General features: G+C 63.2%; 164 protein-coding genes and 3 tRNA genes (1 of these 167 running past the window's edge). 76 read left to right on the plus strand and 91 right to left on the minus strand.

Annotated features, from left to right (window positions below):
* Positions 1-494, plus strand: partial view of a hypothetical protein gene (locus tag SKZ59_RS11195; RefSeq protein ID WP_319991772.1) — the 3' portion only. It extends 31 nt beyond the left edge of the window; the window shows 494 of its 525 coding nt (coding positions 32-525); its start codon lies off the left edge, out of view; it ends in the stop codon at positions 492-494.
* Between the two features lie 32 nt (positions 495-526).
* Here the strand turns inward: SKZ59_RS11195 and SKZ59_RS11200 are convergent, their stop codons facing one another.
* Positions 527-982, minus strand: coding sequence for a tellurite resistance TerB family protein (locus tag SKZ59_RS11200; protein WP_128139363.1), 456 nt, complete (start codon positions 980-982; stop codon positions 527-529).
* 325 nt (positions 983-1,307) lie between these two features.
* Here SKZ59_RS11200 and SKZ59_RS11205 point away from each other — a divergent pair, with 325 nt between their 5' ends.
* The 3 genes from SKZ59_RS11205 (at position 1,308) to SKZ59_RS11215 (ending at position 3,411) form a co-directional block, all read left to right on the plus strand.
* On the plus strand, positions 1,308-2,114 hold the full coding sequence (locus tag SKZ59_RS11205; protein ID WP_319991773.1) for a lipid II flippase Amj family protein: 807 nt from the start codon (positions 1,308-1,310) through the stop codon (positions 2,112-2,114).
* 122 nt (positions 2,115-2,236) lie between these two features.
* A complete protein-coding gene (locus SKZ59_RS11210) occupies positions 2,237-2,758 on the plus strand; it encodes a hypothetical protein (protein ID WP_319991774.1) in 522 nt (173 codons plus the stop codon).
* A gap of 119 nt (positions 2,759-2,877) precedes the next feature.
* Positions 2,878-3,411, plus strand: coding sequence for a hypothetical protein (locus SKZ59_RS11215; RefSeq protein ID WP_319991775.1), 534 nt, complete (start codon positions 2,878-2,880; stop codon positions 3,409-3,411).
* 150 nt (positions 3,412-3,561) lie between these two features.
* Here SKZ59_RS11215 and purL read toward each other — a convergent pair whose 3' ends face one another.
* Together purL and SKZ59_RS11225 are read right to left on the minus strand one after the other, a co-directional pair.
* Positions 3,562-7,599, minus strand: a complete 4,038-nt coding sequence (purL, locus tag SKZ59_RS11220) for a phosphoribosylformylglycinamidine synthase (RefSeq protein WP_319991776.1) — start codon at positions 7,597-7,599, stop codon at positions 3,562-3,564.
* A 182-nt stretch (positions 7,600-7,781) separates the two neighbouring features.
* Positions 7,782-8,846 (minus strand): GGDEF domain-containing protein, encoded by a 1,065-nt coding sequence (locus SKZ59_RS11225; RefSeq protein WP_319991777.1) that lies wholly within the window; start codon positions 8,844-8,846, stop codon positions 7,782-7,784.
* Between the two features lie 348 nt (positions 8,847-9,194).
* On the opposite strand from SKZ59_RS11225, the gene SKZ59_RS11230 reads away from it, so the two are divergent.
* Entirely contained in the window at positions 9,195-10,820 is a 1,626-nt protein-coding gene (locus SKZ59_RS11230; protein WP_034748563.1) for a tetratricopeptide repeat-containing response regulator, read from the plus strand.
* Between the two features lie 322 nt (positions 10,821-11,142).
* Here the strand turns inward: SKZ59_RS11230 and SKZ59_RS11235 are convergent, their stop codons facing one another.
* From SKZ59_RS11235 to SKZ59_RS11245, 3 genes are all read right to left on the minus strand, one after another.
* Positions 11,143-12,237: a S41 family peptidase gene (locus tag SKZ59_RS11235; RefSeq protein WP_319991778.1), complete on the minus strand. Its 1,095-nt coding sequence runs from the start codon at positions 12,235-12,237 to the stop codon at positions 11,143-11,145.
* 71 nt (positions 12,238-12,308) lie between these two features.
* The gene (locus SKZ59_RS11240; protein ID WP_319991779.1) at positions 12,309-12,806 is read right to left on the minus strand and encodes a MarR family winged helix-turn-helix transcriptional regulator; all 498 of its coding nucleotides are present in this window, start codon (positions 12,804-12,806) and stop codon (positions 12,309-12,311) included.
* 169 nt (positions 12,807-12,975) lie between these two features.
* Positions 12,976-13,278, minus strand: coding sequence for an HNH endonuclease (locus tag SKZ59_RS11245; RefSeq protein ID WP_319991780.1), 303 nt, complete (start codon positions 13,276-13,278; stop codon positions 12,976-12,978).
* 694 nt (positions 13,279-13,972) lie between these two features.
* Between SKZ59_RS11245 and SKZ59_RS11250 the strand changes: the two genes are divergently transcribed.
* Both SKZ59_RS11250 and SKZ59_RS11255 read left to right on the plus strand, forming a co-directional pair.
* Positions 13,973-14,413 carry a hypothetical protein gene (locus SKZ59_RS11250; protein ID WP_319991781.1) on the plus strand — a complete coding sequence of 147 codons (441 nt, stop codon included), beginning with the start codon at positions 13,973-13,975 and terminating at the stop codon, positions 14,411-14,413.
* A gap of 738 nt (positions 14,414-15,151) precedes the next feature.
* Positions 15,152-15,868, plus strand: a complete 717-nt coding sequence (locus tag SKZ59_RS11255; protein ID WP_319991782.1) for an AbiV family abortive infection protein — start codon at positions 15,152-15,154, stop codon at positions 15,866-15,868.
* A gap of 209 nt (positions 15,869-16,077) precedes the next feature.
* On the opposite strand, the gene SKZ59_RS11260 is transcribed toward SKZ59_RS11255, so the two are convergent.
* The 5 genes from SKZ59_RS11260 to SKZ59_RS11280 all read right to left on the minus strand — a co-directional run bounded on the left by SKZ59_RS11260 (position 16,078) and on the right by SKZ59_RS11280 (position 22,409).
* On the minus strand, positions 16,078-16,941 hold the full coding sequence (locus SKZ59_RS11260; protein WP_319991783.1) for a hypothetical protein: 864 nt from the start codon (positions 16,939-16,941) through the stop codon (positions 16,078-16,080).
* Positions 16,942-17,270: 329 nt separating this feature from the next.
* Positions 17,271-17,675 (minus strand): hypothetical protein, encoded by a 405-nt coding sequence (locus tag SKZ59_RS11265; protein ID WP_319991784.1) that lies wholly within the window; start codon positions 17,673-17,675, stop codon positions 17,271-17,273.
* A 316-nt stretch (positions 17,676-17,991) separates the two neighbouring features.
* Entirely contained in the window at positions 17,992-18,633 is a 642-nt protein-coding gene (locus SKZ59_RS11270; protein WP_319991785.1) for a TetR/AcrR family transcriptional regulator, read from the minus strand.
* A gap of 14 nt (positions 18,634-18,647) precedes the next feature.
* A complete protein-coding gene (locus tag SKZ59_RS11275; protein WP_319991786.1) occupies positions 18,648-21,071 on the minus strand; it encodes a membrane-bound PQQ-dependent dehydrogenase, glucose/quinate/shikimate family in 2,424 nt (807 codons plus the stop codon).
* A 291-nt stretch (positions 21,072-21,362) separates the two neighbouring features.
* Positions 21,363-22,409, minus strand: a complete 1,047-nt coding sequence (locus SKZ59_RS11280; RefSeq protein WP_319991787.1) for an NAD(P)-dependent alcohol dehydrogenase — start codon at positions 22,407-22,409, stop codon at positions 21,363-21,365.
* Between the two features lie 179 nt (positions 22,410-22,588).
* Between SKZ59_RS11280 and SKZ59_RS11285 the strand changes: the two genes are divergently transcribed.
* Complete coding sequence (locus tag SKZ59_RS11285) at positions 22,589-23,536, plus strand: AraC family transcriptional regulator (protein ID WP_319991788.1); 948 nt, start codon at positions 22,589-22,591, stop codon at positions 23,534-23,536.
* Here the strand turns inward: SKZ59_RS11285 and SKZ59_RS11290 are convergent.
* On the minus strand, positions 23,518-27,090 hold the full coding sequence (locus SKZ59_RS11290) for a hydantoinase B/oxoprolinase family protein (protein ID WP_319991789.1): 3,573 nt from the start codon (positions 27,088-27,090) through the stop codon (positions 23,518-23,520). The two genes, SKZ59_RS11285 and SKZ59_RS11290, sit on opposite strands and share 19 nt — an antisense overlap.
* Positions 27,091-27,222: 132 nt before the next feature.
* Here SKZ59_RS11290 and SKZ59_RS11295 point away from each other — a divergent pair, with 132 nt between their 5' ends.
* Positions 27,223-28,767, plus strand: a complete 1,545-nt coding sequence (locus tag SKZ59_RS11295) for an NAD(P)H-hydrate dehydratase (protein ID WP_319991790.1) — start codon at positions 27,223-27,225, stop codon at positions 28,765-28,767.
* Positions 28,768-28,872: 105 nt separating this feature from the next.
* On the opposite strand, the gene SKZ59_RS11300 is transcribed toward SKZ59_RS11295, so the two are convergent.
* Positions 28,873-29,625, minus strand: coding sequence for an ABC transporter ATP-binding protein (locus SKZ59_RS11300; RefSeq protein ID WP_046685128.1), 753 nt, complete (start codon positions 29,623-29,625; stop codon positions 28,873-28,875).
* Between SKZ59_RS11300 and SKZ59_RS11305 the strand changes: the two genes are divergently transcribed.
* Positions 29,624-30,313 (plus strand): arylesterase, encoded by a 690-nt coding sequence (locus SKZ59_RS11305; protein WP_413774543.1) that lies wholly within the window; start codon positions 29,624-29,626, stop codon positions 30,311-30,313. The genes SKZ59_RS11300 and SKZ59_RS11305 overlap by 2 nt on opposite strands.
* 231 nt (positions 30,314-30,544) lie before the next feature.
* Here the strand turns inward: SKZ59_RS11305 and SKZ59_RS11310 are convergent, their stop codons facing one another.
* The 8 genes from SKZ59_RS11310 to tig form a co-directional block, all read right to left on the minus strand.
* Positions 30,545-32,470, minus strand: a complete 1,926-nt coding sequence (locus SKZ59_RS11310; RefSeq protein ID WP_319991791.1) for a SurA N-terminal domain-containing protein — start codon at positions 32,468-32,470, stop codon at positions 30,545-30,547.
* Positions 32,471-32,880: 410 nt separating this feature from the next.
* Positions 32,881-32,957 (minus strand) — tRNA-Asp (locus SKZ59_RS11315).
* A 17-nt stretch (positions 32,958-32,974) separates the two neighbouring features.
* A tRNA-Asp gene (locus tag SKZ59_RS11320) sits at positions 32,975-33,051 on the minus strand.
* Positions 33,052-33,176: 125 nt separating this feature from the next.
* Positions 33,177-33,449 (minus strand): HU family DNA-binding protein, encoded by a 273-nt coding sequence (locus tag SKZ59_RS11325; protein ID WP_010398442.1) that lies wholly within the window; start codon positions 33,447-33,449, stop codon positions 33,177-33,179.
* A gap of 204 nt (positions 33,450-33,653) precedes the next feature.
* The gene (gene lon, locus SKZ59_RS11330; protein WP_034751007.1) at positions 33,654-36,065 is read right to left on the minus strand and encodes an endopeptidase La; all 2,412 of its coding nucleotides are present in this window, start codon (positions 36,063-36,065) and stop codon (positions 33,654-33,656) included.
* Positions 36,066-36,341: 276 nt separating this feature from the next.
* Positions 36,342-37,610, minus strand: coding sequence for an ATP-dependent Clp protease ATP-binding subunit ClpX (gene clpX, locus SKZ59_RS11335; RefSeq protein WP_034751010.1), 1,269 nt, complete (start codon positions 37,608-37,610; stop codon positions 36,342-36,344).
* A 200-nt stretch (positions 37,611-37,810) separates the two neighbouring features.
* The gene (gene clpP / locus SKZ59_RS11340) at positions 37,811-38,428 is read right to left on the minus strand and encodes an ATP-dependent Clp endopeptidase proteolytic subunit ClpP (protein ID WP_374106865.1); all 618 of its coding nucleotides are present in this window, start codon (positions 38,426-38,428) and stop codon (positions 37,811-37,813) included.
* 85 nt (positions 38,429-38,513) lie between these two features.
* Positions 38,514-39,854 (minus strand): trigger factor, encoded by a 1,341-nt coding sequence (gene tig, locus SKZ59_RS11345; RefSeq protein ID WP_319991792.1) that lies wholly within the window; start codon positions 39,852-39,854, stop codon positions 38,514-38,516.
* 600 nt (positions 39,855-40,454) lie between these two features.
* Here tig and SKZ59_RS11350 point away from each other — a divergent pair.
* Together SKZ59_RS11350 and SKZ59_RS11355 are read left to right on the plus strand one after the other, a co-directional pair.
* A complete protein-coding gene (locus SKZ59_RS11350) occupies positions 40,455-40,637 on the plus strand; it encodes a hypothetical protein (protein ID WP_034751016.1) in 183 nt (60 codons plus the stop codon).
* Positions 40,600-42,159, plus strand: a complete 1,560-nt coding sequence (locus SKZ59_RS11355; protein ID WP_319991793.1) for a hypothetical protein — start codon at positions 40,600-40,602, stop codon at positions 42,157-42,159. The genes SKZ59_RS11350 and SKZ59_RS11355 overlap by 38 nt, the downstream gene beginning before the upstream one ends.
* 59 nt (positions 42,160-42,218) lie before the next feature.
* Here the strand turns inward: SKZ59_RS11355 and SKZ59_RS11360 are convergent.
* The 3 genes from SKZ59_RS11360 to SKZ59_RS11370 form a co-directional block, all read right to left on the minus strand.
* Positions 42,219-42,301 (minus strand) — tRNA-Leu (locus tag SKZ59_RS11360).
* Between the two features lie 173 nt (positions 42,302-42,474).
* On the minus strand, positions 42,475-45,573 hold the full coding sequence (locus tag SKZ59_RS11365; protein WP_319991794.1) for an efflux RND transporter permease subunit: 3,099 nt from the start codon (positions 45,571-45,573) through the stop codon (positions 42,475-42,477).
* Positions 45,570-46,733, minus strand: coding sequence for an efflux RND transporter periplasmic adaptor subunit (locus tag SKZ59_RS11370; RefSeq protein WP_319991795.1), 1,164 nt, complete (start codon positions 46,731-46,733; stop codon positions 45,570-45,572). The genes SKZ59_RS11365 and SKZ59_RS11370 overlap by 4 nt, the downstream gene beginning before the upstream one ends.
* A 288-nt stretch (positions 46,734-47,021) precedes the next feature.
* On the opposite strand from SKZ59_RS11370, the gene hpnC reads away from it, so the two are divergent.
* The 6 genes from hpnC (at position 47,022) to SKZ59_RS11400 (ending at position 52,063) form a co-directional block, all read left to right on the plus strand.
* The gene (gene hpnC / locus SKZ59_RS11375) at positions 47,022-47,903 is read left to right on the plus strand and encodes a squalene synthase HpnC (protein WP_319991796.1); all 882 of its coding nucleotides are present in this window, start codon (positions 47,022-47,024) and stop codon (positions 47,901-47,903) included.
* A gap of 46 nt (positions 47,904-47,949) precedes the next feature.
* A complete protein-coding gene (hpnD, locus tag SKZ59_RS11380; protein ID WP_139092815.1) occupies positions 47,950-48,783 on the plus strand; it encodes a presqualene diphosphate synthase HpnD in 834 nt (277 codons plus the stop codon).
* 7 nt (positions 48,784-48,790) lie between these two features.
* Positions 48,791-50,149 carry a hydroxysqualene dehydroxylase HpnE gene (hpnE, locus tag SKZ59_RS11385; protein WP_319991797.1) on the plus strand — a complete coding sequence of 453 codons (1,359 nt, stop codon included), beginning with the start codon at positions 48,791-48,793 and terminating at the stop codon, positions 50,147-50,149.
* Between the two features lie 124 nt (positions 50,150-50,273).
* A complete protein-coding gene (locus tag SKZ59_RS11390; RefSeq protein WP_161781480.1) occupies positions 50,274-50,429 on the plus strand; it encodes a hypothetical protein in 156 nt (51 codons plus the stop codon).
* Positions 50,430-50,457: 28 nt separating this feature from the next.
* The gene (locus tag SKZ59_RS11395; protein WP_319991798.1) at positions 50,458-51,246 is read left to right on the plus strand and encodes a DUF1700 domain-containing protein; all 789 of its coding nucleotides are present in this window, start codon (positions 50,458-50,460) and stop codon (positions 51,244-51,246) included.
* Positions 51,247-51,256: 10 nt separating this feature from the next.
* Positions 51,257-52,063 carry a head GIN domain-containing protein gene (locus SKZ59_RS11400; protein WP_319991799.1) on the plus strand — a complete coding sequence of 269 codons (807 nt, stop codon included), beginning with the start codon at positions 51,257-51,259 and terminating at the stop codon, positions 52,061-52,063.
* Here SKZ59_RS11400 and SKZ59_RS11405 read toward each other — a convergent pair.
* Positions 52,050-53,306, minus strand: a complete 1,257-nt coding sequence (locus SKZ59_RS11405) for a TIGR03862 family flavoprotein (RefSeq protein WP_319991800.1) — start codon at positions 53,304-53,306, stop codon at positions 52,050-52,052. The two genes, SKZ59_RS11400 and SKZ59_RS11405, sit on opposite strands and share 14 nt — an antisense overlap.
* A 152-nt stretch (positions 53,307-53,458) precedes the next feature.
* Here SKZ59_RS11405 and SKZ59_RS11410 point away from each other — a divergent pair, with 152 nt between their 5' ends.
* The gene (locus tag SKZ59_RS11410) at positions 53,459-53,692 is read left to right on the plus strand and encodes a hypothetical protein (protein WP_034751041.1); all 234 of its coding nucleotides are present in this window, start codon (positions 53,459-53,461) and stop codon (positions 53,690-53,692) included.
* Between the two features lie 41 nt (positions 53,693-53,733).
* Here the strand turns inward: SKZ59_RS11410 and moaD are convergent, their stop codons facing one another.
* Genes moaD through thrC form a run of 3 tightly spaced genes read right to left on the minus strand, consistent with a single transcriptional unit; the run spans position 53,734 to position 56,706 of the window.
* Positions 53,734-53,988 (minus strand): molybdopterin converting factor subunit 1, encoded by a 255-nt coding sequence (moaD, locus tag SKZ59_RS11415; protein ID WP_034751044.1) that lies wholly within the window; start codon positions 53,986-53,988, stop codon positions 53,734-53,736.
* 10 nt (positions 53,989-53,998) lie between these two features.
* Entirely contained in the window at positions 53,999-55,225 is a 1,227-nt protein-coding gene (gene glp, locus SKZ59_RS11420) for a gephyrin-like molybdotransferase Glp (RefSeq protein ID WP_319991801.1), read from the minus strand.
* Complete coding sequence (thrC, locus tag SKZ59_RS11425) at positions 55,225-56,706, minus strand: threonine synthase (RefSeq protein WP_319991802.1); 1,482 nt, start codon at positions 56,704-56,706, stop codon at positions 55,225-55,227. Before thrC ends, glp begins: the two co-directional genes overlap by 1 nt.
* A gap of 268 nt (positions 56,707-56,974) precedes the next feature.
* Here thrC and SKZ59_RS11430 point away from each other — a divergent pair, with 268 nt between their 5' ends.
* Positions 56,975-57,718 carry an AAA family ATPase gene (locus SKZ59_RS11430; RefSeq protein WP_319991803.1) on the plus strand — a complete coding sequence of 248 codons (744 nt, stop codon included), beginning with the start codon at positions 56,975-56,977 and terminating at the stop codon, positions 57,716-57,718.
* Positions 57,719-57,865: 147 nt separating this feature from the next.
* On the opposite strand, the gene SKZ59_RS11435 is transcribed toward SKZ59_RS11430, so the two are convergent.
* From SKZ59_RS11435 to kbl, 3 genes are read right to left on the minus strand one after another with little or no spacing between them, the layout of a single operon-like run.
* Positions 57,866-59,266, minus strand: coding sequence for an L-serine ammonia-lyase (locus tag SKZ59_RS11435; protein WP_070301882.1), 1,401 nt, complete (start codon positions 59,264-59,266; stop codon positions 57,866-57,868).
* 45 nt (positions 59,267-59,311) lie between these two features.
* The gene (locus SKZ59_RS11440; protein ID WP_319991804.1) at positions 59,312-60,277 is read right to left on the minus strand and encodes an NAD-dependent epimerase/dehydratase family protein; all 966 of its coding nucleotides are present in this window, start codon (positions 60,275-60,277) and stop codon (positions 59,312-59,314) included.
* 20 nt (positions 60,278-60,297) lie between these two features.
* Positions 60,298-61,521 (minus strand): glycine C-acetyltransferase, encoded by a 1,224-nt coding sequence (kbl, locus tag SKZ59_RS11445; RefSeq protein WP_046685113.1) that lies wholly within the window; start codon positions 61,519-61,521, stop codon positions 60,298-60,300.
* Between the two features lie 218 nt (positions 61,522-61,739).
* Here kbl and SKZ59_RS11450 point away from each other — a divergent pair, with 218 nt between their 5' ends.
* The 6 genes from SKZ59_RS11450 (at position 61,740) to SKZ59_RS11475 (ending at position 67,541) form a co-directional block, all read left to right on the plus strand.
* Positions 61,740-62,315 carry a helix-turn-helix domain-containing protein gene (locus SKZ59_RS11450; protein ID WP_070218654.1) on the plus strand — a complete coding sequence of 192 codons (576 nt, stop codon included), beginning with the start codon at positions 61,740-61,742 and terminating at the stop codon, positions 62,313-62,315.
* 91 nt (positions 62,316-62,406) lie between these two features.
* Positions 62,407-63,333 carry an STM4015 family protein gene (locus SKZ59_RS11455; RefSeq protein ID WP_319991805.1) on the plus strand — a complete coding sequence of 309 codons (927 nt, stop codon included), beginning with the start codon at positions 62,407-62,409 and terminating at the stop codon, positions 63,331-63,333.
* Between the two features lie 6 nt (positions 63,334-63,339).
* Positions 63,340-64,416 (plus strand): STM4014 family protein, encoded by a 1,077-nt coding sequence (locus SKZ59_RS11460; protein ID WP_319991806.1) that lies wholly within the window; start codon positions 63,340-63,342, stop codon positions 64,414-64,416.
* Positions 64,409-65,251 carry an STM4013/SEN3800 family hydrolase gene (locus tag SKZ59_RS11465; protein WP_319991807.1) on the plus strand — a complete coding sequence of 281 codons (843 nt, stop codon included), beginning with the start codon at positions 64,409-64,411 and terminating at the stop codon, positions 65,249-65,251. Before SKZ59_RS11460 ends, SKZ59_RS11465 begins: the two co-directional genes overlap by 8 nt.
* Complete coding sequence (locus tag SKZ59_RS11470; RefSeq protein WP_319991808.1) at positions 65,248-66,627, plus strand: STM4012 family radical SAM protein; 1,380 nt, start codon at positions 65,248-65,250, stop codon at positions 66,625-66,627. Before SKZ59_RS11465 ends, SKZ59_RS11470 begins: the two co-directional genes overlap by 4 nt.
* Positions 66,621-67,541, plus strand: a complete 921-nt coding sequence (locus SKZ59_RS11475; protein WP_319991809.1) for an STM4011 family radical SAM protein — start codon at positions 66,621-66,623, stop codon at positions 67,539-67,541. The genes SKZ59_RS11470 and SKZ59_RS11475 overlap by 7 nt, the downstream gene beginning before the upstream one ends.
* A 93-nt stretch (positions 67,542-67,634) precedes the next feature.
* On the opposite strand, the gene SKZ59_RS11480 is transcribed toward SKZ59_RS11475, so the two are convergent.
* Complete coding sequence (locus tag SKZ59_RS11480; RefSeq protein WP_139143304.1) at positions 67,635-69,830, minus strand: prolyl oligopeptidase family serine peptidase; 2,196 nt, start codon at positions 69,828-69,830, stop codon at positions 67,635-67,637.
* Between the two features lie 414 nt (positions 69,831-70,244).
* On the opposite strand from SKZ59_RS11480, the gene SKZ59_RS11485 reads away from it, so the two are divergent.
* The gene (locus SKZ59_RS11485) at positions 70,245-72,032 is read left to right on the plus strand and encodes a GGDEF domain-containing protein (protein WP_319991899.1); all 1,788 of its coding nucleotides are present in this window, start codon (positions 70,245-70,247) and stop codon (positions 72,030-72,032) included.
* Between the two features lie 22 nt (positions 72,033-72,054).
* On the opposite strand, the gene SKZ59_RS11490 is transcribed toward SKZ59_RS11485, so the two are convergent.
* The 5 genes from SKZ59_RS11490 to SKZ59_RS11510 all read right to left on the minus strand — a co-directional run bounded on the left by SKZ59_RS11490 (position 72,055) and on the right by SKZ59_RS11510 (position 76,557).
* On the minus strand, positions 72,055-72,498 hold the full coding sequence (locus tag SKZ59_RS11490) for a DUF6386 family protein (protein ID WP_070301893.1): 444 nt from the start codon (positions 72,496-72,498) through the stop codon (positions 72,055-72,057).
* The gene (locus SKZ59_RS11495; RefSeq protein WP_319991810.1) at positions 72,495-72,971 is read right to left on the minus strand and encodes a DUF4262 domain-containing protein; all 477 of its coding nucleotides are present in this window, start codon (positions 72,969-72,971) and stop codon (positions 72,495-72,497) included. The genes SKZ59_RS11490 and SKZ59_RS11495 overlap by 4 nt, the downstream gene beginning before the upstream one ends.
* 102 nt (positions 72,972-73,073) lie before the next feature.
* Positions 73,074-74,462: an SEL1-like repeat protein gene (locus SKZ59_RS11500; protein ID WP_319991811.1), complete on the minus strand. Its 1,389-nt coding sequence runs from the start codon at positions 74,460-74,462 to the stop codon at positions 73,074-73,076.
* 176 nt (positions 74,463-74,638) lie between these two features.
* Positions 74,639-75,268: a PolC-type DNA polymerase III gene (locus SKZ59_RS11505; RefSeq protein WP_170846245.1), complete on the minus strand. Its 630-nt coding sequence runs from the start codon at positions 75,266-75,268 to the stop codon at positions 74,639-74,641.
* 38 nt (positions 75,269-75,306) lie between these two features.
* Positions 75,307-76,557 (minus strand): Hsp70 family protein, encoded by a 1,251-nt coding sequence (locus tag SKZ59_RS11510; protein ID WP_034751092.1) that lies wholly within the window; start codon positions 76,555-76,557, stop codon positions 75,307-75,309.
* A 179-nt stretch (positions 76,558-76,736) separates the two neighbouring features.
* On the opposite strand from SKZ59_RS11510, the gene SKZ59_RS11515 reads away from it, so the two are divergent.
* The gene (locus tag SKZ59_RS11515; RefSeq protein ID WP_319991812.1) at positions 76,737-78,797 is read left to right on the plus strand and encodes an Ig-like domain-containing protein; all 2,061 of its coding nucleotides are present in this window, start codon (positions 76,737-76,739) and stop codon (positions 78,795-78,797) included.
* A gap of 238 nt (positions 78,798-79,035) precedes the next feature.
* A complete protein-coding gene (locus tag SKZ59_RS11520) occupies positions 79,036-80,061 on the plus strand; it encodes a LacI family DNA-binding transcriptional regulator (protein ID WP_319991813.1) in 1,026 nt (341 codons plus the stop codon).
* Positions 80,062-80,228: 167 nt separating this feature from the next.
* Here the strand turns inward: SKZ59_RS11520 and SKZ59_RS11525 are convergent, their stop codons facing one another.
* Positions 80,229-80,648 (minus strand): YidB family protein, encoded by a 420-nt coding sequence (locus tag SKZ59_RS11525; RefSeq protein ID WP_034751100.1) that lies wholly within the window; start codon positions 80,646-80,648, stop codon positions 80,229-80,231.
* 258 nt (positions 80,649-80,906) lie between these two features.
* Here SKZ59_RS11525 and SKZ59_RS11530 point away from each other — a divergent pair, with 258 nt between their 5' ends.
* The 4 genes from SKZ59_RS11530 (at position 80,907) to SKZ59_RS11545 (ending at position 84,974) form a co-directional block, all read left to right on the plus strand.
* Entirely contained in the window at positions 80,907-81,119 is a 213-nt protein-coding gene (locus SKZ59_RS11530) for a hypothetical protein (protein WP_034751103.1), read from the plus strand.
* Between the two features lie 109 nt (positions 81,120-81,228).
* Positions 81,229-81,936 carry a hypothetical protein gene (locus SKZ59_RS11535; RefSeq protein ID WP_319991814.1) on the plus strand — a complete coding sequence of 236 codons (708 nt, stop codon included), beginning with the start codon at positions 81,229-81,231 and terminating at the stop codon, positions 81,934-81,936.
* An 87-nt stretch (positions 81,937-82,023) separates the two neighbouring features.
* A complete protein-coding gene (locus SKZ59_RS11540; protein WP_070301903.1) occupies positions 82,024-82,497 on the plus strand; it encodes a DUF6328 family protein in 474 nt (157 codons plus the stop codon).
* 266 nt (positions 82,498-82,763) lie between these two features.
* The gene (locus SKZ59_RS11545) at positions 82,764-84,974 is read left to right on the plus strand and encodes a hypothetical protein (protein WP_319991815.1); all 2,211 of its coding nucleotides are present in this window, start codon (positions 82,764-82,766) and stop codon (positions 84,972-84,974) included.
* A 92-nt stretch (positions 84,975-85,066) separates the two neighbouring features.
* On the opposite strand, the gene SKZ59_RS11550 is transcribed toward SKZ59_RS11545, so the two are convergent.
* Together SKZ59_RS11550 and SKZ59_RS11555 are read right to left on the minus strand one after the other, a co-directional pair.
* On the minus strand, positions 85,067-85,531 hold the full coding sequence (locus SKZ59_RS11550) for a DUF421 domain-containing protein (RefSeq protein WP_219329405.1): 465 nt from the start codon (positions 85,529-85,531) through the stop codon (positions 85,067-85,069).
* A gap of 30 nt (positions 85,532-85,561) precedes the next feature.
* Entirely contained in the window at positions 85,562-86,485 is a 924-nt protein-coding gene (locus SKZ59_RS11555) for a LysR family transcriptional regulator (protein WP_072453763.1), read from the minus strand.
* A gap of 101 nt (positions 86,486-86,586) precedes the next feature.
* On the opposite strand from SKZ59_RS11555, the gene SKZ59_RS11560 reads away from it, so the two are divergent.
* From SKZ59_RS11560 to SKZ59_RS11570, 3 genes are all read left to right on the plus strand, one after another.
* Entirely contained in the window at positions 86,587-87,603 is a 1,017-nt protein-coding gene (locus SKZ59_RS11560; protein ID WP_219329407.1) for an aldo/keto reductase, read from the plus strand.
* Between the two features lie 21 nt (positions 87,604-87,624).
* Positions 87,625-88,041: an SRPBCC family protein gene (locus SKZ59_RS11565; protein ID WP_034751123.1), complete on the plus strand. Its 417-nt coding sequence runs from the start codon at positions 87,625-87,627 to the stop codon at positions 88,039-88,041.
* A gap of 294 nt (positions 88,042-88,335) precedes the next feature.
* On the plus strand, positions 88,336-89,553 hold the full coding sequence (locus tag SKZ59_RS11570; RefSeq protein ID WP_035818476.1) for an MFS transporter: 1,218 nt from the start codon (positions 88,336-88,338) through the stop codon (positions 89,551-89,553).
* Between the two features lie 51 nt (positions 89,554-89,604).
* On the opposite strand, the gene SKZ59_RS11575 is transcribed toward SKZ59_RS11570, so the two are convergent.
* The 4 genes from SKZ59_RS11575 to SKZ59_RS11590 form a co-directional block, all read right to left on the minus strand.
* Entirely contained in the window at positions 89,605-90,303 is a 699-nt protein-coding gene (locus SKZ59_RS11575) for an aspartate/glutamate racemase family protein (RefSeq protein WP_319991816.1), read from the minus strand.
* 122 nt (positions 90,304-90,425) lie between these two features.
* The gene (locus tag SKZ59_RS11580) at positions 90,426-90,941 is read right to left on the minus strand and encodes a hypothetical protein (protein ID WP_319991817.1); all 516 of its coding nucleotides are present in this window, start codon (positions 90,939-90,941) and stop codon (positions 90,426-90,428) included.
* Between the two features lie 25 nt (positions 90,942-90,966).
* Positions 90,967-92,502: an ATP-binding protein gene (locus SKZ59_RS11585; RefSeq protein WP_319991818.1), complete on the minus strand. Its 1,536-nt coding sequence runs from the start codon at positions 92,500-92,502 to the stop codon at positions 90,967-90,969.
* An 11-nt stretch (positions 92,503-92,513) separates the two neighbouring features.
* Positions 92,514-93,344: an alpha/beta hydrolase gene (locus SKZ59_RS11590; protein WP_319991819.1), complete on the minus strand. Its 831-nt coding sequence runs from the start codon at positions 93,342-93,344 to the stop codon at positions 92,514-92,516.
* 249 nt (positions 93,345-93,593) lie between these two features.
* On the opposite strand from SKZ59_RS11590, the gene SKZ59_RS11595 reads away from it, so the two are divergent.
* Positions 93,594-94,841: a PepSY-associated TM helix domain-containing protein gene (locus SKZ59_RS11595; protein ID WP_319991820.1), complete on the plus strand. Its 1,248-nt coding sequence runs from the start codon at positions 93,594-93,596 to the stop codon at positions 94,839-94,841.
* Between the two features lie 308 nt (positions 94,842-95,149).
* Entirely contained in the window at positions 95,150-97,453 is a 2,304-nt protein-coding gene (locus SKZ59_RS11600; protein ID WP_319991821.1) for a TonB-dependent receptor, read from the plus strand.
* Here SKZ59_RS11600 and mdcH read toward each other — a convergent pair.
* Genes mdcH through mdcA form a run of 9 tightly spaced genes read right to left on the minus strand, consistent with a single transcriptional unit; the run spans position 97,450 to position 104,733 of the window.
* Entirely contained in the window at positions 97,450-98,388 is a 939-nt protein-coding gene (gene mdcH, locus SKZ59_RS11605; protein WP_319991822.1) for a malonate decarboxylase subunit epsilon, read from the minus strand. The two genes, SKZ59_RS11600 and mdcH, sit on opposite strands and share 4 nt — an antisense overlap.
* A complete protein-coding gene (locus SKZ59_RS11610; protein WP_319991823.1) occupies positions 98,385-98,993 on the minus strand; it encodes a malonate decarboxylase holo-ACP synthase in 609 nt (202 codons plus the stop codon). The genes mdcH and SKZ59_RS11610 overlap by 4 nt, the downstream gene beginning before the upstream one ends.
* Positions 98,993-99,757 carry a malonate transporter subunit MadM gene (gene madM / locus SKZ59_RS11615; protein ID WP_319991824.1) on the minus strand — a complete coding sequence of 255 codons (765 nt, stop codon included), beginning with the start codon at positions 99,755-99,757 and terminating at the stop codon, positions 98,993-98,995. Before madM ends, SKZ59_RS11610 begins: the two co-directional genes overlap by 1 nt.
* Entirely contained in the window at positions 99,750-100,163 is a 414-nt protein-coding gene (gene madL / locus SKZ59_RS11620) for a malonate transporter subunit MadL (RefSeq protein ID WP_319991825.1), read from the minus strand. The genes madM and madL overlap by 8 nt, the downstream gene beginning before the upstream one ends.
* A 54-nt stretch (positions 100,164-100,217) precedes the next feature.
* Entirely contained in the window at positions 100,218-101,030 is an 813-nt protein-coding gene (gene mdcE / locus SKZ59_RS11625; RefSeq protein ID WP_319991826.1) for a biotin-independent malonate decarboxylase subunit gamma, read from the minus strand.
* The gene (locus SKZ59_RS11630) at positions 101,027-101,881 is read right to left on the minus strand and encodes a biotin-independent malonate decarboxylase subunit beta (protein ID WP_319991827.1); all 855 of its coding nucleotides are present in this window, start codon (positions 101,879-101,881) and stop codon (positions 101,027-101,029) included. Before SKZ59_RS11630 ends, mdcE begins: the two co-directional genes overlap by 4 nt.
* Positions 101,878-102,186 carry a malonate decarboxylase subunit delta gene (locus SKZ59_RS11635; RefSeq protein ID WP_319991828.1) on the minus strand — a complete coding sequence of 103 codons (309 nt, stop codon included), beginning with the start codon at positions 102,184-102,186 and terminating at the stop codon, positions 101,878-101,880. The genes SKZ59_RS11630 and SKZ59_RS11635 overlap by 4 nt, the downstream gene beginning before the upstream one ends.
* Positions 102,173-103,042, minus strand: coding sequence for a triphosphoribosyl-dephospho-CoA synthase (locus tag SKZ59_RS11640; protein WP_413774544.1), 870 nt, complete (start codon positions 103,040-103,042; stop codon positions 102,173-102,175). Before SKZ59_RS11640 ends, SKZ59_RS11635 begins: the two co-directional genes overlap by 14 nt.
* A gap of 17 nt (positions 103,043-103,059) precedes the next feature.
* Positions 103,060-104,733 (minus strand): malonate decarboxylase subunit alpha, encoded by a 1,674-nt coding sequence (mdcA, locus tag SKZ59_RS11645; protein ID WP_128139416.1) that lies wholly within the window; start codon positions 104,731-104,733, stop codon positions 103,060-103,062.
* Positions 104,734-104,852: 119 nt separating this feature from the next.
* Between mdcA and SKZ59_RS11650 the strand changes: the two genes are divergently transcribed.
* Positions 104,853-105,776, plus strand: a complete 924-nt coding sequence (locus SKZ59_RS11650) for a LysR family transcriptional regulator (protein ID WP_319991829.1) — start codon at positions 104,853-104,855, stop codon at positions 105,774-105,776.
* Between the two features lie 85 nt (positions 105,777-105,861).
* On the opposite strand, the gene SKZ59_RS11655 is transcribed toward SKZ59_RS11650, so the two are convergent.
* From SKZ59_RS11655 to SKZ59_RS11670, 4 genes are all read right to left on the minus strand, one after another.
* Positions 105,862-106,221, minus strand: a complete 360-nt coding sequence (locus SKZ59_RS11655) for a hypothetical protein (RefSeq protein ID WP_034751161.1) — start codon at positions 106,219-106,221, stop codon at positions 105,862-105,864.
* Positions 106,222-106,319: 98 nt separating this feature from the next.
* Entirely contained in the window at positions 106,320-108,161 is a 1,842-nt protein-coding gene (locus tag SKZ59_RS11660; protein WP_319991830.1) for a glycoside hydrolase family 15 protein, read from the minus strand.
* 3 nt (positions 108,162-108,164) lie between these two features.
* Positions 108,165-108,926 (minus strand): trehalose-phosphatase, encoded by a 762-nt coding sequence (gene otsB, locus SKZ59_RS11665; RefSeq protein WP_051991142.1) that lies wholly within the window; start codon positions 108,924-108,926, stop codon positions 108,165-108,167.
* A complete protein-coding gene (locus SKZ59_RS11670) occupies positions 108,926-111,190 on the minus strand; it encodes a trehalose-6-phosphate synthase (RefSeq protein WP_319991831.1) in 2,265 nt (754 codons plus the stop codon). The genes otsB and SKZ59_RS11670 overlap by 1 nt, the downstream gene beginning before the upstream one ends.
* 260 nt (positions 111,191-111,450) lie before the next feature.
* Here SKZ59_RS11670 and SKZ59_RS11675 point away from each other — a divergent pair, with 260 nt between their 5' ends.
* From SKZ59_RS11675 to SKZ59_RS11690, 4 genes are all read left to right on the plus strand, one after another.
* A complete protein-coding gene (locus SKZ59_RS11675) occupies positions 111,451-112,566 on the plus strand; it encodes a mechanosensitive ion channel family protein (RefSeq protein ID WP_319991832.1) in 1,116 nt (371 codons plus the stop codon).
* A gap of 51 nt (positions 112,567-112,617) precedes the next feature.
* A complete protein-coding gene (locus SKZ59_RS11680; RefSeq protein ID WP_319991833.1) occupies positions 112,618-113,913 on the plus strand; it encodes a cation:proton antiporter in 1,296 nt (431 codons plus the stop codon).
* A gap of 109 nt (positions 113,914-114,022) precedes the next feature.
* Positions 114,023-115,204, plus strand: coding sequence for a serine hydrolase domain-containing protein (locus tag SKZ59_RS11685; protein WP_319991834.1), 1,182 nt, complete (start codon positions 114,023-114,025; stop codon positions 115,202-115,204).
* A gap of 91 nt (positions 115,205-115,295) precedes the next feature.
* Positions 115,296-115,466, plus strand: coding sequence for a hypothetical protein (locus tag SKZ59_RS11690; protein ID WP_319991835.1), 171 nt, complete (start codon positions 115,296-115,298; stop codon positions 115,464-115,466).
* Here the strand turns inward: SKZ59_RS11690 and SKZ59_RS11695 are convergent.
* Positions 115,463-115,846: a YkvA family protein gene (locus tag SKZ59_RS11695; protein WP_046685558.1), complete on the minus strand. Its 384-nt coding sequence runs from the start codon at positions 115,844-115,846 to the stop codon at positions 115,463-115,465. The two genes, SKZ59_RS11690 and SKZ59_RS11695, sit on opposite strands and share 4 nt — an antisense overlap.
* Positions 115,847-115,938: 92 nt before the next feature.
* On the opposite strand from SKZ59_RS11695, the gene SKZ59_RS11700 reads away from it, so the two are divergent.
* Complete coding sequence (locus SKZ59_RS11700) at positions 115,939-117,030, plus strand: DNA topoisomerase IB (protein ID WP_319991836.1); 1,092 nt, start codon at positions 115,939-115,941, stop codon at positions 117,028-117,030.
* Here the strand turns inward: SKZ59_RS11700 and SKZ59_RS11705 are convergent.
* Positions 116,990-117,214, minus strand: coding sequence for a hypothetical protein (locus SKZ59_RS11705; protein ID WP_319991837.1), 225 nt, complete (start codon positions 117,212-117,214; stop codon positions 116,990-116,992). The two genes, SKZ59_RS11700 and SKZ59_RS11705, sit on opposite strands and share 41 nt — an antisense overlap.
* Positions 117,215-117,478: 264 nt before the next feature.
* On the opposite strand from SKZ59_RS11705, the gene SKZ59_RS11710 reads away from it, so the two are divergent.
* Positions 117,479-120,850 carry a hypothetical protein gene (locus SKZ59_RS11710; protein WP_319991838.1) on the plus strand — a complete coding sequence of 1,124 codons (3,372 nt, stop codon included), beginning with the start codon at positions 117,479-117,481 and terminating at the stop codon, positions 120,848-120,850.
* Positions 120,851-120,856: 6 nt separating this feature from the next.
* On the opposite strand, the gene SKZ59_RS11715 is transcribed toward SKZ59_RS11710, so the two are convergent.
* From SKZ59_RS11715 to SKZ59_RS11730, 4 genes are all read right to left on the minus strand, one after another.
* Positions 120,857-121,672, minus strand: a complete 816-nt coding sequence (locus SKZ59_RS11715) for a ferritin-like domain-containing protein (protein WP_319991839.1) — start codon at positions 121,670-121,672, stop codon at positions 120,857-120,859.
* A 43-nt stretch (positions 121,673-121,715) separates the two neighbouring features.
* The gene (gene dsdC, locus SKZ59_RS11720) at positions 121,716-122,618 is read right to left on the minus strand and encodes a DNA-binding transcriptional regulator DsdC (RefSeq protein WP_319991840.1); all 903 of its coding nucleotides are present in this window, start codon (positions 122,616-122,618) and stop codon (positions 121,716-121,718) included.
* A 20-nt stretch (positions 122,619-122,638) separates the two neighbouring features.
* Positions 122,639-123,970: a D-serine ammonia-lyase gene (locus tag SKZ59_RS11725; protein ID WP_319991841.1), complete on the minus strand. Its 1,332-nt coding sequence runs from the start codon at positions 123,968-123,970 to the stop codon at positions 122,639-122,641.
* 118 nt (positions 123,971-124,088) lie between these two features.
* The gene (locus SKZ59_RS11730) at positions 124,089-124,826 is read right to left on the minus strand and encodes an NYN domain-containing protein (RefSeq protein ID WP_319991842.1); all 738 of its coding nucleotides are present in this window, start codon (positions 124,824-124,826) and stop codon (positions 124,089-124,091) included.
* A 262-nt stretch (positions 124,827-125,088) separates the two neighbouring features.
* On the opposite strand from SKZ59_RS11730, the gene SKZ59_RS11735 reads away from it, so the two are divergent.
* Entirely contained in the window at positions 125,089-125,277 is a 189-nt protein-coding gene (locus SKZ59_RS11735; RefSeq protein ID WP_139143517.1) for a hypothetical protein, read from the plus strand.
* 146 nt (positions 125,278-125,423) lie between these two features.
* On the opposite strand, the gene SKZ59_RS11740 is transcribed toward SKZ59_RS11735, so the two are convergent.
* The 3 genes from SKZ59_RS11740 to SKZ59_RS11750 all read right to left on the minus strand — a co-directional run bounded on the left by SKZ59_RS11740 (position 125,424) and on the right by SKZ59_RS11750 (position 130,180).
* Entirely contained in the window at positions 125,424-127,502 is a 2,079-nt protein-coding gene (locus SKZ59_RS11740; protein WP_319991843.1) for a TonB-dependent receptor, read from the minus strand.
* Positions 127,503-127,591: 89 nt separating this feature from the next.
* Complete coding sequence (locus tag SKZ59_RS11745) at positions 127,592-127,984, minus strand: DUF2946 domain-containing protein (RefSeq protein WP_070305881.1); 393 nt, start codon at positions 127,982-127,984, stop codon at positions 127,592-127,594.
* Positions 127,985-128,035: 51 nt separating this feature from the next.
* Entirely contained in the window at positions 128,036-130,180 is a 2,145-nt protein-coding gene (locus SKZ59_RS11750; RefSeq protein ID WP_319991844.1) for a TonB-dependent receptor, read from the minus strand.
* Between the two features lie 247 nt (positions 130,181-130,427).
* Between SKZ59_RS11750 and SKZ59_RS11755 the strand changes: the two genes are divergently transcribed.
* Positions 130,428-133,892, plus strand: a complete 3,465-nt coding sequence (locus SKZ59_RS11755; protein WP_319991845.1) for a DUF748 domain-containing protein — start codon at positions 130,428-130,430, stop codon at positions 133,890-133,892.
* Positions 133,893-133,993: 101 nt separating this feature from the next.
* On the opposite strand, the gene SKZ59_RS11760 is transcribed toward SKZ59_RS11755, so the two are convergent.
* Positions 133,994-136,435, minus strand: coding sequence for a membrane-bound PQQ-dependent dehydrogenase, glucose/quinate/shikimate family (locus SKZ59_RS11760; protein WP_319991846.1), 2,442 nt, complete (start codon positions 136,433-136,435; stop codon positions 133,994-133,996).
* 311 nt (positions 136,436-136,746) lie between these two features.
* Here SKZ59_RS11760 and SKZ59_RS11765 point away from each other — a divergent pair, with 311 nt between their 5' ends.
* From SKZ59_RS11765 to SKZ59_RS11800, 8 genes are all read left to right on the plus strand, one after another.
* Complete coding sequence (locus tag SKZ59_RS11765; RefSeq protein ID WP_319991847.1) at positions 136,747-138,426, plus strand: methyl-accepting chemotaxis protein; 1,680 nt, start codon at positions 136,747-136,749, stop codon at positions 138,424-138,426.
* A gap of 49 nt (positions 138,427-138,475) precedes the next feature.
* Complete coding sequence (locus SKZ59_RS11770; RefSeq protein WP_319991848.1) at positions 138,476-139,105, plus strand: hypothetical protein; 630 nt, start codon at positions 138,476-138,478, stop codon at positions 139,103-139,105.
* Complete coding sequence (locus SKZ59_RS11775) at positions 139,102-140,016, plus strand: HDOD domain-containing protein (RefSeq protein WP_319991849.1); 915 nt, start codon at positions 139,102-139,104, stop codon at positions 140,014-140,016. Before SKZ59_RS11770 ends, SKZ59_RS11775 begins: the two co-directional genes overlap by 4 nt.
* A gap of 73 nt (positions 140,017-140,089) precedes the next feature.
* Positions 140,090-140,716, plus strand: coding sequence for a response regulator (locus tag SKZ59_RS11780; protein ID WP_070306043.1), 627 nt, complete (start codon positions 140,090-140,092; stop codon positions 140,714-140,716).
* 34 nt (positions 140,717-140,750) lie between these two features.
* Entirely contained in the window at positions 140,751-141,113 is a 363-nt protein-coding gene (locus SKZ59_RS11785) for an Hpt domain-containing protein (protein ID WP_319991850.1), read from the plus strand.
* Positions 141,110-142,639 carry a response regulator gene (locus SKZ59_RS11790; RefSeq protein WP_319991851.1) on the plus strand — a complete coding sequence of 510 codons (1,530 nt, stop codon included), beginning with the start codon at positions 141,110-141,112 and terminating at the stop codon, positions 142,637-142,639. Before SKZ59_RS11785 ends, SKZ59_RS11790 begins: the two co-directional genes overlap by 4 nt.
* Before the next feature lie 121 nt (positions 142,640-142,760).
* Positions 142,761-144,452 carry a sensor histidine kinase gene (locus tag SKZ59_RS11795; RefSeq protein ID WP_319991852.1) on the plus strand — a complete coding sequence of 564 codons (1,692 nt, stop codon included), beginning with the start codon at positions 142,761-142,763 and terminating at the stop codon, positions 144,450-144,452.
* Positions 144,453-144,509: 57 nt separating this feature from the next.
* Positions 144,510-147,953, plus strand: coding sequence for a response regulator (locus SKZ59_RS11800; RefSeq protein WP_319991853.1), 3,444 nt, complete (start codon positions 144,510-144,512; stop codon positions 147,951-147,953).
* Here SKZ59_RS11800 and SKZ59_RS11805 read toward each other — a convergent pair.
* The 9 genes from SKZ59_RS11805 to SKZ59_RS11845 all read right to left on the minus strand — a co-directional run bounded on the left by SKZ59_RS11805 (position 147,950) and on the right by SKZ59_RS11845 (position 160,407).
* Positions 147,950-149,161 (minus strand): NnrS family protein, encoded by a 1,212-nt coding sequence (locus SKZ59_RS11805; protein WP_319991854.1) that lies wholly within the window; start codon positions 149,159-149,161, stop codon positions 147,950-147,952. The genes SKZ59_RS11800 and SKZ59_RS11805 overlap by 4 nt on opposite strands.
* A gap of 134 nt (positions 149,162-149,295) precedes the next feature.
* Positions 149,296-149,958 (minus strand): response regulator, encoded by a 663-nt coding sequence (locus tag SKZ59_RS11810; RefSeq protein WP_034751227.1) that lies wholly within the window; start codon positions 149,956-149,958, stop codon positions 149,296-149,298.
* A 24-nt stretch (positions 149,959-149,982) separates the two neighbouring features.
* Positions 149,983-151,869, minus strand: a complete 1,887-nt coding sequence (locus SKZ59_RS11815; protein ID WP_235194215.1) for a type IV pili methyl-accepting chemotaxis transducer N-terminal domain-containing protein — start codon at positions 151,867-151,869, stop codon at positions 149,983-149,985.
* Positions 151,870-151,913: 44 nt separating this feature from the next.
* The gene (moaA, locus tag SKZ59_RS11820; RefSeq protein ID WP_319991855.1) at positions 151,914-152,900 is read right to left on the minus strand and encodes a GTP 3',8-cyclase MoaA; all 987 of its coding nucleotides are present in this window, start codon (positions 152,898-152,900) and stop codon (positions 151,914-151,916) included.
* Between the two features lie 102 nt (positions 152,901-153,002).
* Positions 153,003-153,749 carry a peptidylprolyl isomerase gene (locus tag SKZ59_RS11825; RefSeq protein WP_034751235.1) on the minus strand — a complete coding sequence of 249 codons (747 nt, stop codon included), beginning with the start codon at positions 153,747-153,749 and terminating at the stop codon, positions 153,003-153,005.
* A gap of 15 nt (positions 153,750-153,764) precedes the next feature.
* On the minus strand, positions 153,765-154,451 hold the full coding sequence (narI, locus tag SKZ59_RS11830; RefSeq protein WP_072453802.1) for a respiratory nitrate reductase subunit gamma: 687 nt from the start codon (positions 154,449-154,451) through the stop codon (positions 153,765-153,767).
* Positions 154,452-154,478: 27 nt separating this feature from the next.
* Positions 154,479-155,147, minus strand: a complete 669-nt coding sequence (gene narJ / locus SKZ59_RS11835; protein WP_319991856.1) for a nitrate reductase molybdenum cofactor assembly chaperone — start codon at positions 155,145-155,147, stop codon at positions 154,479-154,481.
* A gap of 9 nt (positions 155,148-155,156) precedes the next feature.
* Complete coding sequence (gene narH / locus SKZ59_RS11840) at positions 155,157-156,707, minus strand: nitrate reductase subunit beta (protein WP_034751243.1); 1,551 nt, start codon at positions 156,705-156,707, stop codon at positions 155,157-155,159.
* 1 nt (position 156,708) lies between these two features.
* Positions 156,709-160,407, minus strand: a complete 3,699-nt coding sequence (locus SKZ59_RS11845; protein ID WP_070305906.1) for a nitrate reductase subunit alpha — start codon at positions 160,405-160,407, stop codon at positions 156,709-156,711.
* A 245-nt stretch (positions 160,408-160,652) separates the two neighbouring features.
* Here SKZ59_RS11845 and SKZ59_RS11850 point away from each other — a divergent pair, with 245 nt between their 5' ends.
* Positions 160,653-161,024 carry a hypothetical protein gene (locus SKZ59_RS11850; protein WP_034751248.1) on the plus strand — a complete coding sequence of 124 codons (372 nt, stop codon included), beginning with the start codon at positions 160,653-160,655 and terminating at the stop codon, positions 161,022-161,024.
* Positions 161,025-161,144: 120 nt separating this feature from the next.
* On the opposite strand, the gene SKZ59_RS11855 is transcribed toward SKZ59_RS11850, so the two are convergent.
* From SKZ59_RS11855 to SKZ59_RS11865, 3 genes are all read right to left on the minus strand, one after another.
* A complete protein-coding gene (locus tag SKZ59_RS11855; RefSeq protein ID WP_034751250.1) occupies positions 161,145-161,837 on the minus strand; it encodes a carbonic anhydrase in 693 nt (230 codons plus the stop codon).
* A gap of 61 nt (positions 161,838-161,898) precedes the next feature.
* Positions 161,899-163,284, minus strand: coding sequence for a NarK family nitrate/nitrite MFS transporter (locus tag SKZ59_RS11860; protein ID WP_219329445.1), 1,386 nt, complete (start codon positions 163,282-163,284; stop codon positions 161,899-161,901).
* Complete coding sequence (locus tag SKZ59_RS11865) at positions 163,281-164,525, minus strand: MFS transporter (RefSeq protein WP_072453804.1); 1,245 nt, start codon at positions 164,523-164,525, stop codon at positions 163,281-163,283. Before SKZ59_RS11865 ends, SKZ59_RS11860 begins: the two co-directional genes overlap by 4 nt.
* Before the next feature lie 282 nt (positions 164,526-164,807).
* Between SKZ59_RS11865 and SKZ59_RS11870 the strand changes: the two genes are divergently transcribed.
* Together SKZ59_RS11870 and SKZ59_RS11875 are read left to right on the plus strand one after the other, a co-directional pair.
* On the plus strand, positions 164,808-165,254 hold the full coding sequence (locus SKZ59_RS11870) for a GNAT family N-acetyltransferase (RefSeq protein ID WP_319991857.1): 447 nt from the start codon (positions 164,808-164,810) through the stop codon (positions 165,252-165,254).
* 84 nt (positions 165,255-165,338) lie between these two features.
* Entirely contained in the window at positions 165,339-165,716 is a 378-nt protein-coding gene (locus SKZ59_RS11875; protein ID WP_319991858.1) for a SirB2 family protein, read from the plus strand.
* 73 nt (positions 165,717-165,789) lie between these two features.
* Here SKZ59_RS11875 and SKZ59_RS11880 read toward each other — a convergent pair whose 3' ends face one another.
* Positions 165,790-166,431 carry a hypothetical protein gene (locus tag SKZ59_RS11880; RefSeq protein ID WP_139143519.1) on the minus strand — a complete coding sequence of 214 codons (642 nt, stop codon included), beginning with the start codon at positions 166,429-166,431 and terminating at the stop codon, positions 165,790-165,792.
* Between the two features lie 275 nt (positions 166,432-166,706).
* On the opposite strand from SKZ59_RS11880, the gene SKZ59_RS11885 reads away from it, so the two are divergent.
* Positions 166,707-167,219, plus strand: coding sequence for a hypothetical protein (locus SKZ59_RS11885; RefSeq protein WP_319991859.1), 513 nt, complete (start codon positions 166,707-166,709; stop codon positions 167,217-167,219).
* Between the two features lie 10 nt (positions 167,220-167,229).
* On the opposite strand, the gene SKZ59_RS11890 is transcribed toward SKZ59_RS11885, so the two are convergent.
* The 6 genes from SKZ59_RS11890 to SKZ59_RS11915 form a co-directional block, all read right to left on the minus strand.
* The gene (locus SKZ59_RS11890) at positions 167,230-168,537 is read right to left on the minus strand and encodes a DUF3472 domain-containing protein (protein ID WP_319991860.1); all 1,308 of its coding nucleotides are present in this window, start codon (positions 168,535-168,537) and stop codon (positions 167,230-167,232) included.
* A 128-nt stretch (positions 168,538-168,665) separates the two neighbouring features.
* The gene (locus SKZ59_RS11895) at positions 168,666-170,057 is read right to left on the minus strand and encodes a Gfo/Idh/MocA family protein (protein ID WP_319991861.1); all 1,392 of its coding nucleotides are present in this window, start codon (positions 170,055-170,057) and stop codon (positions 168,666-168,668) included.
* Between the two features lie 66 nt (positions 170,058-170,123).
* The gene (locus tag SKZ59_RS11900) at positions 170,124-173,165 is read right to left on the minus strand and encodes a TonB-dependent receptor plug domain-containing protein (protein WP_319991862.1); all 3,042 of its coding nucleotides are present in this window, start codon (positions 173,163-173,165) and stop codon (positions 170,124-170,126) included.
* A 494-nt stretch (positions 173,166-173,659) separates the two neighbouring features.
* Complete coding sequence (locus SKZ59_RS11905; RefSeq protein WP_319991863.1) at positions 173,660-176,605, minus strand: TonB-dependent receptor plug domain-containing protein; 2,946 nt, start codon at positions 176,603-176,605, stop codon at positions 173,660-173,662.
* Positions 176,606-176,703: 98 nt separating this feature from the next.
* A complete protein-coding gene (locus tag SKZ59_RS11910; protein WP_319991864.1) occupies positions 176,704-180,054 on the minus strand; it encodes a TIM-barrel domain-containing protein in 3,351 nt (1,116 codons plus the stop codon).
* A 37-nt stretch (positions 180,055-180,091) separates the two neighbouring features.
* Entirely contained in the window at positions 180,092-180,286 is a 195-nt protein-coding gene (locus tag SKZ59_RS11915) for a hypothetical protein (RefSeq protein WP_319991865.1), read from the minus strand.
* Between the two features lie 115 nt (positions 180,287-180,401).
* Here SKZ59_RS11915 and SKZ59_RS11920 point away from each other — a divergent pair, with 115 nt between their 5' ends.
* The 8 genes from SKZ59_RS11920 to SKZ59_RS11955 all read left to right on the plus strand — a co-directional run bounded on the left by SKZ59_RS11920 (position 180,402) and on the right by SKZ59_RS11955 (position 190,500).
* Positions 180,402-181,538 (plus strand): SIS domain-containing protein, encoded by a 1,137-nt coding sequence (locus SKZ59_RS11920; RefSeq protein ID WP_319991866.1) that lies wholly within the window; start codon positions 180,402-180,404, stop codon positions 181,536-181,538.
* Entirely contained in the window at positions 181,525-182,472 is a 948-nt protein-coding gene (locus SKZ59_RS11925; RefSeq protein WP_319991867.1) for an ROK family protein, read from the plus strand. Before SKZ59_RS11920 ends, SKZ59_RS11925 begins: the two co-directional genes overlap by 14 nt.
* A 5-nt stretch (positions 182,473-182,477) precedes the next feature.
* Positions 182,478-183,821 (plus strand): D-tagatose-bisphosphate aldolase, class II, non-catalytic subunit, encoded by a 1,344-nt coding sequence (locus SKZ59_RS11930; RefSeq protein WP_217653656.1) that lies wholly within the window; start codon positions 182,478-182,480, stop codon positions 183,819-183,821.
* 35 nt (positions 183,822-183,856) lie between these two features.
* A complete protein-coding gene (locus SKZ59_RS11935; RefSeq protein ID WP_034751280.1) occupies positions 183,857-184,624 on the plus strand; it encodes a DeoR family transcriptional regulator in 768 nt (255 codons plus the stop codon).
* Positions 184,625-184,627: 3 nt separating this feature from the next.
* Positions 184,628-185,722: an N-acetylglucosamine-6-phosphate deacetylase gene (locus SKZ59_RS11940; protein WP_219329451.1), complete on the plus strand. Its 1,095-nt coding sequence runs from the start codon at positions 184,628-184,630 to the stop codon at positions 185,720-185,722.
* A gap of 35 nt (positions 185,723-185,757) precedes the next feature.
* The gene (locus SKZ59_RS11945) at positions 185,758-187,545 is read left to right on the plus strand and encodes an MFS transporter (protein WP_319991868.1); all 1,788 of its coding nucleotides are present in this window, start codon (positions 185,758-185,760) and stop codon (positions 187,543-187,545) included.
* Positions 187,546-187,756: 211 nt separating this feature from the next.
* Positions 187,757-189,154 (plus strand): amino acid permease, encoded by a 1,398-nt coding sequence (locus SKZ59_RS11950; RefSeq protein ID WP_034751289.1) that lies wholly within the window; start codon positions 187,757-187,759, stop codon positions 189,152-189,154.
* A gap of 59 nt (positions 189,155-189,213) precedes the next feature.
* Positions 189,214-190,500: a DUF445 domain-containing protein gene (locus SKZ59_RS11955; RefSeq protein ID WP_070305928.1), complete on the plus strand. Its 1,287-nt coding sequence runs from the start codon at positions 189,214-189,216 to the stop codon at positions 190,498-190,500.
* A 6-nt stretch (positions 190,501-190,506) separates the two neighbouring features.
* Here SKZ59_RS11955 and SKZ59_RS11960 read toward each other — a convergent pair whose 3' ends face one another.
* Together SKZ59_RS11960 and SKZ59_RS11965 are read right to left on the minus strand one after the other, a co-directional pair.
* Complete coding sequence (locus SKZ59_RS11960; RefSeq protein WP_319991869.1) at positions 190,507-191,532, minus strand: LLM class oxidoreductase; 1,026 nt, start codon at positions 191,530-191,532, stop codon at positions 190,507-190,509.
* Positions 191,533-191,550: 18 nt separating this feature from the next.
* A complete protein-coding gene (locus tag SKZ59_RS11965; protein WP_319991870.1) occupies positions 191,551-192,201 on the minus strand; it encodes a glutathione S-transferase family protein in 651 nt (216 codons plus the stop codon).
* A gap of 125 nt (positions 192,202-192,326) precedes the next feature.
* On the opposite strand from SKZ59_RS11965, the gene SKZ59_RS11970 reads away from it, so the two are divergent.
* Entirely contained in the window at positions 192,327-193,229 is a 903-nt protein-coding gene (locus SKZ59_RS11970; protein WP_319991871.1) for a LysR substrate-binding domain-containing protein, read from the plus strand.
* Here the strand turns inward: SKZ59_RS11970 and SKZ59_RS11975 are convergent.
* The gene (locus SKZ59_RS11975) at positions 193,226-193,459 is read right to left on the minus strand and encodes a hypothetical protein (RefSeq protein WP_034751303.1); all 234 of its coding nucleotides are present in this window, start codon (positions 193,457-193,459) and stop codon (positions 193,226-193,228) included. The genes SKZ59_RS11970 and SKZ59_RS11975 overlap by 4 nt on opposite strands.
* Positions 193,460-193,815: 356 nt before the next feature.
* Here SKZ59_RS11975 and SKZ59_RS11980 point away from each other — a divergent pair, with 356 nt between their 5' ends.
* From SKZ59_RS11980 to SKZ59_RS12010, 7 genes are all read left to right on the plus strand, one after another.
* Entirely contained in the window at positions 193,816-194,718 is a 903-nt protein-coding gene (locus SKZ59_RS11980) for a sensor domain-containing diguanylate cyclase (protein WP_319991872.1), read from the plus strand.
* Positions 194,719-194,778: 60 nt separating this feature from the next.
* Positions 194,779-195,282, plus strand: coding sequence for a chemotaxis protein CheW (locus SKZ59_RS11985; RefSeq protein WP_319991873.1), 504 nt, complete (start codon positions 194,779-194,781; stop codon positions 195,280-195,282).
* A gap of 52 nt (positions 195,283-195,334) precedes the next feature.
* A complete protein-coding gene (locus SKZ59_RS11990; protein ID WP_319991874.1) occupies positions 195,335-196,393 on the plus strand; it encodes an HD domain-containing phosphohydrolase in 1,059 nt (352 codons plus the stop codon).
* Between the two features lie 14 nt (positions 196,394-196,407).
* Positions 196,408-197,550, plus strand: coding sequence for an FIST signal transduction protein (locus SKZ59_RS11995; protein ID WP_319991875.1), 1,143 nt, complete (start codon positions 196,408-196,410; stop codon positions 197,548-197,550).
* A complete protein-coding gene (locus tag SKZ59_RS12000) occupies positions 197,547-201,044 on the plus strand; it encodes a PAS domain S-box protein (protein WP_319991876.1) in 3,498 nt (1,165 codons plus the stop codon). The genes SKZ59_RS11995 and SKZ59_RS12000 overlap by 4 nt, the downstream gene beginning before the upstream one ends.
* Positions 201,045-201,106: 62 nt before the next feature.
* Positions 201,107-202,912: a PHA/PHB synthase family protein gene (locus tag SKZ59_RS12005; RefSeq protein ID WP_319991877.1), complete on the plus strand. Its 1,806-nt coding sequence runs from the start codon at positions 201,107-201,109 to the stop codon at positions 202,910-202,912.
* A gap of 46 nt (positions 202,913-202,958) precedes the next feature.
* Positions 202,959-203,804, plus strand: coding sequence for a universal stress protein (locus SKZ59_RS12010; RefSeq protein WP_072453826.1), 846 nt, complete (start codon positions 202,959-202,961; stop codon positions 203,802-203,804).
* A 36-nt stretch (positions 203,805-203,840) separates the two neighbouring features.
* On the opposite strand, the gene SKZ59_RS12015 is transcribed toward SKZ59_RS12010, so the two are convergent.
* The gene (locus SKZ59_RS12015; protein ID WP_319991901.1) at positions 203,841-204,218 is read right to left on the minus strand and encodes a cytochrome c; all 378 of its coding nucleotides are present in this window, start codon (positions 204,216-204,218) and stop codon (positions 203,841-203,843) included.
* A 237-nt stretch (positions 204,219-204,455) separates the two neighbouring features.
* Between SKZ59_RS12015 and SKZ59_RS12020 the strand changes: the two genes are divergently transcribed.
* Positions 204,456-205,154 (plus strand): alpha/beta hydrolase, encoded by a 699-nt coding sequence (locus SKZ59_RS12020; RefSeq protein WP_319991878.1) that lies wholly within the window; start codon positions 204,456-204,458, stop codon positions 205,152-205,154.
* 148 nt (positions 205,155-205,302) lie between these two features.
* Here the strand turns inward: SKZ59_RS12020 and SKZ59_RS12025 are convergent.
* Positions 205,303-206,720: OmpA family protein (locus SKZ59_RS12025; protein ID WP_319991879.1), on the minus strand; the 1,418-nt coding region annotated here is incomplete at its 5' end.

Below are 206,720 nucleotides of genomic sequence, written 5' to 3' on the forward strand. Positions count from 1 at the left end.
CCGTGCTGCGCGGCGGCCTGCGCCTGCTCGCTTGGCCCTTGCTGGCCCTCCTCAGCGCCGCCTGCACCAGCACCACGCGCCATTCTGCCAGCGAGCCCACGCAAGTCATCTTGCGCTTTACCTATGACGACGGCAAGCCGATGCGGCATGACGATTACCTGGCCAATGCGCGCCAGCAAACGTATATCAAGCACTGCAGCAAGATAGGCAGCACCACCGTCTGCGACGTCGGCTCGGATCCACTCTTCATGGGTGGCGACACCCCGCTGGACGCCAACGGCGAAGTGCGCGTCACCCTGCACTCGACCGGCCCCATCGGCAACAATCCGAACCACCACTGCATCAAGGGCAAAAGCTACGTCTTTGATTCCGGCGACTGGAGACGCGGTCCGTTTCACCATGGGCAAGTGATCGAGATCCGCTACAGGATCAGCGAAGTGCAAACGGCGTGCCCCTGGTCGTCGGGCACGCCGCCGTGGTGGGACAAGAGTTAGGTCTGGCCAGCCGTGGCCGGCTGGCTTAAAAATTACTGCAGCTCGAACTCGCCTGGGTTCAAGCCCAGTTCGCGCGCGATCTTGCTGGCCACGCGCTGCTCATTGGCGTCGAAATTGCCGTCCGACGAAGCGACGGCGATAATCATGCGCACCAGCAAGCGCGACGCGTCCACATTCGACTTCATCTTGCCCAGCGCCTGATACGCCTTGGCTTCGCCGATATCCTTGTCGAACTCCAGCTGGCCGACATAGTCCTGGAAAGCCTTGATCACGTCCGTGGTGGTAAACACTGACAGAGCGTCATTGCTTTCAATAAACTTCACCATCTTCTGCTTCTCTTCCGCACTGACGCTGCCGTCCGCCATCGCGATCAGGGCCGATCCCGCCATCGCGGCATTCAGGAAATCCTTGTTCTTGTACTTCAGTGCTTCGGTTTTCAGTTCGCTGGCTTTGGTCTTCAGTTTGGACAGAAAGGAATCGAAACTCATGGTGTACCTCCGGGTTGGTTGGTTCATGTCGAGCGGCAAGTCCTGCCGCCACCCAGGATAGTTGAGGGTGCAAGCTTGAAATACAAGCAAGGAAACCAGTCAGACGCTCACTGGCGGCATTTATCTCACCCACAGGCAAAGGCCGGGGTCAGACCCGTCGGGTCTGACCCCAGTTTCTGCCTTGGGGAGAAATTCAGCCAACGCCACACTAATGCACATAAAACACCACAAAAGCTAGATCACGTGATAATTATCTTATTTGCAGTTGAAAAATAAGTAACTCCATGGCAGCATGGAATGATATTTTCTTTACTGCAAGGTTGTGATGGACAAGCAATTGCTGTTGATTTGCGCACTGACGTTCATCATCCACATTATCGGCACCCTCGCCTACTCCGTGCGCATCGCCGGCATCCGCACGCGGCGCATCGCCGTGTCTCTGGCCCTGTTCAGCATTCTGATGCTGCTGTCGCGCACGTCGAACTCATTCCTGGGACCATTCCTCGCCAAGCGCGTCGAGACAGGCATAGACCAGCATGTTGCCGCCAGCACGCTATTGACAGACTTCCGCTGGCTGCTGTTCTCCGCCAGCCTGGCCACAATTATTGGCGCAATACTGATCCCCACCTTCCAGCGCGCCTTCTGCCGCGCCGTCAAGCACTTCCAAGTACACAGGTCGGTACCGAAACTGCTGCTGCACGCCGTATTCAAGGGCGGCCTGTCCTACCTCAAGACTTCCGCCAGCCTGCCCAAGCCCGCCAACGTCACGGGCCTGCGCCAACAATCCGGCGTATCGATTTCCATGACGGCCATGAACGTCATCGCCACGGCGTTGTGGACGGTGGGCGTCTTCGCGGCGCTGTACGCAGGCGTGCTGGACCCCAGCGTGAGAGTCACCTCCAGCACACCGTCATCGATCATCAACGGCGGCGCCACCATCATGATGGCCGTCTTCATCGACCCGCACATGTCGGGCATGACGGATGACGTCATCGAAGGCAAGATCGAAGAATCGCACTTCCGGCAGGCGGTGGTGTGGCTGGTGGGGAGCCGATTGGCGGGGACGCTGCTTGCGCAGTTTTTGCTGGTGCCGTCGGCGGTGGTGATTGTTGGGGTGGCGAAGGGGTTGTGATTTCAACATTCACCTCACTCATGAAGTCGGTCATTTATTCCCAAAAAATCACACATCAAATAAAACTCTTTTATTGAAAATATATTTACATAAAAACTTACAACTACAAAAAAGGAATCAGAGTGATTATTGGTGAATATGCAGCATGTGGAACTTGCGGAAAAAATTATAGACTTCGAATCCAAGTAGGTCTCGATAAAATTCAAAACCACAATTTCCATTGTTTGAAATGTCAAGAATCTATTTACGTTAAGTTAGCAATTGGAGATGGAGATAATTCCGGAATAATTTTTGGAGAGAACTGCTTGCAGGGTACTGCCGATGACGCGACACCACAATATCTCTCAAGTGATTTTTTCGCTGGTGTCGATGAAGTAAATGCACCAAAATCTATGCCATCGCTTAATTTTATGATGGATGTAATAAAGAAAATTGGCATTAATAAGCTAAATGAAATAAAAAATAAAAAAGAAAATATTCTTACAGGCCACCAAAAACGCCCAGAAGAAATATGGCCAACCTTAAAGAAGGCGTGGCGAATGAAGCGTTCAGGGCAAAATAAATTATCAGAATCAATGATTAAGAAATTTTCAAAAGAAAACGGCTATACCCTGACCTTGAATCTTCCATATTTTTTCTTTTAGATCATATAACGCCAAATACGGAAAATTTAATTTCAGAATTTGAAAAAATTAAGGACCAGAATCCAGAGGAATTTTTTGAATTTAGAAAATATATCAAAAATAGTCTGCATAAAACTCACATGCTAGATTATTTTTTAATAATAAGCGAGTATTTTGAACATTTTTCCGAATTTTCCAAAACCTATCTTTATTCTCACTTTGAAACAAACCTACCAGATCAAGCGACAACATCTTCAGGCGACTTTGAAAAAGTAAAAAAATTCTACGCCACATGCTATGAGTTTTATGCAAGTGCTATTACTATTTTCACATGCGCAAATAACATCAAGAATGACAGGAAATACAATCAATTGAGAAATATTGATTTCAAAAAATATCTTGAGAGCGATAAATCAAAAAGGAAAGAAAATTTCAAAGAAAATGAAATTTTTTCCAATTTTAGCATTGAATTTGACAGCACCATTCGGAATGCATCATTCCATAACTGGATTAGACTAAATGACGATCATACGACAATAGAGTTTAGGTCAGGCGGAACAGGTGAGCTTCAGTCAATGACCTATGCAGAGTATCTTAATAAGTGTTCGAAATTATTCTTCCAAATATGCCAACTATTCAAAATAGAACTGGCGCTGACCTCAAATTACTCATAAATAAAAGGAGACACCTCCGCAATGCAGAAAAATATCCGGAATTAATAAAAATATTGACGTAAAAAAGCCGCTGTCTCCCGACAGCGGCTTTCTCATTTCTACCCCAGCAGCAGCGCCTTGAACTCCAGCGCTGCCCTGCATGCGAGCTAATTACCCCACAAACTTCCGCGCATTCCTGAACATGCGCATCCACGGCGAATCTTCGCCCCATGCCTCAGGGTGGTAGGACTGCTGCACGCTGCGGAACACGCGCTCAGCGTGCGGCATCAGCACCGTGAAGCGGCCGTCTGGCGTGGTCACGGAGGTGATGCCTTCCGGCGAGCCGTTCGGGTTGTACGGGTACGCTTCCGTGGCGGCGCCCTTGTTGTCGACGAAGCGCATGGCTTTGGTGACCTGGGTGATGTCGCCCGTTTGCGAGAAGTCGGCGTAGCCTTCGCCGTGGGCGATAGCGATGCCGGCTTGCGTGCCGGCCATGCCGTTGAAGAAGATCGATGGGGAATCCATCACTTCGACCATGGCAAAGCGGCCTTCGAATTTCTCCGACTTGTTGCGCGTGAATTTCGGCCAGGCGTGGGCGCCGGGGATAATGGATTTCAAATTACTCATCATCTGGCAGCCGTTGCAGATACCCAGGCCAAAACTGTCCGTGCGGTTGAAGAAGCGCGCGAACTGTTCCGCCAGGCTGGCGTTGAACAGAATCGTTTTCGCCCAGCCTTCGCCGGCGCCCAGCACGTCGCCGTACGAGAAACCGCCCACGGCGATGACGCCCTGGAAGTCGTCCAGTTTCACGCGGCCCGCAATCAGGTCGCTCATGTGCACGTCGACAGCGGCAAAACCTGCCTGGTGCATCACGTAGGCCGTCTCGATGTGCGAGTTGACGCCCTGCTCGCGCAGGATGGCGACGCGCGGGCGCACGCCGGTGGCGATGAATGGCGCGGCGATGTTCTCGTTCTGATCGAAGGTGACGACCGGCGACATGCCCGGGTCTTGCGCGTCCAGCAGGCGGTCGTATTCAGCGTCCGCGCAGGCCGGATTGTCGCGCAGGCGGGCGATGCGCCAGCTCGTTTCACTCCACAGGCGGTGCAGGTCCGCGCGCGGCTGGGTGTAAATCAGCTTGGCGTCGCGCGTGAATTCGATCACGTCACGGTCGTTCAATTTGCCGATGATATGGCTGCAGGCGCCCAGGTTGAAGGTGCGCAGCACGTCCATGACGAGCGACTTTTCTTCCGCGCGCACCTGGATGACGGCGCCCAGCTCTTCGCTGAACAAGGCGCGCAGGGTCAGTTCGTTGCGGCGTTCCGCTACCTGGCCGGCCCAGTTCTTGGCGTCGCCCCAGTCGCTCGAATGCTCGCCTTCCATGGTCAGCATGTCGAGGTTGACGGACATGCCCGTATGGCCGGCGAAGGCCATTTCCGTCAGGGTGGCGTACAGGCCGCCGTCCGAACGGTCATGGTAGGCCAGCAGCTTGTCGTCGCTGTTCAATTTTTGGATGGCGGCGAAGAAGCCTTTCAGGTCTTCCGCGCTGTCCACGTCCGGCGTGGAATTACCCAGCTGGCCCATGACTTGCGCCAAGGCGGATGCACCGAGGCGGTTCTTGCCGCGACCCAGGTCGATCAGGATCAGGGACGTGTCGCCCTTGTCCGTTTTCAGCTGCGGCGTGAGCGACTTGCGCACGTCCGTCACTGGCGCGAACGAGGAGACGATCAGGGACACCGGCGACGTGACGGATTTCGCCGCGCCCGTGCTGTCGTCTTTCCACGTCGTGCGCATCGACAGCGAATCCTTGCCGACCGGGATACTGATGCCCAGCGCCGGGCACAGTTCCATGCCCACGGCTTTCACCGTGTCGTACAGGGCCGCGTCCTGGCCAGGCTGGCCGCAGGCGGCCATCCAGTTGGCGGACAATTTGATGTCGGAGATATCGCTGATTGCTGCGGCGGCGATGTTGGTGACGGCTTCGCCCACGGCCATGCGGCCCGAGGCGGCGGCGTCGATGACGGCCAGCGGCGTGCGTTCGCCCATGGCCATCGCTTCACCCAGGTAGCCTTCGAAACTCATGGTGGTGACGGCGCAATCGGCCACCGGCACTTGCCATGGTCCCACCATCTGGTCGCGCACGGTCATGCCGCCCACGCTGCGGTCGCCGATGGTGATCAGGAAGGATTTGTCGGCCACGGTCGGCAGCAGCAGCACTTTTTGCGCTACGTCCTTCAAATCCATGCCTGTCAGGTCGATGGCAGGGAAATCGTTGGCCACGTGGACCACGTCGCGCTGCATCTTCGGCGGCTTGCCCAGCAAGACGTCCATCGGCATGTCAACCGGTTCGTTGCCGAGTTCCGTGTCGATCAGTTTAAGTTGACGCTCTTCGGTGGCCACGCCCACGGCGGCGAACAGACAGCGTTCGCGTTCGCACATGGCTTTAAATAATGGCAGGCTTTCCGGCGCGATGGCGAGAACGTAGCGTTCCTGCGATTCATTGCTCCAGATTTCCTTCGGCGCCATGCCCGATTCTTCCAGCGGCACTTTGCGCAGGTCGAAAATCGCGCCGCGCTTGGCGTCGTTGGTGATTTCCGGGAACGCATTCGACAAGCCGCCCGCACCCACGTCGTGGATCGAGATGATCGGATTGTCAAGCCCCATTTGCCAGCAGGCGTTGATGACTTCCTGGGCACGGCGTTCCATTTCAGGGTTGCCGCGCTGGACCGAATCGAAGTCCAGGTCGGCCGTGTTGCTGCCGGTGGTCATCGACGAAGCGGCGCTGCCGCCCATGCCGATGCGCATGCCCGGGCCACCCAGCTGCACCAGCAGGCTGCCGACGGGGATGTCGTTCTTGTGCGTGTGCTGCGCCGAGATATTGCCGATGCCGCCAGCGATCATGATCGGCTTGTGGTAGCCAAACACGGCGTCTTTATCTGTACCGACGTTCTGCTCATACGTGCGGAAGTAGCCGCCCAATACGGGACGGCCGAATTCGTTCGAGAACGCGGCGCCGCCCAGCGGGCCTTCGATCATGATTTGCAGCGGCGACGCGATGCGCTCCGGTTTGCCGTATTGGTCCGCATCTGTGCGGCCAGCCAGCGGCGCCGTCACGGAAGCTGCCGTTTCCCAGCTGCGCACGGCATCCGGCAGGGACAGGTTCGACACGGTGAAGCCGGTCAGGCCAGCTTTTGGCTTGGCGCCGCGCCCCGTCGCGCCTTCGTCGCGAATCTCGCCGCCCGCGCCCGTGGAGGCGCCAGGGAATGGAGAGATTGCCGTCGGGTGGTTATGCGTTTCCACCTTCATCAGGGTGTGCGTCAGTTCCGTCGACGCCGCATATTCGTGCTTGTCACCGCGCGGGTAGAAGCGCGACACCGTCGCGCCTTCCATGATGGACGAATTGTCGCTGTAGGCGACGACGGTGCCCTTCGGCTGCAGTTCATGCGTATTCTTGATCATGCCGAACAGGGACTTCGGCTGCGCCACGCCGTCGATGGTCCAGTCGGCGTTGAAGATCTTGTGGCGGCAATGCTCGCTGTTCGCCTGCGCGAACATCATCAGTTCCACATCCGTCGGGTTGCGGCCGGCCTTGGTGAAGGCGGCGTCCAGGTAGTCGATCTCGTCTTCCGACATCGCCAGGCCCAGTTCCGTGTTCGCCGTTTCCAGGGCGGCCTTGCCCTGCCCCAGCAAATCGATCGATTCGAGTGGGCGCGCTTCCAGGGTGCGGAACAGGTCCTTGGCGTCGTCGGCGCTGCGCAGCACGGATTCCGTCATGCGGTCGTGCAGCAGGTCGGCAACGGCTTGTACCTGCTCGTCCGTCAACTTGCCGGCGCCGATGGCGCTGCCCAGGATGCCCGATTTCAGGTTGATGCGGAAAGCGATGCCGCGTTCGACGCGCTTGATGTGCGCCATGCCGCAGTTGTGCGCGATGTCGGTGGCTTTCGAGGCCCACGGCGAGATCGTGCCGAAACGGGGGATGACAAAGAATTCTTCGGCAGCGCCTTCCGTATTGTCAGCCTGGGCCGGCTCGCCATACGTCAGCAAGGCGCCAAGGCGCGTGCTGTCGTCGTTGGTGAGAGGCGCGCTGGCATCGATGAAATGGACATAGCGTGCTTGTACGGCAACAATCGCAGGCGAGACGGCTTGCAGTTGGCTTAACAGACGGTGGCTACGGAAATGGGACAGGGCATTGGAACCCGGCAGTATCAACATGATTGGAAGGTGGTTGATGCAGCGTGGCTGCGGGTTAAAGGTAGGTATGACAATATCTTTCGTACGGCAAATTTCCTTTGCGCGCATTATACCCGTTTTACCCCTGCCTTATGACCGGAACTTGGCCCTTTGCCACCGTTTTGCCCCGCACAGCGGTAGTTTTTGACACTGCAACAACACCCTCAGGCGATCACATAGCGGTTCTTGCCTTGCCGCTTGGCCAGGTACAGGGCCTCGTCGGCCAGCCGGTAGCTGTGGCCCAGCTCCTTGCTCCGGTCCAGCTCGGCCACGCCCACGCTGATCGACACGAACTGGGCTGCCAGGAAAGCCTGGCTGACAGCCTCGACCAAGGCGCCGGCAAAGGCGCGCGCGTCATCCCGGTCGCCCGCGTAGACGATGCCGAATTCCTCGCCGCCCAGGCGGCCGCACAGATGGCCTTGCGCCTTGTCCGCGATGACGGCGGCCGTGCGCACGAGCACCGCGTCGCCCGCATCGTGGCCCTGCTGGTCGTTGATGATCTTGAAATTGTCGATGTCGATCATCAGGAAATGCAGCATGCCGCCATGGCTTGCGCCATGCATCTGCTGGGCGCGCTGCGTGAACATGCGGCGGTTGTTCAAACCCGTCAGGCTGTCCTGGAAGGCCAGCCGCGTCAACTCCACCTTGGAGTGATAGTTACGCAAGCGCAATAAACTGAAGCTGACATTCAGTGCCAGCCCGAACAGCACGCTGACGGCGATCATCAAGGGCGCCCAGGATTGGTCGGGCAAGCCCGCGTTGACGGGATACAGGCCGTGGCCCACGTTCCACCACACGCCGGCCACGACGGCCAGGTAGCTGAGGCCGCCATTGAAGATGGAGGCGATGGCCAGGGTCATGAAGACGCCCACCGGCAAGACCCAGAAGCTGGCGTGATGCACGGCGTCGGCCATGGTGCGCAAGCCAAAAGTCAGCGCCAGCACGGCGCAGGCGCCGGTAATCGTCAGCACGGGCAAGGTGGTACAGCGGTAGCGCACGACCAGGCTGATCAGCATGCCCAGCAGCGCCAGCACGGCATGCGTGAGGTTCGGATGGTAGGCGGGCGGCATCAGCAGCCACGTCAAGCTGAAGGCGATGATGCCCAGCACTTGCGTGACCATGCCGACCCGGTGCAATTCCGCAAAATAGGTATGCTGCTGTTCGCTGTTGCCGCCAAATGCAAGGGGAACGGCAACGCGGCGCAGGGAAGAAAGATCAGGAACACGCATACGGGTATCGACACCAGAAAGAAGAAAAGCGCCCGGTACAGCCTTGCGCATGCCTGGCCGCAAGATTGTGCGGCATCCAACATTAGTTGTAATTAGGATACTATCATGCTAGTCAACTATGTGCTGGAATTTGCGGCGCCGGCACTGGCGCGCAGCACAACGGCGCCATGAAATACAACGCTGCGCGCCACCGGATGCGCCTTGCACCCTGCCCTACGCCCGATTGCACGCATTTTGCTGGCAGTGCCGGGCAGCTTTGCAGTATGCTGATAAAAAACAATACTGCCAGGCCGAGACATATAAGAAGAGTTCCCGCAAATGACCGAACAGATGAACGAGAGCTGAACAATGCCAGAAACTAGCGACTTATCTGTCCTGATCGTCGACCCGAACCCCAGCATGCGGGGCAATCTGCACAATATGCTGAATCAGGCTGCCATCACCAAGGTGGAATATGCCGTCAATGCCGGCACGGCCATCCGCTTGCTGACGAAGAAACCGTTCGACATCATCCTGTGCGAATACGATCTTGGCAGCGGCACGGACGGCCAGGATGGCCAGCAATTGCTGGAAGACTTGCGCCACCATAAGCTGATCGGCCTGTGGACGATCTTCATCATGCTGACCTCGGAAGCCATCCACAGCAAAGTGATCAGCGCGGCCGAACTGACTCCGTCCGACTACATATTGAAACCGTTCACCGTCGACGTGCTGAGCGGACGCATCGCGCGCGCCATCGAGCGGCGCGCCATTTTCCTGCCGACCTATCAGCTGATCGACAAGGGCGACTTGCGCGAAGCCGTGAAAAGCTGCCGCGCGGCCGAACTGCAGCACCCGCGCCTGGCGGCCGATTTCGCCCGCCTGCGCGCCGAGCTGCACATCGCCCTGGACGAGTGGAAGGAAGCGGAACAGCTGTACGCCGACATGCTGGCCACGCGCCCCATGGCCTGGGCCCACCTGGGATTGGCGCGCACCCTGTTCGAACAGCAGCGCCATGAGGAAGCGCAGGACGCGCTGCTGGAACTGGTGGAAGTCTATCCCCGCTTCATGGCCGCCTACGACCTGCTGGCGCAAAACCATGAAGCCATGGGCCAGCAGCTGCAGGCGAAGAAAATCCTCGAGGACGCGGTGGCCATCTCGCCGCACATGGTACGCCGCTTGCGCCACCTGGGCGGCATCGCCTTCGACACGGGCGACATCGGCGCGGCCGAACGGGCCTACAAGCAGGTGGTGACGAAAGCCAAATACTCGGAATTCCGCGATCCCGAAGATCATGTGAATCTGGTCAAAACGCTGGTCAAGAAAGGCGATGCACCGCAAGCGAGCGGCGTGCTGCGCGACATGGAGCGCTCCTTGCGCGGCGGCGCCAACGTGGAAGCGTGCCGCGCCATCTCGGCCGCCATGCTGCATGAATTGTCGGGCAACGACATCGCCGCCGCCACCGAACTGCAACTGGCCGCCGCCGCCCTGGACACGGCACGGGGCCTGTCGACGCAGCTGAAGGTGGGCCTCGTGCAAAGCTGCCTGAAAAACAACCTGGAACAGGCGGCGTCCGACGTCATGATGAAACTCGTCAACGAAGCCGACAGCGACGTGACGATGGAAGCGGCCGTCGACGTATTTGAAAAAGCGGGCCGCCACGACCTGGCGCAAGGCATGGGCCAGCAAATCACGAACCAGGTACAGGAACTGATGCAGGATGCGGCCAGCAAGTCGGAAAGCGGAGAGCTCAAGGGAGCCGTATTCGTGCTGCGCCAGGCCTTGCGCAAGACTCCAGGCAACCTGCCCGTGCTGTTCGCCTCCGTCGACGCCATCCTGCGCCAGCTCAACATGCTGGGCTGGGAAGCCCCGCTGGCCGAACAGGCGCAACACCAGATGCAGGTGATCCGCAAGATCGACCCCAAGCATCCGAAACTCGAGTCGCTCAAGCAGCAGTACGAGGCGACGCAGCACAAGTATGGTATTGCGACTTGAGCTGAGGGACGCACTGCAAACCTGCTGCGCAGCCCACTCTCGGGTCGGCGTTGCTCGCCGTACTAAAGTACGGCTGCGCTACTCAACCCGACATTGGGCTTGCTCGCGACGGTTTTCAGAGGCGTCGTGGCGTGCGTTGACGTCAAAAACGCACAGCCCATTTCCGATCATTCACGTAGGTCGGACACGTAGGTCGGATTAGCGAAGCGTAATCCGACGCCATTGTTAGCTCAGTAGTGTCGGATTACGCGGCGTGCCGCCGCTAATCCGACCTACGCACTACGTCCCTCTTGCCGCCACAAGGTTGATCAGCCCCGCGATATCAACGCTCGCCCCTGAGCGTGTAGACCGGCTTCTCGGACTCGCCCTTCTCCGCCATCGCCAGCACGCGCTGCAGCTCCTTGCGCTCGTTGCCCTCCTTGGCCGATGACACCAGGTTGCGCAGGATGGCGACATGCGCCGTCTGCAGCGCCTGTGCCGCGGGCACGGCGATGTCCGGCTTCACGCCGACATGCTCCCAGTTGGTTTTGGTGACGGCATTGGTCGTGCGCGCGGTCGGAATCGCGACAATGATGTCCTGCCCTACGTTGTACCAGCTCACGGGATTGGAGCCGCCGCCGGTGGTTTCTCCGACCACCGTCCCCCGTTTCTGCGCCTGGATGCCATAAGAGAAATCCTCCCCGCCGGAAAACGTGCGGGCCGAGGTCAGCACGTACACGGGCTTGTCGTAACGCTGTGCGACCGTCTTCACGGTCCAGAACTGCCGCGTCGTACCGGTCGGGCGATCGTACATGTCGATCAGGTGACGCTCGTCGCCGAACGGGAAGAAATGACTCATCAGGTAAGCCACGCTGGCCGGGCTGCCGCCGCCGTTGCGGCGCAGGTCGAGGATCAGCGCATCCGTCCCCGCCATGAGCGACATCGCCGCCGTGTACGCCGCGGCGACGAATTCCGGACCGCCGAAGCCGCGCAGCTCGATATAGCCGACGTTGCCGGGAAGGCGTTCGATCTTCTCGATGTCATAGCCGCGCCGGGTGGTCTGGTCGCGCCATTCGTCAATCTTGGCGCGGCTGGGCACTTCGGCGGCACCGCTGCGCTCACGAAGACCTTCGTAAAACGCGGCGCCGAAATGCAAGTCACCGCTCAGTTCCCGCAAGTCCTTCGCCAGCGCCGCACTGAAGGCCTTCACGTTGGCGGCGGTCGCATAGCCTCCTTCGGCATTTTTCCTGGTAATCGCAATGCCGACCCGTTCGGCCACCGCTGGCTCGATGTAATTCGCGTTCATTTTCACTGCCAGTGTCTGCACGATCGCCGTGCGATCGGCCGCGTTCAACGCGGTGTCCTCCGCCGCAAAGGCGTGCAACGACAACAACGTGCCCAATACGATTGCTGCGGCAAGCTTCTTTCTACCTGACATACATTCCTCCAAGTTAGACTACGAAACGTTTGATCGTTGTGCGAAAAGTGTGCGTGGCTGCATCATTCGGGTTACTCGCCAGGTGTTGTCGTGCCTGCGTCAGAGCGGGCATCCAGGCGCAGCCTGCCATCGTGGATGCGCGCGCCGAAGGAGCGCGTCTCGAGTACGGCGATCGCCTGTGCGAGGCAGTCGGACAAGGGAAACGCCAGTTCCGCATCGAGGCTGTCGGCCGCGGATTTGGTCGCCTGCCAGCACAACCGCAGGCGCGGCAGCAGCGCTGCGCCAGCGGCGCTGAGGCGCACCACGCGCTGCCTGCCGTCTTCGCCGCCGGCCACCGTCAACAGGCCTTTCTTCACCATCAAAGCCACTGTCTGGGTCGCGGCAGGCTGCGTGAGGCCGCCCAAGGCCGCCAGCTCCCCAATGGTCGCGCTCGGCTGCTCGGCCAGCACCCGCATTACCGGCGTGTAGCGCGGCCGGTAATCGAGCCCCGCTTCCACGTAGGCCTGCTCGACCGCGCCGTCGAGCAGTTCGATGAGATGTCTTAATTGCGTGCCCAGTCCTGGTTTCATGCAACCATCGTAGCACTATTTATATAAGAGCTTATATAAATATTTGAAAACTATTGAAGCGGCCCACCATCCAACCAAGGTGGCCTCAGCGAAGCGCCTGCTTGTGCACGTTATAAGTTAGCGACGATTGGTACTTGGCAATAGGTTCGCTGCCACTGCAGTGCCTGCATCAGCGCGGGAGTTTATAGCGTACCAGCAGCGTAGCTCCCTTGCCGCCAGGTGGCGTCAGCAGTATCTCGTCACCCGGCTGCATCTCTTCATACATCACCGTGCAACAGGTCGGCATCGAGTGGCCGCGCGCCGGATAAACGCCAACCTGGGTGTGCAGGTTCGCAGCGCGTACGTCCACACTGGACTTGCCAGCCTTTGCTTCGTCTTGCAGCAGCTTGCGCAGTACGGTGACGAAGTCCCCTTTGCTGAGCCTGGCAGGCGCCTGATTTGCTTGCGGGCGAGTGGTTGCGTCGTTTTTCATGGCAGTTTCTTTCAGTAAATAAATTTTCGCCACTATAACATTCGCTCCTGGCGCAACACGACCAGGGGGCGCAGCGAGGCCATCACATCCGACCGAGGCAACCGCGGCAGAGTGCCTGCGATGGAGCTGCCATCATGATCGGCGCGACATGGCATCTGGCGTCTGGTCAAAGCAGAAGCTACGCTGGCCGCTTACGTGCTCCAAGTGATGAGGCGACCAGCCATTTGGGGTAAAGTGCTGCATCCAGCGGATTGACCCGCCGGTTTGAATTGCCAACGGCAGTAGCCAACAGCAGGCATTGCAAACGTTAACGTCTTGTGGGGTTCAAGCACCTAGAGGAAAATCATGGCAGGAAAATTTTTGAGCCGAGGCGCGCTAGTCCACCTTATCAAGAGTCAGGAACGAACTAATGCTATTCAGAAGCGCGATGGATTAACCCAGCACCCGGTGCGAACAACTGTGTGTGGCTGCCCTGACCCTGATTGCGGTGGCTGGCATACCATACTGATTGAGAAAAACGTGCCAACCGAAGACGAATGCAGGTCGATTTTGCAACGTGAAAAGACCAAAAGAAAGGGCTAGTTGCGTATGCCGAATCTGGCCAAGAGCGGATGTTGAATAAGTTTGCAATGGGCAAGAACACAAGTTGTTTAATTCAGGGGCGTGCAGTCGCCCATTTCTAAATATGGAATCAATGACAGTGATGGCAATAAAGTGGAGGAACCAGGAGGTGCGAAGCCACAATGGCCTCGTGTGCAACAACGGTGACATCTACGAAGTGCACGAAACCTGGATGGCCAGAGTACATGAAAAACAGGAGCTTGGCGGTTGGCTCAATGTCGCGATTCTGGCGCAAGAAGAGTTGTATGGTGGTCAGTACATAGTCAAGTGCGGAGAGGCTGCGGAACACGGCTCAATCGGCGTAGTCGTTTTGGAATCGCTGCAAAATCATGAACCTGTTTGGACGTTTGTTTCGGATCAATCCAATCCATTTGATCAAATAACAATCAAGGGCGGCTGGGTTGTGGTGCTGTCAACGTCAGGCGCCGTGTTACGGTTTGGTGCGCCAATGAGGGAGGCAAGGCTTCTGCTTACGCGTACTTCGATCCATGGCTCTAACGACGGGCGCTTGTAAAGTGGTGAGAGGCTGCGCGTCCGCTATGCTTAGGTGATGCCTTTTAGGCAGCCTCCGGCCAAGAGCAGCCGTTCAATGATCGGTTCAATTATGAAATTTATGCAATACGATGTAGTTAAGATTGTGGCAGTCAACGTGGAACAGTTTGCATTAGCTGACGAGTCTAATCTTCGGCGACCCATGGTCGGGGACGTCGCAACCATTATTGAACTTTATTCCTCCCCAGTGGGATACGAATTAGAGTGCAGTGACGCAAACGGTATTACGCAGTGGCTGATGGCGTTTCGGCCTGAAGATGTCGTGCTAGAGTTACGCCTTTAGTATTTCCGAGAACGGCCAAAAGCAGCCCAATTGATATAGGAACTAGATGCTCGTTATTGTTCACGTAAATCGCGATAGTGTTCATGCTGGCGATGACTTAGAGTCTCATGCTGCAGAAGTCGAAGTTGATTTAGACTCAGATATTGGCAGCATGTTGAAAGATTTGAAGTCAAGTTATTTGCCAGGCATTGCTGACGGTGTCGCCACGTGGATTATTGCGTGCTCAGGTAACGGCCCTAGTCCAATTGGGGTACTCGCGCAGCAATGGCAAGAGCCTCGCCTACGAGTACCATTGGAAACACCTATAACTCAAGTGCTTGGGAGCGGCCGACTCAGCGTAACGTTTGAATATTGGTGCCAGAAAGACCCAGCGTTTGTTTTCGAAAGAATCGCCGCTGGAAAAGAGCCACCATCGAAATGGTAGTCTCTGAACGGCCAAATGCGGATATCGAACGAAAACTTGAAATGACGAAAATAAAAATCAATTCGCCTAAAAAACTTTCCATGTACAAGTGGAAGAAGTTAGGTTCTGAGTCTTTACGAAACGCTTTACGTTTGCATCAGGACTCTATATCGCTGTTTGATTTAAAATCATATCCCTCAGCATTTCAATTATCAGTACTCACACTAGAGGAGTTCGCGAAAGCGAAATGGGTTGAACACTATTACTATAGCTCTGTGACGAACGAGGGGTTTCCTGATGCTGAATTTGAGCAAGGTTGGCTAAAACTCTTGTACATTCACTCTGAGAAGCAGTTCGGATTTGTCGCTCGAGATATGTTTGAGTATTCTTCAAAATTGGTCAACGCTTTGAAAAGTGGCGACCTTGAGCGCCGTAAACAACAAGCTGTGTATGTTGGACTGGAACGCGACAAAAAAACCATAAAAACAGATGGAAAAATTTCACTCCCCACCAAAATAAAATATGAAGATGCGAAGCGAATGATTTCCTGGATAAATGCGGAATTTCTGTTTGCGCGCAAGCTTCTTAATTTCCACGGGTCGTACTTTGGAATCGAAGCGATGGACGACATCCTACTTTCGTCGGCAGCTGACTGCTTGAAGGAGTGGCCATTTAAGTCGCGAATGCGTTCACGCTCCCATCTCAAAGCTCATATCAATCAACAAAAGTGACGGGTGCCTGACCCGTAACTGTGGCATTTAAGGATTTTTCGGTAGTTTAGTTTTATATCTTGAGCACAGATAAAAATACCGGTGTTTTCAATTTAAAGCGAAGATCCGAGAGGAGCGACAGCAACCGGTAAGAGTCGAAAAACATTTGAATACAGCCACTCCGTTTGGATAATTATCTGGTCATCGGACAGTCTGTCCAATAATGTCAATTAGTCAATTGTGCCGCGTCGGTCTTTATACTTCGGATCAACATACCCAGCCACCAAGTAAGCATAGACTTCCTGCAGATTGTCACGTAGCTCATAACAATCATCGGCAAATAAGGGGGCGTGTGGAAAAATCCCATAGCGCGACTCCGGATGCATCGTCATGACGCGACTTTCGTAATACTCTTCGAAATATTTCCCTCGCGGCTCCTGATTAAAGACGCGCGCGATATAAGTGGCGACGTCACTAGATGTAACGTTCTTTCCTCCTCTATTTTCTAAGATTCGAATGATGAGGCGAAACGATGCTTCCAGTGAAATGAATAGCGTATTGATCGACTCCTCAAGAAATTGGTGGTGACGGGAGATCATCCCACATCGCAATAGCGTGGAGAGGCCTCGTATTAAGAGGTAATCCCCTGCATCGATGCTCTTCAGTAGTGTCTGTTGAAGCTTTTCGCGTTTTGGTAGTGTAGAACAGTGGTAGGATGATCCTCCGAAGATGGGCGGAAGCGCAATCTCACGAGCATCCGAAACAATAATTGAGATTGGCTTCGTTGGCGTAGACCAAGGTATTGGAGCCAATGCTCGAGTGATCAACTGCGCACGAATCGCGCGGAGCAGTCGCTTGCTGGTCAATGGTTGGTCAGTTTGAATAAGATAAGGACGACCAACAGGATATATCGAAAAAAAGTCGTTTTCCCGGTTGGTTGCTAATAGGATAGAGGCGTAGAGTTTAATTTCATTGAGGCTGATCCACTCCACCTCAGAGTAGTAATTCTCGCTTGCATCGATCGGCGGCGAACAAGGTACAACCGAAAAACAGAGGCCCTCGCCGATCACAACCGATCCAAGCTCGTTCAGCATGGATTTCGCGGGATAAGTACCCCACGGCGAAAGCATCCTTACTTCGTGTGTAGGGATATCCCGCCGGCAGTATTTTCTGGAATATTTTAGGAATCGTAAGCGCATAAGTGAGTGCCATTGTTACATACTCGGACTCGCCAAGCACGCCAGATCGGGAGGGAGCCGCGGCCGTCAGCTTCGGGGCGCGCGGTTTGACGTGAGAATTTGTGAGTTTTGCAGATGAGCAAGCTGCTATCCTGACTGACCTCGGCCGAATTCGGCCAAAAGCGGACGGTCAGTCGCCGCGGTTTTGCTTGAGCATGTCCTCGATCAGGACGGCAGGATATTGGTCAGACCTGCCGCTTTATCCCCGGTATTGCAGCGTAGACGTGCAGCACATCTCCATCAATATGTATCACCTGCGCCGGTGTTCCTTCGAACACGGGCGCAAGCAGCAAGGGGCGCAGGTCGCCACTTGCCACTGCCGCATCAAGAAATACCAGCAGCTCAGTGACGCTGGCCTGCACCACACGGCCCTGGAAGATAACGCGCTTGCCGGCATGTGCGACCAGCTTGTGGGCCACGTAATATGCTGGCGCCGTCAACTGCATCCGCAAGTCGGTCATCGAATCGTATGCGACCAGCGGGCCGCCACGCAGGACCGGCGCCAGCATGCTGAAAAACAGCGCATCGGCATCCGGTCCCGGCGCGACTTCCTGCTTTGCCAGCGCCGCAAAAGTGTACTCGTTCTTCATGCAGCCCTGGCCTGGTATGGGATGTGCCGACGAACGTCGATGTGTGCGGTTTTCATGGGCAAAGCATAGCACGGCGAGCAAGCATTCATTTGAATGCCGGTTGTGGCAGCCTTCAAGCATACGTGAGATCAAATGCTTCAATCCCACGCCAATTTCAACAGACCGCAAACGAACTTTGAAGGTCCGCTTCGGGGCGAAAGCAGACGAACACGACGGCCAGGGACAAGATGGCGAACAGGACTGATGCTATGACTAATGCAATGCTGCCCGACGGCTTCAGCTGCTCACCTTTCAGCACAGTCGGATTACGGCCCCGCTAATCCGCCCTACGCTCCACCCGCGCCACCACCAGCTCAATCAATTCCGCAATCAACGGCCGGAACGTGGCCGCATTACCGCCCTGCCCCAGCATCACGGTGCGCGTGGTCAGGTGCGAGAAGACGGCGTCGAACAGGATTTGCGGCAGGTTGGAAAATGAGGTATCGGGCGCGATGCGGCCCTGGGTGCGCTGCTGCTCCAGCAGGCGCAGGATGAGCGCATGCCACACTTGCGGGCCGTGCTCGTACCAGGTCTGGCCCACGGCCGGCACGGCGGCGGCGCCCGTGACGACGAGGCGGTAGAAATCCACGTGGCGGGGGCTGGTGACGACGGCTACCAGTTCGTCGAGGATCAGCTGCAAGCCCTGCTCCAGGCCCGCTTGCGACGTGTCGAGCTGGCGCAGCGCGATGATGAAGTCGGCACACAGGTATTCGACCACGGCCACCAGCAGTTCCTGCTTGCTGCCAAAGTAGCGGTAGGCGGTGGCTTTCGAGCCGCCCGCCTCGGCCACGATGGCGTCCATGCTGACGCCGTCGTAGCCGGATTCAAGAAAGAGTCTGGATGCCGCCACCAGCAGCTTGCGCCGCCGCTCCTCGCTTCGGGTACTCGGGGAAGCTGGAACGGTGCGCAACTGGGGCATGAAGCAAACTCTTACTATGTCTTGGGAAGCGCGTATGCTATCACGTAATCCCCCCGGTCCGGGCTCTGGCGGGCACCGCCCGCAACGACCACGACGTACTGGCGGCCCGACTTGGGCGACACATAGGTCATCGGCGTGCCTTGCGAACCGACGGGCATGCGCGCCTTCCACACTTCATGGCCGGTGGCGATGTCCATGGCGCGCAAATAGTAATCCTGCGTGCCCGCATAAAACACGAGGCCCGACGCCGTGCTCATGCCGCCGCCCAGGGTCGGCATGCCCAGTGGGATGGGCAGCCTCGCCTTGACGCCATTGACCACCGCATCCTGCACCGTGCCGGCCGGACGCTCCCACACTTTTTTCTTCGTCTTGAGGTCGATGGCGGCAAACACGCCCCACGGCGGGCTTTGGCAGGGAATGCCCAGCGGCGAATTGAAGGCCTTGTGGTCGATGACGAAGGGCGTGCCATCCATCGGATAGGTGCTGCCCACGCCGTGGCCCGACGTCAGCTTGGCCACGTCCACCGTTTCGCGCGGTACCAGCTTGACCACTTGCGGCATGCGGATATCGTTGACGAACATATAGCCATTGCTTTCATCGACGGCCGCGCCGCCCCAGTTGAAGCCGCCGTAGTAGCCCGGATAGATCAGCGTTTCTTTCGTGCTTGGCGCCGTGAACTCGCCCTGGTAATTGAGCTTGCGGAAGCTGATGCGGCAGGCCAGCTGGTCGAAGAAGGTGGCGCCCCACATGTCGCGCTCCGTGAGCGTATCCGCGCCGAGGGCCGGCATGCCCGTCGAGTATGGCTGCGTTTTCGACACCCAGTCGCCAGCCGCGTGCTCTTGCGGCACGGGTTTTTCCACGACTTCCGCGATCGGTTTGCCCGTGCGGCGGTCCAGCATGAAGATCTGGCCACGCTTGGTCAGCTGCACCAGCGCGGGGATCTTGCCACCCTTGCCGTCCGGGACGTCGTACAGAGCCGGTTGCGCGGCCACGTCGTAATCCCAGATATCGTGGTGGACGGTTTGATACGTCCAGCGCTCGCGGCCCGTGGCCATGTCGAGGGCAACGATGGCCGATGCGTATTTTTCCGTCAGCGGCGGACGCTTGCCGCCCCAGAAGTCCGGCTGCTCGTTCCCCGTCGGCAGGTAGACCAGACCCAGTGCATCGTCGAACGCGGGCGCCGACCACATGTTCGGCGTGCTGCGCGTGTACGTCTGCCCTTCCGGCGGCAGCTTGGTAATGGCTGGATTGCCCAGGTCCCAGGCCCACACCAGTTCACCCGTGTCGGCGCTGTAGGCGCGCACGACGCCAGACGGTTCATCGGTCGAGCGGCCATCGAACACCCAGCCGCCGAGGATGATCAGGTTGCGCGCCACCGTGGGCGCGGATGTGTAGGCGTAGTACGGCACGTTCATCTTGACCTTGCCCAGGCCGACGGTCAGGTCGACGGAGCCCTTGTCGCCGAAGCCCTCGCACTGCTTGCCCGTCTGCGCGTCGATCTGGATCAGGCGCGCATCCATGGTCACTTGCACGATGCGCTGGGCGCAGGCGCCCGCCACCGGCGCGCTGGCCGCCTGCATGCCGTCAAAACGGAACGGATTCGTCACCTTCGCCGGCTCGTAATAGCCGACACCGCGGCAACGGTTCCACGTCTTGATATTGGCCGGCTTCGGGTCGAAGGTCCAGCGTTCCTTGCCCGTATCCGCGTCGAGCGCGATGACCTTGCTCGTCGGCGTGCACGTATAGATGGTGTCGCCGATCTGCAGCGGCGTGTTTTGCGATTCGGACGCGCCTTCGGCCAGCTCACCCGAGCGGTAGGTCCACGCCACTTGCAGCTTGTCGACATTCTGTTTGTCGATCTGCGTGTACGGCGCGAAGCGCGTGCCCTTCGGGCCATAGCCGTAATGCGCCCAGTTGGCGCTGCCGCCGTTCACCGCCGCCAGCGCATCCTGCTGCGGCTGCACGGTGGCCTCAAGCACGCCATGCGGCTTGAACATGGCGGCGAAACCGGCCACCAGCACGACGGCAACCAGGGCCGCGAAACCGCGCGACTGGCCAGTGAGCTTGCGCCCCGCCAGCCACGGATGCAGCAAGGCGGCCACCAGGCCGATGACGAGGAACGGCGCCAGGCGCGGCACCATGGGCCAGAAGGCGAAGCCGATTTCCCACACGGCCCAGACCAGGGTGGCGATGACCAGCGCGGCGACGATGCCGCTCGCCAGCGGTTTGCGGCGCAGATACAGCACGCCGGCAAGGAGCAGGCCGAGTCCGGCCAGCAGGTAGTACCAGGAACCGCCGAGGGTAATAAGTTCGATGCCGCCGGCGGCCAGGGCCAGGCCGGAAAATCCGAGAAAGATGCCGAAAACCGTCAAGGCAAGCCGCTTGCCCCTGAAGACCGCCGGGATCGCCGGCGCTCCTTTATTTACTGAAGTGTCCATTTTTTATCCATGACGCCTCCCCTGCCCAGGCAAATACGCCGGGGATGGCTGGTTTTTTCAAATCTACGTAGTGAAACTGTACTGTACGGTTTCATTTTATGCCGATTTTTGATGCAAGGAAAGAAAAATTGACGCGGGAGCTTGATTTTTGGCGAGGATGGGAAGTTGGCGCAGGTGTCGGATTACGCGCTTGCGCGCTAATCCGACCTACCCGACCTACCGGAACGCTGAACGTGCGTAGGTTGGATTAGCGCAAAGCGCGTAATCCAACAAACACAGGTGCGCCGGGTGTTACAGCGATGCCATGTCGATCACGAAACGATATCTGACGTCGCTCTTCACCACACGCTCAAACGCCTCATTGATATCCTGGATACGGATGATTTCGATGTCCGACACAATATTGTGCTTGCCGCAGAAATCCAGCATTTCCTGGGTTTCCTTGATCGAGCCGATCATGGAGCCGGACAGGCTGCGGCGCCCACCCACCAGGCCGAAGGCACTGATCGGCGGCACGGCGCCGTCGGGGATGCCGACGATGACCATATTGCCGTCGACTTTCAGCAGGTTGATATACTGGTTCCAGTCGATCGCCGCGCCCACGGTACAGATGATCAAATCAAACGTGCCGGCCAGTTTGGTGAACGTTTCCGCGTCGTTGGTGGCGTAGTAATGGTCGGCGCCCAGGCGCAGGCCGTCTTCGCGCTTCGACAAAGTCTGGCTCAGCACCGTCACTTCGGCACCCATGGCGTGGGCGATTTTCACGCCCATGTGGCCCAGGCCGCCCATGCCCAGGATGGCGACCTGCTTGCCAGGACCGGCCTTCCAGTGGTTCAGCGGCGAATACAGGGTGATGCCGGCGCACAGCAGCGGCGCCGCGGCGTCCAGCGGCAGGTTGTCGGGAATCGACAGCACATAGCCTTCCTTGACGACGATGCTGTCCGAGTAGCCGCCCTGCGTGGCCGTCTTGCCGTCCGCTTCGACGCCGTTGTAGGTCTGGATCAGGCCTGGCATGTACTGTTCCAGGTCCACGTTGCGCGTCTTGCAAGTGGTGCAGGAATCGACGAAGCAGCCCACGCCCACGTGGTCGCCCACCTTGAACTTGCTGACGTTGGCACCGACGGCCGTGACGACGCCGGCGATTTCATGGCCGGGCACCATCGGGAAAGCGGCGCCGCCCCATTCGTCGCGCGCCTGGTGGATATCGGAATGGCACACGCCACAGTATTTGATCGAGATGGCCACGTCGTCTTCGCGCGGGGCGCGGCGCTCGAACGTGAACGGTTGCAGTGCGGAAGTCGGGCCCAGTGCGGCGTAGCCTTTGGCGATGGTGGTCATGAAAACTCCTGTGTCTAGATGTGTGTGGCGAGGGGTGACGCGTGCCATGCATGCGATTGCACAAGTGTGCCCGAGATGCCCGGCCGCCGTTACCGCGATCCTGCAAGACCTTTGCACGATCCTCCAAATCTGCGTAAGATCAGCCCCTGCCCTTCTTCGCCTCACGCATACTGAACGCCATGTCCACGCCACTTACTCCGCAAGATGAAATCGCCGCCCTGATCAGCCGCCACGCGCCGCGCACGGGCGACTACACGACGGCCATCGGCAACCTCAGTTTCCACCGCCAGTCGTCGGTCACGGAATCGCTGTTCCATGCGGCGCGCCCCAGCGTGGCCATCATCGCGCAGGGCGCGAAAGACGTCACCCTGGGCACGGAAACCTTCCACTACAGCCGCATGCAGTATCTGCTGACGTCCGTCGACTTGCCGGTGCAGGTGCGCGTGGTGGAAGCGAGCGTGGAGAAGCCGCACCTGTGCGTGGTGCTGGGCATCGACATCGCCGACGTGGCCGCGCTGCTCGACAGCGAAAGCGGCGGCGACAGCGTGGCGCAGCAGAAAATCCTGCCTGCCACGCGCGGCATTTCCGTCAGCGACGTGTCGGCCGAACTGCTCGACGCCATGCTGCGCCTCGTGCGCCTGCTCGACAAACCGGCGGAAATCGCCACCTTGGCGCCATTGATCCGCCGCGAGCTGACCTACCGCTTGCTCAATGGCCCCGTCGGCGCACGCCTGCGCCACATGGCGCTGGCCAGCAGCCAGTCGCACCAGGTGGGGCAAGCCATCGACTGGATCAAGCACAATTATTGCGAGCCGCTGCGCATCGAGCACCTGGCCGGCATGGCGAACATGAGCATGTCGTCGCTGCACCACCACTTCAAGGCGATTACGGCCATGACGCCGATGCAGTACCAGAAACTGCTGCGGCTGCAGGAAGCGCGGCGCCTGATGCTGGTCGAGCAGATCGACGCGGGCACGGCCGGCTACCGGGTCGGCTACGCCAGCGAATCGCAGTTCAGCCGCGAATACAGCCGCCAGTTCGGCCGCGCGCCCATGCGCGACGTGGGCCAGGTGCGTGCGCAGCTCAGCGGTGCCAATGGCGGCACGGCCTATTCCGTCTTGCCGTAAGCGCCGCCACCCGGCGTCTCGATCACGAACACGTCGCCAGTCAGCATGTCGGTCTTGCCGATATGGGGCAAGTGTTCCACCGTGCCGTCAACCCGCTCCACGTAATTGCGCCCCAGCGCGCCTGCCTCGCCGCCGTCCATGCCGAAAGGCGGATGGATGCGGTTGTTCGACAAGATCGCCGCCGTCATCGGCTCCAAAAAGCGCACCCGGCGCACGCCGCCATTGCCGCCGTGCCAGCGCCCCGCCCCGCCCGAATCTGCACGGATGCTGTAGCTGTCGAGGCGCACGGGAAAGCGCCACTCGAGAATTTCCGGATCCGTCAGGCGCGAATTGGTCATGTTCGTCTGCACCACGTCCGTGCCGTCAAAACCGGGGCCGGCCCCCGAGCCGCCCGATATCGTCTCGTAATACTGGTATTTGGCGCTGCCGAACGTGAAATTGTTCATCGTGCCCTGCGACGCCGCCATCGCGCCCAGCGCGCCATACAGGGCGTTGGTGATGCAGGTCGAGGTTTCCACATTGCCCGACACGACGGACGCAGGATACTGCGGGTTGAGCATGGAGCCGGGCGGGATGATCACCGTGAGCGGCTTCAGGCAGCCGGCATTCAAGGGAATCTCGTCGTCGACCAGGGTGCGGAACACGTACAGCACGGCCGCCATGCAGACGGCGGACGGCGCATTGAAGTTGTTCGGCAGCTGGCTTGAGGTTCCCGTGAAATCGATGACGGCGCTGCGTGCCGCTGCGTCGACCCTGATCGCCACTTTGATCTGCGCGCCGTTGTCGAGGTCCAGCGCATAGCTGCCATCCTTCAGGGTCGTGATGACCCTGCGCACGGCTTCCTCGGCATTGTCCTGCACGTGGCCCATGTAGGCTTGTACGACCGGCAAACCGAAATGCGCAACCATCTTGTGCAATTCTTCGGCCCCCTTCTGGTTGGCCGCCACCTGGGCGCGCAGGTCGGCCAGATTTTGCCGGGGATTGCGGGCCGGCCAGCTGGCGCCCGCCAGCAGGGCCAGGGTTTCGTCCTCTGCTAACCGTCCCGTGTCGCCGTCGACCAGTTTGAAATTGTCGATCAACACGCCCTCTTCCTCGATGCGCGTGGAGTCGGGCGGCATGGAGCCTGGTGTCGTGCCGCCGATATCGGCATGGTGGCCGCGCGAGCCGACATAGAACAGGATGGCGCCGCCCACTTCATCGAACACGGGCGAGATCACCGTCACGTCGGGCAGATGCGTGCCACCGTGGTATGGGTCGTTGAGCATGTAGACGTCGCCCGGCCGCATGGCGCCCGCGTTGCGCGTCATGACCGTGCGGATGCTCTCGCCCATGGAGCCCAGGTGCACGGGCATGTGCGGCGCGTTGGCAATCAAATGGCCTTGCGCGTCGAAGATGGCACAGCTGAAATCGAGCCGCTCCTTGATGTTGACGGAATGGGCCGTATTTTGCAGGCGCAGCCCCATCTGCTCGGCGATCGACATGAACAGGTTATTGAAAATTTCCAGCATCACGGGGTCGGCATTGGTCCCGATGGCACGGCGTTCAGGCAAGGCGACGACCCTGCGCAAGACCAGATGGCCATGCGCCGTCACTTCGGCGCGCCAGCCCGGCTCGATGACCGTGGTGGCATTGGCGTCGCTGACGATGGCGGGACCATCGATGGCGTCACCGGGGCGCAAGCTGTCCGCCGCATACAGGCCGCTTGGCCGCCAAGCACCGGCGCAGTACATGTCCACCGCCTGCACGGGCGCCAGCCCACCCGCGCGCGCCGCATACGCGGGCGTGGCCACTTGCGGCGCATCGGACGCGCCGATGGCTTCCACGGAGATCGCTTCGACGATCAGCGCGCGCGCCGGCATCAGAAAGGAAAAGCGTTTTTTGTAGGCCGCTTCGAACTGCGTTTGCATGCTCGCCACCGTATCGAACAGCACGACAAGGGCCGAATCCGTGCCTTCGTAGCGCAGGTGCACGCGCGACACCAGCGCGATGCGTTCCTGTGCCACGCCCTGGCGCAGCAAGTCGCCACGCGCCAGTTCGCCCAGTTGCGCGAAATCGCCGGCCAGGTCCGCGCCCAATGCCGCCTCGATGGCGCGCTCGCGCATGGCGCTCTGGTCGGCCAGGCCCATGCCGTAGGCCGACATCACGCCCGCCAGGCGGTGGATGAACACCGTGCGCATGCCCAGCGCATCGGCCACCAGGCAGGCATGCTGGCCGCCCGCGCCGCCAAAGCTGGTCAGGGTGTATTCGGTGACGTCGTGGCCGCGCTGCACGGAAATCTGCTTGATGGCGTTGGCCATGTTGCCGACCGCGATGGCGACATAGCCTTCGGCCACATCTTCCGGCGTCGAGTTTACCGTGCGCGCCAGCGCTTCGAACTGGGCGCGCACGGTGGCCACGTCCAGCGCTTCATTGGCATCGGGGCCGAAGACGCGGGGGAAGAACGCGGGCTGCAGCTTGCCCAGCATGACGTTGCAGTCGGTGACGGCCAGCGGGCCGCCGCGCCGGTAGCTGGCGGGGCCGGGATTGGCGCCCGCGCTGTCCGGCCCCACCTTGTAGCGGGCGCCGTCGAAATGCAGGATGGAGCCGCCGCCCGCGGCCACCGTGTGGATGCTCATCATGGGCGCGCGCATGCGCACGCCGGCGATCTGCGTCTCGAACACGCGTTCGAATTCGCCCGCGTAATGCGACACGTCGGTGGAGGTGCCGCCCATGTCGAAGCCGATGACCTTATCGAAACCGGCCAGCGCGCTGGCGCGCACCATGCCGACGATGCCGCCGGCGGGACCGGACAGAATGCTGTCCTTGCCCTGGAAGGCGCGCGCATCCGTCAAGCCGCCATTCGACTGCATGAATTGCAGGTGCACGCCGGGCAGCTCCATCGCCAGCTGGTCGACGTAGCGGCGCAAAATCGGCGACAGATAGGCGTCGACCACCGTCGTGTCGCCGCGCGCCACCAGTTTCATCATGGGACTGACTTCGTGCGACACGGACACCTGCGTAAAACCGGCTTCGCGCGCCAGCTGCGCCACCCGCGCCTCGTGCGCGTGATGGCGGTAGCCGTGCATCAGCACGACCGCAATGGCGCGCACTCCGCGCGCATATGCGTGTGCCAGTGCCACCCGCGCGGCCGTCTCGTCGAGCGGGGTCACGACGTCGCCGTGGGCGCCCACTCTTTCATCGATCTCGATCACGTCGCCATACAGCAGTTCGGGCACGATGATCTGGCGCGCGAACAGCTGCGGGCGGTTCTGGTAGGCGATGCGCAGGGCGTCGCGGAAACCGCGCGTGATGGCCAGCACGGTCGGCTCGCCCTTGCGTTCGAGCAGCGCATTGGTGGCCACCGTCGTGCCCATCTTGATGGCGCCCACCAGTTCGACGGGCAGCGGCGCACCAGGCGCCAGGTCCATCAGCTGGCGCATGCCGGCCAGCGCCGCGTCGCGGTACTGGCCAGGATTCTCCGACAGCAGTTTATGCGTGGCCAGGCTGCCGTCAGGACGGCGCGCCACGATGTCCGTAAAGGTGCCGCCCCGGTCGATCCAGAATTGCCAGTCCATCGCCTTGCCCCCGTACTTATGTGATATGGCTATTGTAGCCGCACAATTACGGCGCACCGCAGGCGTGCGCGGCTTGCCTTTCGCTCGCTTCGGCCTTATGTTGAAGATATGCTGACTAACGGAACACGCTCCATGAACCTGATCGACTCTGCCGCCCCCTTGTATTCCATCGCCGAACTGCGCGCCATCGAACAGGCGGCCATGCGCGACCTGCCGCAAGGGCTGCTGATGCAGCGCGCGGGCCAGGCCGCCGCCAGTGCCGCCCTGAAGCTGCTGCACGCCCAGGACGATGGCGACGACGCGGGCCACCGGCGCGTCCTGGTGCTGGCTGGCCCCGGCGACAACGGCGGCGACGCGCTGGAAGCGGCCGCGCACCTGGCCGGCAGCGGCACCGAGGTACTCGTCTGGCTGGCGCCCGAAGCGCAAGCCACGTCGCCCGAACGCGAACAGGCGCTGAGCCGCGCACGCAACAGCGCCGCGCACTTCATGGATGCGGCAACGACGAAGGCCTCAGCCGCGGTGGGCGCGGCACCATGGCACCTCGTCATCGATGGCCTGTTCGGCATCGGCGCGTCGCGCCCCCTGGACGGCGAATGCCGGGACATGGCGCAGCTGGTCAACAATCTCGATTGCCCCGTGCTGGCCCTCGACGCGCCCAGCGGCCTGCACGCGGACACGGGCGCCATCGACGGCGTCGCCATCCGCGCCACGCATACGCTCACCTTCATCGGCGACAAGCCGGGCCTGCACACGGCGAATGGCCGCGACCATGCGGGGGACGTGGAAGTGGCGGCGCTGGCCATCGATCCCTCCCTGCTGCCGCCCGCCAGGGCCCAGCTGGGCGGCCTGCACCTGTTCGCCCGCCATTTGCTGCCACGGCGCCAGAACACACACAAGGGCAGCTACGGCAGTGTGGCCATCATCGGCGGCGCGCAAGGCATGGCCGGCGCGCCCATCCTGGCGGCCCGCACGGCCCTGCATGCGGGCGCGGGACGCGTGTATATCGCGTTTCCCGATGCGCCGCCCGCCTTCGACAGCGGCCAGCCGGAACTGATGTGCCGGCACGCCAGGGACGTGGATTTCTCGGGCCTGCACTTCGCCGCGCTGGTGGCCGGTCCCGGCCTCGGCGACAAGGCCGGGACGGTGGAACTGCTGCAGCGTGCCATTGACAGCGACAGCCCCCTGCTGCTGGACGCGGACGCGCTGAACCTGATGGCGGCCGAGCCGGAGCTGCAATCGGCGCTGGCCGTGCGCACAGGCGCGGGGGCGACGATATTGACACCGCATCCGCTGGAAGCGGCGCGCCTGCTCGACATGACGGTGGCCGAGGTGCAGGCCGACCGCCTGGGCGCGGCGCGTCAGCTGGCCACGCAGCTGGGCGTCATCGTGGTATTGAAAGGTTCGGGCACGGTGATCGCCGCGCCCGATGGCCAGGTCGTCGTCAACAACACGGGCGGCCCCGCGCTGGCGACGGCCGGCACGGGCGACGTATTGTCCGGCCTGTGCGGCAGCCTGCTCGCGCAAGGCTGGCCGGAATGGGAAGCGGCGATAGGCGCCGTCTGGCTGCATGGCGCGGCGGCCGACGCGCTGGTGGCCGCAGGCAGCGGCCCGATCGGGCTGACGGCAGGGGAATTGATCCCCGCGATACGCCGGTTGATCAATGCCTTGTCGGCATAAGCATGGCGCGCTTGTGTTGGATTACGCTGTGCTAATCCAACCCACACCCCGGAGGTCGGGTAGGTCGGATTAGCGGAACGCGTAATCCGACAACACCACCAGCAATCACACCAGCCGACCCGCCGCAATCGTAATCGTCCGCCCGCAACGGGCCGCGATCGAACTGTCGTGCGTGACGAGCACCAGGGTCGACCCGCGTTCGCGGTTCAGCTCGAACATCAGCTGGATCACGGCTTCGCCGGTGGCCGCATCGAGGCTGCCCGTCGGTTCATCGGCGAACAGCAGCGGCGGCTCCGTGACGAACGCGCGGGCCAGGGCCACGCGCTGCTGCTCGCCGCCGGACAGGTATTTCGGATAGTGCTTCAGGCGGCTGCCCAGGTTGACCCTGCCCAGCATGGCTTGCGCCTTTTCCTTCGCATCCGGGTCGCCGCGCAATTCCAGCGGCAGCATGACATTTTCCAGTGCCGTCAGATGGGCCAGCAGCTGGAAGGACTGGAACACGAAACCAAGCTTTTCCTTGCGAAAACCGGCGCGGCCGTCTTCATCGAGGGCGAAGATATCGGTGCCGTCGAGGATGACTTTGCCTTCGCTCGGCGTGTCCAGTCCCGCCAGCAAACCCAGCAAGGTGGACTTGCCAGAACCGGAGGCGCCGACGATGGCCAGCGTCTCCGCCGTTTGCACGGTAAAATCGACTTGATGCAGGATGGTCAGCTCACCATCGGCATCGGGTACGCGCTTGGCCAGCTGGACCACTTCGATGGCCGGCTGGGCATTTTGGCTGTTGGGTGCGGCGGGCCGCTGGGCCGCTGCGTCGGACGGGAGAAAACTGGTGGAAGTCGCTTTAGGGAATTCGGGCATGCTGATCTATCTTAAAAAATTTCGTGAACAAATAAGTGTCGAGGGCAGCAGCCGCATGTGGCGGCGCACCCTGTCCTTGCTTCCTGCGGCAGCCCTGCTGCTGGTATCGAGCATGACGAACGCCTATTCTGCACCAAAAACGCTGCTGGTGCTCGGCGACAGTCTGTCGGCCGAGTATGGGCTGGCGCGCGGCACGGGCTGGGTGGCGCTACTGGAACAGCGGCTGCAAGCGCAAAAGAACGACACGCGCATCGTCAACGCCAGCATCAGCGGCGAGACCACGAGCGGCGGCCGCGCGCGCCTGCCTGCCCTGCTGGCCAAGCACCAGCCCGACGTCGTGCTGATCGAACTGGGCGCCAACGACGGCTTGCGCGGCTTGCCCGTGGCAGCCGCCGAGGCGAATCTGCGCGCCATGGGCGAGGCAGCCAAAAAATCGGGCGCGCAAGTGGTGCTGGTGGGCATGCGCATGCCGCCCAACTATGGCCGCGCCTACGGCGAGCAGTTTTACGGCGTGTACGGCAAGCTGGCCAAGGAATGGAAGGCGCCACTGGTGCCGTTCATGTTCGAAGGCATCGCCGACCAGCCGCAGCTGTTCCAGGCCGACCGCATGCACCCGAATGCGAATGCGCATCCGACGATCTTGAGGAATATCTGGCCGCGGCTGGCGCCGTTGCTGGGGGCGAAGTAAGCCGGTTGTTGACGTTAGCTCTAGCCCGAGGCAAAGATCCGGGGTCAGATGGGGTCGCCGAGACCCGCCGGGGGGATATGCCCCAGTGGGGCATATCCCGATCGCGAAGCGACTGACCCCAGCTTTATGCTGACGATCCCGCTCGCGTCCATGGCACGCTCACTCCACAGACAAAATCCACAGACAAAAAAATAGCCGCTCAAGAGCGGCTATTTTTGTGGGCTAAACTGATTACGGTGCTTCCGGCGCTGCTGCAACCGGTGCGGTCACCGGCTTGACGATCTTCACCTTGGCCTTGGCTTTCAGGTACTCGACGTAGTCGAACATTTCCTGTTGTGCCAAGATGCCGCTGATCTGGTCTTTCTCTTGCTGGCGGCGCGCTGCGTCCACTTGTGCTGGCTGCTGCACCTTGGCGATGCGGTAGATGCCGTAGCCCAGGGCTGGCAGGTCCACGCCCACATAGGCTGGCAGCTTGCTCGTGTCCGCTTTCATGACTTGCGCGATGGCGGCACGGTTGATGCCGTCGAGCTTGCTGCGCGATACCCATTGCGCCGCGCCGAAACCGGTGGCGTCACCGGAAGCCTTCAAGGCGGCCAGCTTGGTCTCGCCCGCTTTCTTGGCCAGCTTTTCCGCTTCTTCCATCGTCACGCGCTGACGGATCATCGCTTCGACTTCGGCCAGCGGACGCTTCGAGGCAGGCTTGAATTCCACCACGCGGCCGGCGATCAGCACGTTAGGTGCGACGGTGACGGCTTCCGTGTTGCGCTTGTCTTTCAGCGAGTCGTTCGAGAAGATGGCTGTCAGGAACTTGGCGTTGTTGAACGGTGCCTTGCCCAGTGCTGGCGACGGCGTGCGCGACAGATTGGCGACGGTTTCCACTTTCAGCTTCAGCTTGTCGGCCACCGGCTTCAGGCTGTCCGATTGCTCGTAGACCGTGTTGGTGAACGTTTCGGCCATTTCCGAGTATTTCTTGGCGGCAAATTGCTTGCGCAGGTCGGCCGTGATTTCGCCGCGCACTTCGTCCAGCGCACGGACGTGCTGTGGCTTGAGCGAGGTGACGGTCAGGATGTGGAAGCCGAAATCGGAAGCGACGACATCGCTGATTTCGCCTTGCTTGAGTTTCGCGACAGCGCTCAGCAGCGGTGCTGGCAAACCATCCTTGCCAATTACGCCCAGGTCGCCGCCCTGTTCCGCGGACGCCGGATCTTCCGACTTGGCTTTCGCCACGGCGGCAAAGCTGGCTGGCGCCTTGCGGACTTCCGCCAGGATGGCTTCGGCCTTGGCCTTGGCGGCTGCCTTGTCGGCGGCCGACGCGTCTTTCTTGACGGCTACCAGGATGTGGCTGGCCTGGCGCGCTTCTTCCGTCGTGTAGGCTTTCTGGTTCTTCGCGTAATAGCCGGTCACGTCGGCGTCGGTGACGTCGACCTGCTCGCCGGCGGCGCTGTCGTCCAGCACGACGTACTCGACCTTCGCTTGTTCCGGGATTTCGAAGAACTTGCTGTTCTTGTCATAGAAAGCCTTGATCATGGCGTCCGTCACTTTGACTTCCGACACGTACTGGGCGATCGGCAGCAGCAGTTCCTGCACTTCACGCTCTTCCGAGGTGATGTCGGACAGGCGCTTGGAGACGGTGTTCGGCGCGAAGGCGGTGCCTTGCACGGCGCTGGCCAGTTGCTGCAGGGCCAGGTCGCTGCGGCGGCGCGCATCGTACATCTGCGGCGTCATGCCCTGGGCGGCCAGCATGGCCTTGTAGCGTTCCAGGTCGAATTTACCGTCCGGCAAGGTCAAGCCCGGGATGTCCAGCACTTCCTTTTGCAGCACGGCATCGCTGATGACCAGGTGGCTACGACCCACTTCGGCGGCCACGGCGCGCTCGGCGATCAGGTTGTCGAGGATGCTCTTGCGCGCTTCCGGCGTGTCGAACATTTTCTGGTCGAACTGCTCGCCCATCATCTGGCGGTAGCGGTCGATCTGCTGGCGTTGCGCTTCTTCATATTGCTGCTGCGTAACGACCTGGTCGCCGACCTTGGCGATGGTGTTCGCGCCATCGCCGAAGCTTTGGTAGCCGCTGATACCGACCAGTGCAAAAGACGGGACGATGACCAGCATCAGGAGAAACTGCATCAAGCGTCGATGGGTACGAATAAATTCAAACATGGTCAGCCAATTCGGGATGAGTGGATCACTATAAAAAAAGGCGAACATGCGTTCGCCTTGATTTCTTCGGCGGAATGGACGGGACAGATGTCCACTTCCCCTTTAGATTCAACAACTTGGCGCTGGAACTAAAGCAGGATTCTGACGCCCAAGCCATTATCTCCTGATTCTACAATGCCCATAGCGCTATAGCAAGAGTAAATCAGGGCGCGCGCCCTGCCCTGGCGCCGCATGGCGGGCAAGGCGCCGGGCTCGATCATTTAACACGGCGCAGCTTAAAGCGGATTTAAACGCGGGTGTTTTTATTCAAAACGGCACGATGGAATTTTAAAAGACAGCGCGCCGAGATAATCTGGCGCTGAAAAAGAAAAACCCGCGCTACTTATTCAGCAGCGCGGGCTTCTATATTCTGGCGGAGCGGACGGGACTCGAACCCGCGACCCCCGACGTGACAGGCCGGTATTCTAACCAACTGAACTACCACTCCTTAAGAGCGTATTTTTTTGGCGGAGCGGACGGGACTCGAACCCGCGACCTCCGACGTGACAGGCCGGCATTCTAACCAACTGAACTACCACTCCGAAAAATACACAGTACTACTTGCATTTGTATTCAGGGTTGCGATTCGTAGAACTTCAACCCTGAAATCGCGGCACCCGGAGGCGCCGCCAAATGTTTCCGGTGATTGTCACCTCACCGAAGTCCGTTAGTTTACAGCATCCTTCAAAGCTTTACCAGCTTTAAATTTTGGAACTTTTGCAGCTTCGATCGTGATCGCTTCTTTGGTACGCGGATTGCGGCCGGTACGCTCAGCGCGTTCGCTGACCGAGAAAGTGCCAAAACCAACCAGCGTCACGCTGTCGTTGTTTTTCAAAGTTTCCGTCACGCCGCCGATAACAGCGTCGAGTGCGCGCGCAGCGGCGGCTTTGGAAATGTCAGCTTTTTCAGCAATGTGGTCGATCAATTCAGTCTTGTTCACTAGCATCCCCAATTACAAAGGTATAAAACGTTTACCGTATCGTTGCGGCACTTTTGGCACCACAGCTGTCCGGCGAAAAAAATGTGCAGGCGTATTAAACAAGCCACACTGTATATGTGTCAAGCGCTTTGGGGGCGCAATTCACGTTTCAATATAAAACAAGCGCTCTAAAAGCGCTTGTTTGGGGAAAACAGGGGTAAAACGTTAGTGTTTTACTACCTCGCCGGCCGCGTCAGGCTTGGCCGCGGCGGCCGTGACAGCCTCCACCGCAGCGACGTCCGCCAACGCTTCAGGCATGCGTTCGAGGGCGATTTCCAGCACTTTGTCGATCCAGCGCACCGGTACGATCTCGAGCTTGTTCTTGACGTTGTCCGGAATGTCGGCCAGGTCTTTCACGTTCTGCTCGGGAATCAGGACCGTCTTGATGCCGCCGCGATGGGCCGCCAGCAGCTTTTCTTTCAGGCCGCCAATCGGCAATACTTCGCCGCGCAAGGTGATCTCGCCCGTCATCGCCACGTCGGCGCGCACGGGGATGCCCGTGAAGACCGACACCATCGCCACCGTCATGGCCGCGCCAGCCGAAGGACCATCCTTCGGTGTCGCGCCTTCCGGCACGTGGATGTGGATGTCGCTCTTCTCGAACACGTCGGCCTTGATGCCCAGGCGCTGTGCCCGGCTGCGCACCACCGTGCGGGCCGCCTCGATCGACTCTTTCATGACGTCGCCCAGGGTACCCGTGCGGATGATGCCGCCCTTGCCCGGCATCGACACGGCTTCGATGGTCAGCAGATCGCCGCCCACTTCCGTCCATGCGAGACCGACCACCTGGCCCACCTGGTTTTCTTTCTCTGCGACACCGAAATCATAGCGGCGCACGCCGAGGAACTTGTCCAGATTCTTCGAGTTGACGATGACTTTCTTGTCGGATTTCTTCAGCAGCAGCATCTTGACCACCTTGCGGCAGATTTTCGACACTTCACGCTCGAGCGAACGCACACCGGCTTCCCGCGTGTAGTAGCGGATGATGTCGCGCAAGGCCGACTCGGCCACCGAGATTTCCTCTTCCTTCAAGCCATTGTTCTTGATTTGCTTCGGCAGCAGATAACGCTGCGCGATGCTGGTCTTTTCATCTTCCGTGTAACCGGACAGACGAATCACTTCCATGCGGTCAAGCAAGGCTGGCGGAATATTGTACGAGTTCGACGTGGCCACGAACATCACGTCGGACAAGTCGAAATCGACTTCGATGTAATGGTCGGAGAACGTGTGGTTCTGTTCCGGATCGAGCACTTCCAGCAGGGCCGACGATGGATCGCCACGGAAATCGGCACCCATCTTGTCGACTTCATCGAGCAGGAACAAAGGATTGCGCACGCCGACTTTCGACAGCGATTGCAGGATCTTGCCCGGCATCGAGCCGATGTAGGTGCGGCGGTGGCCGCGGATCTCGGCTTCGTCGCGCACGCCGCCCAGGGCCATGCGCACGAACTTGCGGTTCGTCGCGCGGGCGATGGACTGGCCCAGCGAGGTTTTACCGACGCCAGGAGGACCGACGAAGCACAGGATCGGGGCTTTGAGCTTGTCGACGCGCTGTTGCACCGCGAGGTATTCCAGGATGCGTTCCTTGACCTTGTCGAGGCCGTAGTGGTCGCCTTCGAGCACTTTTTCCGCATTCGACAGATCGTTGTTGACCTTGGATTTCTTTTTCCAAGGCAAATTGACGAGGGTGTCGATGTAGTTGCGCACGACGGTGGCTTCGGCCGACATCGGCGACATCAGCTTGAGTTTTTTCAGCTCGTTGGTGGCCTTGTCGAGCGCTTCCTTCGGCATTTTTGCCGAAGCGACTTTTTTCTCCAGCTCGTCGAGGTCGGCGCCATCTTCGCCCTCGCCCAGTTCTTTCTGGATCGCCTTGACTTGCTCGTTCAGGTAGTACTCGCGCTGCGATTTTTCCATCTGGCGCTTGACTCTACCGCGGATGCGCTTTTCCACCTGCAGAATGTCGAGCTCGCCTTCGAGCTGGCCCAGCAGGTGCTCAAGGCGCTTGGCCACGCTGAAAATTTCCAGGATGACTTGTTTTTGCTCAAGTTTCAGCGGCAAATGCGCGGCCACCGTGTCGGCCAGGCGGCCGGCATCGTCGATGCCCGACAAGGATGCCAGGATTTCCGGCGGGATCTTTTTGTTCAGTTTGACGTACTGGTCGAACTGCTGCACGATCGCGCGGCGCATGGCTTCGACTTCCGACTCGTCGCCCGGCTCGGACTCGAGCGGCGTCAGGTCGGCGATGAAGTGCGTCGGCGCATCGCTGATATGGTTGATACGGGCACGCTGCGCGCCTTCGACCAGCACCTTGACGGTACCATCGGGCAGCTTCAGCATTTGCAGAATATTGGCGACGCAGCCAATTTCATAGATATCCGAAGGAGACGGCTCGTCCTTCGCGGCTGCTTTTTGAGCGGCAAGCATGATGCTCTTGCCCTGCTCCATCGCAGCTTCCAGCGCCTTGATCGACTTTGGACGGCCAACGAACAGCGGTATCACCATATGCGGGAAAACGACGACATCCCGCAACGGCAATAACGGCAGTTGAGTTTGCTCAGTTAATTTGGAAGTTGTCATGGCGTACCTTATAGAAAGCGTGTTTACGATGTTGGCGCTCGCTGCCAAAACACAAGACCGGCGAGAATAAATAATTCTGTGAAACAAACATTTTTCTGTCTATTTCGCAAAACACACCCGCATGACGGTAATAAATGCAGTTTTCACAGTAAAAAAGCCACGCGCAGCTAAGCGCCGCGAGTGGCTTTCCGATTGAAGCCTGCACTCATTGATTTAAATTGTACTGCCATGCATTAAGGAATCAAAACCCTTTTTATGCATTTGTCTCAGCAGTAATCAATTTTCTCCGGAGGCCTTGGCAGTCTCTTGATAAATCAACAAAGGTTTGGCGCCACTGGTGATGGTATTTTCGTCGATGACGACCTTCACCACATTTTGTTCGCTCGGCAGTTCGTACATGACGTCCAGCAAAGCATGTTCCAGGATGGAACGCAAGCCACGGGCACCGGTCTTGCGTGCCAGTGCTTTCTTGGCGATCGCATGCAGGGCGGCCGGCCGAATCTCCAGTTCCGCGCCTTCCATGTCGAGCAGCTTCGAATACTGCTTGATCAGCGCATTCTTCGGCTCGACAAGGATCTGGATCAGCGCCTCTTCCGTCAATTCCGCCAGGGTGGCGATGACGGGCAGACGGCCGACCAGTTCCGGAATCAGGCCGAACTTGACCAGGTCTTCCGGTTCCGCTTGCAGCATCAGTTCGCTGGCCGAGCTTTGCGACTTGCTGCGCACCGTGGCCGAGAAGCCGATACCGCTCTTTTCGGAACGGTTGGCGATCACTTTCGACAGGCCGTCAAAGGCGCCGCCGCAGATGAACATGATGTTGGTCGTGTCGATCTGCACGAAATCCTGGTTCGGGTGCTTGCGGCCGCCTTGTGGCGGCACGGACGCCATCGTGCCTTCGATCAATTTCAACAAGGCTTGCTGCACGCCCTCGCCCGACACGTCGCGCGTGATGGACGGATTGTCGGACTTGCGCGAAATCTTGTCGATCTCATCGATGTAGACGATGCCGCGCTGGGCTTTCTCGACGTCGTAGTTGCAGCTTTGCAGCAGCTTCTGGATGATGTTTTCCACGTCCTCACCTACATAACCGGCTTCGGTCAGGGTGGTGGCATCGGCGATCACGAACGGCACGTTGAGCATGCGCGCCAGGGTCTGTGCCAGCAGGGTCTTGCCCGAGCCGGTAGGACCAACCAGCAAGATGTTGCTCTTGGCCAGTTCGATGTCGTCTTTCTTGCCCAGGTGCTTGAGGCGCTTGTAATGGTTGTACACCGCCACCGACAGGATGCGCTTGGCAGTCTGCTGGCCGATCACGTACTGATCGAGCAAGGCGGCGATTTCTTGCGGCGTCGGCAGGTCGGATTTGGTACCGGTCACCGTCTCGATGCTCGACGTTTCATCACGGATGATGTCGTTGCACAAGTCGATGCACTCGTCGCAAATGAATACGGACGGGCCGGCGATGAGTTTCTTCACCTCGTGCTGGCTTTTGCCGCAGAACGAGCAATACAGTAATTTTTCGCCGCTAGAGGATTTTTTGTCTGACATAAGGCATTTTGGTTGGAACTGCATTAACAATATTGCAAAATCGCAAGCCGGATGATGGTTGCCGCCCGCAAAGGCGGCTATCCATGGCGCAAGTCAACAACGTGCACAAGCTCCATGCTACCCGAAATAAAAGCGAAACGCCCGAACGTTTGATCGCCCGGGCGTTTACTTACGTACTTAGCAATACCGGTAGGGGCTCATCAAGCGCGGCTGGTCAACACTTTGTCGATCAAACCATACTCAACGGCCTCGTCGGCGGACATGAAACGGTCGCGGTCGGTGTCCTTGGCGATCTGTTCGATCGACTGGCCCGTGCGCTCGGCCATGATGCCGTTCAAGCGGGTACGCAGGTAAAGGATTTCCTTCGCCTGGATCTCGATATCGGACGCCATGCCTTGCGAACCACCGGACGGCTGGTGAATCATGATGCGCGAGTTGGGCAGCGAGAAACGCTTGCCCTTGGCGCCAGCGGCCAGCAGGAAAGCGCCCATCGAAGCAGCCATGCCCGTGCACAGGGTCGAGACGTCCGGCTTGATGAACTGCATGGTGTCGTAGATGGCCATGCCGGCCGAGACCGAACCACCTGGCGAGTTGATGTAGAGCGAGATTTCCTTTTCCGGATTTTCGCTTTCCAGGAACAGCAGCTGGGCGACAACCAGGTTGGCCATCTGGTCATTGACCGGGCCGACCATGAAAATCAAGCGTTCCTTCAGCAGGCGCGAGTAAATATCATACGAGCGCTCGCCGCGACCGCTTTGTTCCACCACCATCGGCACCAGGCCGAGCATCTCTGTGTCCAGCGCCGGATTACGGTTCATACCTGTCATTTCATTTCCTTGTGAAGCAGTTAGGGGATACCGCCCTCGCCTTTCGGCAAGAGCCGGCATCCCAATACCAACTGGTTTACGCTTGTGCGTTGCTTCCCATCAGTTCGTCGAAAGCAACTGCTTTCGTCGTGACTTTCGACAGGCCCAACACGTAAGTGACGACGTTTTCTTCCAATACAAGGGCTTCGATCTCACCCAGACGACGACGGTCGCTGTAGTAGTACTTCAGCACTTCGCGTGGATCTTCGTAGCTTTGGGCGAAATCTTCGATTTGCGCCTTGACTTGCTCAGGCGTTGCCTGCAGGTTGTTGTCGCCCACCAGTTGCGACAGGATCAGGCCCAGGCGTACGCGACGCTCGGCTTTGTCTGCGAACAGTTCTGCTGGGAAAGGCACGTCCTTGACGTTCATGCCACGCTGCGCCATGTCTTGACGGGTCATTTCGGCCAGGCGCTCGGAATCCTGAGCGATCAGCGTTTTTGGCACTTCCAGCTCAGCAACTTTGATCAGCGCGTCCATGACGGCTTCCTTGTTGCGTGCTTTCACGCGGCCAGCGACTTCGCGTTGCAGGTTGACTTTGATGTCTTCGCGCATTTTGGCCAGGTCGCCATCGGCAACGCCCAGGGACTTGGCGAATTCGGCATCGACTTCCGGCAGGTGCGCCCATTCCAGCTTTTGCAGGGTGATGGTGAACGATGCGGTTTTGCCGGCAACGTCCTTGCCATGGTAGTCCTCTGGGAACGACAATGGGAACGTCTTGGCTTCGCCAACTTTCAGGCCCAGGGTCGCTGCTTCGAATTCTGGCAGCATGCGGCCTTCGCCCAGCACGAAAGCGTAGCCTTCAGCTTTGCCGCCTGGGAATTCAACACCGTCGATCGAGCCGACGAAGTCGACGGTCACGCGGTCGCCGTTGGCAGCGACAGCTTCGCCGCCGTCGCCGTGTTCGCCAGCTTCGCCCTTGGTGTGGAAGTGCACGCGCTGCTTGCGCAGGATGTCGATGGTCTTGTCGATTTCGGCTTCCGACACGTCGGCTTGCACGGTTTCGATTTCAACGGCCGTCAGGTCGCCGATGGCGACTTCCGGATACACTTCGAACGTTGCGTCGAAAGCCAGCTGGCCTTCGGCTGCTTCTTCTTTCGGCACGATGTTCGGGAAACCGGCCACGCGCAGATTGTTTTCGTTGGCGGCGTCGTTGAACGCGCGGCCGACTTTGTCATTCAGCACTTCCGATTCAATTTGGTAGCCGTATTGTGCTGCGACCATTTTCAACGGCACTTTGCCCGGACGGAAGCCCGGTGCCTTAGCCGTACGGGCTTGCACTTTCAGGCGCTTCTCAACTTCCGTGCGGACGTCCGTCAGCGGGAAGGAGATCGTGATACGACGTTCGAGTTTGCCCAAGGTTTCGACTGCAGTTGCCATGTAAAAAATCGTCCAAAAAATAAACACTGTTGGTGCGAGAAAAGAAGACCCGACCCCTTGCGCCATCACTGGCGGCAAGACATGGGTCCAGCTTCACTCGCTCGCATATTCATCTGTAAAAGTACTGAAAACAGGACGATGGACCTGGTCTACCCGGCTGAGGGAAAACCCGCACCAGGCACCAAACAATCCGCCGCTTCCAGTACTGCGACAGGGCTCCGAGCGTCCAGCCATGCGTCTAAGTATATGCAGGGCCGGCCATCATTCGGTAAAGCGTGGCATTATAACAAAGGACTTCGGGAAAGTGGCTGGCTTTGCAGCCCGGCCACAGAGGATACCAGCGGCGGCGAACGAGTCGCCACAGCCTGGGGGTGCCCTGTCTTTACTCTTGCCCCGGCATTCTTTATTTCGCCAGAGACAGGCTTTCCAGCCTGCTTCGTTCATTAGTATATGCGAACTGGCGCCCCGTCCGAAACAAAGAAATGCGCTCACAGCGAAGATTTCGGGCAAAAAACCTTTGATTTACCTCAATTTGGCCATTTTTCAGGCAAACCTAAGTCGCGCGCGCCCTCTCCAAGTGAATTTAATGGAGAAAACATCATGAGCGATAGCACATCCGGCAGTTCCAGCAACGCCAAAGCCAAGCTGCAAATGGTCCTCAGCCGCCTGCTCGACGGCGTATCCGATGACGACCTGCAAAAAATCCAGACGGAAGTCGATGAAATGGAATTGCGCATGCGCGGCGATGGCCACCACGACCACGACCACCCCACCGTCGCCTGATCCGACAGTGGCTGCGCTTACCGTGCGCGCCGCGCCACCGGATGCGGACGTGCTGGCCGCCGTGGAAACGGCGCTGGCGACCCACCGCGCCTTTGGCGACAGCGACTATATCCGCGACCAGCTGGCCATCACCTACCGGCGGCGCCTGCACAAACTGGGCGGCACCCTGCCCGAGGCCGCGCGGCTGGCCAGCCTGCTTGAGGGGGCGCCACCGGCGCGCCAGCGCCAGCTGCTGGGCGACACGGTGCTGCGCTGCGCCGTCCAGCACGCCATGCGCCAGTTGCACCTCGGTGACGAGTACGGCTTGCCGTTGCCGCAATGCGCGGCATTGTTTCAGGCGGCCAGCGCACACCTGGATGCGGGCCTGCCCGGCGGCCCGCTGACGGCGCACTTGCCCGACATGGCGCGCCTGTACGGCGAGCGCCCACCGCAGGGCAACGACACTTACCTATGGCATGCCTGGCAGGAAGGTACGCCGTATGCGCGCGCCTTCCTTGCCGTGATCGAGGATAACTACGGCGCGCCACTGGCCACGCCCACGCCGCAGGAACGGGCCTTGCTGCGCCGCGGGCTAGGCCTGCTGGAAACCTTGCTGCCTCGCCTGACGGCCAGCGCGCTTTCTCACGTCCAATTGGTCGCCCTGTTTCCCAAGCTGGGCACGTGGCGCGGCAAGGCGTCCAGCTCGCAATTTCGCGTCAACGGCAGCGTGTTCCTGAACCAGGAACTGATCGGCATTCCCTGGTGGCTGGCCGAGCACTTGCTGCACGAGTCGCTGCACCAGAAACTGTACGACTTCCGCCACGGCCACAGCCTGTTGGCGCCCGACTATGCGCGCGAGGATGGCGCCAAGGTCTGCTCGCTGTGGAATGCGCCCGATGATGAGGGCAATCACTATTGGGATGCCCACCGCACCCTGGCCGCCTTTCATGTGTATGTCCACCTGGCTTTGCTGTGCCTGCTGGCCGAGCAACAGGAGGCGGCACTGTCGCCCCAGTACGGCCCCATCGGCCAGCACATGAGCGGCAGCCGGCGCGCCATTGACCGCGCCCGCTACCTGGGCGAGCAATTGCAAAGCACCACCTGGCCGGAACTGGGACTGGCCGGGCGGCAGATGACGCACTGGCTGCTCGATGTGCTCGACGCGCTCGACACGCAACGGCGGCCAGGCGGCGCCACCGTGCATTTGCTGCTCGACCTGTACGAGCGCCAGAGCCGCAAGCTCGACACTTATCTGGCGCAGCAGCCGCCACCGCGCAGCGACACGCTGGCCGCGCAGGCGCGGCAAGAACTGGCGATGACGCGCGAGGCGCTGCACCTGCTGGACAAGGAACTGCCGCCCTCAACGCAGGCGCACGAGCACAACTGGCCGCAGACACGGCAACGCGTCTTGCAGGCGCTGTGGCCGCTGACTGAAGATGATCATTTAATGGAAAGGAATGGCTACCCGCAGGCGCAGGCAGTGATTGCGCAGATGGTGCAACAGTCGAGCCGGCAGCTGGGCGCGCTGGGCGCACTCGCTTAATTGACTACTTTGGAGAAAATCTTGATGGCGCTGCACATCCGGGCTGGAACAACCCGGATTGGTGCGGATGGGGAGACTCGAACTCCCAAGCCGAAGCACTGGCTTCTAAGACCAGCGTGTCTACCAATTCCACCACATCCGCATTTGGTACTACTGTGTGCTACTTGTTGCAGCCTGCTCCTGATTTTAACAACTCGGGAGCGATCTGGCTACCGCAGACTAAACGAGCAAGCCCTCGGTAAAGCAAAGGCGGCATTCTACTGGATTTCCCAGAGGAATGCCGCCTTTTTTATGCCAGTAGCCTGGGGTGACTATTTAACCTTCGACCTTGGCTGCCTCCACCGGCCTCTTGACCCGGAACCAGGCCGCATACAGGGCCGGCAGGAACAGCAAGGTCAAGGCCGTCGCCAGGATCAGGCCGCCCATGATGGCCACGGCCATCGGCCCCCAGAACACGGAGCGCGACAGCGGGATCATGGCCAGCGCCGCGGCGGCGGCCGTCAGCACGATGGGGCGGCAGCGGCGCACGGCCGAATTAATGATGGCGTCCCACGGGGCGGAGCCATCCTTGATGTCTTGCTCGATCTGGTCGACGAGGATCACGGAGTTGCGGATGATCATGCCGAACAGCGCGATGATGCCCAGGTTGGCCACGAAACCAAGTGGCCGGCCCAGCGCCAGCAAGGCAAAGGCGGCGCCCGCCACACCCAGCGGCCCCGTCAGGAAGACCAGCAAGGCACGCGAGAAACTGTGCAGCTGCAACATCAGCAAGGTAAAGATGATGAAGATGGCCAGCGGCAGGTTCGCCGAGATCGACGCTTCCGCCTCGCCGCTGTCGGCCGCCACGCCTTTCACCACGATGCGGTAGCCGGACGGCAACTTGGCGCGCAAGGCGTCCAGCTGCGGCGCCAGCTGCGTCGACACGGTCACGCCCTGGATGCCATCGATCACGTCCGACTGCACGGTGATGGCCCATGCGCGCTTGTCGCGCCAGACGACACCCGGCTCCCACACAAAATGCGCACGGGCCAGCTGCGAAATGGGCACGGACTTGCCCGTCGCCGTCGGGATATTCGTGTCATTCAACACGGAAATCGTCGCCCGCTCTTCCAGAGGCTGGCGCACCTGGATGTCGATCAGCTTGTTGTCCTCGCGGAACTGGCCGATGACGGTGCCCGACAGGATCGTATTGGCCGCCTGCATCACCGTTTTCGAGGTGACGCCCAGCGCGCGCATCTTGTCCTGGTCCAGGTCCAGGCGCAGCACTTTCACCGACTCATTCCAGTTGTCATTCACGCCCAGGGTGTTCGGATTGGCGCGCATGATGTCCTTGACCTGGTCGGCGATGGCCCGCACACCCGCCACTTCCGGCCCCATGACGCGGAATTGCACGGGATACGGCACCGGCGGCCCATTCGGCAACAGCTTGACCCGGCCCCGCACTTCCGGGAAATCCTTCTTGAAGACGTCGACGATTTGCTGGCGCAAGCGTTCGCGGTCCGCCAGGCTCTTCGGCAAGACCACCACTTGCGACACATTGGTCTGCGGGAATATCTGGTCCAGCGGCAAATAGAAGCGGGGGCTGCCCGTACCGACATAGCTGGTCACGCTTTCCACGCCATCGAGCTTGCCCACAAACGCTTCGAACTTCTTCACCTGCTTTTCATTCGCGGCAAACGTCGTGCCCTCGGGCGACCACAGTTCCACCATCAGTTCGGGACGGCTGGAATCGGGGAAGAATTGCTTTTCGATAAAGTTGAAACCGTAAATACCGAGCGCAAAGATGGCCAGGGTGGCGGCAATCGTCGTCTTGCGCCATTCCACGCACCAGGTGACGGCACGGCGGAAGCGGCGGAAGTTTGGCGTGTCGAACAATTCATGGTCGTTATGCGCGTGCGGTTTGACTTTCAGCAAGATGTAGCCGATGTACGGCGTAAACACCACGGCCACCACCCACGAAATGATCAGGGCCAGCGCATTGACGGAGAACAAGGAAAACGTGTATTCGCCGGCGGCCGACTTGGCCAGGCCGATGGGCAAGAAGCCCGCCACCGTGATCAGCGTGCCCGTCAGCATGGGCATGGCCGTCGACGTGTAGGCGAACGTGGCCGCGTCGAAACGCGACATGCCCTCTTCCATCTTGCGCACCATCATCTCGACGGCAATGATGGCGTCATCGACCAGCAAGCCTAGCGCGATGATCAGGGCGCCCAGTGAAATCTTGTGCAAATCGATGTCGAGCAGGCGCATGAACAGGAAGGTGACGGCCAGCACCAGCGGGATGGTCAGCGCCACCACCAGGCCCGGCCGCACGTCGATGCGCAGCGGCTTCGTGTGCAAGCCCAGCGCGACGAAGCTGACGGCCAGCACGATCAGAATGGCTTCGATCAGGGTATGCACGAACTCGCCAACGGAAGCGGACACGGCTTCCGGCTGGTTCGACACGCGCTGCAATTCTATGCCGACCGGCAATTCACTCTTCATGCGCGTGACGGTGGCCTGCAAGGCCTTGCCCATGTCGATGATGTTGCCGCCCTTTTCCATCGACACGCCCAGGCCGATCACTTCCTTGCCATTGAAACGCATCTTGTCCTTCGGCGGATCGACAAATTCGCGTTTCACCGTGGCAAAGTCGCCGAGGCGGAAGGTGGTACCGTTGGCGCGCAGTTCCAGGTTTTCCAGGTCCTTGACGGTCACCATGGCGCCCGTCACGCGCACTTGCAGATTATCGGTCGGCGTCACCAGCACGCCCGTGGCGTTGATGCTGTTTTGCGCGGACAGTTGCTGCACGATGGCGTCGAAAGGAATGCCCAGCTGGGCAAATTTCTTGTGCGAGAAGATGATATTGATCTTTTCATCCTGCACGCCGAACAGTTCCACCTTCGATACCTGCCCCACGGCCAGCAGCTCCTGGCGCACCTTGTCCGCGTAATCCTTCATTTCCGCGTAGGTAAAACCGTCGCCGGACAGGGCGAAGATGGAGCCGTACGTGTCGCCGAACTCGTCATTGAAGAACGGGCCCACGACGCCAGACGGCAAGGTGCCCTGAATGTCGCCGATCTTCTTGCGCACCTGGTACCAGGCGGCCGCCGTTTCCTTGGGCGGCGCCGATTCGCGCAACTCCAGCAGGATCAAGGTTTCGCCCGGCTTCGAATAACTGGTGATTTCGTCGATGTACGGTGTTTCCTGCAGTTTCTTTTCCAGCTTGTCCGTCACCTGCTCGGCCATCTGCAAGGCCGTGGCGCCCGGCCAGTACGCTTGCAAGACCATGGCGCGGAAGGTAAACGGGGGATCTTCATCCTGGCCCAGGCTGGCGTAGCTGAGCATGCCGCCGATCAGCAGCACGGCCATCAGGTAGCGCGTCAGCGGGATGTGTTCGAGCGCCCAGCGCGACAGATTGAAGCCGCCCTTCATTTGGCCGCACCCACGGTGACGGCGGCAGCGGCGGCAGCCGGCTTGCTGGCCACGTCGGCGCCGAGGATGGTCACTTTCTGGCCCGGCTTGAGCAGGTTGACGCCGGCCGTGACCACCGTCTGCCCCGCTTTCACGCCCGACGCCAGCAGCAACTCATTGCCCGCCACGCCGCCCACCGTCACCGGCACGAGCTTGACGGCGCCGTTTTCCACCACCCACACGGAACTTTGCGACTTTTCATTGAACAGGGCCGTCAACGGCACCTTGATCTGCGGCGTGGCCGTTTGCGACGCGAACTGCACCACAGCCGTCATGCCCAGGCGCACTTGCGGCGCGTCCGGGATGCTGACCTTGGCGATATAGGTGCGCGTGGCGGCATCGGCCACGGGCGACACTTCGCGGATCTTGCCCGGCAGCGCCTGCTTCGGGTCGGCCCACAGGCGTACGACCACATCCTTGACGCCGCGCAAAGTCTCGACCTTGTCTTCCGGAATGCCGATCACGACTTCCTTCTCGCCGCTCCTGGCCACTTGCACGACGGGCGCGCCGGGCGCCACCACCTGCCCCACTTCAGCCTCGATGCGCGTGACGACGCCATCGACGTCGGCCAGCAGGCTGGCATAGCCGGACTGGTTGGCCTGGCCACGGTACAGGGCCTGGGCCGCTTCCACGTTCGCCTGGGCCGCCTTGTAGGTGGCATCCTTGCCATCAAGCACGGCCTGGCTAACGAAATTTTTCTCGCGCAAATCCTGGTAGCGTTTCAATTCCGCGCGCGCCAGGTCGCGGCTCGTTTCCGCGCTGACCAGCGAAGCCTTGGCCTGCGCCTGCGACAGCTGCAAGTCGACGGGATCGAGCTGCATCAGCACTTGCCCCTTCTTGACGGTGGCGCCCACGTCGACCTTGCGCGCGACGATCTTGCCGCCCACGCGGAAACCCAGCTGCGACACGACGCGGGGCACGACCTCGCCCGACAGCTCGGCACTGACGTCAACATTACTGCTCGACAACACGATAGCGCGCACGGGGCGCACGTCTTCCACTTTGACGGCAGGCTTGGAACAGGCCGCCAGAGTCAGCGCGAGGGCCGCGGCGGCAGTCAGCCGCAGGGCGGAAAGTGCGGATGCGCCGGTCTCGCGGCGCAGGGTTTTCAGGGCAAACAAGGTATTTTCCTTTACTATGCGGGCTGCAATATTTTTATGCGGAGAAACTTTTTGCCTGCCCTTTGGGCCAAGACAAACTTTTTCGCACGCGATATCCTTAAATTTGTGACAATATCAGCTTGGTCGTGACGGGGAGTATTCTTCGCCTACTGACTTTCTGGTTATTAATTATAATCGTGCGTAAAAGTTTTTAGTGACTTTTGCGTCATTAATCTTGAGACGTACAACGTCCGGACACACTCGAGCATTTGGGGTGCCGGACAAACGCAAGACTAGAGAAGTGTGTTCATGCCTGTAGACCATTACGAAAATTTTCCTGTTGCATCATTTTTACTGCCGCGCCGCCTGGTGCCCGCCGTCGAAGCCATCTATGCCTTCGCCCGCAGCGCCGACGACCTGGCCGATGAAGGCGACGCCACGCCGGCCGAACGCCTCGCGGCCCTGCACGCCTACGAAGAAGCGCTGGGCCGCATCGACCGCCACGAAGTCCATGCCGGCGAAAACGCCGCCATGTTCGAACGCCTGGCCGCCGTCATTGCCAAACACCAGTTGCCGCTGAAGCCGTTTTACGATCTGTTGTCCGCCTTCAAGCAGGATGTGGAAACGACGCGCTACGCGAGCTACGACGACCTGCTCGATTACTGCGCCCGCTCCGCCAACCCCGTGGGGCTGCTGATGCTGCACCTGTACGGTGCGGCCGGTGAACAGAATGTACGCGATTCCGATGCCATATGTTCAGCTTTGCAACTAATTAATTTCTTGCAAGACGTCGCCATCGACCAGCAAAAAGAGCGCATCTACCTGCCGATGGAAGACTTGAGCCGCTTTGCCGTCTCCGCCGCCGCCTTCGAGCGGCCCGAGGCGCACGGCAAGTGGAGCGCCCTGATGCGCTTCGAAGTGACCCGCGCGCGCGCGCTGATGCTGTCCGGCGCGCCGCTGGCCCTGCGTTTGCGCGGGCGCATCGGCTGGGAACTGCGCCTGGTGGTGCAAGGGGGCTTGCGCATTCTCGAGTGCATCGAAGCCGTCAATTACGACGTATTCCGGCGCCGCCCCAAGCTGGAGAAACGCGACTGGCTGATCATTTTCTGGCGCGCCCTGCGCATGTCGCGCAAAAGCTTGCATCAAGAGACACAAGTAAAAACGGCTTTTCCCCCGTCGCCCACTCTGTAAGACGATAGAATAGCGGCTTCGATCTGCAACCCTTGCTCTTTTGACTATGTCTCCCGACGAATACTGCCAACAAAAGGCCGCCCAGAGCGGCTCCAGCTTCTACTACAGCTTCCTGTTCCTGCCGGCCGAGCGCCGCAAGGCCATCACTGCCCTGTACGCGTTCTGCCGCGAAGTCGATGACACGGTCGACGAATGCACGGACGAAGCCGTGGCACGCACCAAGCTGGTCTGGTGGCGCAAGGAAGTCAAGGCCATGTACGAGGGCAACCCCACGCATCCCGTGATGCGCGCGCTGCAGCCGCACCTGGACATCTATAAACTGGAAGAAAAGCATTTGCAGGCCATCATCGACGGCATGGAAATGGACTTGAACCAAACCCGCTACCTCGATTACCAGGCCATGAGCCGCTATTGCTGGCACGTGGCCAGCGTGGTCGGTATCTTGTCGGCCAGCATCTTCGGTGCGACCCGCCCGGAAACCCTGCTGTACGCGGAAAAGCTCGGTCATGCCTTCCAGCTGACCAACATCATCCGCGACGTGGGCGAAGATGCGCGCAAGGGGCGCATCTATTTGCCGATCAGCGAATTGCAGCAGTTCAATGTGACGGCGGCCGACCTGCTGAATGCGCGCCATAGCGAAAACTTTGAAAACCTCATGCGTTTCCAGGTGGCGCGCGCGCAAAAGGCCTACGACGAGGCATTTGCGCTCTTGCCTGCCGAGGACCGCCGCGCCCAGCGCCCGGGGCTGATCATGGCCGCCATCTACCGTACCCTGCTCAATGAAGTCGAGCGCGACGGCTACCATGTGCTGAAACAGCGCATTTCGCTCACGCCGATCCGCAAACTGTGGCTGGCCTGGAAGACCTGGGTTCGTGGCTGATCAGGCCGTGAAGCAACGCTACGCCGTCATCGGCGCCGGCTGGGCCGGCTGCGCGGCAGCCATGGAACTGGCGCGCGCCGGTCATTCAGTGACCGTGTTCGAGGCGGCGCGCACCCTGGGCGGCCGCGCGCGCCGGGTCGAGCGAGAAAATACGCTGCTCGACAACGGCCAGCACATCCTGCTGGGCGCGTACACGGAAACCTTACGCCTGATCAAGCTGGCGGGGCAAGACCCGGCAGAACTGATCCTCACCTTGCCCCTGCAGATGCGCTATCCGGCGGACTCGGGCGGCATGGATTTCATCGCGCCGCGCCTGCCCGCGCCGCTGCACCTGGCGTGGGCCCTGCTGCGCGCGAAGGGATTATTGCGCGCCGACAAGCTGGCCCTGATGCGTTTTTCCACGGCCATGCGCTGGATGGGCTGGCAGCTATACAACGATTGCACGGTCAGCGAACTGCTGCAGCGCTTCGACCAGACGGACCGCTTGAACCGGCTGATGTGGCATCCGCTATGCCTGGCCGCACTCAACACGCCGCCCGAGCGCGCCTCGGCCCGCGTCTTCATCAACGTGCTGCGCGACAGCCTGGGCGCATCGCGCCGCCGCGCATCCGACATGCTGATCCCGAAAGCGGATTTGAGTACCCTGTTGCCCGACGCGGCCGCCCGCTATGTGGAACGGCATGGCGGTACAGTGCGCACGGGTGCCAAGGTCGACGCCTTGCAGGCGCTGCCCGATCGCCGCTGGCAGCTTGATGAGACCGGCACTTACGACGGCGTCATCATCGCCACCTCGTCCGTGCAGGCGGCCAGCCTGCTGCAAGGCTTGCAGGACGCACGCCTCGACGAGGCTATCGGCCGCATGCAAGCTTTCACGCCGGAAGCCATCAGCACCTGCTACCTGCAATACGACGCCTCGGTGCGCCTGGACTTGCCGTTCTATGCCCTCGTCGATACGCCGGGGCAACAGCACTGGGGCCAGTTCGTCTTCGACCGGGGCCAGCTCGACAGCAAGCAGGCTGGCTTGCTGGCCGTCGTCGTCAGCGCGTCAAGCGCTGCCGCCGAGCAAGGCCATGGCCCGCTGGCGCAAGCGATCGCGGCGCAACTGGCGCAGGTGCTGCAACGCCCGGAACTGGCGCAACCTGCCTGGACCCAGCTGATCACGGAAAAGCGCGCCACGTTTGCCTGCACGCCGGAGCTTGCCCGCCCCGGCAACGCCAGCGGCGTGCCGGGCTTGCTGCTGGCTGGCGACTACACGGCCAATGATGACCGGACGCAAGATTATCCGGCCACCATCGAGGCGGCCGTGCGCAGCGGCGTGGCGGCGGCCAAAGCCGTCACCACGGGCAAGGCGGCAAAACAGCCTTGACGGTGCATCCTGCCCTGGTGTCGCTCGCCCCCGCGAAATTGCAGTCTGTCGCACCGCGCTGGTGCGCTCGCGTGCGCTTGGGTACAGTCTGATCATCGACAACGGCCATGCCACGGGGAATACCATGCACACCACCTTGCACTTGAAAAACAGCTTGAAAGCCGTGGCGCTGCTCGCTTGTGTGGCACTGGCCACCTTGATCGTTGTCAGCGTACAGCAGGCATCCCATGCGCCATTGCTGCTGAGCCAGGCAAGCATGCTGCTGCCGGCAATGGGCTGAAGCGGCAAAGCGGACTGACAGGAAGAATATGATGAACAAGCAAGATTATCTCGACGCCCTGCGGCGCGCGCTGGAAGGCTTGCCACCGGACCTAGTGGCCAAGACCCTCGATTATTACGAACAGACCTTCATCGAAGGCGCCGCGGCCGGCCGCAGCGAGCAGGAAATCGCCGACGACCTGGGCGACCCGAAAAAGATCGCCCTGACCTTGCGCAGCAGCACCCACCGCCAGGCGTTTGAGCAAAAGAAGACCCCCGTCAACCTGCTGCGCCTGCTCGTCTCGCTCGTGGGCCTGGCCATCTTCAACCTGTTCATGGTCGTGCCTGCCGCCGTGTACGCGGCCCTGCTGGCCGCCCTGTATGCCGCCGGCCTGAGCTTTTACCTGGCCGGCATCGCCATCACGGCCAGTGGCTTGTCCGGCGCCAACGAACTGGTGCTCGACGGCCCGCTGCGCCACGTCTTCATCCATGACGATGACGGCGGCGAAGGCGGCGAACGGCGCGAAACGCGCATCACCATCGGCGACACGGGCATCGAAGTCGATCACCTGCCCGGCCCCGTCAAAGCGGAGTCCGAGCCTCAGGCGCCGGGCGCGTCATCGCGCGTGATGGAGCGGGCCGAAGCGCTGGCCGGTGGCGGCATCCGCATCTCCACGGACATGGACCGCGACGCGCGCACCACGCAAACCGTCTTCGGCGTGGGCATGCTGCTCGGCGGCATCGCCATCTTCCTGCTCAGTCTGGTGGTCACGCGCTATACCTTGATCGGTATCAGGCGCTATGTCGCCATGAATGTTTCCCTGCTCAAAGGTCACTAGAAAGGCTGCCATGAAACGCTTGCTCAAAGTTGGCCTGTCCATGCTCTTGCTGGCACTGGTCCTGATCGCCATGTCGTATGCGGCGTTGCGCGCCAAGGGGATCAGCAATCCCAGCAGCGCTGCCGGCCGCGCCGTGCGCAGCGAAACGCGCCCGATTGCCGCCAATATCAACAGCATCGACCTGGCCGGCCCCATCGACTTGGTGCTGCGCCGCGGCGCCACGCCATCGCTGAAAGTGAGCGGCGAGCAGCGCTTGCTGTCGAACGTCGACACGACGGCCGATGGCACGACCCTGCATATCGGCCCGAAAGGCATGCTGTTCCACCATCGCCAGCCGCTGCAGGTGGAACTGGTGCTGCCAGCCCTCGTGCGCGTGGAAGTGCACGGCAATGGCGACAGCAAGATCACGGGATTTTCAGGCGACAGTTTTATCCTGGAATTGACGGGATCGGGCGACGTCAGCTTCACGGGACGCTACAAGCAGGTGCAAGCGACCGTCAACGGCAGCGGCGACCTCGACATCAATGCCGGCAACAGCGACAGCGTGGTACTCGAAATGGTGGGTTCAGGGCGCATCGCCGCCAGCGGCAACACAAAATTCCTCCGTGCCGACCTGAGCGGTTCAGGCGATATCGATGCAGAGCACCTGGCCGCCGACAAGGCCAGCGTCAGCCTGCAAGGCTCGGGCACGAGCACCGTCTTCGTGCGCGACGCGGCCAACCTGACCCTGCGCGGCAGCGGCGACATTAACGTCCACGGCAACCCGCGCCAGCGCGAGACTCAGAAGAGCGGCTCAGGCGATATCACCTGGCATTGACCTTCTCTTCCAGCCAGCTGACCGCCTGCTCGCCGGCCGCCTTGCCTTGCGCCAGGCAGGCCGTCAGCAAGTAGCCGCCCGTCGGCGCTTCCCAGTCCAGCATTTCCCCCGCCACGAAGACGCCCGGCATGGCGCGCAGCATGCTGCCGTCGATGCCGTCGAACACCACACCGCCGGCGCTGCTGATGGCTTCATCGATGGGACGCGGGCGCTGCAAGGTGACGGGCAGCAGCTTGATGGCGGCAGCCAGCTTCGCTTCGTCGGCGAAGTCGGCCGCGCTCAGGCATTCGCGCAGCAAGCCCGATTTCACGCCCTTGATGCCCAGCCGGCTATTCAGGTGGCTGGACATGGAACGGGCGCCACGGGGGCGCGTCACTTCCTCGAACACGCGTTCATGGCTGTGGTCGGGCGCCAGGTCGAGCCAGATGGTAGCGCTGCCGTCGCGTGCGATCTGCTCGCGCAGCGCGGCCGACAGCGCATAAATCAGGCTGCCTTCCACGCCGCCCGCCGTGATGACGAACTGGCCCTGGCGCTTGATTCTCAAGCCGTCGATGTCATGCGCCGTGATGGCCACGGTCGTCAACGGTTCGCCCGCATGGCGGCTGCTGAAATGCGCGCTCCAGTCCACGTCGAAGCCGCAATTGGCCGGCGCCAGCGCTTCCACGGCCACGCCCTGCCCTTGCAGCAGCGGCACCCAGGCGCCATCGGAACCGAGCCGCGCCCAGCTGCCGCCACCGAGTGCCAGGATCACGGCATCGAAGGCGCGCAGGCGTTCGCCGTCCGGCGTGGCAAACGCCAGCTGGCCATCCTCATCTTGCCAGCCCGTCCAGCGGTGGCGCATGTGAAATTGCACGCCCGCTTCGCGCAGGCGGTGCAGCCAGGCGCGCAGCAGGGGCGCCGCCTTCATGTCCGTCGGGAAGACGCGGTTCGAAGAGCCGACAAAGGTCTCCACGCCCAGGCTGTGCACCCAGTCGCGCACCTTTTGCGGGCCGAACTGGTCCAGCGCAGGCTTCACCCGGTGCGCCTGCCTGCCGTAGCGCGAGACGAAGGGCTGGTAGCCTTCCGCATGCGTGATGTTCATGCCGCCGCGCCCCGCCAGCAGGAACTTGCGGCCGACGGACGGCATGGCGTCAAACAGTTCCACCTTGGCTCCCAGGCCGGACGCCGCCTGGGCGGCCATCAGGCCGGCGGGGCCGCCGCCGATGACGGCGATGTGAAACGGAGGGGAACTGGAGTTGGTCATGGCAAGCTGGAAGACGGTGAAAACCCCGGCATTTTAGTCGAGATAAGGCCGGTGGATGGCAAGAATGCCGAAAAATGATGCATACTGCGCGGACATGCCGCAACGATCGGCTTTGACTTCACGAGACAACGAGACGACAAGAGGAGAAACACATGGGCGCAGGATTCTGGATTTCCCGCTATTTGCTGGCCAGTTCGATTTTATTCATCATCCTGACGGTGGTCGAGTACAGCAAGGGCACGCCCAGCCAGGCCGATATCCTCAGCGCGCTGGCCTGGTCGCTGGTGGCCTCGGCCATCTTCATCGGCTCGAAATACTGGCGCTACCGGAAAGCCGTCGCCTGCGCCACGTGCAGCGGGGACAAACCGAAAACCAAGTCGCGATAAAAAATGGCCGCATCAGCGGCCATTTTCTTGAGTCAGTATTCTTAACCGCCCGTCACGGGCGGGAAAAACGCCACCTCGTCGCCGTCACCGATCAGGGTGTCGGCATCACACATCACCTGGTTATGCGCCATGCGCAGCGCGCGGCCCTGCGCCAGCGCGTATTCCCAGTTGCCGCCGCGGGCGATCAGCAGCGCTCTCACCGCACCCACCGCCAGCGGCTCGGCTACTTCCAGCACTTCATGGCCGGTGCCCACCAGCTCACGCACGCTGGCAAAAAATCGCAGATTGATCTTCATCGATACTTCCTCAGTACAGCAATTCGTTAAACGGGATAAAACGCAGCATGTCGCCGCGCGCAATCGACAGCCCCGGCGGACAATCGATCAAGCCGTCGCCCCACACGGTGGACGTCAGCACGCCCGAACTCTGGTTGGCGAACAGTTCCAGCTCGCCCTCGTCATTGACCTTGGCGCGCAAGAACTCGTTGCGCTTGTCCGCCTTCAGGCGCTCGAACGCGGCCGGCAGCTTGTAGCTGCGCGGCGCCAGGTTGCCCGCCACGCCTTGCAGGCGCAAAATGAACGGGCGCACGAACAGCAAAAACGTGACAAAGCTCGAGACGGGATTGCCGGGCAAGCCGACAAAGAACGCCTCCCGCACTTCGCCAAACGCCAGCGGTTTGCCTGGCTTGACGGCAATCTGCCACATGTTCAGCCGCCCTTCCGCTTCCACGGCCGGCTTGATATGGTCTTCCTCGCCCACGGACACGCCGCCCGAGGTGATGATCAGATCATTGCCCTGGGCCGCCTGGCGCAGCACGGCCTTGGTTGCTTCCAGACTGTCGGGCACAATGCCCAGGTCCGTGATCTCGCAACCGAGGTTTTCCAGCAAGCCGCGCAAGGTAAAGCGGTTCGAGTTGTAGACGGCACCCGGCGCCAGGGGTTCGCCGGGCATGGCCAGTTCGTCGCCCGTGAAAAATACGGCCACGCGCAGCTTGCGCAGCACAGGCAGCTGCGCCAGGCCCACCGAGGCGGCCAAGCCCATTTCCTGGCTGCGCAAGCGACGGCCCGCACCGAGGATCTCGCCGCCGGCGCGGATATCCTCGCCCTGGCGGCGCACCCATTCCCCGGTTTTCGGCACGTGATTGACCGTCACCACGCCATCAAGCAAGGTGCACTGCTCCTGCATCACGACGCAATCGGCGCCGTCCGGAATCAGCGCACCCGTGAAAATGCGCGCCGCCGTTCCCGGTTGCAAGGGCTGGCCCACGTGGCCGGCCGCGATGCGCTGCGACACGGGCAAGCTGGCCGCGCCGCTGGCGCAGTCACTGGCGCGCACGGCGTAGCCATCCATCTGCGTGTTGTCGCGCTCGGGCACGTTCAGGGTCGACGTTTGCGCGGCCGCCAGCACGCGGCCGTTGGCGCACATGGTGTCGACCAGCTCCACGTCGGCCACCGGGCGCGCCGCGCCCAGCATGAAGGCTTGCGCCTCGGCCACCGACAGCATCGGTTTGCGTACAGTGCTGGCGTCTGTCATCACAAGCCCGTATTGGCGGCGATATACGCCTTCATTTTTTCCACGTCCGCATCCATCACGACGAACTTTTGCGGCAAGTCTTCAATGTTCTCGAAGCCGGCTGGCCGTTCCGCGTCCACGCCCAGCGCTTCGAGGATGGTTTCGTTGAACTTGGCCGCCAGCGCCGTTTCCAGCACGATCATCGGCACGTTCGGTTCCAGGTGCTCGCGCGCCACCTTGATGCCGTCGGCCGTGTGCGTGTCGATGGTGATGCCGTAGTCGTCGGCCACGTCGCGGATGGTGTCGAGGCGGTCCTGGTGCGTGGACTTGCCCGACTTGAAGCCATACTTGGCCACAAGCTTGAACTCGTCGCCATCGCTGCCAGGCTTGCCGGACAAGTCGAAGCCGCCGTGCGTTTCCACTTTCGTAAACAGGGCGCGCACGCGGTCGCTGTCGCGGCCCACGAGGTCGTAGACGAAGCGCTCGAAGTTCGACGCTTTCGAGATATCCATCGACGGGCTGCTCGTGTGGTACGTTTCGGCCGACTTGCGCACGCGGTAGACGCCCGTGCGGAAGAATTCGTCGAGCACGTCGTTTTCATTCGTCGCCGCCACCAGTTTCGAGATCGGCAGGCCCATCATGCGGGCGATATGGCCAGCGCAGATATTGCCGAAGTTGCCCGATGGCACCGTGAACGACACTTTTTGCTCATTGCTGGTGGTGGCCGCCAGGTAGCCGCGGAAGTAGTACACGACTTGCGCCACGACACGTGCCCAGTTGATGGAATTGACGGTGCCGATCTTCTGCTTGGCCTTGAACGGCAAGTCGTTCGACACGGCCTTGACCATATCCTGGCAATCGTCGAACACGCCTTCGACGGCGATGTTGACAATGTTCGGGTCTTGCAGGCTGAACATCTGCGCCGTCTGGAAGGCGCTCATTTTCTTGTGCGGCGACAGCATGAAGACGCGGATGCCCTTCTTGCCGCGCATCGCGTATTCGGCCGCGCTGCCCGTGTCGCCCGACGTGGCGCCGAAGATATTGAGTTCGGCTCCCGTCTTGGCCAGGGTGTATTCGAACAGGTTGCCCAGCAGCTGCATGGCCATGTCCTTGAAGGCCAGGGTCGGGCCGTTCGACAGCGCCAGCAGCATCAAGGTGGTCGATCCGCCCTTGACGACGTTTTCTTCGAGCACGCGCAGCGGCGTGATGTCGGCCGCGTTTTCGCCGGCGCGGGCGTTCTTGTAGACTGCCTTGGTATAGGTTTTCGCCGTCAGTGCCTTCAGGTCCGCAGCCGGGATATCGGTGGCGAACTTCTTCAGGATTTCGAATGCCAGGTCGGCATACGACAATGTGCGCCAGGCATTGAGCTCGGCACCAGTGACTTGCGGGTAGTGTTCTGGGAGATACAGTCCGCCATCGGGGGCCAGGCCGCCCAGGAGGATGTCGGAGAATTGCTGCTGATTCGATGGCGCTTTATCAGCGCGGGTAGACACGTAGTGCATAAATTTGAAGAGTCCAGTTGAGCTGAGTGCGGTTGATCATGAATGGCAGCGGATATTATAGTGCCAGCCGCCGTCCAAGGCGAATCGCATGGCGCCAGCCTGATCAAGATGTGACAATTGGAGCGCCTGCCTATTATCAAACAAGCCATAATGCATGAGATCAAGCCAGGCGAACATGGCTGGCGTACGCACTGGCGTGCGCCGGCGATTTACGTCACACTGTGCTGAGTATCCTTGCCATGATCAATATTGGAGTCGAGAACCGGCCATGTCGCTGAGTAAAAAACCGTATCTGCAAAGCGCCGCGCTGCGCTCCGACGCCGTCGTCGACCTCGATCACTATCCGTTCACCATCCCCGCCATCCGCGACTTCGTGCACATGGATTTCCATCGCGACGTGACGTTTTTCGTGGGAGAGAATGGCAGCGGCAAGTCGACCATGCTCGAAGCGCTGGCCGTGGGGCTGGGCTTCGGCAAGGATGGCGGCACGCGCAATGTGCGCATCGCCCTGCCATCGGACGAGGAATCGGGCTTGCACGCGCACTTGCGCCTGAGCAAGAGCTATAAAAAGCCCGAGGACAGCTATTTCCTGCGCGCCGAGAGCTTTTTCAACGTCGCCACCTACATGGACGAGATGCCACAGGAGTACCTGGTGAGCTACGGCGGCAAGTCGCTGCACGCGCAATCGCACGGCGAAGCGTTCATGGCGACCTTGATCAACAAGCTGCGGGGCAAGGGTTTATACCTGCTGGACGAACCCGAGGCGGCCCTGTCGCCGAGCCGCCAGATGGCGGCATTGTCCGTGATCCACCAGCTGGTGCAGGACGACTCCCAGTTGATCATCGCCACCCATTCGCCGATTTTGCTCGCCTACCCGAACGCGAAGATTTTGATGTTTACTGGCGGCGGCATCCACGAAGTGGCGTATGAAGACACGGAACACTATGCAGTGACGCGCGATTTCTTGAATAACTACCCGAGGAGGCTGGGGCAGTTGTTTGAGGAGGAGTGAGGTATTGGATGGTGCTTGTCGGCTTACGCGCTTTGCGCTAAGCCGACCTAAGCCGACCTACGCCGTCCAACGCCGACCTGCGACATTGCCACTCACCGTAGGTCGGATTAGCGCGTGAGCGCGTAATCCGACAACACCATCAGGGCATCAGCAAGCAGCGTGATTGACGGTAATCACATGCACGGCCAACCCGCCCAGCGACGTTTCCTTGTACTTGTCCTGCATGTCCGCGCCCGTCTGGCGCATGGTTTCGATGACTTCGTCGAGGCTGACGAAATGCGTGCCGTCGCCCTTCAGCGCCAGCGAGGCGGCCGTGATGGCTTTCACGGCGCCCATGCCGTTGCGCTCGATGCACGGAATCTGCACCAGGCCGCCGATGGGGTCGCACGTCATGCCCAGGTGGTGTTCGATGCCGATTTCGGCCGCGTTTTCGATCTGTTCATTCGTGCCGCCCAGGGCCGCCACCAGGCCGGCCGCCGCCATGGCGCACGCCACGCCCACTTCGCCCTGGCAACCCACTTCGGCGCCCGAGATCGAGGCATTGCGCTTGCACAGCATGCCGATGGCCGCGGCCGTCAGCATGAAGCGGCGCACGCCGCCCACCGGGTCGCTGGGGCGGCAATCCTGCGCGTAGTAGCGCAACACGGCCGGGATGATGCCAGCCGCGCCGTTGGTCGGCGCCGTCACGACCCTGCCGCCGGCCGCGTTTTCCTCGTTGACGGCCATCGCGTACAGGCTGACCAGGTGTACGGCGTCGTGCGGCAAGTCGTTGGCGCGGTTGTCGGACGCTTTCGCCTCCTGCGCCAAGCGCCACAATTTCGCGGCGCGGCGCTTCACGTTCAAGCCGCCCGGCAGGTTGCCCGTCGTTTCCAGGCCGTGCGCGATACAGTCGCGCATGACGTGCCAGATACGGTCCAGGCCCGCGTTCAATTCCTCGTCGCTGCGATTGACGCACTCGTTCGCGCGCAGCATTTCCGGGATCGACAAGCCACTTTCCACGCCATGCGCCAGCAACTGCTCCATGGTGTCGAAGGGGAAGACGACTCGCGCGCTGGCGGCCGATTCCACTGCCGCTTCGGCCTGCGCCTCGCCAGCCTCGCGGATAAAACCGCCGCCGATCGAGTAATACACCTTGTCGACACGGCTGCCGTCCGCCAGTTTCAGGGTGAAGCGCATGCCGTTCGGGTGTTCGGGCAGCGATTCGCTCTTGTGCCAGACGAGGCCCGTGGCGGCCGTGAATGGCACCACGTGCGTGCCCAGCAAGGCGATCTCGCCGGCCGCCTCGATGGCGGCCAGCTTGCTGTCGACTTCATCGGGCGCCACGTCTTGCGGCGTTTCGCCCATCAAGCCAAGAATGACAGCCTTGTCCGTCGCATGGCCCACGCCCGTCAGCGCCAGCGAGCCATACAGGGCCGCCTCGGCGCCCACTACCTGGTCCAGCGGACCGTATTCGACCAGAAAACGCCGCGCCGCCACCATCGGTCCCACCGTGTGGGAACTCGACGGCCCGATGCCGATTTTAAACAGGTCAAATACGCTCATGTCCATGTATGTCTCTTTATGTAGTATGTTTTTTTAGTATTGCTGCTGAACTCAGGCCGCCTTGGCGGCATGGCCCACATCGACATTGGCCAGCATGTCCGTGACCATCTGCTCGACGCCGATCTGCGCCTTCCAGCCCCAGTCGGTGCTGGCCTTGCTGTCATCCAGGCTTTGCGGCCAGCTGTCGGCGATGGCCTGGCGGCTGTCCGGCTTGTAGCTGATCTTGAAGTCCGGCACCATGCACACGATGGCCTTGGCCAGCTGCTCGGGGTTGAACGACACGCCGGCCACGTTGTACGAAGAACGGATCTTGATCTGTGCCGCTGGCGCGTCCATCAGTTCGATGGTGGCGCGGATCGCGTCGGGCATGTAAATCATCGGCAAGGTGGTATTCGCATCGAGGAAGCAGTCATAGCGCTCGCCGCGCAAGGCCGCGTGGAAGATGGCGATGGCGTAATCGGTGGTGCCGCCGCCTGGAGGCGATTTGTAGCTGATGATGCCCGGGTAGCGGATGCTGCGCACGTCCACGCCATACTTGTTGAAGTAGTATTCGCACAGGCGCTCGCCGGCCAGCTTGCTGATGCCGTACATCGAGGTCGGGTCCATCACGGTCATTTGCGGCGTGTTCACTTGCGGCGTGTTCGGGCCGAAGGCGGCGATCGACGATGGCCAGAAGATCCGCAGCGGCTTGCCTGCCTCGCCACGCTCGCGCGCCAGTTCCAGGATATTGAGCAAGCCATCCATGTTCAGGCTCCACGCCTTCAACGGCGCCGCTTCGCCCGTGGCCGACAGCATGGCCGCCAGCTGGTACACCTGGGTGATGTTCTCGTCGGCGATGATGGCCGCCAGGCCGTCCTTGTCCAGCACATTCAGCTGGGCGTAGCGCTTGGCCTGGTACAGGTTATTCGTGCCGATGTCGCTGGCGATGACGTTGTCCGCGCCGTGCTGCAGCGCCAGCGCGCCCACCAACTCACTACCGATTTGGCCGTTTGCGCCGATGACTAAGATGCGTTCCATGCTATTTTCCTGAAATCTTGTTAATTGGTAGTGGTAGTGGTCAGCAAACCGAGTTCCTTGCCAGCCTGTTCGAAAGCGGCCAGCACTTGCACCAGCTGTTCGCGCGTATGCGCGGCGGACAGCTGCACGCGCACGCGGGCCTGGCCCATCGGCACGACCGGGTAGAAGAAGCCAGTCACCAGCACGCCCAGTTCATACAGGCGCGCGGCGAATTTCTGCGCCACGGGCGCGTCGAACAGCATCACGGGAACCACCGGATGGGTGCCCGGCTTGATGGTGAAGCCGATGCGCTCGATCTCGCTGCGGAAGAAAGCCGTGTTGTCATGCAGGCGGTCGCGCAGTTCCGTCGACTTGGCCAGGCGTTCCAGTACCGACAGCGACGCGCCGGCAATCGATGGCGCCAGCGTGTTCGAGAACAAATAGGGACGCGATTTCTGGCGCAGGGTGTCGATGACTTCCTTGCGCGCCGACGTAAAGCCGCCCATGGCGCCGCCCAGGGCCTTGCCCAGGGTGCCCGTGATGATGTCGATGCGGCCCATCACATTGTGGTGTTCGTGCGTGCCGCGGCCCGTCGCGCCCATGAAACCGGAAGCGTGGCATTCGTCGATCATCACCAGCGCGCCGTATTGGTCGGCCAGGTCGCAGATCTTGTCCAGTTGCGCAATCGTGCCGTCCATCGAGAACACGCCGTCAGTGACGATGACTTTATGGCGCTTGCCGGCCGCAATGGCCGCTTTCAGCTGCACTTCCAGGTCGGCCATGTCGTTGTGGGCGTAGCGGTAGCGGCCAGCCTTGCACAGGCGGATGCCGTCGATGATGGAAGCGTGGTTCAGCGCGTCCGAGATGATGGCGTCGTTTTCATCGAACAGCGGCTCGAACACGCCGCCGTTGGCGTCGAATGCCGCCGCGTACAAGATCGTGTCTTCGGTACCCAGAAAAGCAGAGATCGCCTGTTCCAGTTCTTTATGCACGGTTTGCGTGCCGCAGATGAAGCGCACGGACGACAGGCCGTAGCCGTATTTTTGCGTGGCGGCAATGGACGCTTCCTGCGTCTGCAGGTCGCCGGACAGGCCCAGGTAGTTGTTTGCACACATATTGATCAGGGTACGGCCATCGTCGCACACCACTTCGGCGCCCTGGCGCGAGGCGATCACGCGCTCGGGCTTGTACAAGCCCTGCTGGCGCAGTTGATCGAGGTTCTGTTGCAGACCGCTGAAAAAGGTGTTCTTCGCTTGCTCGCTCATGATGATCCTTGTGTGTCCCTGCGTTTGTGGTATCCGTGTGACCTCAGCCGCCATAGGGAAAAGCGGCCGCTTGACCGGTGCGCGCACAATGCTGTACCGTGAAGCGCTGTTTGAAGTCTACACGTTTCCGTGTTTTTCCTCAAAATCCACTATTTCGAACTGAAATTCAATATAGTGGATATTACCCAAGCCTTTTGAACTTTGCAAGCCACCTGCCGATGAAAACCAGCGTTTCGACCAATTCTCCGCCCGAAGTGGGCGCCACCCTGCAACGGCTGCGCCTGGCGCGCGGCCTGACACTCGAGGATTTGTCGCGCATCGCCGGCGTTTCGAAGTCCATGCTGTCGCAAATCGAGCGCGAAAAAGCCAATCCCACCATCGCCATCACGTGGCGCCTGGCCAACGCCCTGGGCGTGCAGATCGGCGAATTGCTGTCCAGCGCGGAAAAAGCCGTGGAAACCATCCGCATCACGGACGCCCACGAAACTCCCACCCTGCCCGGCGACCATGCGGGCTACGTGCTGCGCATCCTGGGGCCGATGGAGCTGGCCGGCAAATACGAATGGTATGAAGTGACTCTGGCGCCGGGCGGCGAACTGGCGTCGCAGCCGCACGACCCGGGCACCACCGAGCATTTGACGGTGATCCACGGCAACCTGGAGCTGGAAGTGGGCGCGGCGAAGAAAAAGGTCAAGAATGGCGGCACGGCGCGCTACCCGGCGGACCAGCCGCATACCATCCGCAACCTGGGCAAGACGGAAGGCAAGGCCTTATTGGTGGTCATCCATAGATAGTTGCTTTTCAGCGGTGTGCAATAGGCTCTTTCGCCCATGCTAAGATTTTGGATTAGACAAGATTTTCACTGTCTTTCATGGAGCCTTAGCAATGACGATTTCCGAAAGCACCACCCTCTTCCACCAAAAAAAGGTCGTCGAGTACGATCCTGATATTGCGCTGCAATCCGGGCAGGATATCGTCTACCGCCTCTCGCTCGAGTATGACGACAAGCGCAAGATGCCGGACCTGATCGCCGGCTTCCTGGAAAAAACCGACAAGAATGCGCTGGAGGCGCTGATCATCGGTATGTGGGGCGATCCGTACGAAGCGGGCGCCGACGAGGTGATCGCGGCGCTGATCAGCCACGCGCCGCATCTGCCGAACTTGCGCGCGCTGTTCATCGGCGACATGACGTACGAGGAATGCGAAATCTCGTGGATCGTGCAAGGCAGCTACAAGCCGCTGCTGGACGCCTTCCCGCAGCTGGAAGAGCTGCGCATCCGCGGCGGCAATGAGTTGAACGTCGAACCGTTCGCGCACCAGAACCTGCGCAAGTTCACCATCGAGTCCGGTGGCCTCGATCAGAAGATCGCGCAGGCGCTGGCCCAGTCGAGCATGCCCAAGCTGGAATACCTGGAACTGTGGCTCGGTACCGACGACTATGGTTTTTCCGGCGACGTGGCGCTGTACCAGAAAGTACTGGCGCAACTGGCCACGCCGACCCTGCGCTACCTGGGCCTGCGCGACGCGCAGATCGCCGACGAGCTGGCCGTCTGGCTGGCCAACGAGCCGCTGCTGGCCACCGTCGAGACCCTGGACCTGTCGCTGGGCACCTTGGGCGACGTGGGCGCCGAAGCACTGCTGCAAGGCACGCAATTGGGCAATCTGAAGCGCATGGACCTGTCGCATCACTATATCTCCGAAGCGAACCAGGAAAAACTCAACGCCCTGCCCTTCCCCGTCAGGCTCGATGATCCGCAGGAAGACGACGAGGACGACGACGAAGTCTATCGCTATGTCGCCGTCGGCGAATAAAACCTGATGCTTTTGCTGGCAACACAGGGCAGCAAGCGCGTGCGCCTGCTGCAGGCGGCGCGCGCGCAGCTGCGCCTGCCGCCCGCGCAGGTGCTGGAATGGCGCGACTGGCTGCGTCAGCCTGCCTTGCTCGAGGATTCATTGCGCCAGACCGGCCCGCTCAAGATCGAACCGCCCGGCGACGATCCCGCCGCCCACCTGCTGTTGCTGCAGGCAGGCTGCCGGCTGCTGGACCGTCCGCTGCTCTCGGCGCCCGCGCATGGCGAGCTGCTGGCCATGGATGCGTGGTTTGCCGGTTTTTCCAATGCCATGGTGTCCCTGGCGGCGCAGCTGGCAGACCTGCCGCAAATAAGCGTCTTCAATGCGCCAGCCGAAATCTGTCTCATGACGGACAAGCTGGCGTGCCAGCGCCACCTGGCCGCGCATGGCGTGCCCATACCTGCCTTGCTGGGACCAGTGGAGGGCTACGAGCATCTGCAGTCGCTGCTGCACGAACACCAGCTTGACCGCGTCTATCTGAAACCGCGCTACGGCTCGTCCGCGTCCGGTGTCGTCGCCTACCGCAGGAACAAGGCCGGACGCCAGCAAGCCACGACCTCGGCCACGCTGCACCGCACCGAGGGCGCAACGCGCCTGATGAACAGCAAACGCATGGCGCGCTACGAGTCCGAACACGACATCGCCGCCCTCGTCGACGCGCTGGCAGCCCAGGAACTGTATGCGGAAGCATGGCTGAACAAGCCGCGCTGCGGCGACAGCCATTACGACTTGCGGGTCGTGACCGTGGCCGGCTGGCCCGCACACCGGGTGGCGCGCATCGGCGACCAGATGATGACCAATCTGCACCTCGACAACCGGCGCGGCGACGCGGCTGGCCTCTTGAACGCGGCCGACATGACGGCGCTGGAAGCGGCCAGCGCCCAGGCCGCGCGCGCCTTCCCCCACAGCCACGTGACGGGCTACGACCTCGTCGTGCGCCACGGCCAGGCCCATGTGCTCGAGGCGAACGCCTTCGGCGACCTGCTGCCAGGACTGCTATGGCAAGACGCGGACACTTACGCAGCGCAACTGGCCCATGTTTAAAGACACAGCACCGATCCCCGACATGCACCGCGTCGTCGGCAGCCACGACATCGTCTTCATCACGCTCGACACCCTGCGCTATGACGTGGCGCAAGCCCTGTATGAGGCGGGCGAATTGCCCGTGCTGGGGCGTTTTCTGCCGCCGGGCGGCTGGGACAAGCGCCACTCGCCCGCCACGTTTACCTACGCGGCGCACCAGGCCTTCTTTGCGGGTTTCTTGCCCACGCCGGCCGCGCCGGGCCGCCATCCGCGCCTGTTCGCCAGCGCCTTTGCTGGCAGCGAAACCACCTCGCCGCACACGTTTGCGTTCGAGGAAGCGGACCTGCCCGCCGCGCTGGCCGCGCGCGGCTACCGCACCATCTGCATCGGCGGCGTAGGTTTCTTCAATAAACAGACGGCGCTGGGCATGGTGCTGCCATCGCTGTTCCAGGAAAGCCACTGGAGCGCCGGCATGGGCGTGGCCAGCCGCCATTCGACGCAAAAGCAGGTGGCGCTGGCGACCCGGCTGCTGGCGCAAAACGACCAGCGCACCTTCTTGTTCATCAACGTGGCCGCCCTGCACACGCCGAACCGCGCCTACCTGCCCGGCTGCCACAGCGATAACCTGGACAGCCATGCGGCGGCCCTGCGCTATGTCGACAGCGCACTGGCGCCCCTGTTTGCCGCCTGCGCCGCGCGCGCGCCCACGTTCGCCATCGTCTGCTCGGACCACGGCAGCGCGTATGGCGAAGACGGCTACCGTGGCCACAGGGTCGCCCATGACAGCGTGTGGCAGGTGCCGTACGCGCACTTCTTCCTCACGCAAGATACCATTTCCCAGGAGTCCCCACCGTGAACCCATCCGAACAACCGGGCCCCCTGGCGCAGCGCATGCGCCATACGCCCTACCAGGCGTATTCATACTCGTATCCGCACAAGGCGGCCTACCGCGCCTTGCCGCAGGCCGCGCCGCTGGCGCCCCTGTGGGCGCAGCAGGACCGCTCCGCCCTCTTCGCCTACATCCACATTCCGTTCTGCGAGATGCGCTGCGGCTTTTGCAACCTGTTCGCCATGGCGCGGCCCAGCGCGGACATGGTCGAGCGCTACGTGCAGCAGGTGCTGGTGCAGATGCGTGCGATGGACGGCGCCCTCGGCGAACGGCGCTTTGCCCGCTTCGCGCTCGGTGGCGGCACGCCCACTTACCTGTCGCCCGCGCAGCTCGACACCTTGCTGTGCGGCGCGCGCGACATCCTCGGCATCGACCTGCAAGCCACGCCGGCCGGCATCGAAGCGTCGCCCGAAACCATCACGGCCGAGCGGCTTGCCGTGTGCCGCGCGCATGGCATCGACCGCGTCAGCCTCGGCATCCAGAGCTTTGCCGCAGGCGAGATACGCGCGCTGGCCCGTCCCCAGCAAAACGCCACCGTCCATCATGCCATCGGCCTGATACGCGCGGCCGGCTTTCCCACCCTGAACCTGGACCTGATCTATGGCATCGCCGGGCAAACCGTGGCCAGCCTGCTCGCTTCCATCGACAGCGCACTGGCCTTCCGGCCCGAGGAAATCTATCTGTATCCGCTGTACGTACGCGAACAAACAGGCCTTGGAAAAGTGGCGCGCCGCCAGGGTGCCGCGTCGCTCAATCCCATCATGCTGGCACGCGACGGCGACAGCCGCCTGGCCCTGTACGCGGCCGCGCGCGACCATTTGCGCGCCCAGGGCTATGAGCAGGTCTCGATGCGCATGTTCCGCGCACCGCATGCGCCCGAGCAGAACGGACCGTCGTACTGCTGCCAGAACGATGGCATGGTGGGCTTGGGCGCGGGCGCCCGCTCCTACACGGCGAACCTCCATTATTCGAGCGAGTACGCGGTGGCGAGAACGGAGACCATCGGCATCATCGAACAGTATCTGGCGCTGGACGAAACGCGCTTCGCGCAGGCGGAACACGGCTACGTGCTCGATGATGCAGAACAGCGCCGCCGCTACGTGATCCAGTCGCTGCTGACGGAACCGGGCCTGGACCGCGACGCCTACACGGCGCGCTTCGGCAGCCGCTGCGAGCTTGATCTGCCGCAGCTGGCCGAGCTGCACGCCTTGGAACTGGTGGAAGAAAACGGCCCGCTGCTGCGCCTGAATGACCGCGGCTACAGCTACGCCGACACCATCGGCCCGTGGCTGGCGTCCGAGACGGTGCGCGCGCTGATGGCTGAAGGCGGCCAGGCGTGCTGACAACGGAGCTGACAGCTGAGCTGACAACGGAGCCGGGTACTTTGTCCCTGCTATACCGGGGCACCTTGGCGAGCTGCAATTACGCCTGCGGCTACTGCCCGTTCGCCAAGAAGCGCGACAGCCGCGCCACCCTGGCCCGCGACGCGCGTGAAGTGACGCGTTTTACCAGTTGGGTGGCGGCGCAAAAACGGGACATCAGCGTCCTGTTCACGCCCTGGGGCGAAGCACTGGTGCGGCGCCACTACCGCACGGCCATGCAAATCCTGGCAGCTTTGCCCCATGTGCGGCAAGTAGCGCTGCAGACGAATCTGTCCGGCCCCCTGAACTGGCTGCAAGCGATGGACGGGGTGGAAAAGATCGGCCTGTGGTGCACCTACCACCCGGATCAGACAACGCTGGCCCGTTTTCTTGAACGCTGCGCGCGCCTGGACAAGATGGGCGTGCGCTATTCCGTCGGCGTCGTCGCCATGAACGAACACCTGGACGCCATCCGCACCCTGCGCGCGGCCCTGCCCGCGCACGTCTATTTGTGGCTGAACGCCTACGACCGTCGCGGCCCCGGCTACTACAGCGAACAGAACCTGGCCTGGCTCGACGCCGCCGACCCGTGGTTCGCGCAAAGCCGCCGTCCGTCACCCTCGCGCGGCAAACCGTGCCTGGCGGGCGAAGCGTCGCTGTCCGTCGATGGCGATGGCGAACTGACGCGCTGCCATTTCGTGCCGGAGCGCTTGGGGAATCTGTACGTGGATGACTTGGCAGACATGCTACAGGAACGCCGCTGCCCGCGCTTCAAGTGCGATTGCTATATCGGCTATGCGCAGCGCAAGGATTTGCCGTTTCAAACGGTGTTTGGGGAGGGGGTACTGGCAAGGATCGTGACTGTAGGTCGGATTAGCCAGCGTAGGTCGGATTAGCGGCGGCACGCCGCGTAATCCGACACATTGTTGGCATGACGGGTGTTGTCGGATTACGCGCGGCGATGCCGCGCTAATCCGACCTACCGTATTTTACTGCGCAGCCACCTTGGCCGGCTCCGCCACTACCGGCGTCATCTTCAACGAACGGCTGAGGAAGCCCCAACGATCCGCCACTTCTTCGATCTGCTTGGTCGTCGGCTTGCCGGCGCCATGGCCCGCCTTGCTGTCGATGCGGATCAGTACGGGCGCCGCGCCGCCTTGCGCTGCCTGGGCGGCGGCGGCGAACTTGAAGCTGTGGGCAGGCACGACGCGGTCGTCGTGGTCGGCCGTCGTGATCATGGTGGCTGGATAGCAGCCGCCCGCCTTCAGGTTATGCAGCGGCGAGTATTTCACCAGCGCCTTGAACTGTTCGGCGTCGTCCGACGAACCGTAGTCAGGCACCCAGCCCCAGCCCACGGTGAACTTGTGGAAGCGCAACATGTCGAGCACGCCCACTTGCGGGATCGCCGCCGCGAACAGGTCCGGACGCTGCGTCATGGCCGCGCCGACCAGCAGGCCGCCATTGCTGCCGCCGCCGATCGCCAGCTTCGATGGCGAGGTGACCTTGTTGTCCACCAGCCACTGCGCCGCGCCGATAAAGTCGTCGAACACGTTTTGCTTGTTCAGCTTGGTACCAGCCTGGTGCCAGGCTTCGCCGTACTCGCCGCCGCCGCGCAGGTTGGCCATCACGTAGACGCCGCCCATTTCCACCCAGGCAAGATTCGCCACGGAGAAGCTTGGCGTGAGCGAAATGTTGAAGCCGCCATAGCCGTACAGATAAGTCGGGTTGGAACCGTCGAGCTTCATGCCTTTTTTCGAGACGATGAACATCGGCACCTTGGTACCGTCGCGGCTGGTAAAGAATTGCTGGCGTGTTTCAAAGGCGTTCGGGTCGAAATCGACCTTCGGCTGGCGGTACACCGTGCTCTTGCCCGACTTCATGTCGTAGCGGTAAATGGTCGCTGGCGTCGTGAAGCTGGTAAACGAGTAGAACGTTTCCGTGTCGCCACGCTTGCCCGCAAAGCCGCCGGCCGAACCGATGCCCGGCAAGGCCACTTCGCGCACCAGCTTGCCGTTCAGGTCGACGATCTTGATTTGCGTTTGCGCATCTTTCAAGTAATCGAGCACCAGCTGGTTGTTGATGAGGTTGACGGCGACGAGGGTTTCCGCGCTTTGCGGCACGATTTCCTTCCAGTCGGCAGGGGCAGGTTTGCGCGTATCGATGGCGATCACGCGCGATTTTGGCGCCTTGTTGTCCGTCTTGAAGAAGAACACGGGGCCGTCATTGTCGATGAACGAGTATGAAGCGTCAAACTCTTCCAGCAAGCCCACGACCTTGGCGTTTTTCTGGCGCAAGTCCTTGTAGAAAACGCGGTTCTTGCGTTCCGTGCCTTGCGTGGCCGTGATGATCAAATAATTGCCGTCGTCGCTGACGGTGCTGCCGCCGAACGCCCATTCCTTCTGGTCGGGACGGTCGAAAACGAGCACGTCGTCGCTTTGCGGCGTGCCGATCTTGTGGAAATACAATTTCTGGAAGTAATTGATATCGGCCAGCTTGGTGGCTTCGTTCGGCGCGTCATAGCGGCTGTAGAAGAAACCTTTGTTGTCCTTGGTCCACGAGGCGCCCGAGAACTTGGCCCACTTGATGTGGTCCGTCAAATCCTTGCCCGATTCGATGTCGCGCACTTTCCACTCGTTCCAGTCGGAACCGGAAGCGGACGTGGCGTACGCCAGGTATTTGCCGTTCGGGCTGATCGAGGTGCCGGCCAGCGCCACCGTGCCATCCGTCGACAGGGTATTCGGGTCCAGCAACAGGCGCGGTTCGTCCGTCAGTTTTTTCACCGTGTACAGCACGGCCTGGTTCTGCAAGCCGTCGTTGCGGCTGTAGAAATAGCGGCCGCCCTGCTTCGTTGGCGTAGAGAAACGCTCATAATTCCACAGCTTGGTCAGGCGCTGCTTGATCGCGGCGCGCTCGGGGATGGTGCCCAGGTACGACTGCGTCAGCTTGTTTTGCGCCGTGACCCACTCGCCCGTTTCCGCACTGTTGGCGTCTTCCAGCCAACGGTACGGGTCAGCGATGGTGGTGCCGAAATAGCTGTCTTGCTGGTCGACTTTTTTGCTGACCGGATACGTCACGGCAGCGCCGTCACCGGCCGGGCACGATGGCGTCGCGGCGCTTTGCGCCAGGGCATTGCCACCGAAAGCGGCCATCAAGCTGAATATGAGGGTTGCACTACGTAATTGCATGGGTTGTTGTCTCATTGTTGGATGTCGAGGAAAGCAGGCCGCACACACACACGCCGCGGCTGCCCATGTTGACTTTCGCCAAGAGAAATCATAGCGCGGATTGCCACTTTTAAAGCACAGTTATCTGATGGATTTGCCGTCTTTTGTTTGGACAATTTGCATGAATCGCCATGATAAATCTCGCTTTCGGCGGAATCGGCAAACTGACGTTCATGCAAGAAACATTATCAAAAGTAAAGCCGTTTCATCAAGTTGTCATAAATCTTCTTTACTATCGGCAACATGTTCATGGCCCGTCCAGAGGCCGTGCCGCCACAGCCTCCTATGCACACTCTCGCCCTCCCTACCGCCACCGCCGCGCCGGCCCCCGCGACGCCATCGAATGTGGCTTACCTGAAGCCGCCATCGGCAAGCATGACCATCGAAGGGACGGACGCCTTGCACGACATCCTGGCGGGCCGCAAGCTCAGCGCGCTGTTCCAGCCCATCATCCACATGCACAGCGGCGACATCATCGGCTACGAAGGCTTGATACGGGGGCCGTCCGACAGCCCCCTGCACGCGCCGATGAATCTGTTCAAGGTGGCGCGCGCGCATGACCTGACCCTGGATGTGGAACACCTGTGCCGCCAAGTGGTGCTCGAGCGCTTCGCAGAACTGCAACTGCCGGGCAAGCTGTTCCTCAACGTCAGCCCGGAATGCCTGCTGCTGCGCAATGCCCGCCATGGCGAAACCCTCGAATACATCGAGCACATCGGCATCAACCCGGACCGTGTCATCATCGAGCTGACGGAAAACCAGCCCACCTACGATTACGAGCTGATGCGCGAAGCCGTGCTGCATTACCGTAACATGGGTTTCCAGATCGCCATCGACGACCTGGGCGAAGGCTTTTCCAGCCTGCGCCTGTGGTCGGAACTGCGCCCGGAATATGTGAAGATCGACATGCATTTCATCCAGGGCATCAATAATGACCCCGTGAAACTGCAGTTCGTGCGCTCGATCCAGGAAATCGCGGAGAAATCGGGCACCCTGGTGATCGCCGAAGGCATCGAGGCGCAGACGGAATTGCTGGTCTTGCGCGACCTCGGCGTGGCGTTTGGACAAGGCTATCACCTGGGGCGGCCCAACGCGGTGCCGGCGCGCGCCCTGCCGGCCGAAGTGGTGCAGGCGCTGGGACGCAATGGCGTGGCCGTGTATCCGCAGCGCAGCAGCCTGGAAAAGAATGGCGCCAGCATCCGCAAGCTGCTGCACAAGGTGGCGGCCGTGTCGCCACAGCTCAACAATAACGAGGTGTACGATATCTTCCTGAAGGAACCGAAGCTGATGATCATTCCCGTCGTCGACGACGGCGTGCCGCTGGGCCTGATCAGCCGCTTCGAAATGATCGACCACTTCGCCCGCCCCTACCAGCGCGAACTCTATGGCAAGAAATCATGCAGCCTGTTCATGGATGCCACGCCCCTGATTGCCGACCACGAGACGAGCTTGCAGGAACTCAGCTACACGATGGTGCAGTCCGATGCCCACCACCTGTTCAACGGTTTCATCATCACCGAGCACGGCCGTTACCTGGGCATGGGCACGGGCCACGACCTGATGCGCGAAATCACGCAGATGCAGATCAACGCGGCCCGTTACGCCAACCCGCTGACGCAACTGCCCGGCAACGTGCCCATCAACGAGCATATCGACCGTTTATTGCACAGCGGCAGCCGCTTCTGGGTCTGCTATTGCGACCTCGACCACTTCAAGCCCTTCAACGATGTGTACGGCTACCGCAAGGGCGACGACGTGATCCAGCTGACGGGAGAAATCCTCAGCAGCCATTGCGACCCGAACCGCGACTTCATCGGCCACATCGGCGGTGACGATTTCATGATTCTGTTCCAGAGCGAAGACTGGGAAACGCGCTGCCAAGCCATGCTCGACGACTTCGCGGCCGCCATCCTCGCCTACTACAGCACAGGCGATTGCGAACGGGGTGGCTACATCAGCGAAGACCGGCAAGGCAAGAAAGTGTTTTATTCGTTGATCAGCCTGTCGCTGGGCGTCATCAAGGTCGAGGCGCACCAGTACTACACACACCATCAGATCGCCACGCAGGCGGCCGAAGCGAAGAAGCAGGCAAAGAAAATCCACGGCAACAGCCTGTTCCTGGACCGGCGGCAAGGCGCGGCTGTGGCGCGCATGGATGCCTAGCCTGGAGCAATAATACGCAAGATCAAATACGCACGAGATCGACAAACGCATTGCCGCTGCGCGTATCGGACACGAATGCCAGGCTGATGTGCGCGCCATCGCGGCGCGCCTGCACGCGGTAGCTGCCTGCGGGCAGATCCACGAACAGTCCTCCATACGCCGTGTCCGGTTCCAGGCCGCCGCCCGTGACGTCTTCCCCCGCGCCGATGAAGACGCGGCCCGAAACGACGGCAAGATGCACGATCACCTGCGGTTCGGCAAGTTCCTCGTGCAAGGTGACTTCATACGCGCCATCGCCGCCCACGTTGAAAAACGCGACTTGCCCCGCATTCACGGCCGCCAGTTCGGCGCTGGGGATGCTCCACCAGTCGCAGTCATCTTCCAGCTTGTGGCGCAAGAGCGCAGGGTCGAACACGCACAGGGTAGCCGTCCCGGTCACAATTTTGACGCACGTGCTTGGCGTCATGTGGCCAGCGGCGCCGGTCCCAGCAGGGGCTGGCTCTCCACATACTGCGCGCTCGCTTGCACCTGCCACGGGAAGTGGCCATCGCGCGACGGCCAGACGATCTGGTACAAGGTGAAATCATCGCCCTGGTAATACCAGCGCGCATAGCCGACATAGTCGCGGTATTGCTCGACGGGCACGCGCACGAAGGCGCACTGATGGCCTTCCAGCAAGACGTCCGTGGTAGTCGTGAAATCCGTGATGGCGCCGCTGCGCGCGGCGTCCAGCGCCAGGTCGAGTATCCGGTGGGCCATGGAATGGGGCAAGCCCATGATCAGGAATTCAGGCTGGCCGAAGCTGTGGCAAGCGCCTATGGTGAAGGCATAGCCGGGACCTTCTTCATCGGCACCGATATGCACGCCATGCCAGCCATGCGTGGCGATGTCGTCGATGACTTTTTGCTCTGATGCATCCTCGCCTGCCTGCCTTACCATGCTTCACCTTTCACCGTGCCGAAAAACCGTGCCGCCATGGCGACATGCCTGCCGGCAATTATCGCATGCGGCACGCGTCCATGCGCGCACGGCGGCGGCGCTTCAGTCAGGCGGCTGCAGCGGCGGAAAGCGCACCTGGTGCCGTTGCCGCATGCGCTGCTGCGCCTCTTGCATCTGTGCCGGTTCCAGCCTGGTGGCAGCCGCTTCCCTGGCCCTGGCCGCCCCGCTATCACCGCCCTCGGCCGCCAGCGCCAGCCACATGTAGCCGCAGACGGGGTCCTTTTCCACGCCGCGCCCGCTGTTGTACATGCCGCCCAGGTTGTACTGGGCCAGCGCATGGCCCTGGCCAGCTGCGCGCGCATACCATAGCACGGCCTGGCCATCGTCTTGCTGTACGCCATGGCCGTTCGCATACATGACACCGAGGTTGTTTTGCGCGCTGGCATCGCCTTGATCGGCCGCCGTGCGGTACCAGCGCACGGCGCACACCTCGTCGCGCTCCACGCCCTGGCCATTCGCATACATCACGCCCAGGTTGAACTGCGCATTCGACGCGCCCTGGGCCGCCGCCCGGGCATACCAGTCGAGCGCCAGGCGCAAATCGCGGATGACGCCGCGCCCGCCCGCAAACATGCCGCCCAGATTGTATTGCGCCGTGCAATGGCCTTGCAGGGCAGCGCGCCGGTACCAGGCGACGGCGCGCGCCTCGTCCTTGTCCACGCCCTGGCCGCGCGCCAGCATCAGGCCCAGGTTGAACTGGGCGTCGGCGTCGTCCTGCTCGGCCGCCCGCTGCAGCCAGGCATAAGCGCGCAGCTGGTCGGGCGCCACGCCCAGGCCTTCCGCATACGCCACGCCAAGTTGCCGCTGCGCCACGGCCAGCCCCTGTGCCGCGGCCTGGCGGAACCAGGCCAGCGCCTGCGCATCGCTCTGCACCACGCCCTGCCCCCGTTTGTAGACGAGCCCCAGATTCAGCTGTGCCTGCGCATCGCCTTGCAAGGCCGCCTTGCAGAACCACGCCAGGGCCAGCGCATCGTTCTTTTTCGCGCCCAGACCCTGGGCATAGGCTTCGCCCAGCAGAGATTGCGCGCTGGCCACGCCCTGCTCGGAAGCGCGGTAAAACCACGCCAGGGCCAGCTCGTCGCTCTGCAGCACACCGCGTCCCTTGCGGTACATCTGCCCCAGGTTTTGCTGGGCCGAGGCATCGCCCTGGGCGGCGGCGCGGCGAAACCACAGCACGGCGTCGGCATCGCTCTGCGCCACGCCGCGGCCGTGGTAATACATGGCGCCCAGGTGGTTCTGCGCGAACGCCAGCCCTTGCAGCGCTGCCAGGCGTAGCCAGACAAAGGCACGCGCGTCGTCCTGCGCCACGCCTTCGCCCTTCTTGTACATCAATCCCAGGTTGAACTGGGCGTAGGCATTGCCCTGCTCGGCAGCCGTGCGGAACCAGATATACGCCTGGTGGCTATCTCTGGCAGTATGGTCCTTGTCCATGTGCGCCCCCATCCACATCGCGCTTGCCGGCAGCACGCGCAAAACGGCGGCCCAGGGCGGCGAAATCGTGTGTTGCTTAAATTTTAAATTCGCTGCGGGGGAAGGACTTGAGCAGGCTCAATAGAAATAACAAAATTATATCGTTTTGATGAGCCCGCTTAGAGGGGAAACGGCGCTCAGCGGCGCGATGGATGCTTTTGCAGGAATTGCGGCACCTTGGCGGCGGCCAGCTTGTTCAGCGACACGAGCAAGTCGGCGTCGACATCGGCGATGCCATAGCTGCTGCGCAAATGGCGGCCGATATGGATCAGCACTTGCGCCGCCACTTCCGCATCGGACTCGGCCCTGTGGGCGGCGCTCTTGAAGGCGATGCCCAGCTGGCTCGACAGCAAGCCCAGCTTGTAGCTGGCCATGCCGGGAAACACGCGGCGCGACAGTTTCAAGGAACACACGAGCGACTGGTGCGCCGGTGTCAGGTTCAGCCTGGCGCTTTCCGCGCGCAGGAATTTTTCATCGAAGCTGGCATTGTGCGCCGACAAGGCATCGCTGCCGATGAAGTCCAGCAATTGCGGCACCACCTCGGCCACGGGCGGTGCCTTGTCGACCATCGCCTGCGTTATGCCCGTCAAGCCCGTGATGAACGAGGGAATGCGCGCATTGCAGTTGATCAGGGTCACGTAACGGTCCGTGATCCGCCCGCCCTCGATGCGCAGCGCCGCCACTTCCGTGATGCGGTCGCCCATGTCGGGCGACAGTCCGGTCGTCTCGAAGTCGATCATGACGATCGGTTTGTCAAACACATTCATGAAGTCAGGCTCTTTCTGCGATGCTGCGGTGGACCAGCTTAGCCGAACTTGCGCACGGCGTCCAGCGCGAGACCGGCACCAATACTGCCGAACAAATCGCCTTCGACCTTGCGGGCGGCCGGCACCAGGGCCGCGATCTTTTCGCGCAGCAGGCGCACGCCGCTGGAGCCGCCCGTGAAGAACACGGTGTCGACGGCTTCCGGCGCCACGCCCGCGTCGCGCAGCAGACGCAGCACGGTGTCTTCCACGGAACCGCACAGGTGGCCGATGGCTTCGTCGAACTGCGTGCGTTTGAGCAACAGGCTTTGCGCGGGCGACAAGCGGTCCAGTTCGAGCTGCACTTCGGCCGCGTCGGACAGGGCGATCTTGCCCTCTTCCACTTTCATGGCCAGCCAGTGGCCGGCGCGCTCGTCAATCAGTTTTTGCAGACGCCCCATCTTGTCTTGCTCGCGCGCATCGCGGCACACGTCGGCCAGTTGCACCCAGATCTTCTTCGTGTACGCCAGATTGATCGTGTGCCACGTCGCCAGGTTGAAATAATAGCTGGAAGGCACTTCGCTATTGTTGTGCAGGCGGCTGCCATAGCCGAGCAGAGGCATGACGGACGACAAGCTCAGGTATTTATCGAAATCCGTGCCACCGATGTGCACGCCGCCCGTGGCGAGGATGTCGTCACGGCGCTCGGCCTTTTTCGCCCGGTCCGGCGACAAACGCACCAGTGAAAAGTCGGACGTACCGCCGCCGATGTCGGCGATCAGCACCAGCTCTTCCTTGGCTATCTGCGACTCGTAGTCGAACGCTGCGGCAATCGGCTCGAACTGGAAGGCGACATCCTTGAAGCCGACGGAGCGCGCCACTTCGGCCAGCGTGTCCTGCGCCAACTGGTCCGCTTGCGCATTGTCGTCGATAAAGAAGACGGGGCGGCCGAACACGGCGGACGAGAATTCGCGGCCGGCGGACTGCTCGGCGCGACGTTTCACTTCGCCAATGAATTGCGCGAGCAACATGCGAAATGGCAGGGCGCGGCCGCCGACTTCCGTCTGGCCATCGATGAGACTGGTACCCAGCAAGCTTTTCAGCGAGCGCATCAAGCGTCCTTCGTAACCAGCCAGATAGCCGGCCAGCGCCGCGCGGCCAAAACTGACTTCCTCGTCTTCCGCATTGAAGAAGACGACGGACGGTAAGGTCGTCTTGCCATCTTCCAGGCCGAGCATGGTGCTCTGCCCTGGACGTGCCCAGCCTACCGTGGAATTTGACGTGCCGAAATCGACGCCGCAAGCATTGGCCATGTCGACCCTTCCCTGAATAAAGGGGCGTTATGTTATCAGAAGGCAGGCTTTTGCACCAGCAAAACCCGTTCAGCCCGGTCAACAGCATAAGCTTGCTTTGCATCAAGTACCGGCCGCACGCAACAGATACTCTTGGGAAATTAACGCCGAGCAACTCGGCCAGCCCCCGGAGACCCATCGTGCCCCATGCTCCCCTGCGCCACCTGCCCGCTGCTGTGCTGGCCACCTTTCTCGTTTCCCTGGCCGGCTGCGGCGGCGGTTCGGCCGACACCCAGGCCGGCGCCGGTTGCGGGCTGCACAGCACGGCAGGCTGCGGCGGCAGTCCGCCGCCGGTGGTCAATCCGCCCGTCACCCCGCCGGTCACCCCACCCGTGACGCCTCCCCTGATTCCGCCCGAGCCGGCCAGCCTGGCCAGCGCCGTCAACCTCGTGTTTTCCAGTACGGAACTGGCCTCGGCGGGCCTGGCCGGCGGCGAGGTGGCCGTCACGGCCCTCGTCAAGGATGGCGCCAATCTCGCCTTGCCCAACGCAAAGATTTCCTTTGCTACCGATTCCGGCATCCTCGGCAGCGTCGACGCCGTGACGGACAAGAATGGCCAGGCGCGCGCCCTGCTGGGCACGGGAGGCGCCAACAGCAACCGCAGCATTACCGTGACAGCCAATGTGGGCATGCGCAGCGGCAAGGGCACGGTGGCGGTCACGGGCAGCACCGTGCAGCTGCTGGTGCCGGCCGCCCTGATGCTGGGCCAGGGCGCCGACCTCACCGTCACCGTGCGCGACTCGGCGCGCAAACCCGTGGCCGGCGCCGCCATCGCCTACAGTACGGGCGCCGGCAACAGCGTACGTGTCAAGGATGGCGGCGCAGCGCTCAGCAATGCACAAGGCCAGCTGGTGCTGCGCTTGACGGCAAGCAGCCTGGGCAAGGACGCCGTGTCCGTCAATGCGCTGGGCGCCGCCGCCACGCAAGCGTATGCCGTGGCGGGCAGCGACCTGCGCCTGAGCCCGGCCGTGAGCCAGGATGCCAGCGGCGCGGACGTGCTGGCGGAAGTGGCCACCCTGGCATGCCAGCCCATCGACGCGCGCTATGACAAGGCGGGCGTGGCGCAGTCCGGCAGCGCCAGCCTGTCGACCTCGCGCGGCAACCTGTTTGCGGACAGCGCCTGCAGCCAGGCCTTGCCCGCCAGCTTGATGTTCAGCAATGGCAACTTGCCGCGCAGCTATGTGCAGTCGGCCAACGCGGGCGTGGCCACCATCACGGCGGCCGTGGCCGGTGGCCCCTCGGCGCAGACGCGGCTGGAATTCGTCGCGCCATTGAGCCCTGCCAGCAAGCTGGCCGTGCAAGCGGATCCGGCCGTGCTGCGCGCGAATACGACGGCATCAGCCGACAACGCCAACACCAGTATGAGCACCATCGGCGCCGTGGTGCGCGATGGCGCGGCCAACAACCTGGTCAAGAACGCGCCCGTGCTGTTTACCATCTTGAGCGACCCCAGCGGCGGCTACCTGCGGCAAGCGGGCCGCGTACTGACGGGCAGCGACGGCCTGGCGCGCGCCGAGTACGTGGCGGGACCGGCCGACAGCGGCCGCGACGGTGTGCTGATCCAGGCCCGCATCGAGGGCGCTGCGCAAGCGGCGACGACGGCCCTCGTGCGCCTGACGGTGGCGCGGCAAGCGCTGTCGATCAAGCTGGGCACGGGCAGCCTGCTGCGCGAGTATTCGGCCAGCGTGCTGCAGAAGGACTTTGCCGTGTTCGTGTCCGACAGCGCCGGCAACGCCGTGCCCGGCGTCGCCATCACGGCCGCCGCCTGGCCCAGCCGCTATGCCAAGGGATACTATGTGTGGCAAGCGGACAAGCCCGAGTTCCCCGACACGGGCGTCTGGCGCCTGGCCCTGCCCCATTACAGCTGTGCCAACGAGGACGTCTTGCGCAATGGTATTTTTGACGCCGCCTACGATGGCAACGGCAATGGCGTGCTCGATCCGGGCATTCCCCTGACCGTCAGCGCAAGCGGCCTGAGCGACGCGCTGGGCATGGCCACCGTCACCATCAGCTATCCGCGCAACTTTGCTTCCTGGGTGCATGTCGCCTTGACCGTGCGGGGCACGGTCAGCGGCACGGAAGCGAGCGCCACGGCGGACTTGCCCTTACCCACCCTGGCCAGCGATTTCAGCGCCCGCCGCGTGGAGCCGCCGGGACGCCTCAGCCCCTATGGTAGCGGCCCCTGCGACAGTCCCGATTGAGGAGCAGGCATACCACTTGCCATTAAATCAAATTATTTGCAACATGGACAAGAAAACAGTCTTGCCACATGGAAATATTTTCGCTATGCTCATTTTTCCCGCCCAAGCCGCCACAAGCGGCCGGGCCTGCAGGAATACTTTGAGACAGGTTGCTTGCCAGACCACTATGCGAAAAAAGAATACTGTAGCCCGGACACCCATCACCACCACCCGCCCCGTATCCGGCGCCGGACGGCGCGTGACTTCATATGACGTGGCCCTGCTGGCCGGCGTGTCGCAATCGGCCGTGTCGCGCTGCTTCAAGCCGGGCGCCAGCGTCTCACCAGCCACCCACGCCAAGGTCATGCAGGCGGCCATCAGCCTCGACTACATCCCCAACGCGGCCGCCCGCAGCCTGATCACGCGGCGCTCGAACCTGGTGGCCGTTATCATTTCCAACCTGGCCAATCTGTACTATCCGCAAGTATTGTCCGACCTGAGCCAGCAAATCGCCCGCCAAGGCAAGCGTCTCTTGTTGTTTACCCTCGAGCGCGAAGCGGACATCGGCAAGGTCTTGTGCGACGTGTGGCAATACCAAGTCGATGGCGCCGTCGTGGCCGCCTGCCTGTCGGACGAGCAGATGGCCGAATTCGGCCGGCGCGACGTGCCGCTGGTGCTGTTCAACCGCAGCCCACGCGAACACGCCGTGCATGCCGTGCTGTGCGACCAGGCCGAAGCGGCGCGCCTGCTCGTCTCGCGCCTGGCCGAGGCGGGCCACCGCCAGTTCGCCATCATCGACGGCCCCGGCGACTCGGCCGTCGCGCAGGAACGCAAGGCCGGCATGCTCGACCGTTTGCTGACCCTGGGCTTGCCCGCGCCCATCGTCGTCAGCGGCAACTACGATTACGCCAGCGGCGGACGCGGCTTGCGCAAAGTCATCGACCGCCTGGGCCGCGTGCCGGACGCCGTCATTTGCGGCAACGACATCATGGCCATCGGCTGCCTGGACACGGCGCGCCACCAGATGGGCATCGAGGTGCCGCTGCAGATGTCGGTGGCCGGGTTCGACGCGCTGGAAGCATCAGGCTGGCTCAGCTACGACATCACCACCCTGCGCCAGCCCGTGCAAAAGATGGCCACCGATGCCGTCGCCATGCTGGGCGAACTGATGGAACGGCGCGGCGGCATCGCCGAGCGGCGCCGCTATTGCTCGTATCTGGTCGAGGGAAGTACGGCGAGGCTGACTGGAGCACAGCCATATTTCGGCATGATGGCCGCCGCCTGAAAAACGCCCGTGGCGTTGTTGCCTGCCCCTCGCCGTACTATTCGTACTGTCTTCGGGGCCGCGCCTAGCCACAGGCGTTTTTCAGACGCTCGCACTTCTCTGCCAAAAACCTTGCACATAAAAAAACCTCGCATTGCTGCGAGGTTTTTCATTTCAAGGCCAGGGAATCAACCGAAGATCTTGCCCTTGAGCATATTCAAACCCTGGCTGACGAGGTCATTGCCTTCCGGTACCTGACCATCAGGGGTCAGTTTGTCGATCAGCTGGGGCAGCAAGGCTGCCAGGCCGCCCGAAGCCGCGTCCGGTGCGACGCCCGCTTTTTCCGCGATCTGGGTGATCGTGTCGCTACCGAGCGCATCCTTAATTTGTTCGCCGGAGACAGGCGCATTGGCACCCGTGCCGATCCAGCTGGCCACCTGGTCACCCAGGCCGCTTTCCTGGAATTTCTGCAGCAGGCCGGGCAAGCCGCCATGCTGGTTGACCAGGTCCATCACACTGGCCATCAATCCCGATGGGGCTTCCCCGTCAGCACTTTTGTTGCCCAAAGCGCTCATCGCCTGTCCTGCAAGTTGATCTAGCAAACTCATCGTATTCTCCTGAACGCTATCGATTGGTGCCGCGTGACTGCGGCTTCGGTATGGCGCAGACCATTCTGCGCCATGGAAATCATTATACTATGAATAATAAAAATGCTATAATTACAATCTTGAGGCGAACGCACAGATCGCCTCACTGTCGAGGCATCCACCTCCATCATATTTAGTTCGGCCCAACTTGCAAGCGTAAATTGACAGTTTGCAAAAACGTGTAGAATTAATTTTCCATTTACTGAGGAGTATCAACACATGAACATCAATAAAGCGGTAGACAAGGCTTACGAAAAAAAGACCTTCAAGGAAATCGCTGATGCGCCCGTCGATGCGCTGCAAGGCGTGAGCGAAAAGGATGCGGAACTGCTCAAGCAAGCGTTCAATATCAAGACCGTGCGCGATCTGGCGAACCTGAAATACTCGAAGTGGGCGCGCGCCATCGTCACCCTGGCCGATACGGAAGAATAAACCGGGCCATGCCGCAGGCATTCCCGTCAGCACAGCCCGCCCCAGTCGGCGGGTTTTTTCATTCCGGCCTATTACCGGCTGGCAAGCCGATAGCCGCGCGGAGTCGCCGTTGACTACGCCGCTGACCCTGCCCGGCATCTGCTGGCCCCTGCAAGCGAGCACGGGCCACCTTGCCGTCACCACGCAGCACATCACGGGCCACTTTCGCGCCGGCGCGGGCGAAGATGCCATCATCGTGTGCGATCTGCTGGCAGCCGGGAAGTTCCGCAATGGCGCGGCGCGCCACTGGTGCCGCACGCACCAATGCTACTGGGGCACGCAGGCCGACATGGCCGACTGGCAGGCAACGCGGCAGATGCGTTGCCGCCAGCACGCCAGCCCCATGGGCTACGTGCTGTATCCGGCACTGTTCGACCCCAGCCAGTTTCACGCCACGACCTTGCGCCCGGGCCCCGATGGCGTGCTGCAACTGCGCGCCAAGGCCGATGACGGCGGCGCCCTGCTGGCGCGCGATGCGGCCGCGCTGGCCATCGACTGCCGCGCCCTGCCCGGCCTGTTCCCGCCCGACGTCGTGCAGCTGAACATCACGCCGCCCGCCGCGCAAGCGTTCACCGCCGCCTTGCAGGCAGGCATGCCGCTGGACTGCAGCGACTGCGCCCGCTGCGGCCATCCGCACCTGGACCTGGGCAGCTTCGCGCTGGCGCCGCACCGGCGCCACAGCTGCGGCCATTGCGGCCACGATGCCTCGCACAGCGCCACGGCCATCGTCTCGACGCCCCTGTGGCGGCTGCGCCAACGCTACGCGCAATGGTTCTGACGCAATGCGTCTGATGGTGCGCCCGCCCACAGTCAGGCAATGCACTGCCGAGTAGACTCGCTCCATCACCACCACGAGGACGGCACCATGCCACAAACGCAACACCAGGATGAAAATGGCCAACCGGGCGACGAAGGCGATTTGTCCGACCTGCTCAGCGAATTGCGCATCCTCTTGCCGGGCGCGCAGATGCTGACGGCCTTCCTCATCATCCTGCCCTTCAACGGCGGCTTCGCGAAGATCGTGCAGGCGGAAAAAGTCGTCTTCCTGCTGACGTTCTTCCTGTCCATGACGAGCCTGGTGCTGCTCAGCGCGCCGGCCATCCAGCACCGCGTCATGCGCCCCCTGCAAGACCGTGAGCGTTTCAAGCGCGTGGCCGACCGCATCATGATGTGCGGCGCCTTTTCCCTGGCGCTGGCGTTTATTCTGGGCACGAACCTGGTGATGTCGGAAGTGTTCGGCCACATCGCCGGCATCATCGCCGGCGTCCTGATGGGGTCACTCATCATTTGCATGTGGTGGTGGCTGCCCCTGCACCTGAAAAGCAGCAAGAAGATCTAAGCGCAGCGCCCAGCGCCCAGTCCGCGTCCGGCAACTATCGTAGGCATAGTCGCTTTCATATTCTACGTGTCAATATTTTCCATGGGGTCAGAAATTCCTTGCGCCGTCCGTCTCCGAGTGACATCAGAGCGATTCCCCCGTCCTGGCCATCTGCATGGCTGCCGTCATGCAAATACAGCTTGCGCACCTCGACGCCAAGATTAGTATGAATGCAATATTTTGTCTTTGTACAACTAGTATCGACCCCGCATTGAAAGGATGACAACTTGGATCCCGACCTCGACCTCCTCAAGAAGCAGATTGAATTGATGGCCTTGCACGCGCAATCGAGCATGGACCCCGCGCAAGCAAGGGCTTTCGAGGCAGCGACATGGAAAATGCAGGCGGAGTATGAAGGTGCAAAACGCATCCTGGCCGACAAGAACGCCAGCGCGGAAGCCAAGAAATATGCAAAGGACGTCACGGACGCCATCAACAAGAACTTGCCCAACATGGTCAAGGGCGTGCTGTCCGCGGCGAGCGCCTTCAAGTCCGGCGACTATATCAATGGCAGCGCCGCCATCATGGATATCTGCGCCGCCGGCATGCAGCTGATCGGCAGCCTGTCAGCCGGCGCCGGTCCGTACGGCGCGATATTCGGCGCCCTGTTCAGCATTGTCGGTCAACTGCTCACCTATTTCGGGCCAAAGCAACCTTCTCTCAAGGATCAGATCATTGAGGCAATGAAAGGGTTGAACGCGGATGAGAAACTGCGTGAGGTCAAGGCCAATGGCAGTGCGGTTGATCAATATATGGCGACCATAGGCCGCATCAAACTGGATCTGTCCGAAATTCTGCCGACGCCCTTGAACACGGTGGAGAATCGGGTGAAGGTCCACAAATGTCTCGATAGTTGCATTATTTCAATAAATAATGCGTTTACCATTATTTCCGTTTTATACGACAAATGGATGACCGCCGAATGGCTGAAAGACGAAAAAACCCAGGACCTGGAGAAATGGCCGGAAATCCTCGGCGTTTTCTGCCGCACCTACGCCGATGCGTTGCTCGCCCATGTACTGCTGGAGTCCCTCGTCGACCATGAAATGGTGGGGCGGCAGCTGGAGCAGGCCTCGATTCGAAATCCGGACTACAAGAACACGCCGCACGAGTATGACGCGATCTACGACCGTTTGATACGGCTCGAAGCGGACATGGAGGCGCTGCCCAAGTTGTGGAACGACGGCAACACCCAGATGCTGGAATGCCTGAAGGCGATCGAACCGGTCGCCCGCGACCGGGGCCTGTTCGCTCACCTGGGCACCAACATGAGCAAGAACCTCTACGCCGCGACGGGAGGCAACGTCACGCGGACCGGCGAATGGAAGCCTTTTCAGATCGGCTATGGCAATCGTGGCCGCCGCTTCGCCTTGACGATGCCAAAGACAGAGGCGGGCTCGCTGAAGCCGCGCTATCACCTTTTCTTCTGCCAGCACTGGAGCGCGTCCGATAACGGCGACATGGAACACGGCTGGATGGATCCGACCACGATTGAAGTGTCGGACATGAAAGAAGTATCCGGTGATAAATTCCATGACGTCTGGGCGCTGCCGTCCCCCGACGACAGCCGCGCATCGTTCGTCTACACGGCGCGCAATGAAGGCAGGCAAGGCTCCATCAAGCTGCATCAATTGAATGACAGCGGAGAGTTGAAAGCCGGAAATTGGCAGCCGGCGACCAAGGCCGGCGTCGTCAACGTCCGCGCCATCACCCATCCACCCGCGACATTGCCCGATGACCCGGACGGGGCCGCCATGCTGCCGGCCCTCCTGCAAGGGACGGACCATTACAACTCCATCATGTACGGCGCCCTTGCCGCTTCCGGCGAGCTTTACGTCGACCAGTCAAATACCCGCTGCTACGTGCCAGCGCCGTGGGGCAGCTATACCGGTATCGATGTCGATCCCTACTATGTCTGGGTTTTCGGGCCGATGGGCCTGGCGTGCGCCACGCACGCCTCGGTCATCAGCTGTATACGCGGCATCATCAAATCGCCCAGATGGATCAGCCATATCCCCGAAGCGCTGATCGGCGACACGCATACCCATCCGGGCAAAACGTGGCGGGACAGGTACACCCAGGCGAGGATTCCCTACCCGCCGCTGATCGGCATACAATCGCTATCGCCGTGCAAGGATGGCACCCTGTTCGCCAGCATCACGACACGCACCGTTACAGCTGTACAACATGGTGGAGAAGTCGCCTACATCGCGACCGATACGCCAGCCCTGTATACGGCCCTCTACAGCATCAATATCAAGGATGGCAGCCTCAACGTGGGACCGTGGAGCAAGCTGCCCGGCGGCCCGCAGGCGCAACAAGTCCAGAAGATGGCCATCCCCTGCTGGTCGCTATTTGCAAGTTTGAAAGCACAGCTGGCCAAGACGCCTGTCATGGCCCCGCCTCCGCTGCGAACTGCCCGGCAGACCACGCTGTAAGCCTGCCCTGCCGCCATGGCTCGCCGTGGCGGCAGGAATCACAGAGACGGCAAGCGACGCATGGCGAAAGGAAACGCAGCATGGGCAAGCCGCTACCCCGCCTTTTGCAAAATGGTGATCTTGCCATCTGCCTCGAGGAACGCGCATTTCATGTCCGCCAACGGACAATCGGCCTCGCGCAGCGCCTGCTCGACATCGCCGCCGGCCACCCGGCATTTCTTGACGACATCCTCAAAAATCTGGCCGTCGCGCCCCAGCAGCACGGGCGTGCCATCGACCAGATCGGCGAACTTACGGCTGCGCGAACTCAGCCATGCGATCAGCATGTTGAGGCAGATCAAAGTCAACGCCAGTACCAAGCCGGCGGGAACGGATTCGTCGCCGCCGGACAGGGAATTCGATACCGCCTCGCTCAGCAGCATGACGACCAGCAAGTCGAACGGCGTGAATTGCCCCACCGTCCGCTTGCCCGTCATGCGCACCATCAGCAGCAAGGCAAGGTAGATGATGACGGCGCGCGCCACCAGTTCCCATACCGGCACATCCAGATCGAACATGGCAATCCTCCCCACAGATGATTGCCTTATTTATACGTCTTTTTGCTCCGGCATGGCCACACCGCTGGCCTGCTCCAGCAACGTTTCGCGGAAAATCCCCACCAGCGGACGCAAGTTGACCTTGTGCCAGGCCAGCCACAATGGCGTGCGGTAGCTGAACCACGGCAGTGCGCGCACGATCACGCCGGCCGGCGCGTGCTGGCGCAGGCTGTGCTGGATCATGGCCATGCCCAGCCCGGCCGCCACCAGGCCCAGCGCCGTCAGCGGTTCCGTTGCTTCCAGGCGGATATCGGGCGTAAAACCGGCGCGCGCGCAGGCGGCGATGAAGTTATCGTGTTTCAGCACGCTTTCCTTGTGCAGCACGGCAATCCATTCCTGGCCCGCCAGGTCCTCGGGCGTCAGCTCCGTCTTGTGCGCCAGCGGGTGCGTCTCCGGCAAGGCCAGCAGCATGGGGTCGCTCAGCACTTGCGCGCAATCGAGGTCGGGGTCGTTCGGCAGCGGCGGTTCGCACAACAGCGCGATATCGAGGCTGCGCTGGCGCAAGCCTTCGATCTGCTCGGCAGAATGCAGCTTGTACAGGGCGATGTGCACCTGTGGGCGCGTGGCGCGCAAGGCGCGCAAGCCATCGGGCAGGACGCCCGCATGCATGGCGTTCTCGATGTAGCCGATGCACAGGCCGCCCTCGTCGCCGCGTCCCAGGCGCTTGGCCAGCGCTTCCAGGCGATTCCCGTGCGTGATAAAAGCGCGCGCTTCGGCCAGGAAAGTATGGCCGTCGCGCGTCAGGCGGATGCGCTGCGCGCTGCGCTCGAACAGGGTCAGGCCCAGCCTGTCTTCAAGCTGGGCGATTTGCCGGCTCAGCGGCGATTGGGAAATATGCAGGCGCTCGGCGGCGCGCCCCACGTGTTCTTCCTCGGCGACGGCGATGAAGTATTGCAATTGGCGGATGTCCAGCATATCAGACCTTTAAGGACTCAAGTTGCGCTAATTATGTCTTGGACAGGCTTAACTTGTCCAGCTATTCTGTCTTCACTGATCCACACATTGAAGGAAACATCATGAGTATCAAACACTTACTGACAGGCAAACTGGGTTTCGGCACGGCGCCGCTGGGCAATATGTTCCGCAACATTCCTGAAGAGGAAGCGATGGCGACCGTCGACGCGGCCTGGGAATCGGGCATCCGCTATTTCGATACGGCCCCGTTCTACGGCGCCGGCCTGGCCGAGCTGCGCCTGGGCGCCGCCCTGAAACAGCGCCGCCGCGACGAATACGTACTGAGCACCAAGGTCGGCCGCCTGATCCTCGACGAACTGGAAGACCCGGCAAGCCGCGAACTGGGTGAAAAAGGCGGCTTGTTCGAATTTGGCCGCAAGAACAAAATCGTCGACGATTACTCGGCCGACGCCACCCTGCGCTCGATCGAAGACAGTTTGAAACGCCTGGATACGGACCACCTCGACATCGTCTGGGTACACGACATCGCCCAGGATTTCCACGGCGACAACTGGCTGGCGCAATTTGAAACGGCGCGCACAGGCGCCTTCCGCGTGCTGACCCGCTTGCGCGAAGAAGGCGTCATCAAGGCTTGGGGCGTGGGCGTGAACAAGGTGGAACCGCTGGAAATGACCCTGGACCTGGCCGAAGCCCAGCCCGACGCCTTCCTGCTGGCCGGCCGCTACACCCTGCTCGACCATGAACGGGCGCTGCAGCGATTGATGCCTGCCGCCGCGAAACAGAACGTCGACATCGTCGTCGGTGGACCCTACAGTTCGGGCATCCTGGCCGGTGGCGCGCATTTCGAATACCAGAAAGCCTCGCCCGAGATCATTGCAAAAGTGGAACGCATCAAGGCCATTGCCGCGCGCCACGGCGTCAGCGTGAAGGCGGCCGCCCTGCAATTCTCGCTGGCCAACCCGGCCGTGGCCGCCGTGATCCCCGGCGCCAGCCGTCCGCAACGCCTGGCCGAAGACCAGCAAGCATTGAACAGCGTCATCCCCGCCGCCTTCTGGCAAGAGATGCGCGCCGAGCAACTGGTGTCGCCATTCGCTCCCCTGCCAACCGGCAGCAACTAATATATATAAAGGAAGACCATCATGGCCCATACCACCACCTCGATCGACATCGCCGCCACGCCGGCGCAAGTGTGGCAACTGATTGGCGGCTTCAACTCGTTGCCCGACTGGCTGCCGTATATTCCCAGCAGCACGTTAAGCGACGGAGGCCGCATCCGCCACCTGGCCAACCCGGCCGGCGACGTCATCGTCGAGCAGTTGGAAGCGTACGACAATGCGGCGCGCAGCTACAGCTATTCCATCCTGCAGGCGCCGTTTCCCGCCACCGATTATCTGTCCACCCTGCAAGTGAGCGCGATTCCCGGCAGCGATGGCGCGCGGGTCAGCTGGTCGGGCCGCTTCACGCCCGTGGGCGTGAGCGAGCAGGAAGTGACGGAGCTGTTCCACGGCATCTACGTGGCGGGACTGGAAGCACTGCAGCAATCATTGACGAAGTAACAATCCGCGAAGACCATTTCCGCCACAGCCAGCTTTTCTTCGCCTGCCCTGTGGCGGAATCGCGCAGATTCCGTGTTATCGTTAACAACAAGAGCAAGCGTTATTGTGTGCAGTGCAGCATATTTCAGCCATCGCCCAGCAGAGCTTGCCCGAATCTTTTACAATGTTGTCTTTGGGCAGTTCCTATCGCCCGAAAATACCGGCCAGCCGACGACTCTGGTGGCGCATTGCCACTTCCGGCCGGGCCACAGCGCTTCTCTCCACCCTGTCATTCTTTACCCAACTAACAAGAACATGCACGCCTCCGTAGACCCATTGATTCCGCGCGTCACCGCGCCTTTTGGCGCTGGCTATGCCGACCTGGCCCTGGCCATCGGCGGCCTCGCCATCGGCACGGGCGAATTCGCCTCCATGAGCATCCTGCCCGTGGTGGCTGACGACCTGGGCACGACCTTGCCGCAGATGAGCCACATGATCAGTGCCTATGCGCTGGGCGTGGTCGTCGGCGCGCCCCTGATCACGATCTTCCTGGCCCGCATGCCGCGCCGGCTGATGCTGATCTGCCTGATGCTGATGTTCGCTGGTGGCAACTTGCTCAGCGCCATCGCCCCCAATTATGGCTTGCTGGTCGTCGCGCGTTTTGTCGCCGGCATCCCGCATGGCGCGTATTTCGGCGTGGCGGCCTTGGTGGCGGCCGCCCTGGCCGAACCGGACAAGCGGGGCCAGGCCGTCGCCCGTGTCCTGATGGGCTTGACGGTAGCCAATATCTTCGGCGTGCCGCTGGCCACGTATATCGGCCAGACCCTGGGCTGGCGCTCGGCCTTCTTGCTCGTCGCCGCGCTGGGTTTGCTGACCATGCTGATGGTGCGCATCTTCGTGCCGATGGTCGCTGCCGGCGACTCGAGCCCGCGCCGCGAACTGGGCGTGTTCCGCCGCCTGCAAGTGTGGCTGACCCTGCTGATGGTGGCGATTGGCTTCGGCGGCATGTTCGCCGTCTACACGTTCATCACGCCGACCTTGCTGGAAATCACGAAAGTGTCGCCCCTCGTCATCTCCATCTTGCTGGCCATCATTGGCGTCGGCATGACCGTGGGTAATCTGATCGGCGGCTGGCTGGCCGACCGCTCGCGCCTGTGGACCATCTTCGGCGTGCTGCTGTGGAACGTGGCCGCTCTGGCCGCGTTTACCTATACCAGCAGCAATGTGTGGCTGACGGCCATCAACTTGTTCGCCATCGGCGCCGGCATCGCCGTCGCTCCCGCCGTGCAGACGCGCTTGATGGACGTGGCCGGCGACGCGCAAACCGTAGCCGCCGCCCTCAACCATTCCGCCTTCAACATCGCCAACGCCCTGGGCGCCTGGGCCGGCGGCATCGCCATCGCCATGGGCATGGGCTTGCGTTCGACAGGCTGGGTCGGCGCTATGCTGGCCTGCGGCGGCATCGTCGTGCTCGGTATTTCCGTGCTGGTGGAAAACCGCAGCCGCAATGTGGGCGGCGCGCAGCCGGCTTGATCCGTGCAGTGAGCGGCGGCCGGTTCAGGCGGCCGCTCACTGCCCGCTCGTCTAGTCCTCGATGGCAAACGCCACCGCCGCCTCGCAATGAATGGCCGTGGTATTAAATAACGGCAAGTCGATATCTGCGGGCTTGACCAGCAATGGAATCTCCGTGCAGCCCAGAATCACGCCCTGCGCGCCTTGCAGCCGCAGTTTCTCGATGATGCTCAGAAAGATGTTCCGACTGGCATCGGTAACAATATTCTGTACCAGTTCCGTGTAGATAATGTCGTGGACGACTTCCTGTTCGGCCGCATCGGGTGTCACTGTGGCGATGCCAAAGCGCTCCAGCGCGTCGTGATAAAAGCGGCCCGCCATGGTCTGCTTGACACCCAGCAAGCCGACCTTGCGCAAGCCCGACTGCTGCACCCGCTTCGCCGTTTCCTCGACGATGCTGATGAAAGGCAAGCCGATCCGCGGTACGACGGCCGGCGCGAAGAGGTGCACGCCATTCGCGCATAGCAGGAAGAAATCCGCGCCCATGCCTTGCAGGCGCCGCCCTTCCTTGACGAGGAATTGCTCGATGGCGTGGGAATCGGCTTGCGCCGCGTGCGCGACGAAATCGGCCTGGTCGATGCTGACCAGCATGATGCGCGCGCTATGCGCGGGACCGAGGCGCGCCACCAGCATTTCATTGAGCAAGCGGTAGTATTCCAGGGTGGAAGCCCAGCCGATGCCGCCGATCAAGCCTATCGTTTTATGCTGCACGTCTATCCTGGCAAAAAAGAGTTTCGTACATTGTATGTCACGCGTATCCAGACGATGGCAGAGAAGCACGCAGCGCTGCCGCCATCCAGATGGCGCGGCACCTTGCCGTCTATCCTCCGCATCTACCTGATGTCATGGCCATTGGAGGTCTGTCGACTATATTCGCTCTCAAAAGAGGCCAGGCTTTCCGCTCGCGCCCACAGGCTGGCGATATAGCGGAATTCATCCTCGAACGGCTGCTCGAAATCGGCCACGTCCGTCGCATACTCGCAATTGCGGCTCAGCATGACCAGCCAGTCGGGATAAGCTAGCGCCGGGTACAAGCGGGTAAAGATGGCGTCGAGCGACGACACGCTTTCGTGCCTTGCCAGATAAGCGGCGCGCAACTCGACAATGAATTTGCCAGCGAGGAATTGCTGATCGAGCCGTTGCGTGCCCCGGTAGCGCTCGATGATCACCTCGGCCAGCGGCAGTACCTCGTCAACACCCCGGGCGCTGGCCAGCAACACGACCTCGAGGTCGTCGCCTTCCTGATCCAGGCGCAAACGCTCCACGGCCAAGTCCACGCAGCGGTCCGCCGGGGCGAAACCCATGCGCAGCTGGAAAACGGCGATTTCCAATTCTGTCAGTTGTTCCATGTCTTTCATTTTGCTGATGCCCTCCTCACTCCGCCTGCAGCATCTTCTGCAACACCGCATCAAGCTCATAAAAATCCACGGGCTTGGTCAGGTGCAGATCGAAGCCCGCATCGGATGCCATCTGGCGGTCCTTGTCCTGGCCCCAGCCCGTGACGGCCACGAGGATGGCGTCCTTGCCGCAGGGTTCACTACGCAACAGCCGCGCCACGTCATAGCCATTCATGTCCGGCAAGCCGATGTCGAGCAGGATCACGCGTGGCAAGAAACTTTTCGCCGCAGCCATACCTGCAGGGCCATCGTAAGCCGTGCGCACTTCATAGCCGAGGATGTCGAGCGCCAGCGCCAGGCTTTCGGCCGCGTCGGCGCTGTCGTCGATGACCAGCACCTTGCCCTCGCGCGTGCCGGCCAGCAATCGACGGTTGGGCTCGGGCGGCGCTTGCAGCGGCACGGCGGGCAGCGGCAGGCGCAATATGAAGGTGCTGCCCAGCCCTACGCCATCGCTGTGCGCGCTGATGCTGCCGCCATGCAATTCGGCCAGGCCGCGCACCAGCGACAGGCCGATGCCCAGGCCGCCCTGTGCCCGCGACAGGGCCGGTTCCAGCTGCGAAAACATGTCGAACACCGTGTCCAGGTGCTCGGGCGCGATGCCGATGCCCGAATCGCGCACGGTAATGTGCACGTCGTTTTCCGTGCACGCCACTTCCAGCCCGATGATGCCGTTGGCGGGCGTGTACTTGACGGCGTTGGTCAGCAGGTTGGCAATCATCTGCCCCAGTCGCGTGGCGTCGGCGTCGAGCCAGATGGCTTGCGGCCATTGCTCCACGTGCACCGCGTGGCCCGATTGCGCGGCCAGCTCCGCCACGCTGTGCAGGGCCGCTTCCACCACGGGCGCCAGCTCCACGCTGGCGCGGCGCAGTTCCAGGCGCCCCTGCGTGATGCGCGACACTTCCATCAAATCGTCGACCAGGTGCGTCATGTGCGCCACTTGCCGGCCCAGCACGTCGCGGGCCCAGCGCAGCTGCGGATCGTCCAGCTGCGCCAGGCGCAGCACTTCCAGCACATTGCGCATGGGCGCCAGCGGGTTGCGCAACTCGTGCGCCAGGGTCGCCAGGAACTCGTCCTTGCGCCGGTCAGCGGCCGCCAGCTGCTCGTTGAGCTCGCCAGCCTCCTTGCGCGCCAGCTGCAGCTGCTGCTCGTATTTGCGCCGGTCGCTGGCGACAAAGACAGCGATCTCGTCATAACGCACGCCCTCGTGCACGCGGCGCACGGCGTTGAACAGCATCGGTATGGATTGCCCCTGGCGCTGGCGCATGTCGAGCAGGATTTCCGACACGCTGCCCTGCACCTGCATCAGCGGCAGCCAGTGCGTCTGGTGGAACACGCGCCCGCCGATGGTCAGCAAGTCCTGCAGTTTCTTTTTGCCGAGCAATTCCGCAGAGCCATAGCCGAGCCAGCCGCAAAAGGTGGCGTTCGCCTGCACAATGGTGCCGTCAGCCGTGCACAGCAGCAAGCCGCAAGCGGCGTGCTGGAACAAGGTACTGGTATCAGGCAAGGAAGGCATCGTGTCGCGCATTACAGGTGCAGGCCGTCGAGAAATTGGCGGATGGCGCGGTAGCTGGCATCGGGCACGCTCATGTGCGGGCAATGACCGACATTCTCGACCACGTGCAGGCTGCTGCGCGGCAGCATCTCGCGCAAGTACTCGCCCACGGACGGTGGCGCGATGAAGTCGTCGCTGCATTGCACGATCAGGGCCGGCGTGCTGTTGTGCGGCAAGATGGCGCGGTGGTCGGACAAAAACGTGGTTTGCGCGAAATGCCGGGCGATGGCCGGGTCCGTGCGGCAAAAGCTGTTCACGAGGTCGTCTCCCAGCGACGGCTGCCCGGGCGCGCCCATGATGGCAGGCGCCATGCTGGCGGACCAGCCCAGGTAATTGCTGTCCATGGCATTCAGCAGGTCGTCGATATCGGCACGGCTGAAGCCGCCCCGGTAGCCGGCCGCCGCATCGTCGACATAGCACGGCGATGGCGCCAGCATGATTTGCGCGGCGAACAAGTCCGGCTCGGCAATCGTGGCCAGCAAGGCGCTCATGGCGCTGACGGAATGGCCGACGCAAATCACGGGACCGTCGCCAACGGCATGGATGACCTGGCGCAAATCGGCGCCATGCGCATCGAGCCGCGCATAGCGATCGAAATCATAGGCGCCCTGATCGGAAGCGCCACTGCCGACCAGGTCGAACAGCACGGTGCGGTAGTGCGGACGAAACAGGGGCTCCAGATAGCGCCACATGGTTTGATCGCAGCCAAAACCATGCATGAACACCATGGTGGCTGCCGCGCCCGCCAGCGGTGCATCGTTGCGTTCGTTCACGCGGACATTGTTCCGATCTTCTATACGCATGCCGCTTTAACCTTGAATATTTCCATGTGGAATGTAAATTAACTTCTTGCTAGCATCTTAGCATGCGCCATTTGACTCAAGGCAACACCATTGACGCTGGACAAACGCCACGCCACGGCGGATAATGAGAACGATTCCCATTATCAAAATAACATGCCTGTACCAGGCCCATACTTGGCTTTTCCCTGTGCGCCCCAGTGGCGCCCGCTGGCGGCAACAAGCCGGTTTTATGTTGAAGGTTTGTACCGCATGCGCGCTTTCTGGACTGTCATACACCGCTGGGCCGGTCTCACCATTGCCCTCTTCCTCATCGTCGCGGGCCTGACGGGCGCCGTCACGTCGTGGGACCACGAACTGGACGAATGGCTTAACGCCGACATCATGGAAACGCCGGGCCGCGGCCCCCTGCAGCCGCCGTTCGTGCTGGCGCAAAAAGTGGCCGCCGCCGACCCGCGCGTGGAAGTCAATTACATGACCCTGGGCCTGGAAGAAGGTCATGCGGGCGCCTTCATGGTGCGTCCGCTCACCGACCCGGCCACGAACAAGCCGTTCGTGCTCGACTACAACACCGTCTACATCGACCCCGTCACGGCGCACATCACGGGCACGCGCGATTCGACGGCCATTTCCCTGTCGCGCCGCAGCCTGATGCCGTTTTTGCGCCACCTGCACTACAGCCTGCACGTGCCCGCCTTCTGGGGCACGGACCGCTGGGGCTACTGGCTGATGGGCACGGTGGCCCTGATCTGGCTGCTCGACAGCATGGTGGCGTTTTATCTGACCACGCCGCGCCGCTTGCGCCCACGCGCACAGGACGAGGCGCCGCGCCACCGCGACGCCGCCAACTGGTGGCAGCGCTGGAAACCGTCATGGGTGGTGCGCTGGGCGGCCGGCGGCTACAAGCTCAATTTCGATCTGCACCGCGCGGGCGGCCTGTGGGTGTGGATCATCATCATCGTCGTCGCGTTCACGTCGTTCTCGCTGAACCTGTACCGCGAAGTGTTCTATCCCGTCATGTCGCTCGTCTCGACCACCACGCCGGGCCCGTACGAAACGCAGACGCCGGCGCCGTACGGCACGTATATCACGCCCGCGATCGGTTTCGAGCAAGCCGTGGCCATCGCCAAAAAGCAGGCCGTGCAGCGCGGCATCACGTCACCCATCGGCGGCATTTATTATGGCGGCAATTACTCGTTCTACAACGTCTCGTTCTTCGACCCGGCCGATGAATTCGGCGCGGCCGGCATGGGCTTGTCGAACCTGTACGTCGATGGCATGGACGGCAGCATCATCGGCCAGCACAAGCCATGGGAAGGCACGGCGGCCGACGTCTTCGTGCAACTGCAATTCCCCCTGCATTCGGGCCGCATCCTCGGCATGCCGGGACGCATCATGATGTCCTTCATGGGCGTGATGGTGGCCATGCTGTCGGTGACGGGCATCGTCATCTGGGAAAGAAAGCGGCGTTCGCGCCGGCTGCAAGCGAAAAAGCCTTAGCAATCCACCTGAAGTAACGGCTCCACAAGGGCGCAGGCGGGCTCCTTCAGCCTGCGCCGCACACGCGCAACGCGTAACTAATAGCGGCCATCCCACCTCCTCACTTTGCTACACGGTAGCCGGCACATGCCGGCTGTCCGTGCTGCGCCTTCCGCGCGACCAAATGCAGTTTACTTGCAATAGCATGACGCGCAATCTATTATTGCAACTCAATTGCATTTATTACTTCGCGCTGCGCCTGCGTCCAGCGCCAGCATCCCATACGCCTTTTAGAGAATCCTATGCGCCATCACGTATTCGCAGCCGCCATGCTGTCCACTGCCCCGCTCGCTTACGCGGCGGACGACGTCACCCTGCAAACCATCAAAGTCCACGCGGACAGGCCTTCCAGCATCGACAGCGTCGTCATCGTCGAGAATACGCAAGCCCAGAACAGGACTTTGGGCGGCATGCTCGAGCATGTATCGGGCGTGCAAAGCAGCGCCTTCGGCCCGAATGCCGGCGCCCCCGTGATTCGCAGCCTGAGCGGCAGCCGCGTGCAAATCCTCGAGGATGGCCAGTCCATCCTCGGCATGAATGCGCTCAGCGGCGATATCAACATCCCCTTCGACCCGCTGTTTGCGCGCAGCGTGAGCGTCAACAAATCGTCCGACAGCGTACGTTTCGGCGGCAATGCGATCGGCGGCAGCGTGGACGTCGATTCCGGCCTCATTTCCAGGAAGATGGAGAGCAAGGAGAAAGACCTTGAATTTGTACTGCGCAAGGGCTTCAACGATGCCGACGCGCAAGGCTTGCGCATGAATTTCAACGATGGCAAACATTTCTCGACGAATCTGCAGATGTCATTCCAGAAGATCGGGCATTACGATATTCCCGGCAACAGCAAGGCCGGCGTGTGCAACAGCCAGCTGTTCCCAGTGAAAGGCGGCGTGAATACCTTCCTGGCCGACAGTTGCCAGAAAGAAGCGCGGATCCAGCAAGTCTACAACAAGGCTTCGCAACCGTTTATCGACCAGTTCATGACGGAAAATCCGGACTGGGCGGATGGCGATTTTTCCTTCTATACCAATCAGCCGACATCCGTCTGGCAGCGCAAGACCTACGTCAACCCGGCCAACCCCGCTTATGTGCCCGGTACGCCAAAGACGGTGCAGAACAAGATCAACAAGGACGTGACACCCGATTACCACGGCACCCTGGGCAACAGCCATGCCAGCAATTCCCACTTTGCCGTCGGCAGCACCTACTTTTTCGATCGCGGCTACGTGGCCGTCAGCCTCGACACCAAGAATAGCGAGTACGGCGTGCCAGGCTTTTCCATGGAAAACAAGTCGTTCGGCGCGAATTATGACGAGGGGTTGCCCGTCGGTGTCGTGATCAGCCAGGATAAATATGCGCTGGAAGCCACTCTGCGCAACCCCGTCGCGTATATGGAAAGCGCGCAACTGCGCGTGTCACGCCTGAACAATACGTCGGGAGAACGCCTGGGAGCGGCCAAAGCAAATGACTACCGCTTCGACACCAATCAAGCCGAACTCCTGCTGGCGCACCGGCGCGCGGGTCCTTTGAGCGGCTTGCTTGGCCTGAGCCATCAATCCCGCGACATCACCGGCAGCGGGCCGCAGCTTTACCTTCCCGATACGCGCACGGCCAGCAGCGCACTGTTCGTCAAGGAAAACCTCGACGCCGACTGGGCCACCTTCGATGCCGGTTTTCGCCATGAAAAAGTCGAGCACGACATCCGCCAGAGCGGATTCAAGACGTCGAGGAATGCGAGCAATTCCAAACTCAAGGACAGGTCGTTCAGCCTGAACAGCTATAGCCTCGGGGCCTCGGCCAAGCTTGGCCAGCTGTTCGGTGCGAAGCTGCGCCATGCCTCGTCGGAAAGAGCGCCCGACGTCAATGAGTTGTACGCAAGCAACCGCCACTATTCGATCATGACCCAGGAAGAAGGCAACCAGGATTTGAAGGCCGAGCGCGCGCGGAATACCGAGCTTACCGGATTGTTCGGCCATCGCGGCTTCCAGTTGTCCGCCACCGGCTACGTCATGAAGTATGAAAACTTTCTGTACCTTGGCCACTCGGGACTGCAGACGGCCAATCGCCTGCCATTAAAATATTGGAAGCAGACAGATACGACGGTCAAGGGATTCGAGATCGACGCCTCGCAGCTCATTGAGCTTGGCGGCTACGGCAAGCTGAACCTCTCCGCCTTTGCCGACCTGGTCAAGAACAAGGCGGACAATCCGGACAAGCTGCGCGTGCACAACGACGGCGCCTACCTGCCCAACATGCCCACCAACCGCTATGGCGCGAATGTATTGTGGGAAAACAAGGGGTGGAAGACGCGACTTTCCGGTACGCGGTACGACAAGCAGAAGTACCTGGGAAAAAGCGTCAGCGAGGAAGTGCCGCTCGACGGCTACACCATGGTGAACTTCCAGGTGAGCCGCGCACTGCAAGTGCCGAATTCGCCGTTTGCCGGCATCGACGTGTTCATCAGCGGCACCAACCTCCTCGATGAGGACGCCAGGCCACACAATTCTCCACTGAAATACATCGCGCCCTTGCCGGGCCGTGGCTTCCAGATTGGACTGAGCGCCAGGCTCTAAGGCGCGGCGCCATCCCGCTCCCGCCTCACCAGCGCCAGCAGGCTGTCGGCCCGGTTGCCGTCGCAGCAGATGGCCACGCCATCCGTGAAGTCTGGCGCCGTCAGCCGCGTCAGGACGCTGCCGGGCGGCATTTCCAGCGCCAGCCTGGCCCCCCGTTCCCACGCCAGGCGCGCGGTAGCGGACCATTGCACGCGCTGCGCCATGTTGGCGGCCAGGCTGTCGCGGATGCGGGCCGGGTCGAACAGCGCGCGCGCCGCGCTGCTGCTCAGGTAGACAAGCGATGGGCGGCGCACGACCACGCCATAGAAGCCGGCAGCCATGTCGCCGGCGGCAACCGCCATCAACGGACAATGCGACGGCACGCTGACGGCCAGGCGCTTGGCCTTGCTGGCGCCATGCGCGAGGGCCAGCGCCATCACAGCGTGCAAGGCGGGCTCGCTGCCGGCAATGGCGATCTGGCGCAGCGCGTTCAGGTTGGCGACATATACGGGCGTTGCAGCGCCATGCACCTGCGCCAGCAAGGGTTCCAGCTGCGCCAGGTCCAGGCCGATGATGGCCGCCATGCCGTAGCCGGCCGGATACGCGTGCTCCATCAACTCGCCGCGCCGCGCCACCAGGCGCACGGCGTCGGTGAAATCGAGCGCGCCGGCGACGACGGCCGCCGCATATTCTCCGATGGAAAAGCCGGCCACCATGTCGGGCAGCGCACCGCGCGTGGCCAGGGAGCGCGCCATCGCCACGCCCGCGATCAGCAAACACAGTTGCACGGCCCGCGTCGACGCCAGCGCGGCAGCCGTGTCCAGCGCCAAAGGATCGTGGCCCAGCACTTCAGCCGCTTCGGCCAGGACCGCCGCCACGGCCGCATCGCCGGGCAACGCATGCAGCATGCCCGGAGTCTGGGCGCCCTGGCCGGGAAAGGTAAACAAGACGCTCATGCCAGCTCCCATGGCGTGGCCGTCAGCACGGGACCGTGATCCGTTTTCAGCAAGACCCGGCCCCGCCCCGCCGCCCACTCGGCATACGCAAAGCCGCCACGGCCCGTATCGATCTGCAGGTCCAGCCGGCACGCCGTGACAGTGGCCGCGATGGCGCGCAGGGCGTCGGCCTGGGCGAGGTCCGGCGGCGCGCCGATGCGCAGCACGAGATCGAGGTCGCTGTCGGCGCGCAGCACGGGCAAGCCGCTGGCCAACGCGAAACCGACGCCGCCCGTCGGCCCCCAAGGCCAGCCCGTGGCGTCGAGCAGCGGCGCAACTTGCCGCAGCGCGTCGAGCGCGGCGCAGGAAAAATCCGGCACTGGTGCATGCGCCAGCATTTCCGGCGTGACGCGGCGCACGACGGCGGCGGCGTCCACTTCGCACGCATGCCGCTCGCTGCGCAGCATGCCGCGCATACCCACGGGGATGCGCCCAAGGGCCGTGCTGGCGCGCCGCACCACCAGGGGCGCCGCCTGCAGCCAGGCAGAGTCGGCCCAGGCGGGCAAGGATGCGCCGTCCGGCAAGCCGTCCAGCCACAGCAAATCATGCGCGCGCCAGGCTTCCATCAGGCCACCACCGCCTTGACGGCGAAGAACAGCAACGATGGTCCCAGCAAGCAGCCCAGGCCCGTATGAAACGTGGCCACCAGCGCGCCATACGGCACCAGTTTGCGGTCGGTGGCGGCAAGGCCCGCCGAGACGCCGCTGACGGTGCCGGCCAGGCCGCCGAAGACCATGGCCGAACGCGGCGTTTTCAGGCGCAGGAAACGCGCTGCGGCGGGCGTGCCGACCATTACCAGGATGGCCTTGATCAGGCCCGCCGCGATGCTCAGGGCCATGACGTCGGAACTGGCGCCGATAGCCGCACCCGTGACGGGGCCGACGATGTAGGTGACGGCGCCGGCGCCGATGGTGGTCATGCTGACGGCGTCCGAATAGCCAAATGCATACGCGACGCCGGCACCGACGAGAAACGGCAGCACCACGCCCAGCATCAGCGCCACGACGCCGATCAGGCCAGCCTTGCGCGCTTCCGTCGCCTGCACTTCGAAGGCCGTGGCGACGATGGCAAAGTCGCGCAGCATGGCGCCGCCCATCAGGCCGATGCCGCCGAACAGCGACAGATCGGCCAGTCCCTTGTGGCCGCCGCTATGCACGCCGCCCCAGTAAGCAAGGCCCAGACCGATCACGATGGCGATGGCCGAGCCATGCACGCGGCCCAGGGTCAGGTATTTCGACAGCGCCACCGACAGCAGCATGATCAGGCCGACAAAAGCGAATGCCGTCACCAGGCCATTGTGGATGGCGGCTTTTTCAAAGAGATCAAGCATGACGGTGCTCCTTGCTCAGCATCGAGTCGGCTTCGGCGGCGGCGATGGCAGCCGGGCTTTCCATACGATTAATGGCGGAAATCACTGCGCCGCAAACGATCACGGAACCGATGGCGGCCAGCACGGCCACCGGCCCGCCGCGCAAGGCCGCCACCACGTCCTGCTGCGCGGCCATCGCCACCACCACGGGAATATACATGGCGCCCCAGTATTCGACGCCCCGCTCCGTCATCTGCGGCAGCCAGCCGCGCCGCTGCATGTAGAGACGGGCGCAGATCAGCAGCAGCATGGCGATGCCCACGCCACCCACGTTGGTCTTGACGCCCATCAGCTGCCCGAGCAGGTCGCCCAGGAAGATGCCGAGCAAGTGGCATAACGCCAGCAGTGCGGTTCCGTAAATGATCATGATTTGTCTCCGTTATAGGAATGGAATGACTTGAAGTCTTCTCTGTTGTTTCACCTACCACTGCTGCCCCAGCACCTCCCTGACTTTTGCCGACGCCTGGCGATGCGGCGCGCCCAGGCGGCTGGACAGGTCCGCCAGCGGATCGGCGCGGATGTCGGCCAGGGCCGCCCGCAGGCAGGCCTCGACGGCGGCCGTGTCCTGTGCCGATGGCGCGTCCGGCTGCGCCACCTGCAAGGTTTGCCACAGCAAGCCCAGGGTGGCATAGTTCTTGATGTCGTAGGCCATCGGCGCGATGCTGGCGGCCAGCGCTTCGAGCGCTTCCACGGTGCGCAGAGTGATGCGCGCCGCCGACGCCTTGCCCATCGCGTGCACCATCACTTGCGGATCGTCGAGCGCGATCAGGCGGTTGGCCTGGTAGCCGTGCGCAAGGAAGGCGCCCGACATGGCCTTGCCGACGATCAGGCCGATCACGGGATGGCCGGCCAGGCGCGCCTCGGCGTAAGCGCCTGCCGCGCCGGCCAGCGCCTGGTGGATACCATAGGCTTCTTCACGCCGGCCATACGCCTGGCTGGCCACGTCGATGACGGCGACGATGGGCCGTTTCACGGCCAGCGCTTGGTCCTCGACCACCGCCTGCCGCACGGCGCGCGCCAGCTGCCATGCCTCGACCAGCCCGATTTCACCCGTGCGGGCGCGCGTAAAACGGTTGTCCGGGTCGGGCAGCACGGCAATGTAGCGCGCCGGTTCGCCCGCCAGCGGCGCGTCGGCCACGCGCACGGAAGGCGGATAATCAGGCAGCGGCGCGGCATGCTGCGTCAGGGCCGCGAGCCAGACGGCGCCCCGGCTCGTATCGGTGATGGCGTTCATGCTGCGGTTCCTTTGCTGTAGATAGTGCGCACGGCTTGCGGCGTGGCTTGCGGGCCGGCGTCCACTTGCGCCAGGCGGGCGAGAAAATCGTCGGCCTGGCTGCTGCGGTGCTGTGCTGGCACGCCGCGCGCGAACAATTCGGCTACCGTGGCGCGCATCTGCGCCGTGTCGTCTTCCACATAGGCGTCGGCCAAGCCGCTGTGAAAGCGCTGTTCGCCGCCCGTCAGGCTCCAGATGAACGGTTTGTTGCGCGAGTCGAACTCGTCCACGCCCGCCTCCTGCTCGATGACAGCCGGCCCGTTGAGACCCAGGCGCGCCTCGCGCGTGACGACCAGATAGCTGCACAAGCCCGCCGCGATCGACATGCCGCCGTAGCAGCCCACCGTGCCGGCCGTAATGCCGATGACAGGCTGGTAACGGCGCAGGTCGACGATGGCCGCATGGATGTCGGCAATGGCAGCGAGGCCCAGGTTGGCTTCCTGCAGGCGCACGCCGCCCGTCTCGAACAGGATCACGGCGCGCGTCGGTCTGCCGTTGCGGTTGTCGCGCGCCGCCAGTTCCAGCGCGCCGGCGATCTTCGCACCGCCCACTTCCCCCATGCTGCCCCCCTGGTAAGCACCCTCGATGGCCAGCACCACGGCAGGCTGGCCGCCGAACAGGCCCTTGGCCACCACCACGCCATCGTCCGCCTGGGCCGTCACACCCTGTTTGGGCAGCCACGGTGAAGCGATGCCGCAGAACGGGTCGAGCAGTTCGCGCATGCTGCCCGCATCCAGCAAGGCCTTGGCCCGGCTGCGCGCGCCCCGTTCGATGAAGCTGTCACGCTCAAGTAATTGCTGCAATGTGCTCATGCCGCCCTCCCCGCTTGCAATTCTTCATACGCTTGTTCGATGCGCATGCGCACCACGCCCGGCGTGGCGCCGCAATCGTTGATAACGATGCGCGCCGCCGGCAGCGGCTCGCCGCCGAATACGCGCTGCAACAGCGCGTCCCACACGGCGCCTTTGCCATCGACGGAGGTGTTGACGACGATGCGGATCACGCCATCGTCGCCCGGCTGCAGCAGTACTTCCAGGTCGCCCGAGCCGACGACGCCGGCCAAGGCGCGGCTAGACGCCGGCGGCCCGGCCGGGAATGTATAGTCACGCGTTTCCATGCGCTTCTCCTTGCGTCAATCGGTCGAGGAACAAGGTGGCCGCCAGCAGATCGGCCGCGCCGCCCGGCGACACGCCGCGCGCCAGCGCCACGGCTTCCAGGGCCAGCAGCGCTTCGGTACCGGCGGCCGTGGCCGCGCCGCCGGCCGCCAGTACCCGCGCAGCGCCAGCCTGCACTGCCAGCAAGGCAGGCTCGCCGCCGCGCGACAGCACACAGGTGTCATCGAGCTGGCTGACAATGGCCAGCAAAGCGTTCAGGCGCGCCGTCGTTTCGTTGTCGCCGCGCGCCCGCGAAGCGTGCAAGGCAGGCAATCCGGCACCTGTCACCAGGGGAAAGCCGGCCCGGGCCTGGCCACGCGCGCCATCGACCTGATACTGGCGACACGCCAGCTCGCCCTTGTTGCCAGTGGCGCCAGGCGCGCCGCGGTCGTGCAAACGGGCCAGCGCGCCGGCGCGCGCCGCCACGGCTGTTGGTACCAGCGATGCGCCGCGCGCGCCCTGCTGCGCCGCCGCCGTCACCAAGAGGCCCAGTGCCCAGATGGCGCCACGGTGCGTGTTCACGCCGCCCGTGGCTGCCAGCATCAGCGCTTCGCCATCGCGGCCGATGGCGCCGATGCGCTGGCGCAGCAAGTCGTCGTCTTCACTCTGCGCGCCAGCGTCGGCCATGGCGGCAAACACGGGCTCCAGCACGCAGGCCGAATGGCACATCAGGGCCCAGTTCAAGTCCGTGTGCGCGCCACGGCTGCGCAAATCGACCAAGCCCGGTTTCGGCGTCAAGGTCACTTCATCGAGCAGCGCCTGCAGCACTTGCCGTCCCAACGCGGCGCAGCGTTCCCGCACCGGCGTCATTGTCATCATTGTGCTCATTGCAATCATTACCAGCTCCTGAATTTGGCGGGTGGTTGATACAGGCCGTCCGACCATTCGACCAGGTCGGCGATGCTTTTCGCGGCCAGCAGCGAGCGGCTCGCCGCGCCGCGCTGCACGCCGATATCCTCGGGCAGCGCGATCAGGCCGTCGGCGCGCAATTTGGCCGTCGTCTTCGGGTCGTGGCGCAGGCCAATCGGCGTCACGCCGGCGACGGCCGCCAGCATGGCCTTGCGTTCATCGAGCGAGCGGGCCTTGTACAGGTAGGCGATGCCCTCTTCCGTCAGCACGTGCGTGACGTCGTCGCCGTAGATCATCACGGGCGCCAGCGGCATGCCGCTGGCCTGGCCCACGGCGACGGCATCGAGCGATTCGACGATCGTCGGTTGGCCGCCATCCTGGAACGTTTCGACCATCTGCACCACCAGCTTCTTGCCGCGCGCGAGCGGATCGTCCGTCTCGATCAGGTCCAGCCAGGCCGGCGTCGGGTGGCGCCGGCCGTGCGGATCGTGGCCCATGTTCGGCGCGCCGCCAAAGCCGGCCAGCCGGCCATTCGTCACCGTCGACGAATTGCCCAGGCCATCCATCTGCAAGGTGGCGCCGATGAACAGGTCGACCGCGTACTGGCCAGCCAGCTGGCACAGGGCTCGGTTCGAGCGCATGGAGCCGTCGCGGCCCGTAAAGAACACGTCGGGCCGCGCGGCCGCATAGCCTTCCATGCCCAGTTCCGCGCCGAAGCAGTGCACGCTCTCGACCCAGCCCGTCTCGATGGCAGGGATCAAGGTCGGATGGGGGTTCAGCACCCAGTTGCGGCAGATCTTGCCTTTCAGGCCCAGCTGCTCGCCATACGTGGGCAAAATCAGCTCGATGGCGGCCGTATTGAAACCGATGCCGTGATTGAGCGACTGCACCTGGTGTTTTTCATACACGCCGCGGATCGCCATCATGGCCATCAGCACGTGCACGGGCTTGATCACGCGCGGGTCGCGGGTAAACAGCGGCTCGATGAAGAACGGTTTATCGGACTGCACGACGAAATCGATCCACGAGCCGGGCACGTCGACCCTGGGTAAATCGCTGACGTCGTCGACGATCTGATTGACCTGGGCGATGACGATGCCGTCGCGGAAGGCGGCCGATTCCACCAGGGTCGGCGTGTCCTCCGTGCTGGGGCCCGTGTACAGATTGCCCTGGCGGTCGGCCATGTAGCCGGCCACCATGACGACGTTCGGCGTGAGGTCGACGAACAGGCGCGCATACAGTTCGATGTAGGTGTGGATGGCGCCAACTTCCAGCAAGCCATCCTGCAGAAACTGGGCGATGCGCAGGCTTTGCGTGCCGGCAAACGAAAAATCGAGCTTGCGGGCGATGCCCCGCTCGAACAGGTCCAGGTGTTCGGGCAGGCTGACGCTGGGCATGATCAGGTGCAGATGATTGATCTTGTCGGGATTGACCTGGGTCAGCATGCGGGCGAGGAAGTCGGCCTGCTTCTGGTTATTGCCTTCGAGGACGACGCGGTCGCCCGGCGCCAGCAAGGCTTCGAGCACGGCGACCATGTCGCCCTGCTGCAGCACGGGGCCGCTCGCGTAGTGGCGCACGGCGTCGAGGCGGCGGCGCTTCTCGGTGCGACGCGTGTCCCATTGTTTTTGCCGCTGCGCTGGCGCTGCTGTGGCGGTTGACATCTTGCCTCCGAATTAAGCTATCGAACCCTGACGATAGAGTGAAAACGGAGGCGCGACAATCAACCTGCTACCATGTTCATTACCCTGAAGTTAATGAACTCACGATAATCACGGTGATCATGGCCATCAACGAAGAAATCACGCTGAAAAAGCTCGAGGTTTTTCTCAGCTTTATGGAATTGAACAACCTGGCGCGGGTGGCCGACGCGCTGGGCCAGAGCACGGTCAGCGTGCACCGCGCCCTGCACTCGCTGGAGGACGGCTTGCGCTGCCCCCTGTTCAAGCGCGAGGGCCGCAGCCTGATCCCCCTGCATGCGGCCTACACCTTTGCCGAATCAGCGCGGCGCGCGCTGGCCGAGTGCGAGGAAGGCGTGCGCAAGGTGCGCGAAATGTCGGGCATCAACCCCGTGCGCCTGAAGATCGGCTCGCTGTATTCATTGACCCTGCACTGCATCCCGCAACTGGTGATCGCCCTGAAGCTGCGCCGGCCCGGCCTCGACATCGACCTGACCCTGGGCTCGAACCGCGAACTGCTGCAAAGCCTGGCCGATGGGCGTTTGGACGCCATCATCGTCGGCGTGCAGGAAGAAGAACAGCATGCCGGGCTGGTGGCCGTGCCCCTGTTCCAGGACGACGTCTACCTGGCCGCGCCGCTAGCCTCGCCCTATGCGGGCGCCGCCTCGGTGGACTTGCAGCAGCTGCGCAACGACAAATTCGTCACCCTGAACGAAGGTTTCGTCACCTCGCAAAGCTTCAACCACGCGTTCGACCTGGCGGGCTTCGTGCCCGACACGGCCATGCGGGTCGGCGACATCTTCTCGCTGATCAACCTCGTCAGCGGCGGCATCGGCTACAGCCTGCTGCCCGGCCGGGTCCGGGCCTTCAGCTCGCGCATCGAACTGCTGCCGCTGGACGCGCGCTACGGCTCGCATCAGCAGATTACCCTGCTGATGCTGAGCAGCCGCGAGCGCGACCCGAATTTGCTGGCGCTGGCGGCGGAGTGCAGGCTGTATGGGCGTGGCGAGCGCGCAACTGGCAGCTGAAATGGAGTCGCAGAAGCGCCGCGCTGACATTGAAATAATAATGACGCCGCATGCCATCTGCGCTTTGGACCATGCCTGTATCAGCTCAAGTTGGAAACTCTCCGCGCATATAGGTTTTCCAGAGATTGTCGATAAAGTCGATCTCGACTTTATCGTGGCATGCCTGTGCAATCAGGCCCATATCGTCCGACACATAGCCAGCAAGGTCGGAATTCTCAGTGATCTGATACACTTTCTTGAATGCGACCTCCCTGATCCCCTTCACCAGGGCGCCTTCAGGTGGACAAGATGAGGTCACTTTTTCGTAGCTGGCACACCATGCGCCATCAAACTCAACAGATTCCCTGGCGCACAATACAGCATCCCAATCAGTATCTTTCTGGAAAATAGTCTCAAGAAAAATGCTGTCATTTATTGTCGCTAAAATGTCGTTTGCGGTCGTCATCTCGGTATTTCGTATTGATCAGTGTGGATGCCATTCGGCATTTCGTATTCCTGCGCACCAAGGCTGGTGATGACCTGGCGCGTAATGACATGGCACAATTAAATAGCGCTATCCCAAGGCGCCGACAACCTGACGGCGCAGTTGATCAGGCCCACCATCGAATACGTCTGCGGGAAATTCCCCCACATCTCCCCCGTCACCGGGTGCGTATCTTCCGACAGCAGGCCCAGGTGGTTGCGCGCCATCAACATCGTTTCGAAGATTTTGCGCGCTTCGTCTTTCCTGCCGATGCGCGCCAGGGCGTCGATGCGCCAGAAGGTGCAGATGTTGAAGGCCGTTTCCGGTTTGCCGAAGTCGTCGGGCGCTTCGTAGCGGCGCATGTAGGGGCCGTCGCACAGCGATGCTTCCAGCGCGTCGACGGTGGCGATGAAACGGGGGTCCATGGGGTCGATGAAGTTGACTTCCGCCATCAGCAGCACGGATGCGTCTAGGTCGCGCCCGCCCAGGCTTTCCGCGAAGGCCTGGCGCTCCTCGCTCCACGCTTCGCGCAGTAATCTCTCGCGTATCAGCACGGCGCGGCTGTTCCAGTGCTCGGCCCGGTCCGGCAAGCCCAGTTTATGGGCGACCTTGGCCAGGCGGTCGCAGGCGGCCCAGCTCATCAGCATGGACGAGGTGTGGACCCTGGCCCGCGTGCGCAGCTCCCACATGCCTGCATCCGGTTCCGCGTGCAATTTGAAGGCCTGGTCACCCACGGCTTCCAGCGCGGCGAACTCGGCTTTTCCGCCCCGGTGGAACAAGCGGTGGTCGAGGAAAGCCTGCGCCGCGCCCAGGACGATGTTGCCATAAACGTCGTGCTGAAAGTGCTCCTGCGCCTGGTTGCCGACGCGCACGGGACCATTGCCCCGGTAGCCGGGCAAGTGGTCGAGCATGGATTCGGGCAACTGCTCTTCCAGGCCGATGCCGTACAGGGGCTGGATGTGGCCGCCTTTCGAGCGGGCGACGATATTCGTCAGCCAGCGCAAATACTCTTCCATCGTGCCCACTTCGGACAAACTATTGAGTGCGCGCACGACGAAGAAAGCGTCGCGCAGCCAGCAATAGCGGTAATCCCAGTTGCGGCTGCTGCCTGGCGCTTCCGGGATGCTCGTCGTCATGGCGGCGATGATGGCGCCCGTGTCTTCATATAAAGACAGTTTTAATGTGATGGCCGCGCGGATGACCACGTCCTGCCATTCCAGCGGCACGGCCAGGCGGCGCGTGTAGGTGCGCCAGTAGTTGATCGTTTCCTTTTCGAAGATGCGCGCCGTCTCGTCGATGCCGCCGGCCAGGGTTTCATCGGGGCCCAGCAGGAAGTTGGCGGTGCCGCCCAGAACGAAATACGTTTCACTCAGCACATAGTTGAGCGAAACATCGGTGTTCAGACGCAAGGTCTGTTCCGGCCCCACATAGCGGATGTGGTGGCTCCCCTGCGTGACCTGCGGCGCCAGCTTGCCCCAGTCGTAGCGGGGGCGCAGGCGCACGCGGATGCGCACGGCGTGATCGAGCGGACGCACGCGGCGGATCAGCATCAGCGGGCGGAACATGCGGTCGCGGCTGAGGAAGCGGGGCGCGAAATCCGTGATTTCCACGCCGCGCCCATCCGTGTCGTACAGCCGCGTGCGCAGTACGGCCGTGTTCGGCTCGTAGAATTGCTCGCTGCGGGCAAAGTTTTCAATGTCGATGGCCCACACGCTGCCGTTTTCCGTCGCGTCCAGCAAGGTATTGAAGACGGGGTCGCCATCGAAACGGGGCAGGCAGGACCAGACGACTTGCCCTGCCTGGTCGATCAGGGCGCTGAAGGCGCAATTGCCCACCACGCCGCAGTTGAGGGACGCTTGCCCGGGCGGTGCGGTGGCGGCGGACGCGTGGGCGCCGCTGGGGGTGTCATAGGATGTCGTCATCGGCTACTCCTTGAACGGGGATACGGACGCGGCCAGCAATACGGTGCGCAAGACGTCCGGGCTGGCCAGGCGCAGGCTGGCGGCGCTGGGGCCGCTGCCCACTTTCACGCCCTGCCCCCCAATTTGTTGAACATAGGCAAAACCTGCCTCGTCGGTGGTATCGTCGCCCGCGAAGACGGGACGGCGTCCCTTGAACGGCGCCTCGGCCATGAAGGCGGCAATGGCGCCGCCCTTGTCCGTGGCGGCCGGCTTGGCTTCCAGAACCATTTTGCCATGCAACAGCAAAAGACCGGGGCACGCTTGCACGGCCAGCGTCATTTCCTGCAGGCACAGCTGCTCCAATTCCGGCGCCAGCCGGTAATGCAGGGCCACGGCGCCGCGCTTGTGTTCCACCAGCAAGCCGGGGTACACCGCCGCCAGTGCGCGGGCATGCGCCAGCACGGACGACACGTCGGGCGTGGCCGCCACATGCCGTGTGCCGTCGGCGCCGCGCCGCTCCACGCCATGCACGCCGGCCACGGGCAAGATCAGCGGCGCCAGCATGGCATCGATCTGCGCCACGGGGCGGCCGGAAACGAGGGCCAGCGCGCCGCCATGCCAGCGCGCCAGCAGCATCAGCGCGTCGACCACGCCCGCTTCCAGGCGCACGCCGTCGGGCGTGGGCGCCAGGTCGACCAGGGTGCCGTCGAAGTCGAAGAAAACGGCGCTGCCGGGCGCACTCAGCAGTTGCAGCAAGGCTGCGCTATCGTCAGGGATCTCCGCCATCAGATCCCCTTGCGCCGCTTGATGCGGCTGTGGGCATCGATCTTGGTCATGACCTTGTCGCGCTGGCGCAGACGGGCCGCATCGAGCAGCATGCGCCCGGCCCAGCGGTAGACATTGAAATGTTTCACACGGGCCCGCATGCTCTTCATGCGCTCGCGCTGTTCCACGGGCGGCATCACTAGGGCGCGGTACAGGGCGTCGGCGCCCTGCTCGATATGGTAGGGGTTGATGATCAGCGCTTCGTGCAGCTCGCGCGCCGCGCCCGTGAATTGCGACAGCACCAGCACACCCAGCTCATCTTCGCGCGCGGCGATGAATTCCTTGGCCACCAGATTCATGCCGTCATGCAAGCTTGTCACCATGCACACTTCGGAAGCGCGGAAATAGCGCTGCAAATCGTCCTGGCCATGGTGTTCCGCTTTCAGCAGGATGGGCACGTAGTCGCCGCTGCCAAAGCGGCGGTTGATGCGCTCGACCATCTTGCGCACCCTGGCGTCGAAACTCTGGTATTCATCGAGCGAGGCGCGGCTCGGGGCAGCGATTTGCACGAAAGTAAAATTACCCACCATGCCGGGCTGCTGTTCCAGCATGCGCTCGACGGCCTGGAAGCGCTCGACGATGCCTTTCGTGTAATCGAGGCGGTCCACGCCGATGCCCAGCAAGTGGTTGGGCGTCACGCCCAGTTCGCTGCGGATTTGCGCGCGGCACGTGGCCACGTCGGGCTGGTCCGGGTTGTCTTCCGGCCAGGCGATGGAAATCGGATAATCCTCGACCTGCGTCATCTCGCCGCCATAGGAAATGGTCGACGCTTCCGGCTCGATGCGCGTTTCCAGGTAGCGGTCCACCGTTTCGAGGAAATTCTTGCGGTGGAATGGCGTGTGGAAGCCGAGGATCGTGCTGCCCAGCAAGCCGTCGAGGATTTCCTCGCGCCATGGGCAAATGCCGAACGATTCCGAGTTCGGCCAAGGGATATGCCAGAAGGTAATAATCGTCGCCTTCGGCAAGGCTTCGCGCACCATGCGCGGCAGCAAGGCAAAGTGGTAATCCTGTACCAGCACGACGGGGTTGTCCGTCTTCGCTTCCGCGATCACGGCGTCGGCAAAGCGGCGGTTGACCTTCACATACTGCTCCCAGTCGGACGAGCGGAACACGGGGCGCACATGGGCGATATGGCACAGCGGCCACATGCCTTCATTGGCGAAGCCATAATAATATCCCTGCTCTTCCTCTTGCGTCAGCCACACGCGGCGCAAGGTATAGCTGGGATTGTCGGGCGGCACGGGCACGTGGTCGAGTTTATCCACCGTCTCGCGGTCGGCGGAACCGGCGCCATGCGCGATCCACGTGCCGGAACAGGCGCGCATCACGGCTTCCACGGCCGTCACCAGGCCGCTGGCGGGGCGTTGCACGGCAACACCAGTCTCCGTTTTGGTGTGGATGTACGGCTCGCGGTTCGACACCACGAGCACCTGGTCGCCCGACAGGTCCGCTTCCAGCAAGGCGCGCAGCTTGTCCGGCGTCCAGTCGGACGACCAGCCGTTATCACCCTGGCGTTCCAGGTGGTATTCCTGCAGCAATTCGCGCAAGTCGCCGATCAGCGGCTGCATTTCCGGCGGCGGCGCGGGCGCGGCGGCCGGTGCGGCGGCGGCAACGGCGGGATTATTCTTCGACAGCAATTCGCCGCGCAAAATGTCCTTGACGGCCGCCAGCCAGCCGCGCCAGCTCAGGTGGGCCACGAACACGGTCATCAGGGAAATCAGCACGGCCAGCACGGCCAGGAAGGCAAAGATAAAACGTTTGGTATCGGTATTGCGGCGCTCGACAAAGCTCATGTCCTGCACCAGCACCAACCGGCCCAGCTGGGACGCATCCTGCATCACGGGCGTTTCGCTGATATGGACTTGCCCTTGCGGCAATTGCGCCAGGGATTTGTACAGGCCGCCCGTGGAAGGCGTGCTCCAGCAGCCGATGGAAGCGGGGTATTGCGCGGACTGGTACAGCAAATGGCCCGCATTGTCGCAAAAGCCGATGGCGATCAGGCGCTCGTCGCGCGTGGCGCCCTGGAACAGTTCGCTGATGCGCGTGGCATCCTGCGCGGGCAGGTATTCGGTGAGCGAAGGCCGGAGGGTTCCGGCGAGCAATTCTGCCCGGCTGTCGAGGTCGCGCACATACCAGCGCAGGGTGATGTTGTCGAGCAGGGGTACCACAATATAGGCAAACAGTCCCAGCACCAGGGCCAGTGGCAGGATGAAGCGCAAGGACATTCGGAGTGATCGTACTATCATCGTTTTCCTTTGCAAAAACAAAAAGCATGGCAAGTATGACTATGTTTCCACTGCGGCGACGCCCGTTTGCTTTCCGTATTGAAACGTCAACGTGACATGGCGCAGCGCAGCAATTTCTGCAAGTATCCACGTTGATGCAAGTCTTATCCGTACGGCAACGCACGCCCCCGTTACGCCATCTGCCCGTAAAATACCCGCTTCCGACATCCATTTCATTTAAGAACAAGGAGTTTTCGCCTATGGATCTCAGCACGTTCCACTCGCTGATGGGAGGCCCGCTGCGCTCGGCGCTGACCGTGCTCGTTTCCGCCCTGCTCGTCACCCTGGTCGCCATCGGCGTGCACCGGGCCGGCATCGGCCTGCTGAAAAGACTGGCCAATGGCCACCCGCTTGCCAGCAACGTCGCGCGCGAGGCCTTCCGCGCCAGCCAGCTGTGCCTGATCGTCTTCGGCTTGCGCATGGTGCTGGCCAGCGCACCCGACGACACGCCGGGCCTGGTCGCCATGTCGCACCTGGCCAGCGTGGCGCTGATCATCGCGCTGACCTGGCTGGCCATGCAATGCATCGAGTCGCTCAGCATCACGATTTCCCAGATCAATCCCGTCGACGCGGCCGACAACCTGCGCGCGCGGCGCCGTATCACCCAGGCCCGTGTGCTGACGCGCAGTGCGCACGCCATCGTCGTCCTCCTGGGCCTGTCCTTCGTGCTGCTGACCTTGCCCGGCGCGCGGCAGATCGGCGCCAGCCTGCTGGCCTCGGCCGGCGTGGCGGGCCTGGTGGCCGGTATTGCCGCCCGTCCCGTGCTCGGCAATTTCATCGCAGGCCTGCAAATTGCGTTCTCTCAACCGATCCGCATCGACGACGTGCTGATCGTCAACGGAGAATGGGGCACGGTCGAGGAAATCAAGGGCACGTATGTGGTCGTGCGCGTATGGGACGAGCGCCGTTTGATTGTGCCGCTGCAGTGGTTCATTGAAAATCCGTTCGAGAACTGGACGCATACCTCCTCGGAGATCCTGGGCACGGTGTTCCTGTGGCTCGATTTCAGCATCCCGATCGAGCCGCTGCGCGCGGAACTGACGCGCATCTGCGAAGGCGCCAAGCAATGGGATGGCCGGGTCTGCACCGTGCAGGCGACGGATTCGAACGAGCGGGCCGTGCGTGTGCGTTTCCTCATCAGCGCTGTCGATTCAGGCACGGCGTTCGAATTGCGCTGCATGGTACGCGAGCAGATGCTGGCCTTCATCACCACCCACTATCCGCACGGCCTGCCCCGCTTGCGCTCGACGCACGACCCCATCGAGCTGCACGCCATGCAGGCGCAGAACGACAGCGTGTCGCTGCACAAAGCATAAAAAAACCGTGCGGCGCGCTGCCCTTGCCCGCGCGCCGCTACAATGGTTCACATGAGCACCACCGCCTGGTTCATCCTGATCGGCTGCCTGATGCTGGCGCGTGGCCTGGGCGCCGACGGCATCGCGCGCCTGCCATTGACCTCGGCCATGGCTTACCTGGGCGTGGGCCTGCTGCTGGGCCCCATGTTCCTTGGCCTGTTTTCGTTCGACCTGGTGCAGCAAGCGCCCCTGCTGGAAACCCTGACGGAAATCGCCGTCCTCATCTCCCTGTTTTCCGCCGGCGTGAAGATGCCCGTGCCCTTCAGCCTGGCGCGCTGGCTGGCGCCGCTGCGCCTGGCGTGGCTGTCGATGGCCATCTCCGTGGCCCTGGTGGCGGCCTTTGCGTGCCTGGTGCTGGGTCTGCCCCTGGGCGCAGGCATACTGCTGGGCGCCATCCTCGCGCCCACTGACCCCGTGCTGGCCACCGACGTGCAGCTGCGCCATGCGGGCGACCGCGAGCAATTGCGCTTCATGCTGACCAGCGAAGCGGGCATGAACGATGGCAGTGGCTTTCCCTTCGTCATGCTGGGTCTGGGCTTGCTGGGCCTGCATGAGCTGGGGCCGAACGGCGCTACCTGGCTGTGGCGCGATCTGGTCTGGGCCAGCGCGGGCGCCATCGCCCTGGGCGCGGCCGGCGGCGCGCTGCTGGCCTGGCTGGGCTGGCAGGTGCGCGCGAAGGAGCCGAAACACGCGATGCTGGACGACCTGGCGGCCCTGGGCTTGATCGCCCTCGTGTACGGCGTGTCCACGTGGCTGCATGCGTGGGGCTTTCTGGCCGTGTTCTTCGCCGGCGTGGCCTTGCGCCAGACGGAACTGCGGCTGGCCGGCGCGCCGAAAGACCGGCACGGCTTGCTGCAAGCCGAGGAAACCCATGCCGTGTCCGCCGCCAAGCCGCACGACAGCGACGTGACGCTGACGGTCAGCGGCGAATCCCTCGTCTTCAAGGAACATCTGGAACGCCTGTCCGAACTGACCCTGGTGCTGCTGCTGGGCGGCGCCGTCACGGCCGCCGCCTGGAGCTGGCAGGCGTGGAGCGTGGCGCTGTTCCTGCTGCTGGTGGCGCGCCCGGCCAGCGTGATGCTCGGTCTGCTGGCCTCGGGCACCAGCCTGCGCCTGCGCGGGCTGGCCGCCTGGTTCGGCGTGCGCGGCATCGGCTCGCTGTACTACCTCAGCTATGCAATCGCGCATGGCCTGGCGGACGGCCTGGCGCGCGAACTGGCCGACATCACCCTCGTCGTCGTCATCCTCTCCATCGTCGCCCACGGCCTGACGGTCAAACCGCTGCTGGAACGCTACTGGCGCAAATAGGCGCCGGCGGCACCTATTTATCACTGCTTCAAAGCAATGTTTTGTCAATTGCGCCTATGACGGGCGGAAATATTGTTAAGATAATTAAAAATGGCAAAAGAGAGAAGCAATGAAACGAAGAAGCGTGCTGGGACTGGGCGTCTCGATGGCCCTGCTGCAAACGGGCTGCGCCACCGATCCGGCCAGGCTGGCGTGGGAAACGGCATTTGACGGCTTCATGCGCGATGGCCTGGCCCGCACGGAAACTCCGGGCATGAGCGTGGCCGTGGTGCGCGGCGAGCAAACGATTTTCGCGCGCGGCTATGGCTGGGCCGACATCCAGGCCGGCAAGAAGGCCGACGCCAGCACGGTGTTCCATGTCACCTCCGTCAGCAAGCTCGTCACGGCCACGGCCGTCATGATGCTGCTGGAGCAAGGCGCCTTCCAGCTCGACGACAAGGTGGCGGCCTACCTGGACTTCCCGCTCATGCATCCGAAGTTTCCCGACGTGCCCATCACCTTTCGCCATTTGCTCAGCCACACCTCGGGCATTTCCGACGCCGTGTACGAAAAGACGACGACGTTTGCCGTGCAGGGCGACCCGCGATTACCGCTGCGCGACTTCGTCAAGGGTTACCTGTCGCGCGGCGGCGCCTGGTACGACGCGGACGTGTCGTTTGCGGCCCGGCCCGGCACGGAATGGCGCTACAGCAATGTCGGCATCGCCCTGCTCGGCTATCTGGTGGGCCGTTTGAACCCCGATGGCCTCGACGCCTTTACCCACGAGCACCTGTTCGAACCACTGGGCATGGACAGCACGGCGTGGAATCTGGCCGGCTTGCCGCGGCGCACCGTCGTCGCCCAGCCGTATGCGCACAAGGAACCGGGCCTGCAAGCGCTGCCGCCCGTCGGCTATCCGGACTGGCCTGCCGGCCTGCTGCGCAGCTCGGCGCATGACTTTGCCCGCTTCCTGGCCATCTTCAGCAATGGCGGCCGGGTCGATGGCCACCGCTACCTGCAAGACTCCACCCTGCAATTGTTTTTCGCGCCGCAAGCGGCCCCCGTCGTTCCCGCCGATTCGTCCGTGCGGCAAGCCCTCGTGTGGCTGCTGCGCGACGTCGACGGCAGGCCGCTGGCCACGCACAGCGGCGGCGATCCGGGCGCCGCATCCGTCGTCTGCGTCGACCGCGCCAGCAAAACGGCCGTGCTGGCCTTCGCCAACGTCAGCGCCGACAAGGAGTTTCGTTCATTCCAGAAAGAAGTCGTGCTGCGCCTGCTGGCCCATGGCGGCAGCGGCGCGCAAGCGCGGTAGGCATGCCGCTTGTGTGAGCGGACGCACGGTGGCGCCCAGGCAAGAAAGTATGCTGTGCTGGTCAGATTTGACAATCAACGAGGAGACCGGCATGACGAACCGCATCGGCAACAAGGACGTGGCGCAGCAGCGCAGCAAGAGTGAAAAAGCCCGCATCAAGGCGCAGAACATCGCCAACGAGGCGGTCAAGAAGGCCGAGGCCAGGGCCAAATACCGCAACGCCATCAAGGGCCAGCCGGGCCAGCCCGCTCCGGCAAGCTAGGCGCCGAACCAGCCGCGCAGTTTCTCGGCGGCCCGTTCCTTGACCTCGGCCGTGATGTAGGTGGCCACCGTGGCGACAGCCGCCGCCAGCACGGCCAGGTCATCCGCATAGCCGACCACGGGCGTGATGTCGGGAATCGCATCGATGGGCGAAATGAAATAGCCGAGCGCGCCGTAGATGGCCGTCTTGGCCCACAACGGGGTGTTCGGCTGCTGCGCCGCGTAGTACAGCCACAGGGCTTTCTCGATGACTTCGCGTCCCGCCGTCTTGGCGAACTTGACGACCTTGTCCCAGAAGCTGTCATCCGTGTATTTCTTTTCATACTGCTTGTCGGCTTGGGGGGCGTGGTCTTCTTCCAGATTCTTTTTTCTGCCAAACATCTGCTGCTCCTGTCTGCCGCGCACGGCGTTACGAATGCGCACCTTAGCATAACGGCGCGGCAGGTGCGCGGCGTACAAGGTACGCTATATCCATGGAAATATCCGCCACCACCACGGCCCGCGCCGCCGGCCTGCGCTACACGGGCGACCATCAAAGCGGCATCGCCCGATTCGGCAAGCCCGGCAAGTTCCGTTACCGCGACGCAGATGGCCAGATCGTGCGCGATGCCGCCACCCTGGCGCGCATCAAGGCGCTGGCCATCCCGCCGGCCTGGACGGACGTGTGGATCTGTCCGCACGCGAATGGCCATTTGCAGGCGACGGGGCGCGATGCGCGGGGCCGCAAGCAGTACCGCTACCATGCGCGCTGGCGCCAGGTGCGCGATGAAGTGAAATACGAGCGCATGCTCAGCTTTGGCCGCGCCCTGCCCGCCATCCGCGCCGCCGTCGCGCGCGGCATGCAGCTGCCCGGCTTGCCCCGTGAAAAAGTGCTGGCCACCATCGTGCACCTGCTGGAATTGACGATGATGCGCATCGGCAACGAAGAATATGCGCGCACGAACAAATCGTTCGGCCTGACCACCCTGCGCACGCGCCACGTGCAGGTCGACGGCAGCGCCGTGGCCTTTCACTTCAAGGGCAAGAGCGGCGTGCGCCACGATATCCGCCTGAGCGACCGGCGCCTGGCCAGGGTGCTGCAGCGCATGCGCGAACTGCCGGGCCAGGAACTGTTCCAATATGTCGATGAGGATGGTGCGCGCCACGGCATCGGTTCGGGCGACGTCAACGATTACCTGCGCGAGGTGACGGGCGAAGACTACACGGCCAAGGATTTCCGCACCTGGTCCGGCACCCTGCTGGCCGCGCTGGCCCTGCAGGCGTTCGAACAGGTCGATTCCGATGCGCAAGCGAAGAAGAACATCGTGCAGGCGATCGAGTCCGTGGCCAAGAAGCTGGGCAACACGCCGACGATCTGCCGCAAGTGCTATGTGCACCCGGCCGTGCTGGAATCGTATCTCGATGGCAGTTTATTGGAAGGCATGCGCGAGCGGGCGCGGCAGCAGATGCAGGACGATTTGCAGGCGCTGGCGCCGGAGGAAGCGGCCGTGCTGGCCTTGCTGCAGCAGCGGCTGCAGGGTGCAATCAAGCCTGGCGCGCCGGCTGGCAATGTGCCGACAGCGTGAGCGCATCGCTGCTGCAGACAGGCAAGGCGCCATGGCCGGCATCGCGCGCCACGGGTGCCGGCGCGGCATCGTCCGGCTGGGCCTCGCCCGTATTCATCAAGGTGGCCGCCAGGGTCGAGAACGTAAACAGGCAGATCAGCAGGAAGGGCTTGTTCACGTGGATGGACTGGTCTGGCTTTTGCATCGCGTACTCCGTCGGACTGGTTGGCTATTGCAGCATGAACACGATCATCGCGTGTTTCCGCAAGGCATACAATCAGACAGTTTCGACAAGACGGGTAGGACAGCGCTGACAGGCTCAGCCATGACGTCCCGTGTCGGAAAATTTGACACCTGCTCCGTCCCATTGCCGCCAAGCCCTTGTTTTTAAAGCACAATCGATGCAGGAACGCTTCCTGCTTGACCTCCTGCTTGGGCACGCTTGGCGCCAGTCTATGGGGGAACGATCATGAGCTTTATCAAACAGGCGCTGCTGGCGCTGCTGCTATGCGTAATGTCCGCCGCGCACGCGACCAGCATCGGCTACACGGCAACATCGCTGGGCGGCACGCAGTGGCGCTACGACTATACGGTCAGCAATACCACCCTGGCCGTGCCCATCGAGGAATTCACCTTGTTCTTCAGCGTGGGCCAGTACGCCAACCTGCACAGCGCCTCCACGCTACCAGGCTGGGACGTGCTGCTGGTGCAGCCCGATCCCGCCATTCCCGCCAGCGGCTACCTCGACGCGCTGGCGCTGGCCGGCGGCATCGTCCCCGGTGCCACGCTCACGGGCTTTTCCGTCACCTTCGATTATCTGGGCGCGGGCAGCCCCGGCGCCCAGCCGTTTTCCATCCTCGACCCCGTCTCCTTCATCGAGCTTGAGGCGGGCATCACGCAGCCGGCCGCCGTCGCCCTGCCGTCCACGCCATGGCTGCTGCTGGCGGGCGTACTGGCCATGGCCTGCCTGCGGCGCCGGCAGCTGGCAGGCGCCGCGCTGGCGCTGACCTTGTGCGCCTGCGGCGGGCCGAACGATCCCACGCAGCCGGCCGCGCCGAAGCTCATGCTGGCCGCCGCCGCGACCACCAGCGGCACCACCCAGGCCGCCGGCGAACTGGAAGTGACCTTGCTGGAAAAAGTGGCCGAGCAGCGCGTCAACCGCACGGCCTGGGACTACACCTACCGCGTACACATCCGCAACAATGGCAGCGAAGCGGCCGTCAACGTGCAAGCCGTGCTGGCCAGCGCGCCCGCAGGCAGCACCATCATCGATGGCAACGTGCTGGCCGGCAGCATCGGCGCGGGCGCCACCGTCACGCCCGCCGACACCATCACCGTGCGCATCGAGCGCAGCATCGCCTTCCAGAGCTCCGGCCTGACATGGACCTTCAGTACCGGCGACGGCATCGTCCTCGACCCCGTACGGCCCGCGCAAGTGATCGTGCTGCCGCTGGCCGAGCTGGGCTTTCCCGATGGCGCCGACAGCGTCAAGGCCAGCGGGGCCGTGACGGACGTGCTGCTGCAGGACGGCAGCCTGCGCTTTTCCACGCCCGGCGACACGGGCGTGGACCAGCACGCGCAATTTTCCCTCAGCAAGGGCGGCAAGGTCACGACCCTGGACCTGCTGATCCAGACGCAACTGCCCACGGCTGTGGAAACCTATGTGGAGCCGAACGATGACGGCAGCGTGCCGACCACGGCGCCCGTGCTGGCCATCACGGGACTGGGGCCGAACAACCGCCTGCAGCCGGGCGGCCTCGCGTTCCGCCTCGTGGATGCGGCCCCCATGGCCCTGCAGGATGACAGCGACGGCCTGCTGTCCGGCCCGAATGACGTGGCCATCAGCCTCAAGACCTACTGGACGTTCGATGCGGCCAGCGGCACCTTCAGCATCGGCGCCACGGCCATGCAACAACTGCTCGCATCCTTGCCCAACGGCAGCTACGACCTGAACCTCAATTTCGTCTCGCAGGATGGCGAGTTCACGGCCAGCTATGCCTTGATCGTCATCAAATCCGGCATCGTGCTGCAAGGACAGCTGCGCACCCCGGCGGGCGGCAATGCCACGGGACTGGCCGGCAAGAAGATGCTATTGGCCGGCTACAACAACCACCAGCGCCAGGTGGCCGTGGTCGACGCCACGGGCGCCTTCCATTTCGATGGCGTGCTGCCCGATACCTACCAGCTGACCTTGAACGATCTCGTCCACCCGAACGTGGTCAGCGTCAGCGCCGTCGTTTTTGAGAACAGCAGCAACGTCAATGTCGACATCGTCTATCCGTATGCGGCGAGCCTGGCCTTGCGCGGCGGGGCGCAGACCTATGCGGCCGGCCGCGTCACGCAGGATGGCGCCGGACCGCCCGCGCGCGACCTGCCCGCCAGCCCCCGCGCCGCGGGCGACGCCACGCCGCAGGCTGACGAGGGCAGCAAGACCTTCACGGCCATTGCAGCCGCACAAAACCAGACCATCACCTCGCCCATCGCCTTCACCGTGCCCCAGGGCACGAAAAACGTGGGCGTGAAAATCACCGTCAGCACGGCCGAGTATCCCACCTACACGACGGCGCAAAGCCAGTACAACGATACCTGGTCATACGCCGTGACAGGGCTGCCCGGCGTCAACCTGGCCGCCACGGGCGCAGTCAACCAGTCGCACTTCACGCAAGGCACCATCGTCAGGACGGAGTGCGTCGACGTCAGCAAGCAAACCAGCAATGGCGCGCTGAACCTGGGTGGCAACGTCAGCGCCACGAATATCGGCGACAGCGCCCTGGCCACCGTGACGACGGTGGAACTGAGTCTCGCGTGCAAGGGTTTGAAGGTGACGCTGGCGAAGTTCAGCTCACCGAACCAGGCCGCCCACCCCGTGCTGCAGCCGATCAAGCTGACGGGCAATTTGGCGGGGCCGTATGTTTCCGTCTCGCAGGGAACGGCCACGGCCACGCACACCTTGCCGATGGAATTGCACTACACGCCGGCGGCGGCGACGATTACGGAAGTCAACATCGGCATTTCGTCGGGCGGCGGCAATCCCGCCTTCAGCGCGGAGAATTTATTGTCCCAGACCAATACCAAGACCGCCGGCACCGTAAAGTTTCCCAGCCTGGTGCTGCCCGCCTTTGCCGGCGCCAAGCTCGACAAGAAGGCCGTCGTCACGGTGCGTCTGAAGGGCCGCATCGATAATGTCGATGCCAGCTCCGACCCGGCCGAAGGGGGGCAAGTGGAATTCAAGGGCGACACGGCCTACATCCCCCTGTACCTGGCCGACAACGAGGCCGCGCTGGCGGCGCGGCGCTATGGCACGCGCGACCCTGGCGGCGATTCGTGGGCCACGCGCCTGGCCATCGCCTGGCTGGCAGGCAAGGCCTACCGCTTCGACGACATCAGCGGCCAGCACGTGACGCAGACGGCAACGGGCCGCTCCATCCTCGGCCACAGCGGCCACAGCGACGGCCAGCAGATCGACTTGCGCTACGCGGACGGCGCGGGCGGCTACACGGACGCGCTGGGCGGCCAGAACGATGGCGCCGCCATTCAAAATCTGATCAATGCCGCCAAGGCGGAAGTGGTGGCCAACCCCGCGCAAAAGCCGAAACTGGCAGCCCTGGTGGCGTGGATTGCGGCGAACCGCGCCATGCTGGCCCTGGAAGCGGCGCAGGCCAGCACGCGCGTGATCTACATCGGCCCCCGCTTCATCAAGCTGGCCCTCGTCGACGGGCGTTTTTCCGCCGCCACTACCGACAATATCCCCGGCGCTGGCGCCTGGACCAAGCCGGCAAAAGTGCACATCGAGACGGGACACCTGAGCCACTGGCACATCAGCATCACGGCCCATCCGTAAGCAAGGTCAGGCGGGCAGATCGGACAGTTCCAGCTCCGAAAACCCCGCCCGCCGCCGCGCCTCCAGGTTGAACGGGCCGCGCAGGGTCGGCGCTTCGTAGCGCAGCGCCAGCTCGGCATAGGTGGCGCGCAACTCCAGGCCCCTTTGATCGCACAGGTAGCCATACCAGCGGTTGCCGATTTCCACATGTCCCACTTCATCGCGCAGGATGATGTCGAGGATGGCGGCGGCGGCCATGTCGCCCGCCTGCGCCAGCTTGGCGCGCAGCGGCGGAATCGCATCGAGTCCCCGCGCTTCCAGGGTGCGCGGCACGAGCGCCATGCGCGCCAGCACGTCGCCGCGCGTCTTGTCGACCATTTCCCACAGGCTGTCGTGACCGGGGAAGTCGCCATACGTGTGGCCCAGCACCTGCAGGTGCGCCTGCAGCATGGCAAAGTGCGTGGCCTCCTCCTTCGCCACGCGCAGCCAGTCCGTGTAGTAATCAAAGGGCAAATCCGGGAAGCGCCACAGCGCGTCGAGCGCCAGATTCATCGCATTGAATTCGATGTGCGCGAGCGCATGCACGAGCATGGCGCGCCCTTCCGGCGTGATCATCGACCGCCGCCCCACCAGACGCGGCGGCACCAGTTCCGGCCGTTCGGGACGGCCCGGCACGGGGCCGGTCGGCGCCAAAGGCAGGTGCGCATCGAGCGTAAGCTGGGCTTCGGCCATGGCCGCCACCATCGCCACCTTCGTTGCCGGGTCCGGTTCGAGCAGGCAGGCGAGCGCAGTCGTACGCAATTCCTGTGGCGGCGTGGAGGTCAGTGGGGATGATGCGTGCATGGTGCTTCCTTCGTGCGCTTTCTTGAACAAGGCGCGCAGTGTATCAAATTGCCTGTCCCAGCAGCCAATCGAACAAGGCCTGCACTCTTGCCGGCAGCGCGGCGCGTCCGCTGTGCACGAGGTAATACGCCTGCGGGCTGGGCAAGGCAAAGCCGCCAAACGGCAGGATCAGCTGGCCGCTATCTAGCCACGGCTGCACCAGCTGGCGCCGGCCCATGGCCACGCCCGCGTGGTGGATGGCCGCCTGCGCACACAGGTCGGCGCGGTCGAAACGCAGGCTGCGCGCGGGCAAGTTCACGCCGGGCGCCTGCCCTTCCAGCCACAGCCGCCACTCGGCATCGGGCGCGCAGGCGGGCCAGGCCAGGGTGTCGTGCAGCACCGTCGCGCCTTGAAGCTGATACGGCGCATCGAGCAAGCCGTGCTGGCGCGCATAGTCCGGACTGCACACGGGCGCCAGCCATTCGCCCATCAGCTTGCGCGAAGCCAGGCCGGGAAAGCTGCCGTCGCCGTAATGCAAAGCCAGGTCGACCTGGCCCGCGCGAAAGTCCACGCTATCATTTCCCACGCGCAAATCGATCGACACGTCCGGATACTGCGCCGTGAAACCTGCCAGGCGCGGCACCAGCCAGCACTGGGCGATGGAGGGGCGCGCATGCATGGTGATGCTGCCCGTGAGCGCATCGCCGCCGGCCAGCGCCGCATGCAAGCCATCCCAGCCGATTTGCAGCGCGGTGAAGATGCGCTCGCCATCCTGCGTCAGCTTGACCTGCCGCGTCAGGCGCTCGAACAAGCGCAGACCCAGACCCGCTTCCAGCCGCGCGATGCGGTGGCTGACGGCGCTGGGCGTGAGCGCCAGTTCCTGCGCGGCCAGCGCAAAACTGGCATGGCGCGCTGCCACGAGAAACGTGTGCAGGTTGGCAAACTGGCTGGCCGTCAGCGTCGCCATGCGCGGAGCGCCGGCCGGCATCAAGCGGCGCCAGCCGCCAGCAAGGCGCGGCCGCGCGCCACGTAAGCGGCCATTTCGTGCTCCGGCACCATGCTGCCACCCGTGCCCCACACCAGGTGCGTGGCCGTTTCCAGGTGCTGCCGGTATTGCGGCGCGGCCAGCACGGCAGGAATGCCCGCGAATCCGGCCACGGCCGACGGTTCCAGGCGCAAGCCTTGCGTTTGTTCCAAGGTCGCTAGCAAGCGGTACAGTTCTTCATCCGTGACGGTGGCGTAGCCGTCGATCAGCCGCTGCATGGCGCGCCCGACAAAGCCGGACGGGCGTCCCACGGCCAGGCCATCGGCGGCCGTGAGGTTGTCAATGCCGATTTCCTGCACGCTGATGCCATCATGCAAGCCCGTGTACACGCCCAGCAGCATGCATGGCGAGTGGGTCGGCTCGACGAAGATGCAGTGGACATCGTCGCCAAAGGCCAGCTTCAAGCCGAAGGCCACGCCGCCGGGGCCGCCGCCCACGCCGCACGGCAGGTACACGAACAAGGGGTGCTCAGCATCGACCGTGACGTTCTTTGCGGCGAACTGGGCTTTCAGGCGCTGGCCCGCCACCGCGTAGCCGAGAAACAGATCGTGCGAATTTTCATCGTCAACGAAGTGGCAGGTCGGATCGCTTTCCGCCTGCTTGCGCCCCGCTTCCACGGCCACGCTGTAGTCGGTCGCGTACTCGACGACGGTGACGCCGTGGCTGCGCAATTTGTCCTTCTTCCATTGCCGCGCGTCAGCCGACATGTGCACAGTGGCGCGAAAGCCAAGGCGCGCGCTCATGATGCCGATCGACAAACCCAGGTTGCCCGTCGAGCCGACGGCGATCGCATACTGGCCGAAAAACGCCCGTACGGCGTCGCTGGCCAGCAGGCTGTAATCATCGCCTTCTTTCAGCAAGCCCGCGTCCAGCGCCAGCATTTCCGCGTGTTTCAGCACTTCATAGATGCCGCCGCGCGCTTTGATCGAGCCGGAAATGGGCAAATGGCTATCCTGCTTGAGCCACAGCTGACCGCTTGTCATGTCTAACGCCAAACCCAGCGCCGCCTGCATGGCGGGCAACGGTACGACGGGCGACTCGATGATGCCGCCGCTGGCCTGCGTTTCCGGGAAAGCCTTGGCCAGATACGGCGCAAAACGCGCCAGACGCGCGCTGGCCTGCGCCACGTCATCGGCCGTCAAGCCCACGTCTTTCAGGCCCTCGGCCGCCGGCCCAATGCCGGGATTGAACCAGCTCAAGGGCTGCAAGGCCATCAGTTCTGTAATCAGGGGAAATTTTTCGCGCAGCGCGACGATGGCGGAAGTGGGCAGCATGTCAACCTCGTGAAGGAACAAACCATGATTAGACCGCATGCGGGCGCCGCTGGCAAACGATGGATGATCAGGCAATGGGTGACGGGGGATCATCTGTCATGATGGCCCGGCTGCTTCCCTATTTCAATTTGATGTACAGATGCATGGCAGGATTCTTTTCGCTTTGAACTTCTTTGACTTCAACGAAAGGAAGGCGGCGCACCAGCTCACTCAATTTCTGGCAGCCATAGTGGCGCGGGTCGAAGGCCGGGTTATTTTTCAGGATCAGACTGCCGACGCTGCTCAAGGAGGCAAAACCGTCATCGCGCGCCGCGGCGATAATGGCCTTGCGCAACACTTCCCGCGTATCCGCGTCGAGGGAGACAGGCGCCATCGCATGTAGCGGTTTTTGCTGCTTTTCTGCCAAAGGCGGCGGTGTCACCGGCCGCAAGATCTCCGTATAAACAAACTTGTCGCAGGCGGCGACGAAGGCTGGCGGCGTCTTTCTTTCGCCAAAACCATATACGGCCAGTCCTGATTCGCGAATCCGTGTCGCAAGGCGCGTGAAATCACTGTCGGACGATACCAGGCAAAAGCCGTCCAGTTTTTCCGAGTGCAGCAAGTCCATGGCGTCGATGATCAACGATGAATCCGTCGAATTTTTACCTGTCGTATAGCTGAATTGCTGGATCGGCTGAATGGCCATCAAATGCAGGATTTCCTTCCAACCCTTCAAATTGGGCGTCGTCCAGTCTCCATAAGCACGCTTCACCGATGCGGTACCAAAAGTCGATACTTCCGTCAGCAACTCCTTGATGATCGACGCCTGGGCATTGTCCGCATCGATCAGGACGGCCAGTTTGGCATTACTTGTCATAATTTTTGGGCCTCATCAGCTAACCGCCGTTTGATTGCAGTTCCCACTATGCAGCCAAATGTTCCGTCAAGCAATACCAGAACCGGCAGCCCTATCCCTGATGATAGCTAAATTTAATTCCTGAATGCACTATCGATTAAAGAAAAATTACCACAAAGTCAGAAAAATAAGTTATCTTAAAGGCAAATAAAAGGAGACATTTTTTCTCTTTTCCACCGAGGCAAAAATGCGCTCCAAGAATGACAAAGTCACTGCTACAAATATGGATATCCTCGACTGCGCAAGGCAGGACGATTTGACGGCCCAAAAGGTCGAAGTCGGCATTATTTTTCAGGAAATGCTCGATACGGCCACGGCCGCCGCCTACCTCGCCAAGAACAAGGTGCCGATCGCCACCGCGCTGCGCGTCCTCACGGGATCACGGCGAAAAAAGAACGGAGGCGGAAATTGATGGCGCTGTGCCGGATAGTCAGAGGATGGTGTTGAAAAAGATACACGCGCACATTGTCACAAACCCCAGGCGCTCGCCGATGCGGCAATGCCAGCAGGCGCCGTCCTTCCGCATCCGCGCAGGAAGGCGCCCGCTGATTGCCCGCCTTAGAACTTCAGTTGCAGCCCCAGATCAATCGACCTGCCCTCGGCCGGCAACGCTTGCAAGGCGCCGCCGTTCGCTTTCAAGCCGGACAAATACACGCCACCCAGCGGGTCTGCATACGCGCGGTTGAACAGGTTGCTCACGCCCGCGCTCAGGCTGGCCATCTTGCTCAGCGCTACGCTGCTGCGCAGGTTGACGAGCGCGTAGCCGCCTGTTTCCGGTTCGACGCGGCGCGCGTCGACCTTGTCCTTGCGGGCCACGATCTTCGTTTCGATGCGGTTGCTCCAGGCGCCCAGCTTGTGCTCGACGGCCAGCAAGGCGTTGAACGGCATCATGCGGTACAGGTCGCCGCCATCGCTGCGCTTGCCCCGCGTGTATGCGGCGTTACCTGTCGCCATGAAACTGCCCCAGCGTGCACTGCTCGTCAGTGGCAGCTGCCACGCCAGATTGGCGCCGTACAGCTTGGCGTCGTGGTTGGCAAAGCGCAGCAAATTGCCGTTGGCGCCCATTTTCATGTACGGGTGGAAAGATGACAGCACGTCGACGTCGATGTAATTGTCGACCTTGCTGTAATAGGGGTTGAGGCGCACGAACCAGCCCTCCTCGCCGCCGCCATGCCAGTCGGCCGTGAACCCCGCCGTGTAAGCGGTTTCGGGCTTGAGGTCGATATCGCCCACATAGCCGTTGCCATCGCCAAACCAGTTGGTCATGGTCATCGCCATCGAACCCCGGCCCCACGAGTAGCGCTCGTACAGGTTGGGCGAGCGCACCTTGCGCGCCAGCGCGAATTCATAGCTGCTGGCCGAGTCTGGCGTGAACGTGGCTTGCGCGGAAGCATCGATATTCGTGTCGCGCTGGCTGCGGCTGCGCGCATTGAAAGCCCTGGCGGCCATCACGTCCGGCATGTTCATCATGTTGGTGCCGTACGATTGCACGTCGCCCGTGTCCATGCGCACGGATTCGCCGCGCAAGCCCAGCACGCTCGTCCAGCGCGCATCGTGGCGCGTTTCCAGTTCGCCGAACAGCACGGTGCGGTCGCGCTTGCCGTCGTTGATGTTCAGGTAGGTGCGCGGTCCCATCATCATGGAACCGGGCACAGCCGGCCAGTAATCGTCGAGGCGGAAGCCGTGCCACTCCTGGCCCAGGCGCAACTCGCCCGCAGCGGTCGGCAGGCTGGCCATCAGCGCATAGCCCGTGTTGCGCCCGTGCGTGATCATCGGCATCGAACCTTTGCGCTCGGGCGTAAAGAAACCCATTTCATGATCCGTCTGCTGCCAGTAGGCGCGCGCGTCAAACACGCCCCAGGCAAATGTGCCCTGGTAAGCGAGGTTGGCGAACTGGCCGTGGTTGTCCGTCATGTCCATGTACTGGTTGGGAAATCCCTGGTACGGGATGTGCTGCACGCCGGCACGCAGGGTCAGCTGCTGGCCATCGCGCTTCGCCGCCAGCACGATGGACTGGTTGATGCTTTCAAACATGCTGGCCAGCACTTTATTGCCGTGGCCATCCTCATAACTGTGACCGCGCGTGTAGGCACCGCTGTAGCCGACGCTCAGGCTGTCGCTGGCGGCCGACGCGTTCACGCTGGTCGCCACGCTGTTGTTGACGCTGCGTCCCGACACGGCAAAGCTGCCTTGCGTGAGCAGGCCCGCGCCGGGCTGGGCGAACACGGGCGCGTTCGACTGCACTTCGATGGTGCCGCCTATGCTGTCGCCGCCCGCGCTGACGGGTGTCACGCCCGCGATCAGACGGATGCGCTGCACCTGCTGCGGATCGATATACGACAGCGGCGCATTCATGTGGTTGGCGCAGGCCGACGTCAGTTCCATGCCGTCGATGCGTATTTTCAGCCGGTCATCGGCAAAGCCATTGACCACCGGCAAGCCGGACACGCCGCCGCCGGCCGCCACGCTGTAGCCAGGCGTGCTGGACAACATGAGCGCCGTGTCGGCGGCGGGACGGTAGCCGTCGCCTATGGCCGTGACGATGACTTTCATCTCGGGCAAAACCTGTTCAGTGCGGGTTTGCGCCACGGCGGGCATGGCGATGGCGAGGGAAATCAATAAGGGGAAATGTTTCATGGTGCTGCTTTCAGATTCTGTATGGGCAAGACGAACAGACGCAAGCGCACGATACGCGCGGCGCAAGGCAGTTCAGGGAAAGGGACAGATCAGAAAGCGGCAGGCGGCCCGCGAGGCTGGACAGGTGTCCAGGCGAACAAGGGCGTGGCGGATTGGTAGAACAGCAGGGGCAGCAAGCCCGTGATGAGCTCTCCGGAAGCGAGCACGAGGGTCGTGGGCGGCACATCCAGGGCTGCCGCATGCATGCTGCAGCACGGGCAATCGCCTATGCGCATGCTGCTCTTGGTATCGGGCTTATCCGTGGAGAATGTTGCGGGTAGCATATTCATGCCGCCCGCCACCGAGCAGATTTCCAGGCTGGGCACGGCCAGGCCGCTGGCGACCGTCAGCGCGCGCGATACCGTAGGGGCGAGCGTGGCCAGGAAGATGGCGATACACGCGATCCACAGGACGATGCCGGCCTTGCCTTTGCTGATGAACATGGCAACATTGTATCAGCGCAGGTCACCCGTGGACAGCGCGCAAGTCAAGCCTTATAGATCCACCTTCATCGACAGCTTGATGGCGCGCGGGGCACCGGAGGCCAGGCGTGTGCCGGCGCCAGCCCAGTAGCGCTTGTCGGCCGCGTTTTCCACGTTCAGCTGCCACACGACGGCCTTGTCCATCACGCGGCTAGCATAGCGGGCGCCCGCGCTGAACAGGCTCACGCCGCCGAGGAAGGCTTGGTTCAGGTCGTTGACGGGACGGGCGCTGTAGTAATACGCGCCGCCGTTGACGGACAGGCCCGGCACGGTGTCAAACGCGTAGGCGAGGAAGACGCTGGCCGTGCGTTTCGACGCGTTTTCCGGCGCCTTGCCGTTGTAGTCGGCGTTGATGTGCGCAAAGCTTGGATCGAGGAACTGGGCCGACGTCTGCCACGACAACTGGCGCGTCAGCTTGCCCTGGGTCGACAGTTCCAGGCCACGGTAGCGCTGTTCGCCGTCCGAGGTGAATACATTGCTGGTATTCGTGTAATAGCCGGGGCGCGTGATGTCGAACAGCGCCGCCGACAGCAAGGTACCGCCCGGCGTCAGCCAGCGTGCGCCCAGCTCCTTTTGTTTACTCACGCCAGGCGCCATCTTGACGCCCTGGTTGACCGTGCCCGTCGGGCCCGTTTCGCCCTCTTCCAGCCCCCGCGCCGTGGAGGCGTAGAACGACAGCTCGGGCGTGGCCTTGTAGATCAATGAGGCCATCGGCGTCGTCTTGCTGACGTCGTAGTGGCTGGCGCCCTGGTCGCTTTGATAGCTGCTGCGGCGCACGCCGATGACGCTTTGCCATTGCTGGCTGAAAACCATGCGGTCGAGCGCATACAAGCCCGTGTCGCGCGTGTCGAGCCCGGCCGTCGTCGGCGCCGTCGGCTTGGGGCCGAACACGACAGTCGTCACGGGCACTGGGTTGTACAGGTTTTGCGAGGCGATCGTGTAATTGCTCTGGTAAATCGGATCTTGCGACTTGTCCGTGCGCGACGCGCCCAGGGTCAGTTCATGGGCGATGAAACCCGTGGCGAAATTGCCGGCCAGTTCGGCGCGCAGCAAGTCCGACGCCATCACGCTGTGCTGGATATTGCCCGTGATGCGGCCCGCGCCCGTGGCCAGCGCGGCCGCGTTGTTCAGGCGGAAGATCGCCAGGCGGCGGTCGCGCGCCGTTTCCGCGTGGCCCGCCTCCACCGTCAAGGCCCAGCCATCGGCGATGGCGTAGTCGGCGCGCAATTGCGCGTTTTTCGTTTGCGCTTCGAAATTCGACCAGTCCGGGCCGATCAGCTTGCGCGGATCGACGGCGCGCGGCAAGCTGATCACCCCTTTCACGGCCGTTGGCAAGGCCACGCCCGCCTGCTCCGTCACCCTGCGGCGCTCGTACTCGAGGTCGGCCTTGAGCAGCAATTTGTTCGTCACTCTCCAGTCGAGCGCCGTGGAAAGGAAGCGGCGGTTGCCATTGCCGACATCATCCAGGTAGGAACCGAGGGTGCCGCCAGCGGCATTGATGCGCACGCCGAATTCCTGCTGCGCACCAAAACGGCGCGCCACGTCGACATTCGCCACGGCACTGCCACGGTCATCAAGGCTCAAGCCCATGCTGGTGACGGGCTGGCTGCCGGCCCGCTTGGTAACGAAGTTGACGACGCCGGCCGGCGACGTAAAGCCGTAGTACAGGGCCGAAGCGCCCTTCAGCACTTCCACCCGCTCCTTGTTTTCCATGGGCACTTGCGAGAAGTTCATGATGGGCATGGAGCCGTTGAGGCGGTAATTCGTGCGGTTTTCCACGGCAATGCCGCGTATCACCAGCTGATCCCACGTCTCGCCCCCATTTTGCTGGCGCGTCACGCCGGCCGTATTACGCACGGCGTCGTACAGGCCGGACACGGCTTGCTGCTCCAGCAATTCGCGCGTGATCACGTTGACGGTCGACGGCACGTCCATGATGCTGGCGCCCCGAAAGCTGCCCGCCTCCGTGGTCAACGGCACCAGTCCTTGCGCGCGGGCGCCCGTCACCTGCACGGCTTGCATGACTTTCTCATCGCCAGCCGTCGGCTCGTCCTGGCCGCTGGCCGCCTTGGCCGCCAGCGCGGCGTGGGAAGCGAAGGCCAGCGACAAGGCTGCCGCCACTGGAAGTAAACGGGTGCGGGGAGTGGCAACAGGCATGGCGTCAGGCTTTCAATTGGAAAATTAGGGCGAGCGGAAACTTACGGTTAGCGGACATGATACCGATAATGAGAATCATTATCAAGAAAAGGTGAGTTTGTGTGAGTTTTACAGAAGAAACTAGCTCCCTCTGGCGCCTGTTATCACTTGAACACGTTTGGATTTTGCAGACGAGGCCGCAAAGAGGCATACTGACAGTCACGGCGCGCAAGACGTGCCGCCCAACAAGATACTAAAAGGTAAGTTCGTGAACACAATCGACAACAAAAGCGTGCAGACGAAAACATTTCGCTGGAAACGCTGGCAGCGCTGGGCCCTGGGCACGGGCTGCGCCCTGGCCGCCTACAGTGCGGCCGGCTTCTGGCTGGTGCCCTACGTCATCAAAAACCAGCTACCCAAATTTGCAGAAAAAGAACTCGCGCGCCAGGCCAGCATCGCCGACGTGCGCTTCAACCCGTTTACCCTGCGCCTGGAAGCGGACAAGATCGCTTTCAAGGAAGCGGCCAGCGCAAACAATGCACCGCTGCTGTCCATCGGCGCCCTGGCCGTGCAGCTGGAATGGAAATCCATCGTCCGCCGTGCCTGGAGCCTGGCGGAAATCCGCATCACGGCGCCGCAAGCGCAACTGACGATTACGCCGGACGGCAAGTTCAACCTGGCCGAAGTGCTGGCCACCTGGCAACGCAACCATCCGGAAAAGAGCGAAGGCGGCATGCCGCGCCTCGTCATCGCCCACTTTGCGCTGGAACAAGGCAAAGTGGACTGGCAAGACCAGAAGGCCGGCTATGCGGACAACTTCACGCCGATCAACTTTACGCTCGATAATATCTCCACCCTGCCCGACGCCAACGGCAGCTACAGCCTCAGTGCCGATGCGGCGCGCGGCGGCAAGCTGCACTGGCGCGGCACGGCTTCGCTCAGCCCCATCCGTGGCGAAGGCGAACTGATACTGAACGACGCTTCCCTGCCCGGCCTGGCCGCGTATTTGAAAGCCTATACGCGCGCGACTGTCGCCAGCGGCAAGCTGTCGGCGCGCCTGCCTTACGCCTTTTCCTATGCGGACGGCAAGCTGGAAGCGACCGTCAAAGGCGCCGGCCTCGCCTTGCGCGATTTGGCGCTGGTACAAAGTGGCAAGAGCGACGCCTTTACGTCGCTGAACACTTTGGGCATCGCCGGCGTGAACGTGGATCTGGCAGGCCAGAAGGTCACGGTCGACAAGGTCAACTTGTACGGCGGCAAGGTGGCCGTGCGCCGCGACAGCAAGGGCGAGATCGACGTGGCGAACCTGATGCTGTCGGGTAATCCGGCGCCAGCAGCATCGGCCGCCACCACGCCCGCCGCACCAGCCACGCCCGGCAAGTGGAAAGTGGACTTGAAACAGCTGGCGCTGGCCAATGTGGACGTGTCCGCCATCGATGAAACCGTCTCGCCGGCCTTGCAGCTGAGCGCCAGACAGCTGCAGCTGAACTTGCAGCTGGGCTTGCAGCAAGGTCCATCGGGCATGGCCACCGTCATCGACGGCGCACAGTTCGGCCTGGCCGACCTCACCATGCAACGGGGCGCGCAAACGCCGTTCAAGCTGGCCCAACTGGGCTTTACAGAAGGCAAGATCGATCTGGCCGCGCATACCGTGCACCTGGGCGCCGTGACGGCCAGCGGCGCGCAGATCGACCTGGCGCGCAACCGCCAGGGGGAATTTGCGATTGCGCAAAAGCTGCCCGTGTTTGCCTCCAGCAAGGCCGCCCCTGCCAAGGACGCGCCATCCGCGCCCTGGTCCACCAAGGTAGACAAGGTAGAACTGAGCAAGTTCGGCGCCCGTTTCGATGACGCGGGAACGGGCATCAAGGTCAATGTGCAGGATGCCCGTTTGTCACTGCAAAACGTCAGCAACGACATGAAACAGGCGCTGCCGTTTGAACTGGGCGTGGGCCTGCGCGAAGGCGGCCTATTGGCGGCCAATGGCAAGTTCGTGCCGGGCACGGGCGCCGTCGATGCGCAGCTGAATTTGAAACAGCTGACCCTGGCGCCCGTGCAACCGTTGCTGGCGCAGCATATCAAATTGAAACTGGCAAGCGGGTCGCTCTCCGGCAGCGGCCGTCTGACGACGGGCGGCGGCGCGCCGAAAGCGCCCAAGGTCCGCTATGTGGGCGGCGTCGATATTGCCGGCCTCGTGCTCAATGAAACGGATGGCAAACGCTTTGCCTCATGGAAAAGCGTACGCGCCGACAAGATGACGGCCAGCGTGGGCCCCGATTTTGTCGACATCCCCGAACTGCGTGTGGTGGAACCAAACGCCCAGCTGATCATCGAAAACGACCGCAGCCTCAATGCCCAGCGCCTGCTGGTCAAGGCGCCCGAGCCTGCCACGGCCACGGCCCCCGCTCCTGCGGCCTCCGCCACGCCGGCAGCCGACGCCGCCTTCCCCGTGCGCGTGCGCCGCGTGCGCCTGCAAAACGCCAAGCTGGATTTTGCCGACCTCAGCTTGCGGCCCCAGTTCGCCGCCAAGATCTATGAACTCAATGGCGTCGTCACGGGCCTGTCGACCAAGCGCGATGCGCGCAGCCAGATCGAACTCGATGGCCGCATCGACGAATTCGGCCTGGCCCGCGTGCGTGGCCAATTAAATCCGTTCGCCCCGACCGACAACACGGACTTGAACGTCGTCTTCAAGAATGTCGACATGGTGTCCGCCTCGCCGTACACGATGAAGTTCGCCGGCTACAAGGTGGCAGAAGGCAAGATTTCGCTGGACTTGCAATACAAGGTACGCAACCGCCAGCTCGACGGCACCAACCAGATCGTGCTCGACAAGCTGACCCTGGGCGAGCGCATCGACAGCCCGGACGCCTTGAAGCTGCCGCTGGAACTGGCGCTGGCCATCCTCAAGGATAGCGACGGGCGCATCGACCTGGGCTTACCCGTGTCGGGCGACATGAACGACCCGCAATTCAGCTATGGCGCCCTGATCTGGAAAGCCGTGGGCAATGTGCTGACGAAAATCGTCACGGCGCCGTTCCGCGCGCTGGGCAACTTGCTCGGCATCAGCGCCGACAAGCTCGAATCGATCGACTTCGATGCGGGCAGCGCCGTACTGCTACCGCCCGAGCGTGAAAAAATCAAGCAGGTGGCGCAAATCCTCGCCAAGCGCGAACAGCTGAAGCTGGCCGTGCCTGGCCAGTACAGCGATACGGACGCGGCCGCCCTGCGCGCCCAGGCCGTGCGCCGCGCCGTCGCCGCCAAGGCCGGCATCAAGCTGGAAGCGGGCGAAGAACCGGGACCGTTGAACCTGGGTGAACGCAAGATACGAAGCGCCCTGCGCGACCTGTACGCGGAACGCTTCGGCAAGGCCGAGCTGGACAAGCAGAAAAAGGCGGCGGAATCGGCCGCTCCTGCCACAGCGGCCGCATCAGCTGACGCATCGGCTCCGGCAAAAATCCCCGTATTCCAACGCTTGGGCAAGCTGATCGAAGGCGAGCCGCAAGTGGCCGACACGGGCGCCTTCTACAAGGGCTTGCGCGAGCAGCTGGAAGCTAAGCAGCCCCTGGCTGCCGACGCCTTGAGCAAGCTGGGCACCCAGCGCAGCGCGGCGATTCTGGCCGCCCTGCAGCAGGACGGCACGCCCGCGGCCAGGGTCAGCGCCGGTGCGCCGGAAAAAACGGAGGCCGCGCCGGGCAAGCTGGTGGGACTGAAACTGGGATTGGCGGCGCAATAAAATCTGGGGTCAGACCCGTCGGGGGAATGCGTACCAATGGGGCGCATTCCGATCGCGAAGCGACTGACCCCAGCTCTTTCCAGGTGCTTGCCCTCCACTTTCTACTTTTTCTTCTCCACAGCCTCATCCGGCAACGCAAACGCCACCAGGCTATCGCCCATCTTCGTGCCCAGCGAACCATGGCCGCCGGCCATGACGACGACATATTGCTTGCCCGTCTTGTCGGAGACATAGCTCATCGGCGTGGCCTGGCCGCCGGCCGGCAGGCGGGCTTTCCATACGGTCTTGCCATTGCGCACGTCGTAGCCGCGGATGTAGTAGTCGAGCGTGCTGCTGAGGAAGGCCACGCCGCCGCCCGTGGTGCTAATGCCGCCCAGGCTGGGCACGCCCAGCGGCAAGGCGATGGGCACGGGGGCGCTGTCGCGCGTGGTGCCGTTCTTGTGCATCCACACTTTTTTCATGGTGCGCAAGTCGACGGCGGCGATATAGCCCCACGGCGGCGCCTGGCATGGGAAGCCCAGCGGCGAAAGAAAAGGCTTGATTTCGACGGCAAACGGCACGCCCGTCTGCGGTTGCAAGCCCATTTCGGAGCCCGTGCCGCCCTTCGCATTGGCTTGCGCACGCGGCACCAGACGCTCCAGAAAGCCCATGTAGTCGGGATTGACCAGCAGCAATTGCCGGCCCGGATCGACGGCCGCCCCGCCCCACTCGAAGATACCGAGCGGGCCCGGCGAGATGATGGCGCCCTTGATCTTGCCTTCGGCCACCGTTTGCGGCGTGAACGGCCCTTCGTAGCGGTGCTGGCGGAAGATGATGCGGCACGCCAGCTGGTCGAACGGCGTCGTGCCCCACATATCCGTTTCGCTGATGTTTTTCTCAGGCAAGAAAGTGAGGGCCGAAAACGGCTGCGTGGGCGACAGGCGGTCGCCGGGAGCCGGGTTGTTCGTCGGCACCGGTTTTTCCGGCGCCGGCACGACCAGGCTGCCATCGCGCCGGTCGATCACATAGATGTCGCCGCGTTTCGTCGTGGCCACGACGGACGGCACTTTGCCTTTCGGCGTGTCGATGTCGACCAGAGTGGGCTGGCCGCCGATATCCATGTCCCAGATATCGTGGTGCACGGTCTGGTAGACCCAGCGTACCTTGCCCGTCGCCAGGTCCAGCGCGACGATGGCGCTATTGTATTTCTCGCCATGGGGATTGCGGTTGCCGCCCCACGTGTCCGGTGTTTCATTGCCCATCGGGATGTACACCATGCCCAGCTTTTCATCGACGCTGGATACGCCCCAGGAATTGGGCGAATTGTTCGTGTAGGTCTTGCCATCGGCAATCGGCGCCGTGTCGTCGGGGTTCGAGGCATCCCAGTTCCACATCAACTTGCCCGTGACGGGATCGTAGCCGCGTATCACGCCGGACGGCTCTTCCGTGGAAAAGTTGTCGGTGACGCTGGCGGCCATCACCACCACGTTTTGCGCCACGGCCGGCGGCGACGTCGGCATCAAAAAGCCCCGCTTCTTCATGCCCATGCCGTGGTACAGGCCGATCACGCCATTTTCGCCAAAGCTTTTGCAGGCTACCCCCGTATCCGCGTTGACGGCGATCAGGGTGGCATCCATGGTGGGCGCGAGGATGCGGCGCGGGCATTCCATGCCGGCCGCCTCGGGTGCCGGGTCGCCCTTGGCGCGGCCCGCGTTGACGTCCCAGTAGGCGACGCCGCGGCAGATCATGTGCTGGTAGGTCGATGCGTCGCGGTTGATCTTCGGATCGTGGCGCCAGATCTCCTTGCCCGTGTCCGGATCGAGCGCGATGACGATGTTATGCGGCGTGCACAGGTACAGCATGCCGTTCACTTTCAGCGGCGTGACTTCGTTGGCGATCTCGCCCGGATCGTTCGGGCCCTTGAAGTCGCCCGTGTTGTACACCCATGCCTGTTTCAGCTGCGACGCGTTGGCCGGCGTGATCTGCGCGGCCGGCGCATAGCGGTCGCCATAGCCGGAACGGCCATACGCGGCCCAGTCGTTGGGCGCCACGCCGGGCGCGAAATCGCCTTGCGGTGCGGCCGCCATGTTCTCGGCCGGCACTTCGCCATGCAAGGTGTAGTAGTCCTGGAACAGCGAGAACACGCCCACGGCAGCCGTCAGTACCACGGCGGCGGCCAGCGCGCTCTTGCCCGCGTCGCGCGGTTTCGCTCCGGCCGTCAATGGCGGATCGAGGCGGCGGTCGACGAAGGGCAGCAGCAGCCAGACGGCGGCGGCGAACCAGATATCGAGGCGCGGCAGCAATTGCCACCAGTCGAACTTCACTTCGATCACGGACCAGATCAGGGTGGCGAACAACAGCAGCGCGAGAAACAGCTGGGCGCTGCGCCGCCCCTTCCAAACGAGCGCGCCCGCGACGAGCATGCCGATACCGGCCACGACGTAATACCAGGAACCGCCCAGGCTGACGAGCCAGGCGCCGCCGCCGACAAGTGCCAGGCCCAGCAAGATGAAGATGACTGCGGTGATGACAAGCAAGGGTCCAGGCCGGGCAGAGGCAGTCATGATGCTCCTTTACAAGAGTCAGTCGGCGGCACGCGCCTGCGCACCGTATTTGATGGCGATCAAGGAATTCCATTTTTTCACTAATCGGCAAAGCGTGCCACACGCCAGAAGGCCAGGTACACACCGTGTGGCTTTTTATACACGGTCTTACCGTCCAGCCCGCTATAAGCATATGTTTTCAATGAAAATCATTGAATAAAATAATTCAACAACAAATTTCTCGAATAAAACGAATTTTTATCGTAAAATGGAAAAAACCACCAAAGCCAAACATTTTTCTTGAATTTCACTTCATTGGAGCGGCGCCCATCATGACCATCGCTAAACGGCTGTACGCCTTGATCCTCTCCGTCGTCCTCGGGCTGGCCGCCCTGGCGGGCTTTGGCATCTACCAGATGGACCGCGTGTACACGGCGGCCAGCTATGCCACTGTCAACACGGTACCCAGTCTGCTCACCTTGAACGACGCTTTCGTACCGTTCGCACAGATGCGCACGGCCGTCTGGCAGCACATGGCCAGCAAGGATGCGGCCGGACGCGCCAAGCTGGAAGCGGGCATCAGGGAAGCGCGCGCGGCGGTCGGCAAGGCGCTCGACCAGTATGAAAAAGAAGATGTAACCGATGAACAGGACCGCGCGCTGCTGGCCGCCGACCGCGCCGTGCTGCTGCGCTACGATGAAGTGCGCGACAAGGTGCTGGCGCTGTCGAAGGCCGGTGAACTGGACGCGGCGCGCGACTTGCTGGTGCAACACCAGCCCATCATCAAGGAACTGGTGGACGCCCTCGCCGCGCACCACCGCTACAACGCAAACCTGGCGGCCAAAGGTGCGGCCGATGGCGCCGCCGCCGCTGCCAGCGCACGCTGGATTGCCATCGCCCTGTCCCTGGCCGTGACGGCGCTCGTAGCCAGCATGGGCCTGCTGCTGGCGCGGCGCATCGCCGCCTCGCTGGCCGACGCCATCGGCGTGGCCCGCACCATCGCGGACGGCGACCTCAGCGTGCAGGTCCGCGCCACCTCGAACGACGAGGTGGGCCAGCTGATGCAGGCCATGGCGGACATGAGCGCGAGCCTGGTGCGCATCGTGGCCGAAGTGCGCTCCGGCACGGACAGCATCGGCACGGCCTCGGGCGAAATCGCGTCCGGCAACCTGGACCTGTCGGCGCGTACGGAACAGCAAGCGGGCTCGCTGGAAGAAACCGCCTCGGCCATGGAAGAACTGACGGCCACCGTGCGGCAAAACGCGGACAATGCCCGCCAGGCCCAGCAAATGGCCATCAGCGCCTCGGACAAGGCGCAGCGGGGCGGGCAAGTGATGGGCGACGTGATACGCACGATGGAAGCGATCGACAGCGCGTCGAACAAGATCGCCGACATCATCGGCGTCATCGACGGCATCGCCTTCCAGACCAATATCCTGGCCCTGAATGCGGCCGTGGAAGCGGCGCGCGCCGGGGAACAGGGGCGCGGCTTCGCCGTCGTGGCCACCGAAGTGCGCAACCTGGCGCACCGTTCGGCCGCGGCCGCCAAGGAAATCAAGGTACTCATCAGCGACTCCGTAGAACAGGTGGGACAAGGCGGCAAGCTGGTCCAGCAGGCCGGCGCGGCCATGACGGAAGTGGTCGACACGGTACGCAGCGTTACCGACATCGTCAGCGAAATCTCGGCCGCCAGCGTGGAGCAAAGCACGGGCATCGAGGAAATCAACCGCGCCATCACGCAGATGGATGAAGTCACGCAGCAGAACGCGGCCCTGGTCGAAGAAGCGGCGGCGGCATCGCAATCGCTGCAGGAGCAGGCAGCCAGGCTGGCCGGCGTGGTGGGCGCCTTCAAGCTGGCGCAGGGACAGGCCGGCGCGGCGCCGCGCGCGCCTGCCGCCCCGCGGCCCGCACAGCACAAGGCGACGCTCAAGCTGGTCTCCACGCGCCCCGCAGGCCAGGCCAGGAAAGCGGCGCCGGCCGCCGCCGATTCGGGCGACTGGGAAGTATTTTAGGTCCGCCATCACGCAGGATCACTCGCATAGAACGCACTGGAGCACTGCCATGAACGCCTTCCTTGCCATTCACCCCTTTCTTCGCTGCGAAGACCTCTCGCTGATGCGCCCGGCGCTGGCGCTGGCAGGCCTGCTGTTGCTGCTGGCCGCCCTGCTCTGGCGCCGCACCCGCTGGCGCCAGGCCGGCCGCGCGGCACCGGCCGATCTGCATGCGCTGCTGCAAATGCGCAAAGCGGTCCCGCCGGCCAAGGCGGCTGACAGCGCACCACCATCGACAGCGCCCAAGGCACCGGACACGCCGCCATTCGACGCGGCCCGCCTGGACGCCATGTTCGGCCACGACCGGCGCCTGCAGGGCGAGATTCTGGCCCTGTTCGTGGCCGAGACACGCGACCGCCTCGCCGGCATCGCCCATGCGCTGCGCTGCGAGCGGGCTGCCCCGGCAAGAGTGCTGGCACAGGAAATTCTCGACGGCAGCCAGTCCATGGGCCTGCTCCCATTGCAGGCCCTGTCGCGCCAGGCCGTGCATGCGGGCTTTTCCAACGATATCGGCGCCCTGCACCGCCTGCATGCGGAACTGCTGATGGCGCTCGATGCGCTGTCGCAAGCCGTCACGGCCCTGCAGACGGCGGGCACGGCGCAGGCCGATGACTGCAACGGCGTAGGAAGCCGGCCATGAGCACGCACATCGACCTGGCGTTCCTGCCCGGCGGCGCCATCCTGCCTTCGCCCGCCTGGCGGCGCCACTGGCTGGCCACCTTGTGCCAGCAGCAGGTGGCGCTCGATGAATTGGCGGAACAGCTGGGCTGCGATCCGGCCATGACCGGCAAGCTCATCGGCCTGGCGAATGCGGGCGTGCCGCCGGGCGGGCGCAGGCATGCGGCCGTCAGCGCCGCGATGCTGGCGGCCATCGGCCTGCCCGCCCTGCGCCAGGCGTGCGCCACTCCGGCCCCGCCAGCGCCCACGTGCGCGCACTTCGACGCGCAGCGCTACTGGTCGCACTCGCTGGCCATGGCGTGCGCCGCCCGTGTGGCCGGCGACGCGCTGCAGCTTGCGCCGGCCGATGAGCTGTACAGTTGCGGCTTGCTGGCCAACTGCGGCCAGCTGGCCTTGGCCACCGGGCATCCGCAGGAATATGGAGAACTGCTGGGCCAGTACGGCAATGGCGTCACGGCCCGGCTGCTGTGCGAAGAATCGCAGCGCTTCGGCCACCACCAGCTGGCCCTGTCGGCCATCCTCATGCGGGGCTGGGGCATGGCGGACATCCTGTGCGACGCCGTGCTCTGCCATGCCGCGCCGCCCGGCTTCGGACGGGCCGGGCGCATGACGGACCTGGCCTGGCTGCTGAAGCTGGCCAGCAGCTTCGCCGACCTGATACTGCGCAACGGCGCGGGGCCGCGCGAGCCCGCCCTGGCCACGGCGCGGGTACTGGGCCTGGACGCAGGCCACATGGAAACCCTGCTACGCCACAGCAATGCGGAGTGGAGCGAATGGCGCGATATCCTGGAACCGCACACCCATCCCGCCCCCTGCCGTACGCGCACGCGAGTCCGGCCAGCCGCACGCCAGGTTTTCAGTGAATTCATCTAATTCGTTGAAATTGATTTTTTGAGCCCGATTGCGTATCATTCCCATCAACTTCATCGCGACCATAAAGCCCATCATGCACACTGCAGACGTCTGCACCACCCAAAAGGCCGCCGAAATCCTCGGCATCTCGGTCACCTCAGTGCAGCAACTGGTCGAGGCCGGCGTGATCGAAGCGTGGAAGACCAAGGGCGGCCACCGGCGCATTCCCCTCGCGGCCGTCGAAGCCTACAAGGGCAATCCCGGCCAGCCGGGACAGGACCAGCGCGCGGCGCGGGCCAGCCGCCCCGCCCCATCGGGCCGCCCGCCGTCCATCCTGGTGATCGAAGACAATCCGATCGAGCGCGCGCTGTATGAAAAGCAGATCGGTTCATGGGGCTTGCAGGCGGACTTGCGCTTTTGCGAGAACGGCTATCAGGCGCTGATGGAAATCGCCCGCGACCAGCCCGACATCCTGCTGGCCGACATCGTCATGGAAGGCATCGACGGCTACGAAGTGATCCGCACCATCCTGGCCGACCCGCTGCTGGCGGACATGCACATCGCCATGCTGTCGAGCCTGACGCAGGAAGAGCTGCAGGAACGGGGCGGCGTGCCGCCAGGCGTCGTGTTCTTTGCCAAACCCGTCAATTACGACGAGCTGCGCGGCTATCTGCGCGCCTGCTGCGCCGGCCACGCGCGGCGCAACAGCCTGGCCGCCTGACCCGCCGCCGCTTTCCCTTCGCCACGGAGCCGCCATGCCAGCCTATCGCCACATCGATCCTGCCGTGCTGTTCCACGCCACCGGCCACGACCTCGAGATGTTCCGCGCCCTGTCGCAGACCTACCTCGACACGTCGCCGGCCATGTTTGCACGCGTCGAGCAGGCCGTGCGCGGCGGTGCGGCGCAAGCCATCGTGCATAGCTGCCATACCTTGCGCGGCACCGTGGCCCTGCTGGGCGCCGGCGCCCTCGTGGCACGCCTGGCGGCACTCGAGCAGCTGGTGCGCCATCAGGGCGTGGCGGCACCGGACTGGCTGGCCGAAACGGCGGCGCTGATCGGCGCAGTGGAGCAGGAAGTACGCCGCAGCATGCTCGAATACACGGGCGCGCAGGCATGAACGCGCGCCAGGCCGTCCTGCGCCTGGTGCACCACTATCGGCCGCGCACCACGGCGGCCATCGTCGGCCTGGTGCTGGTGGGCCTGCTGGCGCTGCGCATCGTCGTCTCCGGCGTGGTGCTGCACCGCGAAGCCGTCGATGACTGGAAACAGGACCTGTCCAATCTGTCGCTGCTGCTGGCGGAAAACACGGCGCAGAGCATGACGGCGGCCAGCCTGGTGCTCGACAGCGTCAGCAGCGAGATCGAAGCCGCCGCCCCCGCGGACGCGCAGGCGCTGGCCGCCGCCGTTGGCACCCCGGCCATGCACCAGATGCTGCGGCACAAGATCGGCGGCGTGCCGCAAGTGGACGTGGTATCGATCGTCGGCAGCGATGCCGGCGTGCTGGCCTTCAGCCGCGCCTTTCCCGCGCCGTCCATCCACCTCGGCGAGCGCGACTACTTCGAATATCACCGGCGCCACCCGCACGGCGGCATGCATGTGAGCGCGCCCGTGCAAAACAAGGGCAATGGCGCCTGGACCTTCTATATCAGCCGGCGCATCAGCGGCCCGGACGGCCGTTTCCTGGGCGTGGTGCTGGTCGGCCTGTCGTGCGACTTCTTCAGCAAATTCTTCCAGAGCACCAGCATCGGCGAACACACGGCCTTTTCCCTGTACCGCAGCGACTACACGCTGCTGGCCCGCTGGCCGGCCGTGCCCGCCATGATGGGCAAACGCAACCTGACGGGCAGCACCTACCGCCTGCTGGAACAGGGCAAGACCGATGGCGTGCTGCAGGTGGACTCGCCGCGCGCGGCCGAGCAGGGACGCCCGGTCGACCGCCTGGCCGGCATACGGCTGGTGCGCGACTATCCGCTGGCCGTCAACGTCACTGTGACGGACGAGGTCTACCTGGCGGGCTGGCGGCGCATGCTGCGCACCATGGGCGGCGCGGCCGTGGTCAGCCTGCTCGTGCTGGCCGGGGCCATCGCGCTGATCATGTCCCTGCTGCGGCGCCAGGAGCACGAGGCGGCCCTGGCCCTGGCGCCGCGGACGCCGGCCGCCACATCGCCGGAGCCGGAGCCGGAGACCGCAGCGCCATCCGAATCCACACCCGCGCCCGCGCCTGCACCAGCGCCGGAATCCGCCCCGGAACCGGGCGCGCGCATCCTGCTGGTCGAGGACACGGCGCTGAACCGCCAGCTCGTGTGCCTGCAGCTGGGATCCCGCGGCTACAGCATCGATACGGCGGAGAACGGCGCGCTGGGCCTGCAGGCGCTGGCCGAACGGCAGTACGACCTGGTGCTGATGGATTGCATGATGCCCGTCATGGACGGCTACCAGGCGTGCGAGGCCCTGCGCGCCCGCGAAGCGGCCAGCGGCGCGCCGCGCCTGCCCGTCATCGCCCTCACGGCCGGCGTCACCGAGGATGACCGGCAGCGCTGCGTGGCGGCCGGCATGGACGATTACCTGTCCAAGCCGTTTACGGCCAGCCAGCTGCGCGACATGGTCGAGCGCTGGCTGACGCGCCAGGCGGCGACACGTTAGCCGCCAGGGCCGGCGCTCAATACAACACTTCCCGCATAAAAATCATTTTATTCGATAAATTCAATCATATTCACTATAATTGATAAATCGCGCACAGAATGACAACCCTTGCGGAGGCAGCATGCAACAGCACAGATACGGGAAGGCCATGGCCTGGCAGCGTTGGGAGCGCTGGGATGCGCGCACCCTGCTGTCGCTCTTCATGGCCATCCTGCTGGCGGGGCTGTGGAGCATCACCGTGCTGCAACTGCGGCACGCCTACGACGCTGCCATCGCCGGCGCCGGGCGCGATGCGCGCAGCATGGCGCGCGTCTTCGACGAGCATGCGATCCGCACGATCGAGGCGGCGGACCAGGCGGCCACGTATTTGCGCAGCCGCTACCAGGCGCTGGGTAGCGGCCTCGACATCGTGACGGACCTGCGGCAAGGCCTCAGGCCCGGCCCCCTGTACAACCTGTTTACCATCGTCGACGAACAGGGCGACATGGTGCTGTCGAGCCGCCCCTTCCAGCCGACCAACCTGGCCGACCGCGAACACATCCGCGTACACATGCAGCGCGATAGCGGCGAACTGTATATCAGCAAGCCGGTGCTGGGCCGCGTGTCGCAAAAATGGTCGATCCAGATGACGCGCCGCATCAACCATGCCGATGGCCGGTTCAAAGGCGTGGTCGTGGTCTCGATGGACCCGTATTACTTTACCCGCCTGTACGACGAAGTCGACCTCGGCGACAACAGCTCCACCGAGCTTGTCGGCAGCGACGGCGTGGTGCGCGCGCGCCGGGTCGGCGCCGCCGACACCATCGGCCAGGATATCGGCGCCAGCAAGGTATTTTCCTTGATGCAAGGTAAAACGCGGGGCGGCTTCACCGAACGCAGTCCCGTCGACGGCATCGTGCGCTTTTACGCGTTTGAAAAACTGGCCGGCTACCCGCTGTACATGCTGGTCGGGCTGGACCGCGACACGGTATTGGCCGACTACGTCTCGCGCCGCAACCAGGCCTTGCTGATGGCAGCCGTCACGAGCGCGCTGATCGTGCTGTCGTGGGCCGCGCTGGTGCTGCTGATCGGCCGCCTGGTCGACAGCCGCGCCAGGGCCATCGCCGCCAGCGAAGCCAAGTCGCGCTTCCTGTCGAACATGTCGCATGAATTGCGCACGCCCCTCAACGGCATCCTCGGTTTCTCCGAGCTGCTGCAAGAGCAGCTGCGCGAGCCGGAACAGGCCGCCTACGCGCAAACGATACAGGACAGCGGCCGCGAGTTGCTGTCCATGGTCGAGGCGGCGATGGAATTGAGCGCGCTCGAGCACGATCAGGTCCGGCTGGAGTCCGCCGCCGCGCCATTGGACCAGTTGCTGGAACTGGCGCTGGCGCCGCACCGGCCGCGCGCGGCGCACAAGGGCTTGCAGCTGGCCGCGCAAGTGGCGCCCGCCACGCCGCCCAGCATCGATTGCGACCGCGTCCGCTTCGTGCGCGTGCTCGACATCCTGCTCGATAACGCCATCCGCTACACGGCCGCCGGGCGGGTCGACGTGCACGTCACGCACAGCGGCGCGGACCTGCAGATCGAGGTGCGCGATACGGGCATCGGCATCGCACAGGCGCAGCAGGGCGTGATCTTCGACAAATTCTCGCAGGCCGACGACTCGCCGAGCCGCGCCCACGATGGCGCCGGCATGGGCCTGGCCATCGCGCGCCAGCTCGTCGCGCTGATGGGCGGCAGCATCGGCGTCGCATCCGCGCCGGGCCAGGGCGCCGTCTTCCGCCTGCGGCTGCCGCTGGGCGGCAAATTGACCACACTATCACATGCATAGTTGCGCCAGTTGTGCGCAAAAGTTGTTCTCCATCCCTATCGGGTATAGCATCGCCACATGAGCTATCACACAGAGGCGGCGGCGTTGCGCAGACGATGGATCGAGTGGCTGTTCCTGCTTCTCGGGCTGCTGATCGTCGCTGCGGCCCTCGCCTACGCGCACCTGGCCGAAGCGACGCGGCATGACGAGGCCGAGCGCGAGCGCCTGAGCGTGCTGACGGCGCTGCTGGCAAAAAACATCGAAGTCGACCTGGCGGCGACCAACCTGGTGCTCGGCGGCGTGATCCGCGACTATCTGGCCGCCGGCCCCGCACCGGACGCCGGCCAGGCGCTGCCCCGGCGCCTGGCCGCGCTGGTCGACGCCATGCCGGGCGTGCGCACCATGCTCGTCATCGATGCGCAAGGCAAGGCGGTCGCCACCAACATCGCGGAACTGGCAAACCAGGATTTTTCGCGCCGCGGCTACTTCCAGACGGCGCGCGACGCCCCCGACGCGCGCATGCTGTACATCTCGGCGCCCTTCCATTCCTTCAAGGGCGACCTGGTCATCACGGCATCGCGCATGGTGCAGGACAAACAGGGCCGCTTTGCCGGCGTGGTGGTGGCCACCTTCGCCCCCGAATACTTCACGGCCAAGTTCCGCACCGCCATGTACGCCCCCGACGTGTGGGCCGTGGTGCTGCATGGCGACGGCCAGCAGTTCCTCAACTATCCGGCCAGGACTGCCAATGGCGGCAATATGGACGTCCCCGGCAGCTTCCTGCGGCGCTTTCGCGACAGCGGCTACCAGGCGGGCGTCCTGAGCGGCGTCGAGATTGCCGGCGCCGGCGCCCACACCGCCCCCCGCATCATGGCCATGGCGACCATCGCCCCCACGGCCCTGCACATGGACCGCGCCCTGATCATTGGCCTGAGCCGCGAAGAAGCGGCCATCGCCGCCCCGCTGCGGCGCCAGGCGCTCGGCTACGTCCTGTCCTTTGCCGTGCTGGCGCTGGCCGCGGCCAGCCTGCTGTTCTGGAGCCAGCGGCGGCGCCGGCAGCAGGCCGCCTGGCATGCGGAACAGGAAAGCGAGCGCCAGGCCATGCAAGCCGTGTCCGACAGCGAAACGCGCTTTCGCACCCTGATCGAAGATGCGCCCGTGGCCATCGCCATCCTGCGCCACGGCCGCTTCATCTATTCGAATCCCCGCTACCGCAATCTGCACGGCTACACGATGGAAGACAATCTGAACGGCCTGCCCTGGTCCGCCATGATTTCCCCGCCATCGCTGGCGGCGCTGGCCGCCAACGAAGCGCTGATCGAGGCCGATTCGCCCAGCGAACAGGTGTTCGAGGCCGTCGGCCTGGGCAAGCAGGGCCTGCCCGTGCCCATGTTCAAGACCACCACGCGCGTGCTGCTCAAGGATGGACCGGCCACCCTGATCTTTGCCCAGGATATCTGCGCGCAAAAACAGGCCGAAGAGGCCATGCTGCTGGCGCGCGACGCGGCCGAAGCGGCCAACCGCAGCAAGGCGGAATTCCTCGCCAACATGAGCCATGAAATCCGCTCGCCGCTCAACGCCATCCTCGGCATGGCCTGGCTGCTGGAGCGCGACGGCCTCGATGGCGAAGCGCTGCAGATGGCGCACAAGATCCGCGCCGCCGGCCAGTCGCTGCTGGGCATCATCAACGACGTGCTCGACGTGTCGAAAATCGAGGCGGGCCACATGACCATCGAACAGGCGCCTTTCCGCCTGGCCGACGTGATCGACAAGATCGCCGCCAGCATGGGCGTTGCCGCGCATGACAAGCCGATCGAGGTGCGCATCGGGCCGCTGCCCGACGGCGTCGACCAGGTGATGGGCGACGCGCTGCGGCTGGAACAGGTGCTGGTCAACCTGACCAGCAATGCCATCAAGTTCACCACGCAGGGCACGGTCGAGCTGACGAGCGCCCTGGAAAGCCGCGACGGCGACGCCGCGGTGCTGTGTTTCAGCGTGCGCGACACGGGCATCGGAATCGCGCCCGAAGTGCAGGAGGCGATCTTTTCCGCTTTCGCCCAGGCCGACACGTCCACCACGCGCCGCTTCGGCGGCACGGGCCTGGGCCTGACCATCTGTCGCCAGCTGGTGCGCCTGATGGGCGGCTCCATGCGCCTGACCAGTGTCACGGGCCAGGGCAGCACCTTCAGCTTCACGGTGCCGCTGCAGCTGATGGCCGCCAGCGTCCCGTCCTCGCCCGACATGCAGGGCTTGCGCGTCTTGCTGGCCGATGGCAAGGCCGACGCGCGCGGCGCCGTGGCCGCCGTGGCGCAGGGTCTGGGCTGGAGCGTGCATGCCGTCTCCGGCGGCCAGGCGGCGCTCGAGCATGCGCTGGCCTGTGCCGACGACGCGCGGCCCGGCGTCATCGTGCTGGCCGCGCGCATGCCCGACATGGACGGCGAAACCACGGCGCGCGCCCTGCGCGAGCACCTGCCGCCGCAGGACTGCCCCATCGTCATCCTGGCGGCCAGCGGCACGCCGGCGACAGCGCCCGCGCGCCGCCGTACGGACCCGGCCAACCCGGCCGATGCCATCCTCAATGAACCGGTGACGGCGTCCAGCCTGTACAACGCGACGATGGAAGCGCGCCAGCGGCGCGCCGAAGCGGCCGGCCTGGACGTGGGCCTGGACGTTGTTCATGGGGCGCTGGGCGAGCGCGTGCTGGCCGGCGTGCGCGTGCTGGTGGTCGACGACAGCGACATCAACCGGGACGTGGTCAACCATATCCTGTGCGACCAGGGCGCCCTGCCCTCGTTCGCCTGCGACGGCCAGCAGGCGCTGGACTGGCTGCTGGCCCACCCGGCCGACGTCGACATCGTGCTAATGGATGTGCAGATGCCCGTCATGGACGGCTTGCAGGCGACGCGCGCGCTGCGCCAGCTGCCGCAGTTCCAGGACCTGCCCGTGGTGGCGCTGACGGCCGGGGCGTTCCAGACGCAGCGCGCGGCGGCGCTGGAAGCGGGGGTGAACCATTTCATCAGCAAACCGTTCGACGTGCCGCAGACCATTGCCCTGATCGCGCGCGCGCACCGGCGCCACGCGCAAGGGCTGCCGGCCCTGCCGCCCGTCGTCGCCGAAGCGGCGATGCCCGTGCGGGCGGGCGGCGCGGCGCCCGTGATCGACCTGGTGCAAGGCATGGAGCAGTGGCTCGATGAAGCCCCCTACCGCCAGCACCTGTCGCACTTCGGCAGCACCTACCGCAACACGGTGGGCGCCATGCGCGCGCTGCTGGCGGCCGATGCACGCGCCGACGCCGCCGCGCTGGCGCACAAGCTGGCCGGCGTGGCCGGCAGCCTGGCCCTGCCCGCCACCGTGCACGCGGCCCAGCAAGCCGAACAGCTGCTGCACGCGGGCGACGATGCGTCCGCCGCCCTCGATGCACTGGAACAGGCACTGGCGCAGGCCATCGAGGCCGCCGCCGCATACACGGCACGGACGCCGCCCGGCCAGGCGGCCGTGCCAATGACAAACTTGCCAGCCTAGCCTTCGCGGCCATCCACCCTGGCGCGCCACAGATACGGCGCATACACGCATGCATACAGGCCAAAGGCCAGCGACCAGCAGGCGCCAGCGGCCAGCAGCAGCGGCATGGACAGCGCGGCGGGACCGACGGCGGCCAGCAGGCGCGCCAGCGCGCCCAGCTGGATCAGCCAGTACATCGCCGCTTCCGCCTTCCCGCCCTTGAGCGGGCGACCCGTGTGACCCAGGGTGGTGCGCGTCATCATGCCGATGATCAGGCCCGCCATCGAGCCCACCGTCAGCGCGTGCAAGGCGGCGCTGGCGGGCAGCAGGCCCAGGCTGGCGGCCGCCAGCAGCGCAAAGCCGATGCCTATCCACGCATACGACAGGTGCAAAATCCACAGCAGCGGCACGCGCACCGTACGCTGCGGCTGCCAGGCCAGCAGGTTGGCAAGCGACACGCCGGCGGCGCAGAAGGCCAGCGGCGCCGTCAGCCAGGCTGGCGCGCCGGCCAGCCACGCGATCGCGGCGGCCGCCATGCAGGCCACGGCCGCCAGCGCGCGTTTCGGACTGGCCACGGGCGTGCTGCCCGGTGCGCCATTGCGCGTAAACATGGGGATCACGCGCGCGCCGATCACCGATTCGATCAGCACGATGATGAAAATGGCCGCCTGCACGGGCACAAACAGCGACAGCGGAAGCCAGCCCAGCACGGCCGCGTGGAACAGGCCATTGGCCAGCGCCAGCAGGGCCAGCAAGCCGACGAGGAACAGGTTGCGCGTATTGCCCGAGCGGCGCAGCACCAGGTACAAAGGCCAGGCGGCCAGCGGCAGGAACAGCCAGTCGACCAGCGCTGGCAGCAGGCCGGGACCGTACAGCATGGCCACGCGCCCGGCCAGCCACAGCCCCACCAGCGCCATCAGCTGGACGCCGTGCGGCGTCGGCAAGCCCGTCCAGTTGCGTCCTGCCGTGTACAAAAAGCCCACGACGACGGCCAGCGCGAAACCGAACACCATTTCATGCATGTGCCAGCCCAGTCCCACCTGCAGGCCGCCCGTCAGCCAGCCCGCATAACTGGCCAGCCACAGGGGAATGCCGATGGCCGCAAACACGGCCGCCAGCAGGTAGAACGGGCGAAAACCCAGTTGCCAGACGGCGTGGCCGGCCTGCCAGGGCGCCGCGCTGGCGGCGGCGGGAGGAGAAGATGGTTCGCTGATCGGGGTGATGGCCATGATGGGCTCTCTTTTAAAGATATATTCAATATACTACTTTAAAAGCGCGATGGCGGCCATCGGCAAAAAGGACTAGAAGAATGGATGGCAGCGGCCATGGGGCCGGCCCGGCGGGCCTGACCCCAACTACGCGGCTACTTGCCTTGCCGGTGCTCGACCGCGTACACGGCCGCCTGCACGCGGCTCGTGAGATTGAGTTTTTTCAGTACGTTCTGCACGTGGATCTTGACCGTGCTTTCGGCCAGGTCGAGGGTGCGCGCGATGCCCTTGTTGCTCTCGCCGCGCGACAGGCAATCGATGATTTCCTTTTCACGCGGCGTGAGCTTGTCGAGTTCCGACACGGGTTCCTCGCGCCGCGTGCCCGCCTGCAGCTGCGCCACCAGCTTGCCCGTCATGGCTTCGGCGATGACGACTTCGCCGGCGGCAGCACGGCGGATGGCGCGCACCAGGTAGTCGGCGTCGATGTTCTTGATCAGATAGCCGCAGGCGCCCGCCCGCAGGGCCGTGGCCAGGTCTTCCGCGTCTTCGGACACGGTGAGCATGACGATGGCCGTATCGGGGCAATCGTGCTGCATCAGCTGCAGCGCTTCCACGCCGGACATGCCGGCCATGTTCAGGTCCAGCAGCACCACGTCGGGCTGCAGCTGGATGGCGCGCTTGATGCCTTCCACGCCATCGGCCGCCTCGCCCACGACGGCAAAATCCGTATGCCGCTGCAGCAGCGAGCGTATGCCGCTGCGGAACAGCGCGTGGTCGTCGACCAGCATGACGGTGATCGGTTTATCGGGTGTCTCCATTTTTTTATACTTTCAGGTAGTTACTCAGGCGGCGCGGCGCTGCTCGCGCGACAGATGCAGTTCGACCGTGGTGCCGCCGCCCTGGCAGGCATGTACGTCGAACGTGGCGTCGATGCGCTGCGCGCGCTCGCGCATGATATGGATGCCGACATGGCTGTCGCCCTTTTCCAGCACGGCGGCAGCGTCGAAACCGACGCCATTATCGCTGATCGTCAGGGTAAAGTCCTGATGATCGGCGAGGCGCACTTCGACGTGGCTGGCCTGGGCGTGCTTGCGGATATTCGACAGCGCTTCCTGCACGATGAATAATAACTGCAATTGCTGCTCGCGGGGGAACGGCGCGCCGTCCACATCGGCCAGCAGTTCGGCGTCGATGCCCGTCTGGCGGCGGAATTTGTCCACGGCCGCGCGCAAGGAGCCGATCAAATCATCCTCCATCAGGCGGCTGCGGAAGTTGGCCAGCAGTTCGCGCACATCCTCGTAGCTTTCCTTCACGCCAGCATGCAGGGCCGGCACGATGCCCGCCACCTCGTCGAAACGCGCGTTGCGCACGGAGTCGTCGAGCATCTGCACCTGCAGGTTGAGGAAATTGAGGCTTTGCGCGATGCTGTCGTGCAGGCCCTGCGCCACCAGGTTGCGCTCTTCGGAAATGGCCATTTCGCGTTCGCGCGCGGCCAGGCGCAGGTTTTCCAGCGCGATGCCCAGCAGCTGGCCCAGGGTTTCCAGCAAGGCCAGCTCGCGTGCGGAAAACACGCGCGCATGGCGGAAATGCAGGTTGAAGAAGCCCAGGTGCTGTTCGTGCGCATGGATATGGAAGACGGAGACGGTGGCAAAGCCCTCGCGGTGGCAGCGCAGCTCGTGCGCCTTGTCGATGCGGCGCATGTCGTGCACCTTCGCCACCTTCATCTCGACAGCCGTGCCGCACAGGCAGTCGCCCACCTTCAGGCAATGCTCGGACGCCACCAGTTCCTCGGACAGGCCCGTATGCACGACCATGTGCAGGTTGCCCCGCTCGGCGTCGAGCACGCGCACGGTGGAACCGTCCGCCTCGAAATAATCGACGATGCGCTGCATGAAGCCGCCGCAGATGTCTTCCAGCGGCTGCGGGCGCTGCAAAAAGGCGGCGCTTTCGTACAGCAGCGCCAGTTCGCGGTTGCGGTATTCGAGGGTGGCCGTCTTGCTGCGCACGCCCTCTTCCAGGTTGCCGTACAGCGCCTGCAGGCGGTCGGCCATCTGGTTGAAGCCACTGGCCAGCTGGCCGAATTCGTCATTGCTTTCCACTGCCAGGCGCACGCTGAAATCGCGTTCCTTCATGCGCTGCATGCCCAGGCGCAGCCGCGTGACCGGTTCGATGATCAGCATGAACATCAGGTAAATCATGCTGACCGTGCCGATGACGGCCATGCCGACGAGGATCAGCTGCGAGGCGCGCAGCCAGAAGGTGCGCTGTTCGCTATCATGCTCGATCAGGCGCACCAGTTGATCGACCTGGCCCACGAAGGTATCGGCGTCATGCTCGAACTGGCGCGCGCGCGCGGTGGAGTCGGCGGCCAGCGCGGCCGGGCGCAAGGCGCCGCGCCAGGCCGTGCCGATGCGTTCGAATTCGGACTTGATGGCCGTACTGGGGGGCAGGAACAAAGGGCGCTGCGGGTCGCCGTGGCCGATCTTGGCCAGGGTCTCGTCGATCAGCAGCACTTGCTGGCGCGCCTGTTCGCGCGCGTCGCTGGCAAGCAGCAGGGTCAGGCGGTAGGTCTGCATGCGCAGCCGGCCCGTCTCATTGATGGCGGCCGAACTGCCTTCGAGCTGCCAGGACAGGAACAGGGTGCAGCCGATGGCACTCAAGGCCAGCACCAGCATGAGCAGCAGCGCGCCGACGATCTTGGTCGACAGCTTCTGCCAGGAGGAAAACATCGCCTTGAATTTCATACCGCCCTTGAATGTAAATGCAAACTGCCTCAGCCGCCCGTCTGTGCCATGAACCTGATAATTTTATCGGGCTGCGTATTGAAATCATGCTGCTGCGGCTTCAGTTCGATGGCGGCGCGGATCGCCGCTTCGATCTCCGCATCCGTGGCCCCGCCGCGCAGCATGGGGCCGAGGGCGAATTTCTCTTCCTGGCCCAGGCACAGGTACAGGGTACCATCGACGGACAGGCGCACGCGGTTGCAACTGGCGCAAAAATGCTGCGACATGGGCGTAATGAAGCCGATGCTCGAGCGGCCATCGGCTGTCGCCATGTAGCGCGCCGGCCCGCCACCGAGCTCTGTTGCCTGCGGCACCAGGCCAAAACGGGCCGCCAGGCGCTCGCGCACGGGACCGAGCGGCATATAGCTGGCATTGCGGCCCGTGCTGCCCATCGGCATGGCTTCGATCAGGCGCAGGATGAACTGCTGCTCGATGCAAAACGCCGCCATGGCCTCGATCTGGCCGTCATTGATGCCGCGCATGGCCACCATATTGATCTTGATCGGGTCGAAACCGGCCGCCTTGCCCGCCATCAGCCCATCGAGAATCGGCTGCAGGCTGTCGCGCCCCGTGATCTGCTGCATGCAGGCGCGGTCGAGCGAATCGAGGCTGACGTTGATGCGGTCCACGCCCGCCGCGCGCAAAGCCACGGCGTGCTTGCCCAACTGGGTGGCGTTGGTCGACAGCGACAAGTCCTGCAAACCAGGCAATGCCGTCAGCTTGCGCGCCAGTTCCGGCAGGTTGCGCCGCAACAGCGGTTCGCCGCCCGTCAGGCGCACGCGGCGCGTGCCGAGGCGAACGAAGATGCCCAGCAGGCGTTCGATCTCGTCGAACGTCAGCCAGTCCTTCGGCTCTTCGAAGCCACGGAAGCCCTTGGGCATGCAATAACTGCAGCGCAAGTCGCAGCGGTCGGTGACGGACAGCCGCACATAATCGATCGAACGGCCAAAACGGTCCTGCAACTTGACGCTACCCATGACGCTACTCCTGTTTCTTACTTGATTGTAAAGGCTGGGGCACGATCTGGCTGTGCCCCAGAAGGCCTAGCGGCCTACGCCTTTCGGCCTACGCATTGCTACCTACTGAACCAGCGGGCTGGCCGTGCCTTCGAGCTCGATGCCGGCGATCTCGGCGCGCCCCACCAGCAAGTGCAGATACTGGTGCACGGCCCGCTGCCACGCGGCCCGCGACAGGCGGTCGGCGATCTGCGCCTGCACGGCCTCGTAGGCGATGGGCTGGCCCTCGACCCGGCGCAGCACTTGCACGATGTGGTAGCCGAAGCGCGTTTCCAGCAAATGGCCGGCCAGCGCGCCCGCTTCCAGGCGGAACAGCAGCGCGTCGAACTCCGGCACGCTCTGGCCCGGCGACAGCTGGCCCAGGTTGCCCCCCAGGGCGCCCGACGGGCAGTTCGAATACTGCGCCGCCAGTTCGCCGAAGCGTTCGGGCGCCAGTTTCAAGGCGTCGAGCACGGCTTGCGCCGTCGTGCGCAGCAGCTCCAGAGGGGCCTCGGGCGTCACCTGGAACAGGATGTGGCGCGCCTCGACCAGCGCCCCGCTGCAAAACAGCTGCGGGCGCTGCGCATAAAAGGTGCGGCAAGCCGCATCGTCGGCGGGCGGCACGCGCACTTCCTGCGCAAACAGCGCTTCGATGCGGTCGTCAATACTGTCGCCCTGCACGCCGAGGCGTTCGGCTTCCTCCAGCAGCAGCCGGCGCAGCACCAGTTCATGCACGGCCTGCTTCAAAGGGTTGCCCGCACCGTCGTGATGCGGCAGTTCCTGCGCGATGTCGGCATCGTCGATATCGATGCCATTGACGGAGATTCCCATGATGTGATTCCTTTCTTAGCGGCGGCGTACCAGTTGATAGGCGCGGCCCAGGTACCCGATGGCGCCGAAACCGCTCCACACGTGCACCAGACGGGTGAACGGGAAGATGACGAACAGCGACATGCCCATGAACAGGTGCAGCTTGAACACCAGCGGCGCATCGACGATGAAGCTGGCGGCGTCACCGCGGAAGGTCACGATGTGCTGCGCCCAGTTCATCAGCAAGACCATCATGTGGCCATCCATGTGCGACGCCGAGACGAAGATCGAGGACAGGCCCAGCAGCAAAGTCAGCAAGATCCACACCATCACCAGCTTGTCGCCGGCTGTGGTGACGGCGCGCAGCCGGTCGTTACTGAAGCGGCGCACCAGCAGGATCAGGATGCCGGCCAGGCACAGGCCGCCCATCACGCCGCCGGCCGCCATGGCCACGCCCTGCTTCAGGCTGTGCGACACGCCCAGGGTATCCCACACCCAGACGGGGGTGAGCAAGCCGGCCGCATGGCCGAACAGCAGGCCGATGATGCCGATGTGGAACAGGATATTGCCCAGGCGCAGGCTGCCGCGGTGCAGCAGCTGGCTGGAATCGGACTTCCACGTGTATTGCTCGCGGTCGAAACGGATCAGGCTACCGAGGAAAAAGATGGCCAGCGCGATGTATGGATAAATGCCATACACAAATTGATGCAAGTAATTACTCATGATGTACTCTCCTCATGCGGACGCGCTTCAAGCGGCGCGCCGCGGCTGCGGGTGAAAATGCACGGGATGGACGCCGCCCGGAACCTGGGCCGGACCTTGGCGCAGCAGCGGTTCGACGCCGTCCGCACCGGGACCGAAGGTTTCCAGCGCTTCATCCATGTCGCGCACCGGCGGTTCGGCCAGCATTTCCGCCGCCACGGGGCTCAGGCGTTCGAGCAAGGTGAAGACGGGCGCGTACGGGCTGCCGTTGGCCGTCAGCTTGCGGCCGATGTGCGCCAGCACGTGGACGGCGTCGCCCAGCAGCGGTGCCGAAGCTTCCTCGTCGAGCTGTGCGAGAAATTCCAGGAACAGCGGCACGAAGTCGGGCAAGTCGTCGCCCACCATTTGCAGGCCATGGCGCTTGTATTCCTCCATCAGGTCAACCATGGCCTGGCCCCGGTCGCGCGATTCGCCGTGGATATGCTCGAACAGATGCAGCGAGTGCGACGGATTGCGGTCGAACGTGGCCACATACTGCTGCTGCAGGTCGATCAGGCTGCTGCTTTCCAGGTGCGCCAGCAAGGGCCGCAACAGCGCGTGCTGCTCCGGCACGGCCGCCAGCGCGGCGTCCAGCTGCGGCAGGTGCGCGATCAGCTCTGGCTCCGGATACAGCAGCAGGCGCGAAAGGACTTGGTAGTGATGCATAGCGTGTTCCATATCAACTCCTTAAGCGCCAGGCGCCGTTTTGCGCGACTTCGGCATCTGCATGAAGATGGCCGAACCGTGTTTTTTCTTGCCGAACAAGGTCGGTTCGCTGGTGCCGTCCGAGCAGCCGTTGCCGAAGCTGAAGCCGCACGAACCCTTCTCGTTGAAGCTGTCCTCGGCCATTTCCTTGTGGCTGCTGGGGATGACGAAGCGGTCTTCGTAATTGGCGATGGCCATGATGTGGTACATGTCCTCCACCTGCGCCTTGCTCAAGCCCACCTGTTTCAGGACCGTGAGGTTTTCCACCTTTTCCACCGTCTTGCTGCGCATGTAGGCACGCATGGCCAGCATGCGGTCCAGCGCCGTGACGATGGGCGGCTGGTCGCCGGCCGTCAGCAGATTGGCCAGGTACTGCACGGGAATGCGCAGGCTTTGGGTGTCCGGCAGCATGCCGTTCACGCCCAGCTTGCCCGATTCGGCAGCCGCCTGGATCGGCGACAGCGGCGGCACGTACCACACCATCGGCAATGTGCGGTATTCGGGATGCAGCGGGAACGCCACTTTCCACTCGACGGCCATCTTGTAGACGGGCGACTTGACGGCCGCTTCCAGCCAAAGGTCGGGGATGCCCTGGCGGCGCGCCTCGGCGATGATGGCCGGGTCGTGCGGATCGAGGAACAGGTCGAGCTGCGCCTGGTACAGGTCCTGCTCCTGCGGCACGGAGGCGGCGGCTTCGATCTTGTCGGCATCGTACAGCAGCACGCCCAGGTAGCGGATGCGGCCCACGCACGTTTCCGAGCACACGGTAGGCTGGCCAGCTTCGATGCGGGGGAAGCAGAACGTGCACTTCTCCGCCTTGCCGGACGACCAATTGTAGTAAATCTTTTTGTACGGGCAACCGGAGATGCACATGCGCCAGCCGCGGCACTTGTCCTGGTCGATCAGCACGATGCCGTCGTCTTCGCGCTTGTACACGGAGCCGGACGGGCAAGACGCCACGCACGTCGGGTTGAGGCAATGCTCGCACAGGCGCGGCAAATACATCATGAAGGTGTTTTCGAACGTGCCGTACATCTCCTTCTGCATGTTGTCGAACAGTTTATCCTTGCTGCGCTGGGCAAACTCGCCGCCCAGGTCATCTTCCCAGTTCGGACCCCACTCGATTTTTTCCATCTTTTTCCCCGTCAGGACGGAGATCGGACGGGCCGTCGGCGGCGTCTGTGACAGCGGCGCGCTTTGCAGATGCTCGTAGTCGTAGGTGAACGGCTCGTAGTACTCGTCGATGGCGGGCAGGTTCGGGTTGGCGAAGATATTGGCCAGAATCTTCAAACGGCTGCCCTGGCGCGGCTCGATCTTGCCCGCATCCGTACGGCGCCAGCCGCCGTTCCACTTGTCCTGGTTTTCCCACTGCTTCGGATAGCCGATGCCGGGCTTGGTTTCCACGTTGTTGAACCACGCGTACTCGACGCCGTCGCGGCTGGTCCATACGTTCTTGCATGTGACGGAACAGGTGTGGCAGCCGATGCACTTGTCCAGGTTCAGCACCATGCCGATTTGCGCTCTGATTTTCATACTATGCTCCTTGTTCCTGCAACGGGCCTTCGAGCCAGTCGACCTTGTTCATCTTGCGCACCAATACGAATTCATCGCGGTTGGAGCCCACCGTGCCGTAGTAATTGAAGCCGTACGCCAGCTGGGCGTAGCCGCCGATCATGTGCGTCGGCTTGGGCACGGCCCGCGTCACCGAGTTATGGATGCCGCCCCGCTTGCCCGTCATCTCCGCGCCAGGCACGTTGATGATCTTTTCCTGGGCGTGGTACATCATCGTCATGCCGGCCGGGATGCGCTGGCTGACGATGGCGCGCGCCGTCAGGCTGCCATTGACGTTGAAGACTTCGATCCAGTCGTTGTCGACGATGCCGGCAGCTTGCGCGTCCGTCTCCGACAGCCACACGTGCGGTCCGCCGCGCGACAATGTCAGCATGCGCAGGTTGTCCGAATACGTGGAGTGGATGCCCCACTTCTGGTGCGGCGTCAAAAAGTTCAGCGCCAGTTCCTTGTTGCCGTTCGGCTTGGTGCCCAGCAGCGCTTCCGTCGTCTTCGTGTTGATGGCCGGTTTGTAGACGCACAGTCCCTCGCCGAAATCGCGCATCCACAGGTGATCCTGGTAGAACTGCTGGCGGCCAGTCAGGGTGCGCCAAGGGATCAGTTCATGCACGTTGGTATAGCCGGCCGTGTAGCTGACTTCTTCGCTTTCCAGGCCAGACCAGGTGGGCGAAGAAATGATCTTGCGCGGCTGCGCCTGCACATCGCGGAAGCGGATGCTGTCATGCTCGCGCGGCAATGCAAGGTGCGTATGATCGCGTCCCGTGATGGAGGACAGCGCGGCCCAGGCTTTCACGGCCACGTGGCCATTCGTTTCCGGCGCCAGCGACAGAATCATCTCGGCCGCATCGATGGCCGTATCGAGGCGCGGCTGGCCCTGCGACACGCCTTCGTCCAGCACCGTGCGGTTGATGCCGCGCAGGACGTCGACTTCATGGCCCGTTTTCCAGGAAATGCCCTTGCCGCCGTTGCCGATGGTTTCCAGCAGCGGGCCGATCGAGGTAAACTTCTTGTAGACGTCGCGGTAATTGCGCTCGACCACCGTCATGTTCGGCATGGTCTTGCCGGGAATCGCTTCGCATTCGCCGGCGCGCCAATCCTTGGGATCGAAAGGCTGGCCCAGTTCGCCCGGGGTGTCGTGCATCAGCGGCGTGAGGATGATGTCTTGCTGGGTGCCCAGCAGCTCGCCGCCGATTTCCGAGAATTTCTCGGCGATGCCCTTGTAGATTTCCCAGTCCGACTTCGATTGCCACAGCGGCTGCACGGCTTCCGACAGCGGATGGATGAACGGATGCATGTCCGACGTATTCAGATCATCTTTTTCATACCAGGTGGCCGTCGGCAGCACCACGTCGCCATACAGGCAGGTGGTCGACATGCGGAAGTCCAGCACCACGAGCAGATCGAGCTTGCCTTCCGCGGCCGGGCGCACTTTCACCTGTTTCGGCGTGAGGCAGTCTTCTTCATCGCTGAGCAAGCCGTTTTGCGTGCCGAGCAGGTATTTCAGGAAGTACTCGTGGCCCTTGCCCGAGCTGCCGAGGATATTCGAGCGCCACACAAACATATTGCGCGGGAAGTTGGCCGGATTGTCCGGGTCATCGCACGAGAACTGCAGCTGGCCCGCCTTGATCTGGTCGAGCGCATACGCGGCCGGCTTCTGGCCTGCGGCGGCAGCGGCCTTGGCCACTTCCAGCGGATTCGTTTGCAGCTGCGGCGCCGATGGCAGCCAGCCCATGCGTTCAGCCTTGGCGTTGTAGTCGAGCAGGGTCAGGTCGCCCGTGCCGCCGGCCGCCGATGGCGAGGCGATATCGCCCGTTTCCAGCTTTTCGTGGCGCCACTGGCTCGTGTGGGCATAGAAGAACGAGGTGCCGTTCATCTGGCGCATCGGACGTACCCAGTCCTGGGCGAAGGCCAATGGCGTCCAGCCCGTTTGCGGACGCAGTTTTTCCTGGCCCACGTAATGGGCCCAGCCGCCGCCCGACTGGCCGATACAGCCGCACATCATCAGCATGTTGATGATGCCGCGGTAGGTCATGTCCATGTGGTACCAGTGATTCAAGCCGGCGCCCACGATGACCATGCTCTTGCCGCGCGTCTGGTCCGCGTTTTCCGCGAACTGGCGCGCCACGGTGATGACGTCGGCGCGTTTCACGCCCGTGTGCTTTTCCTGCCATGCGGGGGTGTACGGCACGTCGTCGTCATAGCTTTCCGCCACGTTTTCGCCGCCCAGGCCGCGGTCGATGCCGTAGTTGGCCAGGGTCAGGTCGAACACGGTGGTGACCAGGCCCGTCGTGCCATCGGCCAGGCGGATGGTTTTCACCGGCACCTTGCGCAGCAACATGTCGGACGCGTCCTTGCCGCCGAAGTAGGCAAAGCCCACTTCCGTGACGGCGTCGCTGTCGTTGATCATGGAGAGCATCGGCACGATGGGCGCGCCGCTGCCGCCAGCCTTCTGTTCCAGATTCCACTTGCCCGACTCGCCCCAGCGGAAGCCGATGGAGCCGGCCGGCGCCGTGATGGCACCCGTGGTCTCGTCGATGACGAGGGTTTTCCATTCGGGGTTATTCGTTTCGTCGAGATTGTTGTCCAGGTGCGAAGCGCGCAGGAAGTAGTCGGGCACGAGGGTGCCGTTATGCTCCTTGAGCAGCACCAGCATGGGGAAGTCCGTGTACTGGCGCGCATAGTCGCGGAAGTAGGCGCTCTGCCCTTCCGAGTGGAATTCCTTGAGGATGACGTGGCCCATGGCCAGCGCCAGCGCGGCGTCCGTGCCCTGCTTCGGCGCCAGCCAGATGTCGCCGAACTTCACCATTTCGCCGTAGTCGGATGAGATGGCGACGGTTTTCGTGCCCTTGTAGCGCACTTCCGTGTAGAAGTGGGCGTCCGGCGTGCGCGTCATCGGCACGTTCGAGCCCCACACCATCAGATAGGTCGAGTTGTACCAGTCGGCCGATTCCGGCACGTCCGTCTGTTCGCCCCACACTTGCGGGCTGGCCGGCGGCAAGTCGCAGTACCAGTCGTAGAAACTCAGGGCCACGCCGCCGATCAGGGACAGATAGCGCGTGCCGGAAGCATAGCTGACCATGGACATGGCGGGAATCGGCGAGAAGCCGACGATGCGGTCCGGGCCGTATTTCTTGATCGTCAGCGCATTCGCGGCGGCGATGATTTCATTCGATTCTTCCCACGTGGCGCGCACGAAGCCGCCCAGGCCGCGGATGGATTTGTACTGCTGCGAGCGCACGGGGTCCTGGCTGATCCAGTCCCAGGCCGTGACGGGGTCCATGGTCTTGCGCGCTTCGCGCCACATTTCCATCAGGCGGCCGCGCACCATCGGATACTTCACGCGCTGCGCCGAATACACGTACCAGGAATAGCTGGCGCCGCGCGGGCAGCCGCGCGGTTCGTGGTTGGGCAGGTCGGGCCGCGTGCGCGGGTAATCGGTTTGCTGCGTTTCCCAGGTGATCAGGCCGTTCTTGACGTACACCTTCCAGCTGCACGAGCCGGTACAGTTCACGCCATGCGTGGAGCGCACGATCTTGTCGTGCTGCCAGCGCTGGCGGTAGGCGTTTTCCCAGGTACGGTCTTCATCGACCACGGTGCCGTGGCCGTTTGAAAACGGCTCGGCGGGCTTGCTAAAAAATTTCAGGCGGTCCAGAAAGTGACTCATGCTACCTCCACATTGCGCCGCCGACAGCGGCGCCAGGTCTTAAAAAACGCTGCAAGCACGATGGCTCAAGCGTCGATACAAACAGTCTATCGATGCGCCGTGCCCGGCGGTATTGGCAAGAAGTCGGTTTCCGGCACCAGGAATGCATAGGCGCGTAGTCACCCGGATAGTCACTATTGCCTATGGGCGGCGCGGCGGAGCTGCGGTATACCTGTCGTCATCGTTCAACACAGAGAAAGAGCATCATGCCGATTACCGATTACGCCAGCCTGCTGAGCAGCGCCCGCAACCAGGAGCAGCCGCAACGCCTGCTGTTCACCTTTACCCAGGCGCAGGCCCAGCCTGGCGGCCAGGGCAAGTCCCTCACGCCCGTGATGTGCGCCGACAAGCTGCCCGAGGAACTGGACAGCTTCGAGACGTTGAAGGAGGAGTCGAAACAGATGCAGACGCACTGGGACGTGGTCTTCGTGGCGGGACTGGCGGGTCGCGAAGGCCAGCCGCCCGCCGCGCAGGAATGCGAAGCGCCCCTGCGCGCCATGGTGACGGCCATCGAGCAAGGCCGCATCGACAGCCTGCTGGCGTTTGACCGCAGCGGGGATTTGTTACGTTTTAGTTGAGGGAGCTTGTCGGATTACGCCCTGCGGGCTAATCCGACCTACCTGACGAGGCAACTGTGGAGCGACGTAGGTCGGATTAGCGTAGCGTAATCCGACACCTTGTTGGCCGCACGTTTCGGATTATCTGCCTGCATCCGGCCAAGGGCGCTCGTGCAAATGACGCGCCCTTTCTATTGGACAGACGAGGGGCAAAAACTGCTGCTGGCGCGCGGAATACGCCATCAGCGCCCCGCTGTCGATATCAAAATACCATCCATGCAATTTCAACACGCCCTGCTCCACCCTGCGCTTCAGCCATGGGTAGGTGAGCAGGTTGTCCAGCGACTGCAATATGCTGGCCAGCTCGCACGCGTGGTGTTGTTCCGCCGATGAACGGTGCGCCAGCTCGCGCCGCACTCTTTGCGCCACCGGTTCGGCGATGCGCATCCACTGGCCCACGAAGTCCGTTTCCTGGCCTTCCGCGCGCGGCTGCGGTTCCAGCAGTGCGCGGATGCCGCCGCAGCGCGCATGGCCGAGCACGATGACCCTGGCCACTTCAAGCTTGCAGACGGCGAACTCGATGGCCGAACTGACGCCGGGCGGCGCGTCCGGGGTACACGGCGGCACCAGGTTGGCGATATTGCGCACGACGAACATGTCGCCCGGGTCGCTGCCCGTCAGCAGCATGGGGTCGACCCTCGAATCGCAGCAGCCGATCAGCAGAGTCGAGGGCCGCTGCCCGTCGCGCAGGCTGTCGTACAGGGTTTGCGGCTCGCTGAAATACTGCTGCTGAAACAGGCTGAAGCCGTTGACGAATTTTTCCAGTTCTTCCATGACTACCTCTTACTGTGTTCAACGCCAGGCAAGCAGGACTCGCCCGGCGTTCTGACGCTAACTAGCAAGGCATCGGCGCGTTCTTGCGCGCATAGCACCACCAGGTGATCGCGATGCAGCTGACATAAAAGCCGATGAAGCACCACAGGGCGGCGTCGGGGCTGCCCGTCAGCGCGATCGAGGTGCCATAGCTTTTCGGGATGAAGAAGGCGCCATACGCGGCCACGGCCGAGGTGAAGCCCAGGACGGCCGCGCCTTCCTTGTTGGCGTCGACGATGGCTTGCTCCTGCGCCGCCTTGCCCTTGCCGGCCGCCGCGCGCTGGTGTTCCGTCAAAAAGATCACGGGGATCATGCGGAAGGTCGACGCGTTGCCGATGCCCGTGCCGGCGAACAGCAGCATGAACATCCAGAAGAAGCCGTTGAAACTTCCACCCACGCCCGCTTGCGGCATGAAGTACAGCACGCCCAGCACGGCACCGATCATCAGCAGGAAGGACCACAGGGTGACGCGGGCGCCGCCCAGTTTGTCGGAAATCACGCCGCCGGCGACGCGCGCCAAGGCACCGACGAGGGGGCCGAGGAAGGCGTAATCGAGCGGGTTCACGTCGGGGAACTGGATCTTGATCAGCAGCGGAAACGCGGCCGAATAACCGATGAAGGAGCCGAAGGTACCCGTGTACAGCCAGCACATGAGCCAGTTGTGCTTGCGCTTGAAGATCACGGCCTGTTCGGAAAACGACGCTTTCGCCGACGCCAGGTCATTCATGCCGAACCAGGCCAGCAAAGTCGACAGCGCGATGAACGGCACCCAGATGAAGCCCGCGTTTTGCAGCCACATGTCCTTGCTCACGCCATTCTTGACCCAGGTGAGCGAGTCGCCGCCCCAGGCGCCGAAGACGGCAAACGTGATCACCAGCGGCACGACGAACTGCACCACCGACACGCCCAGGTTGCCCAGGCCCGCATTCATGCCCAGCGCGAAGCCCTTGCTGGCCTTAGGATAGAAAAAGCTGATGTTGGCCATCGAGGAGGCGAAATTGCCGCCGCCGAAGCCGCACAGCAGCGCCAGGATCAGCATGGTCGGATAACCGGTGTTCACATCCTGCACGGCCAGGCCGATGCCGATGGCGGGAATCAGCAAGGAACCCGTGGAAATGGCCGTCCAGCGGCGCCCGCCGAAGATCGGCACCATGAACGAATAGAAGATGCGCAAGGTGGCGCCGGACAAACCCGGCAAGGCCGTCAGCCAGAACAGCTGGTTGTTACTGTAGGTGAAGCCGATGTTGGGCAGGTTGACCACCACCACGCTCCACACCATCCACACCGCGAATGCCAGCAGCAGCGCGGGAATCGATATCCACAGATTGCGCGCGGCCGTGGCCTTGCCCGTGTTTTGCCAGAAGCTCGGGGTTTCCGGCTCCCAGGTATTGATCATATATCTGCTCATGCTTTTGCTCCTGCAGGTTGATTGGTAGGTGCCGCGCGCAGCGGCTTGAACGAGAAATACATCCAGACGAGGGAGACGCAGACGGTGCCGTACAGGAGCATGAAGGAGCTCGAACGCACGCCCGTGAAGTCCACCAGGGCGCCGAACATCACGGGCAGGATGAAGCCACCCAAGCCGCCGGCCAGGCCGACCACGCCCGAGACGGCGCCGATGTTGTCGGAAAAATCATCGCCGATGAACTTGAAGACGGACGCCTTGCCCACGGCCATGGCGATACCGACGATGAACAGCAGCACGGTGAACCACAGCGGCGACAGGCCGATATGGAAGGCCAGCGGCCCCGTGACGGTTTCCACGACCATCTGTGTTTGCGGATACGACAGCAGGAAGAAGCACACCCAGCACACCCACATCACGGCCCAGGTGACTTTCGCCGCGCCGTATTTGTCGGAGATCCAGCCACCCACGGCGCGCAGCACGCCGCCCGGCAGCGAGAAGCAGGCGGCCAGCAGCGCCGCGTGTTTCAAATCAAAACCGTATTCGGCCACGTAGTACTTCGTCATCCACAGCGCCAGCGCCACGTAGCCGCCGAACACCACCGAGTAGTACTGGCAGTAGCGCCACACGCGCGGATCCTTCAGCACCTTCATCTGTGCGCTGAAGCTTTCGCCCGATGGCGCCAGGTGCGATTTGTCCGTGTATGAGAACAGCCAGAAGATGATGGCCGTGGCCAGCATGGCTACCGCATACACCTTGGGCAGCATCTGCCAGCCGAAGGCGGCGACGATGCCGGGCGCGACGAACTTGGTCAGCGCGGAACCGGAGTTGCCGGCGCCGAAGATACCCATCGCCAGGCCGCGGCGCTCCTTTTCATACCAGCGTGCCACGTAGGGCGTGCCGACGGAAAACGAGCCGCCCGCCAGACCCACGAACATGCCCAGCACGAGGAAGTGCCAATAGGCGGTGGCGTAGGAGATCAGGTAGATCGGCACCACGCTGGCCAGCATCAGCCAGAAGAAGACGCGGCGTCCGCCGTATTTGTCCGTCCAGATGCCCAAGGGCACGCGCACGAGGGAGCCCGTCAGCACGGGCATGGCGGCCAGCAGGCCGAATTGTGTTTCAGTCAATCCCAGGCTGGTCTTGATGGGGATGCCCAGCACGGCAAACATCATCCAGACTGCAAAGCAGATGGTAAATGCGAAGGTGCTGCTGATCAGCACGGACGCCTGCTTGCGCCGCATGCCGGGTTCGACTGCCTTGTTACTACTGTTGTTCTTAGTGCCATCTAGGGTAGCCACGATGTTTCTCCATGAATGCACTGGCCGTCTGGCCAGCCGTCCCGACCAGCTTACGTGGCAGAGGGGAAAGGCACTATCGGCCACAGGGTGATTCTGGAAAGGCAATCTGGATAGCCGCATCGGCAAAAGTGACTAGATGGCGGGGTATGGACCTAGCCTGGATGGCGGGTGTTTTACAAACGGACGCATTTTTGGCACACTCGGCGCCGGGAGAAAAAGAACGCCATGCAGAACAGAGACGAAACAGACAAGATCATCACGCGCGCGGCCCAGGCTGGCGATGTGGACGCCATGCTGGCCTGCGATGCCTATGCGCAGGCGCACGCCAGCCGGGGCGAGGCCGTGCGCGCCGCCGTCGGCCAGGGGCACTGCCAAGTGGCCATCCGGGCGGGCCAGGTGGCAGGCTATGTCCTCACGCGCGACGATTTCTTCGATTACGGCTTTGTCTCGCTGGTGGTGGTCTCGCCCGCCTACCAGCGGCGCGGTGTGGGCGTGGGCCTGCTGGCCGCCGCCGAAGCCGCGTGTCAAACTGAGAAGCTATTCACCTCGACGAACCAGTCCAACTTGGCCGCGCAACGGCTGTTCGCCAGCGCGGGTTTCGTGCGTAGCGGACAGATCGACCATCTCGACGAGGGAGACCCGGAGCTCGTGTACATGAAATGGTGCCGCTGATTGCGCGTCCCTCCGACGGCGTATGGCGCGGCGCGCCAAAGGCGGCTATGCTGGCGCTACTTTGAATAACGACCGCATGGACATATGGACTATCTGAGCCTCAAGCATTTCCACATGGCTTGCGCCGCCGCCAGCGGCCTGCTTTTCCTCTTGCGCGGCGCATGGATGCTGCGCGCCTCGCCCGCCTTGCAGCAGCGCTGGGTAAAAATCCTGCCGCACCTGGTCGACACGGCCTTGCTGGCCAGCGCCATCACCCTGGCCGTGTGGAGCGGCCAGTCGCCGGGCAGCCAGCCCTGGCTGGCCGCCAAACTGTGCGCGCTGGTGGCCTACATCGTGCTGGGCACCATCGCCCTGAAACGGGGCAAGACGCCAGCCGTGCGCGGCGCAGCCTTCGCGGGCGCCGTGCTGGTATTTGCCTACATCGTCGGCGTGGCCGTCACCAAGCAGGCCTGGCCGCTCTGATGCAGCAAAAAATGTAGCGCAGGGTCGCGCCTGCAGTACAGAGTGACGCGTGCGCGGCGCGACCTGCAGGTGCTTATTTGGCGCGGTTTCTTTCCTGAATTTCCTTGCCAAGGGCGTCCTCTAGCCACCATTCACGCACCTCGAGCGCCTTGTTCTCGATGCTGGCATTGGCCAGCAAGGGATTTTTCTTCAGGTATGCGATATCTTCCTCGAAATTGTCGTGTATCGAAGCCACTTGCAGGAAACGGTTGGCATCCAGACGTCCCAGGTAGATGACCTTGCCAGCAACGACGTCAAACTCGATCGGCTTCGGCGACGATTCGGAGTACCTGGACCTGAATCCATAGTCAAGCAGCCAGATGATGACGCTGTAGCGTCCCGGCGTCAGCTGCAGCGCAAAGGTGCTGCCCTTGCCCGTAGGTACTTTTGGCAAGACATTCTGCAAGGCGACCTGGCCGGCGGGAGCATGGCTGGATAACCACAGACTTTTGCCCTCGAGGGCGGCAGGGTCGCTGCTGACGATGCCGAACCTGGCGCCATGCGCCTCGAAGACGGAGCTCTCGAACACGGTGCCGACGACAACGCCCTTGGCAAGGTCGGGTGTCGTGTAGGTAAACGCAGGCGCGCTATTGCGGCCGGTGACACAGGCCGACAACAGCGCAGGCAGCAAGACGGCGCACGCCAGCGCGCGCAGCATGGTGGTTCGGACAAACATGGATGATCCTGAATAAAATGAAGAAATGGGTCACAAGTGATGGGCAAAGGGCAAAGGACGGCAAGCGCGCCTGTGCCTGCATGAGTCCAGATAAATATTGCTAATTGGAAATATTTTCAGTGTATCCGCCTGGCACGAAAATGTCTAGTTGACAAGTAGTCAAAGGACGCCATACGACTTCTGCGGAACGCGGCAAGCTGCACGGCAATGATAGTATTGGCAACTTCATCGACAAGGCAGCCACCGTGGCCGTGCTGCTCCCCTGAAAGGCAACCATGCTCTTATCCGAACTATTGACCAAGCTGACCTGCGGTGATCTGGAAGGCGAGGAACTCGACGACGCCGTCGCCGCCATCACCGAAGCTCCCTCCGCGCCGCGCGAGGAATGGGTCGACAGCGATGCGCAAGCCTATGCGGTGGAAATGCTCTCGCAGCTGGCCGGCTATATGGCGTCGAGCGACAAGATCGATGAACTGCACGAACAGATACAGGACATGTTCGACGAATTTCCCGACTTCCCGTACGCACTGCTCAAGGAAAGCGGCGGCAGCGTGCTGCCCTATTTCGAGTGGCTCGATACGGAACTGGCGCAGCGCGCCGTGGACGAAGGCGGCTATGACCTGATCCAGATCGACGGCAATGGCTCCGACGAAATGGATGCGCTGATCGTCTACCGGCGCGACACGGACGACATCATCCAGGCGGCGGCATTGATGGGCGTGACGATAGGCCGGCCACTCACCTACTACCGCGGCATCGACGCGATGGTGGGCAAGCAACCGGGCTAAGGATCAACGCCTATTGCATCGGCAAGGCGCTCACATCGACGGCCGGCGCCTGGCCCATCGCGGGCCGCGTAAAGTTCTGGCTGGTTTTCACGTAGTCAGTGAAGAAGCCGCCGTTATGCAGGTAGAACTTGCCGTTTTCCAGCCCGCCCGCATAATCCATGCGCTGCGCATTCGTGGCCGTGGCGTCGCCGGTGAACCTTCCCGCCGTCACTTCGGTCCATGTCCCGGAAACGTTCCTGGCCCACTGGTTGCCGAACTGGACGCGGCGCTCCGTGTAGCCCAGGGTGTCAATGAAGTTCTCGAGGAAGGAATGCACGCCCGTCAGATACGTGGAAATCGCCGGCCGCTTCCACGTGGCGATGTAGCACCACTTGCCCGTCTCGGGCGCGAAGAACCAGGCCGAGTAATCGCTGCCGCCATTGCCGTCGGGCCGCGCGCGCGTGATGAAGCGGTACGTCGTGCCGGCCGCCCAGTTATACGACAGATAGGTCTGGCCACCCGTGCCCTCGCCGCCAAACGCATTGTCGACCACGCCGGCGCCCTTGCTGACCAGGGTGGTCCTGGCGCCATTGTCGGCGTCCCACACGGAGAACAATACCCAGCGCTCGCTCGGCGACTTCACCTGGATGCCCATGTAGCCCTGGCCAAAGCCGTTGGCCATGAAATAGGAGCCGATGGCGTCCTGGCCCTGGGGAATCGTCATCTCGTTATAGAAATACTCGGTATTGGCCGGCACCGTATAACCCATGTGCACGGACGGGCCGCGCCGCGACCAGTAGTAGTTGGCGCGGTCATTCGCATAGGTGAGCGCCGTATTCGACGTCACCTTCAGCGCCGCGACGTCGCCGAACGTGCCCTTCACGCGCTTGAGGCCCTGCATGTCGACCTTTACATAGCCGGCCGCCGGCACATTGACCGTGCCGACGGCATAGGTCTTGCGCTCCTTGCCGGCCAGCTTGACGTCGAACGGCGTGCCATTGATCTTCACGCGGATGGTGCTGTTGCCGCCATCGGCCAGGCTGGCGTCGAGCGCCACCTGCACGGAGCCCGCCCCGGCCACGCGGAAATACGTGCTGGCGACGGCATCGGGATTGCTCCAGCCGGCCAGGCCGCGTTCGTTGATGACGGCGCCTGCGTTCCCGCTGGTGATGAAGGCGTTGCCGGCCAGTTCCACGGTCGCCGTCGTGGCGGGCGCCGCCACACTGGCCGCCAGCAAGGCCGTGTTGCCGTTGCCCGTGGCGGTGGCGCCGCCGCAGGCCGCCAGCAGCAAGGGCATGGCGGGAAGGATGGCATAGAGTAATGAACTTCTGTGTTTCATCAACGTCTCCTGGTGGTGAAGCTTTGCGGCGGGCGAACACGGGCCTGCGCACCTGCGCCGCGGTTGAAAAACTGAGTGGATAGAAAAAACCCGCTACGGCAGCTGGTGCGGTAGCGGGTTCTGTCGGCTTAGTACTTGCCGTCGAGGGCGAAGATCGGCTTGCGCGATTTCCACTGCCCGCCCGTGAAGTCCGGGAAGTCCAGGGTCTGGAAGTTGGCGGCGATCGATTGCTCGGACAGCGGCGTGATGGCGCTCCACGTCACGGCATCGTAGATATCGATCGGCATCGGCGCGTTGGCTTTCAGCGCTTCGACAAAGGCGTGGATGACGAAGAAGTCCATGCCGCCGTGGCCCGCACCTTCCGCTTGCGCCGCGTACTTGCGCCACACCGGATGCTCATACTTGTCCTGGTAAGCCTTGAAGTCGTCCCACTGGTGCGGTTTGCTGACGCCTTCGATGTGGATCGAATTGTTCAAGTCCATCCACAGGCCGTCCGTGCCTTGCACGCGGAAGCCCAGCGAATACGGACGCGGCAAGCTCGTATCGTGCTGCAGGATGATGGTTTCGCCGTTCTCGCACGCCAGCGTAGTGGTGACGACGTCGCCCAGCTTGAATTTCACCTTGGCGTTCGCGTGCTGCGCGCCGCCCGGCTGCTTGACGATATAGTCGTGCAAGCCGCGCGCCTTGGTAGCGAAGGCGTTGATGCGCGTAAAACGGTTGCCGCGGTTGATGTTCGTGTACATGGCGCATGGGCCGATGCCGTGGCTCGGATATAGCTCGCCATTGCGCTCGACCGAATGCTGCGTGCGCCAATGGGCTTCCGACCAGCCCTTCTCGCCGAATTCCACGCCGCCGCCATACGGCTTGGCCGGATTGCCGCTGTTGAATTTCACGGCGCGCAAATCGTGCTGGTAGCCGCCCTGCAGGTGCAGCAGTTCGCCGAACAGGCCCGCGCGCACCATTTGCAGCGCGGCCATCACATCGCGGCGGTAGCACACGTTTTCCAGCAACATGTACGGCGTGTCCGTTTTCAGCTGGGTGTTCAGGACATCCCAGTGGTCTTGCAGGGTAATGCCGGCCACCACTTCGCAGCCGACGGCGATCTTCGCCTGCATGGCGGCGATCGCCATCGGCGCATGGAATTCCCACGGCGTGGCGATGATCACGCCATCGAGGCCGCCCGCGTCGAGCATGCGCTTGTAGGCTTTCTGGTCGCGGTCTTCGCCATACGTGCGCGGACGGGGCTTGCCGGCCTTGGCCACCTGGCCCAGCGCATGTTTCAGCATGATCGGTTCGATATCGCACAGGGCCACCACTTCCACGTCGTCGCGGCGCACCAGTTCAGCCAGCAGCACCTGGCCCCGCATGCCCGTGCCGATCAGGCCCAGGCGGACCTTGTCGCGGCCGGCGGCGGGTGCGGCGTTGGCCTCGCCAGGCAGCAGTGCGCTGCCGGCCATGGCGCCACCGGCCAGCGCGGCGCTGGCGGACAGGAAATTGCGTCGATTGATTTGTGTCGTCATTGGTCTCTTCTCGCTTCCATTGGTAATGATCGTCGCCGGCCCGCCGCACGGCAGGCTGGCTGCAGTTTAATAGGTGTATTCCGCCGTGAAGCGCACGGAACGCGGCGCCGTGCGGCCGGCCACCTGCAGATAGCTGCGGGCGATGGCGCCATGGTCTTCGCGCGTCTCGTTGTAGCGGGTCACGGTCTGGCTGTTGAACACATTGAACACGTCCACTTTCAGACTCAGGCCCTTGACGGCGCTGGGAGTATAGGCCAGATTCATGTCCAGCTGGGCTTGCCAAGGCAGGCGGCCCTGGCTGCCGCGCGGCGCCGCTTTGCCATCGCAATAGAAGTAGGAATCGCCGTAGTCGTTCTCGAACTTCAGGTTGTCGGGCAGCGCGCCGATGCAGTTGCGCGGCGCGCCCGACGTCAGCGACAGGTTGGCGCCGACCGTCACGTCCGGGATGAGCTGCATGAAGCCGTAGGCCTTGAAGGCGTGGCGGTGGTCGCCCGGCAGATAGCCATACGCGTTGTACATCAGTTCCTTATGGTCGTCGCTGACCGTCAGGCCCACGTCGCCGCCGCCGATGCTGTCCGTCTGGCCTTCCATATTGCCCTTCAAGCCGGACAGGGTGTAGGTCAGCTTGCCGTACCAGCCATTCGTGTACGGGTGCTCGATGAACAGGTTCAGGGCGCGGTAGGTGCGTGCCGGTTTCGGATTACCCCACTCCGCCGCCGAAATATCCACGCGGCGCAAGCCCTTGCCATCATCAAAATCGACCATCAGGCTGTTGTCGCGGCCCGGGTTGATGATGGCGCACTGGAAGCCGCCCCAATTGCTCGTGTCGACGCTGTTGCGCGTGGCCCAGGCTTGCAGCGGACGCGCGTCGCAGGTGTCGTCGTTGGTGTCGTTCAGCTTGCGGTACAGGACGCTGGCGCCCACCACCAGCTTCTTGCTCAGGGCGCGTTCGAAGCCGAGCGAGAATTCATCCTGCGACAGCGGCTTCAAGCCGACGGCCGTCACTTCGCGCGCATCGCGGCTCTGGCCATACGCATTGTTTGCCGAATACGGCTTGCTGATCGCGTGCAGGCCCGTCGGCGCGCCCGTGACGGGATCGATGCCCGTGTACGTGTACATCTCGCTGGTGGCCAGGAAGGGGCTGGCCATGTTGCTCGACAAATTCGATGGCACGGGCAAGTGGTAGCGGCCGCCATTGGCGAAGAATTTCAGCGTGCCGTCGCCCAGGTAATCCCAGGTAGCGCCCACGCGCGGGGCGATCATGTTGCGCTGCGAAATGAAGGCCACGCCATCGGTGCTGTAGTTGGTGAACTGTTCGCGGCGCAGGCCCAGGTCCAGCAGCACCCGTTCCGTGACCTGGTAATGGTCCTGGATGTATTGCGCCGATTGCACGCTGGTCGGGCGCGCCAGGTTGGCGTTCAAGTCCTTGCTGACGTAATAGCCTTGCGCGCCGTAGCCGCCGCCCTGGGCCGGCGTCTCAAAGGCGCCGTTGATGGCCCGGTTCGGATCCGTCGCGCGCTGATAGCTCCAGCGGTGGCCGCCGGCCAGGCTCAGGCCCACTTTCGATTCCACGTCGATGCGGTCGATGCCGCCGCGCAGCGAGTGCTTTCCCAGCTTGTATTCGAGATCGAGGCGCTTGGCTTTCTGGCGGTCTTCCGACGACGGGTCGACCAGGGTGCCCGTCACCGTTTGCGGATTGGCGTACGTCAGGCCAGGCACCTGGGTCGAGGTATTCGACGACGTTTGCGCCAGCAGCGGGTTGTAGCCGTTCGGCGTGCGGGTGTGCGAGGTGCGCGACTCGCCCATCATGGCCGTCACGGTCAGGTTGTCCGTCAGGTAGCCCGTGTACTTGAATATGTCGATGTTGGCGCCCGGCGCGGCCGACGAACCGCAGCAGTTGACCGTCGTCTCGCCCTTGCCTGCCTGTACGCCATTGCTCGCGTGCGTGGCGTAGCTGTAGCCATATGCCTGGCTGTCCGTCTTCGTGCGGTCATACAGCTTGGTGTATTCGAAGTGATGGTCGTCCGTCAGGTTGTAGTCGAGCTTGGCCATCATGCGGTCCACCTTGCTCTGGCTCGTGCTCCAGCCGCGCGCCAGGGCCGTGCCCGAGTCGGCGGCGGCGGCAACGGACTGGCTGTCCGTGCGCGTCTGTTCCAGCGCCACGAAGGCGAACAGCTTGTTCTTGATCAGCGGGCCGCTGCCGTACAGGCCCACCACTTTGCTGGTGCTGCCATTGTCGCGGTTCCAGTACAGCAGATTGCCGTCCGTCTTGGGATTGGCGCCCGTGTTCGGGTAATAGGTGTTTTCCGGCTCGCCCTTCAGCGAACGGGGAATGATGGAGACCTTGCCGCCGAATTCGACCTTGTTGCCGCCGCTCTTTGTGGTGATGTTGATCACACCGCCCGTGGAGCGGCCAAATTCCGAACCGTAGCCGCCCGACAGCACCTGCAGGTTGGAGATCGCGCCAAACGGCAGCTCCGACGCACCCACCTGGGTCAGGATATTCGTGATGGGGAAGCCGTTGACGTAGAACGCGTTTTCCGACTGTCCTGAGCCGCCGATCGATGGCGCATTGCCGTACACGCTGTTGGTGCCGCGCGAGACGCCCGGCGTCAGCTGCACGATGGACGCCACATCATTGCCGACCGGCAGCGCCTTCAATTCCTTGGCCGTGAAGATCACGCCATTGTTCGTGTTCGACACGTCGATCGGATTGCGCGACGCCTTCACCACGACGGTCTGCTCCTGACCCACGGTGCCTGCCGCGCTGGCCGGGCCGAAGTTGGCCTCCGCGCCCGCGCCGATCAGCGCTTCGACTTCCTGCGATGCTTCCACCGAACCGGCACGCAGCACGCGCACCGCATAGCGGCCTGGCGGCATGGAGTTGGCCACGTAGCGGCCCGACGTATCGGGCGTCAAGGTGCGCTGCACGCCCGTCGCCAGGTTTTCCAGCACCACGGTGGCGCCGGCCGGCGCACTCACTTCGCCGAAAATGGTGCTGGTGGCGTTCGACTGTGCCCAGGCCTGGCCTGGCACGCCGGCCGCCAGGGCGATCACGATCGCGGCGGCGCGGCTGATGTCGCGCAATTTGAGTCCGGTGGTATGCATGGTGTGTCTCCGTCTATATCGAGGGTTATGCGCGCCCTCCCCGCTCCAGGGCGAAGCCGGGGGGATGCAATTTTTATGGTGGTCGTCGGAAGGTAGCTCCAGGCAGTTGCACCTTCCGGGAAATCAGTCCGTATCGGCTGATTTTCGTTTTCTTGGGATTACTTTAAAAAGAAAAATAAGTATCGTCAACAAAAAGAAAGTTATAACGGCAATTTATCGAGAAATCCGGCAAATAAAGGCATTTTATCTTTCGATTTAATCTGTGATGCGTCCCATAACTTTCGTTATCGTGGTATGACAGATACACGCGACTGCAGCGAGGTAAGCAGAAATCGTGAATCGGCGCAAAAAAACGGGGAGAAAAACGCGAAAGCAGCCATGGCACTCTGCTTTCACTTACGTTTATCTTTCGTATTGTGCATTTCGGAATATTGTCTTTTCTTTTCCATGCCAATACCCCGGCCCGCATAGACGGGCCGGGGCAGCGTCACGTATTAAAAGAACTTGTAGCTGGCCGACAGGGCGAACTGGCGGCCGAACAGGTCCTGGCTATGGTTGTAGCCTTCCCAGCCGTTCGGGTCGTAGTACGGCTTCTTGTTGAACGCGTTTTTCACGTTCAGGCCCACGTCCAGGTTCTTCACCGGCTTCCAGCTGAAGGCCAGGTTGACCGTCGTGTATGACGGCGCGCCCTTGCACTGGCCGGCCGGCAGCGCCACCGAGGCGGCGGTGCAGTTTTCCGGCGTGTTGTCTTTGTCCCAGGGACCGTAGGCCCAGCGCGTCTTGCCCGAATAGTTGATGAAGACGCTGCTGACGAAGTTGCGGTAGCTCCAGTCGGCGTTGACCGTGGCACGGTAGCGCGGCGAATCGTAGTAGCCGACGGTATTGCCCTTGATATCGCTGCCGTCTTCGCTGTCGTGGGTGTCGCGCTTGCGGATGGTGGCCGCGATGCCCGTGCTCAGCTTGCCCCAGTCACCGAGCCCAAAGCGCGTGCGCGCATCGATGTCCACGCCATCCATCAGGGTGCGGCCGCGGTTCGAATACGAGTTGATCAAGCCGCCCAGGTTGCCCACCGAGTAGCCGGGCACGCCGCCCGTGCACACGCCCGCGTTGGCGGGATTGGCGCACATGGCCACCACCGCCGCCACGTTGCCCCGGTCCGTATCCGTCAGGTCGTTGCGGATGGCGCTGGACGTGCCGGCCAGGGTCGGGCCGTACTTGTCCACCAGTTCCGTAAACAGCTCGTTGAAGTCCTGGCGCACGATTTCGTCGCGGCGGTTGATGAACCAGTAATCGATGGAGATGCTCACGTCCTTGGCCGGCTGCAGCACCAGGCCCACCGTGGAAATCTTCGCTTTTTCCGGACGCAGGTTCTGGTTCGGCGGCGTCAGGCCGCCCACCGTCGTCGAGCAGTTCGAATTGAGCAAACTCTTGCCCAGGTCCGCATCCGTCGCCACCTTGGACTTCATCAGTGCACGCGCCATGGCGTTCGTTTCATCGCAGCGCACCGTGTCGCGGATGCCGCCCACCTGCGCAAAGACGCCGCCCGTGCCCGATTCAGCCAGGTTGGGCGCGCGGAAGCCTTCCGAATACGTCCCGCGCAGCATCAGGTCGGGCCGCGCGCGCCAGATCACGCCCAGCTTGGGCGCCAGGTTGGCCGAGAAATGCGGATATTTGTCCAGGCGCGCAGCCGCGTTGACTTCCAGGGTGTCGCTGAGCGGCACCACCACTTCGCCAAACACGGCCGCGATGGTGCGCCGGCCATCGAACCAGGAACCGCCCTGCTGCGTGATCAGGCCATTGGCCGCATCCGCGTTGCCGGGCGTGAGGAAACTCTCGCGCATCACGTTGGTGCCCACGGCGGCGCGCACTTCGCGCTCGCCCAGCTTGAACAGGGTGCCTTCCACCTTCGCATCCCACGTCATCAGCTTGGTCCACGATTCGATGGCGAAGGTCGGATAGGCGCTGCGCACCAGCTCCGCATTCGCCTCGCTGATTTCGCCGAACTTGTAGGCGGGATTGTCGGAGATATACGTGCGGCCGCTGACGGGGTCTTTCGGGAACGGCCCGAATGCCTGCTCGAAGCCCTTGATGTTGATGTTCGCCGTCTGGAACAGCGTCGAATGGCTGCCCGCCACGCTGAGCGCCGTTTCAAAATCCCAACCGCCGCCGATGCTGCCGCGCAGGCCGACGAGCGCGCGGTAGTTTTCATCGACGTTCTTCTGACCGAAGTGGCCTTGTGCATCCTGCAGCAGGTAATTCAAGCCGGCCGCGCCGCCCATCTTGGCCACCATGTCGGCATCGAGCTTGCCTTTCAGGTAGGCGTTGTTGGGGCTCAGGAAAGGCGTGGCAAACGTGTTCAGGGTATTGCCCGTGTTGCGCGCGAACCAGTTGTTCGTGCTGCCGCTATTGAAGCTGGACGGGCCATTCTCGCCGCGCATCTTGATGTGGGTGAAAGCGCCTTCCGCGAACGCTTCCATGTCGCCACCGAGTTTCAGCCGGCCGCTCACGTAGGCCGTGGCGCGCTCCGAGGTGGGGCCCGTGTCGAGCTGGTTGGGCAGCGCATTCCACACACAGCGCGTGCCCGACGCTTCGGTGATGCTGTTGTTGCAGCCATTGACGGCGCGCTGGGTGCGCGCATTGTTCTTCGCCTTGTCGAAGACAAAGAAGGTCCCGGGATTCATCACGCCCGGTTCGCTGCCCACGCCCACGCGCATGTTCGGGATGAAATTGGGATTGTTTACATAAAAATACGAGGGGCGCTTGCGCCAGGTATCGGCCAGCGCGATGCGGTCGCGCTGGTAGACGTTCACGGAACCGTAGATGTTGTAGCCATCGCTGGCCAGGTCGCCCAGGCCATACAGCACGCTGGCCTGGCGCTCGCCATACGATTTCACGCTCGGTGAAAACTCGCCGTTGGCGCGCGCTTCCAGGCCCTGGTACGATTTCTTGGTGATCACGTTGATGACGCCGGCCACGGCGTCGGAGCCATACACGGCCGAGGCGCCATCCGTCAAAATTTCCATGCGCTCGATGGCGGCGGCGGGAATGGCGTCGATGTTGACGAACATGGTCTGGAAGCCGGCCGGCGCGCCATAGAACGACAGGCGGCGGCCATTCAAAAGCACCAGCGTGCCCTGCGCGCCCATGCCGCGCAAGTTCGCTTGCGAACCGCCATCGGAACCCGTAAACATCGAGCGGAAATCCTGCTGTGCCGGACGGGCGGCGGGCAGGTTGTCGAGCACCTGCAGCAAGGTCAGCGCGCCCATGTTCTCGATCTGCTTGGCGTTGATCACCTGTACGGGCGACGCCGTCTCCGCGTTGATGCGCTTCAGGCTGGACCCCGTCACTTCGACACGCTGCAGTTTCTCCTCCTCCGCCGCCAGCGCCGTTGAAGCCAGCCCTACCGCCACCATCGCGGCCATCAGTTTTTTCAAGTGCATTCTCAACTCCCTTTTTATAAGTGATTTGTTTTCGTCAGGTTGCAAGAGCCCCTCCCCGGTCCGAAGAGGGGCTCTTTTTAGTGAAATGATTGAAGCAGTTAGCGCGGCTTGACTGTCGCGCCTTCCGTGCCGGTGAGTACGGCATTGGCCCAGTTGCCGCAGACCTGGGCCGGGTGGGCGCCGCGCGCGCCCAGGGTGCGCAAACTGAGCTGGCTCAGGCCGCGCACGTCGATTTCGGGTTTGACCACCCCGGGAGCCGTGACCAGGCCGCTGTCGTACAGCAGCCGCTCACCGCTCCAGACCTGGAATTGCAAGCCGCCCGCGCTGCGGCAGCTATCGTCCACGCCCAGGTCGGCGCGCAGCAGATTCCAGTTGCCCGCCAGCTGCAAGTCGATGCGGCTGGCGGGTCCCACGCCGAGGCCCTTGCGGAACCACAGCCCGTTCATGCGCATCTCGGCCGCCTTGCCGGCTGGCCGGTCTTTCGCGATAGTCTTTGGCAGCGCCAGGTCCGACAGATAACGCTGCACTTCCTCGCCTTCGGCCACTCTGTGTTCGAGCACGCGGAATGCGGACAAGGTGACGGGTGCCACGTCGGTCGCCAGCGCCGCGTCGAACGCGCGCGCCACCGGACCCGCTTGCGCCGCCGTTACCATCGGGTCCAGGGACGCCGCGCCATCGCCTTCCGGATTTTGCGTGCTCATGACGCGAAAGCGCAGCAAGCGCCCGGCCGTGGCGGGGAAGTTGATCGTCTGCGGGCCTTCCTGCAGCTTCAAGGTGCCCCGCTGCAGCGGCGCGCCCCACTCGCCGTTGTTGTCGCCGATGTAGATTTCATAGTCGCGCACCTGGCCATGCTTCCAGTGCTGGTCGTTGCGCGGCGCCAGTTCGACGCCGTCCACCAGGCGCCGTTCCGTGAAGCCGATCACCCATTCATGCGGTCCGCTTTTCACGGACGGGCTGCGCACGGTGCGGAACCACGTCTCCGGCTTGCCATCGAAAGCGTTTTCCAGCGGATAGCCGCTTTCTTCCGCAGGACGCGCCACCACCTGCATGGCGTCGGCCGGCAAGGCGCGGCCCGGCACGGGCGCCGCCGGGAAGTCGGCATCCGTGCGTGCCACGGCCAGCGCGCCGGCAACCTGCAGGATCAAAGGCTGGCGGATATCCTGCGCCGCCACTTTCACGTGCAAGGTGCCTTGTCTGTCCGCCGCATCAAAATACCAGCCCTCTGCCGCTTTGTCGTAGGCGGCACGGCCGGCGGCTGCCGCGATCAGGCGTTCGCCGGCGCGCACGGCGGCCGGCGCCTGGCCGGCCAGCATGCGCAGCGCATAAGCGCGACGCGCTTCCTGGCCCTGGTACTGGCCATCGACGGCGCCGATGTCGACCTGCACGTCGGCGCCCGTCTGGCGCATGCGGATGACTTGCTGGCTGAAGGCGCCGCCCTGGTACTGGCGCGTGTTGCCATCGTCTTCATACAGGGTGTAGTCGGAATCGCCGTGCGGGTAGATATCGAGCGTGAGCTGATCCTTCGGCTTCTGGCCGTCGTACAGCATTTCTGGATACATGGGCAGGATGGCGCCGGCGCGCACGAACACGGGCAGTTTATCGAGCGTCACCTGCAGATCGAGGTCGCGCCCCTTGGCGTCGGCCGTGGCCTGGCGGCCATCCCAGTAGTCGTACCACGTGCCCTGCGGCAGGTGGATGCCCTTGCGCCAGCCGCCGCTGACGGCCTGGCTGCGGTAGACGGGCGCCACCAGCACGTCGCGGCCCAGCAGGAACTGGTATTTATAGGCTTCCGTATAGGCGGCCGGGTCTTGCGGGTAATCCCACATCAGGCCGCGCACCAGCGGCGCGCCCGATTGCTCCGCTTCGCGCACCAGGGTATACATATACGGCGTGAGGCGCATCTTGAGCTTCAGATAGCGGCGGTTGATGTGGCGGTACGGCTCATCGAACCACCACGGGTGCTTGCGCTCGGCCGCGGCCCAGCCGGACATGCCCATCAGGACGGGCGTAAAGCTTTTCCACTGCAAGTCGCGCAGATAGGTTTCCGGGCTGCCGCCGAAGATGGCGTCCACATCGCCCGATGCATAGGCCTGGCCGGACAGGCCCGAGCCGATCAGGGTCGGGATATGCCAGCGGATGTAGTCCCAGCTGGCGCTCTGGTCGCCCGTCCACGCCACGGCGTAGCGCTGGATGCCGGCCCAGCCCATCACCGTCCACAGGAACGGCCGGCTGTCGGAGTTGTTCAGGATTCCGTCGTAGGCCGACTTGTTCGCATCCATGGCGAACTGGTAGCCCTTGCCCGTCCACGCCACGTCGAGCTTTTGCACGCGGCTGCCCGCCTGGCCCACTTCCCAGGCGATCTTGTCGACGCCGTTTTCCGTCCACAGGCCCGTGCGGAAGCCATAGCCGGCCAGGCCCTTCACCGTTTCCGGCAAATTCGTGTAGCCGCAGCCGTAGCCGTCGTTGGGCAGTATCCAGCCGCCCGGCATGTCGTGTTCGCGGTACTGGCGCGCCACCGTTTCCACCACGTCCGGCGTCTTGCCCGTGGGGCCGTCCGTCCAGTTCTTCGGCACGGAACCGGGCTTTTTCACGTTATCGCCATCGTTGTAGCAATCGGCGTCGCCGTATTCCAGCGCCCAGCGGGGCAGCATGCGCGCGCGGCCCGTCAAGTCCGTGTAGCGGGCGACGACGTCGCGCAAGTCCTTGCCGACGAAGAAATACGCATCGAAGCGGCCTTCCGCATGCTGCAGCGAGATCTGCTCCTTGTCGCGCAGATCGTAGTTCCCGTCGGACCAGGTATTGCGTAGCATGCCCCAGCCGCGTGAACTCATGAGAAATGGTGCGGGATTCGGCCGGTCTCCCTCTTCCCAGCCGCCCGAATACGACACAGGCACCTGCTTGCCCTTGAATTCGAAGCGGCCATTTTGCTGGCCGCCGCCGAAATAACGCTCGCCCGGCAGGCTCGATAGCACCTGCACGCCCTGCTTGTCGTCGAGCGACAGCGGCTGCACCTCGCGCCACAAGGGCACCGCATCACCGTTGCGGAAAAGGGAAAAGCGCAGCGGTTTGCGATCGATGCGCAGGCTCAGGGCATCGGTGCTGATCAGGATATGGTCGGGCTGTTCCTTGATCTGGTACGCCACCTGCGCGGCAGGCTGGCCCACGACGATGGGCGCTGCCTTGTCGCCGGGCCCCGTCAAGCCTGCCTTGCCGCCGGCCTCGATGCGCAGCACGTCCACCTGCGGCAGGCTGATGCGCAGTTGCATGCCCGTGTCGCTGCGCAGTTCCCAGCCCAGCGCCTCGCCCTTGGCCACGTCGGCCGCATGCACGGCGCTCAAGCTGGTCAGGTTACCGATAGGCGCGGCCTGCAGGCCCGGTGCGGCCAGAGTGGCAAGGGCGGCGAGGACGCAGGCGGCAAGGGCGCGGCGGGGAAGCGGGAGAGGTTTCATCTGCTGGCTTTCAGAAAATCGAAGTGATGGAAATACTTTAAGAAGAAAAATAAATATCGTCAATCAAAAGAAAGTTAAAGCGGCAATTTATTAATAAAATGCCCAGAATTGGCGCATTTTTCTTACGTTTCACCAAAATGTCACAAAACATACTTTCGTTATCGTGGCATTTCAGCGACAGGCCGCGCCGCCACGGGCTTTTGCGCTGCACCGCAGCATGCTTCATGGCCATTAAAACGACATTATTTCGCAAGCCGCCAAACTATTTACTTTCGTTTTACTTTCGTATTTGACTTTTCGAAATTTAGTATTTATGCTTTCTCCAACAAACACTTTACTGACCTCTCATGACTACCCTTCTTCAGCGTGACATTCAAACCTGGCGCGACATCGGCGGCCTGCACACGGCCGAGGAAATCGCCCACCAGCCAGCTATCTGGCGCGCGCTGGCCGGCATCTTGCGCAAGGAGCAAGCGACACTGGCCGCCTTCCTCGGCGACGCGCTGTCGAACCCCCAACAACGCGTCATCCTCACGGGCGCCGGCAGCTCGGCCTATGTGGGCGAAATCGTCGTCGATACCCTGAATGCGGCCTGGCCCGCGCAGATCCGCGCCATCGCCACCACGACTTTGCTGACCCACCATGAGCTGTACCTGGAAGCGGACGCGCCCACCCTGCTCGTCTCGTTTGCCCGCAGCGGCGACAGCCCGGAAAGCCTGGCGGCCGTGGAGCTGCTGCGCCAGGTCGTGCCCGGCGCGCGCTTTCTGAACATCACCTGCAATGCGGACGGCAAGCTGGCGCGCCAGGGCGCAAACGACAGCAATACCTATAATCTGCTGATGCCGGAAGGCAGCTGCGACCGCGGCTTCGCCATGACCAGCAGTTTCAGCAGCATGCTGCTGGCGGCCCTGTCGGTACTGGGCAAGGACACGGATCTGTCTCGCCTGGACACCCTGGCGCAGCTGGGCGAACACGCCTTGCGCGACTGGTCGGCGCCCGTGGCGGACCTCGGTTCGACACCGGTGCGGCGCGTCGTCTACCTGGGCAGCGGCCCGCTGGAAGCGCTGGCCAAGGAAGCCGCATTGAAAATCCTGGAATTGACGGGCGGCAGAGTGATGGCGATGGCGAATACGCCGCTGGGCTTCCGCCACGGCCCGAAATCGGCCGTCACCACGGAGTCGCTGGTAATCCTGCTGCGCAGCAGCAAGCCGCTGGCGCGCCAGTACGAAGACGACCTATTGAAAGAACTGCAGCGCGACAGCGTGGCGCAGACGTGCCTGACCGTCGGTATCGGCGGTGACTTATCTGCCGATGCGCCGGCCTGGCCCGACGCCTGGCTGGCCCCGCTGTGGCTGCTGATGGCGCAGCAATATGCGCTGCACCAGTCCGCACTGCTGCAACTGCGCCCCGACAATCCATTCGCCGGCGGCATCGTCAACCGTGTCGTGCAAGGCGTCACCATCTATGGCCATGACCAATTCTAATCACACAGCCGGCTACCACGGCATCGACATCGGCGGCAGCAAGATAGAGCTGGTCGCGTTTGCCGACCGCGATGGCGCGCTGGAAGAAGTGTTCCGCGAACGGGTCGCCACGCCCGGCGACGATTTCAACGCCTTCGTGCAAGCCATCACCGGCCTGGTGGCACGCGGCGACGCGGCACTGGGCACGACGGCGCCCGTCGGCATCGGCTTGCCTGGCGTGATCGACAGCGCCAGCGGCCGCCAGCTCAGTTCCAACGTGCCGGCCCTGAACGGCCGCCTCGTGGCGCAAACCCTGCAGCAAGCCTTGCAGCGCCCTGTCGCCATCGGCAACGATTGCCAGTGCTTCGCCCTGTCGGAAGCGCAAGGCGGCGCGGCCGACAATGCCGCCAGCATGTTCGGCGCCATCCTCGGCACCGGCGCCGGCGGCGGCTATTGCGTGGGCGGCCAGCTGCTGCGCGGCTTTAACGGCGTGGCCGGCGAATGGGGCCACTGGAGCCTGCCCGCCACCCTGCTGGCGCAGCATGGCCTGGCCGGTTACGACTGCCCGTGCGGCAAAGCGGGCTGCCTGGAACGCTATGTCTCCGGCCCCGCCATGCGCAAACTCCACGCGCACCTCGGCGGCGACGGCGCCGAGCCGCTGGCCATCGTGGCGCGCGCCAATATGGGCGACGCCGTGGCCCAGCGCACGGTGGCAGTGCACCTCGACGTGCTGGGCCACGCGCTGGCCGGCCTCGTGCTGGCCTATGACCCGCACGTCATCGTGCTCGGCGGCGGCCTGTCCAAGCTGCCGCACCTATACGACAAGCTGCCGGCCGCCGTGAAACGCCATCTGTTCCCCGGCGTGCACGTGCCGCCCATTCTGCCGCCCCGCTTTGGCGACGCCGGCGGCGCACGCGGCGCGGCCCTTTTGATACGACAACATACAAAGGCGTAAACATGATGAAGCAAGCGGAAAACCCGACTTTTACCCTGTCCCCGATCCAGCAAGTGATCAAGGCGCACCGCCGCGGCGAGCGCGTGGGACTGTACGCCGTCTGCTGCAGCCACCCGAGCGTGCTGCGCGCCGCCATGCGCGTGGCCAGCGAGTACGACACGGTGCTGCTGGTCGAGGCGACGTCGAACCAGGTCGACCAGTTCGGCGGCTACACGGGCATGACGCCGGCCGTTTTCCGCGACACCATGCTGGCACTGGCCCGTGAACAGGGTTTCCCCGCCAGCCGCCTCGTGCTGGGCGGCGATCATCTGGGGCCGAACGCCTGGCAGCACCTCGATGCGGCCACCGCGATGAACCACGCCGAAACCCTGATCGCCGCGTATGCGTCGGCCGGCTTCCATAAGATCCACCTCGATTGCAGCATGCGCTGTGCCGACGATCCCTTGCAGCTCGACGATGAAACAGTGGCCGCCCGTTCGGCGCGCCTGTGCATCGTCGCCGAGGAAGCGGCGGCGGCCGCCGGCTTTGCGCCGCCCGTCTACGTGATCGGTACGGAAGTACCGGTTCCCGGCGGCGAAGCATCGCTGGCACAAGCCGGCGCCGTCACCAGCCCGCAAGCGGCGCGCCGTACGCTCGACGTGCACCGCCGCGCCTTCCTCGACAAGGAATTGCATGGCGCCTGGCGCCGCGTCATCGCCATGGTGGTGCAGCCTGGCGTTGATTTCGACCAGAGCAGCATCCAGCACTACGATGCCGATGCCGCCACAGAACTGTCGGCCTTTGTCGCCGAGCAGCCCGGCCTCGTGTTCGAAGCCCACTCCACCGACTACCAGCGCGAAACGGCGCTGCACGCCATGGTGCGCGACCATTTCGCCATCCTGAAAGTGGGCCCGGCCGCCACCTTCGCGCTGCGCGAGGCGCTGTTCGCCCTGTGCCAGATCGAGGAAGAACTGCTGCCGGCGCACGCCACGTCACAGCTGATGCAAGTGCTCGACGACGTGATGGTGGCCAAGCCGAAGAACTGGATCAAGCATTACCTGGGCACGCCGGACGAGCAGCGCCTGATGCGCCGCTACGGCTTGAGCGACCGTTGCCGCTATTACTGGGGCGAGCCGGAAGTGGCGGCCGCCGTCGGCAAGCTGCTGGCCAACCTGGATACGGTGGCCATTCCGCTGCCGCTCCTGAGCCAGCATTTGCCGGAACAGTATCTGGCCGTGGTGCAGGGCAGTTTGCCGGCGCAGGCATCGGACCTGATCGAGCACAAGATCGGCAGCTTGCTGGCGCAATATGCGCGCGCCTGCAACCGCAATGCGGCAGTCCCCGTCATTGCCGAAGCGGCAATCTGTTAAGCTCGGTATTTTCACTTTTTACCGAGCCCGCCACCATGCGAAATACCAGCCAACGCCGTGAATCCATCCTCCAAATGCTTGCCCAGCAGGGCTCGGTGCAAGTGACCGACTTGGTGGAAAAGCTCGGCGTGTCCGCGGTCACCATCCGCAGCGACTTGAATGCGCTGGAAGCGCAAGGCATGGCCACGCGCAGCCACGGCGGCGCGACCCTCACGCGCACGCCCCCGCTTGAACACACGATACGCCAGAAGGATGCCATCAACCACGAGCAGAAGGAGCGCATCGGCGCGTATGCGGCGCGGCTGGTGGAACCGGGCGACAACATCATCATCGACTCGGGCACCACCACCATCTCGCTGGCGCGCCATCTGCGCGACGCGACAGGCGTGACGGTGGCGACGAATGGCCTGAACATCGCGTGGGAACTGGCCGACGCGCCCGGCGTGGACCTGATCCTGACGGGCGGCCTGCTGCGCAAGCAGTCGCTGTCGATCCAGGGCAGCCAGGCGGAAACCTGTCTGCAGGCCTACAGCTTCGACAAGCTGTTTCTGGGCGTGGACGGCTTCGACCTGCAGTTTGGCGTCACCACCCATCACGAAGCGGAAGCAAGCCTGAACCACAAGATGGTGGAACGGGCGAAGAAAATCATCGTCCTCACGGACGCCTCGAAGTTCGGCCGCGTCAGCCTGCACCGCATCGTGCAGCTGGACCGGGTCGATACCGTCATCACCGATGCCAGCATCAGCCAGGAGTACCGCGAAGGGCTGCAAAAGCTGGGCATCGAACTTTTTATAGCGGAATAACACATGCTGAGCGGCAGAATCCTTACCCCATCTGGCTGGATCACGGGCACCATTACCTTTGACCAGCGCATCGTCCAGATACAAGAAGACCCTGCCGCCGACAGCGCGCTGACCATCCTGCCCGGCTTCATCGACCTGCATGTGCACGGCGCGGCCGGCGTCGACATTATGGAAGGCGGGAACGCGGGCGCCACCGTGGCGCAGGTGCACGCACGCCACGGCACCACGGCCCTGCTGGGCACGACCCTGACAGCCAAGGAACCGTCGATCCTGTGCGCCCTGCAAGGCCTGGCCGGCGTCATCGCCGAGCGCCCCGCCAACGGCGCGCGCATGCTGGGCGTGCACCTGGAAGGACCGTTTTTGAATTTGCACCGCCTGGGCGCGCAGCCGCCCGACGTCGTGCAGGCCAGCCTGGCGCTGGTGCAGCGCTTTCACGCCATCGCGCCCATCAAGGTCTTGACCATGGCGCCGGAAATCCCCGGCCATCTGGAACTGATCCCGCAACTGGCGGCCATGGGCATCCGCGTGCAGATCGGCCACAGCGCCGGCACGTATGACGAAGGCGTGGCCGCGCTGAACGCCGGCGTGTCCGGCTTTACCCACCTGTACAACGGCATGACGGGCATGACGCATTACGACCCGGGCATGGTCGGCGCGGCGCTCGCGCATGCCGAATACGCGGAAATCATCCCCGACCTGCAGCACGTGGCCAAGGGCGCCCTGCGCGCGGCCCTGCGCGCCATCCCGCGCCTGTACGGCGTGACGGATGCCACCTCGGCCACCGGCATGCCCGATGGCGAGTACGGCCTGGGCACGCAGCGCGTCTACAAATGCCTGGGCTGCGTGCGCCTGGCCACGGGTTCCCTGGCCGGTAGCGTGCTGACCATGGACCAGGCCCTGCGCAATTTCGTCGACCTGGGCCTGGACCTGGCCGACGCCTCGAACCGCTTGTCGCTGTACCCGGCCGACTACCTGGGCGAATCCGAACGTGGCCGATTGGCGCCGGGCGCCTGGGCCGATATCGTCGTCCTCGATTCCCAATTACAGCCAGTGTCCGTCTTCGTCGAAGGCACGGCCATCGATCTTTCCACCCGCTAGACCATCCACAACCTCAACCCCGTCCCGGAGTTACCATGCACGACACGTCACACAAGGCCCCCGTGTGGGCCATGCGCTACCTGCTATTTATTGCCGGCATGGGGGGATTGCTGTACGGCATAGACATCGGCATCATCGCCGGCGCCCTGCCCTACCTGGAATCGACGGCCTCCGTGGCCTGGAAACTGACAGCCCAGCAACTGAGCTTTATCGTCGCCGCCGTGCTGCTGGGTTCCGTCCTGTCGTCGCTGTTCGCCGGCGCCCTGGCCGACCTCTTGGGCCGGCGCTGGGTGATGTTTCTGGCCGGCGCCCTGTTCAGCGCCAGCATCCCGCTGATCGCGCTGGCCGACGGCTACACGCCGCTGCTGCTGGGCCGTCTGCTGCAAGGCATCAGCGGCGGCTTGATCGGCGTCGTCGTGCCCCTGTACCTGGCTGAATGCCTGCCCGCGCAGCAGCGCGGACGGGGCGCCGCCCTGTTCCAGCTGCTGCTGACCATCGGCCTGGTGGCCGCCGCCCTGATCGGCCTGATGCAGGCGCAGACGGTGGAAACGGCCACGCAGGCCGCGCAAGCGTTGCCGGAAGCGGGCCGCGTCGCCGCCATCTTCACGGCCAAGGACCAGGCCTGGCGCAGCATCTTCTGGGTCTGTTTGACGCCGGGCCTCGTGTTTACCGTCGGCGCCCTGCTGCTGGCCGAGTCGCCGCGCTGGCTGGCGCAACGGGGCCGCATCGAGCAGGCGCGCCAGTCGCTGCTGCGCACGCGTTTGCCCGCCGCCGCCGACATCGAGCTGCGCGAGATGCAAGATACGCCCGAGAATACGGCCAAGGCAAGCGGCAAGGCAAAAGACCCGCTGCTGAGCCGCCGCTACGTGCTGCCCTTCCTGCTCGCTTGTTTGATCCTCGCCTGCACGCAGGCGACGGGCATCAATTCCATCCTCGCCTATGTCGTCAATATCCTGAACCAGGCCGGCCTGTCGGGCGCCTCGGCCAACATGGCCGACGTCTTGCTGAAAGTACTCAATGCCGTGATGACGGTGGTGGCCGTGCTGCTGGTCGACCGCAAGGGCCGCAAGTTCCTGCTGATGCTGGGCACGGGCGGCATCGTCGTCTCGCTGCTGGCGGCCGGCCTGCTGTTCCGCGGCGCCGAAGCGCATCTGGCCGACGTGCGCCCCGCCATCGCCGCGCAAGTGCAGGCCGATGGCCTGGCCCTGAACCTCGACGCGGCCGCCTTGACGGCCCTGGGTGCGGCGGCCGACGGCACGCCGCAGCAGCTGACCATCGCCTACGCCTACGGCCCGTTCACCAACGTGAAAAGCCTGCGCAGCGACGACCCCGTGCTGCGCCAGGTGACGATCGCCCGCGACGACGCCGTGCAGCCTGACAGCGTGATCGGCGCGTTCTTCCGCAAGCTGCACCTGAACCCGTTCGCCGACCCGGCCGCCGGACACGAAGCGCCGCTGCGCATCGAGAAGGCCAGCCTGGGCCCCGTGCCCTCGTCGACGCACGGCTGGCTGGTGGCCATTGCCATCTGCGTGTTCGTGTCCAGCTTTGCCGTGGGACCGGGCGTGTGCGTGTGGCTGGCCCTGTCCGAACTGATGCCGACGCGCATCCGCTCGAACGGCATGAGCATCGCGCTGCTGGTCAACCAGTTCGTCTCGACGGTGATCGCCGCCATCTTCCTGCCGACCGTGGGCTTGCACGGCTATTCGACCCTGTTCTTCTTTGGCGCCGGCTGCACGGTGCTGTATTTCCTGGCGGCAGCGTTTTTGCTCCCCGAAACCAAGGGCAAGACCTTGGAAGAGATCGAAGCGCACTTTGCCAAGTAAGCCAGAGTAACCAACTGTAGCAGTCTCCTTTCCAGCCCCGGGCCACCATCCGGGGCTGTTTTTTTGCCTGCCGGACAAGTTTGCGGGGCTGGCGCGCACGGCACCGTACGGTTTTCCTTCTGGAATCAAGGGCGCGTGGGCTAGAATCTGGCTGCGTCGTGCTACTCACGAGGCGGCAATGGCGCCATGACAAAAACCACCAGGAGACACAGTGAGCTTATTTAGAACCAAGAATTTGGATGACATGATCGCCCACAGCAAGAAACCGGGAGGTCTGGCGAAAGTGCTGGGGCCCTTCGACCTTGTCCTCATGGGCATAGGCGCCATCGTCGGCACGGGCATTTTCGTGCTGACCGGCACGGGCGCCCTGACGGCCGGGCCCGCCCTGTCGCTGTCGTTCGTCGTGGCGGCCGTCGCCTGCTGCTTCGCCGCCCTGTGCTACGCGGAATTCGCTTCCACCGTGCCCGTGGCCGGTTCCATCTACACCTACAGCTATGCCACTTTGGGCGAGCTGGCCGCCTGGATGATAGGCTGGGACTTGCTGCTCGAGTACGGCCTGGCCGCGGCCGCCGTCTCCGTCGGCTGGTCCGGCTACTTCCAGTCGCTGCTGTCAGGCTTTGGCATCGCCTTGCCCGTCGCCCTGACGGCAGCGCCCGGCGCCCTGCCTGGCGTGACCACCTTCATCAACCTGCCGGCCCTCGTCATCATGCTGCTGCTGACGGCCATGCTGGGCTGGGGCGTGCGCGAATCGGCGCGCCTGAACAACATCATGGTGGCCATCAAGGTAGGCGTGGTCCTGCTGTTCATCATCTTCGGCGCGCGCCACGTGCAGCCCGCCAACTGGCAGCCCTACATGCCGTTCGGCTACCACGGCATGCTGAGCGCCGCCGCCCTCGTCTTCTTCGCCTTCATCGGCTTCGACGCCGTCACTTCGGCCGCCGAGGAAGTCAAAAAACCGTCGCGCGACCTGCCGATCGGCATCATAGGATCCTTGGCCGTGTGCGCCGTGCTGTACGTCGTGGTGTCGGCCATCATGACGGGCATCGTGCCATATCAAAAATTCCTCGGCGTCGACCATCCCGTCTCGCTGGCCCTGCAGTATGCGGGTGAAAACTGGATCGCCGGCTTCGTCGACCTGGGCGCCATCCTCGGCATGACCACCGTGATCCTCGTGATGGCCTTCGGCCAGACGCGCATCATCTTCGCCATGTCGCGCGACGGCTTGCTGCCCAAGCGCCTGTCGACCGTGCACCCGCGCTTCCACACGCCGTTCTTCGCCACCTGGCTGGTCGGCATCGTCTTCGGCCTGATCGCCGCCGTGATCCCGCTCAACATCCTCGCTGAGCTGATCAACATCGGTACCCTGGCCGCCTTCACCATGGTCTCCGTCGCCGTCGTGGTGCTGCGCAAGAAGCGTCCGGACCTGCCGCGCGCCTTCCGCTGCCCTGGCGTGCCGTACGTGCCGGCGCTGGCCGTGATCCTGTGCGTGGGCCTGATGACCTTCCTGAGCTGGGTCACCTGGGTGGCCTTTACCATCTGGCTCGTGATCGGCCTGGTCATCTACTTCGGCTACGCGCGCCGCCGTTCGCTGCTGCATCCGCAACAGTAATCCCTCCACTGCGCCATCGCAGTAAGATGGCGGTCTCGCAACCCCGCAGACCGCCATCGATGCAACGCTCCCCCGACCTCATCAAACAGCTGGACCACAGCACGGACCAGCTCAAGCGCGCGCGCCTGCGCAACATGCAGTGGCTGGCCGTTGGCTTGCTGCTGCTCGCCGCGCTGGTCTTTGCCGTGGCCCGCTCGCAGCGCGGCGGCCACCCGGCCTGGGGCTATGTGGAAGCGTTCGCCGAAGCGTCCATGGTGGGCGCGATCGCCGACTGGTTCGCCGTCGTCGCCCTGTTCCGCCACCCGCTGGGCATTCCCTTGTGGCATACGGCCATCATCCCGAACAGCAAGGCCGACATCGGGCGCAGCCTGGGCGCCTTCGTGGAAAACCATTTCATTACCGAGCAAGGCATCGCCGAGCGCATCGCGCAAGCCGACCCCGCCGCGCGCCTGGGCGCCTGGCTGGCCGACGAAGCCCACGCGCGGCAGCTGGGCATGGCCAGCGCCGGCGTGGCGAAACAGCTGCTGGCGATGGCCGACCACGACAAGCTGGGCCACCTGCTGCGCGAACAGGCCAGCGGCTACCTGGGTCAATTGAACCTGTCGGACGTGGCGGCCGACTGCATCGATGCGCTGATCGCCGACGGCAAGCCGCAAGAATTGCTGGACTTCCTGCTCGACCGCGGCGCCGCCTACCTCGACGACGAGGCGCACCACGCGGCCATCGGCGACTTCGTGCTGGGCGCCTTCCAGATCGAGAACGCGCTGATCAAAAAAGCCGTGAAAGCGTACGAGCCGCGCATGATCGCCTCGCTGCAAAAATTCGCCATCGCCGTGCGCATCGATCCCGATCACCCGCTGCGCCAGCGCATCGCCGGCTGGATCGCCGACAGCGCGCTGCACCTGAAGGCCGACCCGCAGTGGCAGGACACGGTGCGCCGCTACCAGTTGCAACTGATCGCCAGCGACACGGTGCAAGCCATGCTGGGCGACGTGTGGAAGCACATCAGCACGCGCGTGCTGGCCGACCTGCACGCGGACCAGCCCGTGCTGGCGCAAGCCATCGCCAGCCTGGCGCGCAACACGGGCCGGGTGCTGGGCACGGACGACCATGCGCGGGCATGGCTGAACGGCGCCATCGTCGCCGGCAGCGGCTCGCTGGTGCGCCGCTACCGGGGCGAGGTGGGCGCCTTCATCGCCAGCCGCCTCGACTTGTGGAGCAAGGAAGAAATGAGCGAACGCATCGAACTGGCCATCGGGCGCGACCTGCAATTCATCCGCATCAACGGCACCATCGTGGGCGGCCTGGCCGGCTTGCTCATTTACGCGGCCAGCCAGGCGTTCTAAGCAGGCTTACCAGCGTGGCACGGCGCTGACCGGTGCCGCATGCGAAGGAAAATGCGGCAGCACTTCCTGCGCCAGCTCCCGCAGCACCTCGGCGGCCGGACGCCGGCCATGCTGGATGCCCAGTGCCGCATGGTTGACGCCCGCTTCCTGCCATTCCCCCAGCAGATCGATCAAGCCCTTGCGCCCCGTGCGCAGCACATAGCCGCTGCGCACGGGCGTGCGCGGATAGTCGGGGTCGTCCACCAGGTCCAGCCACTCATTGCACATGTGTGGGCGGAAGCCGCCATCCGGGATGCACTGGCGCCAGGCGCGGATCTTTTCCGCCAGCCGGCGCGGCCCGTCCGGCGTATCGGTCGCTTCCGGATACGTCAGCCAGCCATCGGCATGCCGCCCTATCCACTCAAGCGGCTGGCCCGAGGAACTGGTGACGATCAGGGGAATGGCGCCCGCCACGGGCTTGGGCAGCAGTTCGAGACCCTCGAGCTTGCCCAGCGGGCTGCTGACATCCACGGGGCCAGGGCGCAGCAATTGGCGGAACAGGTGCACGGCCTGCGCATAGCGTTCGCCACGCGTATCGTACGGCACGCCATATGCGGGAAATTCGCTGGCGCGGTCGCCCGAGGCCGTGCCCAGCACCAGGCGCCCGCCCGACAACTGGTCGATGCTGGCGGCCGCCTTGGCCAGGTCGATCGGATGGCGCAGGGTAAAAATGGCGCTGCCCGTGGCCAGGGCCAGCGAGTCCGTGCGCGCCGCCAGGTAGGCGAGATAGGTCCATGGGTCGAACAGCTGGCCCGCATCGCCGAAGCGCGGGTCGAACAGGGGAATATCGCGCACCCAGGCGGCGGCGAAGCCTTGCCTGTCCATGGCGGCGACCAGGTCGGCCTGGCCGGCCAGCGCCCGCATGTCGCCCTGGTAAAAACGCAGCGGCAGGTAAATGCCGAGGGTAAGCGCGCCGGGCGCGAACATGCGGCGGTAGCCGCGGTGCTGCGTGAAGGCCTGCGACGAGGCGCCTGCCGTGATGTCATTGCTCATGCTGTTCCTCGATAAAAATCAGGCGCCCGTGGCGGGCGCGGGGATAGTGACGCCCAGCCGCACGGCCGGACGCGCCGCCACGCGGGCGTACCAGCTGCTGACATGGGGCCAGGCGGATAAATCGAAGCCGACGATGCGGGCGATGTGCAGCCAGCCGAAGCTGGCGATGTCGGCAATGGAATAGCCGTCGCCGGCCAGGTAGGCGTTGGCCGCCAGGCGGCCATCCATGGTGGCCAGCGCCGCGCCGCAAAGCTGGCGAAAGTGTGCCGTGGCGGCCGCATTTGCGCCTCTCTCCTCGATCTCGAAATGCACGCGCTGGCCCAGCACCGGCCCCATGCTGGCCGCATGAAATTGCAGCCAGGTGATGGCGCCCCAGCGCTGCGCGGGCGCTGCGGGCAGCAGCCGCCCCGTCTTCTCGGCCAGGTACAGCAGGATGGCGGCCGACTCGAACACGGTGACGCCCGTCTCGTGGTCGACCAGCACGGGAATGCGCCCGTGCGGATTGAGGGCCAGGAAAGCGGGCAGCCGGTGTTCGCCCTGGTCGATGCGCACATGGCGCAATTGATACGGCAAGCCCAGTTCGGCCAGTGCGATGGTGGCCTTGAAGCCGTTGGGCGAGCTGTCGGTGTAGAGTTCAAGCGAACCCGCGGGGGATGTGATGCTGTGCATGGAGTATCCTGTCGATATAGTTTTACTGAAGTAAAATAAGCGTTGCAAACACCGCCATCCTCGCTCTTATTTTCAGCGAATGGAAACGATGATTTTTGCTGTCTTACTATAGAAAAACTATATCAATGAAACATCCTTTACCGCTCCAGGCGCTGCGCGCCTTTGTCGAAGTGGGCCAACGCGGCAGCATCAAGGCCGCCGCCGAAGCGCTGCACGTGACGTCGGGCGCCGTCAGCCAGCAAATCCGCCTGCTGGAAGAACGGGTCGGCATGCCCCTGTTTACGCGCGAACGCCAGGGCTTGCGCCTGACCGAAGCGGGCGCCATGGTCCACCCCACCCTGCTGGGTGCCTTTGCGCAGATCGCCGGCGCCAGCCAGGCGCTGGAAGACATGGGTGGGCGCCAGACGCTCACCGTCAGCACGGTCGCCACCTTTGCCGCCGCGTGGCTGGTGCCGCGCCTGGGCCGCTTCAACCAGCGCCACCCGCAAATCGAGGTGCGCGTGGAAGCCACGTCGGCGCTGGTCGACCTGCGCCGCGACAGGGTCGACGTGGCCTTGCGCCACGGCCTGGGAGAGTATCCGGGCTTGCAGGTGACGCGGTTAATGGCACCCGTGCTGGTGCCCGTCGCCAGCCCCGCCCTGATGGCAGGCCAGCCGCCCATCACCACGCCCGGCGATTGCCTGCGCTACCCGCTGCTGCACGATACGGACCGCGCCGACTGGCCCTTGTGGCTGGCCGCGCATGGCGCCCCGGACGGCAGCGCCGATGCGGCGCGGGCGTTGCGCGGCTCGGCCTTCGAAGATGATTTTCTGTTGATACGCGCGGCCGAGGCGGGACAGGGACTGGCCCTGGTGCCGCAGCTGTACGCGCAGGAGGAAATCGCCGCGGGACGCCTGGTGCAAGTGCTGGACTTGCCCTGGCCCGCGCGCTTTGCCTACTACCTGGTGACGCGGCCCGACGCGGCCACGCGCCCTGCCGTCCAGGCATTCATGGCATGGATACGCGAGGAGGCGCAGGCCGCGAGCTAGAGTCCATGCTCGCCTGCCGCGCACGACACCACGCCGCACATGGCGCTGAACGGCGCCGGCATGCCGGCGCGTCCCGTGGCGATGCAGGCCGCGGCCGGCACCACTGCCAGCAACAGGGCCAGGTAAGCGATCGCCTTCAGGCGCTGCATCGATGCATGGCGCACCTGCGCCCCGTGTGGATAGCCCTTGCCCGCCTCTACGCTGCCTCTTGCCGACATCTTCGTATGCATGTCCGTCTCCTCTCTCCACAGTCAATGGTGTTGCTTCACTGCATTTTGCTACATAAATTTACCGAATACAATAAATAAATTCACGAAAAAATCGTTTTTTCTTTCCGCGAGCAAACGAAACAAAGAAGAAAACTTTGCTCACCATAGGAAGAAATGGCCCAGCATCAGCTGTTTACGCTCTACGCCCCCGAACTTAGCTGTGTCGAAAATCCAAATAAAATCATGAAAATCACAATATTCGTTGAAATCATTTTTATTTGATGTATGATGCGTATAAAGGAGCGCCCAAGGCGGTTCGGCAGACCTCTTTGCCTCGACCGCACGGCATCTCCACCTTCTTTGTAGGGGACAAGCAGATGAACAGAATCCTGGCCTTGCGCCTGCTCGACGCCGCCGATGACGCCGCCGTCATCATCGATGCGGGCTCGCGCATCCGCTATGCGAACGATGCCATGTATGCGCTGAGCGGCTATGCCGCGGGCAGCTTGCCAGGCCAGCCGATCGAGGCGCTGCTGCCCGACGCCGTGCGCGAGCAGCATGGCGCGCAGAACGGCGCGTATCTGGCCGGCTACACGAAGTCCAGGGTGCTGGGCCACAAGCGCCATTTCGCCATTCGCCACCGCGATGGCACGATGCTGCCCATCGTGCTCAAGGCCATGGACCTGGGCACCCTCGACGATGAAAACTTCATGGGCGCCTTTTTCATTGACCAGCGCCGCGAACTGGCCATCGAACAGCAGAACGCGGCCCGCTGGCAGCAGTTGCAGCGCATCGCCCTCAGCGATCCCCTGACCCAGCTGCCCAACCGCCGCGCCTTCGAAATCGACGCCGTGCGCACGGCGGCGCGCTCCAGGCGCTCGGGCCACCCGATGACCATCGGCATCGCCGACATCGATTTCTTCAAGCATGTCAATGACCAGCATGGCCATGCGGCCGGCGACGCCGTGCTGCAAGCCATCGCGGCCATCATCCTGGCCCAGGCACGGGCCGCCGATGTCGTCGCCCGCGTGGGCGGCGAGGAATTCGGCTTGCTGTTCCCCCATACGGACCTGGCCAGGGCGCGCCAGGTGGCCGAGCGCATCCGCCTTGCCGTGGCCGCGGCGCAGGTCGATGTCGAGCACGCGCCCATCGCCGCGACGATCAGCATCGGCCTGGCGCCGCTGCCGGCGGACGGCGACTGGAAAGCGGGCTTCACGCAGGCCGACGCCGCCCTGTACCAGGCCAAGAAAAATGGCCGCAACCGCGTCGAGCAGGCTTGAACCCCGCCCGGCGATCTTCGCAGTCTCATGCAGTACGCAGCACCTGACAGGAGCAAGCACATGGAAACGACGACGACACATGCCGCGGCAGCGGGTCAACGGGCGCAAGCGGGCGCCCGCGAATTGCTGGTCTTTGGACTCGGCAAGGAGGAATACGCGATCGACATCGGCCTGGTGCAGGAAATCCGCGGCTACGGCGCCGTCACCCGCATCGCCAACGCGCCCGCCTTCCTCAAGGGCTTCATCCACCTGCGCGGCAGCATCGTGCCGCTGGCCGACCTGCGCATCGCGCTGGGCCAGGCCGAGCCCGCGTACGATGCCTCGACGGTGGTGATCATCCTCGTCTTCGCGCATGGCGCCACCGGCATCGTGGTCGACCGCGTGGCCGACGTGGTGCCGCTGGCGCCGGCGCAGATCAAGCCACCGCCGCAGCTGCACGGCTCGGCCATGGCCGGCCACGTGACGGCCATCGGCGCCCTCGGCGAGCGCATGCTGATCGTGCTCGACATGGACAGCCTGCTGGCGGGCCTGGGCATGCACGCCACGGGCGAGCTGGCGGCCTGAACCAGCCGCCGCCGTCCCGTCCGCCACCTGACCGCCATCCGCCGGAGACACCATGAGCATCCTGATCGTCGATGACAACGACACCAACCTGAGCCTGCTATCGACCCTGGCGTCCAAGGCCAGCAGCATCGAGACGGTCTGCATGAGCGATCCCGTCGATGCGCTGTACTGGTGCGAATCGCACGTGCCGGACCTGGTCTTGCTCGACTACCGCATGCCCAGCCTGTCGGGCAACGAGTTCCTCAGCATTTTCCGCAAGATGGGCGGCATGGCCGACATCCCCATCATCATGGTGACCACGGAAAACGACCGCGCCGTGCGCAAGCAGGCCTTTTCGCTGGGCGTCACCGAGTTTCTCACCAAGCCCGTCGACACCATCGAATTCAGCCTGCGCGTGCGCAATCTGCTGGCCCTGCGCACGGCGCAAACCATGCTGGCCGACCGCGCCAAGCTGCTCGAACACGAAGTGGCCCAGGCCATCGCCAACGTCACGGCCAGGGAGATGGAACTGGTCACGCGCCTGGCGCGGGCGGCCGAATTCCGCGACCCGGAAACGGGCGCCCACATCATGCGCATGGCGCGCTACTCGGCGCTGATCGCCAGGAACCTGGGCATGGATGCGCAATGGCAGGACCTGCTGCTCAAGGCAGCGCCCATGCACGACGTGGGCAAGCTGGCCACGCCCGACCATATCCTGCTCAAGCCGGGGCGGCTCGATCCCGATGAAATGGCCATCATGCGCCTGCATGCGAAGATCGGCGGCCATATCCTGGCCGGCAGCGACTCGCCGCTGATCCGCCTGGCCGAGGAAATCGCCTGCGGCCACCACGAAAAATATGACGGCAGCGGCTATCCGGACGGCCTGGCGGGCGAGCAGATACCGCTGTCGGCGCGCATCGTCGCCGTGGCCGACGTCTTCGACGCGCTCAGCTCGGAGCGCCCGTACAAGCCGGCCTGGCCTCTGGCGCAGGCGCGCCAGTACCTGGAGGAAAACCGGGGCGGCCATTTCTGCCCGCTGTGCCTCGACGCCTTCCTGGGCGCCTGGGACGAGGTGCTCGCCATCCGCGACAGCCTGCCCGACCCCGTCCAGCAACACGCCCACCCACTGTAAGCGAGGAGCCTGCCATGCGCGTGCAACAACTGATCCTGAACAGCCATGCCGACTTCGATGCGGCCCTGGCGCCGCTGGCCGCCATGACGCCCGACCTGGTGCTGGTCTTCGGCGCCTGCCCCTATTTCGCCACGCCCGACCTCACGGCGGCGCTGCGCCGGCAGCTGCCCGGCGCCGTCATCGCCGGCTGCTCCACGGCAGGCGAGATCGCCGGCAAGCGCGTCCACGACGACAGCTGCGTCATCACCGCCATCCGCTTCGCCCACACCACGGTGGCGATTGCCGACGCCATCATCTGCGACATGGCCGATTCGCACGACACGGGCGAGCGCCTGGCGCAGGCCCTGCCGCACGATGGCCTGACGGCCGTCTTCATGCTGGGCACGGGCGTGGCCATCAACGGCAGCGCCCTGATCGCGGGTCTGCAGGCGAACCTGCCGCCTGGCGTGACGGTGTCGGGCGGACTGGCGGCGGACGGCGGCGCCTTCCTCCAGACGTGGACCCTGGGCCCGCGCGGCGCGGCCGACAATACCATCGTCGCCGTCGGCCTGTACGGCGAACGCATCCGCCTCGGCTACGGCAGCCATGCGGGCTGGGAAGCGTTCGGCCCCGCGCGCAAGGTGACGCGCTGCGTCGACAACGTGCTGTATGGCCTCGATGGCGCGCGGGCGCTCGACATCTACAAGCTGTACCTGGGCGACCATGCGCGCGACCTGCCCGCTTCAGGCCTGCTGTTCCCGTTTGAAATGCTCACGGCCGCGCATGAAAAAAGCAATGTGTTTCGCACCATCCTCGCCGTCGATGAAGAGCAAGGTTCGCTGACCCTGGCCGGCGACATCCTCGCCGACGGTTACCTGAGACTGATGCATTCCAGTACCAACCGGCTGATCGACGGGGCCGAGACGGCCGCGCGCAGCGTCGCCCCCCACGCCGATGCGCAGGGCGACCAGCTGGCCCTGCTGGTCAGCTGCGTGGGACGCAAGCTGGTGATGGGCGACCGGGCCGAGGAAGAGGTCGAAGCCGTGGCCGACCTGCTGGGCGGCGCGCCCTGCATCGCCGGCTTTTACTCGAACGGCGAAATCGGCATCGCCCAGCCATCCGGCGCCTGCCAGCTGCACAACCAGACGATGACCGTGACTGTGTTGAGCGAAGCATGAACCGCACCCTGGCACGCCAATTGAACCGCGTCTGCGATATCGACTCGGATAGCGCCTGCGCCGCCCTGCTGGAACAGGCGCAGACACTGTGCGGACAGGCGGACACGCCGCCCGAACTGGCCGGTTTCCTGGCCGGCTTGCCAGCCCTGCTGCAGCGCATCGACGGCGCCTACGAACAGTCCGAACGCGACCTGGACCTGCGCTCGCGCAGCCTGGAACTGAGTTCGAATGAACTGAGCATGACGAATGACCTGCTGCGCACGGAACTGGCCAGCCGCAACCGCGTGATCCAGTCGCTGCGCGTGGCGGCCGTGCGCCTGCTCGACAACAACGATTCCGGCCTGCGCCTGCCGCAGGAAGGCGATATCGAGGGCCTGTCGGTGCTGCTGGCCGAGCTGGTGTCGCAGCAGGAACTGCGCCGCATCGAATTGCAGAACCAGCGCTTTGCGATGGACCAGCACGCCATTGTCAGCATCACCGACACGGCCGGCGTCATCATCTATGTCAACGACAAGTTCTGCGCCATCAGCGGCTTCGCGCGCGAAGAGCTGATCGGCCAGACGCACCGCCTGATCAATTCGCACGCGCATCCGGACACCTTCTTTGCGCAGATGTGGCAAACCATTACGGCCGGCCAGGTCTGGCACGGCGAAATCTGCAACCACGCCAAGAATGGCGGGCAATACTGGGTCGACGCCACCATCGTGCCCTTCCTCGACGCGGCCGGAAAACCCTATCAGTACATCGCCATCCGCACGGAAATCAGCGACAGCAAGCGCATGGCCGAGACCATCGCGAAAAGCGAGCGCGAATACCGCAACGTCGTCAACAGCCTCAATGAAGTGGTCTTCCGCACGGACCTGCACGGCGCCTGGACCTTCCTGAACCCCGCCTGGCACACCATCACGGGCTTTGGCGCCGCCGGCAGCCTGGGCAAGAGCGTGCTGCAATTCGTCGATCCGCGCGACCGCGACCGCGCCGCGGCCGGCCTGTCCCAGCTGCTGGGCGGCCAGGTCGACAGCATGCGCCATGAAGCGCGCTACGTGACCCGCGACGGCGACGTGCGCTGGATCGATGTGTGCGCGCGCGCCGAACGCGATGGCCAGGGGCAACTGGCCGGTATCACGGGCAGCCTGACGGACATCACGGAGCGGCGCCAGGCGGCGCGCGAGCTGCGCCACAACCTCAACTTCGTCGACGCGCTGATCGAAACCATCCCTATCCCCTTGTACCTGAAGGATGTGCAGGGCCGCTACCTGCGCGCCAACCGCGCCTTCTGCGCCTTCTTCCACCTCGACCAGGCGCGCATCCCGGGCCTGACGGTGGCCGACATCCTGCCGCAGCAGCAGGCGCAGCAAGCGCTGCAGCACGACCTGGCACTGCTGCAGGACCGGGGCAACCAGTCGTATGAAGACCGGCTGACCGTCGGCAAGCGGCAGGTCGATGTCCTGTGCAGCAAGGCGGCCCTGCTGAAGTCCGACGGCAGCCTGCACGGTCTGGTGGGCACCATCGTCGACATTTCCAGTCAAAAGGCGGCCGAGCGCGCGCTGCTGCTGGCCAAGGAAGTGGCCGAATCGGCCAGCCGCTCGAAGAGCGAATTCCTGGCCAACATGAGCCACGAGATCCGCACGCCGATGAACGGCATCCTCGGCATGACGGACCTGGTGCTCGATTCCGATCTCGATGCCCACCAGCGCAAATACCTGGAAATCGTCAAAGCCTCGGCCGACGCCCTGCTGTGCATCATCAACGACATCCTCGATTTCTCGAAGATCGAGGCGGGCATGCTGACCCTGGAAAGCATCCCCTTCGACCTGCGCCAGCTGCTGCAGGAAACCATGCGCGCGCACGCCATGCGGGCGCAGACCAGCGGCCTGGAACTGGTGCTCGACGTCGACCCCGCGCTGCCGCACACCCTGCTCGGCGACCCGGGCCGGCTGCGCCAGGTGCTGACCAATCTCGCGGGCAACGCCATCAAGTTCACGCCGCATGGCGAGGTGGTCGTCAGCGCCCGGCTGCGCGCCAGCGGCGATGGCGTGGCCAGCCTGCGCCTGAGCGTGCGCGACACGGGCATCGGCATCGCCGCCGACATGCAGGAGGCCGTCTTCGACGCCTTCCAGCAGGAAGACGGGTCGACCACGCGGCGCTTCGGCGGCACGGGACTGGGCCTGTCGATCACGCGCCGCCTGGTGACGATGATGGATGGCGGCATCGGCCTGACGAGCGAACTGGGCAAGGGCAGCTGCTTCACCGTGGACCTGGCCCTGCCCATCGGCGAGCAGCAGCCCCTGGCGCCGCCGCCCGGCGCCTCGCTGGCCGCACGCAACATCCTGCTGGTGGACGACAATCCCAGCAGCCTGACCATCCTGCGCCGGATCTTCGAGCACAGCGGCGCCACGGTCACCGCCTGCGAGTCGGGCGAGGCGGCGCTGGCGCACTGCCGCGGCGCCTTGCCGGCGGACTGCGTCATCATGGACTTCGCCATGCCCGGCATGAACGGCTTCGACACGGCATCGGCGCTGGCCGCCCTGCCCCACTGGAGCCAGGCGCCCATCGTCATGCTGTCGTCCTGCGGCAGCCTGGGCGACGCGGCGCGCTGCCGCGAACTAGGCATTGGCGGCTACCTGCTCAAGCCTGCCAGCCCCGAGGAATTGCTGACCGTCGCCATGAGCGTGCTGGGCACCCGCCGCGGCATGCCCAGCGCCGCGCCCGTAGCGACACGCCAGGCCGTACGCGAAAGCATGCCCGGCCTGGACATCCTGCTCGTCGAGGACAACGCCATGAACCGCGAACTGGCCACGGTGCTGCTGTCGAATGCGGGCCACCGCGTCACGCACGCGGCAAACGGCCGCATCGCCCTCGATTGCCAGGCCGCCGGCCATTTCGACATGATCCTGATGGACTTGCAAATGCCGGAGATGGGCGGTTTCGAAGCCACCGCGCAGATCCGCGCGCGCGAAGCGCAAGGCATGCCGCGGAGCGTCATCATCGCCATGACGGCCAGCGCCCTCGAAGGCGACCGGGAACGCTGCATCGCCGGGGGCATGGACGACTACCTGTCCAAGCCGTTCCGCACGGCCGCCTTCCACAGCCTGATCGAGCAGCATGTGCTGCAGATAAACAAACAGACGCCGCGCTTCGGCTACGGCGCCGCGCTGGCCCAGGCCGACGCCGACGTGATCGGCATCATCGGCGCATCGTTCCTGACCGGCTTGCCGGCGCAGCTGGAGGCACTGCGCACGGCACTGCGCGCGGGCGACCGGGCCACCGTCAGCCGGCAGGCGCACACGCTGGCCGGCTTGCTGGCCAATTTCCGCGCCGCACCGGCCGTCGCCATCGCCGCCGCTATCGAGCGAGAAGCGGCAAAGGCGCCGCAGGGTGCGCTGCTGGCGCGGCTCGATGCGCTGGAAGAGCAACTGCGGCTGTTTGTGCAGGAAACGGACACGGCCATCCAGGCGGCAAGCCACATGCTGCACGCATCCGGCCAAACTTGATGTAGATCATAATTTTTTAAACAAGCTCTTGCTATCCTGTAAAAAAATGACAGGAGCCCTGGATGAGCAAGACGCAGCCGAGCGAAGCGGCGCACGACGTTGAACATGAGCGCCTGGGCAGCGCCTGGCAAGGCGTGCCGGCGCCCGATTATCCGGAGACCGCGCCGGAAGGCGCCACCCTGGACTTGCTGCTGAACGCCTGGCTGGGCAAGTTCACGGGCGGCATTTCGCCGGCCGCGCTGGGCAACGCCTATGCCGACTGGCTCAGCCACCTGGCGCTGGCGCCGTCGAAGCAGCAAACCCTGCTGCAGGAAGCGTGGAAGAAGATCGGCCGCTGGCAACAATATGCCTTGCAATCGGCCATGGCCGGCGGCGCCTTCGAGCCGCCATGCATCGCGCCGCTGCCGCAGGACCGGCGCTTCGACGATCCGGCCTGGCGGCGCTGGCCGTACAACCTCGTCTACCAGGGTTTCCTGCTGCAGCAGCAATGGTGGCACCGCGCCACCACGGGCGTGCGCGGCGTCACGCCGCACCACGAGGATGTCGTCACGTTTACCGTGCGCCAGTGGCTCGACATGCTGGCACCGTCGAACTTCATGCTGACCAATCCCGTGGTCCAGCAAGCGGCCCTCGAGAGCGGCGGCGCCAGCCTGGCGCGCGGCGCGCAGCACCTGGCCGAAGACTGGCAGCGCGCCGCCATGGGACCGTATGCGCCCGACACGCGCCGCTACAAGGTGGGCGGGAACGTGGCCGTCACGCCGGGCAAGGTGGTCTACCGCAACGACTTGATCGAATTGATACAGTACGCGCCCACGACCGCCAAGGTGCATGCGACGCCCCTGCTGTTCGTGCCCGCATGGATCATGAAGTTCTACATCCTCGACCTGTCGCCGCACAATTCGCTGGTGCGCTACCTGGTGGGCCAGGGCCACACGGTATTCATGATTTCCTGGAAAAACCCCACGCAAGAAGACCGCGAGCTGTCGCTGGAAGACTACCGCCAGCTGGGCGTGATGGAGGCGCTCGACGCCGTTGTGCGCATCACGGGCGCGCCGCAGGTGCACGCGGCCGGCTACTGCCTGGGCGGCACCCTGCTGGCGATCGCCGCCGCCACGATGGCGCGCGATGGCGATGCGCGCCTGGCCAGCCTCACCATGCTGGCCTCGCAGGCGGACTTCAAGGAACCGGGCGAACTGTCGCTGTTCATCGACGAGAGCCAGGTCAGCTTCCTGGAAGCGGCCATGTGGAAGCAGGGTTACCTCGATACCAAGCAGATGGCGGGCGCCTTCCAGCTGCTGCGCTCGAACGACCTGATCTGGTCGCGCCAGCTGCGCCATTATCTGCTTGGCGAAGACGAGCAGGACAGCGACCTGATGGCCTGGAATGCGGATGCCACGCGCATGCCCTGCCGCATGCACTCGGAATACCTGCGCCGTCTGTTCCTGCACAACGACCTGGCCGAAGGCCGCTACCGCACGGCGGGCCGCCACATCGCCCTGCCCGACATCGACGCGCCCATCTTTGCCGTCGGCACCTTGACGGACCACGTGGCGCCGTGGCGCTCGGTGTACAAGCTGCAGCTGCTGACCGACACGGACGTCACCTTCCTGCTCACCTCGGGCGGCCACAATGCGGGCGTGGTCTCGCCGCCGGGCCAGCCGCGCCGCAGCTACCAGCTGGCCACGCACGGCCACGACGCACCCTACATCGACGCGGACAGCTGGCAGCGCGACGTGCCGCACCACGACGGTTCGTGGTGGCCCGCCTGGCAGGCATGGCTGGCGCAGCGCTCCGGCGCGCAAGTGGCGCCGCCGCCCATGGGGCCCGACCTGGGCGACGCACCTGGCCGCTACGTGCTGCAAACCTGACCACCGACAACCAAGCGACAACCGAGCGACTACCGAGGAAAACGCCATGCCCTACACCACCCTGCTGGTCCACGTCGACAATTCCCGCCACTGCGCCCAGCGCATCCGCCTGGCCGTGCGCCTTGCCGTTGCCGACGGCGCGCACCTGATCGGCTCGGCCATGAGCGGCATCTCGCGCTACGCGTATGGCGGCGGCGTCAACGCGCTGCAGTTTGCGCCGGCGCAGATGCAGGCGCTGCGCACCCAGGCCAGCGAGGCCTTGCACGACTTCGAGCGCATCGCCCGCGAAGAAGGCCTGGGAACCTATGAAACGCGCTTCGTCGACGACGACGCGCAAGGCGCGCTGCTGCTGCAGGCACGCTATTGCGACTTGCTGATCCTGGGCCAGACGGATGCGCAGGATACGCCGTCGCGCGTCATCGCCGGCACGCCCGAATACCTGATGCTCCACTGCGGCCGGCCCGTGCTGATGGTGCCGCACACGCCGTCCGCCGCGCCAGCGGGCATCGCGCAGCATCCGCTGCTGGCCTGGAACGGCAGCGCCGAAGCGCTGCGCGCCATCACCGATGCGCTGCCGCTGCTGCAAGGGGCGCGGCAAGTCACGCTGGCCGTCGTCAATTCGCACGCCCAGCCGGCCGCGCATGGCGAGCAGCCAGGCGCCGACCTGGCCCTGTACCTGGCGCGCCACGGCGTCAACGTCGAGGTGCTGCAGCACGACACGCCGCCGGGCCAGGACGTGGGCACGGCCCTGCTGGCCATGGCGGCCCAGCGGCACTGCGACCTGCTCGTGATGGGCTGCTACGGCCACATGCGCCTGCGCGAAGCGCTGCTGGGCGGCGTCACGCGCACGGTGCTGCAGGAGATGACGTTACCGGTGCTGGTGTCGCACTAGCGCGGCCGTTCGGTCATGTCGGCATGCCGTGCGGCGTCATCGTTTTTGTAAAATCACGCCGCTCATGTATTGATTCAGATCGCGAAAATCCTTCACGCTCCAGGCGTGCGGCGCAATCTTGACGCCATTCTCTTTCAAGGTTTTCGGAATCAGGTCGCCATTCGGACGAAGGATGACCGACGAGACGATCACGCCCGGATAATCATTGAGCCGTTTCTTGAAAGCGGCGGTGGTCAGATCGGGGGTACGGGGGTTGCTTTTATTTGCCAGCGGCCCTGTCCCCTTGATCTCCGCTCCGTGGCACACGGCGCATCGCTGCATGTAGAGATTTTTTCCATTGACGTTCTCCGCGAAGGAGGACGATGTGTGAAGCAAAGATAAAAGGCCCAGCGTAGCGGTGAATACTAATTTCATTGTCATGTAGTTTGTTATGGATATCAACCGGAGCGGAATCTGGGCAAGCCAGCAAGGGCCGATGCGACACTCGATGCTCCAGACAATATTTTAACCGGGATTGCTCATTCGATAAGCGATGCGTGCAGCCGGGGAACGGCCTACAATAGCCAGGCTGGACACTGCGCTGCCGCCTGCTGACGGGCCGCGCGGCCTGTGTCGCCCCCCGTCGGCGCTACCGCCACAAGGAGTATTCGCATGAGCAAGCAAGCCACCATCGTCCTCGTCCACGGTTTCTGGGGCGGCGCCGCCCACTGGAGCCGCGTCATTGTCGAATTGCGGCGCCACGGCCACACGGCCATCCGTGCCGTCGAACTGCCGTTGACGTCGCTGGCCGACGACGCCGAGCGCACGCGCAAAATGGTGGCGCAAATCGATGGCCCGGTATTGCTGGTAGGACACTCCTACGGCGGCGCCGTCATCAGCGTGGCCGGCAATGCGCCGAATGTCGCGGGCCTCGTCTACATCGCCGCCTTCGCGCCCGACGCGGGCGAAAGCCCGGGCAGCATCACGCAGGAACACCCGCCCATCGGCGCGGCCAGCCTCGAGGGCGACAGCGACGGCTATCTGTGGGTCAAGCCCGAGCAGTACCATGACAGCTTTTGCCAGGACCTCGACGCGGAAGAAGGCGCCGTGCTGGGGGTGGTGCAGAAAGCGCCGCTGGCCAGCACCTTCGGCGACACCGTCAGCGACCCGGCCTGGAAGCACAAACCCAGCTGGTACCAGATTTCCAGCGCCGACTGCATGATTTCCCCCGTCAACCAGGAGCGCATGGCGGCGCGCCTGGGTGCCAGGAAGGTCATCACGCTCAACGCCAGCCACGCGTCGCTGGCTTCGCGCCCCGTGGAAGTGGCGGCGCTGATACTCGAAGCGGCAGGCGCGGTGGCGCAAGCATAAGCGGCCCAGGCAAAAAAAGCGCCTGAAAACAGGAACCGATGATGCACTTTAGCATCAGGCATGAAACAGGTGAGCCGGACAACAAACTCGAAAGCGCCCCGTTTGTTGCCACGCGCCATACCGTCACGTGCCTGTTAACGCTACATGCTCACTTCCCCACCGATGCAACCTGTTGCTGTGGCTTAGTGTCGCGCACGTAATGAACCCGAATCTCCACGCGACGGTTAGGAGCGTGGCAACGCTCAAGTTCGTACTGCGTCATGCCTGGCATTTCAACGCATTTAACCTTCGGCTCCCGGCGCCCCACTCCTTCCGACACAATTATCGCGGAAGGCACTTTAAGCAAAGGCTTCAGGACTTTAGCGACCTCTTCGGCTCGCAATTCGGAAAGATGCTGGTTATCAACGACCTTACCAGCAACTGATCGACTGAGAGGCCGGGCATCGCTATGGCCGCGCACGATGATGCGGCCAGGCGTGCCTGATGCCAGAATCGCATCTGCGACGGAATTCAGACTGGTTTCAGCCACAGAGGTTAATGTTTCATTACCTGTTTCGAATAACATGTCAGCAGATACGTCAAAACAGGGATCCATTTTAGGCTCAGTTTTAATAATACGCATCGAGGTAGCATCAAGCCGCAAGATCGCCTCCCTGAGTATTTTTGGATCGGCACTGAAATAACCTGGCTCTTTAGTTGCTCGCACGCTGAACGACACCATGGCAACATTGCCAATGCTGCTCCATAACACATCCGCATTGTGCACCAACAATCGCCCACCAGGAGTTCTACGACAATCCAACACTGGCCGGCCTATCACTTCAGCAATCCGCTCGATTTCACCCAGCTCAGTTTCTGAAACTTCAATACTGACGTTAGGATTACGCACACCCAGGCCTTCAAAAACCATATGCACCATCTTCATGGTTGGGCCAATGAGCAAGACAATCACTAAAGGCACCGTCGCGGCCGCAATGATCCGTCTCCACAGGGGAAAAGTTGACGCCCCGCCAGCTGCTGGCACGTGCCGGCCAACGGTCGCCAGCAAGATAGATATAAAGCCGGCAGTAAAGAACGTCAGCAATAACATGGCAACAGCGGCATCATCCTGAATATATGAAATATATATTGCAAAAAAACAAATAAATACTGATACCACGAGGTACTCGATACCATTGATCAAGGCGGGCAAAGTATACGGCACAACGGAGTATCCCGGCCGCAACCAGCGGATGAAATGCGCAATCCAGGAAAGAACCTTGATGAACCAAATGGATGACAACGCACCATAAAATAATAGCAAGCAGTACAGGATGCCAAATGTCAACGCAACAAAACCGAAAAATACGACTTCACCCGGGGTCATCCCAGTAGGAAAGAACTTAATACTAAATAAATATATCAATGTAATGCATGCACCCGCAGCAATTGCGAATTTATACAACAAATTAGTCATCCCATCACATACGCCAATTTTCTTGGCAAGTGATTCAGTGCTAATCCCTGATGTTGGTGTTGGTGTTGGTGTTGGTGTTGGTGTTGGTGTTGGTGTTGGTGTTGGTGTTG

This window comes from Janthinobacterium sp. GMG2 (genome assembly GCF_033949445.1).
In the GTDB taxonomy this organism is placed as follows: Bacteria; Pseudomonadota; Gammaproteobacteria; order Burkholderiales; family Burkholderiaceae_D; genus Janthinobacterium; species Janthinobacterium aestuarii.

What these genes read in the sequence shown, in the direction of transcription:
- SKZ59_RS11200 (WP_128139363.1), bottom strand. Translation starts at nt 982, where the DNA reads ATGAGTTTCGATTCCTTTCTGTCCAAACTGAAGACCAAAGCCAGCGAA.
- SKZ59_RS11205 (WP_319991773.1), top strand. Translation starts at nt 1,308, where the DNA reads ATGGACAAGCAATTGCTGTTGATTTGCGCACTGACGTTCATCATCCAC.
- SKZ59_RS11215 (WP_319991775.1), top strand. Translation starts at nt 2,878, where the DNA reads ATGCTAGATTATTTTTTAATAATAAGCGAGTATTTTGAACATTTTTCC.
- purL (WP_319991776.1), bottom strand. Translation starts at nt 7,599, where the DNA reads ATGTTGATACTGCCGGGTTCCAATGCCCTGTCCCATTTCCGTAGCCAC.
- SKZ59_RS11225 (WP_319991777.1), bottom strand. Translation starts at nt 8,846, where the DNA reads ATGCGTGTTCCTGATCTTTCTTCCCTGCGCCGCGTTGCCGTTCCCCTT.
- SKZ59_RS11230 (WP_034748563.1), top strand. Translation starts at nt 9,195, where the DNA reads ATGCCAGAAACTAGCGACTTATCTGTCCTGATCGTCGACCCGAACCCC.
- SKZ59_RS11235 (WP_319991778.1), bottom strand. Translation starts at nt 12,237, where the DNA reads ATGTCAGGTAGAAAGAAGCTTGCCGCAGCAATCGTATTGGGCACGTTG.
- SKZ59_RS11240 (WP_319991779.1), bottom strand. Translation starts at nt 12,806, where the DNA reads ATGAAACCAGGACTGGGCACGCAATTAAGACATCTCATCGAACTGCTC.
- SKZ59_RS11245 (WP_319991780.1), bottom strand. Translation starts at nt 13,278, where the DNA reads ATGAAAAACGACGCAACCACTCGCCCGCAAGCAAATCAGGCGCCTGCC.
- SKZ59_RS11250 (WP_319991781.1), top strand. Translation starts at nt 13,973, where the DNA reads ATGACAGTGATGGCAATAAAGTGGAGGAACCAGGAGGTGCGAAGCCAC.
- SKZ59_RS11255 (WP_319991782.1), top strand. Translation starts at nt 15,152, where the DNA reads ATGGTAGTCTCTGAACGGCCAAATGCGGATATCGAACGAAAACTTGAA.
- SKZ59_RS11260 (WP_319991783.1), bottom strand. Translation starts at nt 16,941, where the DNA reads ATGCTGAACGAGCTTGGATCGGTTGTGATCGGCGAGGGCCTCTGTTTT.
- SKZ59_RS11265 (WP_319991784.1), bottom strand. Translation starts at nt 17,675, where the DNA reads ATGAAGAACGAGTACACTTTTGCGGCGCTGGCAAAGCAGGAAGTCGCG.
- SKZ59_RS11270 (WP_319991785.1), bottom strand. Translation starts at nt 18,633, where the DNA reads ATGCCCCAGTTGCGCACCGTTCCAGCTTCCCCGAGTACCCGAAGCGAG.
- SKZ59_RS11275 (WP_319991786.1), bottom strand. Translation starts at nt 21,071, where the DNA reads ATGGACACTTCAGTAAATAAAGGAGCGCCGGCGATCCCGGCGGTCTTC.
- SKZ59_RS11280 (WP_319991787.1), bottom strand. Translation starts at nt 22,409, where the DNA reads ATGACCACCATCGCCAAAGGCTACGCCGCACTGGGCCCGACTTCCGCA.
- SKZ59_RS11285 (WP_319991788.1), top strand. Translation starts at nt 22,589, where the DNA reads ATGTCCACGCCACTTACTCCGCAAGATGAAATCGCCGCCCTGATCAGC.
- SKZ59_RS11290 (WP_319991789.1), bottom strand. Translation starts at nt 27,090, where the DNA reads ATGGACTGGCAATTCTGGATCGACCGGGGCGGCACCTTTACGGACATC.
- SKZ59_RS11295 (WP_319991790.1), top strand. Translation starts at nt 27,223, where the DNA reads ATGAACCTGATCGACTCTGCCGCCCCCTTGTATTCCATCGCCGAACTG.
- SKZ59_RS11305 (WP_413774543.1), top strand. Translation starts at nt 29,624, where the DNA reads ATGCTGATCTATCTTAAAAAATTTCGTGAACAAATAAGTGTCGAGGGC.
- SKZ59_RS11300 (WP_046685128.1), bottom strand. Translation starts at nt 29,625, where the DNA reads ATGCCCGAATTCCCTAAAGCGACTTCCACCAGTTTTCTCCCGTCCGAC.
- SKZ59_RS11310 (WP_319991791.1), bottom strand. Translation starts at nt 32,470, where the DNA reads ATGTTTGAATTTATTCGTACCCATCGACGCTTGATGCAGTTTCTCCTG.
- lon (WP_034751007.1), bottom strand. Translation starts at nt 36,065, where the DNA reads ATGACAACTTCCAAATTAACTGAGCAAACTCAACTGCCGTTATTGCCG.
- clpX (WP_034751010.1), bottom strand. Translation starts at nt 37,610, where the DNA reads ATGTCAGACAAAAAATCCTCTAGCGGCGAAAAATTACTGTATTGCTCG.
- clpP (WP_374106865.1), bottom strand. Translation starts at nt 38,428, where the DNA reads ATGAACCGTAATCCGGCGCTGGACACAGAGATGCTCGGCCTGGTGCCG.
- tig (WP_319991792.1), bottom strand. Translation starts at nt 39,854, where the DNA reads ATGGCAACTGCAGTCGAAACCTTGGGCAAACTCGAACGTCGTATCACG.
- SKZ59_RS11350 (WP_034751016.1), top strand. Translation starts at nt 40,455, where the DNA reads ATGAGCGATAGCACATCCGGCAGTTCCAGCAACGCCAAAGCCAAGCTG.
- SKZ59_RS11355 (WP_319991793.1), top strand. Translation starts at nt 40,600, where the DNA reads ATGGCCACCACGACCACGACCACCCCACCGTCGCCTGATCCGACAGTG.
- SKZ59_RS11365 (WP_319991794.1), bottom strand. Translation starts at nt 45,573, where the DNA reads ATGAAGGGCGGCTTCAATCTGTCGCGCTGGGCGCTCGAACACATCCCG.
- hpnC (WP_319991796.1), top strand. Translation starts at nt 47,022, where the DNA reads ATGCCTGTAGACCATTACGAAAATTTTCCTGTTGCATCATTTTTACTG.
- hpnD (WP_139092815.1), top strand. Translation starts at nt 47,950, where the DNA reads ATGTCTCCCGACGAATACTGCCAACAAAAGGCCGCCCAGAGCGGCTCC.
- SKZ59_RS11390 (WP_161781480.1), top strand. Translation starts at nt 50,274, where the DNA reads ATGCACACCACCTTGCACTTGAAAAACAGCTTGAAAGCCGTGGCGCTG.
- SKZ59_RS11395 (WP_319991798.1), top strand. Translation starts at nt 50,458, where the DNA reads ATGATGAACAAGCAAGATTATCTCGACGCCCTGCGGCGCGCGCTGGAA.
- SKZ59_RS11400 (WP_319991799.1), top strand. Translation starts at nt 51,257, where the DNA reads ATGAAACGCTTGCTCAAAGTTGGCCTGTCCATGCTCTTGCTGGCACTG.
- SKZ59_RS11405 (WP_319991800.1), bottom strand. Translation starts at nt 53,306, where the DNA reads ATGACCAACTCCAGTTCCCCTCCGTTTCACATCGCCGTCATCGGCGGC.
- SKZ59_RS11410 (WP_034751041.1), top strand. Translation starts at nt 53,459, where the DNA reads ATGGGCGCAGGATTCTGGATTTCCCGCTATTTGCTGGCCAGTTCGATT.
- moaD (WP_034751044.1), bottom strand. Translation starts at nt 53,988, where the DNA reads ATGAAGATCAATCTGCGATTTTTTGCCAGCGTGCGTGAGCTGGTGGGC.
- glp (WP_319991801.1), bottom strand. Translation starts at nt 55,225, where the DNA reads ATGACAGACGCCAGCACTGTACGCAAACCGATGCTGTCGGTGGCCGAG.
- thrC (WP_319991802.1), bottom strand. Translation starts at nt 56,706, where the DNA reads ATGCACTACGTGTCTACCCGCGCTGATAAAGCGCCATCGAATCAGCAG.
- SKZ59_RS11430 (WP_319991803.1), top strand. Translation starts at nt 56,975, where the DNA reads ATGTCGCTGAGTAAAAAACCGTATCTGCAAAGCGCCGCGCTGCGCTCC.
- SKZ59_RS11435 (WP_070301882.1), bottom strand. Translation starts at nt 59,266, where the DNA reads ATGGACATGAGCGTATTTGACCTGTTTAAAATCGGCATCGGGCCGTCG.
- SKZ59_RS11440 (WP_319991804.1), bottom strand. Translation starts at nt 60,277, where the DNA reads ATGGAACGCATCTTAGTCATCGGCGCAAACGGCCAAATCGGTAGTGAG.
- kbl (WP_046685113.1), bottom strand. Translation starts at nt 61,521, where the DNA reads ATGAGCGAGCAAGCGAAGAACACCTTTTTCAGCGGTCTGCAACAGAAC.
- SKZ59_RS11450 (WP_070218654.1), top strand. Translation starts at nt 61,740, where the DNA reads ATGAAAACCAGCGTTTCGACCAATTCTCCGCCCGAAGTGGGCGCCACC.
- SKZ59_RS11455 (WP_319991805.1), top strand. Translation starts at nt 62,407, where the DNA reads ATGACGATTTCCGAAAGCACCACCCTCTTCCACCAAAAAAAGGTCGTC.
- SKZ59_RS11460 (WP_319991806.1), top strand. Translation starts at nt 63,340, where the DNA reads ATGCTTTTGCTGGCAACACAGGGCAGCAAGCGCGTGCGCCTGCTGCAG.
- SKZ59_RS11465 (WP_319991807.1), top strand. Translation starts at nt 64,409, where the DNA reads ATGTTTAAAGACACAGCACCGATCCCCGACATGCACCGCGTCGTCGGC.
- SKZ59_RS11480 (WP_139143304.1), bottom strand. Translation starts at nt 69,830, where the DNA reads ATGCAATTACGTAGTGCAACCCTCATATTCAGCTTGATGGCCGCTTTC.
- SKZ59_RS11485 (WP_319991899.1), top strand. Translation starts at nt 70,245, where the DNA reads ATGACCATCGAAGGGACGGACGCCTTGCACGACATCCTGGCGGGCCGC.
- SKZ59_RS11490 (WP_070301893.1), bottom strand. Translation starts at nt 72,498, where the DNA reads ATGACGCCAAGCACGTGCGTCAAAATTGTGACCGGGACGGCTACCCTG.
- SKZ59_RS11495 (WP_319991810.1), bottom strand. Translation starts at nt 72,971, where the DNA reads ATGGTAAGGCAGGCAGGCGAGGATGCATCAGAGCAAAAAGTCATCGAC.
- SKZ59_RS11500 (WP_319991811.1), bottom strand. Translation starts at nt 74,462, where the DNA reads ATGGACAAGGACCATACTGCCAGAGATAGCCACCAGGCGTATATCTGG.
- SKZ59_RS11505 (WP_170846245.1), bottom strand. Translation starts at nt 75,268, where the DNA reads ATGAATGTGTTTGACAAACCGATCGTCATGATCGACTTCGAGACGACC.
- SKZ59_RS11510 (WP_034751092.1), bottom strand. Translation starts at nt 76,557, where the DNA reads ATGGCCAATGCTTGCGGCGTCGATTTCGGCACGTCAAATTCCACGGTA.
- SKZ59_RS11525 (WP_034751100.1), bottom strand. Translation starts at nt 80,648, where the DNA reads ATGAGTTTGCTAGATCAACTTGCAGGACAGGCGATGAGCGCTTTGGGC.
- SKZ59_RS11530 (WP_034751103.1), top strand. Translation starts at nt 80,907, where the DNA reads ATGAACATCAATAAAGCGGTAGACAAGGCTTACGAAAAAAAGACCTTC.
- SKZ59_RS11540 (WP_070301903.1), top strand. Translation starts at nt 82,024, where the DNA reads ATGCCACAAACGCAACACCAGGATGAAAATGGCCAACCGGGCGACGAA.
- SKZ59_RS11550 (WP_219329405.1), bottom strand. Translation starts at nt 85,531, where the DNA reads ATGTTCGATCTGGATGTGCCGGTATGGGAACTGGTGGCGCGCGCCGTC.
- SKZ59_RS11555 (WP_072453763.1), bottom strand. Translation starts at nt 86,485, where the DNA reads ATGCTGGACATCCGCCAATTGCAATACTTCATCGCCGTCGCCGAGGAA.
- SKZ59_RS11560 (WP_219329407.1), top strand. Translation starts at nt 86,587, where the DNA reads ATGAGTATCAAACACTTACTGACAGGCAAACTGGGTTTCGGCACGGCG.
- SKZ59_RS11565 (WP_034751123.1), top strand. Translation starts at nt 87,625, where the DNA reads ATGGCCCATACCACCACCTCGATCGACATCGCCGCCACGCCGGCGCAA.
- SKZ59_RS11570 (WP_035818476.1), top strand. Translation starts at nt 88,336, where the DNA reads ATGCACGCCTCCGTAGACCCATTGATTCCGCGCGTCACCGCGCCTTTT.
- SKZ59_RS11580 (WP_319991817.1), bottom strand. Translation starts at nt 90,941, where the DNA reads ATGGAACAACTGACAGAATTGGAAATCGCCGTTTTCCAGCTGCGCATG.
- SKZ59_RS11585 (WP_319991818.1), bottom strand. Translation starts at nt 92,502, where the DNA reads ATGCCTTCCTTGCCTGATACCAGTACCTTGTTCCAGCACGCCGCTTGC.
- SKZ59_RS11590 (WP_319991819.1), bottom strand. Translation starts at nt 93,344, where the DNA reads ATGCGTATAGAAGATCGGAACAATGTCCGCGTGAACGAACGCAACGAT.
- SKZ59_RS11595 (WP_319991820.1), top strand. Translation starts at nt 93,594, where the DNA reads ATGCGCGCTTTCTGGACTGTCATACACCGCTGGGCCGGTCTCACCATT.
- SKZ59_RS11600 (WP_319991821.1), top strand. Translation starts at nt 95,150, where the DNA reads ATGCTGTCCACTGCCCCGCTCGCTTACGCGGCGGACGACGTCACCCTG.
- mdcH (WP_319991822.1), bottom strand. Translation starts at nt 98,388, where the DNA reads ATGAGCGTCTTGTTTACCTTTCCCGGCCAGGGCGCCCAGACTCCGGGC.
- SKZ59_RS11610 (WP_319991823.1), bottom strand. Translation starts at nt 98,993, where the DNA reads ATGGAAGCCTGGCGCGCGCATGATTTGCTGTGGCTGGACGGCTTGCCG.
- madM (WP_319991824.1), bottom strand. Translation starts at nt 99,757, where the DNA reads ATGCTTGATCTCTTTGAAAAAGCCGCCATCCACAATGGCCTGGTGACG.
- madL (WP_319991825.1), bottom strand. Translation starts at nt 100,163, where the DNA reads ATGATCATTTACGGAACCGCACTGCTGGCGTTATGCCACTTGCTCGGC.
- mdcE (WP_319991826.1), bottom strand. Translation starts at nt 101,030, where the DNA reads ATGAACGCCATCACCGATACGAGCCGGGGCGCCGTCTGGCTCGCGGCC.
- SKZ59_RS11630 (WP_319991827.1), bottom strand. Translation starts at nt 101,881, where the DNA reads ATGAGCACATTGCAGCAATTACTTGAGCGTGACAGCTTCATCGAACGG.
- SKZ59_RS11635 (WP_319991828.1), bottom strand. Translation starts at nt 102,186, where the DNA reads ATGGAAACGCGTGACTATACATTCCCGGCCGGGCCGCCGGCGTCTAGC.
- SKZ59_RS11640 (WP_413774544.1), bottom strand. Translation starts at nt 103,042, where the DNA reads ATGATGACAATGACGCCGGTGCGGGAACGCTGCGCCGCGTTGGGACGG.
- mdcA (WP_128139416.1), bottom strand. Translation starts at nt 104,733, where the DNA reads ATGTCAACCGCCACAGCAGCGCCAGCGCAGCGGCAAAAACAATGGGAC.
- SKZ59_RS11650 (WP_319991829.1), top strand. Translation starts at nt 104,853, where the DNA reads ATGGCCATCAACGAAGAAATCACGCTGAAAAAGCTCGAGGTTTTTCTC.
- SKZ59_RS11655 (WP_034751161.1), bottom strand. Translation starts at nt 106,221, where the DNA reads ATGACGACCGCAAACGACATTTTAGCGACAATAAATGACAGCATTTTT.
- SKZ59_RS11660 (WP_319991830.1), bottom strand. Translation starts at nt 108,161, where the DNA reads ATGACGACATCCTATGACACCCCCAGCGGCGCCCACGCGTCCGCCGCC.
- otsB (WP_051991142.1), bottom strand. Translation starts at nt 108,926, where the DNA reads ATGGCGGAGATCCCTGACGATAGCGCAGCCTTGCTGCAACTGCTGAGT.
- SKZ59_RS11670 (WP_319991831.1), bottom strand. Translation starts at nt 111,190, where the DNA reads ATGTCCTTGCGCTTCATCCTGCCACTGGCCCTGGTGCTGGGACTGTTT.
- SKZ59_RS11675 (WP_319991832.1), top strand. Translation starts at nt 111,451, where the DNA reads ATGGATCTCAGCACGTTCCACTCGCTGATGGGAGGCCCGCTGCGCTCG.
- SKZ59_RS11680 (WP_319991833.1), top strand. Translation starts at nt 112,618, where the DNA reads ATGAGCACCACCGCCTGGTTCATCCTGATCGGCTGCCTGATGCTGGCG.
- SKZ59_RS11685 (WP_319991834.1), top strand. Translation starts at nt 114,023, where the DNA reads ATGAAACGAAGAAGCGTGCTGGGACTGGGCGTCTCGATGGCCCTGCTG.
- SKZ59_RS11690 (WP_319991835.1), top strand. Translation starts at nt 115,296, where the DNA reads ATGACGAACCGCATCGGCAACAAGGACGTGGCGCAGCAGCGCAGCAAG.
- SKZ59_RS11695 (WP_046685558.1), bottom strand. Translation starts at nt 115,846, where the DNA reads ATGTTTGGCAGAAAAAAGAATCTGGAAGAAGACCACGCCCCCCAAGCC.
- SKZ59_RS11700 (WP_319991836.1), top strand. Translation starts at nt 115,939, where the DNA reads ATGGAAATATCCGCCACCACCACGGCCCGCGCCGCCGGCCTGCGCTAC.
- SKZ59_RS11705 (WP_319991837.1), bottom strand. Translation starts at nt 117,214, where the DNA reads ATGCAAAAGCCAGACCAGTCCATCCACGTGAACAAGCCCTTCCTGCTG.
- SKZ59_RS11710 (WP_319991838.1), top strand. Translation starts at nt 117,479, where the DNA reads ATGAGCTTTATCAAACAGGCGCTGCTGGCGCTGCTGCTATGCGTAATG.
- SKZ59_RS11715 (WP_319991839.1), bottom strand. Translation starts at nt 121,672, where the DNA reads ATGCACGCATCATCCCCACTGACCTCCACGCCGCCACAGGAATTGCGT.
- dsdC (WP_319991840.1), bottom strand. Translation starts at nt 122,618, where the DNA reads ATGGCGACGCTGACGGCCAGCCAGTTTGCCAACCTGCACACGTTTCTC.
- SKZ59_RS11725 (WP_319991841.1), bottom strand. Translation starts at nt 123,970, where the DNA reads ATGCTGCCCACTTCCGCCATCGTCGCGCTGCGCGAAAAATTTCCCCTG.
- SKZ59_RS11730 (WP_319991842.1), bottom strand. Translation starts at nt 124,826, where the DNA reads ATGACAAGTAATGCCAAACTGGCCGTCCTGATCGATGCGGACAATGCC.
- SKZ59_RS11735 (WP_139143517.1), top strand. Translation starts at nt 125,089, where the DNA reads ATGGATATCCTCGACTGCGCAAGGCAGGACGATTTGACGGCCCAAAAG.
- SKZ59_RS11740 (WP_319991843.1), bottom strand. Translation starts at nt 127,502, where the DNA reads ATGAAACATTTCCCCTTATTGATTTCCCTCGCCATCGCCATGCCCGCC.
- SKZ59_RS11745 (WP_070305881.1), bottom strand. Translation starts at nt 127,984, where the DNA reads ATGTTCATCAGCAAAGGCAAGGCCGGCATCGTCCTGTGGATCGCGTGT.
- SKZ59_RS11750 (WP_319991844.1), bottom strand. Translation starts at nt 130,180, where the DNA reads ATGCCTGTTGCCACTCCCCGCACCCGTTTACTTCCAGTGGCGGCAGCC.
- SKZ59_RS11760 (WP_319991846.1), bottom strand. Translation starts at nt 136,435, where the DNA reads ATGACTGCCTCTGCCCGGCCTGGACCCTTGCTTGTCATCACCGCAGTC.
- SKZ59_RS11765 (WP_319991847.1), top strand. Translation starts at nt 136,747, where the DNA reads ATGACCATCGCTAAACGGCTGTACGCCTTGATCCTCTCCGTCGTCCTC.
- SKZ59_RS11770 (WP_319991848.1), top strand. Translation starts at nt 138,476, where the DNA reads ATGAACGCCTTCCTTGCCATTCACCCCTTTCTTCGCTGCGAAGACCTC.
- SKZ59_RS11775 (WP_319991849.1), top strand. Translation starts at nt 139,102, where the DNA reads ATGAGCACGCACATCGACCTGGCGTTCCTGCCCGGCGGCGCCATCCTG.
- SKZ59_RS11780 (WP_070306043.1), top strand. Translation starts at nt 140,090, where the DNA reads ATGCACACTGCAGACGTCTGCACCACCCAAAAGGCCGCCGAAATCCTC.
- SKZ59_RS11785 (WP_319991850.1), top strand. Translation starts at nt 140,751, where the DNA reads ATGCCAGCCTATCGCCACATCGATCCTGCCGTGCTGTTCCACGCCACC.
- SKZ59_RS11790 (WP_319991851.1), top strand. Translation starts at nt 141,110, where the DNA reads ATGAACGCGCGCCAGGCCGTCCTGCGCCTGGTGCACCACTATCGGCCG.
- SKZ59_RS11795 (WP_319991852.1), top strand. Translation starts at nt 142,761, where the DNA reads ATGCAACAGCACAGATACGGGAAGGCCATGGCCTGGCAGCGTTGGGAG.
- SKZ59_RS11800 (WP_319991853.1), top strand. Translation starts at nt 144,510, where the DNA reads ATGAGCTATCACACAGAGGCGGCGGCGTTGCGCAGACGATGGATCGAG.
- SKZ59_RS11805 (WP_319991854.1), bottom strand. Translation starts at nt 149,161, where the DNA reads ATGGCCATCACCCCGATCAGCGAACCATCTTCTCCTCCCGCCGCCGCC.
- SKZ59_RS11810 (WP_034751227.1), bottom strand. Translation starts at nt 149,958, where the DNA reads ATGGAGACACCCGATAAACCGATCACCGTCATGCTGGTCGACGACCAC.
- SKZ59_RS11815 (WP_235194215.1), bottom strand. Translation starts at nt 151,869, where the DNA reads ATGTTTTCCTCCTGGCAGAAGCTGTCGACCAAGATCGTCGGCGCGCTG.
- moaA (WP_319991855.1), bottom strand. Translation starts at nt 152,900, where the DNA reads ATGGGTAGCGTCAAGTTGCAGGACCGTTTTGGCCGTTCGATCGATTAT.
- SKZ59_RS11825 (WP_034751235.1), bottom strand. Translation starts at nt 153,749, where the DNA reads ATGGGAATCTCCGTCAATGGCATCGATATCGACGATGCCGACATCGCG.
- narI (WP_072453802.1), bottom strand. Translation starts at nt 154,451, where the DNA reads ATGAGTAATTACTTGCATCAATTTGTGTATGGCATTTATCCATACATC.
- narJ (WP_319991856.1), bottom strand. Translation starts at nt 155,147, where the DNA reads ATGGAACACGCTATGCATCACTACCAAGTCCTTTCGCGCCTGCTGCTG.
- narH (WP_034751243.1), bottom strand. Translation starts at nt 156,707, where the DNA reads ATGAAAATCAGAGCGCAAATCGGCATGGTGCTGAACCTGGACAAGTGC.
- SKZ59_RS11845 (WP_070305906.1), bottom strand. Translation starts at nt 160,407, where the DNA reads ATGAGTCACTTTCTGGACCGCCTGAAATTTTTTAGCAAGCCCGCCGAG.
- SKZ59_RS11850 (WP_034751248.1), top strand. Translation starts at nt 160,653, where the DNA reads ATGCCGATTACCGATTACGCCAGCCTGCTGAGCAGCGCCCGCAACCAG.
- SKZ59_RS11855 (WP_034751250.1), bottom strand. Translation starts at nt 161,837, where the DNA reads ATGGAAGAACTGGAAAAATTCGTCAACGGCTTCAGCCTGTTTCAGCAG.
- SKZ59_RS11860 (WP_219329445.1), bottom strand. Translation starts at nt 163,284, where the DNA reads ATGAGCAGATATATGATCAATACCTGGGAGCCGGAAACCCCGAGCTTC.
- SKZ59_RS11865 (WP_072453804.1), bottom strand. Translation starts at nt 164,525, where the DNA reads ATGCGGCGCAAGCAGGCGTCCGTGCTGATCAGCAGCACCTTCGCATTT.
- SKZ59_RS11870 (WP_319991857.1), top strand. Translation starts at nt 164,808, where the DNA reads ATGCAGAACAGAGACGAAACAGACAAGATCATCACGCGCGCGGCCCAG.
- SKZ59_RS11875 (WP_319991858.1), top strand. Translation starts at nt 165,339, where the DNA reads ATGGACTATCTGAGCCTCAAGCATTTCCACATGGCTTGCGCCGCCGCC.
- SKZ59_RS11880 (WP_139143519.1), bottom strand. Translation starts at nt 166,431, where the DNA reads ATGTTTGTCCGAACCACCATGCTGCGCGCGCTGGCGTGCGCCGTCTTG.
- SKZ59_RS11885 (WP_319991859.1), top strand. Translation starts at nt 166,707, where the DNA reads ATGCTCTTATCCGAACTATTGACCAAGCTGACCTGCGGTGATCTGGAA.
- SKZ59_RS11890 (WP_319991860.1), bottom strand. Translation starts at nt 168,537, where the DNA reads ATGAAACACAGAAGTTCATTACTCTATGCCATCCTTCCCGCCATGCCC.
- SKZ59_RS11895 (WP_319991861.1), bottom strand. Translation starts at nt 170,057, where the DNA reads ATGACGACACAAATCAATCGACGCAATTTCCTGTCCGCCAGCGCCGCG.
- SKZ59_RS11900 (WP_319991862.1), bottom strand. Translation starts at nt 173,165, where the DNA reads ATGCATACCACCGGACTCAAATTGCGCGACATCAGCCGCGCCGCCGCG.
- SKZ59_RS11905 (WP_319991863.1), bottom strand. Translation starts at nt 176,605, where the DNA reads ATGCACTTGAAAAAACTGATGGCCGCGATGGTGGCGGTAGGGCTGGCT.
- SKZ59_RS11910 (WP_319991864.1), bottom strand. Translation starts at nt 180,054, where the DNA reads ATGAAACCTCTCCCGCTTCCCCGCCGCGCCCTTGCCGCCTGCGTCCTC.
- SKZ59_RS11915 (WP_319991865.1), bottom strand. Translation starts at nt 180,286, where the DNA reads ATGGCCATGAAGCATGCTGCGGTGCAGCGCAAAAGCCCGTGGCGGCGC.
- SKZ59_RS11920 (WP_319991866.1), top strand. Translation starts at nt 180,402, where the DNA reads ATGACTACCCTTCTTCAGCGTGACATTCAAACCTGGCGCGACATCGGC.
- SKZ59_RS11925 (WP_319991867.1), top strand. Translation starts at nt 181,525, where the DNA reads ATGACCAATTCTAATCACACAGCCGGCTACCACGGCATCGACATCGGC.
- SKZ59_RS11930 (WP_217653656.1), top strand. Translation starts at nt 182,478, where the DNA reads ATGAAGCAAGCGGAAAACCCGACTTTTACCCTGTCCCCGATCCAGCAA.
- SKZ59_RS11935 (WP_034751280.1), top strand. Translation starts at nt 183,857, where the DNA reads ATGCGAAATACCAGCCAACGCCGTGAATCCATCCTCCAAATGCTTGCC.
- SKZ59_RS11940 (WP_219329451.1), top strand. Translation starts at nt 184,628, where the DNA reads ATGCTGAGCGGCAGAATCCTTACCCCATCTGGCTGGATCACGGGCACC.
- SKZ59_RS11945 (WP_319991868.1), top strand. Translation starts at nt 185,758, where the DNA reads ATGCACGACACGTCACACAAGGCCCCCGTGTGGGCCATGCGCTACCTG.
- SKZ59_RS11955 (WP_070305928.1), top strand. Translation starts at nt 189,214, where the DNA reads ATGCAACGCTCCCCCGACCTCATCAAACAGCTGGACCACAGCACGGAC.
- SKZ59_RS11960 (WP_319991869.1), bottom strand. Translation starts at nt 191,532, where the DNA reads ATGAGCAATGACATCACGGCAGGCGCCTCGTCGCAGGCCTTCACGCAG.
- SKZ59_RS11965 (WP_319991870.1), bottom strand. Translation starts at nt 192,201, where the DNA reads ATGCACAGCATCACATCCCCCGCGGGTTCGCTTGAACTCTACACCGAC.
- SKZ59_RS11970 (WP_319991871.1), top strand. Translation starts at nt 192,327, where the DNA reads ATGAAACATCCTTTACCGCTCCAGGCGCTGCGCGCCTTTGTCGAAGTG.
- SKZ59_RS11975 (WP_034751303.1), bottom strand. Translation starts at nt 193,459, where the DNA reads ATGCATACGAAGATGTCGGCAAGAGGCAGCGTAGAGGCGGGCAAGGGC.
- SKZ59_RS11980 (WP_319991872.1), top strand. Translation starts at nt 193,816, where the DNA reads ATGAACAGAATCCTGGCCTTGCGCCTGCTCGACGCCGCCGATGACGCC.
- SKZ59_RS11985 (WP_319991873.1), top strand. Translation starts at nt 194,779, where the DNA reads ATGGAAACGACGACGACACATGCCGCGGCAGCGGGTCAACGGGCGCAA.
- SKZ59_RS11990 (WP_319991874.1), top strand. Translation starts at nt 195,335, where the DNA reads ATGAGCATCCTGATCGTCGATGACAACGACACCAACCTGAGCCTGCTA.
- SKZ59_RS11995 (WP_319991875.1), top strand. Translation starts at nt 196,408, where the DNA reads ATGCGCGTGCAACAACTGATCCTGAACAGCCATGCCGACTTCGATGCG.
- SKZ59_RS12000 (WP_319991876.1), top strand. Translation starts at nt 197,547, where the DNA reads ATGAACCGCACCCTGGCACGCCAATTGAACCGCGTCTGCGATATCGAC.
- SKZ59_RS12005 (WP_319991877.1), top strand. Translation starts at nt 201,107, where the DNA reads ATGAGCAAGACGCAGCCGAGCGAAGCGGCGCACGACGTTGAACATGAG.
- SKZ59_RS12010 (WP_072453826.1), top strand. Translation starts at nt 202,959, where the DNA reads ATGCCCTACACCACCCTGCTGGTCCACGTCGACAATTCCCGCCACTGC.
- SKZ59_RS12015 (WP_319991901.1), bottom strand. Translation starts at nt 204,218, where the DNA reads ATGAAATTAGTATTCACCGCTACGCTGGGCCTTTTATCTTTGCTTCAC.
- SKZ59_RS12020 (WP_319991878.1), top strand. Translation starts at nt 204,456, where the DNA reads ATGAGCAAGCAAGCCACCATCGTCCTCGTCCACGGTTTCTGGGGCGGC.